At 73.3% G+C, this 221,359-nt stretch carries 189 protein-coding genes, 3 pseudogenes and 2 riboswitches; of the genes and pseudogenes, 105 read left to right on the forward strand and 87 right to left on the reverse strand.

Annotation, left to right across the window (positions count from 1 at the left end; genetic code table 11):
• The first annotated feature begins 52 nt into the window (after positions 1-52).
• Together ABGB06_RS15410 and ABGB06_RS15415 are read left to right on the forward strand one after the other, a co-directional pair.
• Entirely contained in the window at positions 53-1,258 is a 1,206-nt protein-coding gene (locus ABGB06_RS15410) for a cytochrome P450 (protein WP_347589489.1), read from the forward strand.
• A gap of 132 nt (positions 1,259-1,390) precedes the next feature.
• A complete protein-coding gene (locus ABGB06_RS15415; RefSeq protein WP_347589491.1) occupies positions 1,391-2,503 on the forward strand; it encodes a type III polyketide synthase in 1,113 nt (370 codons plus the stop codon).
• Between the two features lie 115 nt (positions 2,504-2,618).
• Here ABGB06_RS15415 and ABGB06_RS15420 read toward each other — a convergent pair whose 3' ends face one another.
• The 3 genes from ABGB06_RS15420 to ABGB06_RS15430 form a co-directional block, all read right to left on the reverse strand.
• Complete coding sequence (locus tag ABGB06_RS15420; protein ID WP_347589493.1) at positions 2,619-3,143, reverse strand: NUDIX domain-containing protein; 525 nt, start codon at positions 3,141-3,143, stop codon at positions 2,619-2,621.
• A 70-nt stretch (positions 3,144-3,213) separates the two neighbouring features.
• Positions 3,214-4,008: an SAM-dependent methyltransferase gene (locus ABGB06_RS15425; RefSeq protein WP_347589495.1), complete on the reverse strand. Its 795-nt coding sequence runs from the start codon at positions 4,006-4,008 to the stop codon at positions 3,214-3,216.
• Positions 4,009-4,282: 274 nt separating this feature from the next.
• Positions 4,283-5,395 carry an NAD(P)-binding domain-containing protein gene (locus ABGB06_RS15430; RefSeq protein ID WP_347589497.1) on the reverse strand — a complete coding sequence of 371 codons (1,113 nt, stop codon included), beginning with the start codon at positions 5,393-5,395 and terminating at the stop codon, positions 4,283-4,285.
• A gap of 59 nt (positions 5,396-5,454) precedes the next feature.
• Between ABGB06_RS15430 and ABGB06_RS15435 the strand changes: the two genes are divergently transcribed.
• A complete protein-coding gene (locus ABGB06_RS15435) occupies positions 5,455-5,877 on the forward strand; it encodes an HIT family protein (protein WP_347589499.1) in 423 nt (140 codons plus the stop codon).
• On the opposite strand, the gene ABGB06_RS15440 is transcribed toward ABGB06_RS15435, so the two are convergent.
• On the reverse strand, positions 5,858-6,928 hold the full coding sequence (locus ABGB06_RS15440) for an ATP-dependent DNA ligase (protein WP_347589501.1): 1,071 nt from the start codon (positions 6,926-6,928) through the stop codon (positions 5,858-5,860). The two genes, ABGB06_RS15435 and ABGB06_RS15440, sit on opposite strands and share 20 nt — an antisense overlap.
• A gap of 77 nt (positions 6,929-7,005) precedes the next feature.
• On the opposite strand from ABGB06_RS15440, the pseudogene ligD reads away from it, so the two are divergent.
• A pseudogene (gene ligD, locus ABGB06_RS15445) lies at positions 7,006-8,007 on the forward strand (non-homologous end-joining DNA ligase); the annotation flags it as partial.
• 176 nt (positions 8,008-8,183) lie between these two features.
• Here the strand turns inward: ligD and rho are convergent.
• Positions 8,184-9,365 (reverse strand): transcription termination factor Rho, encoded by a 1,182-nt coding sequence (gene rho / locus ABGB06_RS15450; protein ID WP_347589503.1) that lies wholly within the window; start codon positions 9,363-9,365, stop codon positions 8,184-8,186.
• A 339-nt stretch (positions 9,366-9,704) separates the two neighbouring features.
• On the reverse strand, positions 9,705-10,499 hold the full coding sequence (locus ABGB06_RS15455) for a calcium-binding protein (protein WP_347589505.1): 795 nt from the start codon (positions 10,497-10,499) through the stop codon (positions 9,705-9,707).
• 192 nt (positions 10,500-10,691) lie between these two features.
• On the opposite strand from ABGB06_RS15455, the gene ABGB06_RS15460 reads away from it, so the two are divergent.
• Together ABGB06_RS15460 and ABGB06_RS15465 are read left to right on the forward strand one after the other, a co-directional pair.
• On the forward strand, positions 10,692-12,152 hold the full coding sequence (locus ABGB06_RS15460; protein ID WP_347589507.1) for an aldehyde dehydrogenase family protein: 1,461 nt from the start codon (positions 10,692-10,694) through the stop codon (positions 12,150-12,152).
• A gap of 82 nt (positions 12,153-12,234) precedes the next feature.
• Entirely contained in the window at positions 12,235-13,626 is a 1,392-nt protein-coding gene (locus tag ABGB06_RS15465; protein WP_347589508.1) for an aromatic acid/H+ symport family MFS transporter, read from the forward strand.
• Positions 13,627-13,775: 149 nt separating this feature from the next.
• On the opposite strand, the gene ABGB06_RS15470 is transcribed toward ABGB06_RS15465, so the two are convergent.
• Positions 13,776-15,461: an IclR family transcriptional regulator C-terminal domain-containing protein gene (locus ABGB06_RS15470; protein WP_347589509.1), complete on the reverse strand. Its 1,686-nt coding sequence runs from the start codon at positions 15,459-15,461 to the stop codon at positions 13,776-13,778.
• 130 nt (positions 15,462-15,591) lie between these two features.
• Between ABGB06_RS15470 and ABGB06_RS15475 the strand changes: the two genes are divergently transcribed.
• From ABGB06_RS15475 to ABGB06_RS15535, 13 genes and pseudogenes are all read left to right on the forward strand, one after another.
• Positions 15,592-16,434: a CoA-transferase gene (locus ABGB06_RS15475; RefSeq protein WP_347589511.1), complete on the forward strand. Its 843-nt coding sequence runs from the start codon at positions 15,592-15,594 to the stop codon at positions 16,432-16,434.
• Positions 16,431-17,285 (forward strand): CoA-transferase, encoded by an 855-nt coding sequence (locus tag ABGB06_RS15480; RefSeq protein WP_347589513.1) that lies wholly within the window; start codon positions 16,431-16,433, stop codon positions 17,283-17,285. The genes ABGB06_RS15475 and ABGB06_RS15480 overlap by 4 nt, the downstream gene beginning before the upstream one ends.
• A complete protein-coding gene (locus tag ABGB06_RS15485; RefSeq protein WP_347589515.1) occupies positions 17,282-18,490 on the forward strand; it encodes an acetyl-CoA C-acyltransferase in 1,209 nt (402 codons plus the stop codon). The genes ABGB06_RS15480 and ABGB06_RS15485 overlap by 4 nt, the downstream gene beginning before the upstream one ends.
• Positions 18,491-18,531: 41 nt before the next feature.
• On the forward strand, positions 18,532-19,299 hold the full coding sequence (gene pcaH / locus ABGB06_RS15490) for a protocatechuate 3,4-dioxygenase subunit beta (protein ID WP_347589517.1): 768 nt from the start codon (positions 18,532-18,534) through the stop codon (positions 19,297-19,299).
• A complete protein-coding gene (pcaG, locus tag ABGB06_RS15495) occupies positions 19,299-19,952 on the forward strand; it encodes a protocatechuate 3,4-dioxygenase subunit alpha (RefSeq protein ID WP_347589519.1) in 654 nt (217 codons plus the stop codon). The genes pcaH and pcaG overlap by 1 nt, the downstream gene beginning before the upstream one ends.
• Positions 19,918-21,426 (forward strand): 3-carboxy-cis,cis-muconate cycloisomerase, encoded by a 1,509-nt coding sequence (pcaB, locus tag ABGB06_RS15500; protein WP_347589521.1) that lies wholly within the window; start codon positions 19,918-19,920, stop codon positions 21,424-21,426. Before pcaG ends, pcaB begins: the two co-directional genes overlap by 35 nt.
• Complete coding sequence (gene pcaC / locus ABGB06_RS15505; protein ID WP_347589523.1) at positions 21,423-22,655, forward strand: 4-carboxymuconolactone decarboxylase; 1,233 nt, start codon at positions 21,423-21,425, stop codon at positions 22,653-22,655. The genes pcaB and pcaC overlap by 4 nt, the downstream gene beginning before the upstream one ends.
• Positions 22,655-23,836: a 4-hydroxybenzoate 3-monooxygenase gene (locus ABGB06_RS15510; RefSeq protein WP_347589524.1), complete on the forward strand. Its 1,182-nt coding sequence runs from the start codon at positions 22,655-22,657 to the stop codon at positions 23,834-23,836. Before pcaC ends, ABGB06_RS15510 begins: the two co-directional genes overlap by 1 nt.
• A 398-nt stretch (positions 23,837-24,234) precedes the next feature.
• Complete coding sequence (locus ABGB06_RS15515) at positions 24,235-24,834, forward strand: sigma-70 family RNA polymerase sigma factor (protein WP_347589526.1); 600 nt, start codon at positions 24,235-24,237, stop codon at positions 24,832-24,834.
• Positions 24,831-25,496 (forward strand): hypothetical protein, encoded by a 666-nt coding sequence (locus tag ABGB06_RS15520; protein WP_347589528.1) that lies wholly within the window; start codon positions 24,831-24,833, stop codon positions 25,494-25,496. The genes ABGB06_RS15515 and ABGB06_RS15520 overlap by 4 nt, the downstream gene beginning before the upstream one ends.
• A gap of 70 nt (positions 25,497-25,566) precedes the next feature.
• A complete protein-coding gene (locus ABGB06_RS15525; RefSeq protein ID WP_347589530.1) occupies positions 25,567-25,749 on the forward strand; it encodes a hypothetical protein in 183 nt (60 codons plus the stop codon).
• A gap of 187 nt (positions 25,750-25,936) precedes the next feature.
• Positions 25,937-26,038, forward strand: a pseudogene (locus ABGB06_RS15530) (alcohol dehydrogenase catalytic domain-containing protein); the annotation flags it as partial.
• A gap of 265 nt (positions 26,039-26,303) precedes the next feature.
• On the forward strand, positions 26,304-27,581 hold the full coding sequence (locus ABGB06_RS15535; RefSeq protein WP_347589532.1) for a PQQ-binding-like beta-propeller repeat protein: 1,278 nt from the start codon (positions 26,304-26,306) through the stop codon (positions 27,579-27,581).
• Positions 27,582-27,760: 179 nt separating this feature from the next.
• Here ABGB06_RS15535 and ABGB06_RS15540 read toward each other — a convergent pair whose 3' ends face one another.
• The 6 genes from ABGB06_RS15540 to ABGB06_RS15565 form a co-directional block, all read right to left on the reverse strand.
• Positions 27,761-28,261, reverse strand: a complete 501-nt coding sequence (locus ABGB06_RS15540) for a GNAT family N-acetyltransferase (RefSeq protein ID WP_347589534.1) — start codon at positions 28,259-28,261, stop codon at positions 27,761-27,763.
• A gap of 11 nt (positions 28,262-28,272) precedes the next feature.
• Positions 28,273-28,455: a hypothetical protein gene (locus ABGB06_RS15545; protein ID WP_347589536.1), complete on the reverse strand. Its 183-nt coding sequence runs from the start codon at positions 28,453-28,455 to the stop codon at positions 28,273-28,275.
• Positions 28,456-28,608: 153 nt separating this feature from the next.
• Entirely contained in the window at positions 28,609-29,517 is a 909-nt protein-coding gene (locus ABGB06_RS15550) for a carbohydrate ABC transporter permease (RefSeq protein ID WP_347589538.1), read from the reverse strand.
• Positions 29,514-30,479, reverse strand: a complete 966-nt coding sequence (locus ABGB06_RS15555) for a sugar ABC transporter permease (protein WP_347589540.1) — start codon at positions 30,477-30,479, stop codon at positions 29,514-29,516. Before ABGB06_RS15555 ends, ABGB06_RS15550 begins: the two co-directional genes overlap by 4 nt.
• A 55-nt stretch (positions 30,480-30,534) precedes the next feature.
• Positions 30,535-31,851, reverse strand: coding sequence for an extracellular solute-binding protein (locus ABGB06_RS15560; RefSeq protein ID WP_347589542.1), 1,317 nt, complete (start codon positions 31,849-31,851; stop codon positions 30,535-30,537).
• 211 nt (positions 31,852-32,062) lie between these two features.
• Positions 32,063-33,277, reverse strand: coding sequence for an 8-amino-7-oxononanoate synthase (locus tag ABGB06_RS15565; protein ID WP_347589544.1), 1,215 nt, complete (start codon positions 33,275-33,277; stop codon positions 32,063-32,065).
• 171 nt (positions 33,278-33,448) lie between these two features.
• Here ABGB06_RS15565 and bioB point away from each other — a divergent pair, with 171 nt between their 5' ends.
• From bioB to bioD, 3 genes are read left to right on the forward strand one after another with little or no spacing between them, the layout of a single operon-like run.
• Positions 33,449-34,510, forward strand: coding sequence for a biotin synthase BioB (bioB, locus tag ABGB06_RS15570; protein WP_347589546.1), 1,062 nt, complete (start codon positions 33,449-33,451; stop codon positions 34,508-34,510).
• Positions 34,503-35,846 carry an adenosylmethionine--8-amino-7-oxononanoate transaminase gene (locus ABGB06_RS15575; protein WP_347589548.1) on the forward strand — a complete coding sequence of 448 codons (1,344 nt, stop codon included), beginning with the start codon at positions 34,503-34,505 and terminating at the stop codon, positions 35,844-35,846. The genes bioB and ABGB06_RS15575 overlap by 8 nt, the downstream gene beginning before the upstream one ends.
• 19 nt (positions 35,847-35,865) lie before the next feature.
• On the forward strand, positions 35,866-36,588 hold the full coding sequence (bioD, locus tag ABGB06_RS15580; protein WP_347589550.1) for a dethiobiotin synthase: 723 nt from the start codon (positions 35,866-35,868) through the stop codon (positions 36,586-36,588).
• 542 nt (positions 36,589-37,130) lie between these two features.
• Here the strand turns inward: bioD and ABGB06_RS15585 are convergent.
• From ABGB06_RS15585 to ABGB06_RS15595, 3 genes are all read right to left on the reverse strand, one after another.
• A complete protein-coding gene (locus ABGB06_RS15585) occupies positions 37,131-38,435 on the reverse strand; it encodes a bifunctional class I SAM-dependent methyltransferase/N-acetyltransferase (RefSeq protein ID WP_347589552.1) in 1,305 nt (434 codons plus the stop codon).
• The gene (gene rsgA, locus ABGB06_RS15590) at positions 38,432-39,409 is read right to left on the reverse strand and encodes a ribosome small subunit-dependent GTPase A (RefSeq protein ID WP_347589834.1); all 978 of its coding nucleotides are present in this window, start codon (positions 39,407-39,409) and stop codon (positions 38,432-38,434) included. The genes ABGB06_RS15585 and rsgA overlap by 4 nt, the downstream gene beginning before the upstream one ends.
• A 280-nt stretch (positions 39,410-39,689) precedes the next feature.
• Entirely contained in the window at positions 39,690-40,139 is a 450-nt protein-coding gene (locus ABGB06_RS15595; protein ID WP_347589554.1) for a hypothetical protein, read from the reverse strand.
• A gap of 254 nt (positions 40,140-40,393) precedes the next feature.
• Here ABGB06_RS15595 and ABGB06_RS15600 point away from each other — a divergent pair, with 254 nt between their 5' ends.
• The 8 genes from ABGB06_RS15600 to ABGB06_RS15635 all read left to right on the forward strand — a co-directional run bounded on the left by ABGB06_RS15600 (position 40,394) and on the right by ABGB06_RS15635 (position 49,619).
• Positions 40,394-41,509 carry a LacI family DNA-binding transcriptional regulator gene (locus ABGB06_RS15600; RefSeq protein ID WP_347589556.1) on the forward strand — a complete coding sequence of 372 codons (1,116 nt, stop codon included), beginning with the start codon at positions 40,394-40,396 and terminating at the stop codon, positions 41,507-41,509.
• 70 nt (positions 41,510-41,579) lie between these two features.
• On the forward strand, positions 41,580-42,830 hold the full coding sequence (locus ABGB06_RS15605) for a sugar ABC transporter substrate-binding protein (protein WP_347589558.1): 1,251 nt from the start codon (positions 41,580-41,582) through the stop codon (positions 42,828-42,830).
• A 7-nt stretch (positions 42,831-42,837) separates the two neighbouring features.
• Positions 42,838-43,767, forward strand: coding sequence for a sugar ABC transporter permease (locus tag ABGB06_RS15610; RefSeq protein WP_347589560.1), 930 nt, complete (start codon positions 42,838-42,840; stop codon positions 43,765-43,767).
• Between the two features lie 6 nt (positions 43,768-43,773).
• On the forward strand, positions 43,774-44,604 hold the full coding sequence (locus ABGB06_RS15615) for a carbohydrate ABC transporter permease (RefSeq protein WP_347589562.1): 831 nt from the start codon (positions 43,774-43,776) through the stop codon (positions 44,602-44,604).
• Between the two features lie 46 nt (positions 44,605-44,650).
• Positions 44,651-46,042, forward strand: a complete 1,392-nt coding sequence (locus tag ABGB06_RS15620) for a GH1 family beta-glucosidase (protein ID WP_347589564.1) — start codon at positions 44,651-44,653, stop codon at positions 46,040-46,042.
• Between the two features lie 109 nt (positions 46,043-46,151).
• Positions 46,152-48,443, forward strand: a complete 2,292-nt coding sequence (yicI, locus tag ABGB06_RS15625; protein WP_347589566.1) for an alpha-xylosidase — start codon at positions 46,152-46,154, stop codon at positions 48,441-48,443.
• Positions 48,444-48,567: 124 nt separating this feature from the next.
• Positions 48,568-49,224, forward strand: coding sequence for an endonuclease (locus tag ABGB06_RS15630; RefSeq protein ID WP_347589568.1), 657 nt, complete (start codon positions 48,568-48,570; stop codon positions 49,222-49,224).
• A 77-nt stretch (positions 49,225-49,301) separates the two neighbouring features.
• Positions 49,302-49,619 (forward strand): DUF3140 domain-containing protein, encoded by a 318-nt coding sequence (locus ABGB06_RS15635; RefSeq protein WP_347589569.1) that lies wholly within the window; start codon positions 49,302-49,304, stop codon positions 49,617-49,619.
• Between the two features lie 430 nt (positions 49,620-50,049).
• Here ABGB06_RS15635 and ABGB06_RS15640 read toward each other — a convergent pair whose 3' ends face one another.
• The 5 genes from ABGB06_RS15640 to ABGB06_RS15660 all read right to left on the reverse strand — a co-directional run bounded on the left by ABGB06_RS15640 (position 50,050) and on the right by ABGB06_RS15660 (position 55,462).
• Positions 50,050-50,910: an amidohydrolase family protein gene (locus ABGB06_RS15640; protein ID WP_347589571.1), complete on the reverse strand. Its 861-nt coding sequence runs from the start codon at positions 50,908-50,910 to the stop codon at positions 50,050-50,052.
• An 18-nt stretch (positions 50,911-50,928) separates the two neighbouring features.
• The gene (locus tag ABGB06_RS15645) at positions 50,929-51,954 is read right to left on the reverse strand and encodes an aldo/keto reductase (RefSeq protein WP_347589572.1); all 1,026 of its coding nucleotides are present in this window, start codon (positions 51,952-51,954) and stop codon (positions 50,929-50,931) included.
• 98 nt (positions 51,955-52,052) lie between these two features.
• Positions 52,053-52,820, reverse strand: a complete 768-nt coding sequence (locus ABGB06_RS15650; protein WP_347589573.1) for an SDR family oxidoreductase — start codon at positions 52,818-52,820, stop codon at positions 52,053-52,055.
• On the reverse strand, positions 52,817-54,181 hold the full coding sequence (locus ABGB06_RS15655) for an enolase C-terminal domain-like protein (RefSeq protein ID WP_347589574.1): 1,365 nt from the start codon (positions 54,179-54,181) through the stop codon (positions 52,817-52,819). The genes ABGB06_RS15650 and ABGB06_RS15655 overlap by 4 nt, the downstream gene beginning before the upstream one ends.
• A 123-nt stretch (positions 54,182-54,304) precedes the next feature.
• Complete coding sequence (locus tag ABGB06_RS15660) at positions 54,305-55,462, reverse strand: MBL fold metallo-hydrolase (protein ID WP_347589836.1); 1,158 nt, start codon at positions 55,460-55,462, stop codon at positions 54,305-54,307.
• A gap of 147 nt (positions 55,463-55,609) precedes the next feature.
• Between ABGB06_RS15660 and ABGB06_RS15665 the strand changes: the two genes are divergently transcribed.
• The 5 genes from ABGB06_RS15665 to ABGB06_RS15685 all read left to right on the forward strand — a co-directional run bounded on the left by ABGB06_RS15665 (position 55,610) and on the right by ABGB06_RS15685 (position 61,840).
• On the forward strand, positions 55,610-56,116 hold the full coding sequence (locus ABGB06_RS15665) for a gluconokinase (protein ID WP_347589576.1): 507 nt from the start codon (positions 55,610-55,612) through the stop codon (positions 56,114-56,116).
• A 227-nt stretch (positions 56,117-56,343) separates the two neighbouring features.
• Positions 56,344-57,225, forward strand: a complete 882-nt coding sequence (locus ABGB06_RS15670) for a phosphatase PAP2 family protein (protein ID WP_347589578.1) — start codon at positions 56,344-56,346, stop codon at positions 57,223-57,225.
• A 125-nt stretch (positions 57,226-57,350) separates the two neighbouring features.
• Complete coding sequence (locus tag ABGB06_RS15675; RefSeq protein ID WP_347589580.1) at positions 57,351-58,655, forward strand: transglycosylase family protein; 1,305 nt, start codon at positions 57,351-57,353, stop codon at positions 58,653-58,655.
• A gap of 198 nt (positions 58,656-58,853) precedes the next feature.
• On the forward strand, positions 58,854-59,666 hold the full coding sequence (locus ABGB06_RS15680) for an SAM-dependent methyltransferase (RefSeq protein ID WP_347589582.1): 813 nt from the start codon (positions 58,854-58,856) through the stop codon (positions 59,664-59,666).
• Between the two features lie 74 nt (positions 59,667-59,740).
• Positions 59,741-61,840: an EAL domain-containing protein gene (locus tag ABGB06_RS15685; RefSeq protein WP_347589838.1), complete on the forward strand. Its 2,100-nt coding sequence runs from the start codon at positions 59,741-59,743 to the stop codon at positions 61,838-61,840.
• A gap of 36 nt (positions 61,841-61,876) precedes the next feature.
• Here the strand turns inward: ABGB06_RS15685 and ABGB06_RS15690 are convergent, their stop codons facing one another.
• The 4 genes from ABGB06_RS15690 to ABGB06_RS15705 all read right to left on the reverse strand — a co-directional run bounded on the left by ABGB06_RS15690 (position 61,877) and on the right by ABGB06_RS15705 (position 66,129).
• Complete coding sequence (locus ABGB06_RS15690; RefSeq protein ID WP_347589584.1) at positions 61,877-63,085, reverse strand: anhydro-N-acetylmuramic acid kinase; 1,209 nt, start codon at positions 63,083-63,085, stop codon at positions 61,877-61,879.
• A 249-nt stretch (positions 63,086-63,334) separates the two neighbouring features.
• The gene (locus ABGB06_RS15695; RefSeq protein WP_347589586.1) at positions 63,335-63,901 is read right to left on the reverse strand and encodes a GAF domain-containing protein; all 567 of its coding nucleotides are present in this window, start codon (positions 63,899-63,901) and stop codon (positions 63,335-63,337) included.
• 100 nt (positions 63,902-64,001) lie between these two features.
• Positions 64,002-65,255, reverse strand: a complete 1,254-nt coding sequence (locus ABGB06_RS15700; RefSeq protein WP_347589588.1) for an ATP-binding protein — start codon at positions 65,253-65,255, stop codon at positions 64,002-64,004.
• Positions 65,256-65,466: 211 nt separating this feature from the next.
• Positions 65,467-66,129: an alpha-ketoglutarate-dependent dioxygenase AlkB gene (locus ABGB06_RS15705; RefSeq protein WP_347589590.1), complete on the reverse strand. Its 663-nt coding sequence runs from the start codon at positions 66,127-66,129 to the stop codon at positions 65,467-65,469.
• Between the two features lie 116 nt (positions 66,130-66,245).
• Between ABGB06_RS15705 and ABGB06_RS15710 the strand changes: the two genes are divergently transcribed.
• Positions 66,246-66,614, forward strand: coding sequence for a hypothetical protein (locus tag ABGB06_RS15710; protein ID WP_347589592.1), 369 nt, complete (start codon positions 66,246-66,248; stop codon positions 66,612-66,614).
• 44 nt (positions 66,615-66,658) lie between these two features.
• On the opposite strand, the gene ABGB06_RS15715 is transcribed toward ABGB06_RS15710, so the two are convergent.
• The 3 genes from ABGB06_RS15715 to ABGB06_RS15725 form a co-directional block, all read right to left on the reverse strand.
• Entirely contained in the window at positions 66,659-67,159 is a 501-nt protein-coding gene (locus tag ABGB06_RS15715; protein ID WP_347589594.1) for a metallophosphoesterase, read from the reverse strand.
• A 41-nt stretch (positions 67,160-67,200) separates the two neighbouring features.
• A complete protein-coding gene (locus tag ABGB06_RS15720; protein WP_347589596.1) occupies positions 67,201-69,207 on the reverse strand; it encodes an amino acid transporter in 2,007 nt (668 codons plus the stop codon).
• Positions 69,208-69,589: 382 nt separating this feature from the next.
• The gene (locus ABGB06_RS15725; protein WP_347589598.1) at positions 69,590-70,186 is read right to left on the reverse strand and encodes a hypothetical protein; all 597 of its coding nucleotides are present in this window, start codon (positions 70,184-70,186) and stop codon (positions 69,590-69,592) included.
• Between the two features lie 308 nt (positions 70,187-70,494).
• On the opposite strand from ABGB06_RS15725, the gene ABGB06_RS15730 reads away from it, so the two are divergent.
• Genes ABGB06_RS15730 through ABGB06_RS15740 form a run of 3 tightly spaced genes read left to right on the forward strand, consistent with a single transcriptional unit; the run spans position 70,495 to position 73,389 of the window.
• A complete protein-coding gene (locus tag ABGB06_RS15730) occupies positions 70,495-71,823 on the forward strand; it encodes a hemolysin family protein (RefSeq protein ID WP_347589600.1) in 1,329 nt (442 codons plus the stop codon).
• Positions 71,820-72,851 (forward strand): hemolysin family protein, encoded by a 1,032-nt coding sequence (locus tag ABGB06_RS15735; RefSeq protein ID WP_347589602.1) that lies wholly within the window; start codon positions 71,820-71,822, stop codon positions 72,849-72,851. The genes ABGB06_RS15730 and ABGB06_RS15735 overlap by 4 nt, the downstream gene beginning before the upstream one ends.
• 13 nt (positions 72,852-72,864) lie before the next feature.
• Positions 72,865-73,389 carry an N-acetyltransferase gene (locus tag ABGB06_RS15740; protein ID WP_347589604.1) on the forward strand — a complete coding sequence of 175 codons (525 nt, stop codon included), beginning with the start codon at positions 72,865-72,867 and terminating at the stop codon, positions 73,387-73,389.
• 38 nt (positions 73,390-73,427) lie between these two features.
• On the opposite strand, the gene ABGB06_RS15745 is transcribed toward ABGB06_RS15740, so the two are convergent.
• A complete protein-coding gene (locus tag ABGB06_RS15745) occupies positions 73,428-74,771 on the reverse strand; it encodes an acyltransferase (RefSeq protein WP_347589606.1) in 1,344 nt (447 codons plus the stop codon).
• A gap of 722 nt (positions 74,772-75,493) precedes the next feature.
• Between ABGB06_RS15745 and ABGB06_RS15750 the strand changes: the two genes are divergently transcribed.
• Complete coding sequence (locus ABGB06_RS15750) at positions 75,494-76,708, forward strand: endonuclease/exonuclease/phosphatase family protein (RefSeq protein ID WP_347589608.1); 1,215 nt, start codon at positions 75,494-75,496, stop codon at positions 76,706-76,708.
• A gap of 45 nt (positions 76,709-76,753) precedes the next feature.
• On the opposite strand, the gene ABGB06_RS15755 is transcribed toward ABGB06_RS15750, so the two are convergent.
• Positions 76,754-77,053 (reverse strand): endo-1,4-beta-xylanase, encoded by a 300-nt coding sequence (locus ABGB06_RS15755; RefSeq protein ID WP_347589609.1) that lies wholly within the window; start codon positions 77,051-77,053, stop codon positions 76,754-76,756.
• A 112-nt stretch (positions 77,054-77,165) separates the two neighbouring features.
• On the opposite strand from ABGB06_RS15755, the gene ABGB06_RS15760 reads away from it, so the two are divergent.
• Both ABGB06_RS15760 and ABGB06_RS15765 read left to right on the forward strand, forming a co-directional pair.
• Entirely contained in the window at positions 77,166-77,711 is a 546-nt protein-coding gene (locus ABGB06_RS15760) for a sugar O-acetyltransferase (RefSeq protein ID WP_347589840.1), read from the forward strand.
• A gap of 38 nt (positions 77,712-77,749) precedes the next feature.
• The gene (locus ABGB06_RS15765; protein WP_347589611.1) at positions 77,750-78,280 is read left to right on the forward strand and encodes a TetR family transcriptional regulator; all 531 of its coding nucleotides are present in this window, start codon (positions 77,750-77,752) and stop codon (positions 78,278-78,280) included.
• 24 nt (positions 78,281-78,304) lie between these two features.
• Here ABGB06_RS15765 and ABGB06_RS15770 read toward each other — a convergent pair whose 3' ends face one another.
• A complete protein-coding gene (locus tag ABGB06_RS15770) occupies positions 78,305-80,101 on the reverse strand; it encodes a pectate lyase (RefSeq protein WP_347589613.1) in 1,797 nt (598 codons plus the stop codon).
• A gap of 369 nt (positions 80,102-80,470) precedes the next feature.
• Between ABGB06_RS15770 and ABGB06_RS15775 the strand changes: the two genes are divergently transcribed.
• Together ABGB06_RS15775 and ABGB06_RS15780 are read left to right on the forward strand one after the other, a co-directional pair.
• Positions 80,471-81,337, forward strand: coding sequence for a lytic polysaccharide monooxygenase (locus ABGB06_RS15775; protein ID WP_347589842.1), 867 nt, complete (start codon positions 80,471-80,473; stop codon positions 81,335-81,337).
• 261 nt (positions 81,338-81,598) lie between these two features.
• Positions 81,599-82,951 carry a sulfatase-like hydrolase/transferase gene (locus ABGB06_RS15780; RefSeq protein WP_347589615.1) on the forward strand — a complete coding sequence of 451 codons (1,353 nt, stop codon included), beginning with the start codon at positions 81,599-81,601 and terminating at the stop codon, positions 82,949-82,951.
• On the opposite strand, the gene ABGB06_RS15785 is transcribed toward ABGB06_RS15780, so the two are convergent.
• Positions 82,924-83,967, reverse strand: a complete 1,044-nt coding sequence (locus ABGB06_RS15785; protein WP_347589617.1) for an AraC family transcriptional regulator — start codon at positions 83,965-83,967, stop codon at positions 82,924-82,926. The genes ABGB06_RS15780 and ABGB06_RS15785 overlap by 28 nt on opposite strands.
• Before the next feature lie 272 nt (positions 83,968-84,239).
• Between ABGB06_RS15785 and ABGB06_RS15790 the strand changes: the two genes are divergently transcribed.
• Positions 84,240-85,280: a hypothetical protein gene (locus tag ABGB06_RS15790; RefSeq protein WP_347589619.1), complete on the forward strand. Its 1,041-nt coding sequence runs from the start codon at positions 84,240-84,242 to the stop codon at positions 85,278-85,280.
• A 71-nt stretch (positions 85,281-85,351) separates the two neighbouring features.
• Here ABGB06_RS15790 and ABGB06_RS15795 read toward each other — a convergent pair whose 3' ends face one another.
• On the reverse strand, positions 85,352-89,380 hold the full coding sequence (locus ABGB06_RS15795) for a discoidin domain-containing protein (RefSeq protein ID WP_347589621.1): 4,029 nt from the start codon (positions 89,378-89,380) through the stop codon (positions 85,352-85,354).
• Positions 89,381-89,637: 257 nt separating this feature from the next.
• Positions 89,638-91,407: an ABC transporter ATP-binding protein gene (locus tag ABGB06_RS15800; protein ID WP_347589622.1), complete on the reverse strand. Its 1,770-nt coding sequence runs from the start codon at positions 91,405-91,407 to the stop codon at positions 89,638-89,640.
• Between the two features lie 236 nt (positions 91,408-91,643).
• Between ABGB06_RS15800 and ABGB06_RS15805 the strand changes: the two genes are divergently transcribed.
• Entirely contained in the window at positions 91,644-92,732 is a 1,089-nt protein-coding gene (locus tag ABGB06_RS15805; protein ID WP_347589623.1) for an S-(hydroxymethyl)mycothiol dehydrogenase, read from the forward strand.
• Positions 92,729-93,373 (forward strand): MBL fold metallo-hydrolase, encoded by a 645-nt coding sequence (locus ABGB06_RS15810; RefSeq protein ID WP_347589625.1) that lies wholly within the window; start codon positions 92,729-92,731, stop codon positions 93,371-93,373. The genes ABGB06_RS15805 and ABGB06_RS15810 overlap by 4 nt, the downstream gene beginning before the upstream one ends.
• Before the next feature lie 23 nt (positions 93,374-93,396).
• Here ABGB06_RS15810 and ABGB06_RS15815 read toward each other — a convergent pair whose 3' ends face one another.
• Both ABGB06_RS15815 and ABGB06_RS15820 read right to left on the reverse strand, forming a co-directional pair.
• A complete protein-coding gene (locus ABGB06_RS15815) occupies positions 93,397-94,368 on the reverse strand; it encodes a DUF1259 domain-containing protein (RefSeq protein WP_347589627.1) in 972 nt (323 codons plus the stop codon).
• Positions 94,369-94,499: 131 nt separating this feature from the next.
• Positions 94,500-95,303 carry a hypothetical protein gene (locus ABGB06_RS15820; RefSeq protein WP_347589629.1) on the reverse strand — a complete coding sequence of 268 codons (804 nt, stop codon included), beginning with the start codon at positions 95,301-95,303 and terminating at the stop codon, positions 94,500-94,502.
• Between the two features lie 288 nt (positions 95,304-95,591).
• On the opposite strand from ABGB06_RS15820, the gene ABGB06_RS15825 reads away from it, so the two are divergent.
• Positions 95,592-98,123, forward strand: a complete 2,532-nt coding sequence (locus tag ABGB06_RS15825) for a beta-L-arabinofuranosidase domain-containing protein (protein WP_347589631.1) — start codon at positions 95,592-95,594, stop codon at positions 98,121-98,123.
• 151 nt (positions 98,124-98,274) lie between these two features.
• Here ABGB06_RS15825 and ABGB06_RS15830 read toward each other — a convergent pair whose 3' ends face one another.
• On the reverse strand, positions 98,275-100,017 hold the full coding sequence (locus ABGB06_RS15830; protein ID WP_347589633.1) for a long-chain fatty acid--CoA ligase: 1,743 nt from the start codon (positions 100,015-100,017) through the stop codon (positions 98,275-98,277).
• Between the two features lie 97 nt (positions 100,018-100,114).
• On the opposite strand from ABGB06_RS15830, the gene ABGB06_RS15835 reads away from it, so the two are divergent.
• Positions 100,115-100,603 carry a GNAT family N-acetyltransferase gene (locus tag ABGB06_RS15835; RefSeq protein WP_347589635.1) on the forward strand — a complete coding sequence of 163 codons (489 nt, stop codon included), beginning with the start codon at positions 100,115-100,117 and terminating at the stop codon, positions 100,601-100,603.
• Positions 100,604-100,628: 25 nt separating this feature from the next.
• On the opposite strand, the gene ABGB06_RS15840 is transcribed toward ABGB06_RS15835, so the two are convergent.
• The 4 genes from ABGB06_RS15840 to ABGB06_RS15855 form a co-directional block, all read right to left on the reverse strand.
• Positions 100,629-102,410, reverse strand: coding sequence for an ABC transporter ATP-binding protein (locus ABGB06_RS15840; RefSeq protein ID WP_347589637.1), 1,782 nt, complete (start codon positions 102,408-102,410; stop codon positions 100,629-100,631).
• Positions 102,407-104,368, reverse strand: a complete 1,962-nt coding sequence (locus ABGB06_RS15845; RefSeq protein ID WP_347589639.1) for an ATP-binding cassette domain-containing protein — start codon at positions 104,366-104,368, stop codon at positions 102,407-102,409. The genes ABGB06_RS15840 and ABGB06_RS15845 overlap by 4 nt, the downstream gene beginning before the upstream one ends.
• Positions 104,369-104,559: 191 nt before the next feature.
• A complete protein-coding gene (locus ABGB06_RS15850) occupies positions 104,560-105,654 on the reverse strand; it encodes a CU044_5270 family protein (RefSeq protein WP_347589641.1) in 1,095 nt (364 codons plus the stop codon).
• Positions 105,647-106,228: an RNA polymerase sigma factor gene (locus tag ABGB06_RS15855; RefSeq protein ID WP_347589844.1), complete on the reverse strand. Its 582-nt coding sequence runs from the start codon at positions 106,226-106,228 to the stop codon at positions 105,647-105,649. Before ABGB06_RS15855 ends, ABGB06_RS15850 begins: the two co-directional genes overlap by 8 nt.
• A gap of 294 nt (positions 106,229-106,522) precedes the next feature.
• Here ABGB06_RS15855 and ABGB06_RS15860 point away from each other — a divergent pair, with 294 nt between their 5' ends.
• On the forward strand, positions 106,523-107,038 hold the full coding sequence (locus ABGB06_RS15860) for a hypothetical protein (RefSeq protein WP_347589643.1): 516 nt from the start codon (positions 106,523-106,525) through the stop codon (positions 107,036-107,038).
• Between the two features lie 73 nt (positions 107,039-107,111).
• Here ABGB06_RS15860 and ABGB06_RS15865 read toward each other — a convergent pair whose 3' ends face one another.
• Entirely contained in the window at positions 107,112-108,188 is a 1,077-nt protein-coding gene (locus ABGB06_RS15865; protein WP_347589645.1) for a helix-turn-helix domain-containing protein, read from the reverse strand.
• Positions 108,189-108,403: 215 nt separating this feature from the next.
• On the opposite strand from ABGB06_RS15865, the gene ABGB06_RS15870 reads away from it, so the two are divergent.
• Positions 108,404-111,688, forward strand: coding sequence for a BTAD domain-containing putative transcriptional regulator (locus ABGB06_RS15870; protein WP_347589647.1), 3,285 nt, complete (start codon positions 108,404-108,406; stop codon positions 111,686-111,688).
• 22 nt (positions 111,689-111,710) lie between these two features.
• Here ABGB06_RS15870 and ABGB06_RS15875 read toward each other — a convergent pair whose 3' ends face one another.
• On the reverse strand, positions 111,711-112,166 hold the full coding sequence (locus ABGB06_RS15875; RefSeq protein ID WP_347589649.1) for a hypothetical protein: 456 nt from the start codon (positions 112,164-112,166) through the stop codon (positions 111,711-111,713).
• 185 nt (positions 112,167-112,351) lie between these two features.
• Between ABGB06_RS15875 and ABGB06_RS15880 the strand changes: the two genes are divergently transcribed.
• Together ABGB06_RS15880 and ABGB06_RS15885 are read left to right on the forward strand one after the other, a co-directional pair.
• A complete protein-coding gene (locus tag ABGB06_RS15880) occupies positions 112,352-113,116 on the forward strand; it encodes a GAF and ANTAR domain-containing protein (protein ID WP_347589651.1) in 765 nt (254 codons plus the stop codon).
• A gap of 119 nt (positions 113,117-113,235) precedes the next feature.
• A complete protein-coding gene (locus ABGB06_RS15885; protein ID WP_347589653.1) occupies positions 113,236-114,450 on the forward strand; it encodes a PAS domain-containing protein in 1,215 nt (404 codons plus the stop codon).
• Between the two features lie 43 nt (positions 114,451-114,493).
• Here the strand turns inward: ABGB06_RS15885 and ABGB06_RS15890 are convergent, their stop codons facing one another.
• Both ABGB06_RS15890 and ABGB06_RS15895 read right to left on the reverse strand, forming a co-directional pair.
• Positions 114,494-115,318: a SigB/SigF/SigG family RNA polymerase sigma factor gene (locus ABGB06_RS15890; RefSeq protein WP_347589846.1), complete on the reverse strand. Its 825-nt coding sequence runs from the start codon at positions 115,316-115,318 to the stop codon at positions 114,494-114,496.
• A 237-nt stretch (positions 115,319-115,555) separates the two neighbouring features.
• Positions 115,556-116,098 (reverse strand): hemerythrin domain-containing protein, encoded by a 543-nt coding sequence (locus ABGB06_RS15895; RefSeq protein ID WP_347589655.1) that lies wholly within the window; start codon positions 116,096-116,098, stop codon positions 115,556-115,558.
• Positions 116,099-116,491: 393 nt separating this feature from the next.
• Between ABGB06_RS15895 and ABGB06_RS15900 the strand changes: the two genes are divergently transcribed.
• Entirely contained in the window at positions 116,492-116,863 is a 372-nt protein-coding gene (locus ABGB06_RS15900) for a DUF2795 domain-containing protein (RefSeq protein ID WP_347589657.1), read from the forward strand.
• Between the two features lie 31 nt (positions 116,864-116,894).
• On the opposite strand, the gene ABGB06_RS15905 is transcribed toward ABGB06_RS15900, so the two are convergent.
• Positions 116,895-117,209: a hypothetical protein gene (locus tag ABGB06_RS15905; protein ID WP_347589659.1), complete on the reverse strand. Its 315-nt coding sequence runs from the start codon at positions 117,207-117,209 to the stop codon at positions 116,895-116,897.
• Positions 117,210-117,221: 12 nt separating this feature from the next.
• A complete protein-coding gene (locus ABGB06_RS15910) occupies positions 117,222-118,910 on the reverse strand; it encodes a sodium:solute symporter family protein (RefSeq protein ID WP_347589661.1) in 1,689 nt (562 codons plus the stop codon).
• Between the two features lie 242 nt (positions 118,911-119,152).
• On the opposite strand from ABGB06_RS15910, the gene ABGB06_RS15915 reads away from it, so the two are divergent.
• Positions 119,153-119,956, forward strand: a complete 804-nt coding sequence (locus tag ABGB06_RS15915; protein WP_347589663.1) for a tyrosine-protein phosphatase — start codon at positions 119,153-119,155, stop codon at positions 119,954-119,956.
• Positions 119,957-120,553: 597 nt separating this feature from the next.
• On the opposite strand, the gene ABGB06_RS15920 is transcribed toward ABGB06_RS15915, so the two are convergent.
• The 11 genes from ABGB06_RS15920 to ABGB06_RS15970 all read right to left on the reverse strand — a co-directional run bounded on the left by ABGB06_RS15920 (position 120,554) and on the right by ABGB06_RS15970 (position 132,535).
• Positions 120,554-121,633 carry a polyprenyl synthetase family protein gene (locus tag ABGB06_RS15920; RefSeq protein WP_347589665.1) on the reverse strand — a complete coding sequence of 360 codons (1,080 nt, stop codon included), beginning with the start codon at positions 121,631-121,633 and terminating at the stop codon, positions 120,554-120,556.
• Positions 121,630-123,054 carry a hydroxysqualene dehydroxylase HpnE gene (gene hpnE, locus ABGB06_RS15925; RefSeq protein WP_347589848.1) on the reverse strand — a complete coding sequence of 475 codons (1,425 nt, stop codon included), beginning with the start codon at positions 123,052-123,054 and terminating at the stop codon, positions 121,630-121,632. Before hpnE ends, ABGB06_RS15920 begins: the two co-directional genes overlap by 4 nt.
• A gap of 143 nt (positions 123,055-123,197) precedes the next feature.
• Positions 123,198-124,172, reverse strand: a complete 975-nt coding sequence (gene hpnD / locus ABGB06_RS15930) for a presqualene diphosphate synthase HpnD (RefSeq protein WP_347589667.1) — start codon at positions 124,170-124,172, stop codon at positions 123,198-123,200.
• Positions 124,169-125,116 (reverse strand): squalene synthase HpnC, encoded by a 948-nt coding sequence (hpnC, locus tag ABGB06_RS15935; protein WP_347589669.1) that lies wholly within the window; start codon positions 125,114-125,116, stop codon positions 124,169-124,171. The genes hpnD and hpnC overlap by 4 nt, the downstream gene beginning before the upstream one ends.
• Before the next feature lie 102 nt (positions 125,117-125,218).
• Positions 125,219-126,082 (reverse strand): ABC transporter ATP-binding protein, encoded by an 864-nt coding sequence (locus tag ABGB06_RS15940; protein WP_347589671.1) that lies wholly within the window; start codon positions 126,080-126,082, stop codon positions 125,219-125,221.
• Positions 126,069-126,983 carry an ABC transporter permease gene (locus ABGB06_RS15945; protein ID WP_347589673.1) on the reverse strand — a complete coding sequence of 305 codons (915 nt, stop codon included), beginning with the start codon at positions 126,981-126,983 and terminating at the stop codon, positions 126,069-126,071. The genes ABGB06_RS15940 and ABGB06_RS15945 overlap by 14 nt, the downstream gene beginning before the upstream one ends.
• Before the next feature lie 115 nt (positions 126,984-127,098).
• Positions 127,099-127,971: a glycosyltransferase family 2 protein gene (locus tag ABGB06_RS15950; RefSeq protein ID WP_347589850.1), complete on the reverse strand. Its 873-nt coding sequence runs from the start codon at positions 127,969-127,971 to the stop codon at positions 127,099-127,101.
• Between the two features lie 20 nt (positions 127,972-127,991).
• Positions 127,992-128,789, reverse strand: a complete 798-nt coding sequence (locus tag ABGB06_RS15955; protein WP_347589675.1) for a CDP-alcohol phosphatidyltransferase family protein — start codon at positions 128,787-128,789, stop codon at positions 127,992-127,994.
• Positions 128,767-129,828 carry an iron-containing alcohol dehydrogenase family protein gene (locus ABGB06_RS15960; RefSeq protein WP_347589677.1) on the reverse strand — a complete coding sequence of 354 codons (1,062 nt, stop codon included), beginning with the start codon at positions 129,826-129,828 and terminating at the stop codon, positions 128,767-128,769. Before ABGB06_RS15960 ends, ABGB06_RS15955 begins: the two co-directional genes overlap by 23 nt.
• Complete coding sequence (locus ABGB06_RS15965) at positions 129,816-130,568, reverse strand: phosphocholine cytidylyltransferase family protein (RefSeq protein WP_347589679.1); 753 nt, start codon at positions 130,566-130,568, stop codon at positions 129,816-129,818. The genes ABGB06_RS15960 and ABGB06_RS15965 overlap by 13 nt, the downstream gene beginning before the upstream one ends.
• Positions 130,565-132,535 (reverse strand): DUF5941 domain-containing protein, encoded by a 1,971-nt coding sequence (locus ABGB06_RS15970; RefSeq protein WP_347589852.1) that lies wholly within the window; start codon positions 132,533-132,535, stop codon positions 130,565-130,567. The genes ABGB06_RS15965 and ABGB06_RS15970 overlap by 4 nt, the downstream gene beginning before the upstream one ends.
• A 216-nt stretch (positions 132,536-132,751) precedes the next feature.
• On the opposite strand from ABGB06_RS15970, the gene galE reads away from it, so the two are divergent.
• The 3 genes from galE (at position 132,752) to idi (ending at position 135,497) form a co-directional block, all read left to right on the forward strand.
• On the forward strand, positions 132,752-133,732 hold the full coding sequence (galE, locus tag ABGB06_RS15975; protein ID WP_347589681.1) for a UDP-glucose 4-epimerase GalE: 981 nt from the start codon (positions 132,752-132,754) through the stop codon (positions 133,730-133,732).
• A gap of 155 nt (positions 133,733-133,887) precedes the next feature.
• Positions 133,888-134,817, forward strand: coding sequence for a cation diffusion facilitator family transporter (locus tag ABGB06_RS15980; RefSeq protein WP_347589683.1), 930 nt, complete (start codon positions 133,888-133,890; stop codon positions 134,815-134,817).
• A 74-nt stretch (positions 134,818-134,891) separates the two neighbouring features.
• A complete protein-coding gene (idi, locus tag ABGB06_RS15985; protein WP_347589685.1) occupies positions 134,892-135,497 on the forward strand; it encodes an isopentenyl-diphosphate Delta-isomerase in 606 nt (201 codons plus the stop codon).
• A 16-nt stretch (positions 135,498-135,513) separates the two neighbouring features.
• Here the strand turns inward: idi and ABGB06_RS15990 are convergent, their stop codons facing one another.
• Positions 135,514-135,981, reverse strand: a complete 468-nt coding sequence (locus ABGB06_RS15990; RefSeq protein WP_347589687.1) for an ATP-binding protein — start codon at positions 135,979-135,981, stop codon at positions 135,514-135,516.
• Between the two features lie 511 nt (positions 135,982-136,492).
• Here ABGB06_RS15990 and ABGB06_RS15995 point away from each other — a divergent pair.
• Positions 136,493-138,259: an ABC transporter ATP-binding protein gene (locus ABGB06_RS15995; protein WP_347589689.1), complete on the forward strand. Its 1,767-nt coding sequence runs from the start codon at positions 136,493-136,495 to the stop codon at positions 138,257-138,259.
• Positions 138,260-138,278: 19 nt separating this feature from the next.
• Here the strand turns inward: ABGB06_RS15995 and ABGB06_RS16000 are convergent, their stop codons facing one another.
• The 3 genes from ABGB06_RS16000 to ABGB06_RS16010 all read right to left on the reverse strand — a co-directional run bounded on the left by ABGB06_RS16000 (position 138,279) and on the right by ABGB06_RS16010 (position 146,224).
• Entirely contained in the window at positions 138,279-139,886 is a 1,608-nt protein-coding gene (locus ABGB06_RS16000; protein ID WP_347589691.1) for an ABC-F family ATP-binding cassette domain-containing protein, read from the reverse strand.
• 296 nt (positions 139,887-140,182) lie between these two features.
• Positions 140,183-142,663 carry a Tex family protein gene (locus ABGB06_RS16005; protein ID WP_347589693.1) on the reverse strand — a complete coding sequence of 827 codons (2,481 nt, stop codon included), beginning with the start codon at positions 142,661-142,663 and terminating at the stop codon, positions 140,183-140,185.
• Positions 142,664-142,780: 117 nt separating this feature from the next.
• Positions 142,781-146,224 (reverse strand): hypothetical protein, encoded by a 3,444-nt coding sequence (locus tag ABGB06_RS16010; protein ID WP_347589695.1) that lies wholly within the window; start codon positions 146,222-146,224, stop codon positions 142,781-142,783.
• Between the two features lie 142 nt (positions 146,225-146,366).
• Here ABGB06_RS16010 and ABGB06_RS16015 point away from each other — a divergent pair, with 142 nt between their 5' ends.
• Positions 146,367-146,987: a TetR family transcriptional regulator gene (locus ABGB06_RS16015; RefSeq protein WP_347589697.1), complete on the forward strand. Its 621-nt coding sequence runs from the start codon at positions 146,367-146,369 to the stop codon at positions 146,985-146,987.
• Between the two features lie 191 nt (positions 146,988-147,178).
• Here the strand turns inward: ABGB06_RS16015 and ABGB06_RS16020 are convergent, their stop codons facing one another.
• Entirely contained in the window at positions 147,179-148,093 is a 915-nt protein-coding gene (locus ABGB06_RS16020) for a MurR/RpiR family transcriptional regulator (protein ID WP_347589699.1), read from the reverse strand.
• 213 nt (positions 148,094-148,306) lie between these two features.
• Here ABGB06_RS16020 and ABGB06_RS16025 point away from each other — a divergent pair, with 213 nt between their 5' ends.
• The 8 genes from ABGB06_RS16025 to ABGB06_RS16060 all read left to right on the forward strand — a co-directional run bounded on the left by ABGB06_RS16025 (position 148,307) and on the right by ABGB06_RS16060 (position 156,982).
• Positions 148,307-149,854 carry an ABC transporter substrate-binding protein gene (locus ABGB06_RS16025; protein ID WP_347589701.1) on the forward strand — a complete coding sequence of 516 codons (1,548 nt, stop codon included), beginning with the start codon at positions 148,307-148,309 and terminating at the stop codon, positions 149,852-149,854.
• Between the two features lie 112 nt (positions 149,855-149,966).
• Positions 149,967-150,908 (forward strand): ABC transporter permease, encoded by a 942-nt coding sequence (locus ABGB06_RS16030; RefSeq protein WP_347589703.1) that lies wholly within the window; start codon positions 149,967-149,969, stop codon positions 150,906-150,908.
• Complete coding sequence (locus ABGB06_RS16035; RefSeq protein ID WP_347589705.1) at positions 150,905-151,801, forward strand: ABC transporter permease; 897 nt, start codon at positions 150,905-150,907, stop codon at positions 151,799-151,801. The genes ABGB06_RS16030 and ABGB06_RS16035 overlap by 4 nt, the downstream gene beginning before the upstream one ends.
• Positions 151,798-152,988: an anhydro-N-acetylmuramic acid kinase gene (locus ABGB06_RS16040; RefSeq protein ID WP_347589707.1), complete on the forward strand. Its 1,191-nt coding sequence runs from the start codon at positions 151,798-151,800 to the stop codon at positions 152,986-152,988. Before ABGB06_RS16035 ends, ABGB06_RS16040 begins: the two co-directional genes overlap by 4 nt.
• Entirely contained in the window at positions 152,985-153,527 is a 543-nt protein-coding gene (locus ABGB06_RS16045; protein ID WP_347589709.1) for a GNAT family N-acetyltransferase, read from the forward strand. Before ABGB06_RS16040 ends, ABGB06_RS16045 begins: the two co-directional genes overlap by 4 nt.
• Positions 153,515-154,684: a serine hydrolase domain-containing protein gene (locus tag ABGB06_RS16050; RefSeq protein WP_347589711.1), complete on the forward strand. Its 1,170-nt coding sequence runs from the start codon at positions 153,515-153,517 to the stop codon at positions 154,682-154,684. Before ABGB06_RS16045 ends, ABGB06_RS16050 begins: the two co-directional genes overlap by 13 nt.
• Before the next feature lie 5 nt (positions 154,685-154,689).
• Positions 154,690-156,348, forward strand: a complete 1,659-nt coding sequence (locus ABGB06_RS16055; RefSeq protein WP_347589713.1) for an ABC transporter ATP-binding protein — start codon at positions 154,690-154,692, stop codon at positions 156,346-156,348.
• Positions 156,349-156,529: 181 nt separating this feature from the next.
• A complete protein-coding gene (locus tag ABGB06_RS16060) occupies positions 156,530-156,982 on the forward strand; it encodes an ATP-binding protein (protein WP_347589715.1) in 453 nt (150 codons plus the stop codon).
• 463 nt (positions 156,983-157,445) lie between these two features.
• On the opposite strand, the gene ABGB06_RS16065 is transcribed toward ABGB06_RS16060, so the two are convergent.
• The 4 genes from ABGB06_RS16065 to ABGB06_RS16080 form a co-directional block, all read right to left on the reverse strand.
• Positions 157,446-159,692 (reverse strand): 3-hydroxyacyl-CoA dehydrogenase NAD-binding domain-containing protein, encoded by a 2,247-nt coding sequence (locus tag ABGB06_RS16065; protein ID WP_347589717.1) that lies wholly within the window; start codon positions 159,690-159,692, stop codon positions 157,446-157,448.
• 83 nt (positions 159,693-159,775) lie between these two features.
• The gene (locus tag ABGB06_RS16070) at positions 159,776-161,026 is read right to left on the reverse strand and encodes an acetyl-CoA C-acetyltransferase (protein ID WP_347589719.1); all 1,251 of its coding nucleotides are present in this window, start codon (positions 161,024-161,026) and stop codon (positions 159,776-159,778) included.
• A complete protein-coding gene (locus ABGB06_RS16075) occupies positions 161,023-162,159 on the reverse strand; it encodes a CaiB/BaiF CoA-transferase family protein (RefSeq protein ID WP_347589721.1) in 1,137 nt (378 codons plus the stop codon). The genes ABGB06_RS16070 and ABGB06_RS16075 overlap by 4 nt, the downstream gene beginning before the upstream one ends.
• A gap of 75 nt (positions 162,160-162,234) precedes the next feature.
• Positions 162,235-163,470, reverse strand: a complete 1,236-nt coding sequence (locus ABGB06_RS16080) for an ROK family transcriptional regulator (protein WP_347589723.1) — start codon at positions 163,468-163,470, stop codon at positions 162,235-162,237.
• A gap of 134 nt (positions 163,471-163,604) precedes the next feature.
• On the opposite strand from ABGB06_RS16080, the gene ABGB06_RS16085 reads away from it, so the two are divergent.
• From ABGB06_RS16085 to ABGB06_RS16130, 10 genes are all read left to right on the forward strand, one after another.
• Positions 163,605-164,912, forward strand: coding sequence for a sugar ABC transporter substrate-binding protein (locus tag ABGB06_RS16085; RefSeq protein ID WP_347589725.1), 1,308 nt, complete (start codon positions 163,605-163,607; stop codon positions 164,910-164,912).
• 7 nt (positions 164,913-164,919) lie between these two features.
• Positions 164,920-165,936, forward strand: a complete 1,017-nt coding sequence (locus ABGB06_RS16090) for a sugar ABC transporter permease (protein WP_347589727.1) — start codon at positions 164,920-164,922, stop codon at positions 165,934-165,936.
• Positions 165,929-166,885, forward strand: coding sequence for a carbohydrate ABC transporter permease (locus tag ABGB06_RS16095; protein ID WP_347589729.1), 957 nt, complete (start codon positions 165,929-165,931; stop codon positions 166,883-166,885). The genes ABGB06_RS16090 and ABGB06_RS16095 overlap by 8 nt, the downstream gene beginning before the upstream one ends.
• A gap of 68 nt (positions 166,886-166,953) precedes the next feature.
• A complete protein-coding gene (locus ABGB06_RS16100) occupies positions 166,954-168,318 on the forward strand; it encodes a GH1 family beta-glucosidase (protein ID WP_347589731.1) in 1,365 nt (454 codons plus the stop codon).
• 60 nt (positions 168,319-168,378) lie between these two features.
• Positions 168,379-168,924, forward strand: a complete 546-nt coding sequence (locus tag ABGB06_RS16105; RefSeq protein ID WP_347589733.1) for a histidine phosphatase family protein — start codon at positions 168,379-168,381, stop codon at positions 168,922-168,924.
• 320 nt (positions 168,925-169,244) lie between these two features.
• On the forward strand, positions 169,245-169,556 hold the full coding sequence (locus ABGB06_RS16110; RefSeq protein ID WP_347587298.1) for a hypothetical protein: 312 nt from the start codon (positions 169,245-169,247) through the stop codon (positions 169,554-169,556).
• A complete protein-coding gene (locus tag ABGB06_RS16115; protein ID WP_347589735.1) occupies positions 169,556-170,998 on the forward strand; it encodes a C2 family cysteine protease in 1,443 nt (480 codons plus the stop codon). The genes ABGB06_RS16110 and ABGB06_RS16115 overlap by 1 nt, the downstream gene beginning before the upstream one ends.
• A 21-nt stretch (positions 170,999-171,019) precedes the next feature.
• A complete protein-coding gene (locus ABGB06_RS16120) occupies positions 171,020-171,406 on the forward strand; it encodes a hypothetical protein (RefSeq protein ID WP_347589737.1) in 387 nt (128 codons plus the stop codon).
• Positions 171,406-172,143 carry a hypothetical protein gene (locus ABGB06_RS16125; protein ID WP_347589739.1) on the forward strand — a complete coding sequence of 246 codons (738 nt, stop codon included), beginning with the start codon at positions 171,406-171,408 and terminating at the stop codon, positions 172,141-172,143. The genes ABGB06_RS16120 and ABGB06_RS16125 overlap by 1 nt, the downstream gene beginning before the upstream one ends.
• 71 nt (positions 172,144-172,214) lie before the next feature.
• Positions 172,215-172,661, forward strand: coding sequence for a GNAT family N-acetyltransferase (locus ABGB06_RS16130; RefSeq protein WP_347589741.1), 447 nt, complete (start codon positions 172,215-172,217; stop codon positions 172,659-172,661).
• Between the two features lie 25 nt (positions 172,662-172,686).
• Here the strand turns inward: ABGB06_RS16130 and ABGB06_RS16135 are convergent, their stop codons facing one another.
• The 3 genes from ABGB06_RS16135 to ABGB06_RS16145 form a co-directional block, all read right to left on the reverse strand.
• Positions 172,687-173,433: a phosphotransferase gene (locus ABGB06_RS16135; protein ID WP_347589743.1), complete on the reverse strand. Its 747-nt coding sequence runs from the start codon at positions 173,431-173,433 to the stop codon at positions 172,687-172,689.
• A 97-nt stretch (positions 173,434-173,530) separates the two neighbouring features.
• Positions 173,531-173,971 carry a MarR family winged helix-turn-helix transcriptional regulator gene (locus ABGB06_RS16140; protein WP_347589745.1) on the reverse strand — a complete coding sequence of 147 codons (441 nt, stop codon included), beginning with the start codon at positions 173,969-173,971 and terminating at the stop codon, positions 173,531-173,533.
• The gene (locus tag ABGB06_RS16145; protein ID WP_347589747.1) at positions 173,968-174,354 is read right to left on the reverse strand and encodes a hypothetical protein; all 387 of its coding nucleotides are present in this window, start codon (positions 174,352-174,354) and stop codon (positions 173,968-173,970) included. The genes ABGB06_RS16140 and ABGB06_RS16145 overlap by 4 nt, the downstream gene beginning before the upstream one ends.
• A 171-nt stretch (positions 174,355-174,525) precedes the next feature.
• Here ABGB06_RS16145 and ABGB06_RS16150 point away from each other — a divergent pair, with 171 nt between their 5' ends.
• A complete protein-coding gene (locus tag ABGB06_RS16150) occupies positions 174,526-174,948 on the forward strand; it encodes an SRPBCC domain-containing protein (protein ID WP_347589749.1) in 423 nt (140 codons plus the stop codon).
• Here the strand turns inward: ABGB06_RS16150 and ABGB06_RS16155 are convergent, their stop codons facing one another.
• The gene (locus tag ABGB06_RS16155; RefSeq protein ID WP_347589751.1) at positions 174,949-175,881 is read right to left on the reverse strand and encodes an NAD(P)-binding domain-containing protein; all 933 of its coding nucleotides are present in this window, start codon (positions 175,879-175,881) and stop codon (positions 174,949-174,951) included. It lies immediately after the preceding gene.
• 169 nt (positions 175,882-176,050) lie between these two features.
• On the opposite strand from ABGB06_RS16155, the gene ABGB06_RS16160 reads away from it, so the two are divergent.
• The 3 genes from ABGB06_RS16160 to ABGB06_RS16170 all read left to right on the forward strand — a co-directional run bounded on the left by ABGB06_RS16160 (position 176,051) and on the right by ABGB06_RS16170 (position 179,474).
• A complete protein-coding gene (locus tag ABGB06_RS16160) occupies positions 176,051-176,380 on the forward strand; it encodes a helix-turn-helix domain-containing protein (RefSeq protein WP_347589753.1) in 330 nt (109 codons plus the stop codon).
• A 39-nt stretch (positions 176,381-176,419) separates the two neighbouring features.
• On the forward strand, positions 176,420-177,466 hold the full coding sequence (locus tag ABGB06_RS16165) for a LacI family DNA-binding transcriptional regulator (protein ID WP_347589755.1): 1,047 nt from the start codon (positions 176,420-176,422) through the stop codon (positions 177,464-177,466).
• A 163-nt stretch (positions 177,467-177,629) separates the two neighbouring features.
• The gene (locus ABGB06_RS16170; protein WP_347589757.1) at positions 177,630-179,474 is read left to right on the forward strand and encodes a discoidin domain-containing protein; all 1,845 of its coding nucleotides are present in this window, start codon (positions 177,630-177,632) and stop codon (positions 179,472-179,474) included.
• 82 nt (positions 179,475-179,556) lie between these two features.
• On the opposite strand, the gene ABGB06_RS16175 is transcribed toward ABGB06_RS16170, so the two are convergent.
• Positions 179,557-180,417 (reverse strand): helix-turn-helix transcriptional regulator, encoded by an 861-nt coding sequence (locus ABGB06_RS16175; protein ID WP_347589759.1) that lies wholly within the window; start codon positions 180,415-180,417, stop codon positions 179,557-179,559.
• A 127-nt stretch (positions 180,418-180,544) separates the two neighbouring features.
• Between ABGB06_RS16175 and ABGB06_RS16180 the strand changes: the two genes are divergently transcribed.
• On the forward strand, positions 180,545-181,543 hold the full coding sequence (locus ABGB06_RS16180) for an aldo/keto reductase (RefSeq protein ID WP_347589761.1): 999 nt from the start codon (positions 180,545-180,547) through the stop codon (positions 181,541-181,543).
• A gap of 137 nt (positions 181,544-181,680) precedes the next feature.
• Positions 181,681-182,067, forward strand: a complete 387-nt coding sequence (locus tag ABGB06_RS16185; RefSeq protein WP_347589763.1) for a nuclear transport factor 2 family protein — start codon at positions 181,681-181,683, stop codon at positions 182,065-182,067.
• A gap of 70 nt (positions 182,068-182,137) precedes the next feature.
• Here ABGB06_RS16185 and ABGB06_RS16190 read toward each other — a convergent pair whose 3' ends face one another.
• From ABGB06_RS16190 to ABGB06_RS16200, 3 genes are all read right to left on the reverse strand, one after another.
• Positions 182,138-183,208: a DUF1996 domain-containing protein gene (locus ABGB06_RS16190; RefSeq protein ID WP_347589765.1), complete on the reverse strand. Its 1,071-nt coding sequence runs from the start codon at positions 183,206-183,208 to the stop codon at positions 182,138-182,140.
• Between the two features lie 231 nt (positions 183,209-183,439).
• Entirely contained in the window at positions 183,440-184,888 is a 1,449-nt protein-coding gene (locus tag ABGB06_RS16195) for a glycine hydroxymethyltransferase (RefSeq protein ID WP_347589767.1), read from the reverse strand.
• 24 nt (positions 184,889-184,912) lie between these two features.
• Positions 184,913-185,007, reverse strand: a riboswitch (ZMP/ZTP riboswitch).
• Between the two features lie 119 nt (positions 185,008-185,126).
• Positions 185,127-186,053 carry a carbohydrate kinase gene (locus ABGB06_RS16200; protein WP_347589769.1) on the reverse strand — a complete coding sequence of 309 codons (927 nt, stop codon included), beginning with the start codon at positions 186,051-186,053 and terminating at the stop codon, positions 185,127-185,129.
• Positions 186,054-186,219: 166 nt separating this feature from the next.
• On the opposite strand from ABGB06_RS16200, the gene ABGB06_RS16205 reads away from it, so the two are divergent.
• Positions 186,220-186,639 carry a phage holin family protein gene (locus ABGB06_RS16205; RefSeq protein WP_347589771.1) on the forward strand — a complete coding sequence of 140 codons (420 nt, stop codon included), beginning with the start codon at positions 186,220-186,222 and terminating at the stop codon, positions 186,637-186,639.
• Here ABGB06_RS16205 and ABGB06_RS16210 read toward each other — a convergent pair.
• Positions 186,617-186,928 carry a hypothetical protein gene (locus ABGB06_RS16210; RefSeq protein ID WP_347589773.1) on the reverse strand — a complete coding sequence of 104 codons (312 nt, stop codon included), beginning with the start codon at positions 186,926-186,928 and terminating at the stop codon, positions 186,617-186,619. The genes ABGB06_RS16205 and ABGB06_RS16210 overlap by 23 nt on opposite strands.
• Between ABGB06_RS16210 and ABGB06_RS16215 the strand changes: the two genes are divergently transcribed.
• Together ABGB06_RS16215 and ABGB06_RS16220 are read left to right on the forward strand one after the other, a co-directional pair.
• Complete coding sequence (locus ABGB06_RS16215; RefSeq protein ID WP_347589775.1) at positions 186,912-187,208, forward strand: DUF3618 domain-containing protein; 297 nt, start codon at positions 186,912-186,914, stop codon at positions 187,206-187,208. The two genes, ABGB06_RS16210 and ABGB06_RS16215, sit on opposite strands and share 17 nt — an antisense overlap.
• Positions 187,205-187,429: a hypothetical protein gene (locus tag ABGB06_RS16220; protein WP_347589777.1), complete on the forward strand. Its 225-nt coding sequence runs from the start codon at positions 187,205-187,207 to the stop codon at positions 187,427-187,429. Before ABGB06_RS16215 ends, ABGB06_RS16220 begins: the two co-directional genes overlap by 4 nt.
• 131 nt (positions 187,430-187,560) lie before the next feature.
• On the opposite strand, the gene ABGB06_RS16225 is transcribed toward ABGB06_RS16220, so the two are convergent.
• Together ABGB06_RS16225 and ABGB06_RS16230 are read right to left on the reverse strand one after the other, a co-directional pair.
• A complete protein-coding gene (locus tag ABGB06_RS16225) occupies positions 187,561-188,061 on the reverse strand; it encodes an isoprenylcysteine carboxylmethyltransferase family protein (RefSeq protein ID WP_347589779.1) in 501 nt (166 codons plus the stop codon).
• An 18-nt stretch (positions 188,062-188,079) separates the two neighbouring features.
• Positions 188,080-188,886 (reverse strand): methyltransferase domain-containing protein, encoded by an 807-nt coding sequence (locus tag ABGB06_RS16230; RefSeq protein WP_347589781.1) that lies wholly within the window; start codon positions 188,884-188,886, stop codon positions 188,080-188,082.
• A 179-nt stretch (positions 188,887-189,065) separates the two neighbouring features.
• Between ABGB06_RS16230 and ABGB06_RS16235 the strand changes: the two genes are divergently transcribed.
• The gene (locus ABGB06_RS16235) at positions 189,066-189,479 is read left to right on the forward strand and encodes a hypothetical protein (RefSeq protein WP_347589854.1); all 414 of its coding nucleotides are present in this window, start codon (positions 189,066-189,068) and stop codon (positions 189,477-189,479) included.
• Here the strand turns inward: ABGB06_RS16235 and ABGB06_RS16240 are convergent.
• Positions 189,476-190,309: a helix-turn-helix transcriptional regulator gene (locus ABGB06_RS16240; RefSeq protein WP_347589856.1), complete on the reverse strand. Its 834-nt coding sequence runs from the start codon at positions 190,307-190,309 to the stop codon at positions 189,476-189,478. The genes ABGB06_RS16235 and ABGB06_RS16240 overlap by 4 nt on opposite strands.
• Before the next feature lie 126 nt (positions 190,310-190,435).
• Here ABGB06_RS16240 and ABGB06_RS16245 point away from each other — a divergent pair.
• Together ABGB06_RS16245 and ABGB06_RS16250 are read left to right on the forward strand one after the other, a co-directional pair.
• Positions 190,436-191,404: pseudogene (locus ABGB06_RS16245) on the forward strand (alpha/beta hydrolase).
• Positions 191,405-191,565: 161 nt separating this feature from the next.
• Positions 191,566-192,372 carry an SAM-dependent methyltransferase gene (locus ABGB06_RS16250; protein WP_347589858.1) on the forward strand — a complete coding sequence of 269 codons (807 nt, stop codon included), beginning with the start codon at positions 191,566-191,568 and terminating at the stop codon, positions 192,370-192,372.
• A gap of 56 nt (positions 192,373-192,428) precedes the next feature.
• Here ABGB06_RS16250 and ABGB06_RS16255 read toward each other — a convergent pair whose 3' ends face one another.
• Together ABGB06_RS16255 and ABGB06_RS16260 are read right to left on the reverse strand one after the other, a co-directional pair.
• Positions 192,429-193,352 (reverse strand): helix-turn-helix transcriptional regulator, encoded by a 924-nt coding sequence (locus ABGB06_RS16255; RefSeq protein ID WP_347589783.1) that lies wholly within the window; start codon positions 193,350-193,352, stop codon positions 192,429-192,431.
• A gap of 91 nt (positions 193,353-193,443) precedes the next feature.
• Positions 193,444-193,686: a DUF397 domain-containing protein gene (locus tag ABGB06_RS16260; RefSeq protein ID WP_347589785.1), complete on the reverse strand. Its 243-nt coding sequence runs from the start codon at positions 193,684-193,686 to the stop codon at positions 193,444-193,446.
• Between the two features lie 210 nt (positions 193,687-193,896).
• Between ABGB06_RS16260 and ABGB06_RS16265 the strand changes: the two genes are divergently transcribed.
• Positions 193,897-194,655 carry an ATP-binding protein gene (locus ABGB06_RS16265; protein WP_347589787.1) on the forward strand — a complete coding sequence of 253 codons (759 nt, stop codon included), beginning with the start codon at positions 193,897-193,899 and terminating at the stop codon, positions 194,653-194,655.
• 159 nt (positions 194,656-194,814) lie between these two features.
• On the opposite strand, the gene ABGB06_RS16270 is transcribed toward ABGB06_RS16265, so the two are convergent.
• Positions 194,815-196,917, reverse strand: coding sequence for a glycogen debranching N-terminal domain-containing protein (locus tag ABGB06_RS16270; RefSeq protein WP_347589789.1), 2,103 nt, complete (start codon positions 196,915-196,917; stop codon positions 194,815-194,817).
• Positions 196,918-197,052: 135 nt separating this feature from the next.
• Here ABGB06_RS16270 and ABGB06_RS16275 point away from each other — a divergent pair, with 135 nt between their 5' ends.
• The 5 genes from ABGB06_RS16275 to ABGB06_RS16295 all read left to right on the forward strand — a co-directional run bounded on the left by ABGB06_RS16275 (position 197,053) and on the right by ABGB06_RS16295 (position 202,473).
• On the forward strand, positions 197,053-198,111 hold the full coding sequence (locus tag ABGB06_RS16275) for a LacI family DNA-binding transcriptional regulator (protein ID WP_347589791.1): 1,059 nt from the start codon (positions 197,053-197,055) through the stop codon (positions 198,109-198,111).
• Positions 198,108-199,397 (forward strand): extracellular solute-binding protein, encoded by a 1,290-nt coding sequence (locus ABGB06_RS16280; protein ID WP_347589793.1) that lies wholly within the window; start codon positions 198,108-198,110, stop codon positions 199,395-199,397. The genes ABGB06_RS16275 and ABGB06_RS16280 overlap by 4 nt, the downstream gene beginning before the upstream one ends.
• Positions 199,398-199,431: 34 nt before the next feature.
• On the forward strand, positions 199,432-200,490 hold the full coding sequence (locus ABGB06_RS16285; RefSeq protein ID WP_347589795.1) for a sugar ABC transporter permease: 1,059 nt from the start codon (positions 199,432-199,434) through the stop codon (positions 200,488-200,490).
• Positions 200,487-201,383 (forward strand): carbohydrate ABC transporter permease, encoded by an 897-nt coding sequence (locus ABGB06_RS16290; RefSeq protein WP_347589797.1) that lies wholly within the window; start codon positions 200,487-200,489, stop codon positions 201,381-201,383. The genes ABGB06_RS16285 and ABGB06_RS16290 overlap by 4 nt, the downstream gene beginning before the upstream one ends.
• A gap of 94 nt (positions 201,384-201,477) precedes the next feature.
• On the forward strand, positions 201,478-202,473 hold the full coding sequence (locus ABGB06_RS16295) for a lysylphosphatidylglycerol synthase domain-containing protein (protein ID WP_347589799.1): 996 nt from the start codon (positions 201,478-201,480) through the stop codon (positions 202,471-202,473).
• Positions 202,474-202,488: 15 nt separating this feature from the next.
• On the opposite strand, the gene ABGB06_RS16300 is transcribed toward ABGB06_RS16295, so the two are convergent.
• Positions 202,489-204,111 (reverse strand): alkaline phosphatase D family protein, encoded by a 1,623-nt coding sequence (locus ABGB06_RS16300; protein ID WP_347589801.1) that lies wholly within the window; start codon positions 204,109-204,111, stop codon positions 202,489-202,491.
• A gap of 198 nt (positions 204,112-204,309) precedes the next feature.
• Positions 204,310-204,465, forward strand: a riboswitch (cobalamin riboswitch).
• 211 nt (positions 204,466-204,676) lie between these two features.
• On the opposite strand from ABGB06_RS16300, the gene metE reads away from it, so the two are divergent.
• From metE to ABGB06_RS16315, 3 genes are all read left to right on the forward strand, one after another.
• Positions 204,677-206,950 carry a 5-methyltetrahydropteroyltriglutamate--homocysteine S-methyltransferase gene (gene metE, locus ABGB06_RS16305; protein WP_347589860.1) on the forward strand — a complete coding sequence of 758 codons (2,274 nt, stop codon included), beginning with the start codon at positions 204,677-204,679 and terminating at the stop codon, positions 206,948-206,950.
• Between the two features lie 245 nt (positions 206,951-207,195).
• A complete protein-coding gene (locus tag ABGB06_RS16310) occupies positions 207,196-208,143 on the forward strand; it encodes a sulfite exporter TauE/SafE family protein (RefSeq protein WP_347589803.1) in 948 nt (315 codons plus the stop codon).
• Positions 208,140-209,108 carry a sulfotransferase gene (locus ABGB06_RS16315; RefSeq protein WP_347589805.1) on the forward strand — a complete coding sequence of 323 codons (969 nt, stop codon included), beginning with the start codon at positions 208,140-208,142 and terminating at the stop codon, positions 209,106-209,108. The genes ABGB06_RS16310 and ABGB06_RS16315 overlap by 4 nt, the downstream gene beginning before the upstream one ends.
• Positions 209,109-209,177: 69 nt before the next feature.
• Here the strand turns inward: ABGB06_RS16315 and ABGB06_RS16320 are convergent, their stop codons facing one another.
• The 3 genes from ABGB06_RS16320 to ABGB06_RS16330 are packed head-to-tail and all read right to left on the reverse strand — an operon-like array spanning position 209,178 to position 211,177.
• Positions 209,178-209,750: a glycosyltransferase gene (locus tag ABGB06_RS16320; protein WP_347589807.1), complete on the reverse strand. Its 573-nt coding sequence runs from the start codon at positions 209,748-209,750 to the stop codon at positions 209,178-209,180.
• A gap of 1 nt (position 209,751) precedes the next feature.
• Positions 209,752-210,231, reverse strand: a complete 480-nt coding sequence (locus tag ABGB06_RS16325) for a hypothetical protein (protein WP_347589809.1) — start codon at positions 210,229-210,231, stop codon at positions 209,752-209,754.
• Entirely contained in the window at positions 210,224-211,177 is a 954-nt protein-coding gene (locus tag ABGB06_RS16330; RefSeq protein WP_347589811.1) for a hypothetical protein, read from the reverse strand. The genes ABGB06_RS16325 and ABGB06_RS16330 overlap by 8 nt, the downstream gene beginning before the upstream one ends.
• A gap of 161 nt (positions 211,178-211,338) precedes the next feature.
• Here ABGB06_RS16330 and ABGB06_RS16335 point away from each other — a divergent pair, with 161 nt between their 5' ends.
• Together ABGB06_RS16335 and ABGB06_RS16340 are read left to right on the forward strand one after the other, a co-directional pair.
• Entirely contained in the window at positions 211,339-212,955 is a 1,617-nt protein-coding gene (locus ABGB06_RS16335; RefSeq protein WP_347589813.1) for an oligosaccharide flippase family protein, read from the forward strand.
• 127 nt (positions 212,956-213,082) lie between these two features.
• Positions 213,083-213,721 carry a hypothetical protein gene (locus ABGB06_RS16340; RefSeq protein WP_347589815.1) on the forward strand — a complete coding sequence of 213 codons (639 nt, stop codon included), beginning with the start codon at positions 213,083-213,085 and terminating at the stop codon, positions 213,719-213,721.
• A 66-nt stretch (positions 213,722-213,787) separates the two neighbouring features.
• Here ABGB06_RS16340 and ABGB06_RS16345 read toward each other — a convergent pair whose 3' ends face one another.
• A complete protein-coding gene (locus tag ABGB06_RS16345) occupies positions 213,788-215,509 on the reverse strand; it encodes a Wzz/FepE/Etk N-terminal domain-containing protein (RefSeq protein ID WP_347589817.1) in 1,722 nt (573 codons plus the stop codon).
• Positions 215,510-215,608: 99 nt separating this feature from the next.
• Here ABGB06_RS16345 and ABGB06_RS16350 point away from each other — a divergent pair, with 99 nt between their 5' ends.
• From ABGB06_RS16350 to ABGB06_RS16365, 4 genes are all read left to right on the forward strand, one after another.
• Entirely contained in the window at positions 215,609-216,589 is a 981-nt protein-coding gene (locus ABGB06_RS16350; protein ID WP_347589819.1) for a glycosyltransferase family 2 protein, read from the forward strand.
• A complete protein-coding gene (locus ABGB06_RS16355) occupies positions 216,589-217,932 on the forward strand; it encodes an O-antigen ligase family protein (RefSeq protein ID WP_347589821.1) in 1,344 nt (447 codons plus the stop codon). Before ABGB06_RS16350 ends, ABGB06_RS16355 begins: the two co-directional genes overlap by 1 nt.
• 361 nt (positions 217,933-218,293) lie before the next feature.
• A complete protein-coding gene (locus ABGB06_RS16360; RefSeq protein ID WP_347589822.1) occupies positions 218,294-219,253 on the forward strand; it encodes a glycosyl hydrolase in 960 nt (319 codons plus the stop codon).
• A 552-nt stretch (positions 219,254-219,805) separates the two neighbouring features.
• Positions 219,806-221,296 (forward strand): sugar transferase, encoded by a 1,491-nt coding sequence (locus ABGB06_RS16365; protein WP_347589824.1) that lies wholly within the window; start codon positions 219,806-219,808, stop codon positions 221,294-221,296.
• The last annotated feature ends 63 nt before the right edge of the window (positions 221,297-221,359 follow it).

Genomic DNA, 221,359 nt, shown 5'->3' on the forward strand with positions numbered 1-221,359 from the left:
CGGTGCCCCCAACGACCCCGAGGACGGGCCGAGAGACAGGGAGAGCCCTGGAGTGGAGACCCCCGACACCGTGTGGAACTGCCCGTTCGACTTTGCCGAGCGGCTGGAGTTCGACCCGTTGCTGCGGCGCCTGATGACCGAGGCGCCCATCGCCAGGATCCGCATGCCCTACGGGGAGGGTGAGGCCTGGCTGGTCACGCGCTACGAGGACGTGCGCGTCGTGACCACCGACCGCAGGTTCAGCCGGGCCGCGGTCATCGGCCGGGACTTCCCGAGGATGACCCCCGAGCCCATCGTGCAGTCGGAGTCCATCAACCTGCTCGACCCGCCCGCGAGCAGCCGGCTGCGCAAGCTGGTCTCGCAGGCGTTCACCACGCCCCGGGTGGAGGCGATGCGGCCGGCGACCCAGCGGATCGTCGACGAGTTGCTGGACGGGATGGCCGAACACGGGCCGCCCGCGGACCTGGTGAAGCACGTCTCGATGCGGCTGCCGTTGACCACCATCTGCGAGGTGCTCGACATCCCCGAGCCGGATCGGGACGAGCTCCGCGGTCGCGCCGTGACGATGATGAACATCGGGCCGACCACCAAGGAGGCGGCCATCCAGGCGAAGGCGGAGCTGCGCACGTACTTCGGCGAGCTGACCGCCCGTCGGCGCGCCGACCCGGGCGAGGACCTGATCAGCGTGCTGGCCACCGCCCGGGACGGCGACGACCTGATGGGCGACGACGAGCTCACCGTCATGGCGATGATCCTGCTCATCACAGGACACGACACCAGCACCTACCAACTCAGCAACCTCACCTACACGTTGCTGACCAACCCCGAGCAGCTGACCAAGCTGCGCGCCCGCCCCGACCTGCTGCCGCAGGCCCTGGAGGAGCTGCTGCGCTTCATCCCGTTCCGCAAGGGCGTCGGCATCCCCCGGATCGCCACCGAGGACGTGGAGCTCGGCGGCGTGACCATCCGGGCCAACGACACCGTGCACGTCTCCTATCTGGCCGCCAACCGGGACGAGAAGCGCTTCGAGCGCCCCGACGAGCTCGACCTGGACCGGGCGGTCTCGCCGCACATGACCTTCGGCTGGGGCGCGCACCACTGCGTCGGCGCCCCGCTGGCGCTGATGGAGCTCCAGGTGGCCATCGGCACGATGCTGACCCGCTTCCCGCGCCTGGAACTCGCCGTGCCGGCCGAGGAGGTGCGCTGGAACACCGAGTCCATCTGGCGGTACCCGTACGAGCTCCCGCTCATCTGGTGAGGGTGGCCGGCGGCTGACCCCTGGGAGGCGGTCGCCGCCGACCGAGACCAGGACAACCCACAGAAACACCGTTCACAGCCATCGATGCCGCGGCCGTCGGCCGGTAGGCCGCCCGCGGCGTGGGAGGGGATCATGGCAACCCTGTGCCGACCGTCCATCGCGGTTCCGGAACACATCATCACCATGGAGCAGACGCTCCAGCTGTGCCGCAGCGTGCACGCCGACCACCCGCAGCTCGCGCTGGCGCTGCGGCTCATCGAGAACACCGGGGTACAGACCCGGCACATCGTGCAGCCGATCGAGGAGACGCTGCGTCATCCGGGCTTCGAGAGCCGCAACCGGCTCTACGAGCAGGAGGCGAAACGGCGGGTGCCCGAGGTCGTCCACCAGGCGCTGGGGAACGCGGGCCTGGGCGTGGACGACATCGACCTGATCGTGTACGTCTCGTGCACCGGCTTCATGATGCCCTCGCTGACCGCGTGGCTCATCAACGAGCTGGGCTTCAGGTCGGACACCCGGCAGCTGCCGATCGCGCAGCTGGGCTGCGCCGCCGGCGGTGCGGCGATCAACCGGGCGCACGACTTCTGCCTGGCCTATCCGCAGGCCAACGCGCTGATCGTGTGCTGCGAGTTCTGCTCGCTGTGCTACCAGCCCACCGACCTCGGCGTGGGCTCGCTGCTGTCGAACGGGCTGTTCGGCGACGCGGTGGCCGCCGCGGTGGTGCGCGGCATCGGCGGCTCCGGCGTGCTGCTGGAGCGCAACGGCTCGCATCTGGTGCCGGACACCGAGGACTGGATCAGCTACGCGGTCCGGGGCACCGGCTTCCACTTCCTGCTGGACAAACGGGTGCCGACGACGATGAAGATGCTGGCCCCGGCGCTGCGGACGCTGACCGAGGAGCACGACTGGGACGTCTCCGGGCTCGACTTCCACATCGTGCACGCCGGCGGTCCCAGGATCCTCGACGACCTGTGCAAGTTCCTCGAGGTCGACCCCGACATGTACCGGTACAGCCGGGCCACGCTCGCCGAGCGGGGCAACATCGCCAGCTGCGTCGTCTTCGACGCCCTGGAGCGGATGTTCGCGGACGGCGGGGCGACCGAGGCGGCGCGCGGCCTGATCGCCGGTTTCGGCCCGGGCATCACCGCCGAGATGGTGCTGGGCCGCTGGGCGGAGACCCGGCACCCCGACGTCGGCAGTCTCGGATCCGCCCGCCGGGCCGAGGAGCAGGCCGGGGTCGGCTGACCGGAACCGCCCCGTCGCCGGAAGACCCGTCCGGCGGGCTCCGCCGGTGACACGGGGCCCGACCGGACGTCACCTCCGGACTCCGGGTGTCGTGACCGCGCACGCACGACCGCGGTCACGACACCCGGGCCGGATGGTCCGCGAAGTACGCGCGCACCACCGCGGTGTGCGTCGGGAAGGCCAGGCTGACCGGCTCGTGCAGCACGAGCCACTCCGTGGCCTCGTCGGTGGCCGTGGACGCGGGCATGGAGTCGGCGTCCCGCGGCGGCAGCAGGGCGAAGACGTTCAGCGTCAGCTCCCCGTTGCGCACGTCGAAGAGCCGCGCCTCCTCGGCCGGGGCGGTCAGCCCCGTCTCCTCCCTGAGCTCCCGCACCGCGGCCTGCCGCCAGGTCTCACCGAGCTCCATGTAGCCGCCGGGCAGGGCCAGTTCGCCACGGCACGGCTCGATGTCCCGGCGCACCACCACGAGTCCGCGGCGGCCGTCCCGCTCGACCGGCAGCAGCGCCACGGCGACCGGCAGCGGGTTCCGCCAGTGCGTCTCGCCGCAGCCCGAGCAGTCCCGGGGCCAGGCCAGGTCCTCGGCATAGCCGGTGCCGCAGTAGGGACAGTGGGTGACGCGCCGCCCGTAGGTGTATGCCATCAGTAACACCTATCATCCCGGCGCCCGAGCCTTCCATCCCCGCCGCCGGGCACCCCCGCCACGGGCCGGGTCAGGGCTTGCGGCCCACGCCGCAGAAGGCGTCCACCTCGGGGATCGAGGCGCCCTCCCGCGGCGCCTCCGGGTGCCATCTGGAGCACGACACGACGCCAGGTGGCACCAGGTCGAGGCCGTCGAGGAACCCGGCGATCTGCTCGGGGTCACGCAGCCGGTAGGGCACCGCCCCGGTGGCGTTGTAGCCGCGCACCCCCTCCGCCGACTCCCGGGGGTGAACGACCTTGGTGCCGTCGTTGACGGCGAGGTGGCTGCCGGACGGGAGGCCGTCGAGCAGCCGCCGGACGATCGAACGCGCCTCCTCGTCGTCTCCGATGTGGCCGAGCACCCCGTTGAGCAGCAGGCCCACCGGCCGGGTGAGGTCGAGCGTGGTGCGGGCGGCCACCAGGATCTTCTCGGGATCCCGCAGGTCGGCCGCCACGTAGTCGGCGGCGCCCTTGGGGCCGCTGACCAGCAGCGCGCGGGCGTGGGCGAGGACCAGCGGGTCGTTGTCCACGTACACCACGCGGCTTTCGGGCGCGATGCGCTGGGCTATCTCGTGGACGTTGTCCGGGGCCGGCAGGCCGGCGCCGATGTCGAGGAACTGCCGGATGCCGACGGGACCCGCGAGATGCCGGACGCTGCGGGCCAGGAACCCGCGGCAGGCCCGCGCCACGTCGACCACGCCGGGGTAGGCGGCGCGGTACCGGTCGCCGGCCAGCCGGTCCACCTCGTAGTTGTCCCGGCCGCCCAGCCAGTAGTTCCAGACGCGGGCCGAGTGCGGCACCGAGGTGTCGATCGCGTCGTCGGTCACGGGGACTCCTGGTGGTGCCTGCTGCGCTGCGTGCCGGTCATCGTCCCTCTCCGCCGCGGACGGCGGACGGCGCGGAGGCGGCGACGACCTCGCGCCCGGCCTCGGCGAGACGCGCGGTCGGCGACGGCCGGTGACGGCCACCCCCACCACGGTTCCCCGAGGCCCATGACAGCACGGCATCATAGACGCGGCCCGTCCCCCTTGTCGAAAAGTTGTTTCGAGCACATGCCGCTGACCTGGGCGGATCCGCCGGCTTTCGGGTCCGGTCGCGGCATCATCCGGCCGTGAGCGCCGGCTCCCGGCCGGCGCCGCGCGCCAGGAACGCGAGGAGGTCCGCCACGGCCGCCCGGCCGGCCCGGTTGGCGCCGACGGTGCTGGCCGACGGACCGTAGCCGACCAGGTGGACCCGGGGGTCGCGGGCCGCGCGGGTGCCGTCCAGGCGGATGCCGCCGCCCGGTTCGCGCAGCCGCAGCGGCGCCAGGTGGTCGATGGCCGGCCGGAACCCGGTGGCCCACAGGAGGGTGTCGGCCGGCACCTCGCGGCCGTCGCGCCAGGCCACGCCGTCGGGGGTGATCCGGTCGAACATCGGCAGCCGGTCCAGCACGCCGCGCCGGCGGGCCCGGCGCATCTCCTCGGTCATCGGCAGGCCGGTCACCGACACCACGCTCCGCGGTGGCAGGCCGCGCCGCACCCGGTCCTCGACCAGCGCGACCGCGGCCCGGCCCTGCACCTCGCCGAAGGAGTCCTCGCGGAACAGCGGCGGCCGGCGGGTCACCCACGTGGTGCCGGCGGCCACCTCGGCGATCTCCAGCAGGTGCTGCACGCCCGAGGTGCCGCCGCCGACCACCACCACCCGCTCGCCGGCGAAGGCCGCTGGCCCCGGATAGTCCGCGGTGTGCAGCTGGCGCCCGCGGAAGTCGCCCTGGCCCGGGACGTGCGGCCAGAAGGGTCGGTCCCAGGTGCCGGTGGCGTTGATCAGCGCCCGGGTGCGCCACTCCCCCGCGTCGCTGCTGACCAGGAGCCGGCCGTCGCCCGCCTCGCGCACCGCGGTGACGTCCACCGGGCGGCGCACCGGCAGCGCGAAGGCGCGTTCGTAGGCGGCGAAGTACTCGGCGACCACCTCGGCGGACGGCCGGTCCGGGTCCGCGCCGGTCAGCTCCATGCCGGGCAGCGCGTGCACGCCGTGCACCCGGCCGTAGGTCAGTGTCGGCCAGCGGAACTGCCAGGCGCCGCCGGACCGCGGCGCGTGGTCGAGCACCACGAAGTCACGTCCGGGCACGAGCCCGCGCCGGCCCAGGTGGTAGGCGCTCGACAGCCCGGCCTGCCCGGCGCCGATCACCAGCACCTGGACCTCGCTCGCGGGTCGCGCCTCGTCCGTGGGGTTCATGCTGATGTCAACCACGGGGCGCCCGTGCGGCTTCCCGTGGCGGGTAGTTGACTGGGGGCGTGGACTGCCTGTTCTGCGCGATCGTCGACGGCGAGGTGCCGGCCCACCGGGTGTTCGAGGACGAGACGGTGGTGGCGTTCCTCGACCACCGTCCGCTGTTCCCCGGCCACGTGCTGGTGCTGCCCCGGCGGCATGTGGAGACCCTCACGGACCTGCCGCCCGAGGACGTCGGCCCGTACTTCGTCCGGGTGCGGCGGATCACCGGCGCGGTGGAACGCGGCATGGCGGCGGCCGGCTCGTTCGTCGCGCTCAACAACCGGGTCAGCCAGTCCGTGCCGCACCTCCACGTGCACGTGGTGCCGCGGAACCGGAAGGACGGGCTGCGCGGCTTCTTCTGGCCGCGCGGGCGGTACGCCGACGAGGCGCACGCCGGGGAGGTCGCGGACCGGCTGCGGACCGCGCTCAGGGACGAGGCGGGGTGAGCACCTCGGAGAGGTCGTAGCTGACCGGCTCCACGAGCTGCGCGTAGGTGCACTCGCCCGGTTCGCGGTCGGGCCGCCAGCGGCGGAACCGGGCGGTGTGCCGGAAGCGGTCGCCCTGCATGTGCTCGTACGCCACCTCGCAGACCCGCTCGGGGCGCAGCGGCAGCCAGGACAGGTCCTTGGTGCCGGTCCAGCGGCTGGGGCCGCCCGGCATCCGGCTGGTCTCGTGCGCCTCCTCGCGGGTCCAGTCGGCCCAGGGGTGGCCGGCGACGGACTCCATCAGCAGCGGCTCCAGCTCGGCCATCAGCTCCCGGCGGCGGGTCATGGAGAACGCGGCGCACACCCCGACGTGCTGCAGGGTGCCGGCGTCGTCGTAGAGGCCGAGCAGCAGCGAGCCGACCACCGGCCCGCTCTTGTGGTGCCGCAGCCCGGCGACCACGCAGTCCGCGGTGCGCTCGTGCTTGATCTTGACCATGGCCCGCTGGTCGGGGCGGTAGGGCAGGTCGAACGGCTTGGCCACGATGCCGTCGAGCCCGGCGCCCTCGAACCGCTCGTACCATTCGCGCGCCTCGGCGAGGTCGCTGGTGGCCGGCGCCAGGAACACCGGCTGATGGGTGTGCCCGAGCGCCTCCTCCAGCGCCGCGCGGCGGTCCCGCAACGGGACGTCCATCAGCGACGCGTCGCCGAGCGCGAGCAGGTCGAACGCGACGAAGCTGGCGGGCGTGCGTTCGGCCAGCATCCGGACCCGGGACGCGGCGGGGTGGATGCGTTCGGTGAGCGCGTCGAAGTCCAGCCGGTCGTCGCGGGCGAGCACGATCTCGCCGTCCAGCACGCAGCGCTCGGGGAGCCGTTCCCTGAGCCCGTCGACCAGTTCCGGGAAGTAGCGGTTGAGCGACTTGGTCGAGCGGCTGCCGATCTCCAGCTCGTCGCCGTCCCGGAACACGATGGCGCGGAAGCCGTCCCATTTGGCCTCGTAGTGCATGCCGGGGGGAATCTCCGCGGCCGTGCTGGCCAGCATCGGCTTGACGGGCGGCATCACCGGAAGGTCCATGGTCTGGATTGTGCGGTCCAGGACCGCCGGCCGCTCGCCGGCGGGCGGCGGGCCCCGCGCCGGCCTACCGTGACCGTATGGCCAAGGCGCTCGAGCTCACGGTGGGCGACCGCACCGTGCGGCTGTCCAGTCCGGACAAGGTGTACTTCCCGGAGCGGGGCTTCACGAAGCTGGACGTCGCCCGGTACTTCCTGGCCGTCGGCGACGGCATCCTGCGGGCGCTGCGGGACCGGCCGACCACCATGGAGCGCTACCCGGAGGGGGCGGCGGGCGAGTCGTTCTACCAGAAGCGGGCGCCGGCGAACCTGCCCGCGTGGATCCCGACCGCCCGCATCGGGTTCCCCAGCGGGCGGTTCGCGGACGAGATCTGCCCGACGGAGCCGGCCGCGGTGCTGTGGGCCGCCAACCTCGGCTGTCTGACCTTCCACCCCTGGCCGGTGCGGCGGGCGGACACGAACCGGCCCGACGAGATGCGGATCGACCTGGACCCGCAGCCGGGCACGGACTACGAGGACGCGGTGCGCGCCGCGCTGGAGCTGCGGGAGCTGCTCGCCGAGCTGGGGCTGCGCGGCTGGCCGAAGACGTCGGGCGGCCGCGGGCTGCACGTGTTCGTGCCGATCGTTCCCGAGTGGACGTTCGCCGAGGTGCGGCGGGCGGTCATCGCCGTCGGCAGGGAGCTGGCGCGGCGTGCGCCCGACCGGGTGACGACGGCGTGGTGGAAGGAGGAGCGGGGGGCGCGGATCTTCGTGGACTACAACCAGATGGCGCGGGACCGCACCATCGCCTCCGCCTACTCGGTGCGGGCCCGGCCGCACGCGCCGGTGTCGGCGCCGCTGCGCTGGGAGGAGGTCCCCGACGCCCGGCCCGAGGACTTCGACCTGGCGACGATGCCGGAGCGCTTCGCGGCCGTGGGCGACGTGCACGCGGACATGGACGACCACGCGTTCCGGCTGGATCGGGTGCTGGAGTGGGCCGAGCGTGACGAGCGGGACCACGGCCTGGGCGACCTGCCGTACCCGCCGGAGCACCCGAAGGTGGCGGGCGAGCCCACCCGCGTCCAACCGAGCCGGGCCCGCAAGCCGTCCGGCGGCGCCCGCCGCCGGACGGACGACTGCGCGCCGGCCTGCGGCCCGCCCCCCCCGGGTGCGCCGCCCCGGCACGCCCATGGCCGCGGGCCGGGAACGCGCCACGGGGCGGGACGGCCGCCCTGCCCGACGGGCCCGAACGGGCCCGGGCCCGCAGGGCGGGGGGATCCTCATGCGGGGAGCGTGGCCGCCAGGGTGCGGAGTAGCTCCGTGTTGTCGCGGGTGCGGCGCATGCGGTCCAGGAGGGGTTCCACGCCGTGCCGGCTCTCCCGCTCCACCAGCGTGTGCCGGAGCCGGCGGATCACGGCCAGTTCGGCGGGCGGGAGCAGCAGTTCCTCGCGGCGGGTGCCCGAGGTCTCCAGGTCGACGGCCGGATAGACCCGGCGGTCGGCCAGTCCGCGGTCCAGGCGCAGCTCCATGTTCCCGGTGCTCTTCAGCTCCTCGAAGAAGAAGTCGTCGGCCCGCGAGCCGGTGTCCACCAGGGCGGTGGCCAGGATGGTCAGCGAACCGCCGCCCTCGACCGCCCGCGCGGCCCCGAACAGCCGCTTCGGCGGGTGCAGCGCGCCCGCGTCGATGCCCCCGGACAGGATCCGGCCGGTGCCCGAGGCGGTGTGGTTGTGCGCCCGGCACAGCCGGGTGAGGGAGTCGAGCAGGATCACCACGTCGCGGCCGAGTTCGACGAGGCGCTTGGCGCGTTCGACGGCCAGCGCGGCGATCACCGTGTGCTCCTTGGCCGGCCGGTCGAAGGGGGAGGCGACGACCTCGCCGTGCACCGCGCGGGCCAGCGCGGTGACCTCCTCGGGGCGTTCGTCGAGGAGCAGCAGCATCAGGTGGCATTCGGGGTGGTTGTCGGTGATCGCGGCCGCCAGCGCCTGCAGCACCATGGTCTTGCCGGTCTTGGGCGGGGCCACGATCAGCCCGCGCTGGCCCTTGCCGACGGGGGTGAACAGGTCGATGACGCGGGTGGTCAGCTGGTCGGGCGCGCCCTCCAGACGCAGCCTGCGGTCCGGGTGGACCGGGGTGAGCTCGGCGAAGTGCGGGCGGCGGGCCAGGAGTTCGGGCTCGACGCCGTTGACCAGGTCGAGCCGGGCGAGGGAGCGCGTCCGGTCCCGGCGCCCTCCGGTGGCCGGCGCGTCGAGGAGTCCCTGGACGAGGTCGCCGGTGCGCAGGCCGTGTCGGCGGACCTGGCCCGGCGGCAGCTGCGGGTCGTGGGCGGTGGCGACGAAGTCGGCGGGGCGCAGGAAGGCGCGGTTGCCGAGGAGTTCGACGATGCCGGTGACGGGCGTGGGCGTTCCGGCCCGCTCGGCGGGTGGGGAGTCGGGTGCGGGGGCGAGGGCTGCGGTGGACGTCATGCTGGGTCCCTGAGGGGTGTGAGTCGATCCGTGAAGCGGATACCGGGCAGGTGGGAACGTGCCGTGAACACGGCGGAGACGGGCCCGGGCGGCGGTCGCGGCGCGAGGCGCGGCGACGGCGGACGGGGCTCGGTGGGCGTTCCGGCGGAATGCCGGAAGGCTGGTGCGATGTCGAACGCCGGAGGCGTTCGCAGAAGGCACGGACGCCACGACGGGCGTACACACGTGCTGTTTCGCACTATACCAGCCGGCCGGCGGTCAGGGGTCGGTGTGCGGCCCCCGCGCCTGGTCTGAGGTCCCCCCGGTGGTTCTGGGCGATGCCGTCGCGGACCGACCAGTTCAGTCCTGGTGGACCTCGTCGGCGCCGGGACCGCCGGAGAGCAGGTCGTCGCCAGGGCCCCCGTAGAGGATGTCGTCGCCGCTGTTGCCGTAGACGGTGTCGTCGTCCTCGCCGCCGTTGAGCTCGTCGTTTCCGCGACCGCCGCGGATCTCGTCCGCGCCCGCCTCGCCGAAGAGGTGGTTGGCGCCGTCGCCGCCCAGCAGCAGGTCGTCCCCGGCACCGCCCTCGGCGGACCCCAGGCGGGCGTGGATGGTGTCGTTCCCGTCGCCGCCCTGGGCGGCGGAGTCGGAGGTGATGATGTCGTCGCCGGGGCCGCCGTAGGCCACCGTCGCGTCGCGGATCACGTCGTCGCCGGAGCCGCCGGAGAGGAAGTGCTCGCCGTCGCCGCCGTCGATGACGTCGTTCCCGTCGCCCCCGCCGCTGTAGCTCTCGTCGCCGGCGCGCAGCACGAGCTCGTCGTCCAGGTCCCAGAGTTCGACGTACACGTAGGTGTAGAGGTCCTCCTCCGGCGTGGTGATCGTGCACACCACGTAGGTGGGGTCCGCGGCATCGGGGTGGACGCAGCCGTTGCCGGCCACGATGGGCACGATGTCGTCGATGATGAACTCGGTCGGGCCGTTCGGGCCCTGCAGCACGACGACGTCGTTCGCCTCGCCGTCGTTCGCGTAGTAGTAGACGTAGTCTCCGCCGGGGTAGACCCAGGCGGTCCCCTTCTCCTCGGCGGACGCGCTGGGCGCCGCCAAGCCCGCGCCCGCGAGCGTCAGGGCGCCCAGCACGACGATGGATCTTCGCATACGTCACCTCTCTGTGATCGGTTGTGCGGTACCGGTTGTACGACCCGCCGCGCCCGCGAATGGTTGTGGCGATCGCGACGAACCCCCTTGACACCCCCGGCGGTGCGCCCGACACTCCTCTGCGCCGACAGGCGCGAATGAAAGTTCACTGGACGAACGGTGAGTCTGTCGGCACCGAGCAAGGGAGCTCTCATGACCACCCATCGCGACCTGCTGATCGGCGGCAGGGACGTGCCGGCCCTCGCCGGCGGCGCCGCGGCGGACGTCAGCCCGCACACCGGCGAGGTGTTCGCGACCGTCGCGGCCGGCCGGGCGGCGGACGTGGCGCGGGCGGTGGCCGCGGCGGACGCCGCCTTCCCCGACTGGCCGGCGCTGGACCCGTACGCCCGGCGGTCGATCCTGCTGCGCGCCGCCGACCTGCTCGCCGGCCGCTCCGAACGGGCCGTCGAGCTGATGGCGGGCGAGGCGGGCGGCACGGTGCCGTGGGCGATGTTCAACGTGGGCCTGGCCGCGGAGATGCTCCGCGAGGCGGCCGCCGCGGTCACCGCGCCCCACGGGGAGGTGCTCGCCGCCCAGGAGGCCGGGGCGTTGGGCCTCGCGGTGCGCCAACCGGTCGGGGTCGTGGGCGCGTTCGCCCCGTGGAACGCACCGCTGATCCTCGGCGTCCGGGCCGTCGCCGCCCCGCTCGCGGCCGGCAACACGGTCGTCGTCAAGCCCAGCGAGGACGCGCCGCTGTCCTGCGGCTACTTCGTGGCCGACGTGCTGCGCGAGGCCGGGCTGCCGGACGGGGTGCTCAACGTGGTCAGCAACGCCCGCGAGGACGCCGCCGAGGTGGCCGAGGCGCTGGTCACCGCCCCGGCGGTGCGGATGGTGAACTTCACCGGCTCCACCCGCACCGGCCGGATCATCGGCACCCTGGCCGCCCAGCGGCTGAAGCCGGCGCTGCTGGAACTCGGCGGCAAGAACGCGATCATCGTGCTGGACGACGCCGACCTGGACCACGCGGTGGACGCCGCGGCCTTCGGCGTCTTCATGAACGCCGGGCAGATCTGCATGTCGGGCGACCGGGTGCTCGTGCACCGGGCGGTGGCCGAGGAGTTCACCGAGCGCTTCGTCGCCAAGGTCGCCGCGCTGCCGTGCGGCGCGCCGACCGACCCGTCGACCGTCGTCGGTCCGCTGGTGAGCCCTGACGCGGCCCGGCGGGTCGCCGCGCTGGTGCGGGACGCGGTGGCGAAGGGGGCCACGGTGCTGACCGGCGGCGGAGAGCCGAGCGGCGCGATCCACCCGGCGACCGTGTTGACCGGCGTGACCCCGGAGATGGAGCTGTACCACGGCGAGGCGTTCGGGCCGGTCTGCGTGCTGGACACCTTCGCCGACGACGACGCGGCGGTCGCCCTGGCCAACGCCACCGAGCACGGCCTGACCTGCGGGATCCTCACCGAGAACGGCACCCGCGGCCTGCGCCTGGCCCGGCGGATCAGGACCGGCATCGTGCACGTCGGCGACCAGTCGGTGGCGGACGAGCCGCAGGCGCCCTTCGGCGGGGTGGGCTCCTCGGGCTACGGCCGGTTCGGCGGCCGGTGGGGCGTCGAGGCGTTCAGCGACACGCGCTGGGTCACCCTCGCCACCCGACACCCGCACTATCCCTTCTGACCCCCGCCCCGCGATCTCCCGTTCTCCCGTCGTCCCCCGCTCTCCCCGTCTCCCCACGTCCCCGATTCTCCGAGGAGCCCGAATGTCGCGGTCGCCGCGCTCCGCCTCCGCGCCCCCGCCCCCCGCCTCGGCCGGCACGCACAGCTTCCGCTCCGTGGCCGCGGTCATCGGGCTGTGCTGGCTGGCCGTGTTCTTCGACGGCATGGACGTCAACATCTACGGCGCGACCATGCCCTACATGCTGGACGACGCCGAGTTCGGCCTGACCCCGGCCACCGCCGGCACCATCGGCAGCTGGACCACCTCCGGCATGCTGGTCGGCGCGTTGACCGCGGGGAACATGACCGACTGGGTCGGCCGCCGGGTCACGCTGATCACCAGCGTGGTGCTGTTCTCCCTGGGCTCGGCGATCTGCGCGGTGGCCGCGTCCCCGGCGACGTTCGGCGCGGGCCGCTTCGTCTCGGGCCTCGGCCTGGGCGCCCTGCTGCCGGTCTGCCTGGCCGTGGTGATGGAGTTCGCCCCGCCGCGCCGGGTGGCGCTGGCCACCGGGCTGCTGATGACCTCGTACCACGCGGGCGGCATGACGGCGACGGGCCTCGGCCTGGCCGCCGACCCGGACGCCTGGCGCTGGGTCTACTGGGCAGGCGTGCTGCCGGCGGTGATCGCCGTGCCGCTGCTGCTGCGCTGGTTCCCCGAATCGCCGGCCGTGCTGCTGGCCAGGGGCCACGAGGCGCGGGCCGCGGCGGTGGCCGCGCGTTACGGCATGCCGGCGCCCCGGCCGGCCGAGGCGCCGCCGGGCGGGGCCCGGGGGCGGGTGGAGGCGGTGCTGGCGCTGTTCCGGCCGGAGTCGCGCTGGGCCACGCCGCTGCTGTGGGTGGCGTCGTTCTGCGGGCTGCTGCTGGTCTACGGGGTGAGCACCTGGCTGCCGCAGTTGATGCGCGGTCAGGGCTACGGGGTCACCTCGGCCGTCAGCTTCCTGATGGTGATCAACGCCGGCGGCATCGTCGGCATGCTGATCGCCGGCCGCACCGCCGACCGGTTCGGCGCGGTGCGGGTGTCGGCCGTCTGGTTCCTGCTGACCGCCTGCGGCGCGCTGCTGCTACGCGCCCACCTCCCGCTGTCGGTGACCTACGTGGTGGTCTTCGTCACCGGCGTCTGGCTGTTCAGCGCCCAGGTCATGGTCTACGCCGCGACCAACTCGGTGTACGGGCCGGCCGAACGGGCCACCGGGCTGGGCTGGGTGACCGGCGTCGGGCGGATCGGCGCCGTGGTCGGCCCGTGGCTGGGCGGCGCGCTGATCAACGGCGGTTCGGAGGGCTGGGGCTTCGTGATGTTCGCGCTCGCCGGTCTGCTGGGCGCCGTCATGATCGCGCTGGTGCCCCTGGTCGGCCGGCTGCGCGGCGGGCGCCCGGCGGGCGCGGCGGACCGGCCGCTCGGCGCGGGAGGCGCGGGAGGCACCGCCCCCGCGCCATGACCCTCCCCCAGCCCACCCGACACGTCCCCCGACACGCCTCGGGACGGCCGTGGCCCGCCCGCGGGCACGCGGCGGGCGGGCCACGGCGCCGGGCCGGCCCGCCGGGCCGGCAGGTAGACGGCGCGTCAGCCCGGACGAACGCGCGGGACTCAGATCCGGCGGACGCGGGCGTAGCGCCCAGCGACCCGCACCTCGGACTCGACGGCCGCGGCCGCCTCCCGCAGCGGCCCCAGCAGTTCGGCGACAGCCTGGGCCGCGGTGCGGCGGCTGGCGTGCATCGAGACGTTGATCGCCGCGACCACCCGGCCGGCGCGGTCCCGGACCGGCACCGCGAGCGAGCGCAGCCCCTCCTCCAACTCCTCGTCCACCAGCGCGTACCCCCGCTCCGCCACCCGGTCCAGCAGCGCCGCCAGCCGGGCCCGGTCCGTGACGGTGTGCGGGGTGAGCGGCGGCAGCGCCGCGCGACGCAGCCGGTCGGCCCGTTCCCCGGCCGGGAGCCCGGCCAGCAGCACCCGGCCCATCGAGGTCGCGTACGCCGGGAAACGGGTGCCGACCGTGATGTCCACGCTCATGATCCGCACCGTGGGCACCCGCGCCGCGTACTGGATGTCGTCGCCGACCAGCACCGACATCGACGCCGAATCGCGCACCCGGCCCACCAGCGAGACCAGGTGCGGCCGCGCGATGTCCGGCAGGGCCAGGCCGGACAGCCGGGCGAAGCCGAGCTCCAACACCCGGGGGCGGGGCCGGAACAGCCCGTCCTCGCCGGCCACGTAGCCCAGATACTGGAGGGTGATCAGGGAACGCCGCACGGTGGCCCTGGCCAGCCCCGTCATCTCGGCCAACGCGCTGAGCGACAGGGCGCCGCCGGGGGCACCGCCCGGGCCCTCACGGCCCGCGGGACAGTCGTCGAAGGCCGCGAGCACGCTCAGCCCGCGGGCCAGCGACTCGACGAACTCGGGCCCCAGCTCCTGCTTGGCGGCCCGGGCGCGCGCGGCGGCCGGCGGGGCCGCCGGCTCCGGCTCCGCCGCGGCGGGCGGCGTGGCCAGGGTCCGTTCGAGCTCGGCCACGGCCCGCCGCAGCCGGGGGAGGAACGCCCGACGCAGCGAGTCGACGGTGTGCCGGCTGGTGTGGCTGACGACGCTGGCCGCGCAGGCCACCCGGCCCGCGGCGTCGCGGACCGGCAGGGCGACGGCCACCAGCCCCGGCTCGATCAGCTGGTCGTCCTCGGACCAGCCGGCCCGGCGGACCGCGGCGACGCGGTCGGCGAAGGAGCCGGCGCCGGTGGCCTCCGGCGGTATCAGCGGGAAGGTGGCGTAGTCGGGGTCGGCGCGGCGGCGACGCTCCCACCCGTCCCAGTCCGCCGGTCCCCAGTCCGCGGCGAACAGCGCGCCGGGCGCGCCGCATTCGGCCGGCAGCGCGTCCCCGATCCGGAAGGCGACGGACATGGTGCGCCGCCGGGTGGCCTGGCAGACGAAACGGGCCCGGTCCTGGTCGGGCACGGCCAGCGAGACCGACTCGTCGAACTCGTCGGCGAGCCGGTCCACCAGCGGCCCCAGCAGGTCGGGGATGCGACAGGCGGCGAGGTAGGCGTTGCCCAGCTCCATCAGCCGCGGCGCGAGCACCACGCCCGAGCCCTCGACGCGCACGTGGTCCAGGCGCTCCAGGGTGCTGAGGACGCGGTCCACCGTGGACCGGGCCAGGCCGGTGGCGCGCACCAACGCACCGGGGGCGGGGCGCCCCTCGGCGGCGGCGATCTCGCGCAGCACGGCCAGACCGCGGATCAACGGGGCCACCGCCTCGCTGGGCGGCGGGGCCGTGGCCGGGTCGGTCATGGGTGCTCCCGCGTGCGTCGGTTCGCCGAAACCGTACCTGTATCGCCCATTGACTTCGGCCGGTTCCCGGGCCGAGACTCGAAGGAGCGATTTCGTGAACTAAAGTTCGCTCGACGAACATGGTAGGCGCATGGCTGAGATATGTCCCCTGCACGACGCCGTCGCGGAGCTGGTCCACGACGGCGACACGGTGGCGATGGAGGGCTTCACCCACCTGATCCCCTTCGCCGCCGCGCACGAGGTGATCCGTCAGGGCATCACCGACCTGACGCTGGCCCGGATGACCCCCGACGTGGTCTACGACCAGCTGATCGGGGCGGGGCTGGCGCGCCGGCTGGTGTTCTCCTGGGGCGGCAACCCGGGCGTCGGCTCGCTGCACCGGTTCCGGGACGCCGTGGAGAACGGCTGGCCGCGTCCGCTGGAGCTGGACGAGCACAGCCACGCCGGCATGGCCAACCGCTACGTCGCCGGCGCCTCCCGGCTGCCGTTCGCCGTGCTGCGCGGCTACCGCGGCAGCGACATCCCGAGCCGCACCGACACCGTGGCCACGGTGGTCTGCCCGTTCACCGGCGAGGAACTGGCCGCGGTGGCCGCGCTCAACCCGGACGTCACGGTGATCCACGCCCAGCAGGCGGACCGGCGGGGCAACGTCCAGCTGTGGGGCCTGACGGGGGTGCAGAAGGAGGCCGCGCTCGCGGCCAGCCGGGTGCTGGTCACCGTCGAGGAGATCGTGCCCGAGCTGACGCCGCGCCCCGGCGGCGTGGTGCTGCCGGCCTGGGTGGTGGACGCGGTCGCCGCCGTGCCCGGCGGGGCGCACCCGTCCTACGCGGCCGGGTACTCGGTACGGGACAACGACTTCTACCGCTCCTGGGACGCGATCTCCCGCGACCGCGCGGCCTTCACGGCCTGGCTGGACGACGAGGTGCGCGGCGCCGCCGGACGCCCTGACGAGCGCCGGACGGAGGCGCGATGAGCACCCGAGAGGCGCCCGAGGTGACGCCCGACGAGCTGATGGAGGTCAACGCGGCCCGGGCGCTGGCGGACGCCCGGACCTGCTTCGTCGGCATCGGCCTGCCCAGCACCGCGGCCAACCTCGCCCGCCGCACCGTCAACCCGGAGCTGGTGCTGATCTACGAGTCGGGCGCGATCGGCGCCAAGCCCAGCCGGCTGCCGCTGTCCATCGGCGACGGCGAGCTCGCCGACACCGCCGACGCGGTCGTCTCGGTGCCGGAGATGTTCAACTACTGGCTCCAGGGCGGGCGCATCGACGTGGGCTTCCTCGGCGCCGCCCAGCTGGACCGGCACGCGAACGTCAACACCACGGTCATCGACCGCGGGCCCGACCGTCCGGAGGGCCGGCTGCCCGGCGCCGGCGGCGCGCCGGAGATCGCCGCCAGCTGCGGGCGGGTGCTGCTGGTGCTGCGGCACGCCCGGCGCAACCTGGTGCCGGCGCTGGACTTCGTCACCACCCTCGGGCACGGCACCGGACCCGGCCATCGGGCGGCCTTCGGGCTGCCGGGACGCGGGCCCGTCGCCGTCATCACCGACCTCGGCGTGCTGCGACCGGAGCCGGAGACCGCGGAGCTGGTGCTCACCGAGCTGCACCCGGGCGTCACCGCGGACCGGGCCAGGGAGGCCACCGGATGGCCGCTGCGGGTGGCCGACGAGGTGACGGTCACCGCGCCGCCCAGCGCCCGCGAACTCGACACCCTGCGCGAGCTGAAGGCGGCCCGCGGCCCGGGCTCGGGACCCGCCGGCCCGGAGCGGCACGCGGGAAACACGGGAAGCCCGAGGAACACGAGCAGCACGAGGAGCGCCCCATGACCCCCCCGCTCCCCCGGTCACGTTCCGGGCGGGACGTCTACGTCGTGGACGCCGTCCGCACACCGGTCGGCCGCTACGGCGGCGCGCTGTCCGCCGTGCGCCCCGACGATCTGGCCGCCCACGTGGTCAGGGCGCTGCTCGACCGCTCCCCCGGCCTCGATCCGGCGGCGATCGGCGACGTGGTGTTCGGCAACGCCAACGGCGCCGGCGAGGAGAACCGCAACGTCGGCCGGATGGCGGCGCTGCTGGCCGGGCTGCCGGTCTCGGTGCCCGGCGCGACCGTCAACCGGCTGTGCGCCTCGGGACTCGAGGCCGTGGTGGTCGCCGCCCGCGCGGTCGCCGCCGGGGACGCCTCCGTGGCGATCGCCGGGGGCGTGGAGTCGATGAGTCGCGCCCCGTGGGTACTGCCCAAACCGGAGCGCGCGTTCCCCACCGGGGCGCCCGAACTGCATTCCACGACGGTCGGCTGGCGGATGGTCAACGAGCGGATGCGCCCGGAGTGGACCGTGCCGCTCGGCGAGGGCGCGGAGCTCATCGCCGACCGGCACGACATCTCCCGCGAGCGGCAGGACCGGTTCGCCCTGGACAGCCACGCCAAGGCGGCCGCCGCCTGGGCGGCCGGACACTACGACGCCGAGGTGGTGCCGTACCCGGGGGTGGAGCTGGCCCGCGACGAGACCATCAGGGACGGCGGCACCCCGGAGGGGCTGGCCCGCCTCCGGCCGGCGTTCCGGGCCGGCGGCACGGTCACCGCGGGGAACTCCTCGCCGCTCAACGACGGAGCCGCGGCCCTGCTGCTCGCCGACGAGGCGGGGCTCGCGGCCACCGGCCGGGAGCCACTCGCCCGGATCGGGGCCTCGGCCGTCACCGGCATCGAGCCGCAGCTGTACGGCCTCGGCCCGGTGTCGGCGATCCGCACGGCGCTGGAGCGGGCCGGCGGCGACCTCGCCCGGGTGGACACCGTCGAGCTCAACGAGGCGTTCGCCGCCCAGGCGCTCGGTTGTCTGGCCGAACTGCCCGAACTGGACCCCGACCTCGTCAACCCGCGCGGCGGCGCGGTCGCCATCGGCCATCCCCTGGGCGCCTCCGGCGCGCGGCTGGCCGGGGCGGTCGCCCACCAGCTCGCCGCGCGCGGCACCGGCACCGGCGTCGCGGCGCTGTGCATCGGCGTCGGCCAGGGCCTGGCCCTCGTACTGGAGCGCTGACCAGCGGCGCCGACGGGCGCCGGGAAGGGGTGAAGACCCGCATGACACTCACCCAGCGGGACATCGACCGGGAGATCGCCGACCACCGGGCGCGCTACACGGCGGCCCGGACCGCGGGCGCGCCCCCGGAGCACCACCCGCGCCGGGACTACCCGCCCTACCGCAGCAGCACGCTGCGCCACCCCCTGCGCCCGCCGGTGGCCGCCGGCGGCGACCCGGAGGCCGTCGAGCTGAGCGGCCCCGTGTTCGGCAGCACCGACGTCGCCCCGGCGGACAGCGACCTGACCCGGCGGCACCCCGGCGAGCCGCTCGGCGAGCGGATCACCGTCTCCGGACGGCTGCTGGACCGGCGGGGACGCCCGGTCCGCGGCCAGCTCGTCGAGATCTGGCAGGCCAACGCCTCGGGCCGGTACGCGCACCAGCTGGACCAGCACCCGGCCCCGCTCGACCCGAACTTCACCGGCAGCGGCCGGGCGCTGACCGGGGACGACGGCGGATACCTGTTCACCACCGTCCGGCCCGGCGCCTACCCCTGGCGCAACCACGACAACGCCTGGCGCCCGGCGCACATCCACTTCTCGGTGTTCGGCACGGCCTTCACCCAGCGCCTGGTGACGCAGATGTACTTCCCCGGCGACCCGCTGTTCGCCCACGATCCGGTCCTGCAGTCCGTCACCGACCCGGCCGCCAGGGAGCGGCTGGTCGCGGCGTACGACCACGAGCGGTCCCGTCCCGAATGGTCGCTCGGCTACCGCTGGAACATCGTGCTGGACGGCCCGGACGCCACCTGGATCGAGGAGGGCCGCTGATGTCCCGACCCGTCACCCCCGACGAGGGCGCCGCCCGGGCCCCGGACGCCGCCGCTCCCCGGGACCCCACGCCCTCCCAGACGGTGGGCCCCTTCTTCGGCTACGCGCTGCCGTTCCCCGACGGCGGCGAGCTGGCGCCCGTCGACCACCCCGACGCCCTGACCGTGCACGGCACCGTCCACGACGGGGCCGGCGAGCCGGTGCCCGACGCGGTCGTCGAGCTGTGGCAGGCCGATGCGGCCGGCGGCCTCGCCGGGGCGCCGGGATCGATCCGCCGGGACCCGGTCACCGGCGGCTTCCTGGGCCGCAACGGCCTGGACTTCACCGGCTGGGGCCGGGTCGCCACCGACGCGGACGGGCGGTGGGCGGCCCGCACGCTGCGCCCCGGCGCCCGTCCGGGCGCGGCGCCGTACCTCAGCCTCTGCGTCTTCGCCCGCGGGCTGCTGCACCACCTGTTCACCCGGCTGTACTTCCCCGAGGACGAGGCGGCGCACGCCGCGGACCCGCTGCTCGCCTCGCTGGACCCGGCCCGCCGCGCGACGCTGGTGGCGACGGCGCAACCCCACCGCCGCTACCGCTTCGACATCCGCCTGCAGGGCGAGGAGGAGACGGTCTTCCTTGACTTTTCCACCCACACCCGCGACGCCGGCTGACCAGCCCGGCGGCGCGCCGGAGGACGTCGGGCTGCTCGCGCCGGGCCGGGCGGGCTCGCCCGCCGAGGCCGCCACCGGCGACGCCGCGTTCCTCCAGGCGATGCTGGACGCCGAGGCGGCGCTGGCCAGGGCCCAGGCCACGGTCGGCCGGGTGCCGGACGCGGCGGCCGGCGCGATCACCGCGGCGGCCCGCGTCGACGCCTTCGACGCCCGGGAGCTGGCGCTGGCGGCGCGCGCCGGCGGCAATCCGGTGATCCCGCTGGTGGCCGCGCTGACCGCGGCCGTGGCGCGCGCCGACCCGGCGGCGGCGCGGCACGTGCACGCCGGCGCCACCAGCCAGGACGTCCTGGACACCGCGACGATGCTGGTGGCCCGCCGCACCCTCCGGCTGGTGCGCGCCGATCTGGCGCGCACGGCCGAGGCGCTGGCGGAGCTGGCCACGGCACACCGCCGCACGCCGCTGCCCGGCCGGACGCTCACCCAACACGCGGTGCCCACCACGTTCGGCCTGAAGGTCGCCGGCTGGTACACGCTGGTCCGCGAGGCGCGGACCCGGCTCGGCGCGCTCCGGCTCCCCGCGCAACTCGGCGGCGCGGCCGGCACGCTGGCGGCGTTCGCCGCCGGGGACCCACCGCCCGCGACCCGCCGCGACGGCGCGGCACCGCCCTCCGGCCCGCGGCCTGGGCCGCGCGGCCGGGAGGAACCCGAGGACGACATCGGGGTACGGCTGCTCGCCGCGTACGCCCGCGAGGTGGGGCTGGCGGAGCCCGTGCTGCCGTGGCACACGCTGCGCACCCCGGTCGCCGAACTGGCCGCCGCGCTCGCGGTCACCGTGGGCGCGCTGGGCAAGCTGGCCGCCGACGTGCTCGTGCTGTCCCGCACCGAGATCGGCGAGCTCGCCGAGGGCGGCGGCGGTGGTTCCTCCGCCATGCCGCACAAGAGCAACCCCGTGCGGGCCACGCTGATCGCCGCGGCGGCGCGGCAGGCGCCCGCGCTCGCCGCGGTGCCGCTGGGCTCGCTCGCGGCGGCGGACGAGCGTCCCGCCGGCGCCTGGCACGCCGAGTGGCAGCCGCTGCGCGAGCTGTTGCGGCTGGCCGGCGGCGCCGCTCACGACGCCGCCGAGCTCGTCGCCGGGCTGCGGGTGGACGCCGGACGGATGCGGAAGAACCTGGACCTGACCGGCGGGCTCGTCGTCAGCGAGCGCCTCACGGCCGCGCTGGCGCCGGAGCTCGGCCGCGCACGGGCCGGCGCGCTGGTGACCGCGGCGGCGCGCCGGGCCGCGGCCGAGGGCCGGCCGCTCGGCGAGGCCCTGCTCGCCGAGGCGCGGCTCGTCGAGGAGGTGGCCGTCGCCGAACTGCTGCCGCCCCGGCGCCTGAAGGAGCTCACCGACCCGACCACCTATCTGGGCTCCGCGCCGGTCCTCGTCGATCGCGCGCTGCGCGCCGGACGAACCGCTGGGGAGGCGGCGCCGTGAACGACCGAGCCCGAACCGGGCTGCCGCACCACCGGACGGACGGGCCGACCGACGGCGTTCCGCTGATCCTCGGCCCCTCCCTCGGCACCTCGCTCGCGGTCTGGGAGCCGCAGCTGGCCGGGCTGACCGTGCGGCACCGGGTGCTGCGGTTCGACCTGCCGGGCCACGGCGGGTCCCGCGCGGTGCCGGCGCCCGCCGACGGGGTGGCCGGGATGGCCGAGCTCGTGCTGCGGCTGGCCGACGCCGCGGGCTGGGAGCGTTTCCGGTACGCCGGCATCTCGTTCGGCGGCGCCATCGGACTCCAGCTGGCCGCCCGCCACCCCGACCGGATCGCCTCGTTGGCGGTGCTGTGCTCCTCGGCCCACTTCGGGGATCCCGCGGCCTGGCGGCAGCGGGCCGCGACGGTGGCCGACCGCGGCACCGAGGCGCTGGTGCCCAGCCGCCCGGGCACCTGGTTCGCGCCCGGATTCGAACGCACCCCGCGCGGCGCCGCGCTCGTCGCCGACCTGCGGGCCACCGACGACGCCGGCTACGCGGCCTGCTGCCTCGCCCTGGCCGCCTTCGAGCTCCGCGCCGAGGACCTGGCCGGGATCAGCGCGCCGACCCTGGTCGTCGCCGGACGCGACGACCCCGCCACCCCGCCGGCGCACGCCCGCGAGCTCGCCGACGGGATCCCGGACGCCGGGCTCACCGAGATCCCGCACGCCGCGCACCTCGCCAACGTGGAGCGCCCCGAGCCCGTGTCGGCCGCGCTGCTGGCTCACCTCGACGCCACGGACGCTCCGACGGCGCCCCGGGACGACGCCGCCCGCCGCCGCGCCGGAACGGCCGCGCGCCGGGAGGTGCTCGGCGACCGGCACGTGGACCGCGCGACGGCCGGCACCAGCGCGTTCACCGCCCCGTTCCAGGACCTGATCACCCGCTACGCGTGGGGCGAGATCTGGACCCGGCCGGGGCTGAGCCGGCACACCCGCAGCTGCGTCACCCTCACCGCGCTGGTGGCCGGCGGCCACCTCGGGGAGCTGGCCCTGCACGTGCGCGCGGCGCTGCGCAACGGGCTGACCCCCGAGGAGATCGGCGAGGTGCTGCTCCAGGCGGCCGTCTACTGCGGTGTGCCGGCCGCGAACGCCGCGTTCGCCGTGGCCGACCGGGTGATCCGGGAAGTCGAGGGCGAGGGCGCGGGCACGGCCGAGGGCACGGGCGAAACGACGAGAGGGGACGAGTCCTGATGGACACCACCGTGGCCATCGTCGGTGGTGGCCCGGCCGGGCTGCTGCTCGCCCGCCTGCTGCACCGGCGGGGCATCGGCTGCGTCGTGCTGGAGAGCCGCGACCGCGACTACGTCGAACGGCGCCAGCGCGCCGGCATCCTGGAGCAGGGCACCGCCGACGTGCTGCGCGCCTGCGGCGCGGGCGACCGGATGGACCGGGAGGGAGAGGTCCACGACGGCATCGAGCTGCGCTTCGACGGGCGCTCGCACCGGCTCGACTTCCCCGCGCTGACCGGCGGCCGGCGGGTCACGCTCTACGCGCAGACCGAGATGGTCAAGGACCTGGTCGCGCTCCAACTCCAGGAGGGCCCGCCGCTGCTGTTCGAGGCCACCGCGCGGGCCGTCGAGGGAATCGAGACCGACCGGCCGCGGGTCCGCTTCACCCACGGGGGCCGCGAGCGGACGCTGACCGCCGAGTACGTGGTCGGCTGCGACGGCTCGTACGGGGTGGCCAGGGACGCGGTGCCGCCCGGCGCCCAGCGCCGTTACGAACGCGCCTATCCATACTCGTGGTTGGGGATCCTCGCGGACGTGCCGCCGTCCTGCGAGGAGCTGATCTACGCCCACTCGCCGCGCGGTTTCGCCCTGCACAGCATGCGCTCGCGCACGGTGAGCCGGCTGTACCTCCAGGTGCCGAACGGCACCGATCCGGCCGACTGGCCGGACGAGCGGATCTGGATCGAACTCGCCGCCCGCTTCGCCGTGGACACCGGCTGGCGGCTGGAGCCGGGACCGATCACCGCGAAGGCGGTGCTGCCGATGCGCAGCCTGGTCATCGAGCCGCTGCGCTGCGGCCGGCTGTTCCTCGCGGGGGACGCCGCGCACATCGTGCCGCCCACCGGCGCCAAGGGCCTCAACCTCGCCGTCAGCGACGTCGTCGTGCTGGCCCGCGCCTTCGGGCACTGGGCGGCCACCGGCTCCACCGACCTGCTCGACGGGTACTCCGAGACCTGCCTGCGCCGGGTGTGGCGGGCCGAGCACTTCTCGTACTTCATGACCTCCACGCTGCACGCCGACCCCGACCAGAACCCGTTCCAGACCCGGCTGCAGCTGGAACAGCTCGACCGGATCACCTCCTCCGGGCACGCGGCCGCCGAACTCGCCGAGAACTACACCGGGCTGCCGCTCTCCTCGGGATGATCCGAACGCAACGGTCGCGTCTCGACTGAACGATTACGACCGACGATGTTGAGGTCTTGATCGCCGGCTGTGACATCTGACACATCGCCTGTCGTGTTCTGTCCGGAACAACTGACCGGCCCCAAATAGCAGCAGGTCAGAGCGATGCCCGAACTTGCCCTTTGTATGATCATTTTACAATTCGTGGCCGCTTCGGTTCGGGCAGTGATCTTTTTCGCGGTGGGATGAGTGATCCGGGGGTCCGGCTCGCTTAGGTGGTGAGTGAGGCCCGAACGGGTCTTCGCCCCCGGTTCGTTCGGCAAGGGGCTGTCCACCAGCAAGGAGTCCGATGATGAGTCTCCCCCCGCGCACCCGGCGCCGTCCGGTCACTCGTCCGACGGCAGGTCGGGGAGGGCGCCGTGGTTGAGTACACGCCCGAGGATGAGCCGCTCGAACTGCCCGGGCGACTGGAGCGGTTGCTGACCCAGGCGGAGCTGCCGCTGGAGGCCGAAGCGTTCTACCTCGGCCGCCAGGAGCTCTACCACCGCTACGCCGAGGTCCACCTCGGCAACCGCCGCGAGGCTGAGGACCTCGTCCACGAGGTGTTCGCCGAGATCATGGCGGACTGGCCGGCCCTGCTGCGCGAGCAGCGCCCGGAGCAGGTGGCCTTCAGCGTCCTGCGACGGGTCGTCCGCCGCCGGCTGGACGCCGAAGGACGGCTGCCCCACTACATCGTCAGCGGCCCCATCGCCCGACTGCTGCGCGCCGCGCAGAGCCAACTCGCGGTCATCCCCAGCGACAACGGCCTGTACCCGGCGATCGCCGGGCTCCCACCCCGGCAGTGTGACGTCATCATCCTGCGGCATGTCATGGGCTACCCCACCCGCACCGTCGCCGCGTTCCTCGGCCTGGACGAGCGGACCGTCGACTACCACCACCGCAAAGCCAAGGAGAGGCTCCGGGTCGCCCTCCACCTGCCACCGGCGGCCCCCTCCCGCACCACGGAAGGACCCCAGTGACCACCCCACGCACGATCGACGACCTGCTCGCCGACGCCCTCATACCCACCACCTCCTCCGCGTCGTTCGACACCGCGGCGGGCCTGCGCCGCCTGGCCGCCGAGACCACCGGAACGGGAGACGGAGAACTCGCCCGGGCCCGGCAGGCCCGGCACACCCTGCTCGCGCTGTGCGGATGGGTGCTGGACCAACCCGCCGCCGCGCTGCGGCTGTCCCACCTGGTCGACGACCCACCCCAGGCCCTCACCCCGGACGACCGCCTCGACATGGACGGCGCCGTCGTCTACGCCTGCCTGCTCTACCTCGCCGAACACGGCGAGTGCGCCCAGTTCTGGTGGGGCCTGGCCGCCGGCGCCGACAACGGCATCGCCGCCTACTGCCTCCACCTCCACCACCAGGAACTCGGCGACCCCCACGAGGCACGGCTGTGGTGGCGCGAGGCCAGCAAACCCACCGACCCCGACACCTGGGCACCGGCGGACATCATCGATCTGGTCGAGGTCTTCGCCCGCTGCGCCCGCCGGCAGGGGTGGCTGAAGGACCGCAGCGAGGTCCTGGAAGCGGAGGTCGACCGGCTGGCCGCCGGCTCCAGCACCGGATGCGTCCGACGCCCGGACCGCCAGCTCGCCGAGCGTCTGGAGGAGTACGCCGGCCGCCACTAACACCACCAGCCGCGCACCCGGGGAGTCCCCGACCCCGCAGGCTCCCCGCCCCGAATCGGAGGCCAGCAACATGAACAAGCCCAGGCCAGGGCCGACCCGCACCGGACGGTTCCGCACGACGCTGCACGAATTGGCCCGCTGGGCCCGGGCCCGCCACCGCGTGGCCACCGGCCTGTTCCTGCGCGGCGCCTGCTACGGCGCCGGCACCACCGCGGTGACCCTGCTCGCCGTGTGGGCACAGACCCGCACCTGATCCCACGACCTCCGCCCCGCCGGCCCGGGCCGGCGGGGCGGAGGTGATGGCCGTCACGTCGTTGGCGTGCCCCTCACGCCGACCCCATTAAGGCGATTTGTCGCAGTAGAGAAAATTCTTCCCTTTCTCGAGGACCTCCTCGACAGGAGGCACCCATGCAGGCAGTCGTGGACAAGGGCCCTTCACGGTGGCCGCCGATGACGTGCCCGTCCCGAGGATCCAGGATCCGACCGATGCACTCGTTCGGGTCACCACCACGACCATCTGCGGCTCCGATCTGCACATGTACGCGGTGCGGGCGTCGTGACCGCCGGGAACAGGCCCGCGTCGACCCGACCTTGTCCGCAGCCACGAGGGCTCCCACGAACAACGACACCCGGCGTCACGAACGCCACCGGCGCGTGTGCCGGCCCTCTCCCGCCGGGCTGCGCGGCGGCAGGAACCGTTCGTGGACCAAAGGCGTCAGGAGCAAGACAGGCCGAACGCACAGGGATCACCGGGGGACGACCGTGGCGGGGCGGGGTACACGTGTATCGGTAGTAGGGGCCGCGCTGTTGACGCTGCTCGTGGCCGGGGTCGTCGTGTTTGTGAACGCGACCGGCGACGACAACGGCGGTGGCGCCAGCGACGGCGGGGGCAACGAAGGCGGGCAGCCCGTCAACGCGGCGGAGTCGCAGTGGCGGACCGAGCCGAAGCCGGACGGGGGCGGCGCCTTCGTCTCCGCCGTGGACAGCGGACAGGTCTGGGTCGCGGACGAGGTGGTCGTCCTCCTCACGGGCAGCGGCGTGTGGGGGTTCGACCGGGACTCCGGCGAGGAACTGTGGAAGCTCGCCGGCCCGGAGGGCACCGACGTCCTCCCCTGCTCGGCCAGCTGGGACGTGAACGCCCAGGGCGTCGGCGCCGTGCTCTACCCGCCGGCGGACGACCAGGCCGAGGAGCCCAACTGCACCGTGCTCGCCGCCGTCGACACCACCACCGGTGAGGTGATGTGGCGCAAGGACCTCACCAAGCCCGGTGACGACGGCGTCGGCGAACTCGGTGGCGCCGTGAACGCCACCGTTGGGGACGAGGTGATCACCGCCAGCCTCGAAGAGCGTTTCCACCGCTTCTCCATCGAGGACGGGGAGGAACTGCCGCTCCCTGAGGTCTCGCCGTCGCCCTGTCCCGGCGAATCCCCCGGCATGTCGAACATCGGCGAACTCGTCGTCCTGCATCACGACTGCTACGCGGACGACGAGGACGGCAGGGACCGCATCACGGCATTCGACGCGGACACCCTGCAGACGCTGTGGAGCAGTCCCGTCGAGCCCGACCTCGATCTCCATCCCAGGGCCAGCGACCCCCTGGCGTTCAGCGTCGAGGGCTACTGGCCGGAGCGCGACAGCTGGCTGCGGATGTACGACGACGCGGGCGAGGTAAGCGGCGACATCCCCGAGGGCAGCGACAGCCTGGACGGTCCCTTCGTCACGGATTCGCTGGTGACCATGCTCGCTCAGGGTTCCGACCCCGAGCAACGCCTCGCCCGTGGTTTCGACCCGCAGACCGGCGCACGGCTCTGGGAGACCGAACTGCCCCCGCAGGCACGCCTGCTCGGCGAGTCGGGCGAGGAGCCAGTGGTGATCTACCACGAGGAGATCGCCGACAGACTCGACGACGCCCACGTCGCCTGGCTGAACCCGGCCGACGGCACCCTCACCGACGACATCGTCCTGCCCCGGCACTCTCGCTGCTGTACCGCGTTCGTGCAGGACGTGGCCTGGACGGACGACACCCTGTACGTGGTCGACAGCAGAACAGGAGACGTGCGGCTGGAGGCGGTTGCGCGCCGCTAGGGCCCGTCCGGCTGAGACGTGCGGCTCGGGTCAGGGTCATCTCGCCAGCCCGCCCCGACACCGCACCATCGGCCGCGGGCCCCTCAATCGAAGCGCCTCCACTCGACTCACGATCGAACGAGAACCCGCTGACACCACGTTCGACGGTCGCCACCAGCCGAGCTGACCGGTCAGACTCGCTACCCGAGGGTCTTGGCGTACCAGTGATCCGCGCCGCCATGGCCCTCGTATGGCGTTGTCTCCTCGTATCCGTACCGCGTGTACAAGGCTCGTGCCTCGGCGAGTTGGGTGTTGGTCTCGCACACGATCCGGACAGCGCCCAGCCTCCTGGCAGACTCCTCGACGGCGACCAGCAGACCCCGGCCCAATCCCGCGCCTCGCCCAGCAGGGCGCACGTACATCCGCTTGAGCTCCGCGGTCTTCGGGGTGCCGCCGAGCAACCTCAGACCCGCGAAACCCAGCAACTCACCTCTGTCGCCGCGCGCGACGAGAAACTCGCCGTCGGGCGGGCTGAGGTCATGGTGCGGGTCCTTGGCAAGCACCGTTCGAAGCTCCGCCTCCGTCGCCGAGCGTCCCAGCACCCGTCGCCCCATCTCCGTGAAGTACTCCCGCATCACCTCGTCCACGGCCGCGCCGATGACGGGCTCGGGTCCGATAGTCCAGGTAGGCACGCAGGCCATGATTCCCGGACTCAACGCAAGCCGTCCACCGTTACGTCGCCAGGCACAACCAGCCACAGGACACAACCGGAGATCGATACCAGGAACAGCGTCAGTGCGATGTTCCGCAGCATGAGCGTCAGGCCCAGTAGCCGCAGGACCTCACCGGCCGTCTCCTTGGTGTGCTGTTCGGCTGCCGCCAGGAGCAGCCGCATGCCCGCGTGAACGAGGGGCCGTTCCCGCGCCTGCGGCAGGGGGACGGAGAGCGGCAACCTCGTGGTTCCCGTCGCCCCTGACTCCGAACCCAGTGGACGCGAAGTGTCAGCGGGTCAGCCGTGGGAGCCAGCCGACGGGGTTCTGACAGCCGCTCATTTGAGGCTGCCCAGGGTGACGCCGGTACGCCAGTAGCGCTGGAGCGCGATCATGAAGAGGGCCAGCGGGATGACCGACAGCAGCGAGCCGGTCAGCACCAGGGCGGTGAGGTCGATCTCGGCGTCGTCGCGCCGGGAGTTCCAGTAGTAGAGGCCGAGGCTCAGCGTCCAGTTGTCCTCGCCGCGCAGCATCGTCAACGGCAGGAAGAACTGGTTCCAGTTCTGCACGAACGACAGCAGGAAGACGGTGGCCCCGCCGGTGGTCATCAGCCGCAGCACGATCTGGACGAAGATCCGCACCTCGCCCGCGCCGTCCAGCCGGGCCGCCTCGATCAGCTCCTCCGGCACGGCGCCGTCGGTGTACACCTTGGCCAGGTACACCGCGAACGGGCTGACGAAGGACGGGATCAGCACCGCCCAGGGGCTGTCCACCAGTCCGAGCTTCGCGAACACCAGGTAGAGCGGCAGTGTCAGCATCGCGTACGGGATGAGGAACGAGCCGATCACCGCGCCGAGCGCCAACCCGCGTCCCGGGAACCGGAAGCGCGACAGCGAGTACCCGGCGGCCAGCGAGATCAGCGTGCAGACCGCGGCCCCGCCGCCCGCGTACAGCAGCGAGTTGCCGAGCCAGCGGAAGAAGATGCCGTCGTTGTAGGTGAAGACCTGCTCGATGTTCCGCAGCAGGTGGAAGTCGGCGAACCACATGCCGTTCGAGTAGAGGAGGTCGCGCTGGTCCTTGGTGGCCGAGACGATCAGCCACCACACCGGGGCGACGGAGTAGACCACCAGCAGGCCGAGGCCCAGCAGCACCAGGCCGCGCGAGGCGCGCGACTGGTGGACGCCGGCGGGCCGTTCCTCGGGTTCTGCGGTCCTGACGAGCGACGGGGACGGTGCGGGCGCGGTCATGGTTGTGGCCTGTTCGTGAGCTTGTAGAAGACGAAGGAGATGCCGCCCACCAGGAGCGCGAGGATGATCGACAGGGCGGCCGCGTAGCCGTAGTCGTTCGCGTCGAAGGCCTGGTAGTAGATCATCATGATCGGCGTGTAGCTCTTGGTGACGGTTTCCGGGGCCACCTGGCGGAAGAGCAGCGGCTCGTTGAAGATCTGCAGCATCCCGATGATGGAGAGCATGCCGGTCAGCACCAACGCGCCCCTGACGTACGGGACCTTGACCGACACCGCGATGCGCAGTTCGGACGCGCCGTCCACCCGGGCCGCGTCGAACAGCTCGCGGGGCACCGCGCGCAACGCCCCGTAGATGATCAGCATGTTGTAGCCGACGCCGTGCCAGGTGAGCAGATTGCCCATGGACACCCAGAGCATCTCCGAGGCGTAGAAGTCGGCGTCGATCCCGACGGCCCCGAGGATGTCGGTCAGCGGGCCCAGCCGCGGGCTGTACAGGTACATCCACATCAGGGCCGCGACGATGCCCGGGATCATGTACGGGATGAGGAGGGCGAGCCGGTAGCGGTGCGCGGTGCCGGTGGCGAGCGTGTCGAGCAGCAGCGCCATGGCGAGGGCCAGGGTCAGCATCACCGGTATCTGCACGCAGGCGAAGACCAGCACCCGGCTGACCGAGGTCCAGAAGTCGGCGTCGCCGAGCGCCTCGGAGAAGTTGTCGAGGCCGACGAAGACCTTCTCCTGCCCGCCGATGCCGAGCCCGGAGCTGCGCTCGGTGTGCAGGCTCTCGTAGACGGCGTAGCCCACCGGGACGACGAAGACGAAGAGGAACCCGACGAGGAAGGGCGCGGCGAACGCGGCGCCCTTGAGGGCCCGGAGCGTGTGCCAGCGGGAGGCCCCCCGGGGACCGCGGTCCGGTGGGGTCGCGGTCCCCCTCGGCCGCGCCCGGGGGGTGGCGGTGACGGTCATCTGGCGTGCCTCACGGTGCTCGTGGTGGGAACGGGAAGTGCGGAGCGGAGGGCCGTCACTCGACGACGTTCACGCCCTGGTCGCGGAGGTCGTTGACCGTCCACTCCTGCATGTGGTCGAGGATCGACGCGACCGTGATCTCGCCGTTCATCGCCTTGCCCCACTGGTCGGCCAGTTCCTCGTACATGGCGCGGGAGTTGGGCCCGTAGACCCAGCCCTCGGCGAACTCCTCCGACTCGTGGATCACCGGCACGGTCTCGTCCGCGTACTCGCCGAACAGCTCGCGCGGCACCACGGCGTCCAGGTACGGGTTCGGGTCGGCGACCGCCGGGTACCAGCCCGAGCCCTCGGCCGGATCGGCGAGATAGGTGATGGGCGCCTCAGAGGTGGCCAGCCAGACCGCCGCCTCGACCGCCTCCTCCGGGTTCTCGCACAGCGACGGCACCAGGAATCCGCCGGTGTCGGCGGCGGAGAGCGGCTCGTCCGCGCCCATCACCGACAGGTTCGGGGCGGGTTCCCACTCGCCGAGCGTCTTGTCGGCCTGGCGCTGGTGGCCGGCGAGTTGCCAGGTGGAGAGCTGCCGCATCGCGATCCTGCCGTTGTCGTACTCCTGCATCATCGCGGCGTACTCGGCGTAGGAGATGCGCTCGACCAGGTCCTCGTCGAGGAGTTGCTGCATGATGTCGGCGGCGTAGCGGGACGCCTCGTCCGTGAAGTCGATCCGCCAGGCGTCGCCGTCGACCGAGTACCAGCGGGCCCCGGCCTGCCAGGCCATGTTCATCCAGGTCGAGGGGTCCTCGCCGGCGAGGTTGAAGATGTGGACGCCGTCCTCGCGGAGTTCCTTGCCGACGTCGATGGCCTCCTCCCACGTGGTGGGGTACGCCAGGTCGCGCTCCTCGAAGGTGGGGGCGTGGAACATGGTGAAGATCGGCTGCCGCTGGTTGGGCACGCCGTAGACCGTGTCGGCGATCGACATCGCCTCGATCGCGCCCGCCGCGAACCGGTCGGCCGAGGGCTCCAGGTAGTCGCCGAGGTCGGTGACGATGCCCTGCGCCAGGAGCGCGCCGCCCTGCCGGTTGTCGGACTGCACCAGACAGGCCGAGCCGGCCGGATCGCCCGCCTCGTGGGCGTTGTTGAGCGTGTTCGACAGCTCCGCCGCCGGCACGTTGGTCAGCTGGATCCGCACGTCGTCGTGGGCGTCGTTGAAGGCTCGCACCGCCTCCTCCGCGCCCTCCTTGTCGCTCCACAGCTGCAGGGTCAGCGGCTCGTCGGCCGAGCCCGACTCCTCGTCACCACCGCCGCAGCCGGCGATGCTGACGACGAGACCGAACGCCGCACCGCCGAGCACCCACCGTGTCTTCGCGCTGCTCACTTCACTGCTCTCCTTCGGGTGCGCCATGGCCGATGGAAGCCACAGATAGAAACCGGTTCCCAGAAAACGTTTGCTATGAGCCCGCACGTTAGGCCGCGGGTACGTCCACGTCAATGCTCCGGACCGAACTCACCGCAGTCCTCCCGCCGGTCGCGGCGACGGAAGGCGCACACCCGGCGTGGGCCGCGAGGGGAGATAACGGTTTCTAAGCTCAGCCGCGCGCCCCGGGCGGCGCCGTGCGGGCCACCTCGGCCACCGCGCGGGCGATCCGCTCCGCGGTCAACGTGGCGTTCGCGGTCAGCCGCAGCCGGGGGTCGGGCACCGAGGGCGGGCGGAAACAGCCCACGGCCAGGCCGGCGGCGCGGCAGCGTTCGGCCCAGGCGACCGCCGCCTCGGCAGAGGGGGCGCGCACCGAGACGACGGCGGCGTCCGGGCGGGTGGCGGTCAGCCCGGCGTCCGTCAGCCCGCGGAACAGCGCGGTGGCGGCGCGCCGGGCCCGGGCCGCCCGCTCCGGCTCCCGGCGCAGCACGCGCAGGGCGGCGAGCGCGGCGCCGGCGGCGGCCGGGGCCAGGCCGGTGTCGAAGATGAAGGTGCGGGCGGCGTTGACCAGGTGCTCGACGACCCGGGCCGGGCCGAGCACGGCGCCGCCCTGGCTGCCCAGGGACTTGGAGAGGGTGACGGTGGTGACCACGTCGGGCGCCCCGGCCAGCCCGGCGGCGGCCGGCGCGCCGCGGCCGCCCGGGCCGAGCACGCCGAGCCCGTGCGCGTCGTCGACCAGCAGTGCCGCCCCGTGCGCGCGGCAGGCGGCGGCCAGTTCGGCCAGCGGCGCGAGGTCGCCGTCCACGGAGAAGACCGCGTCGGTCACCACCAGCGCGGGGCCGGCGTGTCCGGCGAGCGCGGAGCGCACGGCGCCGGCGTCGGCGTGCGGGACCACCGCCGTGCCGCCGCGCGCGAGCCGGCAGCCGTCGATGAGCGAGGCGTGGTTCCCGGCGTCGGAGACGACGAGGCTGCCGCGGTCGGCGAGGGCGGTGACCACGGCGAGGTTGGCGGCGTAGCCGGAGGCGAAGACCAGGGCCGCCTCGGCGCCGCAGAACGCGGCCAACTCCGCCTCGAGGCGGGCGTGCAGCGCGGTGGACCCGGTGACCAGCCGGGAGCCGGTGGCGCCGGCGCCCCAGGTGTGGGCGGCGTCGGCCGCCGCGGTCACCACCTCCGGATGCCGCGCCAGGCCGAGGTAGTCGTTGCTGGCCAGGTCCAGCGGCCCGGGTCCCGGAGGGCGCGGCCGCAGCGTGCGCACCAGGCCGGCGGCGCGGCGGCGTTCGGCCGCGCCGTCGAGCCAGTCGAAGGCGCCTCCGCCCGGCTCCCGAGGCGCGGGCCCCGGCCCGGCGGCCGGCCGGCTCGGGAGCTGGGCCGAGTACTCGTGCAGCATGGAGTGCCGCCCTTCGCGCGTTGTTGATTTCCGCCAACCACCCAGGGGTCAATCCCGACGGTAGCCGCCCGAGCGATGCCGGCGGCATGTAGCGATCGGCACATGCGGGCCGACCGCGTTTGTAGCTTTCCGGGTTGGCCGGGCCGCCGCGGGTGGGCGAGGATCGGCGCCATGGACCTGCTGCAGACGCTGGTGGACAAGGGACTGCGACGCCAACAACCGACGCGCGAGGAGGCGTTGGCCGTGCTGGCGACCTCCGACGACGAGCTGCTCGACGTGGTGGCCGCGGCCGGCAGGGTGCGCCGCCAGTGGTTCGGGCGGCGGGTGAAGCTCAACTACCTGGTCAACCTGAAGTCCGGGCTGTGCCCGGAGGACTGCTCCTACTGCTCGCAGCGCCTGGGCTCGACCGCGGGCGTTCTGAAGTACACCTGGTTGCGGCCCGAGGAGGCGGCCGACGCGGCCGCCGCCGGCGTGGCGGGCGGCGCCAAGCGGGTGTGCCTGGTCGCGAGCGGGCGCGGCCCGACGGAGCGCGACGTGGACCGGGTGTGCGAGACGGTCTCGGCCATCCGGGAGCGGACCCCCGAGGTCGAGGTCTGCGCGTGCCTGGGGCTGCTGGCCGACGGCCAGGCGGAGCGGCTGCGCGCGGCGGGCGCCGACGCCTACAACCACAACCTGAACACCGCGGAGGCCGGCTACGGCGACATCTGCACCACGCACACCTTCGACGACCGGGTGGACACGGTGCGGCGCGCCCAGCAGGGCGGTCTGTCGGCGTGCTCGGGGCTGATCGCGGGGATGGGCGAGTCCGACGCCGACCTGGTGGACGTGGTGTTCGCGCTGCGCGCGCTGGACCCCGACTCGGTGCCGGTCAACTTCCTGATCCCGTTCGAGGGCACGCCGCTGGCCGGGGAGTGGCACCTGACGCCGCAGCGGGCGCTGCGGATCCTGGCGATGGTGCGGTTCGTCTGCCCGGACGTGGAGGTGCGGCTGTCCGGCGGTCGCGAACTGCACCTGCGCTCGTTGCAGCCGCTGGCGCTGCACGTGGTGAACTCGATCTTCCTCGGCGACTACCTGACCAGTGAGGGGCAGGCGGGGAAGGCGGACCTGGAGATGATCGCCGACGCCGGCTTCGAGGTGGAGGGCGCGGCCACCACGACGCTGCCCGAGCACCGCACGGATCTGGTCGCGGTGCGGCGGCGGGGCGCGGGCACGGAGCTGCCGCCCAATGCCTGACCGTGCCCCGGCACCGGCCCCGGGTCCGGGTCCGGGTCCGGCGTTGACGCCGGCCGAGCTGCTGGCGCTCGACCGGGCCCACGTGTGGCATCCGTACGGCCCGATGCCGGGCCGCGACGCGCCGCTGCTGGTCGAGTCCGCGTCCGGGGTGCGGCTGCGGCTGGCCGAACCGGCGTGGGGGCGGGCGGAGCTCGTGGACGGGATGGCCTCCTGGTGGTCGGCGATCCACGGTTACGACCATCCGGTGCTCAACGCCGCCGTGCGCGGCCAGCTCGGGCGGATGAGCCACGTGATGTTCGGCGGGCTCACCCACGAGCCGGCGGTCCGGCTGGCCCGCCGGCTGGTGGAGATCACCCCGAGCCCGCTGGAGCACGTCTTCCTCGCCGACTCGGGCTCGGTGTCGGTCGAGGTGGCGCTGAAGATGTGCCTGCAGTACTGGCGGTCGCTGGGCCGGCCCGCGAAGCGGCGGCTGCTGACCTGGCGCGGCGGCTACCACGGCGACACCTGGCACGCCATGTCGGTCTGCGACCCCGAGGGCGGGATGCACCAGCTGTGGTCGGGCGCGCTGCCCCGGCAGGTGTTCGCCGAGGCGCCGCCGCCCGGCTTCGACGCGGAGCCCGAGCCCGGGTACGTCCGAGGCGTCGAGGAGTTGCTCGGCCGGCACGCCGACGAGCTCGCGGCGGTGGTCGTCGAGCCCGTGGTGCAGGGCGCGGGCGGCATGCGGTTCCACTCCCCCGGCTACCTGCGGGAGCTGCGGAGGCTGTGCGACGCGCACGACGTGCTGCTGGTGTTCGACGAGATCGCCAGCGGCTTCGGGCGGACCGGCGCGCTGTTCGCGGCCGACCACGCGGGGGTGTGCCCGGACGTCATGTGCCTCGGCAAGGCGTTGACCGGCGGGTATCTGACGCTGGCCGCCACGTTGTGCACGCCGGGGGTGGCGGACGGCATCTCGCGCGGCGAGGTGCCGGTGCTCGCCCACGGGCCGACGTTCATGGGCAACCCGCTGGCCGCCGCGGTGGCCGACGCCTCGGTGGAGCTGCTGCTGGCCGGCGACTGGGCGGGCGAGGTGGCCCGGGTGGAGCGGGCGCTGCGCGCCGGTCTGGCACCGGCGGCGGACCTGCCCGGGGTGCGCGAGGTGCGGGTGCTGGGGGCGATCGGCGTGATCCAGCTCGACCACGAGGTGGACCTGCCAGCCGCCACCCGGGCGGCGGTGCGCGAGGGCGTCTGGCTGCGGCCGTTCCGCGACCTGATCTACACCATGCCGCCGTACGTGACGGGCGACGCGGACCTCGCCCGGATCTGCGCGGCGGCGTGCGCGGCGGCGCGGGCCGGTTAGAGGGCTGGGAGTGGCGACGATGCGGGACTTCGGAGGCGTGCTGGTGGTGACCGGCACGGGGACGGGCGTCGGGAAGACGGTGGCGACGGCGGCGGTGGCCGCGGCGGCGCGCGCGGCGGGCCGGTCGGTGGCGGTGCTGAAGCCGGCGCAGACCGGCGTGGCGGACGACGCGCCCGGGGACGCGGCGGAGGTGGTGCGGCTGGCCGGGCCCGCGGTCACCGCGTGCGAGCTGGGCCGGTTCCCCGAGCCGCTGGCGCCGGCGACGGCGGCGCGCCGCTGCGGGCTGCCGCCGGTGCGGCCGGCGGAGGTCGCCAAGGCCGCGGGCGAGTTGGCCAGGGGCCACGACCTGGTGCTGGTGGAGGGCGCGGGCGGGCTGCTGGTGCGGTTCGACGAGGTCGGCTCCACGCTGGCCGACGCCGCGGCGCTGCTGGACGCGCCGGTGCTGGTGGTCGTCGAGGCCGGGCTGGGCACGCTGAACACCACCGCGCTGACCGCGGAGGCGCTGCGCGCCCGGAACCTGCGCTGCCCCGGCGTGCTGATCGGCAGCTGGCCGGAACGCCCCGACCTGGCGGCTCGGTGCAACCTGACGGACCTGCCCGAGGCGGCGGGCGCGCCGCTGTTCGGGGCGCTCCCGGCGGGCGCCGGCGCGCTGCCCCCGGCCGCCTTCCAGGCCCGGGCGCCCGGCTGGCTCGCCCCCGCCCTGCACGGCCACTGGCCCGGACCGACCCGCGCCCCGCACTGAGACCGGCGCCCCGACCGTACCGACCGCGAGCCGTCCCCGGCCCCGGCGCGCGACGGCCCGCAGGCCGTGTTCAGCCTGCGGGCAGCGACCTGGCTCCGTCCGTCCGGCCACCGAGCCACGACCGACGCGTCACGGCCGCCGCAGCACACCGGAGCAGGGGCCGCCGAGGTTGGCGCCAACCGGGCCCGCACCGGCACGACCGCGATCCGTTCGCCACCACCCGCGCCCGGCCACCACCAATCCCGAGCGTGCGGCGAGCAGCCGTCGCGTCGTTTTGTCGACCTGTCGCTTCATCGGTCCAGCTTCGCGCCATATCACCGAGACGACCGCCAACCGGGCGCGGCGGGCGGCGCATCCCGACACATGGCGACCAGGATGGACGGGTTGGCCGCCGACCCTCCGAGGCGGACCGCAACGGGACGTCGCGCCCGGTCCGGCCTGGTTCTCGTCTGGCTACGACGAACGGATGTGCAGCGCTGTGCAACTGGCGCGGAAAGGCCGTGGCGCCCCGGGGAACAAGCCCCGGGGCGCCACAGGCGCGGTCAGACGCCGAACGCGGCGGGGTACTGGATGGTGCCCGCCGGGACCGGGCGAGTGTCGTCCAGAGCCATGGCCATCATGGCCTCGTCAGGTACGTCGAAGGGGGCTCGGATGCCGAAGCTGGAGGCTGGTGTGAAGCCGAACCGAGGGTAGTAGTCGGGGTGTCCCAGGACGACAACGAGGTTCTCTCCCGTGGTCCGGGCGGCGGCCAGGGCGGCGCGGATGGCCGCGGAGCCAGCACCGGCGCGCTGGGCTGAGGGCAGTACCGCGCACGGGGCCAGGGCGAGAGCAGGTTGACCGTCGACGTGGCAGCGGGTGAGCAGCGCGTACCCGACCGGGGTGCCGTCGGGGGCTGCGGTGACCATCGACAGGCCGTCGATCCACGCCTTCGGGTCAGCGCGCAGGGCGTCGACGATGTCGGCCTCGGCGGCGGTGGGGAAGGCCGCACGGAGGATGTCTCGGACGGCGGGGATGTCGTCGGCGGTTTCGGGACGAGCGGTCCAGGTGGTCATGGTGTTCCCGTTCTCAGTGGTGTCGTGGGGGCGGAGGATGTAGGCGGCGTAGTGGTAGTCGCTGCCGTGTTCGCGCCGCATGTCGATCTCTGTCCGGTGTGCGGCCAGGGCCTCCGGCATGCCGGGCCACTGCGGGTCCGCACGGGCCAGGCGCTGGGTGAGCGGCGTGTAGTACTCGTCCCACCAGTCGCTTTCCGGCAGCGGCCAGTGCGCGCGGAGGTGATAGCCGGCGGCCTGCGCGGCGTCGGTGTTCGCGGCGTGGGTGCGCAGCGGGTAGATCGCGTCCCAGTAGGCGCGCGCCGGGGCGGCGGGGTTGGGCACGGTCCATTCGATTTCGGTGACGACGAGGACGCCGCCCGGGGCGAGCAGGCGACGCCAGGTGCGTAGGGCGACGTCAAAGCCGATGGTGTAGACGGACCCCTCGGCCCAGATCACGTCGAAGCTGTGATCGGGGACGGGCAGCCGGTCCATCGAGCAGTTGACGACCGTGACCTGGTCGCCCAGGCCCCGGCGGGCCGCCTCGGCGGCGAGGCCGTCCAGGAAGGGCTGGTACAGGTCGACCGCGGTCACCTGCGCACCGACTTCGTCCGCCAGCAGCAGGGTGGAGCGGCCGGGGCCGCAGCCCGCGTCCAGCACCCGCGGGCACTCGGGCAAGGGCCCGACCATCTCCAGCAGGTGCCGTGTGGTGGCGTCCGATCCGGGGCCCTGCCGGGGCAGATCGTGGTGCAGGGCGAAGAACGCCTCCGTCACCGGGTCGGTGCCGGGAGCGTGATCGGGTGTGCCGGTGTCGTTCACAGCTGGCGCTCCCGGAACTGGTAGGTGGCACGCAGGTGCCGCGTGATGTCCTTCCTGGCGGCCTCGCGGTCGGTGCGCAGTCGAGCGTCGGTGCGGGAGGCCGCGTAGGCGTTCTCCCTCAGCAGTTGGCGGTAGCTGTCCAGACGGCGCTGGGGAATCTCGCCTGCCTCGACGGCAGCAAGCACCGCGCAGCCGGGTTCGCTCACATGTGCGCAGTCCGTGAACCGGCAGTCCGGTGCGAGGTGTTCGATCTCGGCGAAGGTCTGCTCCAGCCCGTCCTGGGCGTCGTGCAGGCCGATCGCGCGCAGACCGGGGGTGTCCAGCAGGACCCCGCCGCCGGGCAGCGGAATCAGCTCCCGCCATGCGGTGGTGTGCCGCCCCTTGCCGTCCACGTCGCGCACCGCGGCGGTCGCCAGCCGGTCCTCGCCCAGCAGCTGGTTACCCAGAGTGGACTTACCCGCGCCGGAGGGGCCCAGCAGCACGATGGTGCCGTTCAGGACGGCCGTCAGGGTGTCCAGGCCCAGCCCGGTCACGGCGCTGGTGACCAGCACATCCGCGCCTGGTGCCACCTCGGACACCTCGGCTGCGGCCAGTTGCGCGTCGGCACACTGGTCGGCCTTGGTGAGCACCACGACCGGTTGGGCGCCGCTCTCCCAGGCCAGGGCGAGCATGCGTTCGGTCCTGCCGTGCTTCAGCGGGGTACCCAGCGACACCGTCACCGCGACCGTGTCGATGTTGGCGGCCAGGACCTGGCCACGGGAGGTACGCGAAGCGGTGGATCGCACCAGGGCGGTGCGTCGCTCCAGTACCGCGTGCAGCACTGGTCCGTGACTGGTGGTGGCAGGATGCAGGGCGGCCCAGTCGCCCGTGCATGGCGGCGACAGCGGGTTCTTCTGATCGGCGGCACCGGGGATCTCCGCACGGAGGATTCCGGTGTCGGTGACTGCTTCACACGAGCCGCGTTCGGCTCGCACGACACGGGCCGGGATCAGGCCGGCATCGCGATGGGGAGCGAAGGCGTGCTCGCACGCCTCGTCCCAGCCGTAGTCCGCCAGGGAGTACGGCTGAGCATGGTGGAACGTAGATTGAGACAACGTAGAGACCCTTGAACAAGGACCCCGTTGAGCGCGAAGCTCCGCCCCCGTGAGCCATCGGCTTGGGCGGGGGTGAAGGTCAGGTCAGACCGGGGCCCGGGACGTGAGGATGGTCCGGCGTGCGCTGCACACGGCAGCGGCCTTCACGGCAGACATCAACTCACCTCCCTCTTCTGGTCCCGATCATCTCTACTCCACCAACGCTAGCACGTCGGTTCCCGGCCTTGGACAACGCCGGCCTCGGGCAACGCCGGGGACGGAGGGCGTCGGCGCACGGGCGCTCCGCGACGTGCCGGGCGACCGCGTCGACGCCGGGGCGCGCGTAGCGCTCCAGGGAGCGGGCCAGAAGCGTCGGGGTGGAGGTTCCGCCCTCGGCGTCGTGCGTCAGGGCACTGTGACGGAGCCGGTGGAGCGTCCAGGCGAGGGGGTTGGCCAGCAGCCGGGTGTTCTCCTCGAAGATCTCCTCGGCCCTGCGGTAGGAGGGCCGGGCCCGGGCCGCCGCCGGCGGCTGGTCGCGGTCCGCCGCGGGGTGGCGGTCGCACGGCGTACCCGGCCCGGACGGGCCCGCGTGGCTCGCCGGTCCGAGGGCCTGGTGTGACGGAGATCCCATCCCGCGCCTTCTCCCGGCCGCCGACGACCAGCCCGGCACCCCGTCGCCCAACCGGGCCCGCTGGCCGCCAACTGGTCCTCCCCACAACCATCTTTGGCGACTTCGCCGAATATCTCCTCCTCGCTTCGTCGACAAAGCACCACCAGTCGCCAGCCGGGGTCGGCCGAGCAGGCTCTTGCCCCGTGGCACGGGTGCGCCTAGCATCCGTGCTGCCGTTCGAATCGATTCGACGAAACGATTCGACGGTTCCGTACGTGAGCGCCGGCAAGGGAGCGGGAGTGGCCACCATCAAGGACGTCGCCGAGCGGGCGGGCGTGGCGCCCAGCACCGTCTCGTACGTCCTCAGCGGTTCCCGGAAGATCTCCGAGGAGACCCGGCGGACGGTCCGTGCCGCCATCGCCGAGCTGGGCTATCACCCGCGCGCCAGCGCCCGCACGCTGCGCAGCGCGCGCAGCGACGTGCTGGTGCTCGCGGTGCCCAGGGAGCCGGGCAAGTACCGCGCCGTGGACGGGCGGTTCGCCATCGAGATCAGCGACGCGGCGCGCGGTCACGGCTACGACGTGCTGATGATGACCGACCCGGACGGCGTCGGCGGGCTGCGCCGGATCGCCGGCAGCGGGCTGGCCGACGCGGCCATCCTGATGGCGGTGCAGGAGGCGGACCCCCGGGTCGCCGCCCTGCGCGAGCTCGGCTTCCCCGCCGCGTTGCTCGGCCACGGCGACGACCGGCACGAACGCGAGGTCTCCAGGGTGGACCTGGACTGGGAGGCGGCGGTGGCCCTGGCGGTCCGCGCGACCGCGGCCCGGGGGCACCGGCGCATCGCGTTCCTGGCCTCGGCCGAGCACGAGATCGCCGACCGCCGCGGGTACGCCCTGCACGGCCTGGCCGGGGCCCGGGCGGCGGCCGAAGGCACCGGCACCGACGTCGTCATCGAGGAGTCACCCAGCGACCCCGAACGCCTGCGCGCGCTGCTGCGCCGGCTGCTGGGCGGCGAGCGGGCGCCCACCGCGCTGGTCGTGCAGTACCTCACCCCACTCCCCCACCTGCTGGACGAGGTGGCGCGCCTCGGCCCGCGGATCCCGGAGCAGCTGGCCGTGGTGCCCGTGGGCAGCATCCCCGACGACCCGGTCTGCCGCGCGCTGCCCCGCATCGAGCTGCCGGTGAGCCGGATGTCGGCGGCCGTGGTCCAGCTCGCGGTCGAGGCCATCGGGACCGGCACCCGCACCCGCACCGCCGCACGGGCCGACGCGTCCGTCGCGGCCGGCACCGGCACTGTCGCCGGACACGAGCTGATCCCGCCGCGGCTGGCCGCCGAGCCCGCGATCCCGCCGCCCGCGCCGCACGGCCCCACCCGCACCGGCGCCCCGTGACCGCGCCGGTGTCCCGCCAGCAGTCCCCGCCGTTCCCCCCAGCCCACCGCCGACGAAGGACCTCACCACCATGCAGATGAGAGGGCATCCCCGCACCGGACGCGCCCGGCGCACCCGCGCGACCGCGCTGGCCCTGGTGGGCACGCTGGCCGCGGGCGGCCTCGCCGCCTGCGCCGCCGAGCCGGACCCGGACACCGTCACGGTGCTGAACTCCGCCACCGACACGGCCGAGCATGACGCCAACCAGGAGTTCTTCGACCGCTGTGCCGAGCCGCTCGGCCTGTCCGTGGAGCAGATCAGCGTGCCCGCGGAGCAGGTCGCCTCGAAGGCGCTGCGGATGGCGTCCTCCGACTCGCTGACCGACATCCTGGAGCTGGACGGCTCCGAGCTGCCGCAGTTCGCCGAGACCGACGGGCTCCGCCCGCTCGCCGAGATCGGCGTGGACACCTCGGTCTACTCGGACAGCGCGGTCGCCATGGGCTCCTTCGACGGCACCCAGTACGGGGTGGCGCGCTCGGTCAACTCCCTGGCCCTGATCTACAACACCGAGATGCTCGCGGACGCCGGCCTGGAGCCGCCCACCACCTGGGCCGAACTGGAGGACACGGCCGCCGCGCTGACCCAGGGCGACACCTACGGGATGGCGTTCTCGGCCAGCCCCAACGCGGACGGCGTCTACCAGTTCCTGCCGTTCTTCTGGACGGCCGGCGGCGACGAGGCGCACCTCGACGACGGCGCCGGCGCGCCCGCCCTGCAGCTGTGGAAGGACCTGGTGGACGCCGGCTCGGCGTCGCGTTCCGTCGTCAACTGGAACCAGCAGGACGTGAACGACCAGTTCCTCTCCGGACGGACCGCGATGATGATCAACGGTCCGTGGCAGGTTCCGGTGCTCGACGCGCAGGACGACGTGGACTGGGCGGTCGCCAGCATCCCGGTGCCCGAGGCGGGCCAGGACCCGGTGCCGCCGATCGGCGGCACCGTGATGACGGTGCCGAAGAACGACGACCGGGAGCGCGAGGAGAACGCCGCCGCGATCCTGAACTGCCTGAACTCGCAGGGCAACCAGCTCGCCTGGGGCGAGCGGGTGAACAATGTGCCCACCCGGGCCGACGCCGCGGACGCCTACCGCGCCGCCAATCCCAAGCTCGCGCCGTTCGCCGACCTGGTGACCACCGCCCGCTCCCGCACCGGCGAGGTCGGGACCCGGTGGCCGGTGGTGGAGACCGCGCTGGCCGGCGCCTTCCAGTCGGTGCTGACCGGCAGGTCCTCGCCCGACGCGGCACTGGACAACGCCCAGCGCCAGGCCACGGCGGGAGAGTGAGGACGACATGACCAGCACCACCACCGCGCCGCCCGGACGCCGGTCCGGGCAGGTCCGCCGCCGGTTCTACCAGTGGCTGTTCGTCGCCCCCGCACTGGTCTACCTGCTGGCCTTCTTCGGCTACCCGCTGGTCCGCAACGTGCTGATGAGCTTCCAGGAGTTCACGCCGCGGACCTACTTCACCGGCGAGTCCCCGTTCAACGGCCTCACCAACTGGCGCAACGTCTTCGAGAACGAGCTCTTCCCCGACGCGCTGTGGCAGACGCTGGTGTTCACCGTCGGCTCGCTGGTCGGCCAGTTCACCATCGGCCTGGCCCTCGCCGTCTTCTTCTCCCGCCACTTCCGGCTCTCCACGTTCGTCCGCGCCGTGCTGCTGCTGCCGTGGCTGGTGCCGATGGTGGTCTCGGCCGTGGTCTGGCGGCGGATGATGGACGAGGAGCACGGCGTGCTCAACGAGTTCCTCGGCGGCATCGGCCTCGGCGGGGACGGCGTGCCGTGGCTGAGCAGCCCGAGCGTGGCGCTGCTGTCGGCGATCCTCGTCAACATCTGGATCGGCATCCCGTTCAACATGGTGATCCTCTACGGCGGGCTCCAGGAGATCCCCCGCGAGCTGTACGAGGCCGCGTCCCTGGACGGCGCCGGCTCCTGGCGCACCTTCCGGAGCGTCACGCTGCCGATGCTGCGCCCCGTGGTGACCGTGGTGCTGGTGCTCGGCTTCATGTCCACCATCAAGATCCTGGACCTGATCCTGGCGCTCACCGGCGGCGGCCCGGCGGACTCCACCCAGACCCTGGGCACGTTCACCTACCAGCTGTCGTTCCTGCAGCTCGACTTCGGCCAGGGTGCCGTGGTCGGCAACGTTCTCATCCTGATCAGCGCGGTGTTCGCCGTGCTCTACCTGCGGATCAACCGCACCGACCACGAGCTGGGGAAGTGATCGCCCATGACCACCCGCACCCCGGTCAACGCGCGGCTGCGCCGCGCCTGGAACACCGCGGCGGCGCTGCTCGTCCTGGCCGTGATGCTGTTCCCGGTGTACTGGATGCTGTCCACCGCGCTGCAGCCGCACACCAGCATCGCCGACACCGACCTCATCCCGACCTCGCCCAGCCTCGACAACTTCGAGGCGGCACTGGACAGCCAGGGCGGCTCGCTGGTCACCAGCCTCGTCGTCGCCCTCGGCGCGGTCGCGGTCTGCCTGGCCCTGGCGGCGCCGGCCGCGTACGGCCTCGCCCAGTTCCGGCTGCGCGGCGGCCGGGTCATCGTGTTCGGCGCCCTGATCACCCAGATGGTGCCCGGCATCGTGGTGGCCAACGCCCTGTACAGCGCGTACGCCGAGCTGCGGCTGGTGAACTCCTACCTGGGGCTGATCCTTGCCGACGCCTCGCTCGGGCTGCCGTTCGCGATCGTGCTGCTGCGCGCGTTCATGGTGTCCATCCCGCGCGAGGTGATCGAGGCGTCGATGGTGGACGGCGCGAACCGGTTCACCGCGTTCCTGCGCATCGTGCTGCCGATGAGCCGCAACGCGCTGATCACCGCCGGCCTCTTCGCGTTCCTCTTCGCCTGGGCGGACTTCATCTTCGCGCTCACGCTCAACACCACGGACGACGTCCGACCGGTGACGCTCGGCATCTACGAGTTCATCGGGGCGCACGTCAGCGACTGGGGAGCGGTGATGGCCACCGCCGTGCTGTCTGCCATTCCGGCCGCCATCCTGCTTATCGTCGCCCAGCGGTACATCGCCGCCGGCATCACCGGCGGTTCACTCAAGTGAGTACCGCTCCGTACCCGCAGACCACCACTTCAGGCAGGCAGGGACCATGACTTCCCACGACTTCCCGCGGTTCCCCGAGGGGTTCACCTTCGGTGCGGCCACCGCGAGCTACCAGATCGAGGGCGCCCACGACGCCGACGGCCGCGGCCCCTCCATCTGGGACACCTACTGCCGCGAGCCCGGCCGGGTGTTGAACGGTGACACCGGCGACGTCGCCTGCGACCACTACCACCGCTATCGCGAGGACGTCGCCCTGCTCGCGGACCTGGGCGTGGACAGCTACCGCTTCTCCGTCGCCTGGCCCCGGATCCAGCCCACCGGGACCGGCCCGGCCAACGCGGCGGGCCTCGACTTCTACGAGCGGCTCGTCGACGAGCTGCTGGCCGCCGACATCGCCCCCGCCGCGACCCTCTACCACTGGGACCTGCCGCAGGCCCTGGAGGACCGGGGCGGCTGGCGGGTGCGCGAGACCGCCGAGCGCTTCGCCGAGTACACCGCGCTGGTCGTCGAGCGGCTCGGCGACCGGGTGGACCGCTGGATCACCCTGAACGAGCCGTACTGCACCGCGTTCGTCGGCTACGCCATCGGCCGGCACGCGCCGGGCACCCGCGAGGGGCGCGGGGCGCTGGCCGCCGCGCACCACCTGCTGGTCGGGCACGGCCTGGCGGTGCGGGCGCTGCGCGCGGCCGGCGCGCAGGAGATCGGCATCACGCTGAACCCGGACCGGCTGCTGCCGGCCACCGACACGGACGCCGACCGGGCCGCGGTGCGGCGCGCGGAGACGCTGCACAACGCGGTCTGGCTGGACCCGCTGTTCGCCGGCCGGTACCCGGAGCACGAGGCGGAGACCTGGGGCGAACTGGCGGACGGCTCCTACCGCAGGGACGGCGACCTGGACCTGATCGGCGAACCGCTGGACTTCGTCGGCGTCAACTACTACCGGCCCACCACGGTCGCCGACGCGCCGCACACCGACCCCGACCCGGCCACCCGCACGGCCGTGGACGTCCGGGCGGCCGAGTCGATGCGGGACGACGTCCGGCGCACCACCATGGGCTGGCCCGTGGTGCCCGACACCTTCACGGACCTGCTCGTGGACCTGGTCCGCCGGTACCCGACGCTGCCGCCGGTGATCATCACCGAGAACGGCTCGGCCGAGGCGGACACCGTCGCGGCGGACGGCCGGGTCCACGACACCGACCGCGTCGCGTACCTGCACGACCACCTGACGGCGCTGGCCGCGGCGATCGAGGCGGGCGTGGACGTGCGCGGCTACTACGTCTGGTCGCTGCTGGACAACTTCGAGTGGGCCTACGGCTACGACCGCCGCTTCGGCATCGTCCGGGTCGACTACGACACGCTCGAACGCCTGCCCAAGGACAGCTACCGCTGGTACCGCTCCATGATCGAGAACCACCGCAAGGAGAGCCATCCGTGAGCGACGAGCGCGCGGCCACCCGGCCGCACCTCCCCGTCCGGCCGCAGCGGCGCCGCGCGATCGACTGTGCCGTGAGCCGCTGTCGCGGCGGGGCGAACGAGGAGACACCGTGAAGTTCACCGACGGCTACTGGCTGATGCGCGACGGCGTCCGGGCGCACTACGCCAAGGAGGTCGCCGACGCGCGGGTCGAGGACGACCGGCTGACGTTGTACGCGGAGGTGCGGCACGTCGAACGGCGCGGCCACACGCTGGACGGGCCGCTGCTGACCGTGGAGTGCTTCTCGCCCGCCGAGGGCGTGATCGGCGTCCGCACCACCCACCTCGCCGGCCAGGTGGACCGCGGCCCGGACTTCGCGCTGCGCCCCGACCCCGAGCACCGGGCCAAGACGGCCAGGGACGGCTCGGTGCTCGAACTGTCCAGCGGCCCGCTGGCGCTGCGGGTGGACACAGCGGCGCCCTGGCGGCTGGACTTCACCGCGGAGGGCCGGACCCTGACGTCCGCCGAAACCCGCCGCGGCACCGGCATCGCGACCACCGGCGACGGCCGGCACCACAGCCTGGCGCAGCTCTCGCTCGGCGTCGGCGAGCTGGTGTACGGGCTGGGCGAGCGGTTCACCCCGTTCACCAGGAACGGGCAGGTGGTGGAGGTCTGGCAGGCGGACGGCGGCACGGCCAGCGAGCAGGCCTACAAGAACGTCCCGTTCTACCTCACCAACCGCGGCTACGGCGTGTTCGTGAACCACCCGGGCCTGGTGAGCTACGAGATCGGCTCGGAGGCGGTCGGCCAGGTCCAGTTCAGCGTCGAGGACCAGTCGCTGGAGTACCTGGTGATCCACGGCCCGACGCCGAAGGAGATCCTGGCCCGCTACACGGCGCTGACCGGCCGCCCGGCGCTGCCGCCGGCCTGGTCGTTCGGGCTGTGGCTGTCCACCTCGTTCACCACGGACTACGACGAGGAGACCGTCACCCGGTTCGTGCGCGGCATGGCGGAGCGCGAGATCCCGCTGGGCGTCTTCCACTTCGACTGCTTCTGGATGCGCGCCTACCAGTGGTGCGACTTCACCTGGGACCCGGCGGTCTTCCCCGATCCGGAGGGCATGCTGCGCCGGCTGAAGGAACAGGGGCTGCGGATCTCGGTGTGGATCAACCCCTACATCGGGCAGAAGTCCCCGCTGTTCGAGGAGGCCAGGCGGTACGGCTACCTGGTGCGCCGGCCGAACGGCGACGTGTGGCAGTGGGACCACTGGCAGGCCGGGATGGGGCTGGTGGACTTCACCAACCCCGACGCCCGGCGCTGGTTCGGCGACAAGCTGCGGACGCTCGCCGGGCAGGGTGTGGACTGCTTCAAGACCGACTTCGGCGAACGGGTGCCCACCGACGTGGTGTGGCACGACGGTTCTGATCCGGAGCGGATGCACAACTACTACACGCAGTTGTACAACGAGACGGTCTTCGAGGTGCTCAGCGAGCTCCGCGGCCCCGGCGAGGCGGTGCTCTTCGCGCGCTCCGCGACCGCGGGCGGCCAGCAGTTCCCGGTGCACTGGGGCGGCGACTGCGAGTCCACGTTCGCCGCGATGGCCGAGTCGCTGCGCGGCGGGCTGTCCCTCGGCCTGTCCGGGTTCGGCTTCTGGAGCCACGACATCGGCGGCTTCGAGGGCACGCCGACGCCCGCGCTGTTCAAGCGGTGGGTGCAGTTCGGGCTGCTGTCCTCGCACAGCAGGCTGCACGGCAGCAGCTCCTACCGGGTGCCGTGGGACTACGACGAGGAGGCGGTGACCGTCACCCGGGACTTCACCCGGCTCAAGCACCGCCTGATGCCGTACCTCTTCCACGCGGCCACCCAGGCGCGGTCCCTGGGCACTCCGGTGATGCGCGCCATGCTGCTGGAGTTCCCCGACGACCCGGCCTGCCACACCCTGGACCGGCAGTACATGCTCGGCGACGACCTGCTGGTGGCCCCGGTCTTCACCGAGGACGGCACCGCGGAGTACTACGTGCCCGCGGGCACGTGGACCCATCTGCTGTCCGGTGAGCGGGTCGAGGGGCCCGGCTGGCGGCGCGAGCGGTTCGGCTTCGACAGCCTGCCGCTGCTGGCCCGGCCCGGGTCGGTGATCCCGTTCGGCGCCGAGGACGAGCGGGCCGCGTACGACTGGGCGCACGGAGTCACGCTGCGGGTGCACGCCCTCGCCGACGGCGCCGAGGTGGTCACCCGGATCCCGACGCCGGACGGCTCGGCGGCGGCCACCTTCCGCACCCGCAGGTCGGGGGACACGGTCACCGTCACCTCGGACGACGCGCCGGGCCCGTGGCGGGTGGTCCTGGCGGGCCCCGACGGCTACGGCGAGGCGGTGCCGGCCGCCGACGGCGCCCGCTCGGTGTCGCTGCCGGTCACCGGCTGAGCCCTTCGAGTCCCGCGCCCGCCCATGCCCCCGCGCCGCGGGGGCATGGGCGGCGTACCGGCGGGCACCCGGCACGGGAGCCCGCGAGCCGGGCGTTCCGGGGCCAGATCGGAGGCGACGCGACATGACGAAACAGACCAAGGGGGGCGGGGACACCGGGAAGGCGACGGCGCGGGTGCTCCTGGAGCGCGCCGGCCAGACCTACGCGGCGCAGGCCGGGATCCGGCTGCGGGACACGCCGGGACCGACCTACCAGCTGCTGGTGCTCGCCCACCTGCTGTCCGCCCGGATCCACGCCGACGTGGCGGTGTCCGCGGCCCGGGCCCTCTTCGAGGCCGGCATGCGGGACCCGCGGCGGATGGCCGACGCGACCTGGCAGCAGCGGGTGGACGCGCTCGGCAGGGGCCACTACCGGCGCTACGACGAGCGGACCGCCACCCAGCTCGGCGAGGGCGCCGAACTGGCGCTGGAGAAGTACGGCGGCGACCTGCGCCGGATGCGCGGCCCGCGGATCGCGGCCTCGCTGCGCGAGTTCCCCGGCATCGGGCCGATGGGCGTGGACATCTTCCTCCGCGAGGTGCAGGCCGTCTGGCCCGAGTACCGGCCGCACATCGACGGCAAGGCGCGCGACGGCGCGGAGCGGCTGGGCCTGCCCCGTTCCGAGCGCACCCTCGCCGGGCTGGTGCCCGGGGACGACGTGTCCCGGCTGACCGCGGGGCTGGTCCGGGTGGCGCTGGACAAGCGGCTGGCCGACGAGGTGCGGTCGCTGGCCCGACGCTGAGTGTTTTCCCTCCGCCCTCCGGGGGACTCGGACCACTTGTCCCAGGAGTCCGCCAACTCCCCGGGAGGAGGAGCGACATGCGCGACGTCGAGGAACTGGAGATCACCGCGCTGTGGGCGGAGTTCCACACCGTGGTGAACATGACCTCGCAGGAGCTCGCGGCCTGGTTGCGCACCAGCGGTTCGTCCGAGTCGACCGAGGTGCGGCGGGGACGCGAGGTGCTGGCGCTGCTCTACAAGCGCCCGACGGATCTCTGCGACGCCGACATCCGACTGATGCGGCACGTGGTGGACGCCGTGCGTACCGAACACACGACCGGCCCGGCCGCCACGATCCCCGAACCGGAGTGGCGCTACCGGCTGATGAGCCTGGGCCACGATCCCCTGCGGGGCTAGGGCCAGGTTCCGGCGGGTCGACGGGGGCATCTCCCGGACTCCGTCCGGGGGACCCCTGGCCGGGGAGGATCGGCCCCGTGCCCGGTTGTCAGGGCACCGGACCGCGGCTCGTACGCATGGGGGCACCTCCCAGACGGCGTCCGGGGGAGGTCCTCGCGCGATCCGACGACGGGGCCGGGCGGGATGCCGTGGGGGTCCCCCGGACGAAGTCTGGGAGAGGCGCGGGCCCGCGAGGATCCGACGACGCCCTCAGGTCCTTTCCGATGGGTCGAGGGGGTACCTCCCGGACTCCCCGGACTCCGTCCGGGGGACCCAAGGCGGGGAGGATCAGCCCGTGCCTCCCGGATCCCGGGAGGCGCCCCGTCCGGTGGCGTCGCTGGCCCGCGACGTCCCACCGGCAAGGGCCCGGGCACCCCGGGTCCCGGCCGGCTCAGTTCCGGGGCTCCCGCGGCAAGCGGTAGACGCGGCGTGCGGTGCCGGCGAAGACCTCCGCGCGTTCCGCCGGGTCGAGCCGCCCGGTCAGCTCGCGGGCCGCCCCGACCACCTCCCCGTAGCTGGCGGCGAGCCGGCAGACCGGCCAGTCGGAGCCGAACATCACCCGCTCGGGCCCGAAGGCGTCGAGCGCGGTCTCGGCGTACGGCCGCAGGTCCGCGACCGTCCAACCCTGCCAGTCGGCCTCGGTGACCAGTCCGGAGAGCTTGCAGGCGGTGTTCGGGAGCGCGGCCAGGCGCGCCAGGTCGGCCGCCCAGGCGTCGTGCTCGCCGGCGGCGATCTCCGGCTTGCCCAGATGGTCGAGCACGAACGTCGTCTCGGGCCGCAGTTCGGCGGCCCGGACCGCGGCCGGGAGCTGGTGCGCCCGGACCAGCACGTCGTAGACCAGGCCGGCGGCGCCCACCGCGGCCAGCCCGCGTTGCGCGTCGGCGCGGAGCAGCCACTCCGGGTCCGGCTCCGACTGCACCTGGTGGCGGATGCCGACCAGGTGCCGGCCGCCGGGCAGTTCGCCGAGCGCGGCCAGAACGTCGGCGACGCCCGGATCCGTGAGGTCGGTCCAGCCGACCACGCCGGCGACCAGCGGATGCGAGTCCGCCAGCGCGAGGAACTCCGGCGTCTCCTCGGCGACTGTGATGGTCTGCACGAGCACGGTGCCGGTGACGCCGGCCGCGCGGGCCTCGGGTTCGAGGTCGGCCAGGGAGAAGTCCCGACGGATCGGGGCCATCGCCTCTCCGGTGATCCAGTCCTGGTCGCGGACGCCGAGGTCCCAGACGTGGTGGTGCGCGTCGATGACGGTCATTGGCGTGTCAGCTCCCCTTCAGCTCGTCTCGGGCACGGGCACGTGGTCCGGCAGGAGTCCCTCGGCGCGCAGCTCGTCCCACAGCGCCGCGGGCACCGGGTGGCGCAGCATCGCGGCGGCGTCCCGCGCCTCGGCCGCCGACCGCGCCCCGACCAGGACGCTGGCGACCGCGGGGTGGCCGAACGGGAAGCGCAGCGCGGCGGCGCGCAGCGGGACGCCGTGCCGGGCCGTCACCTCCTGCATCCGCAGCGCCCGCTCCAGCACCGGCGGCGGCACCCGCCGGTAGTGGAAGGTGGCGTCGGGCCTGGGGTCGGCGAGCAGGCCGGTGTTGAAGACTCCGCCGATGACGACGCTCCGGCCGCGCTCGGCCGCCGCCGGCAGCAGTTCGACCAGGCCGTCCTGGTCGAGCAGCGAGTAGTGCCCGGCCAGCAGCACCGCGTCCACGTCGGTCTCGCGCACGAAACGGGCGAGCATCGCGGCCTGGTTCATGCCCGCGCCGATGGCGCCGACGATGCCCTCGGCGCGCATCCGCTCCAGCTCCGGATAGGCCTCGGTGAAGGCCTGCTCCTCGTGGTCGTCGGGGTCGTGGATCAGCGCGAGGTCCACCCGGTCCAGGCCCAGCCGCTCCAGGCTGGACTCCAGGCTGCGGCGTACCCCGTCGGCGCTGAAGTCCCACCGCCGGTGATGCGTCGCCGGCAGCGACGGGAACCCCTCCGCCGCGTCGGTGCCGAAGGCGGCCACGATGTCCTCGACCTCGCCGGCGGGATCGTTGGGTATCAGCAGCCGGCCGACCTTGGTGCTGACCGTGAACGAGTCCCGCGGCCGGTCCCGCAGCGCCGCGCCGAGGCGCCGCTCGGACAGCCCGAGGCCGTAGTGCGGCGCGGTGTCGAAGCCGCGGACGCCCTCCTCCCAGGCGGCCTCCACGGCGAGGCGGGCGTCGTCCTCGGTGACCTCCTGGTAGAGGCCGGCCAGCGGGGCGCCGCCGAGCGCGAGCTCGGTGAGGGTGACCTCGCTGTGCCCGAGCCGGACGCGGGGGATGGCCATGGCGGTTGCCACCTCTTTCGTTCGACGGACTCTGATCGGCGTCTGATCGGCCTCTGACCGGCTCTGCCGGAGCGCGGCCCCCGGCCGGCTCCCGAGGGTCAGTCCCGGGGCGGCGGGCGGAGCCGGAGGCCGGCCATACCGCCGTCGACCGGCAGCGCGGTCCCGGTGACCGAGGCCGCGGCCGGGCTCGCCAGGTAGACGATGGCCGCGGCCACCTCCTCCGCCGTCACCAGCCGGCCCATCGGCTGCCGCGCCTCCAGCGCCGCCCGCTCCGCCGCCGGGTCCTCGGCCGCCTGCAGCAACCGCGCCACCCACGGGGTGTCCGCCGTACCGGGGTTGACGCAGTTGACCCGGACACCCTCGCGGATGTGGTCGGCCGCCATGGCCAGGGTCAGCGACTGCACGGCGCCCTTGGTCGCCGAGTACAGCGCGCGCTGCGGCAGGCCCGCGGTGGCCGCGATCGAACAGGTGTTGACCACGGCCGCGTGGGCGGAGGCGCGCAGCGCCGGCAGCGCGGCACGGGTGGTGCGCACGATGCCCACCACGTTGACGTCCCAGACCCGGTGCCATTCCTCGTCGGAGTTGTCCGCCACGGTGCCCGCGGCGCCGACGCCCGCGTTGTTCACCAGGATGTCCAGGCCGCCCAGGTCCGCGGTGGCCCGCTCGACGGCGGCGCGCACCGAGGCGTCGTCGGACACGTCCGCCTGGTAGCCGCGCAGCGGCTCCGGCAGGCCGTCCGGCTTCAGGTCCAGCACCGCGACCCGCGCGCCCTGCTCGGCGAGCTGGGTCGCCGCGGCGCGGCCGATGCCGGAGCCGCCACCGGTGACGAGGGCGCGCAGGCCGGTCAGCCCGGTCGTGCCGGTCATTCGGCGACACCGCCCTGGTTCGCCAGGTCCTCGGCCCAGAACGCGCCGTCGGGGTAGCGGTAGCGGTCGATGGACTCCGGGCGGATCGCGGCCGAGAAGCCCGGACGGTCGGGCGCCACGTAGTGTCCCGCCCTGATCCGCACGGGATCGAGGAAGTGTTCGTGGAGATGGTTCACGTATTCGAGCATGCGATCCTCGGTGCTCCCGGAGAGGGCGACGTAGTCGAACATGGCGAGGTGCTGCACCAGCTCGCACAGCCCGACGCCGCCGGCGTGCGGGCAGACGGGGACGCCGAAGCGGGCGGCCAGCAGCAGGATGGCGAGGTTCTCGTTGACCCCGCCGACCCGCGCGGCGTCCAGCTGGAGCACGTCGATCGCCTCGGCCTGGAGCAGCTGCTTGAAGATGACGCGGTTCTGCGCGTGTTCCCCGGTGGCGACCTTGACCGGCGCCACGCCCCGGCGGATGGCGGCGTGGCCGAGCACGTCGTCGGGGCTGGTCGGCTCCTCGATCCAGTACGGGGAGAACTCCGCCAGGGCGCCGGTCCAGGCGATCGCCTCGGGCACCTCCCAGCGCTGGTTGGCGTCGATGGCGATGCGGACGTCGGGGCCGACCGCGGCACGGGCCGCGCGCATCCGCCGGACGTCGTCCGCGAGGTCGGCGCCCACCTTCAGCTTGATCTGGGTGAAGCCGTCGGCCAGCGCCTCCTTGGCCAGCCGGGTCAGCTTGTCGTCCGAGTAGCCGAGCCAGCCGGGCGAGGTCGTGTAGCCGGGGTAGCCGCGCTCCCGCAGCAGCGCGGAGCGTTCCGCGGCGCCCTCCCGGCCCCGGCGCAGCAGGTCGAGCGCCTGGTCGGCGGTGAGCACGTCGCCGAGGTAGCTCAGGTCGGCCTGGGCGACCAGCCATTCGGGCTCGGCCTCGGCCAGCAGCCGCCACAGCGGCTTGCCCTGCCGTTTGGCGGCCAGGTCCCAGACGGCGTTGATCACGGCGCCGATCGCCATGTGCATGACGCCCTTCTCGGGGCCGAGCCAGCGCAGTTGGCTGTCGCCGGTCAGCTCCCGGTACAGGGCGCCCGGGTCGTCGCAGAGCTCGGCCACGTCCCGGTCCATCAGATGCGGCGCGAGCGCCCGGATGGCGGCGACCTGGACGTCGTTGCCGCGGCCGATGGTGAACGCGAAACCGTGTCCCTCGGGTCCGTCGTCCGCACCGCCCGACGCGCCGTCCGCGGGGCCCGTGCGGAGGATGACGTACGCCGCCGAGTAGTCCGGGTCGGGGTTCATCGCGTCGGAACCGTCCAGCTCGCGCGAGGTGGGGAACCGGATGTCGAAGGTGTCGATCGCGGTGATCCGGTGGGCGGGTGCGGGCATCGACGGACCTCTCTGGTTCTGGTGCGGTCTCTCAGGGCCCTGTGGCTCAGCGGCACCCTAGAACGCGCTTACTATCGGCACAAGTGAAGGACCTCGCGGTGCGGAGTGGTGCGGGGGCACCGGTCAGCCATCGACGGGCCGGGGCTGCAGCGACCGGCCGGCCCGCGCGGCGGACGTGGGGCGGGCGGCGACGGCCTGCCACCAGGGCTCGGCCGGCAGCCGGCCGGCCGGCTCGAAGGACTCGCCGGGCCGTGGCAGCGCCACCGTGACCTCGGCCCTGGCGGCCTCGGCGACGGTCCGCTCGACCGGCTCCTCCCACGGGTGCAGCGCGAGGTTGAAGGTGCCCCAGTGGATGGGCACCAGCACGCCGCCCGGGCCGCCGGGAGACAGGTCGCGGTGCGCCCGCACCCCCTCCTCCGGCGTCATGTGGATGTCCGGCCAGTACTCGCTGCTGTAGGCGCCGATCTGCACCATCGTCGCGTCGAAGGGGCCGAGCCGGGCGCCGATCTCGGCGAATCCCGGGAAGTACCCGGTGTCGCCGCTGTGGAAGACGCGGTGCTGCGGCCCCGCGGCCACCCACGAGGCCCAGAGGGTGCTGGAGCGGTTGACCAGCCCGCGCCCGCAGAAGTGCTGTCCCGGGGTGGCGGTGAGGGTCAGGCCGCCCACCGTGGCCGACTCGTGCCAGTCGAGCTCCCGGATGCGCGCCGCCGGCACACCCCAGTGCTCCAGGTGCGCACCCACGCCGAGCGGCACGGCGAAGACCGCGTCGCCGCGGAGCAGCGCGCGGATCGTGGGCATGTCCAGATGGTCGTAGTGGTCGTGCGAGACGACCACGGCGTCCACCGGGCCGAGTTCGTCCAGCGACACCGGCACCGGGTGCAGGCGCTTGGGCCCCACGAAGGAGAACGGCGAGCAGCGCCGCCCGAACACCGGATCGAACAGGACCCGGTGCCCGTCGATCTCCGCGAGCACGGTGGCGTGCCCCAACCAGGTCAGCCGCAGCCCGGAGGCGGGCGGCTCGCCCGACGCCACGGCCGCCGGCCGCACCAGCGGCAGGGCGGCGGCCGGACTGCGGCGGCGGCGGTCGGCGGTGCGCAGCGTCTCGCGCAGCATCGGGAGCATCGCGCCGGGCCGGACGGTCCTGGTCGGCCGTTCGTTGCGGAAGGCGCCGTCCCGGTACTGCGGGGATCGCTGGATGCGCGCCAGGCGCTCACCGGTCGGCGGGGCGCCGAAGGAGGCCGGCCGCAGCAACCGGGACGTCCGGCCCGTCAGCGACGCCAGCCTGGCCCAGGTCCGGTCGGGTGCAGGAGACGGACCGGTCACATGAACCTCCCAGTGCACGTATGACGCCACTGTAGTCGAAGAGTAACGGCAGGCCGGAGGCTTGCCCTTGGATAATTCGTACATTCGCCGGGCTAGGGTGAGGGCATGTCCGCCTCCACGATCGTCGTCATGGGCGTGTCCGGCGTCGGCAAGACCACCATCGCCCGGCTGCTCGCCGAGCGGCTCGACGTGCCCTTCGCCGAGGGCGACGACTTCCACTCGGCGGCCAACGTCGCCAAGATGTCCGCCGGCACGCCGCTGGAGGACGCCGACCGCTGGCCCTGGCTGGCGGCCATCGGGGGCTGGCTGCGTGAGCGGCAGACGGCCGGCACCGGCGGCGTGGTGACCTGTTCGGCGCTGCGCCGGGCGTACCGGGACGTGCTGCGGGCGGCGGCGCCCGGCGTGTTCTTCGTCCACCTGGACGGTTCCGAGGAACTGGTCGCCGAGCGGATGGGCGAGCGCTCGGGGCATTTCATGCCCCAGAAGCTGCTGCGCTCGCAGTTCGCCACCCTGGAGCCCCTTGAGTCGGACGAGGACGGCACGGTCGTCGACGTCGGCGGCACGCCGGAGGAGCTGGCCGACGTGGCCGCGGCCCGGATCCGGGCTCGCTGACCGCTCCTCGGCCGGCGGACGACGACGGCCGAGGCGTGATTCCAGGCGTCGGGGGCACTCGTCGGTCGGCGACCGAGAACCGAACGCTCCGGGAACGCCGGTGGGATCCCGGCTGGCCACGAGGTGACACGTAGACTCGGCCGTCAGGCAGAGAAGCCGAGGCGCGGTCGAGGACGCTCCGCGCTTTGACCGCGGTCCGATCACCTCGCCCTTCGGGAATACTGCTGATGCGAAGCCCAGGCGCTCTCACGAGAACCGTCGCCGCGCGGATCCGGGAATCGGCCGCGCCGTCCCGCCGTCCCCCACTGCTCAGGGAACTCCTGCTCCTCACGGTCCTGTATCTGGCTTACAAGTTCGGCCGTCGCGCGGCGAACGGACAGTTCGCCGACGCCTATGCCAATGCCGACCGGATCTGGGATCTGGAACGCGCGATGCGCCTGCCGAACGAGGCTGCGGTGCAGGATCTGCTCCTGCACAGCGAGAGCCTTGTCCGCGCCATCAACATCTACTACGCCACGGTCCACTTTCCGGCCATCCTGTTGTTCCTGGGCTGGATGTTCTGGCGACACCCGGGGCACTACACCTGGATTCGGTGGGTGCTCGTCTGGCTGACCGGGGCGGGCCTGGTGCTGCATCTGTTGTTCCCGCTCGCCCCGCCCAGGCTGTTCGGGCGGACCGAGATGATGGACACCAGCGCGGTCTTCGGTCCGGCCGTGTACGGAAAGCCCGAGGCGAACTCGATGGCGAACCAGTTCGCCGCGATGCCCTCGCTGCACGTGGGCTGGGCGGTCGTGATCGCGGTCGGCCTGATCGTCGCCGGCCGGGGCCGACTGCGCTGGCTGTGGGTGCTCCATCCGCTGGTCACGGTGGTCGCGGTGGTCGCCACCGGCCACCACTACTGGATGGACGGCCTGGTGGCCTGCGCGCTGCTCGCCGTCATCCTGCTGCTGCTCCGACCGCCGCGCGCGCTCCCCCACACGCGGGAGGGCACACGGCGCACCGCGGGGGCGCGGCCGAGTGCGGTTCCGGTACCGGTTCCGGAGGGGGCGGGAGGCGAGGCGGACGCTCCCCCGGCGCGCGCCACGGCGTCCCGGACGACCGAGCGCTGACGACCCCGAACTCTCCCTTGTGGTGCGGTTTTCCCGCCCCTATCGTTGACCTGCCGTACAAGTCCCGTGACGGAAACATGATGTGACGGGATGCCGAGACAGGTCGGCCAGGGGAGGACCCGCTCATGACCACGCGTGGACGTCACCGCCGCTATCGGCCCAGCGCCGTTTCCCGCGCCTCGCTCAGCGTCACCGCGTCGGGCGCCGGACTCGCACTGCCGCTGATCAGCGCGAGCGGCGCGGGCGCCGCGCCCGTGGAGGCCTGGGAGCGGGTCGCCGAATGCGAGAGCGGCGGCGACTGGCGGATCAACACCGGCAACGGGTACTTCGGCGGGCTGCAGTTCCTGCAGAGCACCTGGGAGGCGTACGGCGGCACCGCCTACGCGCCGCGGGCGGACCTGGCGACCAAGGACCAGCAGATCGCGGTCGCCGAGGCGGTGCTGGCGGCCCAGGGCCCGGGGGCGTGGCCGGTCTGCTCGGTGCAGGCCGGGCTGACCCAGGACGGCGTGGACCCCGACATCGCCCCGGACGCCGAACAGGACGCCGAACAGGACGGATCCGGGCAGGACGCCGAGCAGGACGGATCGGGACAGGACGGCGAGCCGCGGCAGGCGGCCAGCGCGACCGACCAGCAGGACACGTCCGGCGCCGAGCGGTACCGGGTGGTCAGCGGCGACACGCTGTTCGGCATAGCGCAGAGCCACGACGTCGCCGGCGGCTGGCAGGCGCTGTACGACCTGAACCGGGAGACCGTCGGCCGGAACCCGGACCTGATCTTCCCCGGCCAGCGCCTGGTGCTGCGGCCCGGTGACGCCGGGACGGACGACTCCGGATCAGACGGATCAGACGGGTCCGACGAGTCCTCGGGGTCCGAGGGGTCCGGGGAGTCCTCGGCCGAGGCGCCGCCCCGCGAGGAGAGCCAGGAGACGGAGCCCGAACAGGCGGCCGACGGCTCGGGGAACCAGCAGGACCAGCAGGAGGCGCAGCCCGAGCGGCAGCAGGAGGCCGCGGAGGAGGACCGCGCCGCGACGTACGTGGCGCCCGTCTCGGCCAGCGCGGGCACGTCCTACGGCGCCAGCGGCGGCTCCTGGTCGCTCGGGTACCACACCGGTGTCGACTTCCCGGTGGCCACCGGCACCTCGGTCAAGGCGGTGACCAGCGGCGAGGTGGTGTCCGCCGGTTGGTCGGGGTCCTTCGGGTACGAGGTAATCGTCCGGCACCCGGACGGCAGGTACAGCCAGTACGCGCACCTGTCGGCCATCTCCGTGTCCGAGGGACAGCCGGTGAGCAGCGGCCAGCGGATCGGCCGTTCCGGCTCCACCGGGAATTCCACCGGGCCCCATCTGCACTTCGAGATCCGCAGCGACGAGGCGTTCGGCAGCGATATCGACCCCCTGGCCTACCTCCGGCAGAACGGCGTCACGATCTGACACGCTGGCCGAAACTCCCCGGATCCTGGCGCGTTTCCGCCCTGTCCTCCGGGGGTCAATCTGGACAGAGATCGCGATAACCCCCCAGGATGAGGATGGTGATCGTCCGGTTCCTTCCCTCGTCCACGGCGCGGTCAGTACCCTCAAGCGTCCGGGGGTTTCTCATTCGTACGCATGCCGGGGACTTTGGAGATGCCGATGGAGCGACCCGCCTGGGCGCCGCCGGGAATCGATCTGTCTGTGCCGAGCGTTTCACGTATGTACGACTACTATCTCGGCGGCTCACACAATTTCGAGGTGGACCGTGCGGCCGCGCGCAGAGCTATAGAGGCCTTTCCCGGCCTCCCGAAGATCATGCAGGCGAATCGTGCCTTCATGCGACGGGCGGTGCGTTACGCGGTCGGCGAGGGAATCCACCAGTTCCTCGACATCGGCTCCGGCATCCCGACCTTCGGCAACGTGCACGAGGTCGCCCAGGCCGCCCATGAGCGGGCGCGGGTCGTCTACGTCGACAACGACCCGGTGGCCGTGGCGCACAGCCGGGCCGTGCTCGTCGGCAACGAGGGGACGGACATCGTGGCGGCCGACTTCCGCGAGCCGTCGGCCATCCTGAACAGCGAGCCGGTGCGCCGGCTGCTCGACCTGAACCGTCCGGTGGCCCTGCTGCTCGTCGCGCTGCTGCACTTCCTCGACGACGAGGACAAGCCGCACGCGGCGCTGGCCGAGATCGGCGACGCGCTGGCCCCCGGCAGCCTGCTGGTGCTCACCCACGCGTCCACCGAGGGCGGTCCCTTCACGCCCCAGCACGGGCACGCCATCGAGCGGGTGTACCGCAGGAGCAACGCCAACCTGGTGATGCGCTCGGGCCCGGAGGTGGCGCGGTTCTTCTACGGCTTCCCGCTCGTGGAGCCGGGCCTGGTGTCCATGCCGGAGTGGCGTCCCGAGGGCGCCCTCGACGACGAGGACCCCATCGTGTTCGCCGGCTACGCGGGAGTAGGGCGCAAAGCGTGACATCCTCGCCATCCCGACCGCCGGATCACCCCCACACCAACGGTGGCGGCGAGCCGTCCGCGGCCTCGCGCGAACTGGCGCGTGCCTGGTGCCGCGCCGTGTACCCGGCCACCGCGACCTCCATGACCCGGACCGAGTTCGAGGCGCTGCTGCTGCGGCTCGCCCGCCGGCTCGCCGCCGCCCTGCACGCCGAGCCCTTCGACCCGGCGCCCGGCCGGGCCGTGGGCGAGGAACTGGTGGCCGCCCACTGCACCGCCCCCGAGTCGCTGCCCGGCACCCTCGGCGTGCTCGACGCGCACCTCGCGTCCTGCCCGGCGGATCCGGCCGGACCGCCGGCGCGGGAGACGCCGGCGGCGCAGACCCGGCACCGTTCGGCGCGGCTCCAGCACGCCGTCGCCGAGGGCTTCGCCCGGGCGTTGCAGGAACGCACCCGCTGCGAGCAGGAGGCGCTGTCCCGGGCCGCGTTGACCGCGCAGACGGAGATCGCCCACGCGCTGCACGAGAGCGAGACCCGTTTCCGCGCGGTGTTCAAGGGCGCCAGGCTCGGCATCGGCATCGCCGACATGGACGGCAACATCCTCGACATCAACAGCGCGTTGGCCCGGATGTTCGGCGGTTCCGAACACGCCCGCAGCCGGAACGTCCTGGACTGGACGCATCCGGAGGACCCGACCGAGGTGTGGCGGCTGCAGCGCGAGCTGATGCGCGGCGAGCGCGAGCACTACCAGGTCGAGAAGCCCTACAACCGCACCGACGGCACGGTGCTGTGGACCAACCTCACCGTCTCGCTGCTGCGGGACGCGGAGGGCGAGCCCCGGTACATGCTGGCGATGCTGGAGGACGTCTCGGAGCGGCGGCTGCTGAACCTGCGGCTGCGCTACCAGGCCACCCACGACGCCCTCACCGAGCTGCCGAACCGTTCGCTCTTCTTCGAGCGCCTGGAACAGGCCCTGGCGCCCGGCTCCGGGTGCTCCCGGATCGGACTGTGCTACCTCGACCTGGACGGCTTCAAGGCGGTCAACGACAGCCTCGGCCACGCGGTCGGCGACCAGCTGCTGCTGGCCGTCGCCGAACGCCTCCGGAGCTGCGCCGCCGGTCCCGGCCAGATGCTGGCGCGGATCGGCGGCGACGAGTTCGTGGCCCTGGTCATCAACCCGCCGACACCGGCCGCCGTGACCGCGCTCGCCGAGCGCGCGCTGGCCGCGCTGACCGCCCCCGTGTCGGTCGGCGGGCGCGAGCTGCTGGTGCGCGCCAGCATCGGCATCGTCGAGGGGCCCACCGAGGTCCTCACCTCGGCCGAGGTGCTGCGCAGCGCCGACATCACCATGTACCGGGCGAAGGCCGAGGGCGGCAACCGCTACGCGCTGGCCGATGCGGACGCCGACGCCCGGGCGATCAGCCGCCACTACCTCACCCACCACCTGCCGGCGGCGCTGAAGGGCTGCGAGTTCTTCATCGAGTACCAGCCGCTGATCAAGATGGAGGACGGGAGCCTGGAGGGCGCGGAGGCGCTGGTGCGGTGGAGCCATCCGCGGCACGGGGTGCTCGGGCCCGACCGGTTCATACCCCTCGCCGAGCACACGGGACTGATCGTGCCGCTGGGCCACTGGGTGCTCAAGGAGGCGGTGCGGCAGGCGTGCGAGTGGCAGCTGATGGGCGTCGGCGGGCTGCGCCCGCTGCGGGTGAACGTCAACCTCTCGCCGCGTCAGCTGCACCACCCCGACCTCGTCGAGGACACCGTGGCCGTGCTGGAGGAGGCCGGGCTGCCGCCGAGCTCGCTCTGCCTGGAGGTGACCGAGACGGCGATGATCCAGGCGGACGAGCACGAGCTCAAACCACTGCGGCAGCTGTCCGACCTGGGCGTGGGCATCGCCCTCGACGACTTCGGGACGGGGTACTCGAACCTCGCCAACCTCCGGCGGCTGCCGGCCAACACGCTGAAGCTGGACCGGTCGTTCACCGAGGGCCTGCAGCACGATCCGGCCGATCCGGTCGACCTGAAGATCGTGGAGGGCATCGTCTCGCTGGCGCACACGCTGAAGCTGTCCGTGACCGTGGAGGGCGTGGAGACGTCGGTGCAGGCCCAGCAGCTGCGCGAGTTGGGCTGCGACTCCGCGCAGGGCTGGTACTACGCCAGGCCGGGCCCGCCGGAGCGACTGCCCGAGGCGGTGTGATCCGGCCGGGACGGCTCCGCCCGCGCGGTGTCGCCCTCATGTCTCGACGCGCAGCCGCAGCGGCGCCTCCGCGCGCGGCGCGGGAAGGCGCAACGGCCGCGCGCCGGGCGTGACCGAGCCCAGCACCGCGCCCCCGCGGGCGCCGGTGGCCGAGGCGATGGTGCCGGCCAGCCCGTGCACGCTGAGGAAGCCGAGCAGCGCGAAGAGGTATCCCTCCTTCGCCTGCGCCGGCAGGCCGTAGTCCTCCACCCGGCTGATCCGGGTGGGCGCGCCGAGGGTCCTGATCCGGTCCATCAGCACCGGGTTGCGGACCCCGCCGCCGGAGGCGACCAGCTCGGTGAGCCGGTGGCCGTGGCAGGCGGCGGCCACCAGCCGGGCGGTCAGCTCGGTGACGGTGGCGGCCAGGTCGTCCGTGGACAGCTGCCGGCCGCGCAGCCGCTGCCGGAGGTAGTCGGTGTGGAAGAGCTCCTTGCCGGTGGACTTCGGCGGCGGCAGTCGGAAGTACGGCTCCGTCAGCAGCTCGGACAGCAGGGCGCCGTCCACCGTGCCGCGAGCCGCCCGGACCCCGTCGGTGTCCATCCGCTCCGCTCCCCCGGTCGCCTCGGAGACGACGGCGTCGATGAGCGCCCCCGCCGGCCCGAGGTCGTAGGCGATCACCTCGCCACGGCCGTCGCGCACGGTGATGTTGGCGATGCCGCCCAGGTTGAGCGCGCCGCGCCGCACGCCGTCGCCGAGCAGCAGCAGGGTGTCGAGCATCGCGGCCAGCGGCGCGCCCTGCCCGCCCCTGGCGATGTCCCGGGACCGCAGGTCGGAGACCACGGGCAGCCCGGTGGCCTCGGCGATCCAGGCCGCGCCGCCCAGCTGCAGGGTGCCGTGCGCCTGCGGGCCCTCGACCCAGTGGAAGACGGTCTGCCCGTGCGAGACCACCAGCTCGCCCCCGCCGTGTGCCAGGGAGGTGTTGGCCCGCGCCGCGACCTCGCCGAAGAAGCGGCCGAGGCCGGTGTCGAGCCGGCAGACCCGCTCCAGGTCGGTGGTGGCGGGCGGCAGGCACGCCGTGATCTGCTCCCGAAGCCAGTGCGGGTACGGCTCGGTGTGCAGGCCGCGAGGTCTGAGCACGACCTCCCGGCCCTCGAAGAAGAGGTCGGCGACGGCCGCGTCCACGGCGTCGTACGACGTGCCGCTGAGCACGCCGATCACGGTCCACGGCTGGTCCGGGCGGGGCCCGGTGGTGTCGGTCAGGTCCATCGCCGCCATCCTCCCCCCATCACGGGGGTCCTCCCGGACCAGGTCCGGGAGAGACCGGGGAGTACCCCGGAACAGGGGGCGCGGTGACTACCGTTCGTCGGGCTCGCCGGGTCGGACTCGACCCGGGGAGCGTCCGGGACTCGCTTCGCACTCATCATCTGTGCACTGCCCCGTTCGACCGGACCGCGCACCTGGCGGACGCGGCGGGCTGGCCGGCTACGCGCGCAGCGGAACGAGGGATGACGCGCGTCAGATCGGGTCGCCGCCCCTCCGGCGCCGGGTGGCGGGGGCGTCCGCCGCGAGGATGCGCAGGGTCAGCCGGGCGGCCGCGGCCTTGACGGTGTCGAGTCCGGACCGCCCCCAGGGGCGTGGCACCCGGTCCATCGCGCAGATGGTGCCCAGCGCGATGCCCGACGGGTGCATGAGCGGCGCGCCCAGGTAGGAGCGGATGCCATACTCGTCGACCACCGGATTGGCCGCGAACCGCGGGTAGTCGCGGACGTCGTCCAGCACCAGCGCGCGGCGTCTGACCACCACGTGCGGGCAGAAGCCGTGGGCGCGCGGCATGGTCCGGGCGTGGTAGACGCCGAGCCCGTCGTGCAGCCCGGCGAAGTACTGTCCGGCCCCGTCGACGAGCGTCACCATCGCGTACGGGGTCTGGGCGACGCCGGCCAGCTGGTGGGCGGCCTCGTCGAGATGGGGCGCCGGCTCGGCGCCGAGGCCGAGCTCGTCCAGCCGCTGCGCGCGCAGCACGGCGTCCGGGTCCTCGGGTGTCAGCAGCAGGCGGCTGGTGGGGTCGTAGGCCGTCACGGCCATGGTGGCTCCTCGGGGTGGGCGGCGGGTCGGCGCGGGCGACACAAGCGACGCGGGCGACACGATGTGGGCGGCGTTCTCGGGGCCGGCGGCCCGGCCGGCGTCAGGTGCGGTCGAGCGGGACCGCGGACTCGACGGTCAGCTCCGGCACCGGCAGTCGGGCGGGCAACGCGACCGGCGTGCGTCGGGGGTCCGGATCCTCCTCGGTGACCAGCAGTTCCTCCGGCACCACGACCACGGCCTGGATCCCGCCGTAGATGTTGCTCTGCAGCTGGACCGCGAGGCGGTGCCGGCGGGCCAGCACCGAGACGACGAAGAGCCCGACCCGGCCGTCCTCCAGCAGCTGGCCGACGTCCACGTGTTCGGCGCCGGCCAGCACCGCGTTCATCCGCCCCTGTTCGGCGGCGGTCATGCCCAGGCCGCGGTCCTCGACCTCGATGGCCAGGCCGGCGGGCACGCACCGGGCGCGCAGCAGCACCTGGGTCTGCGGGGCCGAGAACTCGGTGGCGTTCTGGACCAGTTCGACGAGAAGGTGGACGAGGTCGGCGACGGCGGGTCCGCACACCATGCCCTCCACGGGCGGCAGCAGCCGGACCCGCGTGAAGTGCTCCGACTCGGCGATGCAGGAGCGCAGCATCTCGCCGACCGGAACCGGCCGGTGCCATTCGCGGCGCGGGACCGCGCCGCCGAGCACCGCGAGGTTCTCCGCGTGCCGTCGGATCCGGGTGGCCTGGTGGTCCACGTGGCACAGGCCCTTCAGCAGCTCCGGGTCCTCCACCTCGGCCTCCAGCTCGTCGAGGTGCTCCAGCTGGCGGTACACGAAGAACTGCATCCGCCGGGCGAGGTTCACGAAGACCTCCGCCCGCTCGTCGTCGCCGATGGGGCCGCAGGCCAGGCTGGCGGCCTCCCCCACCGCCGCCTGGGCCGCGCGGCGGAAGGCGGAGAGCTCCTCGTGCAGCTGGTCGAGGGGGTCGCCCTCGACGTCGGCGGGCGGCGGCTCGTAGGGCGGGTTGATCGGCTCGCCGCGCTCCACCTTGCGCAGTAACGCCTGGAGCTCCACCCGTCCCCTGGCCGCCTGCCGGCACAGCGCGGAGACGCGGTCGGCCCGGGCGCCGTCGCGGCACGCGGCCGCGACGGCCGCGCCGGTCACCACGGCGCCGGTCAGCAGCGCCGCCCCGCCCAGCACGCCCCACAGGGCGCCGCCGTGCGCCATCGGTGCGGCCGACCGGCCGGGGCCGCCGAGCAGGTAGGTCAGCACGGCGGTGGCGATCGTGGCGACGAGCGCGGCCGGGAGCACCGCGAGGAGCAGCAGGGTGTGTCGGGCGGCGGTAGCCCCATGGGGTGACGGTGCGGGCATGGGCGTCCTTCGGATCTCGACGGGTCGCGGGCGGCTGCCGAGCCGGGGCGGCTCAAGGTGCCGAAGCCACGCTATGCGTCAACAGCCGGGCGAACAGGCATAGTTCCGGAAATCGCCACCCCTCGCCAGCTCCCATCGAGTGAACGGACGGGCCGTGATTTTGACCACGGTCCGGTGATCTTCCATCACCGGTGGTGATAGCCGTCGGGCGTCAACCCAGCCCGGAGGCCCGCACGGTGACGTTGACGCGGCCGTCCAGTCCGAGCTCCGACGGACCGCTGCCGGGGCGGGTGCGGGGCACTCCGTGGTAGGCCAGCCGGGACGGGCCGCCGAAGACGAAGGCGTCGCCGCTGCGCAGCTCCACGTCGGTCCACGGTCGGCCGCGGCCGACCACGTTCCCGAAGCGGAAGTCGCAGGCGTCGCCGAGGCTGAACGAGACCACCGGGGCCGGCGAGCGCTCGTCGCTGTCCCGGTGCATGCCCATCCGGGCATTCGGCCCGTAGAGGTTCACCAGCGCGACGTCGAAGGGGTGCTCCGCCGGGCCCGCTCCGTCGCCGGTCTCGACCCCCGCCGCGGCGACCACCTGAGCCGCCCACTCCCCCAGCCACGCGGGGAACGGCTTCACGGGCGCCCCGTCGCCGTCCACCACGGTGCGGGCGTAGCCGTAGGGGTACCAGTGCCAGCCGAGACTGAGCTGGCGGACGCTCATGACGCCGCCGCCCACCCGCACGGTCCGCAGTCCGGCCGGCGGCCGCGCCCACTCCCGGCACGCGGCCAGCAGCTCCCGCTGCCGCTCCGGCGACAGCCAGTCCGGCAGGTGCACCGCCCCGGGCGCGATCTCCCGTCGTGCACGCGGGAACAGTTCGGCGTCCATCGCGTCCCATCATGCCCCACGTTTCTCGAACACGTGTCCACACTCGAGGTGCCGTCACCTCACCGGCGGGGTACACGCCGTGCCCCAGGCAACGGACGCGAGAGGACGGATGGCCCATGACCCTCCAACACCCCGCCGACCGGGGCGGCGACCGCCGCGGCCGCTTCGAACGGCTGGCCGAGTCGGCGTCCAACGTGACCAGTTCGCCCGCCTTCTACGGGTTCTGCGTCCTCCTGATCATCGCCTTCGTCACGGTGCACCTCACCGGCGTGCCGCTGGCCTGGATGATGTTCGTCGGAGATCTGCTGGCCGCCGTGAACCTCCTGCTGCTCGCGCTCCTGAAGAACACCGAGCGGCGGGCCGAGCACGCGTTGCAACGCAAGCTCGACGCCATCGCCGCCGTTCTGCTCGAGAACCACGAGGGCGGCTCACGGCGCGCCCACGAGAACCTGCGCGAGGCCATCCGGATGGACGAGGACGTGTGACGCCGCGCGGGCCGGTCCGGTCAGCGATCCCGTCAGCCTGCCGGTCAGCGTGCCGGGAGATCGTGCAGGGTCACGGCCGTGAGGCGGCCGGCGGCCGCCTCGGCCGTCAGGTAGGTGTGCGTCGGCTGGCGCCGGCGGTCGGTCGGCGAGCCCGGGTTCAGCAGGCGCAGGCCGCCGGGGGTGGTGGTGTCCCACGGAATGTGGCTGTGCCCGAACACCAGCACGTCGAGATCGGGAAAGCGACGGTCGCAGCGGCGTTCCCGGCCCGGCGCGGGTCCGGTCTCGTGCACCACACCGAAGCGCAGGCCGCCCAGCTCGGCGTGGGCCACCTCGGGCAGTCGGGCCCGCAGGTCCGGGCCGTCGTTGTTGCCGTACACGCCGACGAGGCGGCGCGCGTGGCGGGTGAGCAGGTCGAGCGTGGCGACGTCGACCCAGTCACCCGCGTGGATGACCACGTCGGCCCGGCGGGCCTCGTCGAGCAGCCGGTCGGGCAGCGTCCCGGCCCGCTTCGGCACGTGGGTGTCGGACGTCAGCAGCAGGCGCACGGCAGCGACGGTACCCACTCCGGCGCCGGGGCGCGCGGCGGTCAGCTGCCGACGTGGATGCCCGGGCGGAGCGTGGGGTCGGGTTCGTTCCTGCGGATGATCTCGCGGGTGACGGGGGCGGTGTCGCCGCGGCCCAGCAGGAAGTAGCGGAACATGTGCCGCAGCGGGCTGCCCTCGGCCCAGGCGAAGTAGCAGTGCGGGCGGACGCCGGTGGCGTCGCGGAGCGCCAGCAGGATCGCGGCGATGGCGTTGGGCGCGGCCGGGGCCTCGGTGCGCAGGATCCGGAACCCGTCGACCTCGACGCCGTGCACGGTCAGCGCCTCGCTGAAGTCGGACGGGTCGACCACGTCGATCTCCAGGAAGATCACGTCCGCCGGTCCCGGCACGGGGTTGGACCCGCGCTGCTCGTGCTCCTTGGCCAGGTACTCGGCCCCGTCGCCGGCCTGGCGGCGGTTCGTGATGATGTTGATGGCGTTGTCGTAGGCGAGCGTGTCGGCGATGAACAGGCGGGCCGTGGCGTCGAACTCGACACGGTCGGCGCGGAGTTCGGTGGTGCGCGAGACCCGGGAGACCAACGACACGGCGATGATGCCGACGACGAACAGGCCGGAGATGGCGATGCCGTCGGGCTTGTCGACGATGTTGGCCGCCAGGGCGTACACCAGCACCGCGGTGAGCACGCCGAAGCCCACGGCCGCCGGGCGCTGGCGGCGCCGGGTGGCCGAGACGGTCACGGCGAAGGCGGCGGAGACCATCATGGCCAGGATGCCGGTGGCGTAGGCGCCGGCCTGGGCGTCCACGTCGGCGTCGAACGCGAGGGTGGTGACCACGCACAGCAGCGTGTAGACGATCACGACCGGGCGCACCGCCCGTCCCCACTCCGGGGCCATGCCGTAGTTGGGCAGGTAGCGCGGCACGATGTTGATCAGCCCCGCCATCGCCGAGGCGCCGGCGAACCACAGGATCAGGATCGTGCTGACGTCGTAGGCGGTGCCGAAGACCTCCCCGAAACGCTCGTGCGCCAGCCAGGCCAGGGCCCGGCCGTTGGCGTCGCCGCCGGAGTCGAACAGCTCCTCCGGGATGAGCACGGTGGTCACGAAGCTCGCGCTCAGCAGGTAGACGCTCATGATGACCGCGGCGGTGGTCAGCAGCCTGCGGGTGTTCCGGATCCGCGACCGCATCCGCTGTTCCCCGTCGCCGCCGTCGCAGGACACGAGCGGGATCATGCTCACCCCGGTCTCGAATCCCGACAGGCCCAGCACCAGCAGCGGGAACGCCAGCAGCGCCGGCCCCAGCAGACCGCCGAGGCTCCCGCCGCCCTCCTCGTCCAGCGCGTCCAGCCACGCCGACCACGCCCCCGGCGTGCTGAACACGTCCACCACGCCCACGACGATGATCACCGCGTTGAACGCCAGGAAGACCGCGACCAGCGGGATCGCCACGCTGACCGCCTCGCTGAACCCGAGCAGGAACACCCCGCCCAGCACCAGCAACAGCACGACCGTGATCCCGACCTCGTGCCCGTGCAGCGCGGTCGGCAGGTAGGGGTTCTCCACGATGTGCACGGAGGCGTCCGCCGAGGAGAGGGTGATCGTCACGATCCACGACGTGGCCACGAAGCCCAGCAGGACCAGCACGAACAGCTTGCCCCGCCAGAACGGCAGCAGGTCCTCCAGGATCGCCACCGACCCCGCGCCCTGCGGGCTCTCCTTCGCCACCCGGCGGTACATGGGCAGCATGCCCAGCAGCGTCAGCGCCACGATCAGCAGCGTCGCCAACGGCGACACCGCCCCGGCCGCCAGCACGGCGATCGCCGGCACGTAGGCGAGGCTGGAGAAGTAGTCCACCCCGGTCAGGCACATCACCTTCCACCAGGGGTGCGGATCGGCCTGGCCCTCGCCCGCGGCCGGCCCGACGGGCTGGACCCGGTGCCGCAGCAGCCACTGCGCCAGCCGGCCCGTGGGTTGGCCCCGGAGCGCGGGGCTGTCCACCACCTCGGGTATCGCCGGGGGCACCACCGGCTCGCTCGCGTCCTTCGTGGTCCTCACCGGACGTCCCCGCGAGCCGCGCCGGCACCGGGACACGAGGTCGGTGCCCGGCCGGTGCCGTTCGGCAGGACCATCCGCATCGTGACCTGGGCCGCCGGTGTCACGTGCCGGTGGATACGGAGGCTGCCGCGTCGAGCCTTCGTTGCCATCTCCGTCCTCGCCGCGGGTCAGGTCCTGCGCTGGTCGACGACCGACTGCCGGCCGCCACGGTTTCGCGATGACTTCAGGAAACCCACGACCCGGGACCTCCGCGGCGCCTCTTTACACATCCCTGACACGCCACGGCACAGCCCTAACGGATTGCATACGCGGACCGGACCGGGCCCACCGCCCGGCGTTCGGAAGACCGGTCCGGGGCCTCGTCAGGGCTTGTCAGGGCTTGTCAGAGGTCCAGGTAGCGCGCGACGAGGCCGAGCAGGACCAGTGCGGCGAGCCCGCCGACGAGGCCGTAGAGGCCGACGGTCCAGGTCAGCCGCTCCAGCGGGGTCGGCGACGTCTTGGTCTCGCCGTGCTCCCTGCCGATCTCCGCGACCAGCCGTTCCACGGCGTCCCGGTCCGCCTCCTCCAGCCGGCCGTCGGCGGCCCGGGAGCGCGCCAGGTCCGTGACCCGGGCGACCTCCTCGGCGGAGAACGCGCCGCGGGCGCGGGCCCTGCCGTCGACGTCGATCGGCGGGAGAACGCTGCAGTACAGCACCTCGCCCGTCTCCTCGTCGAGGACGAGCTCGGCGTCCGCGGCGCCCTCGGCGCCGTCGGAGCTCCCGGAGTCGTCGGGGCCGTCGGAGCCGCACACGGCTCCCGACGTGGAGAACTCCACCTGGTACGGCGACGTGGGCGTCCTGATCAGGTAGTGCGCCACGAGGCTCCCGCCCCCGACGAGCACCGCCAGCAGCGGAAGGCAGCAGCCGATGACGGCGAGCATGTTCGAGGCGAGTCCGGCGTCGCCGGATCGGGAGCCGGACCCCTCGGCGCTGCTCGACACGGCGTCCCCCTTCAGACCGCCCCGCGCCCCCGCCGGCTCCGGCCGGAGGGCGCCCCGGGCTCCGACGGACCCACGGTAGCGGTCGTCGGCGGACCCGACGCGATCCGGGGCGGGCCCGCGACATGCGCGGGCCGGCGCGCTCCTGCCACCGTTTGGCGCGCCATTTACCATGAGGCCACCGCCGAACGTCCGAGCCAGCACGCCCGACAGACAGACAAGGAGCGCGGTCCAGGCATGGCCGAGCCTCCCAGTAGCGACCGAATCGCCCCCGCCGTCCCGCGCGGCTCCTGGTGGGAGGGGGTGACGCGGTGATCGAGGTGCTGTTCGTCCTGCTGGCGTTGGCGCTGATGCTGGCCTGTGCGGTGTTCGTCGCCGCGGAGTTCTCCCTCACCACCGTGGAGCGCGCCGAGTTGGAACGGGCCACGGACGCGGGCGACCACGCGGCCGCGGGCGCGCTGGCCGCGGTCCGGGCGCTGACGTTCCAGCTGTCCGGCGCGCAGCTGGGCATCACGGTGACGTCGCTGGTCATCGGCATGCTCGCCGAGCCGTCGCTGGCCCGGCTACTGGACGGCCCGCTGACCTGGGCGGGCCTGCCGGAGGGTGTGGCGTCCTCCGTCGCCGTCGCGCTGGGCATGGCCCTGTCGACGGTGCTGCTGATGGTCATCGGGGAGCTGGTCCCGAAGAACTGGGCGATCTCCCGCCCGCTGGCGGTCGCCCGCCGGGTCGCCGCGCCGCAGCGCGCCTTCACGGCGGCCTTCGCCCCGTTCATCCGCCATCTGAACGACACCGCGAACCGCCTGGTGCGGCTGACCGGGCTGGAGCCCACCGAGGAGCTCGCCTCGGCCCGCACCCCGCAGGAGCTGATCGCGTTGGCCCGGCACTCGGCCGCGCAGGGCGCGCTGCCGACCGACTCGGCCGAGCTGTTCGTCCGCACCCTGCACCTGAGCGAGCTGACCGCGCAGAACGTCATGACCCCCCGGGTGGACGTGCACGCCCTCCAGGACGCGGCCACCGCCGCCGACGCCGTCAACCTCACCCTGGCCACCGGCCTGTCCCGGTTCCCGGTGTACCAGAGCAACCTGGACGACATCCTGGGCATCGTGCACATCAAGGACGTCCTCGCGGTCGACGAGTCGGCGCGCGCGGACACCCCCGTCGCGGACCTCATCACCCCGCCCGTGCTGGTTCCGCACAGCCTGCCGGTGGACCGGCTGCTGAACCAGCTGCGGGACACCCGGACGATGGCCGTCGTCCTCGACGAGTACGGCGGCACCGCGGGCGTCGCCACCCTGGAGGACATCGTCGAGGAGGTCGTCGGCGAGGTGCGGGACGAGCACGACCTGGCCGAGGAACCCGTGCTCGCGCCCGTCGGCCCGCACACCTGGCAGGCGGACGGCAGCGTCCGCGTCGACGAGCTGGCCGCCCTGGACCTGCGGGTGCCGCACGGGCCCTACGAGACCCTCGCCGGACTGGTGGCCACCCGACTGGGCCGGATACCCGCACGGAACGACGCCATCGAGGTGGACGGCTGGCGGCTGACCGTGCTGGCCGTCGCCCACCACCGCGCCGACCGGATCGAGATCACCGCCCCCGACCCCACCCGGCCGGCTGACGGGCCGGCGGAGGACCGCCCGTGACCGTCCTGCAACTTGCCCTCGGCGCCCTCACGCTGCTGACCAACGCCTTCTTCGTCGGCGCCGAGTTCGCGCTCATCTCCGTCCGCCGCGACCAGATCGAACCACGCGCCAGGGCCGGCGAGCGGCGGGCCCGGATCGTGCTGTGGGCGCTGGAGCACCTCTCCCCCATGATGGCCGCCGCCCAGCTGGGCATCACCCTCTCCTCCCTGGTGCTGGGCGCGGTCGCCGAACCCGCCATGGCACACCTGCTCCAACCGCCCTTCGACGCGATCGGCGTCCCGCACGCGCTGGTGCACCCGATCGCGTTCGCCATCGCGCTGGCCCTGGCCACCTATCTGCACATGCTGGTCGGCGAGATGGTCCCCAAGAACATCGCGCTGGCGGCCCCGGAACGCACCGCGCTGCTGCTCGGCCCGCCGCTGGTCGCCATCACCCGCGCGCTGCGCCCGGTGATCTTCGGCATCAACGCCTGCGCCAACGCGCTGCTGCGGCTGCTGCGGGTCGAGCCGAGGGACGAGGTCCCCTCGGCCTTCACCGACGACGAACTGCTGCGCATCGTGCAGGACTCCAGCGACGCCGGCCTGCTGGAGTCCACCGAGAGCGCACGGCTGCGGGACGCCCTGGAGCTCGGCACCCGCACCGTCGCCGAGATCGTGGTCCCGGCCGACCGCATGGTGACCGTCGACCATCGGATCACGCCCAGGGGACTGGAGCGGGCCGCGGCGACCTCGGGGTTCTCCCGTTTCCCCGTGACCGCGCCGGGCGGCAGCGTGCTCGGCATGCTTCACGTCAAGGACGCGCTCGAGATCCCGGCCCGCGACCGGGACCGGCCGTTCCCCCGCGACGCCCTGCGCACCGTCGTCCGGGTGCCCCCGGACACCCCGCTGGACGACGCGCTCACCGCCATGCGCGCGGCCTCCACCCACCTCGCGGCCGTCGCCCACCCGAAGGGGGACCTGCGCGGCTTCGTCACGATGGAGGACGTGCTGGCGGAACTCGTCGGGCCGGCCGCCCCGGCCGAGAGCTGACGCGGAGGACGAGATGACGGAGAACGGAGAAGAGGAGACGGAGCGGATGAGCGTACGGCTGCGGCCGGCCGAGGCCGAGGACGTCGACTTCCTGACGCTGATGCTGCTGGAGGCGTTCAACTGGGACGGCGAAGGCGGCTTCGACCACGCGCGGGTCCTCGCGGACCCGAAGCTCGCGCACTACGTGACGGGCTGGCCGCGTCCCGGCGACCTCGGCGTGATCGCCGAGGACGCGGCGCCGCCCGGCGAGCGGGTGGGCGCCGCGTGGGCCCGACTCCTCCCGCCCGACGACCCCGGCTACGGCTACGTCGCCCCCGACGTGCCCGAGGTGAGCCTCGCCGTCGCTCCGGGCTGGCGGGGGCGAGGGGTGGGGCGTGCGCTGCTCACGGAGCTGATCGCACGCGCCGCCGCGACCGGGCTGACCGGCCTCAGCCTCAGCGTCGAGGACGGCAACCGAGCCGCCCGCCTGTACACGGACCTGGGCTTCGTCACCGTGGGCCGGGAGGGCGACTCCGACACGATGCTGCTGCGGCTCTAGCGGGTCCCGTCGGGGCAGGGCCGAGCCTCAGGGGCCGATCACGAGCGGCCGGGGCGGTGGTCTCCGGCCGTGACGGCCGTGCGGGCCGCGTGGAGCAGGGCCGCACCCGCCAGGAAGCCGGCCAGGGCCGCGGTCGGCAACCCGAAGGGGTCGGGGTCGGCCGAGCCCTCGGTGGCCACGCCGAGCAGGCCGAGCACGCAGGCGGCGAAGCCGACGGTCGTCGCGGCGGCCCGCCAACCGTAGGCGACGACCGGGGCCCGCCGCCCGCGCGGCCCGCCGCGCCTCTCGATCCGGCCGAAGACCGCCACCAGCGCGCCCAGCACGACGACCAGCGCGGCCAGCCACTGCAGCTTCCACAGCAGCCACGCCCCCGTGTCCTCAGGAGGCTGCGGCAGCGGGAGGCCGGCGGCGTACACGGCCACGGCGACGACCACGAACGCGCCCATGTGCCACAGCAGCAGGGTGAGGATCACCGAGTTGACGGCGATCACGGCCAGCCACGGCCCGGACCGTCGCATCCACCGGTCCCCCACGTCCCGCAGCAGCAGGACCAGCCCGAGCTGAGCCGTCGCCAACGCCAGCAGGGCGAGCGTCGGCGGCGAGAGGTTGCCGAGCGGTGCGCCCGGGATGCTCACCATGCTGACCGGGTACGGGCCGAGCGCCGTGAGCAGCACCGCCGCCGCGGCGCCGCCCACCAGCAGCGGCGCGGCGACTCCGGGCCGCACCGGCAGCGTTCCGTCCTGCCAGGCGAACCCGATCTGGTGCACCGCAAGCCAGGCGAACAGGTAGTTGCCCAGCTGCGGCGTCGACGCGTCGAACACCAGCCGCGCCACGTCCCCCGCGGCGACCAGCGCCACCAGCACCAGCGGCACGGCCAGCCCGACCCGCCGGTGCAGGCGATGCGTCAACGGCGTCAGGATCACCGCCACGAGATAGACCAGCAGGAACCACAGCGGGATCGAGGCCAGCGACACCGCCTGGCCCACCTGGGCGGGGCGGACGCCCGCCAGCCGGGCGACCAGTCCGGCGGCGGCGAGCGTCACCAGGAGCGCGGTCGTGGGCCGGACGAGCCGCGCGCCGCGGTCGAGCAGCCAGTCCTGGGCATCGCCGCCCCGACGGAGTCGCGAGGTCAACGACGCGGCGTTGGCGAACCCGCCCACCATGAAGAACACCGGCATCACCTGGACCAGCCAGGTGATCGGGCGGCCCCACTCCAGCACCCTCAGGGCGCTGAAACCGTCCAGGCCACGGGCCCCTCCGGTGACCACGACGACCATCCAGTGGCCGAGCACCACGACGAGGATGGCGAGCGCCCGCAGCAGGTCCACGTAGCGTTCCCGCTCCGGCGGTGTGCGCACCGCGAGCTCACGCAGGCCGGGCATGTCGCCATCATAGGAACGGGTGACCGGCGAAGATCACCACCACGCACCGCGCGCACGGGTGGCCGGTGGTGATCTTCGCCGATCGCCCGGGCCGAGTCGTCGGCGGCCCGCTCGCGTCCCTCCTCGGCGTCGCGTGTCGCCGGCGTGGTGGTCCACCACGACCGCCACCACGGGAGACGCGGAACGGTCCCGGAAACTCCCCCACCCGGAAACTCCCCCCGACCCGCCGGCACGCCACGGGCGTCCTCGCGGCGGCTGACGCCGCGTGTGGGCCCGTGTCGCTCATCCGTCTGGGGGCGGCCGGGTGGCCGCGAGGGGTGCGGCGCCGCAGGATCGACGTGCTGTGCGAGCCGTCAGCGATGGCGACACCGACCTGGAGCGGCGATGACGGAGCGGATCTCCCTCTGTTCCAGTGAACCGATCAGACCCGGCGACGACATCCTGATCCACTACGAGTTCGACGAAACGGGAAACAACAGGGTCGTCCTGGACTCGACGGAAACGCCGGCCGAGGCCCACCGCGCGTTCGAGTACGCCCCCGGCCGGGCCGGTGTCGTCCGGTTCTCCGGCATCTCCCACGGGACGAAGCCCGGGGCGCTCCCGCCGGGGAGTACCGGGCCACGCTGGTCACATCGGCAGCGGGCGGGCCGGACACCGACGACGAGCGGGGAGATCCGGCGTCCACCGTCCGTTTCGTCCTGACCGACGATCCCTACTTCCTGGTGGACTCCTTCACGACGGCCAACGTCGTGGCCGGCCAGGCGTTCCGGGTCCCACTCGCCGGGATCCTGCAACGCTTCGGGCGTGAGCGGGTCACCTTCCACAAGCACCACGGCGACGAGTGGCTGCAGGTCTCCCTGACCGGGGAGATCAGCGGAACGCCACCGCCCGGATGCGCGGGGAGCAGCGGTCACCTCGTCGTCGTCGCCAGCGTCGCCGACGATCACCGCCTACGATCCAGCACGGGCACGAGCGTGGCGGTGACCGTCCCGGTGCGGGATCCCGAAGCGCCGCTGGTCGACCGACTCCGCGTCGCCACCTGGAACATGAGGTACGACGCGACCCGGCCCCACGACGGAGTCAACAAGGTCCTGCGCGTGCTCCTGGACCAGAGCGTCGACGTCGTGGCCCTCCAGGAGGTCCACCGCTACCAGGAGCCGGGGACCGTGCGGCAACTCGCCGAACGCCTGGGCTGGTACCACCACGAGTGCCCCCGGATCCACCTCGCCCCCGACGACGACAAGGACATCGGCCTGATCAGCCGCTACCCGATCGACCCGCACCGCAGCGCGCACGACGCGGAGTTCCTGCGGTCGGCGGTCACCGCCGGCGACCTCACGGTGCACCTCTGCTGCGTCCACCTCGACTACGAGTCCTACGGCCCCCACGCCGCCGAGCCCGGCAAGCGGCGGTTCACGGCCCGGTCCAGGCGGCGGAGAACGGGTCCCGACGCGGGACGGAGATGCGGGACGGGATCCTCGGCGGGCTCGAGGAGCAGCTCGCCCGGCACACGAGAGCCCGTCATCGTGCTCGGCGACTTCAACTGCCCCTCCCACCGCGACTGGATCTCCGACGTGACGACCGAACCGCGCAACTGGCCCGCCACCCTGGCCCTGGAGGAGGCCGGCTTCCAGGACTCCTACCGGGCCGTCCACCCCGATCCGCGCGCGTATCCCGGCCTCACCTGGTCCCCGACCGAGCTGTGGAACGCGGACCTGCAACGGGCCGAGCCCCAGGACCGCATCGACTTCATCTTCCACCGGGGCGGCCGACTCACCGTCCTGGACTCCCGCACCCACGTGACCGGCACGCCCGCTCCGGCGGAACAGCACGAGGAATGGGAGGAGCATCCGCGCCACCGGTACAACGCCTGGCCCTCCGACCACGCCGCCGTCATCACCACCTACCGCGTGAACACCCCCCGCGGCTGCGGCTGACGCGGCGTGAACCCGCATCGCCGGATGCCGCGGGCTCGTGTCGTGTCATCTGGCGCCGAAGCCGGCCGGCATGGCGTGGTAGGCCGGTTTGGGCCGGTGGCCCTCGTCCCACCGGCAGGCGGCGCCCTCGTCGAGGACGAACCGGGGCACCCGGGAGTCGGCGTCGGAGAAGCCCCAGACGGTGACGCCCCGGCAGCCGTCGACGTTGACGCACGCCTCGACGACCCGCCGGTACTCCGCGGCCTGCCGCGCCAGCCGCACCTCGTCGGACGGCGTCTTACATGCGGTCGTCGAGTTCCAGTGCCTGGCGTCGGGGTCCGCGCGTCCCGCGGCGGCGTCGATCATCTCGTGTACGTTCGTACACGAATTCGCGTACGAACGTACACCGATGCGGTAGAGTCCTCCCGTGACATCGAGGGACTACTTCGCGGGCGACGACCGCACGAACCATCAGCGCATGCTCGCCGGGGACCTCTACATCGCCGACGACCCGGAGATCGCGCGCCGCGCACAACGAGCGGTCCGGCTGGCCGACGCCTACCACCGGGCCTTCGTCCAGGGCGCGGCGGCCGCCCGCGGGTACCTCGCCGAGCTGCTCGGCCACCTCGGCGAGGACGCGTTCGTCAGGCCGCCGCTGTTCGTGGACTACGGCGAGCACCTCAGCGTCGGCGCGCGGACGTTCGTCAACTGCAACCTCACGGCGCTGGACGTCGCGCCGATCACGATCGGCGCCGACTGCCAGATCGGCCCCAGCGTCCAACTCCTGACGCCCACCCACCCGATCGAACCGCGGCCACGCCGGGACAAGCTGGAGGCGGCCCGACCCATCACCCTCGGCGACAACGTCTGGCTCGGCGGCGGAGTCATCGTCTGCCCCGGCGTCACCATCGGCGCCAACTCGGTGATCGGAGCCGGAGCGGTCGTCACCCGCGACATCCCCGCGAACGTCGTCGCGGTGGGCAACCCGGCGCGCGTCACCCGAACGCTCCCGGACGACCAGTGACCGCCACGCCCCCCGCCGACGGCGGGACACCCCGCGGCGTGCCCCATCGCGACCCCGGCCGGCGGGAGCGGATCATCCGGGCCTGCCTGGACGTCATCGCCGAGTCCGGCGTCGCCGGCACCTCCCACCGCAGGGTGGCCGCCGCGGCCGGTGTCCCCCTCGGCTCGATGACCTACCATTTCTCCGGCATGGACGAGCTGCTGCACGAGGCGTTCACCCGCTTCGCCCAGTCGGTCAGCGACCAGTTCGAACGCCGCATGGCCGCGGCCGCGGACGTCGACGCGGCCAAACGCGCGATCGTCGCCATCATCACCGACGACGTCTTCGACACCCACCGCGACCTCGTCCTGACCCACGAGCTGTACACCCTCGCCGCCCGCGAACCGGCGTTCCGCACGCTGACCAATGCGTGGATGGCGCGGAGCCGCGCGGCCCTGGAACGCCACTTCGACCCGACCACGGCACGCCTGCTCGACGCCCTCGTCGAGGGCCTCACCATCCACCGCGCCCTCGACGTCGAACCCCAGGACCCGGCCCTCGTCACGGCCGCCGTCGAACGCCTCACCTAGGCATACCGCCGGCGCGCGGCGGGCTCAGGTCGGGCGTGGGGCGACGTGGGCGGTGAGGCGGGACAGGTTGCTCACGAAGGTGTCCGTGGTGATGCCGAGCGGCGGATCCGTGGGCTGGTAGGGCGGCGCGTCGGGCGGAGCGAGCGGGTCGTAGGGGGACGTGTCGTGGAGGTCGCCGACGTTCGTGCTCATGAAGGCCGTGCCGTCGTAGGGCTCGGTCGGGCCCGGGCCCCGGTAGGGATTGGTGACCGCCTCGATCGGCGACAGCCAGTGGTCCGCGTCGCCGAGTTCGGCGACCAGCCGGTTCGCCTCCTCCTCGCCGACCTCGGGCAGCCCGACGGCGGCGTCCCGGAAGAGGTCGGTCACGTCCAGGTCCCGGACGGCGAAGTAGCGGGGCAGCGGGATGGGACCGCCGCGGGTGAGGGGCGAGCGGGCCCGCAGGTCCGCCACCTCGGCCGGGGTCAGCGCCATGAGCTCCTCGTAGGTCTCCTTCAGGCCGGCGACGTCGAGCCGCTTCGCGGCGTTGGAGTGGCTGAGGGTCCGCCGGTGGTCGTGGTCGAAGTAGTAGGCGCCGTTGCGGATGTTCGACCCGAAGCGGTGGACGAAACGGGCGCGGTTGCTGCCCAGTTCCACGTACGTCGGGTGTGTCCGGCCCTCCAGCAGCGGGTTCTCGGCGATCTGCTGGGCGGTCAGCGGGCAGCTCTCCAGCCACGCGATCGCCTCGGGGACGCGGCCGAGGTGGGCGCGGTCGCCGGTCAGCAGGAAGAAGTCGAAGAGCTGGCGGACGTTGTTCTGGGTGGTCTCGGGCGACAGACCGCGCGGCTCGTAGGACCGGGCCCCGGCCGGGGCGCCGGCGGGCCGGCCGTTCGTGGCGCGGGACAGGTGCTGCAGGCCCCAGCCGGCCTGGGGCCCGGGCTGCTGGAGCCGCTGCACGCAGGCCATGGCGCGCCGCAGCGGACCGATCAAGTCGCGCCGGCCGAGGGACGCCACGCACATCAGCAGGAAGAGGATGTTCTGGCCCATGACGTCGTCGTTGAAGGTGACGTGCCGGGTGTAGTCGCCGTCCTCCATGCCGTGCTGGACATCGCTCGGCAGCCAGGACGGCGTGACCTCGGGCCACGGCATCTCGCCGATCGCGTCCGGGTTCCACGGAAAGCGCTGCGGCCAGCCGCCGTCGGCCGCGCCGCCGGAGAACTGCGCCGCCAGCACGAAGCCGACGGCCCGGTCGAGCGCGGCCCCGATCCGCGGGTCGCGGCGCTCCACGTAGAGCCGGAGGAGCAGTTGGGCGGTGGACGCGGTGCCGCCGTCGTCGAACGTGGCGTTCCCGTAGTAGTGCTGGAACTCCTCCAGCCGCCACCCGTTCGCGCCGACGGTGGCGTACCAGTCGCGCAGCGACGCCTCGCCGGCCGTGTCGTGGACGTAGTTCCAACCGCCGGACGAGGTCTGCGCCCGCACCAGCGCCAGCGCCGTCCGCTCGGCCGCCCGGTAGAAGCACTCCTCGCCCGTGGCGTGGTAGGCGTCGAGCATGCCGTGCCCCACCGTCGGGGTGCCGGGCGGCTGGATCCAGCACATGGTCCGCCTGGCCTCCATCTCGCCCCAGGTGAGCGAGAGGTCGGGCAGGTAGTTCCAGACGTAGGCCCCCTCGTGGGAGACGTGTTCGTCCATGAAGAGGGCGGCGCGGCGCATGGCGGCGACGATCCCCGACCGGCCCGAGCCCCGCGCGGCGGCGTGGACGGGGGCGGGCCCCAGGGCGGCCAGCGAGCCGAGCGCCGGGACGACCGCGAGCCGTGCGAACGTACGACGGGTCATTGGCATGGTCATGAAATGAATCGTTCCATGTGCGGCGCCCGGCGACCAGGGCCGGGTCGCCGGCGCCGGACGATCACGCCGGGGACGACCACGCCCCCCGCCGCACGCGGCCCGCCCGGCCGAACCCCACTCCCAACTGGCCGAACACAGCGAGTCTTAGGCCCGAACAAACGCTTTCGCAATGATCCGACGGACGCTACTTTGGTCGCGGGAGCGCTCCCAAACGGCTGTGGTACTGGCGACGGGCCGCCGGTGCACCGACCAGACCGTACGTGGGCCGGTGCCGTGGGCTGCCTCGTCGCGGCAGAGACTCTTCTAGGAGAACCCGTGACCATTCGAACCACTGACCGAAGAACCACGACGGCCAGAAAGATTCGCTTCCTGAGCGTTCTGGGAGCCGGGCTGGTCGCCCTGGTCGTGTCGCTCCTCCCGTCCCCCGCGTCGGCCCACGGGGCCACGATGATGCCGGGCTCGCGCACCTACCTGTGCTACCTGGACCTGCTGGAGAACAGCAGCACCCAGATGCCGGCCAACCCGGCCTGTGCGGCCGCGGTCCAGCAGGGCGGCACCGGGCCGCTCTACAACTGGTTCGCCGTGCTGGACTCCAACGGCGGCGGCCGGACCCAGGGCTACATCCCGGACGGGACGCTGTGCAGCGGCGGCAACCGCGGCCCGTTCAACTTCTCCGCCTACAACGCGCAGCGGAGCGACTGGCCGACGACGCACCTCACCTCGGGCCAGACGATCCAGCTGCAGCACAGCAACTGGGCGCACCACCCGGGCAGGTTCGACGTGTACATCACCAAGCCGGGCTGGTCTCCCACCCAGCAGCTGGGCTGGGGCAACCTGGAGAAGATCAGCACCGTGACCAACCCGCCGCAGAGCGGCGGCGCGGGCTCGAACGGCGGCTACTACTACTGGAACGTCCAGCTGCCGAGCGGCCGCTCCGGTGACGCCGTGATCTACGTCCACTGGACGCGCTCCGACAGCCAGGAGAACTTCTACTCCTGCTCGGACGTCACCTTCGACGGCGGCAACGGCCAGGTCACCTACGGCGACGGCCAGACGCTGAGCGCCGAGGAGGTCGCCGCGGCGGGCGAGGCGGCCGCGGAGCACACCCCCGCGGTCACCGAGGAGTACGTCGACCAGACGGCGCACGCCGACCACAGCGGCCACACCGGGACCTCGGCGCCGTCCGAGGCGGTGCTGAGCGCCGCCCGCGGGTCGCTCCCGAGCTGGTTCTCCTGATCCGGGCCCTCCCGTGATCCCACGCCGACGGCGCCCACCGCCTGAGGCATGACACCCCCCTTGAGCCTGCCCGGCGGATCTCCCCGATCCGCCGGGCAGGCGCACGTTGCACTCCGCGCGCCCCTTATCGCGCTCTCATGTGGACAGGACGTCAAGGAACTGTGCACATGAAGTCAACGACATAACAGCGCCTCCCCGACATTCTGATGACGGCTGAAGACGACTCACGCAGACCTGATATCGGAATCCGGAGGTTCCACGATGAGCGGAGACGAGGCGCGCCTTCCCGGAGGTCCCGGGGGACCCGGCGGCCCGGGAGTGCCCGGAGGCCCCGGCGCCACGGCGCCCAACATCCTGGTGATCCTGGCCGACGACCTGGGCTCGGCCGACCTGTCCTGCTACGGCTCCCCGACCATCCGCACGCCGAACCTGGACCGGCTGGCGCGCCAGGGCATGCTGTTCACCCAGGGGTACTCGGGCTCGGCGACGTGTTCGCCCACCCGCTTCTCGCTCTACACGGGGCGCTACCCGGGACGCACGGAGGGCGGGCTGGCCGAACCGATCAACGGCAGGGACATCGGGCTGGAGCCCGACCACCCCACGCTGGCCTCGCTGCTGCGGGACGTCGGCTACGACACCGCGATGATCGGCAAGTGGCACTGCGGCTACCTGCCGGACTACAGCCCCACCAAGTCCGGCTGGGAGACCTTCTTCGGCAACTTCGGTGGCGCGCTGGAGTACTACTCCAAGCTGGGCATGCTGGGCGAGTACGACCTGTACGAGGGCGACGCCACCCACGAGGACCTCCGCTACTACACCCGGATCCTCACCGAGCGGGCCGCCGACCACATCCGCACCCGCGAGCAGGGCCGGCCCTGGCTGCTGAACCTCAACTACACCACCCCGCACTGGCCGTGGATCGCGGAGGGCGACGAGGAGGAGGCGGCCCGGATCGCCACGGCCATCAAGACCGGCGGGCCGAGGCAGGCGCCGCTGAGCCACAACGACGGCGGCTCGCTGGAGAAGTACGCCGAGATGGTCGAGGGCCTGGACCACAGCGTCGGCCAGGTGCTGGACGCGCTGCGCGACAGCGGCCAGGAGCGGAACACCCTGGTGCTCTTCTCCAGCGACAACGGCGGCGAGCGCTGGTCGTACTCGTGGCCGCTGTCCGGCCGGAAGGGGTCGCTGCAGGAGGGCGGTATCCGGGTTCCGCTGATCGTCCGCTGGCCGGCCGGGCTGCGGGGTCGGCAGGAGTGCGACGTGCCGACCTACTCCCCCGACTGGACCGCGACGCTGCTCGACCTGGCCGGCGCCCGCGCCGCCGCCTCCCACCCGCTGGACGGCGGCAGCCTCGCCGACTACCTGCTGCGCGGCGAGGCGCCGCCCGAGCGCGACATGTTCTGGCGGGTGCGCAGGGAGCGGGCGCTGCGCCGCGGCAACTGGAAGTACCTCCGGATGAACGACACGGACCGGCTGTACGACGTGGCCGCCGATCCGCGGGAGCAGGCCAACAAGGCGAGCCACCAGCCCGAGCTGCTGGCCGACATGCGGGCCACCTGGGAGCGGATCGACGCCACGCTGCTGCCCTACCCGCCGATGCCCGAACCGGCCTGAGACGGCCCGCCACGGCCCTCGCCCCCGCCCTCTTCCCCGTCTCCGGAGAAGCGGTACTCGCGGGGCGAGCGGCCGTAGGCGGCGTGGAACGCCCGGGTGAACGACGCGTGGTGGGTGAAGCCCCAGCGGGCGGCGATGCCGTGCACCGGCACCGCCCACTGGGCCGGGTCCGCGAGGTCGCGCCGGGCGGCCTCCAGCCGCCGCTCACGTATCCAGGCGGCGACGGTGGTGCCGTCGGCCCGGAAGAGGCGGTGCAGGTAGCTGACCGAGATGTGGTGCGCCGCGGCGACCGTCCGCGGGCTCAGCTCCGGGTCCCCCAGGTGCTCCTCGATATGGGCGCGGACGCGTCGGGTGAGGACCCGGGAGCGGTGCTCGACCGGCGGGCGCTCGCCCACCTCGACGCTGTGCGCGAGTGTGGCGGCGAGCAACTCGGTCAGCACCGCCTCCAGGTGGACCACGTCGCGGGAGCGTAAGCAGTCCGCCTGCCGGATCAGGCTGGTGAGGAACTGGGAGAGCACCGCGCCGATGCCCTCCCGTCCGGGCAAGACCCTGGCCAGAGGGCGGTCCGCCGCCCCGCCGGCGGCCGGCGCGCCGGTGCCCTCCGCGAACCGGGGCAGCAGCTTCGCCGGCACCTCCAGGCCGATGCCCCGCAGCCGCCAGGGCACGCGGTCCCAGGGTGGCGAGGTGTCGATGACGTACCTTTCGTAGCGGTCGTGCGACGCCTCGTCCCCGCCCGCGCACCCGCCCCCGGCGGGCTCGGCGACGCACCATTCCGGCGGCCGGACGCGGTGCGGCCGCGGCGGCCAGACGGACGCCCGCCCCGGGCCCTCCGGACGCACGGTGGTCGGCCACACCCGGACGTTCCCGATCTCCAGCAGCCGCGTCTCGACGTGGAACTCGTCGTCCCCGCGGCGCGCGTCCACCGGGCAGATCGTGCGCGCGATGTCGTCCCACCAGGCGACGAAATCGTCCGCCACGGTGAAGTCCCAGGCATGGGAAAGCTCTTCCTTCAGCATTGAGGTCCCCCCTTGTTCCCCCGGCGCCGCCGAACGCGGCGGCCCCCGAAGTGAGTTTCCGGGGCGCGACACCTTCTCGCAAGCTGTTTCCCTCATTTGGGACAAACCCGTGGCCGTCGGCGGCGGGCGCGGATCGCGGCGGAATTCCCTGCCGGGTCCACCCAACTGGAGAGAAACATTCCGCTCGGCGACGGGGTAGGAAGTAATTCGTTCAGTAGGCCACGAAGAAGAACAGGACCAAACAAACCGAACGAATCGAACAGGGAGCCAGAATGCGCAGACGGAGCTTGGTGCGAGGCCTCGCCGCCGGAGCGGTCACGCTGCCGGTCACGGGGATCACGCTGGGCGGGGCGACGCGGTCCGCCGCGGCGGCGGACAGCTACCGCATCGCGATCACCGACCATGTGAGCAACACGATCATGGTCTACGACCGCGCCGCGGCCGACTGGAACGGCGACCCGCTGTGGAGCTTCTCCGCCGGCTCGGCGGACGGCTGGAACGACCCGCTGGAGTTCCGGATGCGGGAGTGCTACTTCGGCGACGAGGTCGGCACCCTGGTGATGGTGGCGCACGGCCGCGGCGACAGCGGGCGGGTGGGCCTGATGCGGCTCACCTCGGACGCCCATCTGACGCAGGGCGACCTGATCTGGACCGATCACCTGACGACGTATCCGCACAGCATCGAGCGCGTTCCCGACATCGGCGCGATCGTCGTCGCCAGCACCGACAAGGGCGGCTGGCTGCACCTCTACGTGCAGATGACGGGCGGCGACCCGTCCAGCGTCGAGCCGGTCCGCAGCTACGAGTTCTACGAGGCGCACGGCGTGCTGTGGGACCCGGCCAGCCAGTTGCTGTGGGCGTCCGGCGGTCCCTACGTGCGCTCGTACCGGGTCACCGGCTCCAAGGCGAACGTGGCGCTGGAGGAGTACGGCACCCCGATCATCCTCAACCCCTACAACCGGGACCTGCCCGAGGACGAGTGGATCGGCAACGGGCACGACATCCAGCCCGACTACGCCGACCCCAACCGGCTGCTGGTCACCGACTCCTGGGGCTGCTACTACATCGACAAGTCGACCCGACTCTCCCATGACCTGGGCGGCAACGGCTTCAACACCGACTTCGTGAAGTCGTTCGTGCGCCACTGGAACGGCGAGTACCTCCTGACCGCCGACCCGACCTCCGAGGACTCGGGCCACTGGGGCGGCCCGACCGTGTACTTCCTGGACGCCGGCGGCCAGGTGGTCGACACCCGCACCTGCGACGGCAGCGAGAACTACAAGGCCCGGATCGTCACCCACCAGTTCCAGTGACGGACGCCGGCGGGGCCGCCTCGCGGTGGCCCGCCGGCATCGCGCCGGAGGTCGGTCGGCTACAGGGTCGGTTACGGGGTCGGCCAGGGGTTGACGATGATGTCGAAGGTGGACGTGGTGTTGCGGATGTCCTCGGCGTTGTCGCTGAGGGTCAGGTCGTGGAAGGTCGCCTCGCCGACCGCCGGGCCCTGTCCCGGTTCCGGCAGTTCGTTGGCCCAGATCCCGATGCCGGACTTGTGGTCGTACCGGTCGCCGCTGCGCCGCGCGCCCGAGATGGTGACGTCCGTGAGAACGGTGTCGGTCACCGGATTCTGCGGCTGGCCGCCCACGTAGTTGGTCTGGAACATGATTCCGACGTACGTGGGGTCGAGGATGTCGACATCGCTGATCCGGATGCCCTGGAAGACCTTCGAGGCGGAGAACAGCCAGATGCCGGGAAAGACCTGGTCGCCCCAGAAATGGCCGCCCGCCCGTTCGATGGTGATGTTCTCGAGGCGGGTCGGGATCTCGCCGAAGCCGTTCATCGGATAGCCGAAGTCCAGCGAGCTGATGGTGATGCCCGAGTAGACCAGCGTGTCGGCGACGCGGATGTTCCGGAAGACGTTGTCGTATCCGCCGTAGACGGCGATTCCGGCGGCCCGCCAGGTCAGCAGCGAGGTGAGGTTCTCGTAGACGTTGCCGTGCTCGTCGGCGCCGCCCGCGTCGATCGCCGAGAAGAGCGCGAAGCTGTCGTCTCCGGTCGCCCTGGCCTCGTTGTTGGTCACCAGGTTGTGCGTGCTGCCGTTGGTCATGTTGACGCCGTCGGCGAACATGTTGCGGATGCGGGAGTCGCTGATGGTGACCCGGTCGGTGTTGGCGCCCCAGTAGAGGCAGACCATGTGCTCGTTCCAGATGTCCTCGATCACCATGTCGGAGACGTTCTGGAAGTCGAACACCTTGCCCGGGCCGTCGATCCGCGAGGTGTAGTTGCCGAAGTAGGCGAAGTGCGCGAAGCGGGAGCCGCTCGCCGAGGCGTCGGCGCGGAACCCGACGTCGGTGTTCTCCTGGGCGGCGGGCGCGTGGAAGCGGGTGTACCAGGGGCCGGCCCCGACCACCTCGATCGGCTTGCCGTACACCTGGAACTTGCCGGAGGTCTGGTAGTCGCCGGGCGGCAGGTAGACGCCGACCAGCGTTCCCGTGGTGTCCATCCGCACCCGGTCCAGGGCCGCCTGCACGTCCTGGTGGCCGAACCCGGCCGGCACCGCGTACCGGGCCGGGTCGGGGCTGGCCAGCGGCGCGACCTGTTCGGTGTCCACGAAGTCGATCGTGTACTGGGAGCCGTTGGCCGCGTCCTTCTGGAGCCGGATGGTGCTGCCGGCCGGCACGGTCTCGTCGAGCATCAGGTGCGCCTCGTCGTAGATGTGGCGCGGGCCGCCCATGCCGGGCGAGTTGCCCGGGCTGGCCTCGGCGCCGTAGAGCCAGGCGTACCGCGAGGTGAGGTCCAGCGCCGCGTGGAACTCGCCGTTCACGTAGACGTTGAGGGTGCTGTCGATGCCGCCGCCGCCCGCCGCGTCGGGGATGGAGAAGCGGGCCACCAGGGTGTTGGTGCTCCCCCGGGTGGTGAACTCGACGTACTCGCCGGTCCGGTCCAGGGTGACCGCCTGTCGGCCCGACGCCTCGCCGGCCAGGTCCCCGACGTCGCGGTTGGGGCCGACGACCGCGGCGCCGCCGCCGTACGCCGCGTCCTCCGCCTCGTACGTCGTGTACGGCAGGTGCGCGCCGCGGCCGACGGCGAACGCCTCGGTGGTGGTGTTGTTCTCGCGCTTCACCGGGATCTCGTTGGCGTCCGCCTCGACGGTCGCCGCCAGCGTGAAGCTGCCGTCGGCGGCCGTCCAGGTGCCCAGGGTCACCGCGGCGCTCGTGGCGCCGGCCGCGACCACGCCGCTGACCGTGCCGGTCACGGTCCTGACCACCGATCCCTCGGCGTCCGTGACGGTGAGGGTGATCGGGTGGGCGCCGCCGGCGGAGTCCACGGTGCCGCGGTTCTCCAGGCGGGCGCTGAAGGTGACCTGTTCGCCCGCGGCGGGGGTCGCGGGGTCGGCGCCGAGCGCGGTGACGACCAGATCGGAGCTGGGCACCGGTTCGACCACCAGCGGATCCGGCCGTTCGAAGGCGTTGTTGGCCTCGTCCTGTTCGGTGACCTCGTCCTCGGGGTCGACCTCGGCGGCCAGCGGGTGGCTGCCCGCCGCCAGCGCGCCAACGTCCGCGGCCACGTCGGCGGTCCCGCCCGGGTCCAGCGCGGGCACCGGCACGGTCGCCGCCGCCTCGCCATCCACCAGCAGCGTCGCGGTGGTCGCCGCCGAGGCGACGGGGCCCACGTTCCGCACGGTCGCCGTGAGCTCCACCGGGTCCGACTCCAGCGGGGCCGCCGGTTCGGCGGCGATCGCGGCGATCTCCAGGTCCGGGTTCGGCGCCGGCTCGCCCATCACCCGCAGCTCGCCGACCTGTCCCGCGGGGGCGCCGCTGTTGGCGGTGAAGACCAGCCGCACGTCGGCGGCGCGGCCGTCCACCGGGATGCTGACCGCGTTGCCCTGGTTCGGCGAGAAGCGGTAGTCGGCGGCCGGCACCAGGGTGCTGAACGACGCGGCGCCCGGCGCCCGGCCCTGCACCTCGATGCGCTGGGTGCGGTCGCCCCAGATGCTGTCCGGGTTCAGCTGCACGACGACCTCGGCGAGGTCGGCCTCCAGGCCCAGCTCCACGGTGAGGTGGTGGGGGTAGGCGCCGCCAGCGCCCTCCCAGTAGGTGGTCCGGTCGCCGTCGTTGACGTTCGCCGCCACGTAGGTGTGCACGTGGGACGAGGCGCTGACGGGCCTGCCCTGGGCCAGCTCCCGCACGGCGGCGGTCGCCGCGCCGCGGTGGGTGACCGTGGCGCTGTCGGCGGACTGGTTGCCGGCCGCGTCGCGGGCCCGGACCAGATAGCTCACCGTGCCGTCCGGCGGCTGGGTGTCGGTGTACGCGGTGACGTCGCCGGCCACGCTGGTGCGCAGCGTGCCGTCGGCGTAGATGTCGTAGCCGGCCACGCCGGTGTCGTCGGTGGCGGCCGGCCAGTCCAGCCGGACGGCGCCCGGCTCCGGTTCGGCGAGCGCGAGGTCGGCGGGCGCGTCGGGCGGTTCGGTGTCCCCCGAGGCGGGGCCGCGGATCTCCAGTTCGGCGAGCTGGCCGGCGTCCCGTTCGGTGTTGTCGGTGAAGAGCACCCGGAGGTGGCGGGCGACGGTGGTGTCGAAGGCGAACGTCACGGTGTTGCCGTTGGCCGCCGCGTCGAACGGCTGCGCCTCGGTGGGCGAGAGGTCCACGAAGTCCTCGCCGCTGTCGCTGGCCTGGAGGACGAGCGTCTGGGTGCGCGGCTCCCAGTCCGGCGGCAGCGTCAGCACGACCTCGTTGACGGGCACGGAGGCGCCGAGGTCGGCGCTCAGCCACTGCGGGAGATCGCCGCCGGCGCCCTCCCAGTAGCTGTCCCGGTCGCCGTCGCCGGCGGCGGCCGCGGCGTGGTCCGGCTCGTGGCCGCTCGCGGTGAACGTGGCGTCCGCGGCGAGGTTCTCCCGCGCCTCCGCGGCGGCGCTCACCTCCAGCTCGGCCAGTTGGGCCGGCCGGCCGCCGCTGGTGTCGGTGACCTCGACCCGGAGATAGCGCGTCCGCACGTCGTGCAGGGGCACCGTGACCGTGTGGTCGGAGGCGGGGTCGAAGGAGTGGGTGGCCGAGGGGGCCAGCGTGGTGTAGCCCGTGCCGTCGATGCTGCCCTCGATCGTCAGGGTCTGCTCTCGGGGCGCGAAGTCCGCGGGCAGTTTGAGCACGACCTCGTCGACCCGGGTGGCGGCGCCCAGGTCGGCCCTGACCCACTGCGGGAGTGCGGCGCCCGAACTCTCCCAGTAGGTGTCCCGGTCGCCGTCGGTGATGTGGGCGGCGCCGTGTCCGGCGCCGGCGCTGCTCGCCGCGGTGGGCGCGTCGGCGGCCAGGTTCGGCGTGGCGCCGGCCACGGCGCCGCCCACGAGCCCGCTCAGCGCCATCAGCAGGGCAGCCAGGGCGGCGGCCAACGCGCGCGCTCTGAAGCGTGATGGTCTCATCTGTCCCCAATCTCCGACATGGAAGACACGATTTTGCGGTTTTCCGTCAGAGAGTTGCACTCGACTGTCACGCTGTCCATCGGTCGTGCGCCCCGGAAACGGGTCGCCCGGGACCGCCCCGCGGACCCGTGCATCAGCCACGCAAACCGTATGCCGCCGTCAGCAGCGGCTTACGCGCGCGCATGACGGATCCGGCGGGGTCGTTGCACGAAACGCAAGCTGTTTGCGTAGGCGCCGGCAGGGTCGCCGGGACGGCGTCAGGCCGCCTGGCCGCCGTGCAGCAGCGCGTAGGCCCCGCCGCGCCGGAGCAGTTCCTCGTGCGGGCCGATCTCCTCGATGGCGCCGTCCCGCATGACGACGATGCGGTCGGCGTTCCGCACGGTGGACAGCCGGTGCGCGACCACGAAGGTGGTGCGGCCGCGCACCAGGCGACCCAGCGCCTGCTGCACGAGCGCCTCGGAGCGGGTGTCGAGCGCCGAGGTCGCCTCGTCCAGGATCAGCACCCGCGGATCGCGGATCAGCGCCCGCGCGATGGCCAGCCGCTGGCGCTGGCCGCCGGACAGCCGCGCGCCGCCCTCGCCCACCACCGACTCCAGGCCGTCCGGTAGGCGCTCGACGAACTCCAGGGCGTTGGCGTCCCGCAGCGCCGCGCGCACCGCGGCGTCGTCGGCCTCGTCCATGCCGTAGGCGACGTTCTCCCGGATGGTGCCCTCGAACAGGATGGACTCCTGCGGCACCACCGAGACGAAGCGCCGGTAGCTGCGCAGGTCCAGGTCGTTCATGTCGACGCCGTCCAGCAGCAGCCGACCCGCGGTGGGACGGATGAACCCGATCACCAGGTTGAGCACCGTGGACTTGCCGGCGCCCGAGGCCCCGACCAGGGCGACCGTCTCGCCGGGCGCGACCGACAGCGTGAAGTCGCGCACGGCGGGCCGTTCCGCACCCTCGTAGGCGTAGCCGACCCGTTCGAACTCGACGACGCCGCGCAGCGAGGTCACCTGCGCCTTGCCCTCGTTCTCCTCCAACTCGGGGGCCTGGAGCACCTCGCCGGCCGAGCGGACGGACTCCAGGCCCTTGCTGATCACCGGCGCCAGGCCCAGCAGGGTGGTGGTCGAGTTGGTCAGGGTGGTGAGGAAGGCGCTGAGCATGACCACGTCGCCCGCGGTGACGCCCCAGACGCCGTGGTAGGCGATCAGCGCCGCCACGGTCAGGAAGCTGACGCCCAGCACGTTGAGGAAGACCCAGGCGAGGGACGCGAAGCGGCCGTTCGTCAGGTCCAGGCGCAGCCCCGAGTCGAGGACCCGGCGCAGGGTGCGGTCCATCCTGCGCAACGCGTCGCGCTCCAGGCCGTGCGCCCGGGTGACCGAGATCAGCCGGGTCATCTCGCTGACCCGGGAGGAGAGATGCTCCACGTCCTGGCGGAACAACTCGTTGCTGGTGCGCAGCCGGGTGCGGAGCCGCATCACCAGCAGCGCGGCGACCGGCACCACGAGGAGGAACACCGGCAGGAAGTGCGGTGTGCGTATCGCGATGATGATCAGCCCGCCGGTCAGCACGGTGCCGGCGCCGAGCCCGGTCTCGGCGGTCTGCTGCACCATCTGCTCCACCGTCTCCACGTCGCGCACCACCTTGACCTGGAGCACGCCGGCGCTGACCCGGTTGTGGTAGCCGATGGACAGCTGCTGGAGGCGGGTGCACAGCGCGGACCGCAGCTTGGTGCCGGTGCGCCGGACGGAGCCGTAGAGCAGCCGGACGTACAGCAGGTGCAGCGGGACGTTGACGAGCAGGATCACCATGACCACGCCGACGCTGGTCCACAGCTGCCGCAGCGGGAGGTGCAGCACGACGGTGTCCACGATGGCGCCGGTGACCAGCGGCAGCAGCCAGATGGGGCTGTGCTTGACGGTGAAGACCGCGAACGCGCCCGCCAGCCGCCAGCGGTCGGCGCGGAACAGGTAGGCCAGGGTGCGCACGGGGTGCTCGCCCCGGTAGCGGTGGTCAAGCGGACCTTCGGACGACGACGCCACGACGACTGTCCCTCCCGGGCGCCGGTCCCGGCGCACGGAATCCCACTCTATCCACCTCTATCCACCACCGTGACCCCGCCGCCGACCCACCCGCCGGACCAACCGTCGAACACCACGACGACGCGGGGCGTCGCGAACGCGCAGGCCGCGACGCGGGCACCCGCCGCTATCCTGCGTCGGAGGGCGTCGTCCCCGGCGCCGAACCAGCGCTCCGTATCCAGGACGAGAGGATCGAGATGCCGCAGGAAGTCCGTGGAGTCGTCGCCCGTCGCAAGGGCGAGCCGGTGACGGTCGAGACCGTGGTGGTGCCGGACCCCGGTCCGGGTGAGGCGGTCGTCGCCGTACAGGCCTGCGGCGTCTGCCACACCGACCTGCACTACCGCGAGGGCGGGATCAACGACGAGTTCCCCTTCCTGCTCGGGCACGAGGCGGCCGGCGTGGTGGAGTCCGTCGGCGAGCAGGTGACCGACGTGGCACCGGGCGACTTCGTGGTGCTCAACTGGCGCGCCGTGTGCGGTCAGTGCCGCGCGTGCCGGCGGGGTCGGCCGTGGTACTGCTTCGCCACCCACAACGCCGCCCAGAAGATGACGCTCGCCTCCGGTGAGGAGCTCTCGCCGGCCCTCGGCATCGGCGCCTTCGTGGAGAAGACGCTGGTGCACGCCGGCCAGTGCACCAAGGTGGATCCGGCCGTCAGCCCGCAGGTCGCCGGGCTGCTCGGCTGCGGCGTGATGGCCGGCTTCGGCGCGGCGATCAACACCGGCGGCGTGGGGCGGGGCGACTCGGTCGCCGTCATCGGCTGCGGCGGCGTCGGCGACGCCGCCATCGCCGGGGCCAGGCTGGCGGGCGCGACGACCATCATCGCGGTGGACAGGGACCCCAGGAAGCTCGCCTGGGCCAGCGACTTCGGCGCCACCCACACCGTGAACGCCTCGACCACCGATCCGGTCGAGGCCATCCAGGAGTACACCGGTGGCTTCGGCGCCGACGTGGTCGTCGAGGCGGTCGGCCGCCCCGAGACCTGGAAGCAGGCGTTCTACGCCCGGGACCTGGCCGGCACGCTGGTCCTGGTCGGCGTGCCGACGCCCGAGATGAAGGCGCCCGAGATGCCGTTGCTCGACTACTTCGGCCGCGGCGGCGCCCTGAAGTCCTCCTGGTACGGCGACTGCCTGCCGTCCCGCGACTTCCCGATGCTGGTCGACCTCCACCTCCAGGGGCGGCTGCCGCTGGAACGGTTCGTGTCCGAGGAGATCGGCCTCGACGCCGTCGAGACCGCCTTCGACCGGATGAGTTCGGGCGACGTCCTGCGGTCGGTGGTGGTGCTGTGAACGACCCGGATCGGTCGGAGGCGATCACCCGGGTCGTCACCTCGGGCACCTTCTCTCTGGACGGCGGTACCTGGGAGGTGGACAACAACGTCTGGGTGGTCGGCGACGACGCCGAGGTGGTCGTGATCGACGCGGCGCACGACGCGGAGGCCATCGCGGACGCCGTCGGCGGGCGCCGGGTGGTCGCCGTGGCCTGTACCCACGCCCACGACGACCACGTCAACCGCGCCCCCGAGCTCGCCGACCGGTTCGGCGCTCCGGTGCTGGTGCACCCGGCCGAGGCGCCGCTGTGGCGGATGACCCACCCGGACCGGGCGCCGGACGGCGAACTCGCCGACGGGCAGTTGCTCAGCGCAGGCGGCGTCGACCTGCGCGTGCTGCACACCCCGGGCCACTCCCCCGGCTCGGTCTGTCTGCACGCGCCGGCGCTGTCCACCGTGTTCACCGGCGACACGCTCTTCCAGGGCGGCCCGGGCGCCACCGGGCGGTCGTACTCCAGCTTCGAGACGATCATCGACTCGATCCGGGGGACGCTGCTCACGCTGCCCGGGGACACCGTCGTGCGCACCGGGCACGGCGACCCGACCAGCGTCGGCGCCGAGGCGCCCCATCTGGCGGAGTGGCTCGACCGGGGACACTGAGCGCGCCGCCGCGGCGGGACGGATCAGAAGAACGGCTCGACGTTCGTGGCGTCGAGGACGTGGCGCGTCGCCGTCGCGATCTCGACGCCGTCCCCCACCACCCAGGTGTGCACGAAGTACATCCGCGGCTCGTCGTTCAGGCTGTGGCTGTGCAGGGAGACGACGTCGATCCCCACGTCGACGAGCCGCGCCAGCACCTCCTGGACCTCGTCGGCGACCACGGCGAAGTCGCCGATCAGGGCGGCCCGCCCCCGGCCCAGCGGCTGGAAGTTCAGCGCGCTCATCGCGCCAGGGCCCCGCGGCAGCACGAGATGTCCCTCCACCATCGTCTCGCGGCGGACGAAGGGACACTGGTAGTTCCCAGCGGTCGACGTGCCCCGGCAGCCCAGCGCCGCGTCGATGCCGGCCGTGTCCAGATCCGGGGGCGGCGAGGGGAGTTGCGGCGCGGGCGTCGGCGCGCCGGTGCGGTCGATGACCGCGCGCAGATCGGCGGCGAGCTCCAGGGGGGCGTGCCCGTGCGTGTGGAAGTGCACCCACCACAGCTCCGGCGTCTGGCCGAGCAGATGCTTGTGGATCGCGGTCTGCGCGATGTGCCGGCTCTGCAGTTCCGCGGTGACCGGCTGGAGCTCCCGCTCGGTGATCGTCAGGTCGCCCATCATCAGCGTGCTGCCGTCGGTGTAGCGCACGAAGCCGACCTGCAGGCCGAGCAGCGCCGGCGACACCAGCACGCCCTCGGAGATCACCCGCAGATCCGTCCGCGGAAACGGCAGATGGAAGAGCATCCCCTTCATCTGCCCGGTGCCGCCCAGCGCTTCGGCGACCCCTGCCCAGTCCGCCTCGGTGGTCGGCACCGGTTGTAACGGCCCGTCCGCCGCGGCGGCGGTGCGGCCGCCCAGCGCCCCCGCCGCCAGAACCGGAGCCGCGCCCGCGGCCAGCACCCGTCGCCGCGACGTGCCCGCAGGGCGGTCCGTTCTCCGCTCCCGATGTTCACTCATGCTTTCATCTTGTGACCCGTTCCTCGGCTCGAATCACGAGAGCCGCGCGCGGGCGTGAGTTTCACCTGTACGCGCGACGTTTCGCGACCGCGTACGAGGCTGACGCGGGCGGCGACGGGAGCGCCGGCGCGTCAGGCACAGCCGACGCGCTCGGTGGCCAACGTGACGTCGTCGAACCGCACGTCGTAGGCGGACGGGGTCGGACCGCCCTGGTACAGCTGCCAGCCGATCCGGACCGTGTCGAACTCCGGGAAGACGAAGTCCACGGGACTGCCGCCGTGTTCGGTGGTGCTGACGGTCAGGTCGGGGTTGAGCTCGCCGTCGATCCATACCGAGACCCGGTTGTCCGCGGCGTCCTGCTCCCACTCCAGGCAGGTCCACCGGCCGGCCTCCGCGGGCGCGGACTCCCGCCAGTTGGTCCAGTCGCCGGTGGGGCCGCCGTCGGACCCGACGCCCCACAGCGGCTCGCCGACCGTCGGCACGTACTGGCCGCCGATCGGCCGGACCAGGGTGCCGTCGCCCTGCCCGCTCGCCTCCACCAGCGTGAAGTGCGCCCAGTCGGGGGCCGTCGGGAAGGCGTCGACCCGCACCCACATCCGGCCGAAGAAGCTGTTGTCCGGCGCCGCGAAGTCCTCGACCTCCAGGAACGCGTAACCGTTGCCGTCGGTGTGCGCGTTCAGCACCTGCCCGGCCCGCCCCGACTCGACCGTCATGCGGCCCTGCTGGGCCTCCACGCCCCAGTCGGGGCTGGTCGCCTCGCCCGGCGGCAGACCCTCGAAGTCCTCGCAGAACAGCACCGCGTCGTCCGGCTCGCAGCCGGCGCGCGGGGGAGGCGGACACGCGGCCGCCGGGACGAGCATGGACGCGGTCACGGCCAGGGACAGCAGGCCGAGCCCGGTCACTCGCCGCGTCCGCTGAGGGGTCAAGAGCCTCATGGCTTCTCCGTCTGAATGGGCGAACGGCTGGGCACGTGGGGGGCTTGGGAGCGCTCCCATGCTCGGAGACACCCTAGGCCCCCGATGCTCCGCGCACCAGTCCCCCACCCACTTCCAACCCCCGGGTCCGAGGTTGCCGCCGATCGAAAAGTTTCGAGTCGTCACGGGGGTGGTCGCGGACCGGAGTGCGGCCTACCGTCCGTGGCGAACGGAATACGGAACCGTGTTCGGCATGGCGGACACCCTCGCCTCCGACACGAACTGGGCACGAACCGGGAGGAGTCCAGGATGGTCGAGCTGAACAGGCGTCACCTGCTGGGTGCCGCGGCCGCCGGAACGGCGGTCGCGCTGGCCGGCGGCGGAACGGCGGTCGCGGGGCCCAGACCCGGCGGGCCGACGGGGCGGGCGGCGGCGGCCGCGGCGCCGCGTGCCACCCAGCCGTTCACCGCCGACGCCGTCACGCTGCTGCCGAGCGCCTTCCGGGACAACATGGGGCGCAACACGGCGTACCTCCGGTTCGTCGACATCGACCGGCTGCTGCACACCTTCCGGCTCAACGTCGGCCTGCCGAGCTCCGCGCAGCCGTGCGGCGGCTGGGAGGGTCCGGACGTGGAGCTGCGCGGCCACAGCACCGGGCATCTGCTGTCCGGACTGGCGCTCACCCACGCCGCGACCGGGGACCAGGAGCTGCTGACCAAGAGCCGCGAGCTGGTGGCGGCACTCGCCGAATGCCAGGCCGCCTCCCCCGGCGCCGGGTACGGGGACGGCTACCTGTCGGCGTTCCCCGAATCGTTCTTCGACCGGCTGGAGTCCGGCTCGGGCGTGTGGGCGCCGTACTACACGATCCACAAGATCCTGGCGGGCCTGATCGACCAGTACGTCCTCACCGGGAACGAGCAGGCGCTGGACCTCGCGCTGGCCAAGGGCGGCTGGGTGGACGGCCGGACCGCGGCGCTGAGCCGGCAGCAGATGCAGGCGGCGCTGGCGACCGAGTTCGGCGGGATGATGGAGTCGCTCGCCGACCTCTACACGATCACCGGCGACGACCGGTGGCTGGACGTGGCGGAGCGGTTCTCCCACGACGCCGTCTTCAACCCGCTGGCGGACGGCCAGGACCGGCTCGCCGGCCTGCACGCCAACACCCAGATCCCGAAGATGGTGGGGGCGATGCGGGTCTGGGAGGAGGGCCGGGCGGAGCGCTACCGGACGATCGGCGAGAACTTCTGGCAGATCGTCACCGACCACCACACGTACGTCATCGGCGGCAACAGCAACGGCGAGGGGTTCCACGACCCGGACGAGATCGCCGGCCAGCTCTCCGGCAGCTCCTGCGAGAACTGCAACAGCTACAACATGCTGAAGCTGACCCGGCTGATGCACTTCCACGCGCCCGAGCGGGTGGACCTCCTGGACTACTACGAGCGCACGCTGTTCAACCAGATGCTCGGCGAGCAGGACCCGGACTCCGCGCACGGCTTCTGCATCTACTACACCGGTCTGCAGCCCGGCGCGTACAAGCGGCAGCCGAGCTTCATGGGCGGCGAGGACCAGTACTCCACGGACTACGGCAACTTCTCCTGCGACCACGGCACCGGCATGGAGACGCACGCCAAGTTCAACGACACCATCTACTCGCACAGCGCCGACACCCTCACCGTCAACCTCTTCGTCCCCTCCGAGGTGACCTGGTCGGAGCTGGGCATCGGCTGGCGGCAGACCACCGGCTTCCCGGACGGGCAGAGCGTCACGCTCACCGTCGTGTCGGGCGGCGCGTCGCACACGCTGCGGGTGCGGATCCCGTCCTGGGCCGAGGGCGCGGAGGTGTCCGTGGCCGGCGAACCCGCGGTGGGCGCCGAGCCCGGCACCTGGTTCAGCGCCGAGCGGGAGTGGGCCACGGGCGACACCGTCGAGGTGACGCTGCCGATGCGCCTGGTGACGGAGCCGACGCCGGACGATCCCGACGTGCAGGCGGTCCTCTTCGGCCCCACGGTGCTGGCGGGCGCGTACGGGGACCAGCAGCTGGGGTCCATGCCGCGGCTCGACTTCGCGTCGGTCACCCGGGAGCCGGGCGACCAGCTGCTCTTCACCGGCCTGGCCGACGACGAGGAGATCGAGCTGCTGCCCATCGCCCGGGTGCACCACCAGCGGTACAACACCTACTGGCTCACCGGAACGCCGGTGGGTCCGCCGCCCGAGTTCGCCGCCTGGCACACCTTCGACGAGGGCTCCGGCACCACCGTGCTGGACGCCACCGGCAACGGCGCCGCGGCGGCCCTCGTCGGCGGCGTCTCGCGGGTCGCCGGCCGATCCGGCGGCGCGGTCTCGCTGAACGGCACCGACGGGCACGTGCGGCTCGCGGACGACGTGCTGGCCGGCGCGCAGGCGTGGTCGTTCGCGGCGTGGGTGCGGCTGGACGGCACGCCCGCCACCTGGTCGCGGATCGTCGACATCGGGTCCGGCGCCACCGCGAACCTGTTCCTGACGCCGCGCGCCGACTCGGGGCGCCTGCGCTTCGCGATCACCTCCGCCGGCGGCGGCGCCGAGCAGCGCATCGAGGCCGATCCGCTGCCGACGAACGCGTGGACGCACGTGGCCCTCAGCGCCGGCCAGGGCGCGGTGACGCTGTACGTGAACGGCGCGCAGGTGGGCCGGAACGGCAACGTCACCGTGGTGCCGGCCCACTTCGCCAACCACCTGCGGTCCTGCTATCTGGGCAGGTCGCAGTACCCCGACCCGTACCTGCGGGGCGCGCTGGACGACGTGCGGATCTACGGCAGGACGCTGACCTCGGCGGAGGTCGCGGACCTGGCCGAGGGCTGAGCGCGCGGGCCGGCGGCGGGCGGAGTCGAGCCACCCGCCGCCGGCCCGACGCCCTCGACTCGTTCGGCTCGTCGCCGCCGCGACGGGGGTTCGTGCGCGTCTGGTCCCGGTGGATGGGACGTGGCGCGCACGATGCGCTGCCCGCGGCCGGTCACGCACCCGGTGCGGGAGCGTCCGCCTCCTGGGCGTCGCCGGTCCGGCCGAGCTGGGTGACGTCCAGCTCGCCCCGGGCGTAGCGGGCGCGCAGCGCCTTCTTGTCGAACTTGCCCACGCTGGTCTTGGGCACCGCGTCGATCCGGGTCCAGCGTTCGGGGAGCTGCCAGCGCGGGATCCGCTCGGCGAGAAAGGCGCGCAGCTCCGCGAAGTCGACCGGAGCCGTCACGGCCTCCCCGTCCGGCCCGGCCGTCGCGGGCAGCCCGTCCGGCCCGGCCGGCACCACGGCGGCCAGCGGGCGTTCGCCCCAGGTGTCGTCCGGCACGGCGACGACGGCCGCCTCGGCCACGCCGGGATGGGCCATCAGGTGGTTCTCCAGCGCCACCGAGGAGATCCACTCGCCGCCGGACTTGATGACGTCCTTGGCCCGGTCGGTGAGCGTCAGATAGCCCTCGGGCGAGAGCGTGCCCACGTCCCCGGTGCGCAGCCAGCCGTCGGGGCTGAACCGGTCGGCCGGGTGCAGCGGTTCGCCGTCCGCGCCGCCGTGGTAGGCGGCGGCGATCCACGGTCCGCGCACCTCCAGCTCGCCCGCGGACTCCCCGTCCCATGGCAAAAACTCCCCGTCGGGCCCCGCGAGTCGGGCCTCGACGCCGCAGGGCAGCCGGCCCTGGGAGATCCGGTAGGGCCACTCCTCCTCGGGCGTGAGCCCGGGCGGCGGCTTGGAGGTGGTGCCCATCGGCGAGGTCTCGGTCATGCCCCAGGCGTGGTGCACCCGCACGCCGTGGCGCTCCTCGAAGGCCCGCATCAGCGCCTCGGGGCAGGCGGAGCCGCCGATGGTGACGCGGGTGAGCGAGGAGACGTCCCGCGGCCGGGTGGCGAGTTCGGCCAGGAGTGCCTGCCAGATCGTGGGCACGGCCGCGGCGTGGGTCGGGCGCACCGTCTCGATCATCTCGGCGAGCGGGCCGGCCTGGAGGTGCCGGTCGGGCAGCAGCAGGTTCGCGCCGGACATGAACGCGGCGTGCGGCAGGCCCCACGCGTTGACGTGGAACATCGGGACCACGGGCAGGCTGGTGTCGGCGCTGGTGAGCGCCATCGACTCGGCCATGTTGACCTGCATGCAGTGCAGGTAGACGGAGCGGTGGGAGTACACCGTGCCCATCGGCGCGCCCGTGGTGCCGGAGGTGTAGCACAGCGCGGCGGCGGTGCGCTCGTCGAGCGCCGGCCAGTCGTAGGCCTCGGGGCGGCCGGCGAGCAACTCCTCGTAGTCGTGCACCGCCGGTCGGGCGCCGCGCAGCAGGGAGCGGTCGCCGGGGCCCACGACGACGAGGTGCGCGACGTCGTCCAGCGCGGGGAGCACGGGCGGCAGCAGCGGCAGCAGCGAGCCGTTGACGAGGATCACCCGGTCCGCGGCGTGCCGGACGATCCAGCCGAACTGGTCGGCCGGCAGCCGCAGGTTGAGCGTGTGCAGCACGGCGCCCATGGCGGGCACGCCGAAGTACGCCTCGACGTGCTCCGAGTTGTTCCACATGAGCGTGCCGATCCGGTCGCCCTCGCGGACCCCGAGCTCGTCCCGCAGCGCGTGGGCGAGCCGCGCGGCCCGGCCCCCGACCTCGGCGAACGTGCGCCGCCGCGGCTCGCCCTCCCCGGTCCAGGTGATCACCCGGGAGCGGCCGTGGATCGTCGTGCCGTGCGTGAGGACGCGGCTGATCAGCAGCGGGACGTCCTGCATCGTGCCGAGCACCGGGCCTCCTGTGTTCGTGGCTTCCGGAGATTCTGTCCGCGTACCCGCCGGTTGTCACCGCCTGGCGGCTCGGCGGTCGTTCCGACATCCTTTCCGGATGCTGATCAGGGAAGCCAACGTCCATGACTGGCCCGCCGTGTGGCCCTTCTTCCACGGGATCGTCGCCGCGGGTGAGACCTTCACCTATCCACCGGACCTCAGCAGGGAGCAGGGCCGTGACTGGTGGCTGCTGTCAGCTCCGGACCGTACGGTCGTCGCCGTCGACGACGCGGGAACGGTCCTCGGTACGGCGAAGATGAACGCCAACCAGAAGGGCAACGGCTCGCACATCGCGAGCGCCAGCTACATGGTCGACCCGGCGCACGCCCGGCGAGGTGTGGGGCGGGCGTTGTGTGAGTACACGCTGGAGTGGGCGCGCGCGGCCGGTTTCCGGGCGATGCAGTTCAACGCGGTCGTCGAGACGAACACGCATGCGGTGAGGCTGTACCGGTCCCTCGGCTTCGAGGTGCTGGGCACGCTGCCGGAAGGGTTCCGGCATCCGGTGCGGGGCTATGTCGGCCTGCACATCATGCACCGCCCGCTCTGAGCGCGGTCTGTGCCGGCGGGCGCTGTCACGAGTACTGCCTGGCCTGGATGCGGTAGAGGCGGGCGTAGGGGCCGTCGGCCGACAGCAGGTCCTCGTGGGTGCCCTGTTCGGCGATCCTGCCGTCCTGCAGGACCACGATGAGGTCGGCCATCCGGACGGTGGAGAAGCGGTGCGACACGACGAGCGTGATCGTGCCGTACTGCGCCGTGGTGGCGCGGGCCTGGTCCACGAAGCGTTCGTACAGGTCGTGTTCGGCCTGCGGGTCCAGGGCCGCCGTGGGCTCGTCGAGGACCAGCAGCAGCGGGTCCGTGCGCATGTGGCCGCGGGCCAGGGCGAGCTTCTGCCACTGTCCCTGGGAGAGCTGCGCGCCGTCGAAGACGCGTCCGAGCTGCGTCTCGAGGCCGTCGGGCAGGGAGTCGATCACCGTTCCGGCGCCGGTGGCCGCGACCGCGGCCCGCACGGCGTCGGGGTCCGCGGCCCGAGGCAGGTTCCCGACGCCCACCGTCTCCCGGGCGCGGAGCTCGAAGGCGACGAAGTCCTGGAAGGTGCCGGTGACTCGGGAGCGCCACGCGGCGGGCGAGAGCTCGGGCAACGGCACCCCGTCGACCGTGATGCCGCCCTCGTTCGGCCGGTAGAGCCCGGTGAGCAGCTTGACCAGGGTTGTCTTCCCGGCGCCGTTGATGCCGACGAGGGCCACGGTGCGACCCGCGGGCAGGTGCAGGTCGATCCCGTCCAGCACGTCGCGGTCCGACCCGGGGTAGCGGAACCGGACGCCGGAGAGGGTGATGCCCCGCGCGAGCCGGTCGGGCGGCGTTCCGGTGGCGCCCGAGGACTCGGCCGCCGCGTAGGTCCTGAGCCAGTGGTAGTGGCCGCTGACGTGCCCCGCCCGGCCCAGCTGCAGGATGCCGTGGATGGCCTCGGCCAGCTGGCGGCGCAGCTGGGTGGACAGCGAGATGACGAGCACGATGTCGCCCACGCTGGCCCGCCCGTCGATCACCAACTGCGCGACGACGCCGAGTCCGGTGAGGAATCCGGCCACGTAGCAGAGCCATCCGGCGAGCTGCCAGACGGCGGCGCGCACCATGGCACGCCCACGGATGCGCAGCGCCCGGTCCAGCAGTTCGTCGGCGCGGTCGCTCAGGGTGGGCCCGCTGCCGGAGATCCGCAGCTCCTTGGCCGGTTCGGGGGTGGTGCACATCTCGTGCAGCCGGCGTTCGACGCGCTCCAGTTCGGCAGTCTGGTCGGCGGCGCGCTGTTCGACGCGTCGGGCTCGGTTGCCGCAGAACAGCGGTACGGCGGCGAGCGCGACCGGGACCGTGAGCAGCGGGTGCACCGCGGCCAGGAGCCACACGGTCAGTCCCAGGCTCACCAGCGAGGCGGCGGTGTGGGCGGTGGCCCAGCAGGACGTGGCCAGTTCGCGGGTGCTCTTCCGCAACAACGTCAGCCGATCGAGATACTCGGGCCGTTCGAGATGTTCGATGGTGGGGATGCGCGCGGAGAGGGCGAGAATCTCCTGGTGCACCCGGAGGTCGACGTGCTGGCTCACGTCGGTGCGCCAGTTCCGCTCCAGCAGGCCGCCGGCCTGGTCCACGGCGTGCAGGGTCATCCCCAGCGCGGCCGCGCCCAGCACACCGGCGACGAGGCCGAGTCCCGCCGAGTCGATCAGCCACCGCTGGTTCACCGCGGTCAGCGCCGCGGACCCGGCCTGCACGGCGATCAGCACCATCATGAGGACGGAACGCCGGGCGTCGGCCCGCAGCGAGAGGCGCAGCATGTGGCCGAGCACGCGCAGCTGCCGTACCGTCACGAGTTGGCCTCCATGTCTTCCACGAGGGCTGTCTCCGCGGGTGTCGTCTCCCGGTCCCGTCGCCGCTCGCGGAACCGTGCCGCCTGCAGCCGGAAGAGCCGCGCGTACTCGCCGCCCTGGGCGAGGAGTTGGTCGTGGCTGCCGGACTCGGTGAGGCGTCCGCCGTCGAGCAGGACGATCCGGTCGGCGCGCCGGATGGTGGAGAGGCGGTGCGAGATCAGCACGACGGTCGCGCCGCTCGCCGCGTCGTTCACCGCGTCGACGACCCGGTCGAAGAACTCGGCCTCGGCCTGGACGTCCAGATGGGCGGTGGGCTCGTCGAGGACGATGACGTTCCGGCCGTGGCGCACGGCGTAGCGGACGCGGGCCAGGGCGACGCGCTGCCACTGCCCGCCGGAGAGATCGACGCCGCCGGTGAGACTGCTGACGAGCGGCGTGCGGATCCCGTCGGGGAGCTCACCCACCAGGTCGTCGGCGTCGGAGTCGCGCAGTGCCCGGCGGACCGCCGCCTCGTCGACGGGCTCGTCGCCCGCGCCCAGCGCCACGTTGTGCGCGGCGGAGAGCGGGTACCTGACGAAGTCCTGGAAGAGGACGGCGAGTCGGCGGCGCCACACGGCGAGGTCCGCGTCGGCGAGGTCGGCGCCGTCCACGGTGACCCGCCCGGCGGTCGGCGCGTGGAGACCGGCGAGCAGCTTCATCATCGTGCTCTTGCCCGCGCCGTTCACGCCGATGAGCGCCAGCACCTCGCCGGGGCGGATCGTGAGGTCGAGCCCGTCGAGCACGGGAACCTCGGCGCCGGGGTAGCGGAAGCTCGTCCGTTCGAAGCGGATCACGGGAGGCGCCTCTCCGGAGAGGCGTCGGGTGGCCCGCCGGACCGTGCCGCGCTGGCCGGCCTCCAGCCGGTCGAGGGCGCGCACCGCGAGCATTCCGTTCTCGATGGCGAAGACGTCGTATCCGAGCCAGGCGATGCGGAAGACGCCGAAGGCGGCTGTCGTGTACGTGGTCAGCTGCCCGAGGCCGATGCGTCCGTCGGCGGCGGCGAGCCCTGGCAGGGCCAGCGCGGCCCCCGCCCCGCCCAGGGCCAGCAGCGCGACCCATCCCCAGTGGGTGTACATGACGCCGCGGAACTTCCAGAAGCCCTGGAGCCGGGTGCGCTCGCTCGCGGTGCGTCGCGCGGTGATCCAGTCGCCGAGCCCGAAGAGCCGCACCTCCTTGGCCGTGGGCTCGCTGGCGGCCAGGTCGGACCAGTAGCCCACCTGGCGCTTGAGGCCGGTGAAGTGACGGTCCTGGTAGTCGGCCATCGCCAGCCACTGGGAGCGGAGGATGGCGCGCCGGAGCAGCGCGGTGAGCAGCAGCAGGACGGCCAGCGGCACCGAGAACCGGGCCACCACGGCCGCGGCCAGCACGGCGCCGAGCACCCGGAAGGACAGGGCCACCTGCGAGGTCGCCGCGAGTCCCGGTGAGCGTTCCTCACCGAACGCCCCGCGGCCCGTGACCCGCTCGACGTCGTCCTGGAACGCCGGATCCTCCAGATGCCCGATGCCGGGCGGCGACGCGGCGAGTTGGCGGACGCGCCGACGGATGCGCCGGTCGATCTGGGCCCGGGTGAGCTGGTTCGCGGTCTGCGCCAGGATGGTGCCCAGGTACTCGCCGACGAGCAACACCGCGAACGCCGCGATGGGCGGGAGGAGTGCGGAGACGGACTCCGGTGACTGAGCGAGTTCCCCGACGAACCAGCCGAGGACCAGCGCCTGTCCCGCCGGCGCCACGGCCAGCAGCGCGTGCCCGGTGAGGAGCAGCCCTGGCAGCCGCCAGCCGACGCCGGTCAGGAACCGGAGCAGGCGGATCCGTTCGCCCAGGATCTCCCCGAGCCGCCGCGGCGGCAGCCCGCATCCGGCCAGCCAGCGGATCGCCGCCTGTAAGGCGAAGAACGCCCTGGTGCCCACCCGTGCGATCACGCCATCCCCCTCTCGCCAGAGGGCTGACGCCCGCGCCGCCAGAGTATCCACGCGCGGTGGCGAACGCTCCGGATTTTTCGCTGGCGCCTCCGCTGGCGCCACCCCGGCCGCCAGCGGAGGCCCGGTCGAGCCCCGGCCCCGTGATCGCGGGGCCGGGGCTCGACCGGGCGCGTGCCGGGGAGCTCCCGCCGTCAGCGCATCGGTCGGGGCTCGTCCGTGACGACCGTCCGGAGCACCGCCGTGCTGTCGATGACGTCCCCCTTCTTCCAGTGCTCGTCCGAGGACTCACCCACGAAGTCGACCTCGACCTCGCCGTCCACGACGCGGTCCTCGGGTCCCTCCAGGACGAAGTCCCTGGCGGCGACGGTCCGACTGCCCAGGTAGTCGTACGACCCGGGGTCGAGCAGCAGTTCCTGCCGGACCTCGCCGGTGGCGTGGTAGCCGGGGAAGGTGACGGCGATGGCGCTCCGCCCCGCGAGGTCCTCGACGAGGTGGTCGGTCACCTCCACGCCGGGGATCGTCGCCAGCGCGCGGTACAGCGCGGCCTGGACCTCCGGGGGGAACAGGTACGCCCTCTCCAGGAGGATCCGTATCTCGGCGAAGTCGCGCCGCGCCTGCGGCTCCTCCTCCGGGAGGCCGAGGACGCTGTTCTCACGGAGCGTCCTGAGCAGGTCCTCGGAGTCGTCGGTCGGCAGCGAGGACATCAGCTCGTAGAAGCTCTGCGGGGACCGCTCGTCGGAGTCCCGATCCATGTCGTACGTTCCGAAGGTCGGGTCGTCGTCCCACTGGTCCCAGCCGGCGCCCTTCTCCCCGTCGAAGCGGATCCACTCCTCCTGCTCGAAGGTGTAGTCGGGCTGCTCGCACGGATCGATCCGGCCGGACACGGAGGGGTAGGAGAGCGACGAGCCGTCGTCCGGCCAGTGCGCGCACTGGCCCACCCTGGTCAGGATCCTCTGGTAGATCCACTGGTGCGGCCGCGGTTCGGTGACGTGGGTCTCCTCGATCGTGTCCGCGGCCATCGCCAGCAGGGCGGCGGCGTCGTCCAGTGGCGGTCGCTGCGGCTCCGGCCCGTTGGACGCCCCGAGTTGGGTCGCGACGAGGGTCGTCGCCACGACGGCGGCCGTCGCGGCGGCCGCGCTGAGCCGCCAGCCGAGCGTCAGCCGGGGGCGGCGGACCCGCCGTCCCGCGGCCGCGTTGAGCAGCAGGTGCCTGCCCGGGTCCAGACGCGTCCGGTCGGGCTCGGGGGCGTCGTCACGGAACGAGCGCACCGTTTCCATCTCATCCATGACTGATCGCCTCCTGGGCGCCGGGGTTGGTGCGGAGTTCCGTTACGAGGGTGGGGTCGACGCCGCCCAGGGCCGCGCGGACGACGCGGCGCGCGCGGTTGAGCCGGGAGCGGACGGTGCCGACGGGGATGTCGAGCGCGTCGGCGACCTCCTGGTAGGTCAGGTCCGCCCAGGCGACGAGCAGCAGCACGTGCCGGTCCCGCGCCGAGAGCGAGGCGAGCGCCCTGGCCAGGGGCCGGTGGGCGGCCTGGGCCGCGACGCGCTCGTCCGCGGAGTCGGTCCAGGACTCGGCGACGGGGTCGGTTCCGGTCCGCGCCAGGGCGCGCAGCGCCCGAACCTCGGAGCGGCGGTGCCGGCCTATGAGGTTGGCGGCGATTCCGTACAGCCACGGCCGGGCGTTGGGCCGGGACGTGTCGTACCGGTCGCGGGTGCGGAAGGCGATCAGGAAGGTCTCCGCCGTGATGTCGTCCACGACGCTCTGGCCGAGCCGACGCGCGACGTAGCGGTGGATGTCCGCCGCGTACCGGTCGTAGAGCTGGGCGAAGGCCTCGGGTCGGGCACGCGACGCGTCGATGACGGCGTTGTCGTCGACGGGTGGGTCGGCGTCGGTGGGTGGGTCGGTCACACATTCCTCGTCTCGCCGGCGGCGACGTCCTTTGTCAGCCGTGTCGCTCACTGTTGCCCGATGGGCCCGAGGGGGTTCACGCCCGCCGCGGCATTGCGCGGAGTCACCATTCTCCGACGGCTCGGTGGGGGAATGTCACCGGATTTCACGAAGACGTCGCGGGGCGCCGGAGTGGATGCTGAGCACGCAACGTCTCTTCGTTCGCCGAATGGAACCACGGAAGAGGAAGAAAAGAGGAAGACAATGGCCCGATTCAGACGCAACCGGATGGCCGCCATGGCGGTCGGGGTCCTCACTCTGACCGGAACGGCATTGGCCACGACGACCACCCCCGCGGCGGCCGACACCATCACGAACACCTGCGTCAATCCGAAGAACGGCGTGCCGCTCACCGTGACGGTCTCCACCACGGGCAACTGGGACGACACGCTCTGGGCGCCGGACGGAAGCACGATCAACACCTACGGGGGGACCGACTGGGTGTTCAGCGAGAACGCCGACTCGGTGCTCGTCATCTGTCTCGGCTCGGGCAGCGACGGCTTCGGGAACAGCGACCCGTCGCAGATCTCGCCGGGCACCTACTACGGGGTGAGCGGCGGCCCCGGCAACGACACCATCACCGGCGGAACCGGGGACGACATCCTGCTCGGCGAGGACGGCAACGACACCCTGGTGGGCGGCCCCGGCTACGACAAGGTGGACGGCGGCGACGGCATCGACCGGTGTGACGCGGAGATCGAGCTGAACTGCGAGCTCTGAGCGCGGCACACGGGGGGTTCGGTCGGCCGCCCCGCTCGTTCCCGAGGGGGTGGCCGACACGACCGTGCCGGCATCACGACGCCGGCGCCTCGGCCCAGCGGCCGGCGAGCAGGCGGGCGACGACGGTGCTGAGAGTGCGCACGCCCCGGGTGGAACCCGGGTCCATGCCGGCGAGTTCGCGGACCCGGTGCAGCCGGTAGTCGAGCGTCCGCGGGTGGATGTGCAGGGCGCCGGCGGTGTGCAGCCGGTTCATGTCGTGCCGGTAGAAGGCGTCGAGGGTCGCGACCAGGTCGGGTCCGGACGCCAGGCGGGTCGCGAGGTCACGCAACCACTCGTCGATCTGGGGCAGTTCCGTCACGCCGAGTTCGACGAAGACGTCGCGCAGGGTGTGCAGGCGGTGGGGGCTGGCCTCGGCCGGCACCACGCGGCTGATCCTGCGGGCCAGCGCGTGGGCGCCGGCGAGGGAGCCGACCCGGCCGACGGCGGCGCCGACCGAGCACGGCCGCCCCACGATCTCCACGAGGTCCCGCACCAGGTCGAGGGCGCGCCGCTCCGCCGCCTGGGGGCCGGCGTCCTGGCCCTGTTCGGGGACGGGCAGCAGGGCGACGAACTCGTCGGTCCGACACCAGGTCATCGGCACCTGGTGGCGGGTCAGCAGGTCCTCCGCGATGCCGGCGGACCGGGCGTCGCCCTCGGGCAGGGGCTCGCCTGTCATCCGGACCACCAGCACCTGGTAGTGCTCGACCTCGGCCATCCGCAGGCTGTCGGCCAGGTCGGCGGCCACCGAGTCGTCGGCCAGCAGGGCGCGGGCGAGGCCCTGCACGCGCCGGACGACCGGGAGCGCGCGTTTCTGCCCCCGCAGGAATCCCCGCGTGTAGGCGCGCTGCGCGTCGAGCCCGTTGGTCGGCAGCCAGCCGAGGACGCGCATCACGGCGTCCACGTCGTTCGGTCCGGCCGCCTCCTCCACCTCGCGGAGGGTGAGCACGGAATGCAGTCCGAGAATGCGCCTTTGCGAGGTCAGTGACATTCCGTTGGCGCCGCGTTCCTCGCCGACCGCGCTGAGCATCGCCAGGTCCCTTTCCGTGAAGGAACCACCGCCGACGCAGAGTTCCACCTCGCGGCTTCGTAAGAAGCGCGCGAATTCGAGCATCGCTTCCCTGACCCGGCTACTTCGTGCCGCCTCACGGTAGTCTGGTAACTCGTCGGTGTAGACCTCAACGGCGCGACGAGCGTTGCTGTCGACCCGATCTCGCAGTGTCTGAAACAAGCCGCTCATGATCACCTCACGTCTGTCGAGACGGCGACAGCGTATGCGCGGCCACTGGACATCGACTGGACGCGGACGCGGTCGGAGGTGGGGGTCTGGTGCGGATCCAGGTGCTGGGTCCGTTACGGGTCTGGCACGGCGACGACGAGATCGACCTCGGTCCACCGGGGCGTCGCGCGGTGCTCGGGCTGCTGGTGCTCGCGGGGGGCGAGCCGGTTCCCCGGTCCGAGCTGATGGACGCGCTGTGGGGCGACGGCCCGCCGGCCAGCGCCGTCAACGTCATCCAGACGCACGTCAAACATCTGCGGCGGCTCCTGGAGCCCGACCGGCCGGCCCGCGCGCGCAGCGGCGTCCTGCCGCACCGGGACGGCGGGTACGCGCTCCGGACGGACGCCGCCGAGGCCGACCTGCCGCGTTTCCGATGCCTGATGGCGGAGGCCAACGCGGCCGAGCGGGACGGCGATCCGGTGCGGGTCGCGGAGCTGCTGGGCGAGGCCATCCGGCTGTGGCGCGGTTCGCCGCTGGCGGACGTTCCGCTGCTGGCCGCGCATCCGAAGGTGGCGGCCCTGGCGGCGGAGCGCCGGGCTGTCGTCGCCCGGTACGGCGAGGCGATGATCGCGGTCGGGCGGGTCGCCGACGCGCTGCCCGCCCTGGCCGAGGCGGCGGCCGAGCTGCCGCTCGACGAGCCCACCCAGGCCCGGCTGATCCGGGCGTACCACGCGCTGGGGCGGCGCGCCGAGGCGTTCGCCTGCTACCGGGAGGCGCGCCTCCGGCTCGCCGAGCAGCTCGGCGTCGATCCGGGTCCCGAGCTCGTCGCGGCCCACGCGGCGCTGCTGCGCGACGACGACGCCTCGGCCGGCGGGGCCCGGATGGCGGAGTCGGCGCGGAGCCGGGTCGGCGGGCGGCAGCCGCTCCGGGTGCCGGCCCAACTGCCCCCCGACGTCGCGGCCTTCGCCGGTCGGGCCACGCAACTGGCCTCGTTGAACCGGCTGGTGTCCGGCCGCGGCGAGGCGGGGGCGGTGACCCTGGCCGCGATCTCCGGCTCCGCGGGGGTCGGCAAGTCGGCGCTCGCCGCGCACTGGGGGCACCGGGTGCGCGACCGCTTCCCCGACGGACAGCTCTACGCCGACCTGCGGGGCCATGCCTCCGGGCCGCCGGTGCGGCCGATCGAGGTGCTGGCCAGGTTCCTGCCGGCGCTGGGCGTGCCGGCGGAGCGGGTGCCGGCGGACCTGGAGAGCGCCGCGGCCCTGCTCCGCACCCTGCTGACCGGGCGGCGGGTGCTGATGCTGCTGGACGACGCGGTCAGCCCGGAGCAGGTGCGGCCGCTGCTGCCGGGCGGCCCCGGATGCCTGGTCGTGGTGACCAGCCGGGAGCGGATGCTGGGCCTGGTGGCCAGGGACGGCGCCCACCAGGTCACGTTGGAGGTGCTGAGCCCGGCGGAGTCCGGGGATCTGCTGGCGCGGCTGCTGGGCCCGCGGCGGGCCGGTGCCGAACCGCGGGCGACGGCCGAACTGGCCGCCGCCTGCGCGCATCTGCCGCTCGCGCTGCGGATCGCGGCCGCCAACCTCGTCAGCCACGCGGGGCGGCGCGTCGCGGAGCAGGTCGCGGCGCTGCGCGCGGACAACCCGCTGGCCGCGCTGGAGGTGCCGGGCGACGAGTCGACGGCGGTGCGCGCCGCCTTCGACCTGTCCTACGCCGCGCTGCCGGACGACGCCCGGCGCGTGTTCCGGCTGCTGGGCCTGCTGCCGGGCGCGGACTGCGACGTGGAGACGGCCGCGGCGCTGGTCGGCACCGAGCCGGAGGCCGCCGGCGAGCTGCTCGGCCGGCTGGCGGCGGCGAACCTGGTGGAGTCGCACGCCCCCGGCCGGTACCGCTTCCACGACCTGCTGCGGCACTACGCGGTGGGCCGGGCGCGGGCGGAGGACCCGGCCGCGGCCCTGGCCGCGGCGGTGCGGCGGCTGCACGACTGGTACCTGGGCGCGACGGACCGGGCCGCCATGCTGCTCTATCCGCACATGCTGCGCCTGCCGGCGGACCGGGGCGCGGCCCGCTTCCCGGCCGCGCTGACCGCGCGCGCCGGCGCGTCCGGCTGGCTCGACGCCGAGCGTGGCAACCTGGTGGCGACGGTGCGGCAGGCCGCCGCGACGGGCCCGGGCGCGACGGCCTGGTTGCTGTCCGACGCGCTGCGGGGCTACTTCTGGCTCGGCATGCACCGGGTGGACTGGCTGGCCACGGCCGAGGCGGGGCTTGCCGCGGCCCGGGCGGACGGCGACGACCGGGCGCAGGCCGCGGCCCGGTTCAGCCTCGGCGACCTGCACCTGCGGCAGAGCCAGTACCGGGAGGCGGTCCGGCACTACCGGCACGCGGTGCTGCTGGCCCGGCGCGCGGACTGGTCGGACTGCCACGCGGCCGTGCTCGAACACCTCGGCGGCGTGTACTGGCAGTCGGGGCGGCTGCCGCGGGCGGTCGCGTACTTCGACCGGGCGCTGGCATTGACCCGGGAGACCGGGCAGCTCGCCGGCCAGGCCGTCGCCCTGGGCAACCTGGCGCTGGTACACGGGGAGCGTGGTGAGCTGGCCGCGGCGGCCGAGCGCTGCGGGGAGGCCCTCGAGCTCTACCGGCGGATCGGGTCGCGCTACGGCGAGGCCATCAACCTCGGGAACCTGGGCCGGTTCCAGCACGCGCTCGGGCTGCTGGCCGAGGCGTCCGCCTCGTTGCGCGCCGCGCTCGCCCTGCACCGCGAGGCGGGCGACCGGTACGGGGAGGCCGACACCCGGATCTTCCTCGCCGGCGTCCTGCGGGACGCCGGGCGATCCGCCGAGGCGCAGGAACAGGCCCGCGCCGCCCTGGCGTTGGCACGCGACATCGACGACCCGCGCGCCGAGGCCGAGGCGTTGAACGCGCTGGCCACCGTCGAGTGCCGGCTGGGGCGCCGCCAGGAGGCGATCCGCCGGCACCGGTCGGCGCTCGAACTGATCCGCGCGAGCGGTGACCGCTACCCGGAATGCGAGGCGCTCGTCGGCCTGACCGTCGCCGGCCTCGATCCGGCGCCCGCGCGGCGCGCGCTGGCGCTGGCCGAGGAGGCGGGCTACCGCGCCCTGGTGGGGCTGGCGCGAACGGCGCTGGCCGAGGTCGCGCTCGCCTTCGGCCGGCCGGCGGAGGCGGCCGAGCACGCGCGCGCGGCGCTGGCGATCCATCGCGAGACGGGCCGGCGCGGCAGCGAGTCGCTCACCCTGCTGGCGTTGGGCACGGCGTTGGCCGAGACGGAGGGCGAGGCCGCCGCCCGCCCCTGCTGGCAGGCCGCGCTGCGGCTGTCCCTGGAGGCGGGGATGCCGGAGGCCGAGCGGCTGCGCACGCTGCTCGACGGCATCCGCACGCCCTGACGTCACTCGGGATCACTCGTGGTCACTCGTAGGGGCTTCCGGCGATCGCCTTCCGCACCTCGTACTCGCCGTCCGGGTAGACGGTCACGGTCACCCAGGGGTTGAGTTGGTAGGGCTCGGCGCCGTCCTGGCAGGAGAGCCCGCCCATGCTGAACATCTCCCATCCGGGGTCGCCCGGCGTCTCCCGCCGCTCCTTGACGCCCTCGGACGCGCAGGTGTCGTCCGCCACCTGGATGTCGGGGTCGGGGGTCTCCCACCAGGTGACCGAGGTGCCGTCGCCGCACCACTCGACGCGGTGGGTGTAGGTCCAGCGGGGGTGGTCGCTGGTGGGGTAGTGGAGCTGCTCGGCGAGCTCCCAGCAGCCCGCGGCGGGCGCGTTCGGGGCCACCTGCGTACTCGCCGGAGCGGCCCAGGCCGCAGAGGCCGTCCCGGCGAGCACGACCAGGGAGGTCGCGACCGCGAGCGGGGTTCTCTTCATCGTGGCCTCCCTGGTGGTGAGTGCTGGGCTCCCAGCCTGTCAGCGCGCCGCCGGCGCGTCTTCGTGATTCCGCGTGAAGAGGTGGCCGGGGCGGCCCGCCCGTTCGTGAGTTCGCGCAACCGAGGCGCCCGGAGGCCGCCGTGCGCCGTCGTTTTGAGCCCGGAGCTTTCGGGCAGGCGGTATGTATGTCCGATCATGCGCCTGCAGCACTGCCCGAGCCTCCGGGGCTGATCGGGGCCGGGCCACCCGCGAGCATGCTGGTGAAGCTCGCCGAACAGGCCGCCGCGTGCGCCCCGGCCTGTTGCGGCGCTGCGGCGACCCTCACGATCGACGAGAGCGGCCCAGCCGCCGAGTCGGAGCCGCCGACCGGCCTGACCCACCCGGACCTCGCCCCGCTCGTGGCCGTGCAGTGGGAATCGGGAGAGGGCCCGATCCCGGCGGCGATCCGCACCGGGGAGCCGGCGGGCACGGACGATCTGCTGGCCGAGGACCGCTGGCCGGAGTACCGCACGGTGGCGCTGGACGCCGGCGTGCGGTCCTGCGCGACGCTGCCGTTCCGGCACGAGGGCGTGACCGTGACGGTGACCGTCTGCGGGTTCCGGCCCGGCCTGATGGACGACCAGACCAGGACGGCGACCGCGCTCGTGGGCGACCTCGCCACGCACACCCTGGTGCGCGACCAGCGCTTCGAGGAGGTGCTGACGGAGGCGGACCAGCTGGACACCGCGATCCGCACCCGGCCGGTGGTGGACCAGGCCTGCGGCATCCTCATGCACATTCTCGGCTGCGACGCGGAGACCGCCTTCGAGATCCTGCGCCAGCGTTCCCAGCGCACCAACAGCAAGCTCGTGGACCTGGCCAAGACGGTGGTGGGCAACCGTGGACGGGGCGTCGAGGCCGAGGTGGTGTCCGAGCCCCACCTGCTCCGCGGCGGGCTCCTTCCGGAGTGACCGGTTCCGCGGGATCCGGGCGGCGCCGATGCGGACGTTCGCCCGGAAATGCACCACGAATCGGGATAATAGTACCGCCGAGTGGCGTCACCCCCCGTCACGAGTACTAGTGTGCGGGCATGGCCGAGTCGGATGAGTTCGGCGCGGAGCTGACCGGCTTCCGCAAGCGGGTCGAAGAACTGCGCGTGGCGCGCACACTGCCCCCCGAGGAGCGTCTGGCCGCCTTCGACACGGCACTTTTCGAGCTGCAGTACGCCGTCGACGTGCTGTGGCCGCGCCACGAGGCGCTCGAGGGAGCGCGTGCCCGCACCGCCGCGCCCTCGGGCAGCCGGGAGCAGCAGCTGCTGCGGACCCTGTTCCAGCGGCTGCCGCTGGCCGTCGTGCTGCTCGACGAGGACAGCGTGGTGCGCCGGCTCAACTTCGCCGCCTGCCGCCTGCTCGGCATGCGCGCGGGCTACGCGACGGGCCGGTCGTTGACCGCCTCGTTCCGGCACGAGAACCGGGCCGCCTTCCGCAGCCAGGTCGCCGCGGTGGCCCGCAACGAGGGCGACCGCAGCATGGTGGTGGAACTCATGCGGGGCGTGCACTCCGGGCGCGGCAGCCACCAGACCGCCGGCGGGCTGCGGGTCACGCTGACGGCGGTGCGGCCGTCGGGCCAGCGGCGCAGCGCGGTCCTGGCGGTGCTCCAGCCGGCGGCGGCGCTGCCCGACGGCGGGGCGTTCACCGCACCCGTGTCCGTCGAGGGCGGGCCGCGGCCCGATCCGGGCGAGGTCCGCCGGCACGCCGAGCTGATGGACCTGGTGGACGACATGGCGACCGCGTTGCTCACCCATCGCAGCGCGAGCACCGACCAGCTGCTGCTGCGGGCCGGCCGGCTGCTGCGCGGCCGGTTCGCCGACTGGGTGCTGGTCGACGTCAGCGCCACCGACGGCGGCCGGCTGCGCCGGGTCGGCGTGTTGGGGCCGCGGGACGCCGCGGGCGAGGCCGCGACCGACGCGCTGTCCGGTCAGGATCCGAGCGCGGCCCCGCTGATACGGGAGGCCGCACGGGTCGGCAGCAGCGCGCTCCAGGTGAGCCCCGAGGACATGCGCGCCCTCGGCGAGGTCGCGGACGGCACGTCGGTGCTGGCGCTCACCGAGGCGTCGTCGTTCCTGTGCATGCCGCTGCTGCTGCCGTCGGGCACCGTCCGGGGCGTGATCACGCTGGTCCGCTCGGGCGGGCGAGGCCCGTTCCGGTTGGCCGAGGCGAGCGCCATGGACCGGATGGCCCGGCACGTCGCGCTGGCCGTGCTGCACGCCGTCGACGGGACGCGGCGCGGACCAGCGGCTGGCTGATCCGCGCCGCACCTCCCGTGGGGTGGTGTGGTGGTGGTGGGGGTCAGGCGGTGCGGGAGCCGCGAGTCTGGCCGGCCTCGACCTGTTCCCGCAGGCTCGCGCAGGTCCGCGACAACAACCGGGAGACATGCATCTGGGAGATCCCCAACTCCTCGGCGATCTTCCGCTGCGTCATCCCCCTGAAGAACCGCAGATACAGAATCCGCCGCTCCCGCTCCGGCAACCGCCGCACACACGGCGCGACCGCCTCCCGCGCCACCACCCGCTCATACGCCCCCTCCGACTTCCCCAACACATCCAGCAGCGAGTACCCCTCCCCCTGCGAGGCCAGCTCCGCGTCCAACGACAACACCGCGTAACTGTCCATCGCGTCCAACCCCGTACGCACCTCGTCCTCCGACAACCGCGTACGCTCCGCCAACGCCCTCACATCCACCCGCCGGTCGTCCACCGAACGACACAACTCGTTGTGCGCCACCCGCACCCGATTCCGCAACTCCTGCACCCGCCGCGGCACATGCAACCCCCACAGATGATCACGGAAATGCCGCTTGATCTCCCCCTGAATCGTCGGCACCGCATAACTCTCGAACGCCGACCCCAACGACGGGTCATACCGCCCGACCGCCTTGACCAGACCCAGATGCGCCACCTGCGTCAGATCCTCAAGACTCTCCCCACGATTCCGGTACTGCCGCGCCAACCGCCCCGCCATCGGCATCCACGCCCGAACGATCTCCTCCACCAACGCATCCCGCGCCGCCCCCGGCTCCATCCCCGCCAACCGCACAAACGCCTCAGCGGTATCCGGAGTGTCGTGATGCGGGTGCCGACGACGCGACCTCCGCGAAACCTGTGTACCAGCCATCACACTCACGCTCCCTCCTCGGCGGACCAAACCCAACACCGCAGGAGCGCCCGGACCAGAGCACACACAGGAGGCCAAACCACTCCCGCGAGATGTGCCTCCAGTCCGAAGCACGACTAATCCCTCACCTGCCCGAACACCCAGACCGTAAACACACGGTGTGAGCACGAGGCGTGGTGCGCGACCGAGCCGGCCGCGCGGACGGGCCGTCAGGTGTCAGGCATCAGGCGTCAGGCGTCAGGAGGGATCGCGCCATCGGGACACGGCCTCCCGGACCCGGTCCACCATGCCGGGACCCGGTCCCAGGCCAGGGTCGGACGGGGGGTAGGGCCGGGCCGGCGCGACCGACTTGATCCGGCGGGCCTTCGTGCCCAGGTCCGCGAGCGTGTGCTCGGGCACCGACTCGCGGAGCCGGAAGAAGACCTCGTGCTCCCGCCGCAGATGCTCGCGGACCCGCTCGACCAGCTGGCCGGTGAGGCGGTCGAACCGGCCGGCCCCCGCCTCCACCCCCTCCAGCTTCCGCAGCAGCTGTTCGACGCGGGCCGCCTCCCTGGCCGCCTGCTCGCCGAGGAGCTCGCCGTCGCTCAGCGTGGCCCGGACGAGCGGACGCAACAGCTCCTGTTCGATGGCCAGGTGCCGCACCAGTTCGACGGTCAGCTGGTTGGCGTGCACCTTCCGCTGTCCGTCGCCCCGCGGCAGCGCCGCCAGCTCACGGAGCACCTCCTCCAGCCGCCACTGGTCCTCTATCAGCTCGGCGATGATGTCGTCGCCCTCTGCCATGGTTCCCCTCCGGCGGCGTGACGCTGACCGCTTCGGGTACCCGCCACGCGGCCGGCTACACCCCGGGCCGCCCGTGTGGTGGGGACGGTGCCCGGGTACCCGGGCGGTTCATCGGTCACCGACGGCAGGAGGGAGCGGATGAGCGACGCAGGTCAGCCGGAGGAGCGGGCGGAACGGCGGGACCCTCCCCCGGGCCCGAGGGGCCCGGGAGGTGCCCCCACCCCAGGTCCGAGGGGCCCGGGAGGTGCCCCCACCCCAGGTCCGAGGGGCCCGGGAGGTGCCCCCACCCCAGGCCCGAGGGGCCCGGGAGGTGCCCCCGCACCCGAGCAGACACGGCAGGCAGCCGAGGCGTCCGGGGGATCCGAGGCGCCGGAGACGGGGACGGAGGAGACGATGCAGCGTGGCAGCGACCGACTCGGCCCACGGCGGGACGAGGAGATGAAGCACGAGCTGGAGGGGCGGCTGCGGTCCGGCCACCGGACCCGCGCCGAGGAGTGGCACGATCCCGAACCCGACGCGGAGGACGATCCCCAGGTCCCCGCGGGGCCGGCGCCGGGGGGCGAGAACCAGGCGCTGCGCAGCGACCTCGCCCGCTATCTGGGCCGCACCCCGTTCCCCGCGCGCCGCGCCGACCTGCTGCGCACGCTCGGTGAGCGGCACGCGCCGGATCCGCTGGTCGACCAGGTGCGGGAGCTGCCGCCCCGGGACACCTACCGGAACGTCCAGGACGTGATGGTCGCGCTCGGCCGGCCCCCGGTCGAGTAGGAGGGCGTAGGAGGGCGGGGCGCGCCCGCGGTCATTCGCCGGCCGGGCCACGGCCCGGCGCGCCCCCCTCGCGGGCCTCCTCCCCGTCCTCTCCGACAGGGCGCTCGGGGAGGGCGACCGGCCGCAGCCGGGCCCAGAGCGCGAACGCCGCGGCCGCGGCCAGCATGCCGAGCCCGGCCCAGAGGTTGATGTTCACCCCGGCCGCCTTGTTGGTCTCCTCGTCCGAGCCCAGCAGTCCGGCCGCGGTCAGCACGACGCCGTAGAGGGCGAACAGCAGGGCGATGATCAGCCTGATGTCGAAGGCGCGGGCGGCGGCGCCGCCGCTGCCGCGGGCGTGCCCAGCCATGGTGTCTCCTTGTCAGCCGAAGGCGATGTTGAGCGCGATCACGATGACCAGCGCGATGCCGGCCAGCAGCCCGGGGCGGCGGTACCAGCCGGCGTCCTGGCCGGTGACCGAGGCGCGCAGGCTCTCGCGCGGGGTGAGGGAGTAGACGAGCCCGACCAGCTCCCCCGGCGGCTTGGGCCGGGTCAGCCGCGTCACCAGCACGCTGACCAACACGTCCACCACGAACGCCACGCCCGCGCCGAGGAAGCTGGCGCCCTGGTCGGACAGGTCGAACAGGACGTCGCCGCGGTGCAGCAGGAAGACCGTGACCGCCGAGAGCATGCCGGACACCAGGCCGAGCCAACCCGCCGTCGGCGTCATCCGCTTCCAGAACATGCCGACGATGAAGGTCGCGAAGAGCGGCGCGTTGAAGATCGAGAACAGCTGCTGGAGGTAGTCCATCAGGTTCGAGTAGCCGGACGCGATGAACGCCGTGCCGACCGCCGCCACCGTGGCGCCGACCGTCACCCAGCGGCCCATCCGCAGGTAGTAGGCGTCGGGCCGGTCCTTCACCACGTACGCCTGCCAGATGTCGTAGGTGAAGACGGTGTTGAACGAGCTGAGGTTGGCCGCCATGCCGGCCATGAACGAGGCCAGCAGGCCGGCCAGCGCGACGCCCAGGATGCCGTTGGGCAGCAGGTCCCGCATCAGCAGCAGGATCGCGTCGTTGTAGTCGACGTCGCCCTCGCCGGTGCGCTTGAACTCGGCGAGCTCCGGCACGCTGACCGCCGCGATCATGCCGGGCACGACCACGATGAAGGGGATGAAGAGCTTCGGGAAGGCGCCGATGATCGGGGTCCGCTGCGCGGCGGACATGCTGCGCGAGGCCATGGCCCGCTGCACCTCGACGAAGTTGGTCGTCCAGTAGCCGAAGGAGAGCACGAAGCCGAGCCCGAGCACCAGGCCGATGACGCTCAGCACGCTGCTGTCGAACCCGGTCAGCTCGTTGCCCGGCCAGGCGGACAGCTGCTCCCCGCCGCCGGGGCTCTCGGTGATCCGGTCGGTCAGGCCGTCCCAGCCGCCGACCCGGTCGAGGCCGACGATGGTCAACGGCAGAAGCCCCGCGACGATCACGAAGAACTGCAGCACCTCGTTGTAGATCGCGGCGGACAGCCCGCCCAGCGCGGTGTAGCTGAGCACGATGGCCGCGGCGGCCAGCACCGAGACCCACAGCGGCCAGCCGAGCAGCGCGTTGACGATGCTGGCCAGCAGGTAGAGGTTGATGCCGGCGATGAGGATCTGCGCGGTGGCGAAGCTGATGCCGTTGACCAGATGCGCGGAGGGACCGAAGCGCCGGAGCATGAACTCCGGCACGCTGCGCACCTTCGAGCCGTAGTAGAACGGCATCATCACGATGCCCAGGAACAGCATGGCCGGGACGGCGCCGATCCAGAAGTAGTGCATGGTCGGCATGCCGTACTGGGCGCCGTTGGCGGACATTCCGATGATCTCGATCGCCCCGAGGTTGGCCGCGATGAACGCCAGGCCGGTGACCCAGGCGGGCAGCGCCCGGCCGGAGAGGAAGAAGTCGAGGCTCGTCGAGACCATGTGCCGGGCCAGGTAGCCGATGCCCAGCACGAAGACGAAGTACAGCGCGAGCAGGACGTAGTCGATCGCCTCGGCGTCGAGCCGCAGTGGATCCTGGGCCAGCTCACTGAACATCGCGCCCTCTTCCTCCGAGACCAGGACCCCCCTGAAGTCACCCGAAAGCGGCATGACGAACCCTCACTGCACGCGATCAGTCCGGTTTCGGGCATTTCCGTAGCAGATCGTAGTCATCGCCGGGTTGATCCGCTGATCCGGACATACGGCGTCCCACCGCGAAGATCCGGAGGGCGTGCGTATGATCATCTGTTTTTCCTGTCCTAAGGTCGGAGGGATCGCACGCCGACCCGGGAGGATCCGTGACCAAGCCCCAGCCACCGTCCGTCGAGCCGGCGCTGACCGGGGTACGCAACTTCCGCGACGTGGGTGGCCTGCCGGCGCCGGACGGGCGCCGAGTCAGGACGGGCCGCCTCTTCCGCAGCGGTCACCTCGCGCACGCCACCCCGACGGACCAGGACTTCCTGGCGGGCCTCGGGCTGCACACCGTCTTCGACTTCCGCAACGCGTCCGACCAGGCGCTGGAGGGACCCGACGTCCCGCTGTCCGGCGTGCGGAACGTCAACATCCCGCTGTCCGACGCGGCGGACAGCGAGGAGTTCTGGCGGACGGTGCGCTCGGGCACGCTGGACGAGCTGCGCGCGGCCCTGCCGGACGGCGCGGCGGAGGCGTCGATGCTCGCCACCTACCGCGGGATGGTGCTGACCCGCACCGAGCAGCACGGCCGGGTGCTGCGCGCCCTGGCCGGCGGAGCGGTGCCCGCGCTCCTGCACTGCGCGGCGGGCAAGGACCGGGCCGGGCTCGCGGTCGCCGTGGTGCTGCTGGCGCTCGGGGTGGACCGGGAGGCGATCACCGCGGACTACCTGATGTCCAACGCGCCGCACCGCCGCTACCGCCTGCTGCGCAACGACGCGGAGAGCGTCCGTTCGGAGGAGGTCACGCGGCTGCTGGCGCCGCTCTTCGATGCGCGCGCGACGTACCTGGACGCCGCCTTCGCCCAGATCGACGAGACCTGGGGCGGCCCCGAACGCTATCTGTCCGAGGGCCTGGCCTTCCCACCCGCCGACCAGGAACGCCTCCGCACCGCGCTGCTCACGGAGTCCTGACGGGCACGAGAACGGCGTTGCGCGGCGCCGGGAGCCCGATGTCGCCGCCGCCCTCGCGCGCGGACCGGCCCTTGGACGCACCGGGAGGCGAACGCCACCCGAACGGATCGCGCGCCGCGCCACGGGAAGCCGCCCCCCGCCCGAAGCGAAACCCGAAGGCCGACCACCAAGACCGGCCCCACGGGCCGGGCCGCGATGACCAAACCAGAGAGACCGGCCCCGTGCGGACCAAGCCAGAAAGGCCGAACCCGCGAGGCCGGACTCACAGTGACCGGAGCCACAGGCCCAGCCCCACGAAGCCGGCTCCGGGCCGGCCAGACCGGGGCCGCCGGGCCAGGGCTGTCAGGTCAGGGCAGAGCCCCGGCCGCCGCGGCCGGCCCTGCGCGGCCGGCCCTGCGCGGCCGGGCCTGCGGGGCCGGGCCGGGTAGGGCGGGACCTGCGGGCCCGAGCTGGGGGGCGGCCAAGCCGGGGTGGCCGAACCCACGAAGCCGGACCCGGGCCGGCCGGGCGGGGGCAGAGCCCCGGCTGCCGGGGCCGGGCCGGATCAGGGCCCGCAGGGCGCTGATCCGGCATGCGGGGCAGGCAAAGCGCCAGCGTCTAGCGTTGGCGGACCACCACGAAGTCGGCCAGGGCCTCCAGGCGGCGGCGGGTCTCGGCCGGCAGGCGGGCGTCGCGCACCGCGGTCAGCGCCGCGTCGTGCTGCCGGCGGGCCTCCTCGGCGGTCCAGCGCCGGCCGCCGGCCTCTTCCACGAGCGCGGCCCGGGTGGCGAACTCGGCCTCGTCGAAGTCCTCGAACTCCTCGCGGCTCTTCTTGGCGTCCGCCATGAGCAGCGCGGTCAGCCGCTCGGCCGCCGCGTTCTCCGCGCTCAGCGCGGCCACCACGGGCAGCGACTTCTTACGCTGCCGCAGGTCGCTCCAGGTCGCCTTGCCGGTGGCCCGCGGGTCGCCCCAGATGCCGAGCAGGTCGTCGACCGCCTGGAAGGCGAGCCCGAGGTGCTCGCCGTAGACGTGCAGCGGCCCCGACACCGTCTCGTCGGCGCCGGCCAGCACCGCGCCGATGGCGGAGGCGCAGGCGAGCAGGGCGCCCGTCTTGTTGCCCTCCATCTCCAGGCACTCGCCGAGGCTGACCCGTTCCCGGTGCTCGAACGCGATGTCCTGCGCCTGCCCGTCGATGAGCCGGCGGCTGGCGGTGGCCAGCAGCCGCGCGGCGCGGGCCGCCGCCGCGGTGGCGTCCCGCAGGATGATCTCGCCGGCCAGCGCGAACAGGGCGTCGCCGACCAGGATCGCCTGCGCGGGGCCGTGCACCTTCCACACCGTGTCCCGGTGCCTCCGCTGCTCGTCGCCGTCCATCAGGTCGTCGTGCAGCAGCGAGAAGTTGTGCACCAGCTCGACCGCGACGGCGCCCGGCACGCCGGCCTCCGGGTCGGCGCCGGCCGCCTCGACGGAGAGCACGGCCAGGGCCGGACGCACCGCCTTGCCGCTGTCGCCGTCGGCGGGTTGGCCCTGGGCGTCGATCCAGCCGAAGTGGTACGCCGCGACGGTGTCCATGGGCGCGGCGAGCCCGGCGACCGCCGCCCGCAGCGCCGGGGTCGTCAGCGCGCGCCCGCGTTCCAGGAGTTCGGCGACGGTGTCCGGCGGGAGCGCGGGTGCGTCGGTAGGGGGGTTGGCCGCGTTCACGCGTACTCCTTAGCCGTTGTGCGAGTGGCTGCCATGGCCGCGGCGAGACCGCTGCGCACCGCGCCCTCCATGGTCGCGGGCCACCCGGTGGCGGTCCACGCGCCGGCCAGGGAGAGGCCGGGACTGCCGGTGACCGGGCCGGGGCGCAGCCGCCCGACGCCCGGGGTGGGTGCGAAGGTGGCCGAGGGCTCGCGGGTGACGAAGAAGTCGCGGACCCCGGCTCCCGCGGCGGCCGGCAGCAGCCGCGCCAACGCCGGCAGGTAGCGCTCGCGCAGCGCGTCGACCGGCAGCCCGATCTCGTCGTGCGCGGCGGACTGCGACAGCGCCAGGTACTGGGCCCGCCCGCGGCCGGGCAGCCGGTCGAGGCCCGAGGGTCCGGTGCGGTCGAAGACCCACTGGATCGGGCCGCCCAGCGCGGCGAGGAACCCGCCGCGCAGCACCGGCCGGTCGTAGACCACGTGGACGTTGAGGATCGGCGCGGTGTCGAGCCCGAGCAGCCGGTCGGCGTCGGCCAGGGCGCCCGGGGGCAGCAGCCGGTGTGCCTCACGCGGCGGCACGGCGAGCACGACGCGGTCCGCGACGAGCTCCCCGCCGGCCTCGGTGGCGTCCGTGCTGGCCGGGTCCCGCCCGAACTCCGGGGGCGCGGGGGGCGTCCCCGGGTCGCGCCGGCGCGGGCCGACCGCCAGCCGCCAGCCGTCCGGGGCGCGGCGCAGCGCGCGGGCGCCGGTGGCCAGCAGCACCCGCACCCCGGCGCGGCGGAGCGCGGCGCGGGCCAGGGTGTCGTGCAGCTCGCCCAGCGGCACCCGCGGGATGCCGAGGTCGGCGGCCCCGGGTTCGCTGAGCAGGCCGGTGCGGAAGACCTTCGCGGCCAACGCCAGCGACACGTCGGCCGCGCGGGCGTTGAGGGTGGCCACGCCCACCAGGTCCCACAGCGCCTCGACACAGCGCGTCGACTGCCCGTGCCGGCGCAGCCAGCCGGCGAAGTCCTGCCCGTCCAGCGCCGGGTCCCGCGGGTCGAGGCGGCGGAGCGCGAGCGCGGCCCTGGCCACGGCGAGCCGTTCGGCGGGCGCCAGATGCGGATAGCGGGCGAGGCCGGCCGCCAGATGCAGCGGCACCGGCAGCGCGGTGCGGCGCAGCCGGCCCGTCCGGCCGCTGACGACGTCCCGTACCGGCACGTCGAGGCGCCGCTGGAGCGGCGCCAGCGTGGCGCCGCCGATCCGGTCGAGGAACCCGCGGTAGGCGGTGCAGCAACGCAGGTAGACGTGCTGCCCGTTGTCCACGGTGAGCTCGCCGAACGGCCCGGCGCGGCGGAACGAGAAGGCGAGCCCGCCCAGCCGGGGCCGCGTCTCGACGAGCGTGACGGCCTGGCCCAGGTCGGCGAGCGCCAGTGCCGCGGTGATCCCGGCCAGTCCCCCGCCCACGACGACGGCCCGGCCGCCGCCGGTGGCTGCCGACCTGACCGGCCCGGTCGGCCCGGCGGGAGCGACCGGCTCGGGGGTCGGGTGCCCCGCCCGGGCGGGCGGGCCTGGTGGGGCCGTGGCGGGGTCGGGGGGCGGGACGTGCGTCACGGTCGGTGCCGCCGGCTGTCGACTCCCGACAGGCCACGGACCGCGACCAGCAGCTTCTGCGGGACGGGCAGCGCGACCCGGCCGCGCAGCACGGCCAGCGGCTCGGCCTCCATGCGGTCGAGCAGTCGGTGGTAGATGCCGGCCATCGCGGCGGTGCAGGCCGCGGAGCGGCGGTCGAGCATCGGCAACAGCCGGAAGCCGTCGGCGAACAGCTCCCGGGCGCGTCGGGCCTGGAACCGCACCAGGCCGGCGAAGTCGGCCCCCGGCGGCAGGTGGGCGTGCTCCTGCGCTCCCCCGGACTCCGTCGGGGAGCACCCGAACTTCCGCAGGTCCTCGGCCGGCAGGTAGCTGCGGCCCTGCGCGGCGTCCTCCCTGACGTCGCGGAGGATGTTGGTGAGTTGGAGCGCGAGGCCCAGCGTGTCGGCGTGTTCCGGGGCCCGGTCGGTGCCGCGCACCCCGGGCAGCGTGCCGAAGACGCCCAGCGACAGCCGGCCGATGGAACCGGCCACGCAGCGGCAGTAGAACCGCAGGTCGTCCCACGTCTCGTAGGTCCGTCCCCGCACGTCCATCAGCACGCCGTCGATGAGTTCGTCGAGGGCGCCCAGCGGGATGGGGAAGCGGCGGGCGGCGTGGCTGAGGGCCACCGCGACCGGGTCGGTGGCGTCCTCCGGGATCGCCTCCTCCCGCACCCGGTCCAGCAGCGCCCGGGTCTCCACCAGCCGGTTCTCCTTGACCGTCGCGGGGAGCAGGCCGTCGCCGATGTCGTCGACGCGCCGGGCGAAGGCGTACAGCGCGGACAGCGCGTGGCGCTTGGCGGCGGGCAGCAGCCGGATGCCGTAGGCGAAGTTGCGGGCGTGCTGTCCCGTGACGATCTCGCAGTACCGGTAGGCGGCGACCACGGCGGGCGGGGGCGCGGGGCGCCGCGACGGGGATGCCCCCGGACCGGGTCCTGGGGAAGGTCTGGAGCTCATGTTCCTCTTCGCTGTGTCGGTCCCGTCCACCCCGGGATGCCGGCCGTGCCCAGAGTCGAGCCCGTCGCGTACAGCAGCCGGCGCCGCGTCGGACGGGGTGGGCCGGCGAGCACGTCGAAGCCAGCGTCAGCGATGGCCCGGGCGGCCGCCCGGCCGCCGCCGACGAATCCGGCGAGCAGCAGCCGCAGCCGCCCCCGGACGCTGCCCACCAGGGGCGCGCCCTGGTCGAGCAGCCTACGTGCCCGCTCCGTCTGGTAGGCCACCAGGGTGCGCACCGAGGCGTTGGCGGACGGCGCGGCCAGGTCGGCCTCGCTGACCCGGAAGCGGCGCAGGTCGGCGGCGGGCAGGTAGATCCGGCCGCGGGCGAGGTCCTGCGCGGTGTCCTGGAGGTGCTCGATGAGCTGCAGCGCGGTGCAGACGGCGTCGGAGCACCGCTCCCGCTCGGGGGTGGCGGTGCCGGTGACGGCCAGCACCAGCCGACCGACCGGGTTGGCCGACAGTTCGCAGTAGCGGAGCAGCTGCTCCTGGTCGGCGTACCTGTGCACCCGCTGGTCGAGCCGGTTGGCCTCGATCAGGTCGGTGAACGGGCCGGGGTCCAGGCCGGTCCGCCGCACGGTCGGGATCAGATCGCGGAGCAGCGGGTGCCGCGGCGGGGTGCCGCCGCGGGCGCTGTCGAAGACCCGCCGCAGGTCGTCCTCGACGGCGTCGAGGAGGGCCAGCCGGTCCGCCGCCCGGGCGGGCGGCAGACCGAGCAGGGCGGCGTGCGGGACGTCGGGGTCCAGATCTCCGTCGCCGACGTCGTCGACGAGCCGGGCGAAGCCGTAGACGGCCATCAGGTCGTCGCGCCAGGCCCGGGGCAGGAAACGGGGGGCGACCGGGAAGTTCTCCCGGCCGGCCTTCGTCAGCAGTTCCCTGGCCCGCTCCTCCGTCGGGGCGGTCGTCACGGGCGACATCCCCACCCCGGGGCCTGGTGGCGGTCGGGGAGGCACCCCGACGCCGTGGGACTCCGAACGGAGGAGCACCGGAGATTGGTCATACAGATATTTTTACTGCACGGTCTGATGATTCTTCTTTCGGACACGCGGTCGAGGGCGCGCGATGCCGCTCGCGTTGTTGGCGTGCTCCTCGTACGCCGCGAGCACCTCCTCGGTGGGCCCGTCCATCAGCAGCTCGCCCTTCTCCAGCCACAGCACCCGCTCGCAGGTGTCCCTGATCGACTTGTTGCTGTGGCTGACCAGGAAGACGGTGCCGGCCTCGGAGCGCATCTCCCGGATGCGCGCCTCGGAGCGCTTGCGGAACATCTTGTCGCCGGTGGCCAGCGCCTCGTCGATCATCAGCACGTCGTGGTCCTTGACCGCGGCGATGGAGAACCGCAGCCGGGCCTGCATGCCGGACGAGTAGGTCCGCATGGGCATGGCCAGGAAGTCCTGGCCCCGGTCGTTGAGCCCGGAGAAGTCGACGATCTCCTGGTAGCGCTCCTTGACCTGCTCGCGCGTCATGCCCATCGCCAGGCCGCCGAGCACGACGTTCCGCTCGCCGGTGAGGTCGTTCATCAGGGCCGCGTTGACGCCCAGCAGCGAGGGCTGACCGCCGGTGTAGACCCGGCCACGCTCCGGCGGGATCAGGCCGGCGATGGCGCGCAGCAGGGTGGACTTGCCGGAGCCGTTGGAGCCGATGAGCCCGATGGCCTCGCCCCGGTAGGCGACGAAGCTGACGCCCTTGACGGCGTGCACCTCCTGCACCCGCGGGGTGCGCTCGCCGCGCAGTATCCGGCGCAGCGCCGCGGCGCCACTCCCCCGGCTCCTGGCGCCGTAGACGCGGTAGACGATGTGCACGCCGTCCGCGATCACCGTCGGGACGCGGTCGTCCTCGACCGGCGTGTCCGGAACGTTCCCCTCAGTCGCGGCCATATCGTTCCTCCGCCTTCCAGAAGTACACGAAGCCCCCGAGGCCGAGAAGCACGGACCAGCCGAGCGCGTACAGCCAGGTCTCGGCCGGCACGGTGTTCGCGTAGCCGCCGTCCATCAGCGCGAAACGCATCAGGTCCATGTACACCGCGGCGGGGTTGGCGGACAGGATATCCGCCACCCAGGACGGACCGTTGGCGCGCTCCTCCACCATGGACCGGATCGGGAACATCACGCCGGACGCGTACATCCAGGTGCGCATCACGAACGGCAGCACCTGGGCCAGGTCGGGGGTGCGGCTGCCCATCCGGGCGAAGATCAGCGCCAGGCCGGCGTTGAAGCCGAACTGCAACGTCAGCGCCGGCACCACCAGGAACCAGGTCAGGTCCGGGTACTGCCCGAAGCTCAGCATGATCACGATGAGCACGATCATGGAGTACAGCAGCTGCTGCAGCTGCTGGAGGCAGAACGAGATCGGCAGCGAGGCCCGGGGGAAGTGCAGGGCCCGCACCAGGCCGAGATTGTTCGCGATGGACTTCACGCCGGACATCGCCGACTGCTGGGTGAACGCGAAGACGAACACCCCGGTCACCAGGAACGGAATGTACTCGGCCTTGCTCATCCCCCCTCGGGCGCCGAGCAGGATGCCGAAGATCAGGAAGAACACGACCGCGTTGAGCAGCGGCGTCAGCACCTGCCAGAGCTGTCCCAGCTTGGCCCGGCTGTACTGCGCCGTCAGCTTCGCCTGGGAGAAGGCCAGGATGAAGTGCCGCCGCCCCCACAGCTGCCGGACGTACTCGGGCAGCGGGGGGCGGGCGCCGCTGACGGACAGCCCGTGACGGGCCGCCAGGTCGGCCAGTGACTCGTCCCGGGGGGACGCACCGACGTGCGTTGTCTGACTCACCTTGTAACTCTCGTCCTCACAGAGCGCAGCCGTGGCACCGCCAAGGTGCGTAAGTCCTCACAGGGTACTTACGTGCGGTGCGGTAATTCCCTGGATACTCTCAGATCCGCCGGGGTCAGATGACGGGAGGTCGACCCAGCCGGGTCAGACGCCACACAGTACGCCAGCGCATCGGCCTGCGGGCGCCACAGGGGGTGCGCCAGCCCTCCGCGAAGCCGCCGAGCCACGCCTTGAGCGCGGACCGGGAGGGCCGCCTGGCCAGCGTGATCAGCGTCCACACCGCCAGGTAGACGGGCATCAGGAGGAACGGCAGGTTGCGCCGGGCCAGCCAGACCCGGTTCCTGGCCGTCATGCGGTGGTAGAGGGGGTGTCGCGAGGGCAGCGTGGTGGGATGGTGCAGCACCAGGTCGGCCCGGTAGTCGATGCGCCAGCCCGCGTCCAGCGCACGCCAGGCGAGGTCGGTCTCCTCGTGCGCGTAGAAGAAGTGCTCGGGCAACACGCCGACCTGTTGGAACACCTGGGTGCGGACCGCGTTCGCGCCGCCCAGGAACGTGGTGACCTCGGAGGAACGCTCCGGGTCGGAGGCGCGCAGCCGCGGCACGTGTCGACGCTGGGTGACCCCGCTGTCCGGGTCGGCGATGCGGAAGCTGATGATGCCGAGCTGCGGGTCCGCGTCGAAGGCGGCGCGCACCGCCTCGGCCGTGCCATTGTCCGGAAGGTGTCCGTCGTCGTCCAGAAACAGCAGCACGTCGACGTCCTCGCCGTTCGGCCCGAAGGTCTCGATGCCGACGTTCCGGCCGCCGGGAATGCCGAGGTTCTCCGGGAGCTCCACGCTGCGCACCCCGGCGGGCAGCTCAGGCAGGCCGGAGCCGTTCCCGACGACCACCACCTCGACGCTGTCGCCCTCCTGCCCGGACACCGAGTCCAGCAGGGCGCACAGGGCCTCCGGGCGGTCGCCTCTGGTCAGGACCACCGCTCCCAGCTTCAGCTGCGCCGTACCCACCGCGATCACCGCAGCCTGCTGGACGCGAGGACGGACACCAGGTGGAGCACCACCTGGACCACGGCGATCGCGGTCAGCACCGCCACGCCGAGCCGGGTGAAGAAGAGCGCGTCCGCCCCGTCGCCGGCCAGGGCGTCGAGCACGGCCACCGCCAGGATCAGCAGGGACGCCTCGACGCCGCCGATCAGCCGGTGGAAGCGCAGTGCCGAGGCGGCCCGGCGGGCCAGCGCGAGGCCGGCGGCGCGGGGGGCGACTGCCCCCTCCCCGGCGGCGGGCAGGCCCGCCCGGCTTCTGGCGACGTCGACGAGGTCCGTCTCCGCCTTGATGAGTATCGCCCCCAGCGCGGCGACCGTGCCGAGGAAGGCCCACAGCCAGTTCGGCGCCGGATCCTCGCCGCCGAGGACGCCGGCCGCCCGCAGGCCGAAGCCGACCAGCAGGGCCGCCTCCGCCAGGTAGTGGCCGACCCGGTCGAGGTAGACGCCGGTGACCGAGGTCTGCGACCGCCAGCGGGCCACCTCGCCGTCCACGCAGTCGAGCAGCAGGTAGAGCTGGATCAGCAGGGCGGCGGCCACCGCCCCCGGCACCCCGGGGACCAGCAGCGCCGCCCCGGCGGCGACGCCGGCGAGGACCATCAGATAGGTGAGCTGGTTGGCGGTGATCCTGGTGGTCACCAGGTGCCGCGTCCAGCGCAACGAGATCTCGCGCATGTACATGCGCCCGGCCCAGTGCTCGCCGCTGCGCCGGTCCGTCACGCCCGGCGGGTGCACGACCGGCCGGAGTTCAGCTACTGATGGCTTTGACATAGTCCGCGTACGCGTCTCTGATCTCGTCGTTGGTCAGGTCGAGGTGCTCGAGGATGGTGTAGCGGCCGGGGCGGGTCTGTGGGGCGAACGCCACCGCGGCCACGAACTCCTCGGTGTCGAAGCCGATCTCCTCGGGCAGCACGGGCAGCCCGTGGCGCCGCAGCACCTCGGCGATCAGCACGGCCAGCTCGGACTCTCCGCGCAGATGGGTGGCGAACGCCGCGCCCAGCCCGACCTGTTCGCCGTGCAGGGCGGAGCGGCGGGGATAGAGCACGTCCAGGGCGTGCGAGATCTCGTGGCAGCCGCCGGACGAGGGCCGGGTGTGCCCGGCGATCGACATGGCGATGCCGGAGAGCACCAGCGCCTCGGAGAGCACCGTGAGGAAGGCGTCGTCGCCGCAGCCGTCCGGATGGCGCAGCACCGCCTCGCCGGCCTGCCGGGCCATGGCCGCGGCCAGCCCGTCGATCTGTTCGCCGGTCTCCCGGTGGGACAGCTCCCAGTCGGCGACGGCGGACAGGTTGGAGACCGCGTCGCCGATGCCGGAGCGCACGTAGCGGACCGGCGCGTCGCGGATCACGTCGAGGTCGACGACCAGCGCGATGGGCGTCGGCACCCCGTAGGAGCCGCGCCCCGCGTCGTTGTCGAGGATCGACACGGGCGAGCAGATGCCGTCGTGGGAGAGGTTGGTCGCGACGGCCACCATCGGCAGGCCGACGCGCGCCGAGGCGTACTTCGCGGCGTCGATGATCTTGCCGCCGCCGAGCCCCACCACCGCGTCGTAGTGGCTCGAGCGCATGCTGTCGGCGAGCTCCACGGCCGCGTCGATGGTGCCACCCGCCACCTCGTACCAGTCGGCGCCCGGCAGGGCCGGGGCCAGCCGGTCACGCAGCGCGGCGCCCGAGCCGCGGCTGATCGCGACGGCCAGCCGCCCCGACGAGGAGATCCGCTGGTCAGCGAGGAGCCCCGCCAGGTTGTCCAGGGCGCCGGCGGTGATGTCGACGGAGACCGGAGACGGGATGAGGCGGGTCAGTACCGGCACGCGATCTCCCTTCCCCTGGCGAGATCCTCGTGGTTGTCGATCTCCACCCAGCTGACGTCGCCGATGGGCGCGGTGTCGACACGGAGGCCGCGGTCCACCAGTTCCTGGTAGCCGTCCTCGTAGTACAGCTGCGGGTCGCGCTCGAAGGTGGTGCGCAGGGCGTCGGCCAGGTCGGCGGCGGCCTCGGACTCGATCAGGGTGACCCCGATGTACTCGCCGGTGGCCTCGGCCGGGGGCATCAGCTTGGTGATCCGCTGGAGGCCCTTCTCCGGGTCCGTGACGACCTTCATCTCCTCGTCGGCCAGGCTCTTCACGGTGTCCAGGGCGAGCACCATCCGGCGCCCCGGAGCGCGGGCTGCCAGCAGCGTCCGCTCCACGGAGGCGGGGTGCACGGTGTCGCCGTTGGCGAGGATGACGCCCTCGGCGATCACGTCCCGGGCGCACCACAGGGAGTAGGCGTTGTTCCACTCCTCGGCCTTGTCGTTCTCCACGAGGGTGAGCCGCACCCCGTACCGGCGCTCCAGCGCCGCCCTGCGCTCGTACACGGCCTCCTTGCGGTAGCCGACGACGATCGCCGCCTCGGCCAGGCCGACCTCGGCGAAATTGGCCAGGGTCAGGTCCAGGACCGTTCTCTCCTCGCCGTCGTCCGTCGAGGCGACCGGCACCAGTGCCTTGGGCAGGGTGTCGGTGTAGGGGCGAAGGCGCCGGCCGGCGCCGGCGGCCAGCACGAGGCCGATCATCCGGGTACTCCTGTTTCGTCGTGTACGGCTGGTGCTCGGGAGGAGATCCAGAAACGGATGCTCTCCCCCAGCACCAGAAGCGCCAGAGCCCCGCCAAGGGCCGCCAGCGCCGTGGTGAAACCTTGTCCCTCCGCCCACAGTGCGGCGGCGGCGGTGATCACCAGAACGCGTCCCTCGTGGCCGCCGGTGGTGCTGGTCAGCCAGCGCGGGGGCGCTCCGGCGCCGCCCCGCAGGCGGTACACCGTGTCGTAGTGATGGTAGGCGCAAGCCGCCATGAGAACGAAAGCCGCCGGCAATGCCGTATTCACCTTGTTGTGCAACTCGTTGTCTGACGCACCGCTGGCACCTGCGGTCACGGCGAGCACGAGGAGGCCGCCGTACTCGCCGGCGCGGAAGAGCGGCGGCAGCAGCCAGTCCAGCGGGCGGTCCAGCGGGCCGGCGAGCGCCCGCCCGGCGCACAGGGCGTAGAGCGCGGCGGCGCCGACCGCGTACCAGCCGGCGCCGGCCAGCAGCAGGACGCCGAGCAGCGACAGGACGCCGGCCAGCGCCCACAGCGGGGCGGTGAACGCCCCGGTGCCGCGGGGCCCGGGTCGGGACAGCGCGGTGGCCAGCGGGCCGCTGTCGGTGAGGTCGGCCAGCACCCCGGCGGCGGGCTCGGGCGTCCTGGTCCGGCGGGTGGAGCGCAGCAGCCGGCCGGCCGTGGTGTAGCAGGCGGCGAAGCCGCCGGCGACGAGCAGCACGACCAGGGTGGTGCGCGGCGTGGTCAGCGCGGTGAGCACGGCGATCAGCGCCCAGCGCTCGCCGATCGGCAGCACGACCATGCGGCGCAGCCACACGGTCCAGCCGATCCGGTCGAGCCGCCCCGAGAGCGTTGCGGCGGGGTTCCGCCGTGCCGCCGTGGTCGGTGTGTCCGGCGCGTCACCGGCGGCCGGGACCTGCTTCCCGTGGTCTGCCTGGTGGGTCTGGTGGGTCTGGTGGGCCTCGTTGAAGGCGAAGTCGACGATATGGCGACAGGTCTGCAGGGCCATCGCCGCAAGCGCCAGCGCCCAGACGTCGTCGCCGTTCCTGGCCGCGCCGAGCGCGAGCCCGGCGTAGAAGGCGTACTCCTTGGCCCGGTCGAACGTGGCGTCCAGCCAGGCGCCGAGCGTGGAGTAGCGCAGCGCGTAGCGCGCCAGCTGGCCGTCCGCGCAGTCGAGCACGAAGGAGGCGAGCAGCAGCACGGCCGCGGCGACGTAGCCGGCACGGGTGCCGGTGGCGGCGCAGCCGGCGGCGACCAGAGCGGTCAGCAGCGACGCGGTCGTGACCTGGTTGGGGGTCAGGCCGCGGCGGGCGCACCAGCGGGCCAGGTAGCGCGAGTACGGGCTGACGAAGTGGGTGGTGAAGAAGCCGTCGCGGGACTTCACCGCGGTGCGCAGCCGCACCGCCTCGTCGTCGACCGCGGCGATCCTGGCCAGGGCGCGCTCCCGGTCGGCGGCGGTGTCCGGGACCTCGGCCACCAGCGTGCCGAGCTCGGGGCGGTGCACGGGCGTCCCGGCGGCGGCCAGCCGCGCGGCGATCCGGTCGGCCAGGCCGGTGGTCGGGGGCGCGGCGGTCGGGGCGGTGCCGCCCGGGGCGGTGCCGGCCGCCGGACCCGCCGGCTCCGGATCGCCGGTCCCAACCGGTTGGTCGGCGGGCACCGCGGCGGCGAGGGCCGCGCGGGCCGGGTGCTGGACGGTGACCGCGCCGGGGACGGCGGCCGCCGGAAAGCGCGGGTCGGTGAGGCCGAGCCTGAGGCTGTGCCGGTGCCCGGTGAACCGTGGGTCGACGACCGCGACCCGCTCGCCAGCCGGGACGGCCGCCAGCTCCCGCACCAGCCCGCCGGGCTCCGCCGCCTCGTCCGCCACCCGCACCGAGAATCCCAGCGCGCGCAGGTCGTCCGTGAGGGAGGTCCCCGCCAGGGGCGGGCCGGTCAGGATGGCGATGGACAGCTGGACTCACTCCTCGGGGCGGCACGCACTCTGCGGGCCGCACGACGCGCTGAGATTATCTGATGACAACCCTGCGGCAAGAATGACGTAGGGCTGAGGTCACCCGTCGTTCACGCATGACGCAGTGTCGTCGTCTGGCGCGACCTTACGCGAGTGGGCGATCGCGAACCGGGGTCAGCACGGCGGCGGGGCCAGGCGTGCGCCTAAGCTGCCGTCATGAGCTGGCTCATCACCGGCGGCGCCGGGTACATAGGGGCCCACGTGGTCCACACCATGACGGACGCGGGCGAGCGCGTGGTGGTGTTGGACGACCTCAGCACGGGGCTGGTCGAGCGACTGCCCGACGGCGTGCCGGCGGTGCGCGGCTCGGTTCTCGACCGCCCGCTCCTCGACGCGACCCTGGCGGAGCACGAGATCACCGGCGTCGTCCACCTCGCGGCGCTGAAGCAGGCCGGGGAGTCCGTGACCCAGCCGATGCGTTACTACCGGGCCAACGTGCACGGCCTGACGGTGCTGCTGGAGGCGGTGGCCGAGGCCCGGGTGCGGCACTTCGTGTTCTCCTCCTCCGCGGCGGTCTACGGCGCGCCCGACGTCGACCTGGTGACCGAGGACACGCCGTGTCAGCCGGTGAACCCCTACGGCGAGACGAAGCTGGCCGGCGAGTGGCTGGTGCGGGCCGCCGGACGCGTTCACGACATCTCCACCGCCTGCCTGCGGTACTTCAACGTGGCCGGCGCGGCGCGCCCCGAGCTGGCGGACGCCGGCTCCTCCAACATCATCCCGGCCTTCTTCGAGCGGCTGGACCGCGGCGAGGCGCCGCTGATCTACGGCGACGACTATCCGACGCCGGACGGCACGTGCGTGCGGGACTACGTGCACGTGGCCGATCTGGCCGACGCGCACCTGGCCGCGGCCCGGTGGCTGAGGGACGCGCGTCCGGACGCGGGGCCGGCCGAGCTCACCGCGAACATCGGCACCGGCCGGGGCGTCTCGGTGCGGGAGCTGGCCGGTCTGGTCGCCGAGCTGACCGGGCGTCGGGAGCCGGTCGCCCAGGTCGCGCCGCGGCGCGCCGGCGACCCGCCGCGGGTGGTGGCCTCGGCGGACCGGGCGCGCCGGCTGCTCGGCTTCACCGCGCGTCGGGACGCTGCCGAGATGGTCTCCTCGGCCTGGGCGGGCTGGCGCCACCGGCATTCCTGAGACCCTCGTCCGGGCTCCGGGACGGGTCGCCGAAAGCGCAGGTCAGGGCACATGACAACGGTGTTCAGTGCCGCGTTGCCGGATACCCCCCGCCCGTAGTTCACTGAGGGTGGGAGTGGTGGGGTTGGCAGCCGGAGCATCGGAGGCGTGATCGCATGGGAGCCGGACACGGCCACGGCGGCCCCGACGCCCCCGGTACCGCGGGAGCCGCCTACCGGGGCCGGCTCGGGGTCGCCCTGGCGATCGCCTGCGCGCTGCTGCTGGCGGAACTGGTGGGCAGCGCGGTCACCGGCTCGCTGGCGCTGCTCGCGGACGCCGGCCACGTGGCGACCGACGCGGTGGGCATCGCCGTGGCCCTGCTGGCCATCCACGTGGCGAACCGGCCCACCAGCGACCGCCGCACCTTCGGCTTCGCGCGGATGGAGATCCTCGCGGCGCTGGCGAACTGCCTGCTGCTGCTCGGCGTGGGCGGCTACATCCTGGTCGAGTCGATCGACCGGCTGCGCGATCCGGCCGAGGTGCCGGGCGGCCAGACGCTCCTCTTCGGCGTGCTCGGCCTGGCGCTGAACGGCGCCTCGCTGGCGCTGCTGCGGCGCGGCCAGCGGGACAGCCTGAACGTGCGCGGCGCGTTCCTCGAGGTGCTCGCGGACGCCCTGGGGTCGTTGGCCGTGGTGCTGGCGGCGGGGGTGATCCTCGTCACGGGCTGGCAGCGCGCCGACCCGATCGCCTCACTGCTGATCGCGCTGATGATCGTGCCGCGCACGGTGCGGCTGGCCAGGGAGGCGCTGGACGTGCTGCTGGAGGCGGCGCCCCGGGACGTCGTGACGGCCGACGTGCGCCGGCACATCCTGGGCCTGCCGGGCGTGGAGGGTCTGCACGATCTGCACGTGTGGACGATCACCTCCGGCATGCCGGCGCTCTCCGCGCACGTGGTGGTGAGCCAGGAGGCGCTCGACACGGTGGGGCACGAGCGGATGCTGCACGACCTGCAGGGCTGCCTCGGCGAGCACTTCGACGTCACGCACTGCACCTTCCAGCTGGAGCCGAGCGGGCACGCGGCACACGAACCCCGCCCGTGCCACTGACCGGGTGGGGCACACTGATCGTGACCGCCCGGTGGCACACCGGGAGACCGGAGTCCTCACACGGAGGGGTGCCCATGTCCGAGAGCCTGCCCGAGAGTGGGCCGGGGAGCGTGGCCGGCGGCACGGCGGCCGCCACGGAGCCGATCCTGCTGGAACTGGTGGACGAGACCGGCCGGACGACCGGCACCGCGGAGAAGCTCGCCGCGCACCAGCCACCCGGGCGACTGCACCGCGCGTTCTCGGTGTTCCTCTGCGATCCGACCGGCCGGCTGCTGCTCCAGCGCCGGGCCGACGGGAAGTACCACTCCCCCGGCGTGTGGTCGAACACCTGCTGCGGGCATCCGTATCCGGGCGAGCCGCCGTTCCTGGCGGCCACCCGGCGGACGGTCGAGGAGCTGGGCGTGGCGCCCGCGTCGCTGCGGGAGGCCGGCACGGTCAGCTACCACCATCCGGATCCGGCGTCCGGGCTGGTGGAGCGGGAGTTCAACCACCTCTTCGCGGGCCGGGTGACGGCGACGCCGCGGCCCGACCCGGACGAGGTGTCGCGGACCGCGTTCGTCACCCCGGCGGAGCTGGCCCAGCGGCACGCGGAGGCGCCGTTCTCCGCCTGGTTCATGACCGTGCTCGACGCGGCCAGGCCGGCGATCCGCCAGGTGACCGGCGGGACCGCCGGCTGGTGAGCGACGGCCGGTGACGTCACGGGCGGGCGGGGTCCAGCGGCAGCGCCGCCCACGTCCGTTTCCCGCCGTCGGCGGTGGGCTCCACCCCGCAGTCGCCGCCGGCGCTCTCGGCCGTGGCCCTGACCAGGAGCAGGCCCCGCCCGCCCGTGGTCTCCTGTTCGGGGGCGACCCGCAGCGCGGTCGGGCGGTAGGGGTGACCGTCCTCGACCGCCAGCCGCACCCAGCCCGGTTCCAGGCGCACCTCGACGCCGATCACCGGGGTGAGCAGGGCGGCGTGCCGCACGGCGTTGGTCACCAGTTCGGAGACGATCAGCAGCACGCCGTGCAGGAGGTCGGCGGAGAGCGGGGCCTGCTGGCGGCGCAGCAGGTCCCGCACCGCGTGCCGGATCTGTGGCACCGCGACGTCCAGGGGGGCGGCCGTGAAGCGCCACGCGCCGGTGAGGGCGGGCGCGGGTCGGGGAGGGGCGACCGATCGAATGTCCATGATGTGGGCACCGGCTCTCTGGTCCGTGGGAGTCTCTCGTGCGCTGGTGGATGCCCCCGAGTCTTGGCATGTGCCAGGGCAACTTGACCCGCTGACCGGAATTAGTCGCATATCGGATAAGTTCCGACCGAGCGCTTTTGATGCCTGGCCATTTGGGACCGATTGACGTGTACGAGATTCCCGGACGCCGCATCACCCGACTGGCAGAGCGCGTAGTTGCGAACCAGCGCCGCGCGGACACCGGCGTGAGCGCCGGCCCGCGACGGCGTCACGTTTCGCGACGATACGGAAGTTGAGAAATCTGACTACCGGGCAGCGGCACTCCGGCCGTTTCGGCACGCTCGACGCCATCCATAAGTACTATCACCATGTATATGAATACCCCCGAACAAGAAGGAAAAGGGCAGATCCCTCTTGCTGCATACATTTCAGGGAGTGTTCGACGGGCATCGGGGGCAAGGTCATTCCGACCGCTTTCCCTGGATTGTCTGGACGCTGGAGTACTGCTCTCATGGCACTGCCGCAAGGCCCCCTGGACCACCGCTACCAGGGGGAACACCCGGTGCGGACGCTCGTCTACCTCTTCCGGAAGGACCACCCACGGCTGCTCGTCGCGGTGTTGGCGTTCATCGTCAAGCACAGCCCGGTCTGGCTGCTGCCGCTGATCACCGCGAACATCATCGACATCGTCGTCGAGCGCCGCCCGGTCTCCGAGCTCGGCGTCAACACCGGGGTGTTGCTGGTCGTCCTCATGCTCAACTACCCCACTCACCTGCTGTACGTCCGCTGCATGCACGGCAGCGTCCGCCGCACCGGCACCGTGCTGCGCTCCGCGCTGTGCCGGCGGATGCAGGAACTGTCCATCGGCTACCACTCCCGGACGAGCGCCAGCGCCCTGCAGACCAAGGTGATCCGCGATGTGGAGAACATCGAGCAGTCGGTGCAGCAGACCGCGGACAACGGACTGGCCGCGATCATCACGCTCACCGGTGGGCTGATGGTGATCGGCTTCCGGGTGCCGGCCGCGCTGCCCGTCTTCGTCGTGGTGGTGCCGACCGCCGCCCTTCTGGTGCGCCGGCTGCGTGGCCGACTCCGCAACCGCAACGAGCAGTTCCGCCGTCAGGTGGAGCAACTATCCACCCGCGTCGGGGAGATGACCAGCCTGATCCCCGTCACCCGGGCCCACGGCCTGGAGCGCACGGCGCTGAACCGGGTGGACGGCACGCTGCGCCAGGTGCTCACCGCGGGCATACGGCTCGACCTGCTCAACGGGCACTTCAGCGCGCTGGCCTGGATCATGCTCAACGCGCTGGGCATCGGGTTCCTGGCCGGGGCGGCGCTGATCTCCTACCACAGCTGGTTGCCGATCACCGCCGGCGACGTGGTCATGCTCAGCACGTTCTTCACCACCCTCACCAGTTCCACGAGCGTGCTGATGGCGCTGACGCCCATCATCAGCAAGGGCCTGGAGTCGGTGCGCTCCGTCGGCGAGGTGCTCCAGGCGCCCGACCTGGAGGTCAACGCGGGCAAGCACGAGGTCAACGCGGTCAAGGGCCGCCTGGAGTTCGAGGACGTCAACTTCAGCTACGGGAACGACGGGCCGCAGGCGATCGTCGACTTCACCCTGTCGGTGCCGCCCGGCGAGACCATCGCCCTGGTCGGCGCCTCGGGGGCCGGCAAGTCGACCGTCCTGAACCTGCTGATCGGCTTCATCCGCCCCCAGTCGGGCCGGATCCTGCTCGACGGCACCGACATGTCGCTCCTCGACCTGCGCACCTACCGGCGCTTCCTGTCGGTGGTGCCGCAGGACTCCGTGCTGTTCGAGGGCAGCATCCGGGAGAACGTCGGGTACGGCCTGGGGGACGTCGATCCGGAGAGCGTGCGCGGCGCGCTGCGGGACGCCAACGCCCTGGAGTTCGTGGAACGCCTGCCGCAGGGCCTGGAGACGGTGGTCGGGGAGCGCGGCGCCCGGCTCTCCGGCGGCCAGCGGCAGCGCATCGCCATCGCCCGGGCGCTGATCCGCGACCCGCGGATCCTGGTGCTCGACGAGGCCACCTCCGCGCTGGACACCCGCTCGGAGGCGCTGGTGCAGGAGGCGATGGACCGCCTGATGCGCGGGCGCACCGTCTTCGTGGTCGCGCACCGGCTCTCCACGGTGCGCGAGGCCGACCGCATCGTGGTCATGGAGCAGGGCCGGATCCGGGAGATCGGCCGCCACGCCGACCTGCTGCGGCGCGGCGGCCTGTACGCCCGGCTCCAGTCCACTCAGATGTCCTGAGGACGCCTGAGGCCCCGGGTCACGGCGGGTCCGTCTCGGTCAGGCCGTCGTCCAGGTACAGCCAGCGGGTGATCCCCAGGTCCCGCAGGAACGGCCGGTCGTGGCTGGCCACCAGCAGCGCCCCCCGGTAGGACTCCAGGGCGGTGGTGAGCTGCCGCACGCTGGCCAGGTCGAGGTTGTTGGTCGGCTCGTCCAGCATCAGCAGCTGCGGCGCGGGCTCGGCCAGCATCAGCGCGGCGAGCGAGGCGCGGAAGCGCTCGCCGCCGGAGAGCGTGCCGACCCGCTGGTCGGGCCGCTCCTTGCGGAACAGGAACCGGGCCAGCTGGGCACGGATGCGCTGCGGCTCGGCGCCCGGCGCCAGCCGCCTGACGTTCTCCACGATGCTCAGCGACTCGTCCAGGATGTCCAGCCGCTGCGGCAGGTAGCGCAGCGGAACGTACGGCGCCACCTCGCCCTCGCACGGCTCCACCGCCCCGGCCACGGTGTCGAGCAACGTGGTCTTACCGGCGCCGTTGCGGCCCAGCAGGGCGATCCGCTCCGGGCCCTGCACCTCCAGGTCCACGCGACCGCCGTGGCGCGGCAGCAGGTCCCGCAGGCTGAGCACCCGCCGCCGGGCCGGGACCTCCGTGTGCGGCAGGTCGACCCGGATCTCGTCGTCGTCCCGCACCGCCTCCTCGGCGTGTTCGAGGCGCTCCCTGGCCTGGGCCAGGCGCTCCTCGTGCAGGATCCGGTGCTTGCCCGCCGACTCCTGGGCGGAGCGCTTGCGCGCCCCCGCCACGATGCGCGGCAGGCCCTTGGTCTCCGCGGCCCGCCGGCCCTGGCTGGCCCGCCCGGCCAGCTTGTCGTGCGCCTCGATCAGGTCGCGTTTCTGCCGCCGCACGTCGGCCCCGGCAGCGCGCACCATCCGCTCGGCGGCCTCCTGTTCGACGGCCAGCGCGTCCTCGTACTCGGAGAGCGTGCCGCCGAACCAGCGGACGCCGCCGTCGCGCAGGTCGGCGATCTGGTCGACCCGCTCCAGCAGCTCCCGGTCGTGGCTGACCACCACGAGCACCCCGTGCCAGGCGCTCACGGCGGCATACAGCCGCTCCCTGGCGTCCAGGTCGAGATTGTTCGTCGGCTCGTCGAGCAGCAGGATCTCCGGGCGGCGCAGCAGCAGCGCGGCCAGCCGGAGCAGCACGGTCTCGCCGCCGGAGAGCTGGCCGACGCGTCGGTCGAGCGCCACGTGGCCGAGGCCGAGCTGGTCGAGGGTGGCGCGGGTGCGCTCCTCGACGTCCCAGTCGTCGCCGACGGCCGCGAAGTTCTCCTCGCTGGCGTCGCCCGCCTCGATGGCGTGCAGTGCGGCACGGGTGCGGTCGATGCCCAGCACCCGGTCCACGGGCTGCGCGGTGTCCAGGGTGAGGTTCTGCCGCAGGTAGCCCACCTGGCCGGCGGTCCGCACCGTGCCGGCGGCCGGGCGCAGCTCTCCGGCGATCAGCCGGAGCAGCGTCGACTTGCCGGTGCCGTTGACCCCGATGAGGCCGGTGCGTCCCGGCCCGATCGCCAGATCGAGTCCCTCGAACAGGGGGGTGCCGTCCGGCCAGGCGAAACGCAGACCGTGACAGCTGACATGAGTGGTTGAGGTAGCCATTCCGGCCTCCCAGGAGTGGTGTCCAGTGACGGGCGACACAGGCAGACACCGGGCCCGGGACGGGCTGGCGGTCGGAACGGCTGCTGAGACGGCGACAAGGGCCGCGGGCCGTGGTATCCGAGGTCGTGCGCGCGGCGCGGCGGCGCGACGGTGCGCGCTGCCGACGGGCTCACGGTGTCCGACGACCTCAGATGTTCAACGGGCTCTCCCCACGACGACAACAGAGCCGTCGTCGACTGTAGGCGGTTGCCCCGGGCCGGGGCAACCGCCTTTTCGCTCCTCGGCGGCTCGGCGGCTCAGCGCCGGCCGCGGTCCGGGCCGAGCAGGCCGGCCCGGCGCAGCGCGTCCGCCATGGCGCTGTTCTCCGGGGCGGCATCCCGGCGCTGGCCGCGCTGACCGCCGCCCCCACCGCCGCCGCCCCCGCCGCGCCGGTCGCGCTGGCGCGGGGCACCGCCGCCTCCGCCCCCACCGCCACCTCCGCCGCGGCCGCCCCGGCCGCCGCGGTCCTCCCGTCCGCCGCGATCCTCCCGGCCGCGACCGCCGCCCTGGCCGGCGGGGCCGCCGCCCGCGCCCGGCTCGTCGTCCAGCCGCAGGGTCAGCGAGATCCGCTTCCGCGGCACGTCCACGCCGAGCACCCGCACCGTGACGATGTCGCCGGGCTTGACCACCTCGCGCGGGTCCGAGACGAACTTCCGGGACATCGCCGAGACGTGCACCAGGCCGTCCTGGTGGACGCCGACGTCCACGAAGGCACCGAACGCGGCGACGTTCGAGACCACGCCCTCCAGGATCATCCCGGGGGTGAGGTCGCCGATCTTCTCCACGCCCTCCTTGAACCGCGCGGTGCGGAAGGCCGGACGCGGGTCCCGGCCCGGCTTCTCCAGCTCCCGCAGGATGTCCGTGACGGTCGGCAGGCCGAAGACCTCGTCGACGAAGTCCCGGGGCTTCAGGGTGCGCAGCAGCCGGGCGTTCCCCACCAGCTCGGGGACCTCGGAACCGGAGGCCGAGACCATGCGGCGCACCACGGGGTACGCCTCGGGATGCACCGCGGAGGCGTCCAACGGGTCGCCGCCGCGGATGCGAAGGAATCCGGCGCACTGCTCGAACGCCTTCGGGCCCAGCCGGGGCACCTGCTTCAGCCCGCCCCGGTCGCGGAACGGGCCGTTCGCGTCGCGGTGGCTGACGATGTGCTCGGCCAGCGTGGTGCCGATGCCGGAGACCCGGGCCAGCAGCGGCACCGAGGCGGTGTTCACGTCCACGCCCACGCCGTTCACGCAGTCCTCGACGACCGCGTCCAGCGAACGGGACAGCTTCACCTCGGACAGGTCGTGCTGGTACTGGCCGACGCCGATGGACCGGGGGTCGATCTTGACCAGCTCGGCCAGCGGGTCCTGCAGCCGGCGGGCGATGGACACCGCGCCGCGCAGCGACACGTCGAGCTCGGGCAGCTCCTGGCCGGCATAGGCGGAGGCGGAGTACACCGAGGCGCCGGCCTCGGAGACCACCATCCGGGTGAGGTTCAGCTCGGGGTGCCGGGCGATCAGCTCGCCGGCCAGCTTGTCGGTCTCCCGGGAGGCCGTGCCGTTGCCGATGGCGATCAGCTCGACGCCGTGCTCGCGGGCCAGGGCGCCGAGCCGGGTCAGCGCCTCGTCCCAGCGCCGCTGCGGGGCGTGCGGGTAGATCGTGTCGGTGGCGGCGACCTTGCCGGTGGCGTCCACCACGGCCACCTTCACGCCGGTGCGCAGCCCGGGGTCGAGGCCCATGGTGGACCGGGTGCCCGCGGGCGCGGCCAGCAGCAGGTCGCGGAGGTTCGCCGCGAAGACGGCCACCGCCTCGTCCTCAGCGGCGGTGCGCAGCCGGGTCCGCAGGTCGATGCCGAGGTGCACGAGGATCCGGGTGCGCCAGGCCCAGCGCACCGTCTCGGCGAGCCACGGGTCGGCGGGGCGGCCGTGGTTCTCGATGCCGAAGCGTCCCGCGATCGCGCCCTCGTACCAGCTCGGTCCGGGGCGTTCGGCGGCGTCCGCGGCCGCGTCCTCCGCCTCCGGGTCCAGGGTGAGGTCGAGGATCTCCTCCTTCTCGCCCCGGAACATGGCCAGGGTCCGGTGCGACGGCAGACCCGTGAACGGCTCCGCGACGTCGAAGTAGTCGGAGAACTTGGCGCCGGCCTCCTCCTTGCCCTCCCTGACCCGGGACACCAGCCGGCCGGTGGTCCACATCCGCTCGCGCAGCTCGCCGAGCAGGTCGGCGTCCTCCGCGAAGCGCTCGGTGAGGATGGCCCGGGCGCCGGCCAGCGCGGCGTCCGTGTCCGGCACGCCGCGCTCGGCGTCCACGAAGGCGGCGGCCGCCGCCGCGGGCAGCACCCCGGGGTCGCCCAGCAGCCCGTCCGCGAGCGGTTCCAGACCGGCCTCCCTGGCGATCTGGGCCTTGGTGCGGCGCTTCGGCTTGTACGGCAGGTAGATGTCCTCCAGGCGGGCCTTGGTCTCGGCGCCGCGGATCTTCGCCTCCAACTCGGCGTCCAGCTTGCCCTGCCCGCGCACCGACTCGAGAATCGCCGCGCGCCGCTCCTCGAGCTCCCGCAGGTAGCGCAGCCGTTCCTCGAGCGCGCGCAGCTGCGCGTCGTCGAGCGCGCCGGTGACCTCCTTGCGGTAGCGGGCGACGAAGGGCACCGTGGCGCCGCCGTCGAGCAGACCGACGGCCGCCGTCACCTGCCCCTCCCGAACGCCCAACTCCTCGGCGATCCTGCCTTCGATGGACCGGCCTGCGACCGACTCTGTCACGATCAACGCTCCGCTTTCCCGGCGCCCGGTGCGCCGCGGTCTGCATTCTGGCAGGAGCCACCGACGATCGGGGGGCCAGGCGCGCGGCTCGGCCGGGACTCGACCGGTCGCCGGCGCCTACGCGCGGGTGGCGCGCTGGGCGAGCGCCGCGTCGCGGACGTCGGGCACGGGATGGCGGCGCAGCCAGCGCAGCAGTTCCCGCCAGGGCGCCGCCCAGTCCGAGCGGGCGCCGCCGACCCGGGTCAGCTGGACCGCGAACTGTCCCGCGGCGGCGCCGCCCTCCGCCCCCAGCCGGCCCGCGACGGTGAGCAGCGTGCCGGGGTCTCCCGGCAGGGTCGGGTGCGTCAGCCTGCGGCGCAGCGCGTCTGCCGTGCGGGCGGCGAGCGCGGGGCGGTCGTGGTGCAGCCAGGCCAGTCGGGACAGCGCCTCGCCGAGGGCGTCGGGGCCGGCGTCGAGATCCACGGCGGCGAGCAGCAGTCGGGCCGCGTCGGGGACGAAGTCCGGGTGGCGGGCCAGCAGTTCGCCGGCCTCGGCGGCGAGCGGGCGGGCCTCGGCCGGGCGCGGCCCGGCGGCCGACGACAGCTGGCTCGCCAGCAGGGCGACGCGCGGCCTGGCCGGGCGGTCCTCGTCGGGGTCTCCGTCGGGCGTCTCGGGACGGGCGTCCGTGGCGGCCAGCTGGTCGAGGACGGCGAGCAGGCCGGCGCGGGGCCCGGGCGCGGTGAGCGCGAGCAGGCCCAGCGCCCGGGCGGCGCTGCTCCAGGTGTCGCCGACGCCCGTCGCGGTGGCCGCGCGGGCCAGGACCGCCGCGGACTCGGGCGCCCAGGGGCCCCATTCGCACAGCGCGTGGTGCACCGCGGGCAGCAGCTCGCGGTCGGCGGTGGCGGAGAGCCCGACGACCAGCTGGGCGTAGCGGACCCGGTGCTGCTCGGGGATCTGCAGGGGCGTGACGCGCAGCAGGGCGCGCCCCAGTTCGCCGGCGCCGGCGACCGCGTCGCCCAGCAGGCGCCAGGCGCGTTCGTCGCCGAGCAGCCGGCCGGCGCCGGCGACGCAGGCGGCGCGTACGTCGGGGTGCTGTCCCGGGTGGTGGTAGGTCTCGGTGAGCACGGCGGCGGCCTCGGGGACCGGCAGCAGGGCCGCGGCGAGCCGCACCGCCTCCTTGCGGCTGGTCACCTTGGCGCCAGGGACGCCGGCGTCGGGGTCGGGCAGCAGCAGCGCGCGCAGCGGCGCCGCGAGTTCGGCGGGCGGCACGTGCCGGGCGGCGCGGCCCGCGGCGTACATCGCCACCCGGGCCCGGTCGTCCCCGGCGTGGGCGAGCAGCTCGGGCAGCGCCTCGTCTGGACGGTCGGTCCGCACCAGCGCGGCGAGCGCGGCCTCGGCCAGCGCCACGTCGGGCGAGCCGGTCCAGCGCCGCACCGTCTCGACGCCGGCCTCCGGCACGACGGCGACCGCCGCGATGGCGGCGGTACGGCGCCGGGTGGGCGCCGCTGCGTCCGCGGCCTCGCGGGCGTACCGGCGGGCGGCCGCCCGCTGCTGGCGCGGCAGCCAGCGCCGCACCTCGGGGCCGAGCGGCGGCAGCCAGCGGCTGCCGGGGCTGAGGAAGCGGCCGTAGGGCGGCGGGTCGTCGAGCACCGCGTCGAGCAGGTCGGTGCGGCGCCGGGTCAGCACCCGCAGCGCGGGGGGCAGGACGGCGGCCGACGGGTCGAGGGCGAGCACCTCGACGATCCGGGTGTCGCGGGTCGCCGGATCGTCGAGCCACAGGTCGGCGGCGGTGCGCGCGGTGGCGTCCGTGCCGAACTGCAGGGCCTGGCGCAGCAGTTCCTGGAGCTCGGGCATGCCGGCGGCGCGCCGCCCGACGGCCCGGGCGAGGGCGAACGTCAGGCCGTGGTCGACCTTCTCCGCGCCCGCCTCCAGCCAGGGCCGCAACGCCTCGAAGACCTGGTGTTCCTGGCCGCGGCGGAGCGTGCGGTCGAGCCGCCCGAGGTCCGCCCCGCCGGTGTGTCCGGACAGCCGGACCACGGTGCGCAGCGCCCAGCCCACGAGGTCGCGCTGGGCCGTGACGGCGTGTTCGCGGAGCACCGCGCAGGCCAGGCGGCTGAGGGCCGCGCGGGTGCGGGCGGAGGAGTCGCGGGCCGCGACGGCGTCGGCGGCGACGCGGTCGAGGTGGTCGACCGCGTCGTCGGTGATCAGCCCGGGATTCACCTCGGCCAGCGCGGCGAGGGCGACGGAGCGCACGGGGTCCTGTTCGTTGCGCAGCCGCTCGGCGTCGGCCAGCACGGTGGTGACGGCGGCGGGGTCGGCGGATCCCGCGGCGTTCCGGACCAGCAGCCGCCAGGCCTCGGCGCGTTCGTCGGCGTCGGCGTGCCTGGTGGCGGCCAGCAGCTCGGGCCTGGCCTCGGTGGGGGGCAGGTGGGCGAGCGCGGCCAGCCGGGTCAGCCGGGGCAGTCCTCGTTCGCTGGCCCGTTCGGCCATGCGCCGGGCCTCGGCGTGCCGCCGGGCGCGGGGCAGCAGCTCGAGTATCCGGTGGTCGACGGCCCGCTCGCCCGGCCCCTCCGGGGCGTCGGTGGCGGGGGTGGTGAGGGCGTCGAAGGCGGCGTCGTGGACGTCGGCGCGGCGGGCGGGCGGCAGGGCGCGCAGCAGCTCGGCCAGGCGGCCGGGGCGGCCGGCCCAGGCCCGGGCGAGCGCGGTGAGCTCCGGCGGCTCGATGGGGGCGCCTCCCGGCCTTCCAGGCTGCGGGAAGACCAGCCGGCGCAGCACCCGCCGGGGCAGGCCGTGCCGGCCCAGCTGGTCGGCCCGCTCGGGCGCGAGCAGGAGACGCAGGGTACGGGCCGGCGCGGCGGCGGCGAGGCGGGACAGCCGCTGCCACAGCGGGTGGGGCAACGGCCCCGCGTGGTAGCGCTCCAGCAGGTCGAGCACGGCGGCGGGGCGGGGGTCGGTGGCCAGCGCCATGCCGCGCGCGTGCCGCGCCCACCAGGCGGGACGCAAGGCCTCCGGCAGGCCGGCGAGCTGGCGCTCGGCCTCCGCGAGCACCGCGTCCGGATGGCGGCGGACCAGCGCGTGCCAGCTGGGCAGCGCGGACAGCAGCACGGGCAGCAGCCGCGCGACGGCCTCGGGGCCGCAGGCCGGCAGCAGCCGGGCGGCCTCGCCGTCGCCCCACACCGCGCGGTGGCGGTCGACGAGCTGGTCGGCGAGCGCGGTGCGGCCCTCGGCCACGATGGTGCCGAGCAGCTCCCGGCGGACGGCGGCGGGGGCGGATTCGAGCGCCACCTCGATCGCGTAGTCGCCGACGCCGGCCCGGCCGGCGGCGCGCTGCGCGCGGCGGCGCACCACCGGGTCGGGGTCGGTGAGCCGGCCGGCGAGGTAGCCCTTCTCGCGGCCGGCGACGGCCGCGGCGACGGCCAGCCGGCGGCCGTGCACACCGTGCCTGGCCAGGGCCTCGACCAGATCGCGCAGTTCGCCGCGGGCCGCGGCCCCGCGGGCCCGGAGAGCCACCTCCCGCATCCGCCGCGGGTGGGGCAGCGGGTCGATCTCGCGGAGCAACTGGTCGGCACGGGAGGTGTCCATGGCGCCGTATTGTGCCGTCCGCCGGTCAGCCCGGGGCGGCGGGGGACGCCGAGCACGGCCGGTGGCGGACCACGGACGCCGAGTACCGAGCAGTTGCCGCCGCTCGGGGGGCAGTTCGGTTTCGCCGCCGTAACATGCCCCCATGAGACCGCACTCAACGTCGCCCGGGTTGCGGGAGCGCAGGAAACTGCGGACGCAGCACGACCTGCTGCGCTCGGGTCTTGAGTTGTTCATGGCCCGGGGCTACGCCAACACCACGGTCGGCGACATAGCGCACGCCGTCGAGGTGTCCGAGCGCACCTTCTTCCGCTACTTCGCGAGCAAGGAGGAGCTGGTGCTGCAGCCGATGCGGGAGGCCAGCGCGGTCTTCCTGGCCCAGGTGGAGCGGCATCCGGAGGGCGACGAGCCGCTGCGCACGCTGTGCGAGGCCGGGCGCGCGGTGCTGGGCGCGATGACGGGCGAGGCGGTGGAGAGTTACCTGCTGTCGCTGCGGCTGATGTGCACCGAGCCCGATCTGCTGGCCGCCGCGCTGCGGCTGTCCGCCGAGGAGCAGCGCCGGCTGGCGGAGATACTCAGGGCCCGGGAGGGCACCGCCCCGGACGATCCGCGACCGGCACTGCTGGCCGGGGTGTTCCACTCGGCGGCGATGCTGGCGACGGTCTCCTGGGGCCAGCGGTGCGACCGCAGCCCGCAGGCGCTCCAGGCGAGCACCGACACCCATGTCCGGCTGCTGCACTCGGCCGTGCAGGGGCACTGGAGCTAAGCCCTGTCCGGCGGATCTTCGCGGGCCGCGACTCCCCCGGACGCCGCCTGGGAGGTGCCCCCTTCGTACGAGTGGCGATCCGGCGCCTTGCGATGCACGGCGTCCTGGGGGCACCTCCCAGGCCCCCGGGGCCTGGGGGAGCCACGGGCTGATCCACGAAGGTCCGGCGGACAGGACCAAGTCGTGCTCGGTCACGTTCCCCGTCGGTCCTGGCCGGCGGTGCCGGGGTGGTGGACGGCGGCGTAGGTGCTGCGCAGGGCCGACATGGAGACGTCGAACGAGGACTTCGCCACTCCCGTGAAGAGGCAGTCGACGACCATGAGCTGGGCGATCCTGCTGCCGAGGGCACCGGCACGGAACCGGGTCTCCCTGGCGGCCGTCGTCAGCGTGACGTCGGCCGCCAGGCCGAGCGGCGAGCGTTCGTGGTTGGTGAGCGCGATGCTCGACGCGCCGGCGCCCCGCGCGACGGTGAGGAACTCGACGGTGTCGGCGGTCGTGCCGGAATGGGAGACGGCGACGACCACGCAGGACGCGTCGAGGGTCGCCGCCGAGGTCCACGCCGTGTGCGGATCGGGCCAGTGCAGCGCGGTGCGCCCGATGCGGGTCAGCTTGTGCTGAAGGTCCAGGCCGACCAGCGAACTGGCTCCGACGCCGAAACAGTCCACCCGGCGGGCGCCCAGGACCAACTCGACCGCCCTGGCGAGCGCGGCCCGGTCCAGGGTTCTCGCGGTGTCGGCGATGGAGAGCGTCTCGTTCCGAGCGACCTTCGCGATGACCTCGTCGAGTGAGTCGTCCCCCGCGATGTCCCCCGACACGGGGGGAACGTCCGCGTGCGCCAGCTTCTCCCGGGTCGCCTCCCTGGCCACGTCGATGCGCAGGTCGCGGTAGTGGGTGTAACCGATGCGCTTGTAGAAGCGAACCACGGACGTCGTCGACGTGCCGCAGCGACGGGCCAGGTCCACGATGGACAGGTCGGCGGAGTCGGCCGGGGCGTCGAGGAACAGCTGCGCGATGCGACGTTCGGAGGGCCGCAGCGACGGCAACGCGGCCCGCATCCGCACCAACACCGTCCTGGAATCAGGACGTTCGGCCGTCTCGTCGACCACGATCGCTCCCTCCACGCCGCCGGGCCGGCTGCGGCCAACGCTATCGGCGCCCAGGGGTACAGCAAACACGTTCGAGCAACATATTTACATACGAGAATCCAGGAGGGTAAGTTTCTTCCCTCGTCGGCTCCACTCACCACCCCACGCACCACGACCGGGCGGAGCGCCAGCTCCTCCCCCGGCCCGGGCATCGCCACACCACCGAGGAAAGACATGTCACACAGATCGCGGACAACCCGCCGCCTCACCGCGGCGCTGAGCGGGGTCGTGGCGATCTCGCTGTTCCTGGGCGCGTGTTCGGGCGCCGACTCCGCCGGTGGTTCGTCCGGCTCCGGCGGCACGCTCGTCGTCGGGGTCACCTCGGACGCCGACACCCTGTACCCCTGGAAGGCCACCCAGTTCCAGGCGGTCAACGTCATGCAGACCGTCTACGGCACGCTGACCGAGCTGGACCAGGACATGAACGTCGTCCCCGGACTCGCGAAGTCCTGGGAGGCCACGGACGACGGCCTCACCCTGACGTTCACGCTCCGCGCCGGCGTCACCTACGCCGACGGCAGCTCGTTCGGCTCCGAGGACGTCGTCGGCTCCCTCGAGCAGATCGGCGACGAGGCCACCGCCGCCGTCGCGGCCACCTCCCTGGACTCCGTCGAGTCGGTCGAGGCGGTCGACGAGAGCACCGTCGCGCTGCACCTGTCGACCCCGGACGCCTCACTCCCGGCGAACCTGGCGTCCATCAACATGGCGATCCTCTCCTCGGACGACACCGAGGCGGAACTCAACAGGACGCCGAACGGCACCGGTCCGTTCACCTTCGACAGTCGCGTCGCCAACCAGTCGATCACCCTGACCAGGAACAAGAACTACTGGGGCGATCCGGTCACCCTCGACAGCGTGGAGTTCCAGGTCATCCCGGACGAGTCCGCCATCGTCTCGGCGCTCCAGTCGGGCAACGTGCAGATGGCCGTCTTCGACGACCCGCTGGTGGCGCAGACCGCCGAGAGCGGGACCGTCTCCCTGGAGAAGACACCGCAGTTGAGCTACCACGTCCTCCAGCTCAACGCCCATCGCGGCGCGCTCGCCGACCGGAACGTCCGGCTGGCCGTTCAGTGCGCCATCGACCGCCAGCAGGTCCTCGACACCGCCGCGCTCGGCGAGGGCGAGGTCACCGGTCCGGTCACCTCCCCGGCCTACCGGTCGGATCCCGACGCGCGTCCCTGCCCCGAGCGCGACCTCGACCGGGCCGCCGACTACCTGGCCGCGTCCGGCCGGGAGAACGTGCGGATCTCCACCATCGTCTCGCAGGGCGAGTACGCCACCTCCGTCAGCGAGGCGCAGAACCTCAAGTCGCAGCTCGCCGACGCCGGTATCACCCTCGATCTCGACGTCCTGGAGTCCGGCGCCTTCGTCGACCGCTGGGTCGCCGGCGACTTCGACGCCGCCGTCGCCCTCAACGGCGGGCGTCCGGATCCCGACGGCATGTACGGCCGCTACTTCACCAGCAACGGCAACCTGAACCCGGTCGCCGGCTACAGCTCGCCCGAACTGGACGACCTCTTCGCCCAGGGCAGGGCGACCGAGGATCCCGCTGCCCGCCAGGACATCTACCGGCAGGTCTCCGAGGAACTGGAGGACAACGCCGCCTGGATCTGGCTCTTCACCAGCTACAGCTACACCGCCACCGCCACCGCCGTGCAGGGCTTCGTCCCGCGGGTGGACGGCTCGATGGTGGGGTTGCGCGCGGCGACCGTGTCCTCCTAGATCCCCCTCGGCCAAGGCCGCCAGGCGCGGGGCGCCCCGACCGGGAGCCCCGCGCCACGGCCGGGAAACGCTGCGAGAACTCATGCTCCGAAAACTCACCCGCCATCGCCTCGTGCGGCGAACGGCCTCGTCCGCCGCCACCCTGCTGGGCGTCGCGATCCTCGTCTTCGTCATGCTGCGGGCCATCCCGGGTGACCAGATCACGGCGGGTCTCGGCACCGAGGCCGCCGCGCTGACCCCGGCGCAGCGTGCGGATCTGGAGGCGTACTACGGGATCGACCAGCCGCTGGTCGCCCAGTTCTTCTCCTGGCTCGGCAACGTTCTCACCGGCAACCTCGGCTACTCCGCCCGCGCCCAGGCGAGCGTGCTCGACCTGACCCTCGAGGCCCTGCCCGTCACCCTCGAACTGGCCGTTCTCGCGATCCTCATCGCGCTGGTCATCGGCGTCCCGCTCGGCATGCTCTCGGCCTCGAAGCCGAACTCGCCGCGCGACGCCGCCGGACAGGTGGTGGGCCTGGCCGGCCTGTCCATCCCGGCCTTCCTGCTCGCCACCGCCCTGCTGTCGGTGCTCGCCTCCTCCTTCGGGTTCAACCCCAACGGCCGACCGTTCGTCGGCCTGTTCGTCGATCCGCTGCTCAACCTCCAGCAGATGCTGCTGCCGTCGCTGGTGCTCGGCTTCGGCATCGCCGCGCCCATCATGCGCACCACCCGCACGGCCGTCCTGGAGGTGCGTTCGAACGACTTCGTGCGCACCGCCCGCGCCAAGGGCGTGCCGCCCCGGCGCCTCCAGGTGACGCACGTGCTGCGCAACGCCATGGTGCCCATCGTCACCATGGTGGGCCTCCAGTTCGGCTATCTGCTCGGCGGCGCCGTCGTGGTGGAGCAGGTCTTCTCCGTGCCCGGGATCGGCCGGCAGGTGCTGCTCGGCATCCAGCAGAAGGAGTACGCCCTCGTGCAGAGCACCGTGCTGGTCATCGCGGTCGCGTTCGTGATCGTCAACCTGCTGACCGACGTCGTCTACCGCCGCGTCGACCCGAGGGTGCGTGCCGCATGAGCGACCTCACCCAGGCGGCGGGCATCGACCCCGGAACCGCGCCGGCCAGCCGGCGATCGCAGCGGCTGAGCGCCCTGCTGCGCAGTCCGAGCGGCCTCGTCGGCCTGGTCCTCATCGCGCTGCTGAGCCTGCTCGCCCTGCTCTCCTTCGCGGACCTGCTGCCGTACGATCCGGTGGCCCAGGACCCGCCCAACCGTCTGCTCTCGCCGTCGGCCGACCATCTCCTCGGCACCGACCAGTTCGGCCGCGACGTGTTCTCACGGGTGGCGGCGGGAGTCGGCAACTCCGTCCTCATCGCGGTCGTCGCGGTCGCGTTCGCCACCGCCGTCGGCACGCTCGGCGGGCTGGTGTCCGGGTTCTATCGCGGCTTCGCCGACACCGCGATCGGCGGCGTGGCGAACGTCCTGTTCGCGTTTCCCCCGCTGCTGCTCGCCCTCTCCCTGGCCTCGGTGTTCGACCGCACCTGGTTCACGGTGGCCATCGCCATCGCCATCGTCTACGCGCCGATCTTCGTCCGCGTCACCCGCGGCCCGGTGCTCTCGCTCCGGGAGATCGAGTACGTCAGGGCCGCCACCAGCACCGGCCAACGCCGCGTCGCCACCCTGTTCCGCCACGTGCTGCCGAACATCACGTCCATCGTGATCGTGCAGGTCACGCTGTCGCTGTCCTGGGCCGTGCTGACCGAGGCCTCGCTCAGCTTCCTCGGCCTGGGCGCCCCACCGCCCGCACCGTCACTCGGCTCCATGGTCTACGAGGCACGCACCCTGGTCACCATCGCCCCGTGGACGATGATCGGGCCCGGAGTCGTCGTCGTCCTGCTGGTCGTCGGACTGAACCTCCTCGGCGACGGCCTGCGCGACGCCTTCGACCCACGGAACCGGGGGCGGCGATGAGGATCCTCGGCCTGATCTCGGGAACGTCGCACGACGGCATCGACGCCGCCGTCGTCGACTTCACCGCGCGGGGCGGCGCGTTGCACGGTGCCGTCGAGCACACCAGCAGCACCGCCTACCCGCCGGAGCTGCGGCGACGTCTCGTCGCGTCCCTGCCGCCGGCCGAAACCTCGCTCGCGACGGTGTGCGAACTCGACACGCTCATCGGACAGGAGTTCGCCGCGGCCGCGGCGACGGCCATCGAGGCCACGCGCACCGGCCCGGTGGACCTCATCGTCTCGCACGGCCAGACCGTCTTCCACTGGGTGGAGGCCGGAACAGCCCACGGCACCCTGCAACTCGGGCAGCCCGCCTGGATCGCCGAGCGCACCGGCGTCCCGGTGCTCTCCGACGTCCGCGTCCGCGACATCACCGCCGGCGGCCACGGCGCCCCGCTCGTCTCCTACCTGGACGGCCTGCTGCTGGCCGGTCTCGGCGGCACCCCCGCCGCTCTCAACCTCGGCGGCATCGCCAACATGACCGTGGTACGGGGCCCCGCGGACCTGTCCGCCCACGACATCGGTCCCGCCAACGCCCTGATCGACGCGGTCGTCACCGGGACCGGGGCGCACCCCGCCGGCTACGACGCCGACGGCCTGATCGCGGCCTCGGGCACGGTCGACGAACGGCTCCTGGCGTTCCTGCTGGACGATCCCTACTACCGCCTCAGCCCGCCCAAGAGCACCGGCAAGGAACACTTCCACCACGCCTACGTCGCCGACGCCCTCGCCGCGACCGGGACCAGTCCCGCACCGGCCGACCTCGTCGCCACACTCACCGAACTCACCGTCCGCACCGTCGCCCGCGACGTGCTCGCCGCGGGTGTCGACACCCTGGTGGTCTCCGGCGGCGGATGCCGCAACCCGGTGCTGATGCGCGGTCTGCGGGCGGCGACGCCGGGCGTCCGCCTGCTGCCGTCCGACGATCTCGGCGCCCCGGCCGACGACAAGGAGGCGATCGCCTTCGCCCTGATCGGCTGGTGCACGGCACACGGTCTGCCCGGCTCGTCGCCGGCCGGCACCGGCGCCCGCGAGGCCCGTCTGCTCGGCAGCCTCACCCCCGGCGCCGGCCCGCTGCTCCTGCCGCCGCCGCTGCCGGAACCGCCACGCTCGCTGACCCTCGACACCATGCGGGCGGTCGCGCCATGACGCCCCCGCCGCGCCGGGCCGGCCGCGCCGACCTGACGGGCATCACCGACGTCTTCCTCGCCTGCTGGCACGGTCCCTACGCCGCCGTGCTCCCGCGACGGCTCACCGACGCCATGACCCGCGACCGGGCCACGGCGCTGTGGACCGGTGTGCTCGCCGAGGCGGCCCCCGGCGAGGTCCTCGTGCAGCCCGCGCCGGACGGCACGATCCTCGGCGTCACCCGGTGGGCGGGGCCCGAGGACGGTGTCGGCGTCGTGCATTCGCTGTACGTCGCGCCCGACGCCCAGGGACGGGGAGCCGGCGGCGGACTGCTGACCGCCGCGACCGCCGCCCTGTCCGCCGCCGGGGCCGGCACCGCGACCCTGTGGGTCTTCCGGGACAACACTCCGTCCGTGGGCTTCTACCAACACCGCGGCTGGCGGCCCGACGGCGGCCGACGCGTCCAGGAGGAGTTCGGCGAACCGGAGATCCGCCTGGTCCTCGCGCTCACCCCGGCGGCGCGGCCGCCGCGACCGGGACCCGCCGGGTGGGCGACGTGAACGCGCTGGCCACGGCCGTGTCCCGGATGACCACCCGGGTCCCGCCGGGCGCCCCGCCCGCCGCCCGACCCCCGGCCGGCGCCGCGATCGCCCTGCGCGCTCCCGGGGTGGACCGCTCCGCCGCGTCCGGGCTGCGCACCCTCCCCACGGACTCCGCCCCCGACGGCCTCCCCATGACGACGCGGACCCACCACGACCTCGCCTCGGTGACCAAGGTGGTCGCCACCACCACCGCACTGATCCGCCTCGTCTCCGCCGACTCGGTGCGGCTCGACAGCCCGGTGCGGCGTTTCGTCCCGGAGTTCCGCGGCGGCGCGAAGGACGAGGTCACGGTGCGCGACCTGCTCCTGCACCGCGGCGGCCTGTGGGAGTGGTGGCCCCTGTACGTGGAAAGCCACGACCGGGACGAGGCCCTGCGGCGCGCCGCCGAACTCCCGTTGCGCCACCCGCCCCGCACCGGGCGGCACTACTCCGACCTCGGCTTCGTGCTGCTGGGCCGGATCGTCGAGGCGGCGGCGGGGCAGGGCCTGCGGAGCGCGGTGGCCTCCCTGGTCACCGAGCCGCTGGGCATGTCCGAGACCCGGTACGCGCGTCCCGCCGGCGACGACGTCGCCACCAGCGCCGTGGGTGACCGTGTCGAGATCACCATGCTCGACACGGGCACGCCCTACCCCGTTCCCTACCGCGGCGCGGACTTCTCCCGATGGCGCCACGGTCCCGTCACCGGCGAGGTGAACGACGGCAACGCCTTCCACGCCCTGGACGGCGTCTCCGGACACGCGGGCCTCTTCGCGCCGCTCGGCGACCTGCTGACGCTGGCCGGGGCGCTGGCCGAGCACACCCACGACCACAGCCACGGGTTGTGGCGTCCGCGCACGGCCGAGGAGTTCTTCGCACCGGGACCGGACGCGGGGCAGTCACTCGGCTTTCGCCGCTACGAGATCGCCGTCGGCACGGAACGGCTCCCGCTGCTGGGCCATACGGGATTCACGGGCTGCGCCGTCGGGTTCGTCCCCGGTCGCGGGATCGCCCTCGCATTCGCCACCAACCGTCTGCTCACCCCCGGAGACCCCGTGCCGACCGACGCCCTGTGGGCGTGGGCCCGTGCGGCGGCGGGCGCGGTGACGACCGCTCACTCCGAAGAAACCCACAGGTGACCGCCATGACAGCCGCGACGCCCGTCCTGTCCATCCGCGACCTCTCCGTGTCGTTCCTCTCGGGCACCGGCCCGGTCCCCGCGGTCAGGAACGTCTCGATCGAGGTGCCACCCGGCAGCACGGTCGCCGTCGTCGGCGAGTCGGGGTCGGGCAAGTCCACCACCGCGGCCGCGGTCACCCGGCTCCTGCCGCCGGGCGGCCGCGTCACCGGCGGCACCGTGCTCTTCGAGGGCCAGGACCTCGCCCGGCTCAGCGAACGGGAGATGGTCGCCGTCCGCGGCGCGCGCATCGGGTTCGTCCCCCAGGACCCGATGTCCAACCTCAACCCGCTGCTGCGCATCGGCGACCAGATAGCCGAGGCCCTGGAGGTGCACGGCCGCGCCACGGGTCGGGCGGCACGCGCCCGCGCCGTGGAACTCCTCGACACGGTGGGCATCCCCGACCCCGGGCAGCGGGCTCAGCAGTATCCGCACGAGTTCTCCGGGGGCATGCGGCAGCGCGCGCTGATCGCCATGGGCCTCGCCTGCCGCCCGCGCCTGCTCGTCGCCGACGAGCCGACCTCGGCCCTCGACGTCACGGTCCAACGCCGTATCCTCGACCAACTCGACGCCCTGACGGCCGAAATGGGGACCAGCGTGTTCCTCATCACCCACGACCTGGGACTCGCCGCCGAACGCGCGGACAGCATCGCCGTCATGTACCGGGGAGAGATCGTCGAGTCGGGCGAGGCCGCGCGGATCCTCCACGAACCACAGCACGCCTACACCCGGCGGCTGCTGCGCGCCGCGCCCAGTCTCGCCTCGACGACCATGGTTCGGGCCGCCCCGGCCACCGGGACCGCCGCCGGGGCGGCCACCGAGGACACGCCCACCGACGACCTCGTCCAGGTGCGGGACCTGACCAAGGTGTTCCCGCTCAGGTCCGCGGGCCGTGGCGCCGCCACCGACCTCACCGCGGTGGCCGGCGTCGACTTCACCATCCCGCGCGGGACGACCGTGTCGATCGTCGGCGAGTCCGGCTCCGGCAAGTCCACGACCGCGAACCTCCTGCTGGCCCTGGAGAAGCCCACCTCGGGCCGGATCGTCTTCGACGGGACCGACCTCGGCACGCTGGGCCGCCGGGATCTGTTCGCCTTCCGACGCCGGGTCCAGCCGGTCTTCCAGAACCCGTACGCCTCCCTCGACCCGAGGTACACGGTCGGCCAGTCCGTCGCCGAACCGCTGCGCGTGCACCGCGTGGGCACGGCGGCCACCAGACGGAAGGAGGTCACCAGGCTGCTCGACCAGGTCGCCCTGCCCGCCGCCATGGCCGAGCGGCTGCCGCACGAACTCTCCGGCGGCCAGCGGCAGCGGGTCGCCATCGCCCGGGCGCTCGCCCTCTCTCCCGACCTGGTGGTGCTGGACGAGGCCGTCTCCGCACTGGACGTGCTGGTGCAGGCGCAGATCCTGGAACTGCTGACCGAACTGCAACGCGAACTCGGCCTCAGCTATCTCTTCATCAGCCACGATCTGGCCGTCGTGCGGATGATCTCGCATTCGGTCCACGTCATGCGACACGGCCGCATCGTCGAGAGCGGCACCCCGGACCGGATCTTCCAGGCGCCCGGCACCGCGTACACGAGGGAACTGCTCGCCGCCATCCCCGGCGCCGGGCTCGCCGCGTGACGGAACGACCGCGTGTGGTCACATTCGGACGGCAGTCTTCCGTACGTCGGGCGCCACGCTGACGGCCCGTCACCCATCGCCACCCCATCGAGTGATATGAACAGCGGGAGGGTGGCCGAATTCCTTGCGGACTGCCGGGAGTTACGGGCAGGGTGCGGGCATGACCCAGCGCGCTCACCCCATGACGCACCGTGGAGACTCCGGAGGGATCGTGACGCTCACCGGCCGGGACGCCGAACCGCAGCACCTGTGCCACAGTTGGACGCTGACGGCCCGGCGGGAGGATCTGGCACGGATCCGGCGGATGGCCTCCGCGGCCATGCGGGAGTGGCGACAGCCGACGCAGGTGACCGAGGTCGTGCTGCACGGCGTCACCGAGCTGCTGTCGAACGTCGCGCGGCACGTCGCCGACCCGCGATGTGTGCTGGAGCTGACGCTGACCGGCGAGGCGGTGGAGGTCGCCGTGCACGACCGGTCCCCGGTCCTGCCGACCATCACCCTCCCCGACTGGACCGCCGAGGAGGGCCGCGGCCTGTGGCTGCTGCGCGAGATGGCCGACGGGCTCGGCTTCGAGCCGACCGACGAGGGCAAGCGCGTGTGGGTCCGCGTCGGCAGGGCCCCACACGGCTGGTGAGCCACGGCGCCTGGTTCGCCCTACGGCGAACCAGGCCCATGCCCGACCACCGACACCGGCCGGCGGCGGGATTCCCGTACCCGGGCAGAAGGGCACACCGCCGGAGCGCGGGAGAACCGCGCGGCGCGCGAGGCCGAGCCCGCCGATGGCGCCAGTCGGCGACGGGCGAGGAGAGGCGGGTGTCCCGGTAGGCAGACGCACACCCCGGGAGCCGAACAGTCGCGCGGCGAACCGGATCCGAGCTCAGCCGGCGCCGCCAGCGGGCGTCGGGCGATGCGGGCGACGAGGGGACGGTGCCCCGGTCGACGGCCGGGCGGACCCGCCCACCGGAGCGCCGTCCCGCGAGCGAGGCCAGGGCCGGCCCGGCGACGGGCGGTGACGACACGTCTGTGCCCCGGTCGACGGCCAGACGGGCCGCCCGGCCACGAACCGGGTCGGGGACGCCGGCGGGCAGGGCGCGCTGTCACCCCGCCTGGGAGAGGCTCGCGCCGCGCTCCGCTCGGGACACCAGTGCGTCGGGGGGCGCGAACCGCGGGCCGTAGCGGTCCGCCAGCTCCCGGGCGCGGGCGACGAACCCGGCGGGACCGCCCGGGTGGCCCTCGACGAACCGCAGGACGCCGCCGGTCCAGGCGGGGAAGCCGAGGCCGAGCAGCGAGCCGACGTTGGCGTCCGCGACCGACGTGACCACGCCGCGGTCGAACAGCCTGACCGCCTCCAGCGCCTCGCTGAACAGCAGCCGGTCGCGCAGGTCGGGCAGCGGCACCCGGACGCTCGGCTCGGTGAAGTGCTCCCGCAGGCCCGGCCAGAGGCCGGCACGGCGGCCCTCGGGGTAGTCGTAGAAGCCCGCGCCCGCCGCGCGTCCGGGACGGCCGAAGTCGTCGATCATCCGGTCGATCACGGCCTCCGCCGGGTGCGGCCGCCAGGGCTCGCCCGCGGCCTCGGCCGCCGCCCGGTTCTCGTCCCTGATCCGCCGCCCCAGGGTGAGGGTCACCTCGTCGAGCAGCGCCAGCACGCCGGTCGGGTAGCCGGCCTGCGCCGACGCCTGTTCGACGGAGGCCGGCTCGACGCCCTCGCCGACCATGGCCGCACCCTCGTTGAGGCGGCAGCCGATGACCCTGGAGGTGAAGAAGCCCCGGGCGTCGTTGACCACGATCGGCGTCTTGCCCAGGTGGCGCACCAGGTCGAAGGCGCGGGCCAGCGCGGTGTCGCCGGTCCGTTCGCCCCTGACGACCTCGACCAGCGGCATCCGGTCGACCGGTGAGAAGAAGTGCAGGCCGACGAAGTCCTGGGGCCGCGCGACGCCCTCGGCGAGCCGGCTGACCGGGAGCGTGGAGGTGTTGGAGCACAGCAACGCGTCCGGGGCCACCAGGTCCTGCACCTCCTGGAAGACCTTCTGCTTGAGCGCCGGATCCTCGAAGACCGCCTCGATCACCACGTCGCAGCCGGCCAGGTCCTCGGGACGGGCGGTGGGCGTGATGCGGTCCAGGATCGCCGCCCGCCGCTCCTCGGTGATCCGTCCCCTGGCCAGCGCCCGGTCCAGCGGCTGGGCGGCCCGGTCCCGGCCGCGCCGCGCGGCCGCCTCGTCGACGTCCTTGAGCGCCACCTCAAGCCCGGCGGCGGCGCACGCGTAGGCGATGCCGGCGCCCATCATCCCGGCGCCGAGCACGGCCACCCGGGTGGCGGCGCGGGTGGGCACGTCGCGCGGCCGGCTGCGGCCCGCGTTGACCGCGGGGAGGTCGAGGCGCGTGAAGCTGGTCATGTTCCGCGCGATCGGCCCGGTGGCGGTGTGGGCCGCGTACCGTGCCTCGATCAGCTCGGCGGTCGCGAAGCCGACCTGGACGCCCTCGACCGCGGCGGCCAGGATGTCGCGCGGCGCCGGATAGGGGGCGCCGCCGGTGCGCTTGCGGAGCAGCGCGGGGAAGGACGGCAGGACCGCGGCCAGCGCGGGTTCCCTGGGCCCGCCGCCGGGGATCCGGTGGTCGGGGTCGTCCCAGGGCTGCCGCGCCTGGGGCTGGTCCTGGGCCTGGTCGTCGATGAAGGCCCGTGCCTGGTGGGCCAGTTCGTCCGGGCTCCGGACCACCTGGTGCACCAGTCCCGCGGCCAGGGCGCCTTCCGGGCTGAGCCGGCGGCCCTCCAGCAGCACCTTCTGCAGGGCGTCGACGAGGCCGAGCAGCCGCACGGTGCGCACCACGCCGCCGCCGGCGGGCGTCAGGCCCAGGGTGACCTCGGGCAGGCCGAGGCGGGTGCCGGGACGGTCCAGGACGATCCGGTGGTGGCAGGCCAGCGCGATCTCCAGGCCGCCGCCGAGCGCCGAGCCGGTCAGCGCGGCCACCACCGGCGGGCCGAGCGTCTCCAGGCGGCGCAGCGCCCGCTTGAGGCGCAGCCCGGTGTCCTGGACCCGCTGGGCGTCCGGCGGGCGCGGTCCGGTCAGGTCGGCGAGCGAGGCGCCGGAGAAGAACTCGACGCCGCCGAACTCCAGCACGACGCCGCGCACGAGGCCGGCGTCCCCGGCCCCGGCGTCCGCGGCCCCGTCGTTCCCTGCGGCATCCTCGGCCCCCGCGATCTCGGCGGCGAGTCGGTCCGCCACCTCGGCCAGCACGGCGGCGGCCGCGTCCGGGGCGTCGGGTACCAGGGAGAGCGCGACGGTGACGACGGAGTCGGCGTCCCGGTGCCAGCGGAACGTTCCCTGCTCGGTCGTGGGCTCTGGCATGGTGTCGGATCTCCTGGGGTGCGGGGTGGGAGGCGGTCGGGTCGCGGGGCGGCGACGGGCGCCGCCGGGTCGCTGCGGGTCGTTCAGAGGCGTTCGACGACGGTGGCGACGCCCATCCCGCCGCCGACGCAGAGGGTGGCCAGGCCGTACCTCAGGTCGCGGCGGTCGAGCTCGTCGAGGAGCGTGCCGAGGATCATCGCGCCGGTGGCGCCGAGCGGGTGGCCCAGGGCGATGGCACCGCCGTTGACGTTGACCCGCTCCAGGTCCAGGCCGAGCTCGCGGACGAAGCGGAGCACCACGGCGGCGAACGCCTCGTTGATCTCCACCAGGTCGATGTCGCCGATCTCCAGCCCCGCCCTGGCCAGGGCCTTCCGGCTGGCGGGGGCGGGTCCGGTGAGCATGATGGTGGGCTCGGAGCCCGTGACCGCGGCGGAGACGATGCGGGCGCGCGGGGTGAGCCCGAGCCGCTCGCCGGCCTCCCGGCTGCCGACCAGGACCAGCGCGGCGCCGTCCACGATGCCGGAGGAGTTCCCCGCGTGGTGCACGTGCTCGATCCGCTCCAGCCAGTGGTACTTCTGCAGCGCCACCGCGTCGAAGCCGCCCTGCTCGCCGAGCGCGGCGAAGGACGGTTTGAGCGCGGCCAGGGTGTCGGCGGTGGTGCCCGGGCGGACGTGCTCGTCACGGTCGAGCACGGTCAGGCCGCTCGGGTCGCGGACCGGCACCACCGAGCGGTCGAAACGGCCCTCCTTCCAGGCCGTGACGGCCCGTTCCTGGGACAGCGCGGCGTACTCGTCCACGTCCCGGCGGCTGAAGCCCTCGACGGTGGCGATGAGGTCGGCGCCGATGCCCTGCGGAACGAAGCCGAGGTCGTGGTTGGTCATCGGGTCCATCGACCAGGCCCCGCCGTCGGAGCCGATCGGCACGCGGGACATCGACTCCACGCCGCCGGCCAGCACCAGGTCCTCCCAGCCGGCCCGGATCTTCGCGGCGGCCAGGTTGACCGCTTCGAGTCCGGAGGCGCAGAAGCGGTTCTCCTGGACGCCGGCCACGCTGTCCGGCAGGCCGGCGGCGAGGGCGGCGATCTTGGCGATGTCGGAGCCCTGGTCGCCGTGCGGGCTGACCACGCCCAGCACCACGTCGTCGACGGCGGCGGGGTCGAGGTCGGGCTGCCGGCGCAGCAGCTCGTGGATCAGGCCGACGACGAGGTCGATGGGCTTGGTGCCGTGCAGCGCGCCGTTGGGCTTGCCGCGCCCACGCGGGGTGCGGATCGCCTCGTACACGTACGCCTCGGTCGCCGGGGGCGCGGGCGTCGGCCGGGTCGGCTGGCTGGTCATGACGTCTCCTGTCGGGGCCCGGTGAGCCCCCAGTCGCGGGTGATCTCGTCGGCGTCGGCGCCGGGCCGGGCGGGGCCGCGGCGCAGGCTCCCCGGGGTGGCCGAGAAGCGGGGGGCCGGGGCAGGCTGGGTCACGCCGTCGGCGCGGGCGAAGGTGCCGCGGGCGGTCAGATGCGGATGGGCCGCGGCCTCGCGCAGCGACAGCACGGGGGTCACGCACGCGTCGGAGCCGGCGAACACCTCGGTCCAGGCGGCCCGGTCGCGGCTGGCGAAGCGCGCCGCGATGAGCGCCCGCAGCTCCGGCCAGCGGTCCTGGTCGGCGCGGTCGGGCGCCTCGTCCGCGATGCCGAGCAGCCGGACGAACTCCGCGTAGAACGCGGGCTCCAGCGCGGCGACCGCCATGTGGCCGCCGTCGGCTGTCGGGTAGACCGCGTAGTAGGGGACGGAGCCGTCCAGCAGGTTGGCCTCGCGGCGGTCCTGCCAGAGGTCGGCCGCGAGCAGGCCGTGCAGCAGCGTGGTGAGGTGCGCGGCGCCGTCGACGATGGCGGCGTCCACCACCTGGCCGCGGCCGGTGGCCCCGGCGTGGTGCAGCGCGGCGAGCACGCCGACCACCAGGTAGAGCGCGCCGCCCGCGTAGTCGCCGAGCAGGTTGGCCGGCGCCGCCGGCGGGCCCGCGGCGGGTCCGGCCAGGTGCAGCGCTCCGGTGAGGGCGACGTAGGCCAGGTCGTGGCCGGCGCGCGGGGCGAGCGGCCCGTCCTGGCCCCAGCCGGTCATCCGCCCGTAGACGAGCCGGGGGTTACGGGCGTGGCAGGCGTCGGGACCGACGCCGAGGCGCTCGGCGACGCCGGGCCGGTATCCCTCGATCAGCACGTCGGCCCGCTCGGCCAGGTCGAGCGCCAGGCGGACGCCGTCCGCGGTCTTCAGGTCGGCCCGGATCGAGCGCTTGTTCCGGTTGGTGAGGTCGGTCGCGGGATCCAGGCCCGGCCAGGCCTCGCCCGGCCGGTCCACCCGGACCACGTCGGCGCCGAGATCGGCCAGCAGCATGGCGGCGAACGGGCCAGGTCCGATGCCGGCCAGTTCGACCACACGCGTCCCCGCCAGCGGTCCCTCGGCTCGCTGCGTCGCTGCTGTCATCGGACCCCCAGGCGCGTCCCGCGGTCAGTGCGCCACCTGCCCACCTGCCGCGATGATAAGAACGTGTTTCACTTTTTACAAGGGAGCCCCGCCCCGCGCCAGGAACTCCGCCAGTGGCAGGGTCGCCGCGCCGACGGTGACCGCGTCGGGGCCGAGCCTCCCCATCTCAATGGTCGCGCGGCCCGCGGGGTGACGCAGGGCGTACGCGTCCGCGGCCCGGCGCACCGCGGGCAGCAGGTGCGGGCCGAGCAGCAGTCCGGCCCAGCCGCCGAGCACGATCCGCTCCGGGTTGAAGAGGTTGACCAGGTCGGCGATGCCGGCGCCGAGGTACTCGGCGGTCTCGTCGAGCAGCGCCACCGCCCGGCTGTCGCCGGCCAGCGCCGCGTCGAGCAGCGCCGCCACGCCGGTCTCCTCGTCGGCGTCCGCGACGTCGCCGCCGGCCTCCCGCCAGCGTTCGAGCAGGGCGGCCGCCCCGACGTACGCCTCCAGGCAGCCCGGCGCCCCGCACCGGCAGCGGCGCCCGCCGACCCGCAGCGTGGTGTGCCCCCACTCCCCCGCGCCGCTGGCGGCCCCGCCGTACGGCACGCCGTCCGTCACGATGCAGGCGCCGACGCCCGAGCCGATCAGGGCGACGACGACGTTGCTGGCGCCACGCCCGGCCCCGAACCACATCTCGGCCTGGCCGAAGGTGCGCGCCCCGTTGCCGAGGTGGAACGGCACCTCGGGGGGCACCTCCACGGCCTCCCTGAGCAGCCGCTCCAGCGGCACCGCGTCCCAGCCGATGGCCTGGCCGTGCACCACCGCGCCCGCGTCGGGGCCCGCGTCGGCGGACGGTTCGGCGACGATGCCGGGCACGCCGACGCCGACGCCGAGCAGCCGCTCGGGCGGCGTGCCCGAGGCCCTTCGAACGGCGGCGACGCCGTCGCGGATGTGCCGCACCACCAGCTCCACGTCGTGCCCGGCGTCGGTGAGCGGATACTCGGCCCGCGCCAGCTCGGCGAGGGTGAGGTCGAACAGCTCCACCCGCACCCGGGTCTCCCCGACGTCGACGCCGACCAGCGTGGCGCAGTCGGGCGCGACCTGCAGCAGGGTGCGCGGCCGTCCGCCGTCGGAGTCGACGTAGCCGGCCTCCCGCAGCAGGTGGTCGGCCAGCAACCCCGCGGTGACGTTGCTGACCGTGCCGGAGCTCAGTCCGGTGGCCTGGGCCAGCTCCTGACGGCTGAGCGGACCGTGAAAGTACAGGTGCCGCAACAGCGCCGCACGGTTGGCACGGCGCAGGTCACGCACCGTCTGTCGTTTCGCTTCACGCATGTAACCCTCCGCTGAGCAACCTACCTGGGCCCGAGGGCTTGACGGGTACTTATCTTCACACTTAACTTACGCCGCAAGTTAAGTGGCGCCACCCCCGAGCCGATCCGGAGCCACCCGAGAAGGGTCCATCGACCATGCGCAGAACCCGCACCGCCCTCCCCGTCGCCGTGACCGTCCTCGCGGCGCTGGCCACCACCGGCTGCGGAGGCGGCAGCACCGGCGGGGGGAACAACGACAACCCCGACACGCTGACGTACTGGGCCAGCAACCAGGGCCAGAGCCTGGAGCACGACGAGGAGGTGCTCCGTCCCGAACTGGAGCGCTTCACCCAGGAGACCGGCATCGAGGTCGAGCTGGAGGTCATCCCCTGGGACAGCCTGCTGGACCGGATCCTGGCCGCCGCCACCTCGGGCGAGGGCCCCGACGTGCTCAACATAGGCAACACCTGGTCCGCCTCGTTGCAGGCCACCGGCGCGCTGCTGCCGTTCGACGAGGAGACCATGGGCCGGATCGGCGGCGCCGACCGTTTCGTGCCCTCCGCCCTGGCCGCCACCGGCGCCGAGGGCCAGGATCCGGCGGCGGTGCCGCTGTACTCGCTGGCCTACGCCCTCTACTACAACACCGAGCTGTTCGCCGAGGCGGGCATCGACGAGCCGCCCACCACCTGGGACGAGCTGGTCGACGTGGGCCGGCAGCTCACCGACGAGGACACCTACGGGCTGGCCATCGAGGGCGCCAACATCCAGGAGAACTCGCACCACGCCTTCGTCTTCGGCCAGCAGCACGGCGCCGACTTCTTCGACGCCGAGGGCAACCCGACGTTCGACACCCCCGAGGCCGCCCAGGCCATCAAGCAGTACGTCGACCTGCTCGGCGAGGACGGCATCGCCGCGCCGGGCAACGCCGAGTACGCCCAGAACCAGTCGGTGTCGGACTTCGCCAACGGGGACGCCGCGATGCTGCTGTGGCAGGCCGCGGGACGGGGCGTCGAGAACCAGGGCATGGACCCCGGCGACTACGGCGTGGCCCCGATCCCGTTCCAGACGAACCCGCCCGCCGACGGCGAGGTCAACTCCATGGTGGCGGGCATCAACCTCGCCGTCTTCGAGAACACCGACAACATCGACGGCGCGCTGGACTTCGTCCAGTTCATGACCAGCGACGAGACGCAGACCAACCTCAACGAGGCCTACGGCTCGCTGCCGTCGGTGACCAGCGCGCAGGAGTCCGACACCTTCGACACCCCGGAACTCGACGTGCTCCGCGAGACGCTGGCCAGCAGCGCCGCACCGCTCCCCCAGGTCCCCGAGGAGTCCCAGTTCGAGACGCTGGTCGGCACCGCCATGGCCGAGCTCTTCGCGGACGCCGCGGCCGGCACGGAGGTCACCGTGGACCGGGTGCGGGAGAGCCTGCACGAGGCGCAGCAGCAGATGCAGCGGTGAGGCGTCCGTGACCACGACCCTCAGCAACGACGCGCCCCCGCCCGCCCCGGCGCCCGCCCAGGGCGCCGGCGGGCGGGGGCCCGCCCGCCGGCGCCTCCGCCCGCGGCTGCCGGCCCGGCTGCGCCGCGCCGGCCTGCCCTACCTGCTGCTGCTCCCCGCGCTGCTGCTCGAAATACTGATCCACATCGTGCCGATGGTGGTCGGCGTGGTGATGAGCTTCAAGGAGCTCACGCAGTTCTTCATCCGCGACTGGAGCCGAGCGCCCTGGACCGGCCTCGACAACTACCGGGTCGCCGTGGACGTCAACGCCCCGCTGGGCGAGGACCTGCTGCGCTCGTTCCTCGTCACCTGCGTCTTCACGGTGCTGGCCGTCGCCCTGTCCTGGCTGCTCGGCACCGCGGCCGCGGTGCTGATGCAGGACTCCTTCCGCGGCCGGGGCCTGCTGCGCGCGCTGTTCCTCACCCCGTACGCCCTGCCGGTCTACGCGGCCGTCATCACCTGGGCGTTCATGCTGCAACGCGACAACGGCATGCTCAACCACGTGATCCACGACCAGCTCGGGCTCACCGACTCGCCGCCGTTCTGGCTGATCGGCGACAACGCCTTCTACTCGCTGCTCATCGTCGCGGTGTGGCGCAACTGGCCGTTCGCCTTCCTGATCCTGATGGCGGCGATGCAGAACATCCCGCGCGAGCACTACGAGGCCGCGCAGATCGACGGCGCCGGCATCTGGCAGCAGATCCGCCGGATCACCCTGCCCTCGGTGCGCCCGGTCAACCAGGTGCTGATCCTGGTCCTGTTCCTGTGGACGTTCAACGACTTCAACGTCCCCTACCTGCTCTTCGGCAGGGCCGCGCCGGAGTCGGCCGACATCATCTCCATCCACATCTACCAGTCCTCGTTCGTCACCTGGAACTTCGGCTTCGGCTCCGCCATGTCGGTGCTGCTGCTGCTCTTCCTGCTCGTGGTGACGGCCGGGTACCTGCTGGTCACCTCGCGCGGAAGGCGGGACGAGAATGTCTGACAGCGCCCCGGTGCGGGCCGCCGGGCCGGCCACACTGGCCAAGCCGACCGCGCCGAACCCGCCCGCGGTCCCGCCGGGCACCGGTCGCCGGCGGGCCCGCCCGTCGCCGTCCGACCCGCCGCGTTCCTTCGCGTGGACCCGGCGGATCGTGCTGACGCTGCTGTCCGTCTTCACGGCGGCGCCCATCTACGTGATGCTCAGCAGCTCACTCAAGCCGCTGCAGGACGTCACCGGCGAGTTCCGGTGGATCCCCAGCGAGCTGACGATCCGTCCCTATGTCGACATCTGGCAGACCATCCCGCTGGCCAGGTACTTCCTGAACTCGCTGATCGTGGCCGGCAGCGCCACCGTGCTGTCGGTCACCGTCGCGGTGTTCGCGGCGTACGCGGTGAGCCGCTACCGCTTCCGCGGCAAGCGGGTCTTCACGGTCACCGTGCTGTCCACCCAGATGTTCCCCGGCATCCTCTTCCTGCTGCCGCTGTACCTGATCTTCGTCAACATCGGGAACACCACCGGTATCGCGCTCTACGGCTCGCGCGGCGGCCTGATCCTCACCTACCTGACGTTCTCGCTGCCGTTCTCCATCTGGATGCTCGTCGGCTACTTCGACTCGATCCCGCGCGGCCTGGACGAGGCGGCGATGATGGACGGCTGCGGGCCCGTGGGCGCGCTGTTCCGGGTCGTGGTCCCGGCCGCCGTGCCCGGCATCATCGCGGTCGCCGTCTACGCCTTCATGACCGCCTGGGGCGAGGTCCTCTTCGCCTCCGTGATGACCAACAGCACCACCCGCACGCTGGCCGTCGGCCTGCAGGGCTACGCGACCCAGACCGAGGTGTACTGGAACCAGGTGATGGCCGCCTCGCTCGTCGTCAGCGTCCCCGTCGTCGCCGTCTTCCTGCTGCTCCAGCGCTTCCTGGTGGCCGGGCTCACCGCCGGCTCCGTCAAGTGAGCCACGCCGCGGCAGCGCGCCACCCGTCCCCCGAAAGCCCTCCGACCCGGAAGAGAAGTGGGCCCACCGTGACCGACAACCCTGCCCCGTACGCCCTCCCCGAGGACTTCGTCTGGGGCGTCGCCACCGCCTCGTACCAGATCGAGGGCGCCGTCGCCGAGGACGGCCGCTCCCCCTCCATCTGGGACACCTTCTCGCACACCCCGGGCAAGGTGGCCGCCGGCGACACCGGCGACGTGGCCTGCGACCACTACCACCGCTGGCCCGAGGACGTCGGGCTGATGCGCGCCCTCGGCGTGGACGCCTACCGCTTCTCCGTCGCCTGGCCGCGCGTCGTCCCGGGCGGCTCCGGCGCCGTCAACGAGCCGGGGCTCGCGTTCTACGACCGGCTCACCGACGCGCTGCTGGAGGCGGGCATCGCCCCCTTCGTCACCCTCTACCACTGGGACCTGCCGCAGGCCCTGGAGGACCGCGGCGGCTGGCGGTCCCGGGAGACCGCCGAGCACTTCGCCGCCTACGCCGCCGCCGTGGCCGCCCGCCTGGGCGACCGGGTCACCGACTGGGCCACGCTCAACGAGCCGCTGTGCGCGGCCTGGATCGGCCACCTGGAGGGCCGGATGGCGCCGGGGCTGACCGACATCACCGCCGCCGTGCGCGCCTCGTACCACCTGCACCTCGGGCACGGCCTGGCCGTGCAGGCGATCCGCGCCGCCGTGCCCGGCGCCCGGGTCGGCATCGTCAACAACCTCACGCACTGCGAGCCGGCCAGCGACCGGCCGGCCGACGTGGCGGCGGCGCGCCGCTCCGACGGCCACACCAACCGCTGGTGGCTGGACCCGCTGCACGGCCGCGGCTACCCGCAGGACATGATCGAGGAGTACGGCACCGACGTGCCGGCCCGCCCCGGCGACCTGGAGACCATCGCCGCCCCGCTGGACTGGCTCGGCCTGAACTACTACTTCCGCAACGTCGTCGCCGACGACCCCGAAGGGCCGGTCCCGCACGCCCGGCAGGTCGACCTGCCCGGCGCGGAAAGGACCGCGATGGGCTGGGAGGTCCACCCCGCGGGCCTGACCGCCACCCTGCGCCGGATGACCGAGGACTACGGGGCGCGGCGCATCTACGTCACCGAGAACGGTTCGGCGTACCCCGACGTCGTCGGCCCCGACGGACAGGTCCACGACCCGGAGCGGATCCGCTACCTGGAGCGCCACCTGGCCGCCTGCGCCGACGCGGTGCGCGCCGGCGTGCCGCTGGCCGGCTACTTCGCGTGGTCCCTGCTGGACAACTTCGAATGGGCCTACGGCTACGACAAGCGCTTCGGCCTCGTCCACGTCGACTACGCCACCCAGCGCCGCACCCTCAAGTCCAGCGGCCACCGCTACGCCGACCTGATCCGCACCCACCGCAAGACGGCCCGCCCGGCGGCCTGATCCCTTCCCGCGCCGCCCGGGGGTCGTGCCCTCGGGCGGGCGCCGGGGAAGGCTGAGGGCATGGCCGTCCGCATCGCGTACGAGACGCACGCCACCACGACCGACAACGAGGCGGGTATCGCCAGCGGTTGGCGCCAGGGCGTGCTCTCCCCGCTCGGCCGCGAGCAGGCTCGGGAGCTCGGGACCCGCCGCCGGGAGGACGGCCTCGCCGCGGTGGTCAGCTCCGACCTGGCGCGATCCGTGGACACCGCGCGCATCGCGTTCGCCGGCAGCCCGGTGCCCCTGCACCAGGACCCACGGCTGCGCGAGTGCGACTACGGGGAGCTCACCGGCCGGCCCTCGGCCGAACTCGCGGCCCTCCGCCCGCGACACCTCGACCGGCCCTTCCCCGGCGGCCAGAGCTACCGCGACGTCGAGACGGCCACGGCCGCCCTGCTGCGCGACCTCGCCACCCGCTTCGACGGCAGACGGGTGCTGCTGGTCGCGAGCACCGCCAACCTCTGGTCCCTGCAGAGCCTGCTCACCGGTGCGTCCTGGCCGGCGCTCCTCGCGGCCCCCTTCGAATGGCGGCCCGGCTGGGAGTTCACGCTCCCCACCCCGCGCTGACCCCGCCGGCCGACTCGGCGCCGTCCTCAGCCCAACAGGGTGCCGAGGCAGTGGTCCAGCACGGCCAGGGCCTCGCCGGCGCGGGCGTCGGTGCTCTCCTCGCCGGCTGGCCCACGACCGCGCCAAGACACTTGGCCACCTCACCTCGTAGCGCGCCGTTGGGTGTCGGTACGGCGATGCCCCCGCGCGGGCGTGACAGATCCGCGTGCCCCGCGTCCGGATTTCGTAACGCCCGCCCCGCACCTCCTGTCCGACGATCGGACCCTTTGCTAGCGTCAACGCCGCATGCGCCGGGGATAGTTGAAAAGGGGGACGGCGGCATGGACGACTTGACGCCCGAACAGCTGGGTGACCGGGCCGAGAAGCTGCGGGAGGCCGCCACCCGGGCGCGGGAGTTGGCCGGTTCGCTGGGGGAGTATCTGGACTCCGCGGTGACGAAGGCGACCGGGGACGACCCGTCGATCTGGACCGGGCCGTACGCGGAGGAGGCGTCCGGGCATCTGCGGGGGCAGCAGACGACGTTGCGCGCCATGGCGAGCAGTCTGCTCGCGGACGCCACGCGGTGGGAGAACGAGGCCGGTCAGATGGACGACGAGGCGGGCAGCCGCGAGGACGACGAGGGGGGTAACTGATGAGCTACCGAGGCTTCGACGTCGGGGAGATCAGATCGCTCGCGGGTGATCTGTCCACGTTGGGGGACGAGGCACCGACGTTGCACCTGGACATCGCCACCGTGCTGAACAAGGCGCACACGGCGATGGCGACAGGCCCGGCGACGTACGACGGCGACCTGGAGAAGGTGCGCACCTCCGGTGTCACGGACGTGGTCCTCGACGGCCTGCCGTTCGGCGGATCCGGCACGCTCCCGTTGGCGCTCAACGACGACCTCAGCGGCATGTCGAGCGAGATGCGGCGCCGCTGCGACCAGCTCGACGCCGTCAAGGGGCTGGACGACGCCGGCTACCCCGTCTCCTCCAACGACCTCTTCCTGGACGAGAGCCCGCCCAGCAAGGAGGACATCGACGAGGCGGTGCGGTTCTTCGACAACCTCAACGACAGCGAGGGACTCACCGAGCCCACCACCAACGAGCAGTTGCTGGCGGCGATGGAGGACCTGGAGGGTCTGAGTGCCGCCGAGCTGAACATCGTGCTGTCCAAGGTCCCCGAGGGCCAACTGGAGGAGTGGAACGATCTCCTCAACCAGGAGGACATCCTCGGCCTCACCGGTGTGTCGCGCGAGGAGCGCAACGCGCACCTCAGCGACCTGTTCGCCAACGTCGGCGCCAACAACATCGACAAGTTCATGGACTCCTTCCCCGGCGTCCAGCCCGACTTCTCCAACGGCGAAGGGCTGGACGGCTCGGAGGAGTGGGGCATCCCGCCGAGCGACCAGCCGATGTTCGAGAACGGGACGGTCAGCGCCGACGACATCAACCAGGGCGACTTCAACGACTGCTGGTTCCTGGCCCCGCTGGCCTCCCTGGCCGAGAGCAACCCGGACTTCATCCGGGAGGGCATACGCGAGAACGACAACGGCACGGTCAGCGTCCGGCTGTGGGATGCCGAGGGCAACATGCAGTGGGTCACCGTCAGCGCCGAGCTCCCGCTCGACGAGAACGGCGACCCGGTCTCCGCCAGCGACGCCGGCCAACCGCTGTGGCCCGCCTACTACGAGAAGGCGTTCGCCCAGGTCTACGGCGACGGCGACGGTCCGGAGGGCACCTACGCCGGCATCGAATGGGACTATCAGGAGAACGCGGTGCCGTACCTCACCGGCGGCGAGGGGGAGGACATCTCCTCCGGGTTCTGGGACTTCGGCGGCAGCAACTTCGACAACGTCAAGGAGGCGTTCGAGAACGGCAAGGCCGTGACCGTCTCCTCCACCGGGGACGCCCCCGACAGCTGGGAGGACCAGGGCTACATCGACCGGCACGTCTACTACGTGGTCGGCTTCACCGACGACGGCAACATCCTCCTCGGCAACCCGTGGGGCAGCAACTACGACCCGATCGAGGCCACACCCGAGGAGTTCGAGGACGCCTTCGACGATCCCACGGCCGCGAGTGTCTCGTGAGGCGGGAAGAGGAGAGCGGTAATGGCTGACGAGACGAACGAGAACGGCGGCGGCAGGGCCGCCACGACGGACTGGCCGGTGACCCGGGACGGGTACTGGACGCTGCGCTGGCACATGCCGCGGAACCGCCCGCGCGCCCGGTACAGCGTCGTGGTGCTGAAGATCGACGACGATCCGCCGCGCACCACCATCCTGGTCAGGTCCGAGGGCCAGGCGCAGGCCAAGTACGACGACGCCCGGGTCGGCGACGTCGTGGAGATCGCGGACAAGCGCTGGGAGATCGCGGAGATCGACCTCGGGCGGACGGACGTGACCTGGAGGGATCCGGGATTCAGGGCGGGCTGGGTGCGGTTGCGGCTGCTCGGCCCGGCCGGAAGCGACACGGCGGGCCGGAAGGAGGTCGCGTGATGACCCGCACCAGGACCGCGACCGCCACCGTCGCCGCGGCTCTGCTGCTGCTTCTCGCCGGCTGCGGCGACTCCGAGTCCGAGGACCCGGGCGGCTCCGGCGGCTCGGGTGGCGAGCAGGGCGGCGAGGACGGGGAGAACACCGGCCAGGCCGACCCGGGCCCGGAATGCGTCGGCGAGGCCGACCCCACCGGCACCCGCGCCCTCTTCGGCGGCGAAACGGAACTGCCCGGCGGCGGCACCCTCAGCTACGCCGCGGCCAGCAGCGACGGCACCGACCGACAGGCCGACCTCACCCAGGGCGGCGACACCACGACGCTGTCGCTGGACGACCAGCTCACCGTCCAGGGCAACGACTGGACCGTCAGCCAGATCTGCACCTACCGCGTCATCCTCACCCCCGCCGACCAGGCCCTCGCCCAGGACCCCGACGCCGTCGAGACCGACCCCGAGTGGCCGATCACCCAGGGCGGATTCTGGGAACTCCACACCGGCATCACCGACGACCGCCCAGACCCGCCACTCAGCGTCGCGGTGACCAGCATCGACGAGGACCCGGCCACCGCCAGCATCCAGCTCAACGCCGAGGGCGCGAACCTCGCCAGCTACGACGACACCCCCGTCGGCGCCACCGTCGAGATCGCCGACCAGCTCTGGGAGATCGCCGACATCACCGCCGAGACCGACGCCGACCCCGCCACCGTCCGCCTCCAACCACTCGGCCCCGCGCTCCCCTAGGGCGCCAGCCAGGCTCGCCGCGCAGGGCAGCGCCGGTTGACGCGCATGGCGGACGGCGATGTGCTGTTCCGATGGACGACCTTCATATCCAGGCGGTGGACGACGACGCCTCGATCCGCGACTGGCGGTACGCCCACAACCTGATCGTCCCCGGCGACGTGCTGTCGCTCGACGACGTCCGTGCCCGCATCGGCCGCAGCCACATGGAGGTCGCCTACCTCGGCGACGTCCTGATCGGCTGCACCACCGTGCGCCCGCCCACCACGGACAACGGCGCCACCGCGACGGTCATCGTCCGCGTTCTGCCCGAGCATCGCCGCCGTGGTCTCGGCACTCGGCTCTACGAGCGCGCCCTGGACCAGGCCCGTGCGCTGGACGCCGAGGTGATCGAGACGGTGGTACTGGCAGCCAATCCAGATGGGCTGCGCTTCGCCGAACAGCACGGCTTCGTCGAGCTCGAACGCTATCTGCTGAATGAGGGCGACACCGTGCACTGGATCGACCTGCGTCTGACCTGATCCGCAGAACAGGCCCAACGACTCCTCACAGCCGGGCTCGCAGCACGTCGACCTCGCAGCCCGGCGCGAACGGGTCGAAGCCGTGCTCGACCAGCCAGCGAACCCCCAGCAGGCTTCGCAACGACCACCACGCCCGGATCACGTCGAGGTCGACGTCGGCGCCGTAGCCGGCGATGACGTCGCCGAGGTGCTCCTCGTGCCCGAGCGTCAGGATGGCGAGGTCGAAGAGGGCATCACCCTGACCGGCCTCGGACCAGTCGATGATGCCGGTGATCTCCTCGCCGTCGACGAACACGTGATCGACCTGCAGGTCGCCGTGCGTGAACGCCGGAGTCCACGGCCGGAGCGCGGCCTCGGCGACCTTGCGGTTGCGGGTGACCAGGTCGCCGGGCAGGACACCGTTCCGCACGAGCCACTCGCACTCGCCGTCGAGCTCCGCCGCCAACTCGTCGGGCCCCCTGCCACCCCGGCCGGGCCAGGGCGGCAACGGCGCGTCGTGCAACCTCCGGACGGCGGCACCCGCCGCGACCCACGCCGCCGGCGACGCGGTCGACGGCTCGCCGAGGTGACCGAGCGCCGTCCCCGGAACCGCGGCGATCGCGAGCACGGGCGGCTTGTGCCACAGAACCTCCGGGGTCGGGACCGGCGCCAGGGCCACCGCCCGGACCTCGACGTCGATGCGCACCTGATCGGCGTCCACCTTCAGGAACACGTCACCGACGCGAAGGGTCGCGCGCTCCGAATGGGCGACGACGACTTTGACCTCATCCATGGCGACCAGCATCCCGGACGACCCATCCACGGTGCTGGGAGTTTCGCGCGCGACCGTGCGGCCGGCGCCGTTTCGGGGCCGGTGACGGGGGCGCTGATCAGGTGTCCAGCGTGTGGGAGCGGGCGATCAGGTCCGTCATCGCCTGGTGGAAGTCGTGGCGTCGTTGTTCGCTCCAGTCCTCGGTCAGGCGGGCGAAGACCCGTTCCTGCCAGTCGTGGGCGTGTTCCAGCAGGGCGTGTCCCGACGGGGTGACCGTGGCCTGGCGTTGGCGGCCGTCCGTCGTCGATGGCCCCGGGGCCAGGTAGCCGGCCTCGGTCGCGGTCCTGACCAGGCGGGACGCCCCGCTCTGGTCGATGCCGAGCTCGTGGGCGACGGCGTTGACCGTGGCCGCTGCCCCTCGGCGGGTCAGGGCGTGGACGGCCTCGGTGGCCAGCAGCAGCCGGCCCTGCTCGGCGAGCCTGTCGTCGCCGGCCGGCGACCTGCGCGACCAGTGCCGGACGAACGCGAACAGCGTCTGGCCGGGGCCCGGGTCGCTCATTCGGTGGCCGCCATCGCGCGGCAGATGTGGGCCAGCTCCAGGGCCGACGTCAGGTCGGGCAGCCGGAGCGAGGCCGTCACCCTGGTGCCGGAGACCCGGAACACCGTCGCCACCCGGGTCGGCGCCTCGCTCCCCGGCCAGCTGGCGTCCTCCTCCACGACCATGAGGTGCTCGCTGACCGGATGCCAGGACCGCGGGACCAGCCTGATCCCCGAGCGTGCCACCCATTCGGCGAACTCCTCCGGCGTGATCGGCCCCGCGCCCCTCGGGCCCAGCACGACGATCGGATCGCCGACCGCCCGCCTCGACCGCTCCGGGTCGCCGTCGTTCACGCTCGCGTGCCACTCGTTGATGGCCGTTTCCAGTGCTGGTGCGGTCTCCATGGCAGAAGTATATGCGAAACGCATACATTTCCCATGGCAACCAACGCGTCGAAGAAAGTTGACACGTCGGGCGGGCCCACTCGCCGAGGTCGGCGAGTGGCTGCATCCCTTCGAGCACTACTGGCGCGCCCGGATGGGGGCGCTGCGCGACCTGATCCACGAGGAGAGTCCATGACCGGCGCCGACCCGACCGTCATCCGCTGCGACCAGTTCATCCCGCATCCGCCCGCGGCGGTCTGGCGGGCCCTGACCGAGCCCGACCCGCACGCGCGGTGGTGGGCGGCCGGCGACGTCCGACCCGTCGTCGGTCACCGCTTCACCCTGGACATGGGGTCGTGGGGAGACCAGCAGTGCGAGGTGCTCGCGGTGGAGCCCGGGCGGCTGCTCCGGTACAGCTTCGCCCCGGGTTCGTTGGACTCCACGATCACCTGGCGGCTCGAGGCCGAGAGGACCGGCACCCGCCTGTTCCTCGAACACGCCGGATTCGATCTCGACTCGCCCCTGGGCCGGGCCGCGTACGAGGGCATGGGACGCGGCTGGCCGGGCGCCCTGCGTCGCGTCGACCACGCCCTCGTCGAGGTGGCGGGCCGCTGACTACGCCGTCCGTTCGGGCATCCTGAGCACCTCCGTCAGGGCCGCGATGCTGTGCTCGCCGTGGCCCGCCGCGACCGCCCGCCGCACCAGGTCGTGCAGCGGGGCGAGCCAGGCCGAGTCGACGTGCGTCTCCGTGGTCAGCTCCGCGTCGTGGGCCGCGCCGGCGAGGAAGAGATTCACGGAGGAGGCCGCGTCCCCGTAGTCGCCGCTGTCGATCTCCCTCGCGTAGACCGGCAGCAGGGACTTGATCATGTCCAGCCACTTTCCGGCGAACCGCACCATGCTGGCCGCCTCCAGCCCACGGGCCTGGACCGCCGCGGCTCCCTGGAAGAAGCCGACGAGCGCCGGCAGCAGCATGGCGCCCACGGCCATCTCGTACAGGGCGGCGAGGTCGGTCTCGGCCCCGAGGTGGACGGTGTCGCCGCCGAGAACCCGCAGCGTCGTCTCGTACTCGTCGAAGACCGTCCGATCGCCGCCGTAGTACAGCAACGTGTCCGGCGCCCCCACGGCCGCCGGCACGTTCTTGACCGCTCCGGCCAGGAACCGGGCGCCGTGGCCGGTCGCCCAGGCGGCCAGGGCGCGGGCGCCGGCGGGTGAGCCGCTGTTCAACGTGACGAGGGCGCGCCCGGACAGCGCCGCGGCGGCCGGCTCCAGTGCGGAGCGCGTGTCGTCGAAGGTGGTCAGGCACGTGACGACCAGCGGGCTCGCCTCGACCGCGGCCGCCACCGAACCGGCGTGGTCCGCGCCCCTGGCCACCAGGGGCGCGGCCCTGGCGGGGGTGCGGTTCCACACCGTCGTCGGGTGCCCGGCGTCGACGAACGCCTCGGCCAGCGCCCGGCCCATCGACCCCAGTCCGAGGACGGTCACGGGTGCGGGCGTGGGTGCGGGCGTGGGTGCGGATGTGAGGTCGGGTGTGCGGTCGTTCCCGGACATGCGTCACTCCAGTCAGCGGTCGGAGGGTCGAGTCGCCACGCATCGCGCACCAGCGCGTCCGACGCGGCGTCCGTTCCATGCTGGGGAGCGCACACACATTTGATCAAGTACCTACATTATTGTCGGGTACTCACAGTCTTGTTCGTACCACGTGCTGGCGGGAGCGCCGATGACCAAGCGGACCTTCACCTGCGGCCTCGACGCCGCCATCTCCGTCATGGGCGGCAAGTGGAAGGGGCTGATTCTCTTCTCGCTCGGCGAAGGGCCGCTGCGCTTCGGGGAGTTGAGACGCACCGTGGCCGGCATCAGCGAGCGGATGCTGATCCTCCAGCTCCGCGAGATGGAGACCAGCGGCCTGGTACACCGCGAGGTCTACCACCAGGTCCCGCCCAAGGTGGAGTACTCGCTGACCGAGTTCGGCAGCTCCCTCAACGCGGCGCTCGCGCCGCTCGGCGAGTGGGGCGAGGAGCATATGGAGCGCATCGAGGCCATTCCGTAGCCGGGAGAGCGGTTTCCGAGGTGTGGTAGAAAGGCCACCATGGGTGACAGGGTGGCCAGGGACTCCCCCACGTTGGAGGACGTGGCGCGGGCCGCGGGGGTGTCGCGGGCCACCGTCTCGCGGGTGATCAACGGGATCCGCAACGTCGATCCGGCGATCCAGGACGTGGTGCGCCGGGCCATCAGCAGCACCGGCTACGTGCCGAACCGGGCCGCCCGTTCGCTGGTGACCAGGAAGGCCGGATCCGTCGCGCTGGTGGTCTCGGGAGCGGGCGACGACGAGGGCGGGGAGGCCAGGGGCGAGGTGCTCGGGGACCCGTTCTTCGGGCGGATCGCCAGCGGCGTCGTCGGCTACCTGAGCCCGCGCGGGATGCACCCGCTGCTGATGCTCGCCGACTCGGCGGAGGCTCGCCGGCAGGTGGTGGCCTACCTGCGGCAGGGCCACGCGGACGGCGCGGTGCTGGTGTCCACGCACGCCGCCGACCCGCTCCCCGCCCAGCTCGTGGAGGCCGGCCTGCCGGCCGTGCTGTTCGCCCGGCCGCCCCGCCCGCTGCCGGTCAGCTACGTGGACCTGGCGCACCGGGACGGCGCCCGGCTGGCCGCCGACCATCTGGTGGCGCGCGGCTGCCGGCGGGTGGCCACCATCACCGGGCCGCTGGACGTGCTGGCCGCCGCCGACCGGCTGGCCGGCTTCCGCGAGGCCATGGCGCGCCACGGCCACCCGTACGTGCCCGACGCCGCCGGCGACTTCACGCAGGAGGGCGGCGAGCGCGCGATGGCCGCGCTGCTGCTCACCGAGCCCGACCTGGACGGGCTCTTCGCCGCCAACGACCTGATGGCCCAGGGCGCGCTGCACGTGCTGCGCGAACACGGCCGCCGGGTGCCGGACGACGTCGCCGTGGTCGGCTTCGACGACAGCAGCGCGGCGACCGCCTGCCGGCCGGCGCTGACCACGGTGCGCCAGCCGATCGAGGAGATGGCGGCGGAGATGACCCGGCTGCTGCTGGACCGTGTCGGGCCTCAGCCGGGGCGCAGCCTGGCCTCGGTGATCTTCGAGCCCACGCTGGTGGTCCGCGGCTCCGCGTGACCGCGCCCGCCACCTGACCGCCCTCTCCGCCACACCCCGGTGAGTTCCGGGAACGCACGGGCGTTGACACCCGACCGGCGGAGGGACAGGCTGAGGCGACGCGGGAGAGCGCTCTCCCAGCCAGCTCCGTTCCCCGCCCACCCCCCACGCAGAGGAGAAACCCGTGGTCCACGAGCCGTATCCCCGGACCCGGGCGCTGAGTCGCGCCCGACCCACGCTCCTGCTCGGATCCGTCCTCGCGCTGCTGGCCGGCGGCCTGACGCTGGCCCAGCTGCCGCATGCCGACGCCGCCCCCGGCGACGCCACCACGACGAACGCGGCGGACGCGGCGAACACGGCCGGCGGCGCCGCGCTGCCCAACGCCGCCAGCGTCGTCGAGGTGACCGGCGGCCAGGGCGACTGGCAGCTGACGGTGGACGGCGCCCCGTACACGGTCAAGGGGCTCACCTTCGGCCCGTCCGCCGCCGACGCCGCCCAGTACCTGCCCGACCTGGCCTCCATGGGCGTCAACACCGTCCGCACCTGGGGCACGGACCAGACCACCGCCCCGCTGCTGGACGCCGCCGCGGCCAACGGCGTCCGGGTCATCGCCGGCTTCTGGCTGCAGCCGGGCGGCGGCCCCGGCAGCGGCGGCTGCGTGGACTACGTCAACGACCACGACTACAAGGGCGAGCAGCTCGCCGCGATGAACCAGTGGGTCGGCGCCTACCAGGACCACCCGGGCGTGCTGATGTGGAACGTCGGCAACGAGTCGCTGCTCGGCCTGCAGAACTGCTACTCGGGCGCCGAGTTGGAGGCGCAGCGCGACGCCTACGCCCGGTTCGTCAACGACGCGGCCGAGGAGATCAAGGCGCTGGACCCGAACCACCCCGTCACCTCGACCGACGCCTGGACCGGCGCCTGGCCGTACTACCAGGAGCACACGCCCGCGCTGGACCTGCTGGCGGTCAACTCCTACGCCGACGTCTGCAACATCGAGGAGGCGTGGACACAGGGCGGCTACGACCGGCCGTACATCCTCACCGAGGGCGGCCCGCCCGGCGAGTGGGAGGTCGACGACGACGCCAACGGCGTGCCGCTGGAGCCCACCGACGTGGAGAAGCGGGACGGCTACCGGGCGGCCTGGGAGTGCCTGATGGGGCACGAGGGCGTGGCGCTGGGCGGCACCCTGTTCCACTACGGCGTCGAGGAGGACTTCGGCGGCGTCTGGTTCAACCTGCTGCCCGGCGGCGAGAAGCGCCTGTCGTACTACGAGGTGGCCGAGTTGTACGGCGGCGCGCCGCCGGCCAACACCCCGCCGGTGATCACCGGCATGAGCGTCGCCGGCGACGCCACGGCGGTGCCCGCCGGCGAGGAGTTCACCCTCCGCGCCGACGTCGCGGACCCGGACGGCGACCAGATCGCCTACGAGGTGCTGGTCAGCAGCTACTACCTCGACGACAACAAGGCCTTGGTGCCGACGGAGTTCACGAACAACGGCGACGGCACGTTCACGGTGACCGCGCCGGACCGGATCGGCCCGTGGAAGCTGTACCTGGCGGCCCGCGACGGCCAGGGCAACCTCGGCATCGAGACCGCGTCGATCGGCGTGGTCGCGCCGCCCGTGGCCGGCAGCAACATCGCCCAGGGCCGGCCCACCACCGCGTCCTCCGAACAACCGGAGTACAACGGCGAGACGTTCGAGCCCGGGCACGCCACGGACGGCGACCTCGCCACCCGGTGGGCCAGCGACTGGAGCGACCCGCAGTGGGTCCAGGTGGACCTCGGCTCGGTGACCTCCTTCGACCACGTCCAGATCGTCTGGGAGGTCTCCTACGCGAGCGCGTACCAGGTGCAGGTGTCGGACAACGGCACCGACTGGCGGACCGTCCACGAGGTGACCGGCGGGACGGGCGGCGTCGACACCGCGGCGGTCAGCGGTTCCGGCCGCTACGTCCGGGTCAACGGCACCCAGCGCGGCACCGGCTGGGGCTACTCGATCTACGAGTTCGGCGTCTACGCCTCCTGAGCCCGACGACCGGCGGGCGCTGACGCACCCTTCCCCGCGGCGGCGCCCGCGGTCCGGCCCCGGCCATCCGGCCGGGGCCGCCTCACGTCGCGGGCGCGCCAGTGGTCCCGGCCGGGAACTCCTCGGTGCCGAGCACCCGCAGCAGTTCCAGCCGTTCGCGGGCCTCGTCGTCCGCCGGGGTGAGCACCAGCAGTTGCTGACGCTGGTCGGGGGTGACCAGGGTCTCGCAGTCCATGACCACCCGGCCCACTTGCGCGTGCAGCAGCGTCTTGCGGTCAGCCCGCCGGATCCCCACCTCGTGCTCGGCCCAGAGCCGGCGGAAGTCGGCGCTCGCGGCCCGCAGCCGGTCGACGAGGCCGGCGACCGCGGGGTCCCCTGACCTGCGACCGGCGACCGCGCGCAGGTCGGCCACGAGCTGGCGGGCCTGGCGCTCCCGCTCCTCGGGCAGCGCGACGGCGCGGGCGGCGGGTTCCGTGAACCAGCGGTAGACGATGTAGCGCCGGTCGCCGGTGAAGCGGGTGAGGTCGCCCATCAGCAGGACGTCCGCCCGGTTCTGCGCGAGCACCTCCCCCAGCTCCGACAGCACCAGGGCCGGGGTGTCGCCGAGCAGGTCCAGCATGCGGATCAGGCCGGCGCGGGCCATGCCGGCCACCCCGTCGGCGGGCGGCGGCCGGTGTCCCGCCAGATGGAACAGGTGGTCGCGCTCGTCGTCGGACAGCCGCAGCGCCCGGGCCAGCGCGCCGAGCAGCTGGGGCGACGGCTGGCTGCTGCGGCCCTGCTCCAGGCGCACCACGTAGTCCACCGACATGCCGGCGAGCATCGCCACCTCCTCCCGGCGCAGGCCGGCGGTGCGCCGGCGGCGGCCGTCGGCGAGGCCGACCTCGGCGGGGCGGATCGCCGCGCGGCGGCGGCGCAGGAAGTCGGCGAGCTGCTCGCGTTGCATGACGCCATGGTCCCGCGTGGCGGGCGGGCGGATCCAGGGAGCGGCGCTCCCACGATGAACGCTCCGCTCCCGGACCTCGCGCCGCGGGCGCAGGGTGGGTGACAGCTCGACGACGAAGGAGACTGTGATGCAGGTACGAACCCTGGGCCGCACCGGCCCAGCCGTTTCCGCGCTGGGCCTGGGCGCGATGGGCATGTCGAACGGCGTCTACGGCCCGGCCGACCGCGCGGAGAGCATCGCCACGGTGCACGCCGCGCTGGAGGCCGGCGTCACGCTGATCGACACCGGCGACTTCTACGCCATGGGCCACAACGAGTTGCTGCTCGCCGAGGCGCTGCGCGGCCGGGCTCGGGACAGCTACCGGCTGAGCGTGAAGTTCGGCATGTTGCGGGGTCCTGGCGCGGAGTTCGGCGGACCCGACGGCCGCCCCGAGGCGGTGCGGAACTTCCTGGCCTACTCGCTGACCCGGCTGGGCACCGACCACGTCGACATCTACCGCCCCGCCCGGCTCGACCCGGCGGTGCCGATCGAGGAGACCGTGGGGGCGATCAAGGAGCTGATCGACGCCGGGCACGTGCGGCACCTGGGCCTCTCGGAGGTCGACGCGGCGACGATCCGCCGGGCGCACGCCGTGCATCCGGTGGCCGATCTGCAGATCGAGTACTCGCTGCTGTCCCGCGCGGTGGAGGCGGACGTGCTGCCCACGCTGCGGGAGCTCGGCATCGGCCTGACCGCGTACGGCGTCCTCGGCCGCGGCCTCATCTCCGGGCACTGGTCCGCCGGCCGCACCGCGGGCCCCGGCGACAGCCGCGCCTTCGGCCCGCGGTTCGCGAGCGGGAACGTGGAACACAACCTCGGCCTCGTGGCGGCGCTGCGCCGGGTCGCCGAGGCGAGGGGATGCACCGTCGCTCAGCTCGCCATCGCCTGGGTGGCCGCGCGGGGCGAGGACATCGTGCCGCTGGTGGGGGCGCGCACCCGCGAGCGGCTGGCCGAGGCGCTGCCCGCGCTGGAGCTGGACCTCACCGCGGACGACCTCGCCGAGATCGAGAAGGCGGTGCCCCCGGGCACGGCGCGCGGCGACCGCTACCCGTCCGCGTTCATGGCCGGCCTCGGCGTGGGGAACTGAGACCGGCTTCCCCGGAAGGTCCGCTGAGCTGCGGCATTACCTCGCACGTCATCGACAGTCCCCCGGGTCGACGGGAACCATCGACGCGACGGGGCCGCCCGGCCCGGCGTCAGGAACCCGAACGAGGAGCGACCACCATGTCGACCATCCCCCAGCCGGCCGCGGCCTTCGACGACCTGGCCGCGCGCTACATCGCGGCGTGGAACGAGACGGAGCCGGCGGCGCGTCGGCGGGCCGTCGACGACCTGTGGAGCGAGGACGGCAGCTACACCGACCCGTTGGCCGCCGCCCGGGGACGGGCGGAGATCGACGCGGTGATCGGCGCGGTCCAGCAACAGTTCGCCGGCATGACGTTCCGGCTGGCGGGCCCGGTGGACGGGCACCACAACCAGGCCAGGTTCACCTGGGAGCTGGGCCCCGAGGGCGACGAGGCGCTCGTCGTCGGCTTCGACGTCGTGCTGACCGACGAGGCGGGCCGGCTCACTCAGGTCCTCGGCTTCCTGGACCGAATCCCGACCGCCTGAGACCCGGCCCCGGCCGCCCGTGGGGGGCGGCCGGGGCCGAGGGCGGGGCGGTCGAGGGCGGGCGGCCGGGTCAGGGCAGCTCGTAGTCCTCGGTCAGCGCCGCGCCGCGGTCCGGCTTGTACTGGTCGAAGCCGCGGGCGTCGCACTGCAGGCCGCCGTTGATGCAGTGCTCGGAGAGCGCGGCCAGGGTCGCCTCGTCCCACGCGTTGAAGAAGTCGTAGTGGAACGAGTAGCCCTCGCCGCTGGCCAGCACCACGTCCGAGGTGTCGGAGCCGGCGGGGAAGGCCATCTTGAACTCGATCATCGGCACCGCCACCGGGTGGCTGCTCGGGCAGACGTCCTGCTGCAGCCCGGCGTCCCAGACGGGATAGGCCATGTGCGCCTGGTGGTCGGGCGAGTCCAGATGCCGGCCGTCCCAGCAGCTCGGCGCCTGGTAGCGGACGTTGAGCTGGGCGCCCGCGGCGCAGCTGTCGGGGATGTTGGAGTTGAAGAACGAGTCCCCGCACTCCCAGCCCTCGACGGAAGCGTCCAGGAACTCCTGCTCGGTCTGGGTGGGGCTGCCGACCACGTAGCGCAGGCCGGTCGGGAACGGGCGGACGGTGCGGAAGTCGGTGACCCCGGCCTTGTAGTAGATGACCTGGTCGCCGATGGGCCGGACCTCCTGGTCGCCGTTGAACATGGTCGGCATCCAGTACGCGGAGAGGTCGGCGGGCACCTTGCAGGTGGTGTCACCCTGCTCCAGCGACGCCAGGGTGCTGGCGGCGTCGGTGGTGGTGTTGCCCATGAAGGTGTGGTCGTGCGACTCCCCCGGCAGGTTGGGATAGACGATCGGGTCGTCGGGGGCGGTGTGCGACACCGAGCAGTTGGCCTGGAACTCGTGGTGCGAGGCGTAGGGCACGTTCGGCTGCGGCGCTATGCCCTCGACCGGCTCGTCCACCGGGATCCACTCCCCCGGTGGCGGGGCCATCAGGGTCGTGTGGTCGCCGTGCTCGGCGTGCGCGGCGTGATCGCCGTGCGCGGCGGTCGGGGCGGTGGTCCCGGACGGCGCGGCCGAGGCGCTGATCGCGCCGAGCCCGGCCGCCACGAGCGCCAGCGCCGCGGCGACCACCGAGCCCGACGCGAGGGCTGATCTACGTGGCATGCGGATCTCCTCCTGTGGGGGGATTGGGAGAGCGCTCTCCCACTGGGGAGTGTTCCGCCGCCGCCGAAGGGTGTCAATGCTCGGAGAACTTCCCGGAACCGCCCGGAACCGCCCGGGGTGCGGCCGGGCGGAGACGCGCGGAGACCGGGGGAAACGACGTTCCCCCGGTCTCCGGGATCGGCTGTGCCCGGCCGGGAACGGGCCGGGGTCCGGGCGCTCGGCCCGGACGACTCAGCCCAGGTCGACCTCGGGGTAGAGGGGGTGTCCGGCCAGCAGGTCGGCGGCGCGCTCCGCGACCCGCTTGGCCACCCCGTCGGCCACCGCGTAGCTCGCCTTGGAGGGCTTGCCGCTCTTGGTGGTGCCGGGCGAGGTCTGGGACAGCACGGTGTCGATGAGCTCGGCGACCTCGTCGAGGCCCGCGGGGTCGAGCCCGCGGGTGGTGAGCGCCGGGGTGCCGAGGCGGATGCCCGAGGTGTACCAGGCGCCGTTGGGGTCGCGCGGGATGGCGTTCCGGTTGGTGACGATGCCGGCGTCGAGCAGCGCGGCCTCGGCCTGGCGGCCGGTGAGCCCGTACCCGGAGACGTCCAGCAGCACCAGGTGGTTGTCGGTGCCGCCGGTGACCAGGCGCGCGCCCCGGCGCTGCAGGCCCTCGGCCAGCGCCCGCGCGTTGTCCACGATGCGCTGGGCGTAGTCGGCGAACGTGGGCTGCCTGGCCTCGGCGAGCGCCACGGCCTTGGCGGCCATCACGTGCGGCAGCGGGCCGCCGAGCACCATCGGGCAGCCGCGGTCCACCTGCTCGGCGAGCGAGTCGTCGCAGAGCACCATGCCGCCGCGCGGGCCGCGCAGCGACTTGTGGGTGGTGGTGGTGACGATCTGCGCGTGCGGCACCGGGTCGTGGTCGCCGGTGAACACCTTGCCCGCGACCAGGCCGGCGAAGTGCGCCATGTCGACCATCAGGGTGGCGCCGACCTCGTCGGCGATCTCCCGCATCACCCGGAAGTTGATCAGCCGGGGGTAGGCCGAGTACCCGGCGATGATGATCAGCGGCCGGAACTCGCGCGCCGTGGCCCGGAGCGCGTCGTAGTCGAGCAGCCCGGTCTCGGCGTCGGTGCCGTAGCTGCGCTGGTGGAACATCTTGCCGGAGATGTTCGGCCGGAAGCCGTGGGTGAGGTGACCGCCGGCGTCCAGCGACATGCCCAGCATCCGCTGGTTGCCGAGCTCCTTGCGGAGCGCCTCCCAGTCCGCCTCGTCCAGGTCGTTGACCTGCCGGGCCGCGGCCCGTTCCAGCGCGGGGCGCTCCACCCGGGCGGCCAGCACCGACCAGAAGGCGACGAGGTTGGCGTCGATGCCGGAGTGCGGCTGCACGTAGGCGTGCCGCGCGCCGAACAGCTCGCGAGCGTGCTCGGCGGCGAGGGCCTCGACGGTGTCGACGTTGCGGCAGCCGGCGTAGAAGCGGTGGCCGATGGTGCCCTCGGCGTACTTGTCGCTGAACCAGTTCCCCATGGCCAGCAGCACGGCGGGCGACGCGTAGTTCTCGCTGGCGATGAGCTTCAACGACTCGCGCTGGTCGTGCAGCTCGGCGCCGATCGCGTCGGCGATCCGGGGCTCGACCCCGCGGATCACTTCCAGGGCGGTGCGGAAGGCGGCAGACTCTGCGTTCGGGGTGCTCGGGGTCGTCATTCGGGGCCTCCATGCCGGGACGTCGCGAACGGCCCAGGCGCACGGCACTGTCATCGCAGTCGCGAGGGCCGCTCCCCGATGGTCCATCCCATCCGAACGCGCCAGTCACGGCCCGGTGCGAGCGTAGCACCCGCGCCGGCCCCGGCGTCGGCCCCCGAGGACGGCCCACGGGCGTGCCCCGCGCGGCCCGCCCACCTGCGGCGTCGGGCTCGAACACGCGCCCCGCCGGCGCCGGTCGTCAGGCGCCGTCGAGGGTCGCGTCGAGTTCGGCGCGGGTCGGCGGATCGGCCCCGACCCGGGTGCAGGTGAGCGCCGCCGCCGCGGTGCACCGGGACAGCACCGCGGCCAGTTCGGCCGGCGCGGTGGGTGGTTCCGCGCGCTCGGCCAGGGCGTCGAGCAGGGCGGACTGGAAGGAGTCGCCCGCGCCCACGGTGTCCTTCACGGTGATTGCCGGGGCGCCCACCCGCACCTCCCGCTCCCCGGTGACGGCCAGGGCGCCGTCCCCGCCCAGGGTCACCACCGCCAGCCGCGGTCCCCTGGCCAGCAGCTCGCGGGCCGCGGCGACGACCCCGAGCCCGGGAAACAGCCAGGCCAGGTCCTCGTCGCTGGCCTTCAGCACGTCCACCGCCTCGGCCAGCCGGCCGGCGGCGGCGCGGTAGTCGTCACGGTCCGGCTGGACGGCGGGGCGCACGTTCAGGTCGGCCACGACGGTCCGGCCCCGCCCGCGCTGTTCCCGGCACAGGTCGAGCACCCGGGTCGCGCCCGGCTCGATCACCACGGCCAGCGAGCCGGTGTGCAGCACGGCGGTGTCCTCGGGGACCGGCAGCTCCAACGGCTCCCAGGAGGCGAGGAAGTCGTAGTCGGCGGCGCCCTCCTCGTCGAGGTAGGCGAGGGCGACCATGGTGCGGCCACGGCTCGTCGGCGCGGTGGGCGCGCGCCGCACCGGGACCCCGGTGGCCGCGAGGTGGCCGCGCACCAGCTCGCCCGGCGCGTCGTCGCCCCAGGAGGTGACGAGGGTGACCGGCCGGCCCAGCCGGTGCAGCCCGACCGCGACGTTCGCCGGGCTGCCGCCGGGCACGGCGTGCGCCTCCCGGGCGCCGACGCGCCACAGCAGGTCGACCAGTGCCTCGCCGACAACGGTCACCCGTGCGCTGCCGTCCGCCATGCTCCACGCCTTCCGCTCGCTCTTGTCCCAGGCCATGGTGCGTGGCCGGCCCGGCGACGGCAAGATCCTCCGGACCTCGGAGCCTGACCTGCCGTCATCCGGGCGCATGAGCGGGCGAGGCCGGGGTACACGGAGCGCTCAAGCCAGAGACGGTAGGTGAACGGAGATGGCGAGTACTGACCAACGGCCGGCGCCCGACGTCCCCGAGGACTCGACGAAGGCGCTGCTGGCCCGCGCGTCGCAGCAGCTCTCCCGGCTGGTGCGCGAGGAGATGCGGCTCGCGCAGGCGGAGATGGTGGCCAAGGGCCGGCGGTACCAGATCGCCGGCGGACTGTACGGCGGCGCCGCGGTGGTCGGCGTGGTCGCCTTCCAGGCGCTGGTCGCCGCCGCCATCGCCCTGGTGGCGCTGGCCCTGCCCGTCTGGCTGTCGGCGCTGCTGGTGGCCGGCGCGTTGGCCGCGGTGGCCGCGCTGCTCGCCGCCACCGCCAGGAAGCGGATGCGCGAGGGCGCGCCGCCCAGGCCGCAGCAGGCGATCGACAGCGTCAGGGCGGATCTGGCCGAAGTCAAGGAGAGGGCGCACCGATGAGCAGCGAGAACGGCGAGACCGGCAACCCGGCCAGGGCGGGCGGCGCGGCGAAGAAGAGTGCCGGGCCGGCGAAGAAGGCCACCGGCGCCGCGAAGAAGACCACCGCCAGGAAGAGCACCACGAAGAAGGCCACCGCGAAGAAGAGCACCGCCAAGAAGACCACCGCCGGGAAGGCGGCTGGCGGGCCGGTGCGGAAGGCGAACGGGACCGCCAGGACGGCGCCGCGCGCCGTGAGGAGCACGACCACACCACCGAAGAAGGACACCGACGCCGTGAGGAACCACGACACGACGACCGAGAGCACCGACGAGCGGACCGACAGGCTGCGCGGGCAGGTGGCGCAGACCCGGGAACAGTTGGGGCGCACGGTGGCGGCGCTCGCCGCCAAGGCGGACGTGAAGGGACGGGTGCAGGGCAGGGCGGCCAGGGCCGTCACGCCGGTCCGCGAGAAGGCGGGACAGGCCACCCGGGCCGCGCGCCGGCACCCGCTGCCCACCGCGGCCGCGCCGATCGCCGTCGCGGCCGCCGCGACGTACGCCGTAGTCCATCGCGCACGGAGGAACAAATGAACGCGTCCAGGATGATCCGCAAACCGGCCCGCAAGGTCACCCGACCGCTGGGCAGCAAGCTGGCCAAGGTCATGGTGAAGCGCCGGGTGCGCGCACGGGCCGGGCGGGCCACCGAGGCGGCCCGCAGGCACCCGCTGCCGACCGCGGCCGCGCCGGTGGCCGTCGCGGCCGCCGCGACCTACGCCGTGGTGCACCGGGCGCGGAAGGGCAGGGACGAGTGACCGGGCCTTCGAAGTCCAGGGTCACCGGGGCGTGGATGCCCGGCGCCCGGCCGACCGCCTGAACGGCCCCGCCGTGGAGCTCCGTCTCCGCGGCGGGGCTGAGGCATGCCGCGGATCGTGTGCCCGTGTCGTCACCGTGGGCGGCGCCGGGGCAGCCAGGCCGGGACGACCGCCCGGTAGGCGTCGTAGTCGGCGCCGAACGCCCGGTGCAGCGCCGGCTCCTCGTACCAGCGGACGAACGCCGCGCACACCAGCCACACCGCGATCCCGTAGAGCAGCGGTTCGGGTCGCACCAGCAGCAGCCCCTGGCCGGCGATGACGGCCACGACCTGTGCGTACATCGGGTTCCTGATCCGCCGGTAGGGCCCGCCGACGACCAGGTGCGTCGTTGGCGCCACCGGCGCCGGGGTGCCACGACCCTCGCGAACGAAGCGGGCGAAGGCCGCGACCAGCGCCGGCACGGCCGCGAGTAGCAGCCCGAGCCCGGCGGCCCGGAACAACAGGACGCCGACGTGGTCCCACGGGTACGGCGTGTGCCAGCGGGTGATCAGCCAGGGCCCGAGGCCGGCAACGACGCCCGGCGCCACCACGAAGAACGCCGCGCTCCACCCTGCCGCCGTGACGATGCGCACACCGCCAGTATGTTCGCGTCAGGCCGCCCGGGCCACGGTCAGGAGGTGGGCACTCACCCCCAGCAGCGCGGGCTCGCGCTCCACGAGGCGCAGGGCCTCCAGCACCGCGGCCCGCTGCTCCGGGTCGTCCAGCCGTTCCGGCATCCCCGCCACCAGCCAGGCCGTGCCCTCCAGCCCCGCGGTCACCGGGTCCACGAGGCCCGCGTCGGCGAACTCGCCCGCCAGGTCGGCGGGGTCGTGGAAGTACGCCTCGGTGAAGATGTCCGTCTCCGGCGGCTGGTGGCCCGTGCCGAGCAGGGCGAGGAGCCCGGGGCGGCGGTCGGGCTCGAAGTAGAAGCCCTGGAGGAGGCCGTCGTTCAGGGGCGCCCACCGGGAGATCGAGGCCGCCGCGACCACCCCTCCTGGGCGGGCCACGCGGGCCGCCTCGACCAGCGCCCTGACCCGGTCGGCGCGCTCCGGCAGGTGGTAGAGGGGACCCAGCAGCAACACGGCGTCGAACGAGGAGTCCTCCTCGCGCAACCGGCGGGCGTCGCCGATCCGGGCCGTGAGGCCGCGCTCCCGTGCCTGCCTGACGTGCAGTTCGACCGGGTCGACCAGTTCGACGTCGTACCCGTCGGCGGTCAGCCACACCGCGTGCACGCCGCTGGCGCCACCCACGTCCAGCACGCGGGCGGGCGGGGCGGGCAGGGCCCGGCGCAGCACGTCCTGGGTGCGCCAGAACTCCAGCCTGGCGTCGGCCGGCCGGCCCGCGTCCTCGGCGAGGCGGATCTCTTCGCCGCCTCGTTCGTAGTAGGCGCGGACGTGGGGATGCAGTGAGGGCTCCATTTCCGGATGGTGCCCGTCCCGCGCCCGCGCCGGCAACGCGTTTTCGCCGGAACGCCCACTCCGCGACGGCCTCCCCCGCCCCGCATGACCTCGGAGGTCATCGACGGTTCCCGCGGAACGGGCGAGGGTGTGGGGGTCGGTTACCCCCGTCTTCGAGGAGGGCGATTCCCATGACCGCGATGTCCGTCACCCAGGCCCGGACCCCCGCGTCCCCGCGCGTCTGGCTGCGACGCTGGCTGACGCTGGACGCGGTGGTCACCGGCGGCAACGCGCTGGTGTACCTGGCCGCGGCCGGGCCGGTCGGCCGCCTGCTCGGTCTGGACACCGGTCTGCTGGTCGGCCTCGGCGCGTTCCTGCTCGGCTACGCCGCGGTCGTCGGCTGGCTGGCGAGCCGGCGGGAGCCCGCCACGGCCGCCGTGTGGTGCGTGATCGAGGCCAACGTCGCCTGGTCGGTGGCCAGCCTGGTCGCCCTGGCGCTGTGGCTGGACCCGGACGCGCCGGGCGCCGTCTGGATCCCGGCCCAGGCCGCGGTGGTCGCGGCGTTCGCGGCGCTGCAGTACCGCGCGCTGCGCGCGACCGGTGGGCAGCGCTAGGAGCTCGCGGGTTGGCTCAGGGTGGCGCGCAGGTGGTCGGCGGTCTCCGGGTCGGCCGGGAGGAAGGTCTCCACGGCCAGTTCGGAGACCGTCACGTCCACCGGGGTGTTGAAGGTGGCGATGGCGGACAGGAAGGACAGCCGCCGGCCGGCGTGCTCGACCACCATCGGCAGGGCCAGCGGGCTGTGGCCCCCCACCCGCTCGTCGCCTCCGGGGGGCAGCCGGTAGCCGGCGACCTCCTCGTAGAGCTCGCGCAGCGGCTCGGAGCGCAGCAGGGCGAGCTGCCGGCGCATCTGGTCGAGCAGGTGGCCGCGCCACTCGCGGAAGTTGCGGATGCGCGGCGCCAGGCCCTCGGGGTGCAGGGTGATCCGCATGGCGTTCAGCGGCGGCGTCAGCAGCCAGGGGGCGACGCCTTCGAGGAGCAGCGCGATGCCGCGGTTGGCCGCCACCACCTGGTACCGGCCGTCCATCACCAGCGCGGGGTAGGGCTCGTAGCCCGCGAGCAGCCGGTCGAGGCCGTCGCGTAGCACCGCGAGGCCCGGCGAGTCGAGCGGGGTCTCGGGGAACCGGGGCGCGTATCCGGCGGCGACCAGCAGCGCGTTGCGCTCGCGCACCGGGACGTCCAGGTGCTCGGCGAGCCGCAGCACCATCTCCTCGCTCGGCCGGGACTTGCCGGTCTCCACGAAGCTGATGTGCCGGGCGGAGGAGTCGGCGCGCAGCGCCAGGTCCAGCTGGCTGACCCCGGCTCGCCGCCGCCACTCGCGCAGCAGCGGCCCGATCCCCGACGCGCGGCTTCCCCCAGGCCCAGGAGGCATGGGAGGTGCCCCCATGGCCGAGGCGCCGCGGGTCTCGGGACGCGCGGCGAGCGGGGTCGTACCGGTGGAGGGCATACGCCGAGGATACGCGGGCACACTCGGCTGATCATCCTCCGCATGCCCCGCGACCAAGAGCCAGCCATGCAGACCGAGCCCACCGCCGGACGCCGCGACGATCTCACCACCGCGCGGGACGGCGTGCCGATCGCCACGTACACCTGGTTGCCGGCCGGATAGCGGGCGCGGGCCTGGGTGCAGCTGGTGCACGGCGCCGCCGAGCACGCCCGGCGCTACGACCGCTTCGCGCGGCTGCTCGCCGGCAGTGGCTTCGGGGTGGTGGCCACCGACCACCGCGGTCACGGGCTGACCGCCCCGCACACCGGCGGCTACGGCGTGGTGGGCGCCTCCGGCTGGCGGGCGGTGGTCGAGGACCTCAAGGTGGTCGGCGAGCGGGTGCTGGCCGAGACGCCCGGGGTGCCGCTGCTGATGCTGGGACACAGCATGGGTTCGCAGCTCGCCCGGGACTTCGCCCAGGAGCACGGCGGGACGTTGGCCGGGCTGCTGCTGTCCGGCACCTTCCGCTCGCTGCCGGGGTGCGAGACCGAGGAGGCGACGGCGCGGCTGACGGCGGAGATCGAGCGGGGTGGGCGGGACGCGCCGTCCGACTTCGTGCCGGAGCTGTTCGGCTCGTTCAACGACCCGTACCCGTTCCGCATCGGCGTTGGGGGTACCTCCCAGGCCCCTCGGGCCTGGGGGAGGCTCTCCCGGGATCCGGCGGAGGTCGACCCCTACGTCGCGGACGAGGCGTGCGGCTTCGCGTTCAGCGCGGGCCTGGCGCGGGACTGGGTGCTCGGCGTGCGGAAGATCAACGATCCGGAGCAGCAGGGGCGCATCCCGCGCGATCTGCCGGTGCACGTCGCCGTCGGCGACCAGGACCCGTGCCACTCGGGGCTGACGCTGGTCTACGAGCTGTTGGAGGACTTCCGCTATCTCGGGACGCGGCACCTGAGTTGGCACGCCTACCCGGACGCCCGGCACGAGATCCTGAACGAGACGAACCGCGACGAGGTCGCGGCCGACCTGCTGACCTGGCTGGAGGCCAGGGTCTGACCGCCCCGCTCCGGTCAGCCGTTCCGCCCGTGCACTGATCATGAAGCTCTGGCCATGGCAGGATGCCCTGGCAACGCGACGTGCGCGGCGCTCCCCCGGCCCGTGAGGGCCCGGGCAGGGCCGCCATGCCGACCGGCGAGCATGACAGGGGCATGGCCACGATGGGCGACGGACCCACGTACGAGATCGACACCACCGTGGCCAGCGTGGCGCGCGTGTACGACTACGCGCTGGGCGGCAAGGACAACTATCCCGCGGACCGGGTCGCGTTCGAGCGCATCGAGGCCACGGCGCCCAGTCTCCGGCCGCTGGCGATGAACAACCGCCGCTTCCTGGAGCGGGTGGTGCGGGTGCTGGCCGAGGACTACGGGGTGCGGCAGTTCCTGGACCACGGTTCAGGGCTGCCGACGCAGGACAACGTGCACCAGATCGCCCGGCGTTCGGCCCCGGACGCCCGGGTGGTGTACGTCGACCACGACCCGATGGTGGTGACCCACAGCCGGGCGCTGCTGGAGGGGGTGGCGAACACCGCGATCATCCAGGCGGACTTCCGGGACATCGACGCCGTCTTCGGCGATTCCCGGACGCGGGAGCTGCTCGACCTGTCGAAGCCGGTCGCGGCGCTGTTCGTCTCGGTGTTGCACTGCATCCCCGACTCCGACGATCCGGGCGGCCTGCTGCGGCGGGTGGCGGACCGGCTGCCACCGGGGAGCTTCCTGGTGGTCAACCAACTGGTCAGCGAGAACGCCGCGTTGCGGGCCTGGATGACCGAGTTCATGGCGGAGCACACCGACCTGGGCTGGGGCCGGGTGCGGCAACGGCACGAGGTGCGCCGGTACTTCGAGGGTCTTGAGGTGCTGCCGCCGGGGCTGGTGGAGATCAGCACCTGGCGTCCGGACTCGGCGCTGGCACCCCGCCAGATAACCGACGAGTGGATCGAGTTCGGCGGAGTCGCCCGGACCGACTGAGCGGATCGGCGCCGCGCGGCGCCGACCCCGTCAGCTCGTCACGGGAAAACGTTCCGTCACAGGGATCGTTCGAGACCGTCGAGGAAGCGCAGGCCGTCGAGGAAGTCGGCGGTCTTGCCGTGCGGTTCGGCGGTGGCGCAGAGGCTGTCCATCACCGCCATGTAGTCCTCGACGTCCTCCCGCTTGTCCAGGTAGAGCGCGCTGTTGAGCTGCTCCAGGTAGACGATGTCGGGCAGGTCCGGCTCCATGAAGCGGAGTATCGTCACCGGGCCGCCCGCCGCCGCCAGGCCGCCGATCCGGAACGGGGCGACCTGCAGGGTGATGTTGGGGCGCTCGGCGAGCTCCCGCAGGTGCCTGATCTGGGCGCGCATGGCCTCGGGGCCGCCGAGGGCCCGGCGCAGGGCCGCCTCGTCCACCACCGCCCAGAGCTTCGGCGCGTGCGGCTTGAGCAGCAGCTTCTGCCGCTCCAGGCGCAGTTCGACGCGGCGGTCCACCTGCCGGTCGGAGGCGCGCGGGTTGCCCAGCCTGATGCAGGCGCGGGCGTAGTCGGCGGTCTGCAGCAGGCCGGGGATGAACTGCACCTCGTAGGTGCGGATCATCGAGGCGGCCTCCTCCAGGCCGATCAGCGTCTCGAACCAGCTGGGCAGAACGTCGCTGTACTTCTGCCACCAGCCGGGGGTGCTCGCCTGACGGGCGAGCGCGAGGAACTGCTCGCGCTGCTCGTCGTCGACCACTCCGTAGAGGGTGAGCAGGTCGGCGATGTCCCGCTCCTTGGATCCCACCCGCCCCAGTTCGAGACGGCTGATCTTGGCGTGCGAGCCGCGGATGGCGTCTCCGGCGGCCTCCCGGGTGATCCCACGGCTCTCCCTGAGCCGGCGCAGGTGGGTGCCGAGCACGATTCGCAGTACGGTCGGCCCGCCCCTCGGATGGGACAGGATGTCCGTCACCGAGGAGACGCGGCCTGCCTGAGCTGACGCCATGATGTGTCCTCTGAGTGGTTGAATCTGCGCCCAGTCTGTCACCGTTCCATCACGACGTACAGCCGCCTCCCCCCCACGCCCGGTAACTCGTTCAGTCGGCGCTGATGAGATCGTCGAAATCGCCGTCCTTGGCGCCCTGGATGAAGGCCACCATCTCGGCCTGTGTGTAGATGAGCGCCGGGCCCTGTGGATCACGGGAGTTGCGCACCGCCACCTCCCCGTCCGGCAGTCCGGCCAGCTCGACGCAGTTTCCGTTCGGGTTGCTTCGTCCGCTCTTCCGCCAGATCGCTCCCCGCAGGAGGGTGGCGGGGGCACCGTTGGTGAACTGCGGCATTTCTACTCCTACGTGACGTGCATTCGCATTTGCCACCCACGACAGATCGGGGGCGGCTACTGACCGAATACTGCCCTGGATCGGAGCGTTCTTGCATCTGTTCTTGCATCCGTTCTTTCGGATGCACTTGCAGCAACACGCTGTGTTCCCTCAGGATGGACCCAGGGGAGCCGGCGGCAAGGTCGAGGAAGTCGCGCTGCGGAGGTCGTGATGACAACTCACCCGATGTGGTGGGCGAGCGAGGAGGGCGTCGACGGAGCGTTCGGCGGGCAGCGAGCGGCACTGGCGCCGCTGCCGCCGTCCGGGCGCCTGCCGTTCGCCGCCATGGCCCGACATCCCGTCGGCCGGCCGCACGACGACGCGTCCGCGGTGACCGACGAGGCGCGGGGCGAGTCCGCGGGCTTCGCCACCTTCCCGCTCGCCAACCTCCCCGACTCGCCGTGCGTCGCGCGGAGTCTCACCCGGACCACGCTCCAGGGCTGGGGACTGCCCGAGCTGACCGACGACGCCACCGTGGTCGTCTCCGAGCTCGTCACCAACGCCCTGCGGTACGGGCTGCCCACCATCGGGCGGCACCGCCCGCTGCCGCCGGCGAGCACCGAACAGCCGTTCCTGCTGAGCCTGGTGCACCACGGCGGCTCCGTGTTGTGCGCGGTCTTCGACCCGGGCGCCGAGGTGCCGGTGATCCGGGAGCCCGACTACTTCCAGGAGTCGGGACGCGGTCTGCACGTGCTCCAGTCGCTCGCCGAGAGCTGGGGCTGGACCACGCCCGACCGGCACGGCAAGGCCGTCTGGGCGCTGCTCCAGACGGCCAAGGAGTGCCAGCAGGACGGTCCGCCGCTCGGCCCGGCGGACGCCGAATGGGAGCCCCTCACCCGGCTCCTGCTGCTGCTCGAACTGCTCAGCGGCCCGTCCTGGCTGAAGGCGCTCGGCTCCTCCGCCCGCGGCCCCCGCGCCGCGGCCGACTGACGCGCCGGCCTTCCCGGCCCCCCGGTCACGTCCTCCACACGTCCCCTCGGCCTCACCTTCTCCAGCCTTCTCCTCGGACTCTCCGGTCTGCCCGGTCTCCCCCTGCAGTTGGGAGTCCCGGCGGCTCGGGCCCGCGGAGCGGCCGACGTTCGACAGGGCTCAGCCGTGCCGCACGGCGATCCCGGGGGGCGCCTCGACGCGCGTGGTGCCGTCGGTCGCGACCGCGACCGCCAGCGGCCGGCCCGCGAGTTCCAGGCCGGTGACCCGGAGCGGGCGGTACCGCTCGGGCAGCCCACCGGCGACCCGCAGGGAGCCGCCCGGCACGTCGGGCCGCAGGCCGAGCAGCGCGGCGAGCACCAGCATCGGCGCCGTCGCCGCCCACGCCTGCGGACGGCAGGCGGCCGGATACGGCGCGGGCGGAACGCCGGTGTCGGCGCCGTACCCGGCGAAGAGCTCGGGCAGCCGGCCCTCGAACCGCTCGGCGGCCCGGACCAGACCCGCGGCCAGCGAACCGGCGACCTCGGGGAAGCCGTCCTGGGCCAGCCCCCACACGGCGATGGCCGTGTCGTGCGGCCACACCGAACCCGTGTGATAGCCCAGCGGGTTGAAGCCGCCCGACGCGCTGGACAGGGTGCGCAGGCCGAAGCCGCAGTCCAGTTCGGGACGGGCCAGCCGGTCGGCCACCAGCCGGCGCTCCTCGGCGTCGAGCAGGCCGGTGCCCAGCAGATGGCCGAGTCCCGAGGTCACCGAGTCCACCGGCCGCTTGGCATGGTCCAGCGCGACGGCCGGATAGGGGCCGTGCTCGTCCTCGACCCAGAACCGCCGCCGGAACGCGGTCGCCAGCCGGTCGGCCCACTCCTCCCAACGGTCCGCGCCGGGCCGGCCGAAGGCGCGCAGCAGCGCGGCTCCACCGCGCGCGGCCGCGTGCGCGTACGCCTGCACCTCGCACAGCGCGATCGGCGGTTCGGCGAGCCGGCCGTCACGGTGCCGGATGCCGTCCCCTGAGTCCTTCCAGCCCTGGTTGGCCAGGCCGGTCCCGGTGCTGTCGACGTACTCCAGGAAGCCGTCGCCGTCCGCGTCGCCGTGCTCGCTCATCCAGGCCAACGCGGCCTCGGCGTGCGGCAGCAGCTCCGCCACCCGGTCCGGGGCCAGACCCCAGCGCCAGGCGTCGTGCAGCAGCAGCACCCACAGCGGCGTGGCGTCCACCGTCCCGAAGTAGCGGGTGGGCAGTTCGATGCCCTGCGCCGGCAGGCGCACCACGTCCTGGCGTATCTCGTGCAGGATCTTGCCCGGCTCCTCCTGGGAGCGCGGGTCCACCACCGCGCCCTGCCGGCGGGCGAGCACCCGCAGCGTGCTGTCGGCCAGCGCGGTGCCCAACGGCAGCAGCATCCGCGCCGCCCAGATCGAGTCGCGGCCGAAGAGCGTCGCGAACCACGGCGCCCCGGCGGCCAGGAAGAGCTCGTCGGGCCGCTCGGGATCGGCCAGCAGCAGCCGCTCCAGGTCCGCGTGCGACTGGTCGACCCAGCGGTCGAACCGACGGTCGGCGCTGCGCAGTTCCGGCGTCCGCCAGGGCGTGCCGGTGCCGGGCGCCGGCGCGGGGAAGGGCACGCCCCTGGTGTCCGCCACGGTGCACACCAGCTCCGCCCGCCAGCGCTCGCCGGGGGCCAGCACCACGTCGTAGCGGAGCACGCCGTGGTCGCCGACCGCCTCGACCTCCGCGGCGCGCGGGGTGCTGGTCAGGCGCACCGTCAGCGTGTCGTCGGCCCAGCGGAGCCCGTCATCCGTGGCCGTGACCGCGGCCCCGGGCACCGCCGTTCCCGACTTGACCTGCGGCACCGAGGCGAGATCGGTGCCGGCCGCGACGACGAGGCGGGTGCTGGCCGGCAGCGCGCCGGCGTTGACCACCTCCAGGGTCTCGGTCAGCCGCCCGGAGGCGACGGCGCGGGTCCGGGTCAGCACGACCGCGGGATCGGGCGTGGCCTCGGCCAGCCCGCGCAGCACCGAGCGGAACAGTGCCCGGTCGGCGCCCCGCACCCCGCCGCCCACGGCCGCCAGCGGCACCTCCTCCGCGGTCACCACCAGCCGTCCGAGGGCCCGGCGCTCGCCGTGGTAGAAGCCGTCGGCGCCGCCCACGAACTGCCCGTCGGGGCGGGAGACGGCGAAGCTCGGGGCGTGCAGCGTGACGCAGGCGTCGTGCAGGAACGGCTGGAGGGGCGCCACGTCGGGAGCCGCACCGCTTCCGTCGGAGGGGTTGACAGTCATGGGTCAGGGCACCAATCTTTCCTGGAATTGGAGCGTTCCAAAGAACGTAGTGGCTGTTCATGGCCCATGCAATGCCTTTTGGATCGCTCCAAGCTTGATCGCTCCGATCAACCAGAGAAGGCGGGAGACACGGCGATGGCGGGTACGTCCGGCGGTGCTGGCGGCGGGCGCGGGGGTGTGACCCTCGCGATGGTCGCGCGCCGGGCCGGGGTCTCCCCGCAGACCGTGTCCAACGCGCTCAACTCCCCCGACCTGCTGCGCCCGGACACGCTGCGACGGGTCAGGCAGGCCATCGAGGTCATGGGCTACCGCCCGCACCGGGCGGCGCAGACGCTGCGCACCCGCTCCAGCCGGCTCGTCGGCTACGGCATCCTGCCCGCCCCGCCCGGCGTCTCGACCGCGGTGATGGACCGCTTCCTGCACGCGCTGTCGCAGACCGCGGAGGAGGCCGGGCACCGCATCCTGCTGTTCGCGGCCACGCCGGGCGAGGCCGGACTCGCCGCCTACCAGGAGCTGGTGGACAGCTACAGCGTGGACGGGTTCGTGCTCAGCGACACCACGCACGGCGACCGGCGGCAGGGCTGGCTGGCCCGGCACGGCATCCCGTTCGCCGCGTTCGGCCGGATGTGGTCGGGGCGCCAGCTCGGCGACTTCGTGGACGTGGACGGCGCCGCGGGGACCGAGGCGGTGGTGGACCACCTGGTCGGTCTCGGCCACACCCGGATCGGCTTCCTCGGCTGGCCGCGTGGATCCGGCGCGGGCGACGACCGGGCCGCCGGCTGGCAGCGGGCGATGCGGCGGCACGGCCTGGCCGTGCGCGGCCGGCGGGCCCAGACCGTGGACGACGTCGGCGAGGCGGCCACCGCCGTGGGCCCGTTGCTGGACGCCGGGGCGACCGCCGTCGTGACGGCCAGCGACACCCTGGCGATGGGCTGCTACCGCGCCCTGCGGGACCGGGGGCTGAGCCCGGGCCAGGACGTGTCGGTCGCCGGATTCGACGACTCCCCCGCCGCCGCGCTGGTCTCGCCCGCGCTGACCAGCGTCACGCAGCCGCTGGACGCCGTGGGAAGCGCATGCGTCCGGCTGCTTCTCGACCGGCTGCGCGAACCCGACCGACCCGCCGAGCATCTGCTGCTCCCCCCGGCCCTGACGGTCCGCGACAGCACCGCGCCACCCCCCAGGAGGACCCCGTGAACCCCGTGCACCCCGCGACCACCCGGCCGCCCCGCGACGGCCGGCGACGCGCCAGAACCGCCCACGCCGTCGCCGCCGGCGGCCTGCTGCTGACGGCCCTCGCCGGCTGTTCCTCGAACTTCGGCGAGGACGAGACGGAACAGGACGACAGCGCCAGCCAGCAGCTCACCGTGCTCATCGCCACCTCCGGCGACGCCGAGACCGACGCCGTCCGGGCGGCGGCCGGCGCGTACGAGGAGGAGTCGGGCAACACCGTCCGGGTGGAGGTGGCCCAGGACATCAACCAGCAGCTCGGCCAGGCCTTCGCGGGCGGCGAGCCGCCCGACGTGTTCTACGTGGACTCCAGCCAGTTCGCCAACTACGCCGAGGGCGGCTCGCTGCACCCCTACGGCGAGCGGATCACGGACGTCGACGACTTCTCCCCCGCCCTGCGGCAGTCCTTCACCAGGGACGGCGAGCTGGTCTGCGTGCCGAAGGACACCTCGTCGCTGGCCCTGATCGTCAACGCCGAGCTGTGGCGGGCGGCCGGGCTGACCGAGGCGGACCGCCCGGAGACGTGGGAGCAGTTGCGGGACGTCGCCGAACGCCTCACCGGAGACGGCGTGACGGGCATGGTGACCACCGAGGAGTACCAGCGGCTCGGCGCGTTCATGCGGCAGGCGGGCGGCTGGATCACCAACGCCGAGCAGACCGCGATGACCGCCGACTCGCCGGAGAACGCGGAGGCGTTGGAGTTCGTCAGGGGCATGCTGGACGACGGGTCCTGGCGGTACGCCAGCGACCTCGACGCCCAGTGGGCCGGCGAGGCGTTCGGCGAGGGCCAGGCGGCGATGACGGTCGAGGGCGGCTGGTTGGCGGGCGCCCTGGCGGCCGACTACCCGGACGTCGAGTACGAGGTGCTGCCGCTGCCCGAGGGGCCGGCCGGCCAGGGCACCCTGGCGTTCACCAACTGCTGGGGCGTCGCGCAGGACAGCGCGCACCGCGAGGCGGCCGTGGACCTGGTGGACTTCCTCACCCGACCGGAACAGCAGATCGCGATGGGCGAGGCGTTCGGCGCGATACCGTCCCGGGTCAGCGCGGCCGAGGACTACCTCGCGGAGCATCCGGAGCAGGAGGCGTGGGGCGCCAGCGGCGACTGGGTGCAGGGCCCGGTGACCATCCAGGGCTTCGACACGGTGCTCGCCCAGTTCAACACCGACCTGGCGGAGCTGCGCACCGCCGACCCGGACACGATCCTCGCCGACCTGCAGCGCTACGGCGAGGCCGCGCTGGACGAGGTGTCATGAGCGCGGTGCGGGACGACGCGGGCGGGGCGGCGCCGTGAGACGCGGGGCCGCCCGCCCGGCGGTGGCCGGGCAACGGCTCTGGGGGTGGCTGTTCGTCAGTCCCGCGACGCTCGTCCTCGGGGTGTTCCTGGTGCTGCCGATCCTGATGGCTGCCTGGGTGAGCCTGTTGGACTGGGACGGGCAGTCCAACCCGTTCACCGACGGCGAGGCGACGTTCGTCGGCCTGGACAACTACCGCGAGCTGCTGGCCGAGGACGGCCTCGACCGCATGCTGTTCATGACCTCGCTGCGCAACAACCTCTACTACGTGCTGATCGAGGTGCCGCTGGTGACCGGGCTGGCGCTGGGGCTGGCCCTGGTGGTGCACCAACGGCGGCTGCGCGCCCGGAGCATGCTGCGCACCACGTTCTTCTTCCCGTCGGTGACCAGCTCGGTCGCGGTCGCCACGGTGTTCCTCTTCCTCTTCCAGGGCGGCGGGGCCGTCAACGGCGTGCTGTCCTGGTTCGGGGTGCACGGTCCCAACTGGTTCGCGGACTCCCGCGGCGTGGTCTGGGTGGCGCTGGACGGCCTGGGCCTGGTCGACGCGCGGCGGCCGACCGGCGTGCTGGCCGAGCACGGGTTCCTGGGACTGTCCTGGTTCGAGTGGCTGTCCGGGCCCTCGGTGGCCATGTGCACGCTGATCGTGCTGGCCACCTGGACCACCTCGGGCACGTTCATGCTGATCTTCCTGGCCGCGCTGCAGGACGTGCCGCGCGAGCTGGAGGAGGCGGCGGCGCTGGACGGCGTGGGGCGGCGGCGGATGCTGTGGCACGTGATCCTGCCCGCGCTGCGGCCCGTGCTGTTCCTGGTACTGACCCTGGCGTTGATCGGCAGCTGGCAGGTGTTCGACATGGTGTACGTGATGGGGCAGGGGGCGCCGGGGAACACCACGCTGACGCCCGCGTTCCGCTCCTACCAGGCGGCGTTCGGGGACGCCGACTACGGCCAGGGCGCGGCGATCGCGTTCGTGCTGTTCGCCGTCATCCTCGCGTTCACGGCGGGGCAACGCTGGTTGCTGCGCGAGCGCGGCCCGCGGAAGGGGCGGGCCCGATGAGGCGCCGCGGAACCCGCGGCCACGCCGAACGGCCGGTGCTGGCCCGGTCCCGCCCGGTGTGGCGGGTGCTGGGGTACGCGCTGGTGGTGGGCCTGGCGCTGCTGTACCTGCTGCCGTTCGTCCTCCAGCTGGCCACCAGCTTCAAGACGGATCCGGAGGCCGCCGCCGACCCGCTCTCGGTGTGGCCGGCCACCCCCACCACGGCGGCGTACCAGCGGCTGTTCGGGCTGAGCGAGTCCGGCGACAGCGTGCCCTTCCTGCGCTGGCTGGGGAACTCCGCGGTGGTGACGGTGCTGGTGACCGCGGGGCGGGTGCTGTTCGACTCGATGGCCGGCTACGCGCTGGCCCGGCTGCGCTTCCCGGGCCGGGCGCTGCTGTTCGCCGGCCTGCTGGGGATCATGGCGGTGCCCGGGGTGGTGCTGCTCATCCCGAAGTTCCTGGTGCTCAGCACGCTCGGCATGTTCGACACCTATTCCGGGATGGTGGTGCCGCTGCTGGTGGACGCCGCCGGGATCTTCATCATGAAGCAGTTCTTCGAGTCGATACCCCGGGAGGTGGAGGAGGTCGCGCGGATCGACGGCGCGGGCACCCTCCGCATCTTCTGGTCGGTCGTGCTGCCGATGGCCAGGCCGGCGCTCATCACGCTGACGATCCTGTCGTTCCAGGGCTCGTGGAACGAGTTCACGCACTTCCTGGTGTCCACCCAGTCGAGCCAGTACGAGACGCTGACCACGGGACTGGCCCGGTTCGTCGCCGGCGGCCTCGGCCAGGGCACGCAGTTCCCGCTGAAGCTGGCGGCGGCGGGACTGTCCACGATCCCCGTGGCGGTGCTGTTCTTCTGCTTCCAGCGCCAGTTCGTCCGCGGTGCCAACGCCGGGGCGGTGAAGGACTGAGGGGGTTCACCGGCCGGTCGGGCGCCGGACGCCGGTTGGTCGCCGGCGCCCGGCACGCTCGGCGTGACGTCGACGGGAGGGAACGGCCGGGCCGATGCCGCAGGAGAACCGCACCTGGCGGCGCCTGCTGCCGAGCCCGCGCCAGGCGCTCTGTCTGCTGCCGCTGGTGGCCGTCGCCGGCTGGCTGGTGGCGCACCGCTCGACGCTGTGGACCGGGGCGCGGCAGGCGCTCGACGCCGACGGCCCCTGGCTGATGGCCGCGGCGGCGTGCACGGCGCTGGGGTTCGTCGCCGTCTCCTTCGCCCGGCAGGGCACCGTGCGGGAGCGGCTGCCGCCCGCCCGGCTGCTGGTCACCCAGTTCGCCGCCGGCGCCGCCAACCACCTGCTGCCCTCCGGCATCGGGGCGAGCGCGGTCAACGTCCGCTTCCTCTCGCGCTGCGGACTGCCGCCGGCCCGCTACTCCGCCGCGCTCGCGCTGTACTTCCTGGCCGAGGGGGTGTCCCGGATCGGGCTGCTGCTGGCGGTGCTGCTGGCCTTCCCGAACGCGCTCCGCATGGAGGAGCTGCTGCCGGAGCGGATCGGGCTGTCGCTGGTCGCGGCGGTGGCGGCGGCCGTCGCCGTCGTCCTCCTGCTGACCGCCCTGGCGATCCGCCCGGCGCGCCACGCGGTCGCCCGTTTCCTGGCGACCGCGCTGACCGACGTCCGCGCCCTGCACGCCCGGCCGGCCCGGGCGTTGGCGCTCTGGGGCGGCTCGCTGGCCTTCCCGGCACTCCAGGCGGCCGGGTTGGTCGCGGTGGCGCTCTCGATGGGGCAGGGGGGCACCTCCCAGGCCTCTGAGGCCTGGGGGAGGCTGCCGGTGGCGCACGTGGTGCTGGCCTACCTGGCCGCGACGGTGGTGGCCGCCGTCGTGCCGTCCCCCGGCGGACTGGGCTCCGTGGACGCCGCCCTGGTGGTGGCGCTGGTCGCCGTCGGAGCGCCCGTCGCGACGGCGACCGCCACCGTGCTGGCGTACCGGGTCATCACGGTCTGGCTCCCGCTGCTGCCGGGCGCCCTGGTGTTGGGCGTCCTGGTGCGGCGCGGCGTCCTGTGACCCGGCTCCCGCCGGCTACTGGCCGACCCGGCCCGGCTGGAGGGTCTGCTGGAACAGCACGTCGCCGCCGACCTCGCGGAGCCGGACGGTGAGCTCGCCGCCGTCGCCGTCGATCTCCACCTCGCCGTAGAACTGGTAGCCCTCGGCGGGCGAGACGTTGGCCCGGTCGGGTGCCCTGAGGAAGACCCGCTCAGGCCCGAACGTCGGGTCCAGCTCGTTCGCCGGGAAGGAGCCGGCGTTCAACGGGCCGCTGACGAACTCCCAGAACGGCTCGAAGTCGGTGAACCCCGCCGCGTCCGGCCGGTAGTGCTGCGCCGAGGTGTAGTGCACGTCGGCGGTGAGCCACACCGTGCCGGTGATCCGGCGGTGCTTCACGAATCGCAGCAGCTCCGCGATCTGCAGCTCCCGGCCGAGCGGCGCGCCGGGGTCGCCGTTGGCGACGGCCTCGATGTCCGTCTCGCCGTCGGGCACCACCAGGCCGAGCGGCATGTCGGCGGCGATCACCTTCCACACGGCGCGGGAGCGGGCGAGCTCGGCCTTGAGCCACTCCAGCTGGGCGCGGCCGAGGATGCCCTGCGGGTCGGCGGTCTGCTGGCCCGGCGAGTTGGCGTTGCGGTAGGTGCGCATGTCCAGCACGAAGACGTCGAGCAGCGGGCCGTGGCGCACCACCCGGTGCATCCGTCCGTCGCGCCCGCGGTTCTGGTCGGGGGCCAGCGTGGGCACCGGGAAGTACTCGGCGTACGCCTGGCGGGCGCGCGCCGCCAGCACGTCCACCGACCGCTCGGTGTAGCGCTCGTCGTCCAGGATCTCGCCCGGGTACCAGTTGTTGGTGACCTCGTGGTCGTCCCACTGCACGATCGAGGGCACCTGGGCGTTGAACCGGCGCAGGTTGGCGTCCAGCAGGTTGTACCGGAAGGTGCCGCGGTACTCGTCGAGCGTCTCGGCCACCTTGGACTTGGCCTCGGTGGTGACGTTCCGCCACACCCGCCCGTCCGGCAGGGTGACGCTCGGCTCCAGCGGGCCGTCCGCGTAGACGGTGTCGCCGCTGAACAGGAAGAAGTCCGGGTCGAGGCGGCGCATCTCCTCGAACGCGCGGTAGCCGCCGAGTTCGGTGTTGATGCCCCAGCCCTGTCCGGCGAGGTCGCCCGACCACACGAACCGGACGCCGTCCCCGCGCCGGGCGGGCGCGGTGCGGAAGGTGCCGGTCACGGGCGCGCCGCTCCGCCGCGGGTCGTCCGGGTCGGCGAGCAGCACCCGGTAGTGCATCTGCTCGCCGGGCGGCAGGCCGCGCAGCGCCGTGGTGCCGGTGAAGTCCGTGTCGGGGCCGAGCAGCGGCCCGTGCCAGCGGCGCGGCGCGCGGAACGACTCGGTGGCCGAGGTCTCGACGACCATCAGGGCCGGACGGTCGGACCTCACCCACACCAGGCCCGAGGAGCTCGTGACGTCTCCCGCCTGCACGCCCCAGCGGGCCTCGGGGCGCCCGGAGCGGGCCTGCGCGGGCGCGGCGCCGGCCAGCGCGGGCAGGGTGGGCAGGGCCAGCGCGGCCGAGGCGAGCGCCCCGCCCCGCAGCACCGTCCGGCGGCCGACCGGCCGCCGGTGGTGGGATCCGACGTCCCGTCCGGAACTCGACTCGGTCATGAGGTACCTCCCGTGGTGCGACGCGCTGATCCGCCGCAGCATGGTCCGCCCGCGACGACGTCGGATGCCGCGCGGCGGAACGCCCGGCGAACGCACGGCGAAGAGCCGGACGCCCCTCCCCCAGGCCCGGCGCCGCGGAGGAGGGCATAGGGTCGGGGACGCCGACGGTTCGTCGGGCTCCGCGGAGTCCGGCGAGGCAAGAGGGAACCCGGTGCGAATCCGGGACTGCCCCGCAGCGGTGAGTGGGAACGACCGCCGTCATCAGGCACTGGGCGCGCCGCGCCCGGGAAGCGACGGCCAGTAGGTCCGGCGGCTCCTTCGGGAGCCGGCGGGTGCCCGCGAGTCCGAAGACCTGCCGCCGGCGCGCGCACCGCCGGTGCGCGCTGGTCCTGGGCCTCGCGGGTGGGCTCGTGGGACGCGTTCGTGCCGGTTCCGGCGCGGCGCCGTTCTCGCGTGCTGTCCTCGTGGTTCCGACCGAGGTCAGCGAGCTCGCGAGGAGAGAGCTGTGATCGACGACACCACCCACCGCACCCACCGCACCCACGATGCCCGTCGTGCTGACGAGATCGGCGCGACGGTGCTGGGCTATCCGCGGATCGGCCCGCGCCGGGAGCTGAAGCGCGCGGTCGAGGACCACTGGGCCGGCCGGCTGGACACCGCGGGCCTGTTGGAGGTCGGCCGCGCGCTGCGGGCGGCGACCTGGCGGGAGTTGGCCGACGCCGGCCTGGACTCCGTGCCGGGCAACACCTTCTCCCACTACGACCAGGTGTTGGACGCCGCCGTGCTGGTCGACGCGGTGCCGCCGCGGTTCCGCGCGCTCGGCCTCCCGCCGCTCGACACCTACTTCGCCATGGCGCGGGGCCGGGACGACGTGGCCCCGCTGGAGCTCACCAAGTGGTTCGACACCAACTACCACTACCTGGTGCCGGAACTGGCGCCGGACACCCGGCTGGCGCTCGCCGACGACCCCGAACCGGTCGCCGAGTACCGGGAGGCGGCGGCGCTCGGGGTGCCGACCCGGCCGGTGCTGCTGGGCCCGGTGACGTTCCTGCTGCTGGCGAAGCCGGCCCCGGACGCGCCGGACGGGTTCGTTCCGCTGGACCTGCTGGAGCCGCTCCTGGCCTGCTACGCGGAGCTGTTGGAGCGGCTGGCCGACGCCGGGGCGGACTGGGTGCAGCTGGACGAGCCGGCGTTCGCCGCGGACCGCACGGAGGCGGAGCTCGCGGCGCTGCGCCGGGCGTACGACCGGCTGGCGGCGCCGCGCCGCCGGCCGCGGATGCTGGTCGCCGGCTACTTCGGCGATCTGGGCCCCGCGCTGCCGGTGCTGGCCGGCACCGCCGTCGAGGCGGTCGGCGTCGACCTGGTGGCGGGCCCCGCGGCGGCCGGCCGGCTGGCCACCCTGCCGGGGCTGCGGGACAAGACGGTGGTGGCCGGCGTGGTGGACGGGCGCAACGTGTGGCGCACGGACCTGCGCGCCGCGGCGGCGACCTGCGCCGGGCTGCTGGGTTCGGTCGGGCGACTCGCGGTGTCCACCTCGTGCTCGCTGCTGCACGTGCCCTACGACCTGGCCGCCGAGCCCGGGCTGGACCCCGGGCTGCGCGACCGGCTGGCCTTCGCGCGGCAGAAGGTGGCGGAGGTGGTGCTGCTCGGGCGGGCGCTGCGGGTCGAGGAGCCGGCCGTCACCCGGGGCCTCGCCGAGGCGGGCGAGGCGGTGCGCCGGGGCCGGGCCGCCGCGCGTCGGGACGACCGGGTGCGGGCCCGGGTCGCCGCGCTGCGCGGCCGGCCCCACGAACGGGCCCCGTACCGGGAACGGGCCAGGGTCCAGCGGGCCGGGCTCGGGCTGCCGCCGCTGCCCACCACCACCATCGGCTCGTTCCCGCAGACCGCGGACGTCCGCCGGGCCAGGAGCGCGCTGCGCGCCGGCCGGCTGGACCAGGCCGGCTACAACGAGCGGATGCGGGCCGAGATCGCCCGGGTGATCGCCCTGCAGGAGCGCCTCGGCCTGGACGTGCTGGTGCACGGCGAACCGGAGCGCAACGACATGGTGCAGTACTTCGCGGAGCGGCTCGACGGCTTCGCCACCACCGCGCACGGCTGGGTGCAGTCCTACGGCTCGCGCTGCGTGCGCCCGCCCGTCCTGCACGGGGACGTCTCCCGGACGGAACCGATGACCGTGGAGTGGAGCGCCTACGCCCAGTCACTGACCAGCCGGCCGGTCAAGGGCATGCTGACCGGCCCGGTGACCCTGCTGGCCTGGTCGTTCGTCCGCGACGACCAGCCGCTGGCGGCCACGGCCGACCAGCTGGCGCTGGCGCTGCGGGATGAGATCCGCGATCTGGAGGCCGCGGGCCTGCGGATCGTGCAGGTGGACGAGCCGGCGCTGCGCGAGTTGCTGCCGCTCCGGGCCGCGGACCGGCCGGGGTACCTCGAATGGGCTATCGGAGCGTTCCGTCTCGCCACCTCCGGGGCGTCGGCCACGACGCAGTTGCACACCCATCTCTGCTACTCGGAGTTCGGGGACGTCATCGACGCCATCGACGGGCTGGACGCCGATGTCACCACCATCGAGGCCGCCAGGTCCCGGATGACGGTGCTGCGCGACCTGCGGAACGCGGGCTTCGGCCGCGGCGTCGGTCCGGGCGTCTACGACATCCACTCGCCGCGGGTGCCGAGCGCAGAGGAGGTCGCCGAGGCGCTCGCCGAGGCGGTCCGCTCGGTGCCGCCGGAGCGACTCTGGGTGAACCCCGACTGCGGTCTGAAAACCCGCGGCTACGCGGAGCTGGAACCGGCCCTGCGGGCCTTGGTGACGGCGGCCACACAGACCCGAGGCGCCCTTTAGATCTTCCCGATAGGATTGCTAGGGTTTTACGACAGTATTGCGAGTTGAACGGGAAACCATCGGCGCGTACTCGGGCCGGGCCACCCATGGCCCGACCGTGAGAATCCTATGTGTCGCATGGAGCCGCCACGTGGATCGTGGCACGGTGCGTGGGAATCGTGACGCCCTGAGTCACGGAGTTTCGCGCACCGTGCCGGCGGTTATCCCTCGACTCGGCGACGACAGGGTCCCCTGGAGGCGATGCCGTGAACTGGTGGATGGCGCTGACCGGTCTCTTCGTCGGCACGGTGGTGGGAATGACCGGAATGGGCGGCGGGGCGTTGATGACCCCGATTCTGGTGCTCTTCTTCGGAGTTTCCCCCCTTGCCGCGGTGTCCAACGACCTGGTCGCCTCGGCCGTCATGAAGCCCGTGGGCGCCGGCGTGCACATGCGCCGGGGCACGGTGAACAAACGGCTGGTCGGCTGGCTGATGGTCGGGTCGGTGCCGGCCGCGTTCGGCGGCGTGCTGCTGGCGAGATGGCTCGGCTCGGGGGACGACATCGAGCACGTCATCAAGACCGCCCTCGGCGCCGCGCTGCTGCTGGCCGCCGGGTCGCTGGTCGCCAAGGCCTATCTGCAGATGCGCGAGCGGGTGCAGGGCAAGCAGGTGAGCGACCAGGACGCGCTGTCCATCCGGATCAAGCCGGTCCCGACGGTGGTGATCGGCGTCATCGGCGGCATCGTGGTGGGCATGACGTCGGTCGGCTCGGGATCCCTGATGATCATCGCGCTGCTGGCCCTCTACCCGATGCTGAGCGCGAGTTCGCTGGTGGGCACCGACCTGGCCCAGGCGGTGCCGCTGGTCTTCTCCGCCGCGATCGCCCACATGATCTTCGGCGACTTCGAGTTCGGCATGACCGCCACCCTGCTGATCGGCTCCATACCGGGCGTCTACCTGGGGGCCAGGTTCTCCTCCTCGGTGTCGGGCGGCCTGGTGCGCCGGGTGCTGATCGTGGTGCTCGTCGCCTCGGGCCTGCAGATGCTGGGAGTTCCGGTGCTGGCCACCGGCATCATCGTCACCCTCTCCGTGGTCCTGGGCCCGCTCGCCTGGATGTGGGCGCGTAAGCTGAACGGCCTGCCCGCCCGTGCGCGGGTCGAGGCACGGAAGGTCGAGACGGCCGAGGTGGCCCGAGGAGGCGTCGTAAGCCAGTGACGAACCCACCGATACTCATCACGGGTCTGCCGCGCAGCGGCACCAGTTGGGTCGGCAAGATGCTGCAGGCCAGTGGTGAGGTGGTGTACGTCAACGAGCCGCTCAATCCGAGCCGTCCGCCGGGCCGCTCCCCCGGCGTGCTCAACGCCTCGGTGAGCCACGCCTTCCAGTACATCTGCGCCGACAACGAGGCCCCGTGGCTCGGCGCGTACCGGGACACCACCGGGCTGCGCTATCACACGCTCGCCGAGCTGCGGGCCAACCGGTCGCTGCCCGACCTGGCGCGGCTGGCGAAGAACCTCAGGGCGTTCACCGCCGGCCGCCTGCGCGGCCGGCGGGCGCTGCTGGACGATCCCTACGCCGTGCTCTCGGCCGCCTGGTTCGCGCGGCGGCTGGGCGCGGTGACCGTGGTGCTGGTGCGGGAGCCGGTGAGCTGGGCGGGCAGCTGGCGCAAGCTGGGCTGGACCACGTACTTCCACGAACTGCTGGAACAGCCGCTGCTGGTGCGCGACGTGCTCGGCGAACACGCCGAGGAGCTGCGCCGACTGGTGGGCAGCCAGGACGAGCTGGCGAAGAACGCCACGCTGTGGCGGGTGACCTACGAGGCGGTGGACGCGATGCGCCGGGCGTCCGACGCGGACGCCGACGGCGGCCCGGGATCGCTGCACGTGGTCCGCTACGAGGACCTGGCGGGCGATCCCGAGCGCGCCTTCGGCGAGCTCTACCGGACGTGCGGACTGACCTGGGACGACGCCGCCCGGAGCGCGGTGCGCTCCGCGACCCAGGCCGGCACCGCGCCGACCCGGGCGATGTCGTGGAGCCTGCGCGGCGGCCTGTCGCGCACCGCGTTCCAGCCGATGGACAGCCAGACCTCGCTGGAGACGTACAAGGAGCGGCTCAGCGGGGAGGAGATCGACCGGGTCACCGAGCTGACCCGGGAGACCCGGGACCGCTTCTACGGCTGACCTGCGGCGCCGGTGACGGCCGGACGGTGACGGCCGGACGGTGACGGCCGGACGGTGACGGTTGGGCGGCTAGGGCCGGCCGCGGCGGCGCAGCGGGAGCAGGGCGCGCCGGGTCGGCCGGGTCATCAGCTCCTCGACCAGCGAGCCGAACCGCCGCACGGTGCCCGGCAGATCGCTCACCTGCGGCTCGGCCACGAAGCGCTCGGGCCGGAGCAGCGCGGCGGAGACCAGGCTGCGGAACGCGTCCTCGGTCTCGGCCAGCCGCACCAGGCCCGCCTCGCCGAGGCGCCGGCTGAACCGCACCTGGTGGTCGTCGACATGCTCGCCGAGGTCCGAACGGCGCGGCACGACGATGGGCATCTTGCCGACGCCGCGCGCGTCCATGATGGAACCGGGTCCGCCCTGGCAGACCACCACCGCGGCCTCGCGCAGCGCGGCCTGGAGCTCCTCGTGCGGCATCAGCGGCGCGGCCCGGAGGCCGGGCGCCGACGGCTCGGGCGTGTGGCCGTGCTGTACCAGCCAGCGCACCGGGGTTCCGGTGTCCGCCCAGCGCTCGATCCAGCCCATCGGCCGGGTGAACGGGTGGTGGTCGGTGCCGACGGTCACCAGCACCAGCGGGGCGTTCCGCGTCTCGGTGGGCATCTCAGAGCACCTTCCCGACCACGACGGAGTCGTCGTACAGGCGGCGTTGGTCCTCCCACTGCACCAGGAACAGGTCGGTCACCGGCTGGCACAGCCGTCCGGTCACGGTGCGGCTGTCGATGCGGTCGAAGACCTCCAGATAGGTGGTGCGGATGCCGCGCAGCCTGGCCACCCAGAAGAACGGCACGGCGACGCCCGCGCCGGAACTGACCACCAGATCGGGCGCGTACCGCGGGATCAGCCGCCAGGCCAGCCAGAGGTTGCGCAGCAGGTTGGGGATGTTCCGGGTGGTCGGCTGGTAGGCCCAGGTGACCTCCTCGCCGGCGAGCAGCGAGCGGGCGTCGGCGCTGTCGAACGTCACCCATCTGCGGTCGTGGTCCCGCCACCAGGGCGCCAGCCGGTGGAGCTGGGCGAGGTGTCCCCCGGAGGAGCACACCATCAGCACCCGCAGTGGTCGCTGGTCGAGCGATTCCCTAGCCATCGGTTGGCCTTCCGCCTAGTCGGTAGCCGTAGCGCAGCATGCCGGGCACGGTCAGCGCGGTGACGACGGCCTTGTCCCTCGGCCGCATCGCCGACCGCCAGGCGTCGTCGACGCGCAACGGCACGGTTCCGTCGGAGAAACGCATGGGATTGCCGGACACACTGTGTTCCACGGACAGTCGCAGTCCGGACTCCTGCACGAAATCCAGATCCTGTGGTCCCAATTCGTGGTCGGTGAGCGCGGAGATACGCCGCAGGGCGCCGGCCGGATCGGCCACGAAGCCCTCGTAGCGGAGCCGTTCCCCGCCGCGGTGGAACAGTCGAAGCACGTCGAACAAGCCGTTGTAGGTGGACCATCGGGCCGCCAGACGGGGAATCGGAATCCTCGCCATATAGGCGTCTTCGTCGGTGATCTCCGGCCGCTTGACCTTTTTCGCCCATGAGTGCGCGACGCCCCGACTGTCCCGCATGACGTGCAGCAGGCGCAGGTCGACGCCGCCGGTCCGCCGCAGCACCGCGGCGTAACTGACGTGCTTCGACGAGTCGATGACCACGGAGGCGCCGCTCACCTCGCGGATCGCCGCGTAGAGTCGTCCCAACACCTCGGTGAGCTCGGTCAACCGGGCGGCGTAGGCGCCGGAGGGCCGGCCACGCAGCAGTTTGGGCAGGTAGCGGGTCCGGTCCACCTCGTGTTGCAGCGCGGCCACCCCGGCCGGGTCGGCCGCGGCCCAGCCGCCGAACGCGCGCTCGCCGACCTCGCTCCAGAACGGGCAGTCCAGGAAGCGGGCGCCGCAGCCGCACAGGTGGTTCTCGGCCGCGCCGCGGGTCCAGAGGAAGACGACTTCACCCACATGACAGAAACCCGGAAGCTCGCCCAGCGCACGAGAGAGAATCGTGCTGCCGCTGCGGCCCAGTCCCCCGATGTAGAGCACACGGACGCGATCCATGGTCGCGGAGCCTAGGAGTGCCGCGTGTAGGCACACAATATTAACTAGCCTAAACACACAACACGTCCACCACCCCCGACCTCTATGACCGCCCTAAGTCACATAAGCGGACACTAGACTGCCCGGCGTTCACCCGAATTCCGTCGAAAGAACACCACGCCGTGACGACCGCATCCGGAGTAACCAACGAGCCAGAGGCGGGGGCCAGCAGGTCGGACCTGTCCGGGGCCGCCAGGAGCGGCGCGCTCGGGCTCTTCGGCGCCGCGGTCGCGGCCGTGGGCGGGTTCGGCCTCACCGTCGTCGTCACCCGGGGCCTCGGCTCCGCCGGCGCCGGGGTCTTCTTCCAGTGCTTCGCGGTCTTCACGATCCTCTCGGCCGTCGGCACCGCGGGCGCCGACACGGGACTGCTCTACACGGCCACCCGCAGTCGGGCGTTGCGCCGGGTGGCCGACCTGCGCCGTGCCCTGCTCGTCGCCTACGGCCCGACCACGCTGGCGGCGAGCGCGATCGCGCTGACCGTCTACCTCTCCGCGCCGCGGCTGTCCGCGCTGCTGGTGGACGAGGCGCACCGCGAGCAGGGCGCGGACTACCTGGCCCTGCTCGCGCCGTTCCTCGTGGTCGCGATCCTCGGGCTGATCTCCGTGCAGGCCACCCGCGGCTTCGGCGGCCTGCGCACCTACGTGCTGCTCCAGCAACTGCTGCTGCCGATCGGCCGGGTGCTCGCCGTCGGGCTGGTGCTGGCGTTCGGCCTGCACGGGCTCGCGGTGCCGCTGGCCTGGGCGGTGCCGCTGTTGATCAGCGGCCCGCTGGCGGCGGCAGCGCTGTGGCGGCAGCTGCGACGCACCGAACGCCGGCTGCTGCCGGAGTCCGAACCGCCGCGCCCGCTGCGCGAGATAGCCAGGGAGTTCTGGGCGTACGCCTCGGGGCGGGGCTTCGCCCAGGCGTTCACCCAGTCGATCGTCTGGTTCGACGTCATCATCGTCGGCGCCCTGCGGTCCGCCCACGAGGCCGGCGTGTACGCGGCGGTGAGCCGCTTCGTGACGACGGGCACGCTGGTGATGCAGGCGATGCGGCTGGGCATCCAGCCGCAGCTGGGCGCGGCGCTCGCGGTCGGCGAACGGCGCCGCGCGGAGGATCTCTACCGGATCACCACCCAGTGGATCGTCGCCTCCTCCTGGCCGCTCTACCTGGTGCTGGCCACGTTCGGACCCCAGGTGCTGCGGCTGTTCGGCCAGGACTTCACCAGCGGCGCCGACGCGTTGACCATCCTGTCGCTGTCGATGCTCTTCAGCCTGGCCACCGGGAACGTCAACACCGTGCTGCTGATGGCAGGACGCAGCCGGTGGAACGCCGCCAACACCGTCGCGGCCCTGGCCGCGAACATCGTGCTGAACCTCCTCCTGGTGCCCGCGCACGGCATCGTGGGCGCCGCCGTGGCCTGGTCGGCGAGCATCCTGGTCGAGCGGACGATGGGCATGTACCAGGTGCGGGTGCTGCTCGGGCTGCGCGGCCACGGCAGGGGGTTCGTGCTGGCGGCCGTGCTCGCCGCGCTGGTCTACGGCGGTGTGGGCCTCGCGCTCCGGCTCACGGCGGGCGCCACACTGGGGGCGTTCCTGAGCTATCTGGCGATCACCGGCGTGGTCTACGCGGCGGCGCTGTGGCTGTGCCGCGACGCGCTCGGGCTCGCCGCCCTGCTGGACATCCTCCGGCGGCGCGGCGCCCGCTCCGGCCCTCGCCCGGACGCCGCGCCCCCGGCCACGGACCGCGCCGGTCGCTGAGCGGCTGACCCGAACCCCCGGCGCCACCCGAGGCGTTGGTGACAGAACGGGCACATCACCTCCAGAATTGCGAAGCCGGTGTGGACGAGCGGTCCGCGCCGCATCAGCGACCCACGAGGAGACCGTCTTGTTCAGACGCCTGAGGACCCTGTTAGCGCTCGCCGCGGCCACGGCGGGCGTCCTGGTCGGCACCGCCGGATCCGCCGAGGCGGCGCCGGTCCCGGAGGATCGGGACCACTGCGCGATCGTCCTGGAGCGGGGGAACCCGATCCCGGTGCGGTCCGGGTGCTTCAGCGACTTCCGGGCGGAGGTGCGCTGGCTGACGGAGGGAGCGGTCACCGACGCGCCGCGCGACCGGGACGCGGCGCTCGCCGACGCCGCGCTGACCGGACGGTTGCGGACCGCGCAGGGAACGCTCTTCGCCACCGACGACGAACGAGCGAACTACGCGCTCATCGCCACCGAGTACGAGCACGAGAACTACGGCGGCGCCAGCGCGGACGTGTGGGGCGACGGCACGTGCTCCAACGTCCTCCCCGTGGCCGAGTTCTCGGTCGCCCGGGTGGGGCATCTCAATCCCCCACCCGGGCAGGGCTTCCCGTGGTGGAACGACCGGATCACCTCGTTCCGCAGCTACGCCGGCTGCCTCGCCAACCACTGGCAGCACGACAACTGGCTCGGCAGCAACACCGGCTACCGGGGGCCTGAGGTCGCCAACATCGGCGAGTCCATGAACGACGAGACCTCGTCCATCCAGTGGACCTGAGCCATCCAGCGAGCTGAGCCCGACCGGCTGAGCGGCGATCGCTGATCCCGTGCGGCCCGCGCGGGTTCAGCGGAGGCTGCTCTCGGGGCGGCGGTGCTTCTGGGCCGCGGGCGCCGCCGCCGCGTCGTGCCGGGTGGCGCGGGCGCGCCCGCCGCGGCGGGCCGTGGTGACGATGCCGCAGCCGGCCACCGGCGTGCCGAGCCGCTCCAGGTCGGTGGCCAGCGCGGACAGATCGGGCGCCAGGGTCCGCCCCCGCTGCCCGACCACCACCGCCGCGCCCGCCGCGCCGGCCATCGCCAGCGTCTCGGACCGGCTCAGCTGTCCCGAGGCGTCCAGCACCACGTACCCGTCCGTGGTGGTGAGTTCGGCGACCAGCGCGTCGAAGTGGCCGCTGCCCAGCAGCGACCGCACGTCGCCGCCGTAGGCCGCGCGCAGCCCCGGGACCGCGGTGGAACGCAGGGTGTCCGCCGGGCTCGTCATCCCGGGCACCGCCCCGGGCATCAGCGACGAGATGCCGCCGCCCTCGCCGAGCGCCGCGAGCCCGGCCGCGCCCGGGTTCGACCAGCCGGGGGTCAGCAACGCCACGCCACTGTGCGCCTGCGCGATGGCGACGGCGAGCGCCGCACCCGCGGTGCCCGCGCGGCCCTGGGTCAGGTCGGCGACCAACAGCACGCGGATGTCGGCGCGCCGGAGCGCCGGCATCAGGTGGGCGCGCAACACCCGGTAGGACTCGGCGGCGTCCCCGTCGGGGTCCTCCAGCAGCGGCGCGCCGGGCCCGCCGGGGATCTCGGCCAGCAACGGCGCCCGTACCGCCCGGCTCACGTCGTGGCCCGAGCGCACCCGCCGGTCGAGCCCGTCGCGGGCGAACGCGGCGAGCAACGCCAGCACCAGCGCCGCCAGCGCGCCGCCCACCAGGAACGTCGGGCCGCCGGCGAACGAGGCCGGCGCCGCCTGCTCGGCCTCGCGCAGCACGGTGCCCGGTTCGAAGACCAGGCTCTGCAGGTCGCCGCGCCGGGTGGACAGGCTCTGGATGCTCCGGTCGGCGATCTGCCGGTCGGCATCCGCCTCCTGGGCCTCGCGCGTGCCGGCCTCCGCGGCGGCCAGCGCCTCCTCGGCGGCGATCAGGTCGTCCCTGGCCTCGCCGAGCGACTCCTCGACGTTGTCCAGCATCTGCCGCTGCTGGTCCCGCGCCTCCGCCTCCCGGTGCTCCAGGTACGCCTGGGCGAAGGCGTTGGCGCCGTCCACCGCGTCCTGCCGGGAGTTACCGGCGTAGCTGAGGGTGAGGCTGGCGGTGTCGCTCGCCGCGGTCACGGTGAGGCCCGCGCGCATCGTCTCCGGATCGCCCGCCGGCGAGAGCAGTTCCGCGGCGGCCTCGGCGACCTCCGACGACTTGGCCAGTTGCGCCTCGGAATCCGTATTGACCAGTTGGTCGGCAGTTCTCCCGCTCGTGAACGGATCGGTGCCTATCGGGTTCACGCGAACGATCGTGGAAGCCTCGTACCTGTCGGACGCGAGTTGCGCGTACCCGACGACCGCCGCGACACCGATCAACGCGACGACGAGAACGATTCGCCACCGGCGCCTGGGCACCTCGAAATACTGCCGCACCGCTACGGACTGCCCGTCGGATGTGCCCGTTGTGCCAGTCATGAGAACCTTTGGTTTGTGGGGGGCTTTGTGGGGGATTCCAGGGCGAGCAGGACACCCCGGCTCAGCGGGGGACGACCTGAACGACCATACAACGGCGCCCTTGGCGACCCTGAGGCGATTCCGTGAACGTATAAACATCGCATGAACAGCGCACGGCGCAATCGGACGACCCGGCCGAGAGCGCGAATGCTAATCTCGGCCCCCGGCAAGCGGCCCGCTAACCGATGAGGTCACACCATGAGTGAGAGCGCCGCAGCAAAGACGACGGCGAAGCGGCAGGCGACACCGATTCCGGACCCCGGCAGACCGTCACCGTCGGTGAGCGTGGTGGTGGCCACCCGGGACCGGCCCGAACTGTTGCGCCGCGCCGTCGCCGCCATCCTCGGGCAACGGTACGAGGGCTTCGTCGAGTGCATCGTCGTGTTCGACCAGAGCGATCCGGTACCCGTGGACGTGGAGCCCGGCGAGAACCGCGCGCTGCGCCACATACGCAACGAGCGCACCCCGGGCCTGGCCGGCGGGCGCAACACCGGGATCCTCGTCGCGAACGGCGATCTGGTCGCTTTCTGCGACGACGACGACGAATGGCTGCCGGGAAAGCTCGGCGCCCAGGTGGAGCTGATGGACCGGCACCCGGAGGCGCCGCTGGTCTCGACCGGCATCGTCGTCTCCTACGGCGACCGGGAGATCCCCCGACTGGCGCCCGACCGGGCGCTCGCCCGCCCCGACTTCCTGCGCGACCGGATCATGGAGGTGCATCCGAGCACCGTGCTGATCCGCCGCCAGGTGCTGCTGGACCGGATCGGCCTGGTCGATGAGGAGATTCCCGGCGGGTACGGTGAGGACTACGAGTTCCTGCTGCGCGCGGTCGACGTCGGCCATATCCACGCGGTGCACGAGCCGCTGGTCAGGGTGCTCTGGAGCGCCCGGTCGTACTTCTTCGACCGGTGGAAGATGATCATCTCCGCGCTGCACTACCTGCTGGAGAAGCATCCGGACTTCGCGACCGAACCGGTCGGCATCGCCCGCATCGAGGCGCAGCTCGCCTTCGCCCACGCGGGCCTGGGCGAGATGCGCCAGGCCAGGCGCTGGGCGTTCCGCGCGTGCCGGCACAACTGGCGCGAACAGCGGGCGTACGCCGCCCTGCTGGCCAGCACCAGGCTGGTGAAGATCGACACAATCGTGAAGATGGCGCACCGCTCCGGCCGAGGGATCTGATGCCCGCGCGCGTCGGGTCCGTGCTCGAACGCCTTGCGCCGCCGACCCTCCTGACCACCACCCGGGCCGAGGCGCGGCCGCTGCCGCGCTGGCCGATGTACGCGCTCTTCGTGGTCTTCCCGCTGTGGTGGCTGCTGGGCCTCGGCGACATGATCTGGCCGCTGTTCGCCGTGCCGATGCTGGTGCTGCTGCTGCGGCACGGCGAGCTGCGGGCGCCGAAGGGCTTCGGGCTGTGGCTGCTCTTCCTGGTGTGGATGTTCGTCTCGGTGGTGGAGATCGACACCGGCGGCCGGATGATCGGCTTCTTCTACCGCGCGCTGATCTACCTCGCCGCGACGGTGATCTTCCTCTACGTCTACAACGGCACCGAGCGCGATCTGCCGGCCCGCCGGGTCGCCCTGGTGCTGACCGCCTACTGGGTGGCCGTGGTCGCCGGCGGCTACCTGGGGGTCTTCTTCCCGCACGGCTCGATCTCGACGCCGATGGCCCAACTGGTGCCGGAGGGCCTGCGCGCCAACGAGCTGGTCTCGCACATGGTGACGCCGCGCTTCGCGCAGGGCGATCCCGACGGCTTCTACCAGAACGAGCCTCGCCCGTCCGCGCCGTTCGCCTACACCAACGGCTGGGGCCACAACTACGCCGAACTCGTGCCGTTCGTGCTGGTCGCGCTCGGCTACCTGCGCCGCGGCCCGCTGTTCTGGGTCGTGCTCGGGCTGTTGCCGCTCTCGCTGGTGCCGGCCTACCTCACGGTCAACCGCGGCATGTTCATCGCGCTGGGCCTCGGCCTGGCCTATGCGGCGCTGCGGATGGCGCTGCGCGGCAACGCCAAGGGCCTGCTGGGGCTCGGCGGGCTGGTCACGGTGGCGCTCGGCATCAGCCTCGCGGTGGGCGTGCGGGACCGGGTCTCGGCCCGGGTCGGCAACAGCCAGACCAACGAGACCCGGCTCGCCGTGTACCAGGAGGCGTACGAGCGGACGCTGGACTCGCCGCTCTTCGGATACGGGGCGCCGCGGCCCTCGATCCTGGGCGAGGGCGTGCCGGCGGTCGGCACCCAGGGCCAGTTCTGGAACGTGCTCTTCTCGCACGGTTTCCTCGGCGCCGCGCTGTTCCTCGGCTGGTTCGTCTGGCTCTCCTGGCGCACCCTGCGGGCGCCCAGCACGCTGGCGTTGTGGATGCACGTCGTCGTCGTGATGACGACGGTCATGATGTTCTACTACGGCCTGATGGACTCCGGACTCGTCATCGCGATGACGGCGGGCGCGATCGCGCTCCGCGAGGAGGAGAGACATCCCGACGTGACGCCGCGCGCCGAACCGCTACTCGCCAACATTCGTTACACATGACGGTCATGCCGCCGAAATAGTGTGGAGGCCCGTTGAATGATGTCCGGGCCGCACTGGACGGGGCGCTTGGCGATCACCATACTCGGAGGCCGTGCCGTTCACCGGGGTTCCCGTGGACGTCACGAAATGGGGAGGGGCGTCGGTTTCGTGTGCACCGCCGCCCCAGGGGCTGGTTCGCGCGGTCGGAGTACTCCGCGCGCGCAAAAAGAAAGGTCAGTCCGATGAGTTAGGGGCGTCAATGAAGGACAGAACACCAGCAGCCCGCGCACCCCGCTCCCGGTGGCGACATATCGCTCTTCCCGGGCGTCGCCGCAGGTGGACTCTCGTCGCCTCGGCGATCTGTGCCGCCGTCCTCAGCCCGTTGACGGTCAGCGGCTCATCCACCGCCGGCGCCGCCCCGCAGCAGCCCGACTGCCCACTCAACGAGATCTACGTTCCCGAGTGCGGCGTGTTGTGGGGCATTTACACCGAGACCGCCGAGGGCAGGAATCCCTACACCTCCGTGTTGGACCTCGAGTCCGACATCGGCAGGCAGTTCGACTTCGTGCACCGCTATCACGACTTCTCCAACCAGGGTTCCCAGGGCAGGTTCCCGGACCAGTGGGAGCAACAGCTGGGTGCGGACGACGAGCGCATGCTGCTCATCAACTGGACCACCCGCATTCACGGCACCGACGAGCGGGTCTCCTGGGACGAGGTGGACAGCGGGGCGTACGACGAGTCCGTCATCCGCCCGGTGGCACAGCGTCTCAAGGACTGGGGCAAGCCCGTCTTCCTGGCGTTCGACCACGAGGCCGAGGGCAACCGTCGCCCCGGCCAGGGCGACGGCTGGGACTACGTGCAGGCCTGGCGCCACATCTACGATGTCTTCGAACAGATGGGCGTCGACAACGTCGTGTGGACGTGGCTCCACGTGGGGTGGACGGGTCATGAGGAGACCACCCCGAACTTCTACCCCGGTGACGATTACGTGGACTGGATCGGATACGACCCGTTCAACTACTACGTCTGCCGGGACAACGAATGGCGCTCGCCCGGCGAGGCGTTCGGCACCTGGTACAACTGGCTCCAGCGCAACGGCTTCGACCACAAGCCGATCATGCTCGGGGAGTACGGCACCGTCGCCGATCCGGAGAACGAGTGGGCGCAGGCGGAGTGGTACCGCAACCTGGTGCCGGCGTTGGAGAAGTACCCGAACATCAAGGCAGTCGCCCAGTTCAACACGTACAAGCACTGCGACACCAGAGTCTCCACCCGCCCGGACGTGCTGGAAGCATTCGCCGACGCGGGTCGCCACGACTACGTGACCCTGGACCGCTGAGCCGTTAACGCCACCGTCTCGCGGAACTGCCGTGCCCGTTCCCCCCACACCATCCCCACCCGGGGCGCGGCAGTGTGCGCAGCGTGCCGGGCGTCGAGGAGGCCGCTGGCCGCCTCGACGCCCGGCACGAGCGTTCGAGTCTATTCACGCATGGTCCACAAGGAGGCCACAGGTACCTGTTGACATGTATCTCGCAGCATTGCTGTACTGATCGCCGCTGCTGCTGACCGACGCTGTGAATTGGGGGTTTGATACTTCATCCGCGTAACTTCACCCGCGGCAGACCCCGTCCTGCAGCAGACGCCCTCTGAGGACCGTGCTGACGGTTTCTCTCATAACGCGTCACCTCTCGTCACAGAGGATCGGCGACTCCGTCGTCGCCGTCCCCCACACCTCTAACACCACGAGAAATGTGATTCGCCATGACGCTGTCACCAATCGGCACCCGCCGTCGCCGCCAGCGGCCGGGTGCCAGTCAACCGTTCACCATGCCCGCATCGCGCCGGGCCGTTCCGTCCGGCACGCAGCCGAACCGTAAGCGGGGGTGTTGCGATGTCGCTGCCCACGCTTGAACTCACCCAGCCGGACCCGTTCCGCACCAGTCGTCCGTACCGCCGTCCACCGGGCGGCCAGCCCAGATCGAACCGCTGGGAGGGGCGCTACGTCGGGACCCTGGTCCTGGTCGACGCCCTGGTCGCCCTGGTGGCCGCGTCGGCGGCGGCCGGGGCCCGCTTCGGCACCTCGCCCGCCGGCGACGGCTACCTCGTGTTCAGCGCCGTCTTCCCACTGCTGTGGGTCGGGGCGCTGGCCGTCAGCCGGGCCTACGACGTGCGCTTCCTGTTCCTGGGCGCCGAGGAGTACCAACGCACCTTCCTCGCCGGCGTCGCGCTGACCGCGGGCGTGGCGGTGGTCTCCTACGCCGCCGCCCTCGAGGTGGCCCGCGGCTACGTCGCCCTGGCACTGCCCGGGGCGTTGCTCCTCGACCTGCTCTGCCGCTACCTGCTGCGCAAGTGGGTGCACCGCCGGCGGGTGAAGTCCGCCCGGTTCATGCAGCGGGTGATCGCCGTCGGCTACGAGCGGTCGATCGCCGTGATGGCCAGGGAGTTGCACCGGCACCGCTACCACGGCATGCGCGTGGTCGGCGCCTGCCTGCCCCCGCACCGGCCGTTCCGCACACAGGTGGAGGACCTCGACGTTCCGGTGTACGGCCGGTTCGACGACGTCGTCGAGGCCGTCGAGGCGACCGGCGCGGACACCGTCGCCGTGCTGTCCTGCCCCGAGCTGGACGGCACCGAGCTACGCCGCCTGGCCTGGCAGTTGGAGGCCAGCGACGTGGACCTGGTGGTCGCCCCGGCGCTGATCGACGTGGCCGGGCCGCGCACCACGATCCGCCCGGTCGACGGGCTGCCGCTGGTGCACGTCGACCATCCGCGGCTGTCCGGCGGCAGGCGGCTGGCCAAGGAGCTCTTCGACCGGCTCAGCGCCGCCCTGGCGCTGCTGTTCCTGCTGCCCGTGCTGCTGGTCATCGGCCTGGCGATCCGGCTGTCCAGCCCGGGTCCCGCGCTGTTCCGGCAGACCCGGATCGGCAAGAACGGCGCCGCGTTCACGGTGCTGAAGTTCCGCTCGATGTACCTGGACGCGGAGCAGCGGCTGCCGGAGCTGCGGCCGGTCAACGACAACGACGGAGTGCTGTTCAAGCTCCGGGACGACCCCCGGGTCACCCGCCTCGGGCGGCTGCTCCGCCGGTACTCGCTGGACGAGCTGCCGCAGCTGTTCAACGTGCTGACCGGTCAGATGTCGCTGGTCGGCCCACGGCCACCGCTGCCCAGCGAGGTGGAGCAGTACGCCGGCGACGTCAACCGCCGGCTCGTCGTCAAACCCGGGCTGACCGGCCTCTGGCAGGTCAGCGGCCGCTCCGACCTGTCCTGGGAGGAGTCGGTCCGGATCGACCTGCGCTACGTCGAGAACTGGTCGCTCGCGCTGGACGCGATGATCCTTTGGCGCACCGTCTTCGCGGTGCTCCGGTCGCAGGGCGCGTACTAGCCCGCGGCCCGCTCGGCCACGACGGCGGCTGGGGCCGTTCGGTTCGCACCACGGTGCGAACCG

This window comes from Streptomyces sp. B6B3, assembly GCF_039871525.1.
In the GTDB taxonomy this organism is placed as follows: Bacteria; Actinomycetota; Actinomycetes; order Streptomycetales; family Streptomycetaceae; genus Streptomyces.

What these genes read in the sequence shown, in the direction of transcription:
- ABGB06_RS15415 (WP_347589491.1), top strand. Translation starts at nt 1,391, where the DNA reads ATGGCAACCCTGTGCCGACCGTCCATCGCGGTTCCGGAACACATCATC.
- ABGB06_RS15420 (WP_347589493.1), bottom strand. Translation starts at nt 3,143, where the DNA reads ATGGCATACACCTACGGGCGGCGCGTCACCCACTGTCCCTACTGCGGC.
- ABGB06_RS15430 (WP_347589497.1), bottom strand. Translation starts at nt 5,395, where the DNA reads ATGAACCCCACGGACGAGGCGCGACCCGCGAGCGAGGTCCAGGTGCTG.
- ABGB06_RS15440 (WP_347589501.1), bottom strand. Translation starts at nt 6,928, where the DNA reads ATGGACCTTCCGGTGATGCCGCCCGTCAAGCCGATGCTGGCCAGCACG.
- rho (WP_347589503.1), bottom strand. Translation starts at nt 9,365, where the DNA reads ATGACGTCCACCGCAGCCCTCGCCCCCGCACCCGACTCCCCACCCGCC.
- ABGB06_RS15455 (WP_347589505.1), bottom strand. Translation starts at nt 10,499, where the DNA reads ATGCGAAGATCCATCGTCGTGCTGGGCGCCCTGACGCTCGCGGGCGCG.
- ABGB06_RS15460 (WP_347589507.1), top strand. Translation starts at nt 10,692, where the DNA reads ATGACCACCCATCGCGACCTGCTGATCGGCGGCAGGGACGTGCCGGCC.
- ABGB06_RS15465 (WP_347589508.1), top strand. Translation starts at nt 12,235, where the DNA reads ATGTCGCGGTCGCCGCGCTCCGCCTCCGCGCCCCCGCCCCCCGCCTCG.
- ABGB06_RS15470 (WP_347589509.1), bottom strand. Translation starts at nt 15,461, where the DNA reads ATGACCGACCCGGCCACGGCCCCGCCGCCCAGCGAGGCGGTGGCCCCG.
- ABGB06_RS15475 (WP_347589511.1), top strand. Translation starts at nt 15,592, where the DNA reads ATGGCTGAGATATGTCCCCTGCACGACGCCGTCGCGGAGCTGGTCCAC.
- ABGB06_RS15480 (WP_347589513.1), top strand. Translation starts at nt 16,431, where the DNA reads ATGAGCACCCGAGAGGCGCCCGAGGTGACGCCCGACGAGCTGATGGAG.
- ABGB06_RS15485 (WP_347589515.1), top strand. Translation starts at nt 17,282, where the DNA reads ATGACCCCCCCGCTCCCCCGGTCACGTTCCGGGCGGGACGTCTACGTC.
- pcaH (WP_347589517.1), top strand. Translation starts at nt 18,532, where the DNA reads ATGACACTCACCCAGCGGGACATCGACCGGGAGATCGCCGACCACCGG.
- pcaG (WP_347589519.1), top strand. Translation starts at nt 19,299, where the DNA reads ATGTCCCGACCCGTCACCCCCGACGAGGGCGCCGCCCGGGCCCCGGAC.
- ABGB06_RS15510 (WP_347589524.1), top strand. Translation starts at nt 22,655, where the DNA reads ATGGACACCACCGTGGCCATCGTCGGTGGTGGCCCGGCCGGGCTGCTG.
- ABGB06_RS15525 (WP_347589530.1), top strand. Translation starts at nt 25,567, where the DNA reads ATGAACAAGCCCAGGCCAGGGCCGACCCGCACCGGACGGTTCCGCACG.
- ABGB06_RS15540 (WP_347589534.1), bottom strand. Translation starts at nt 28,261, where the DNA reads ATGGCCTGCGTGCCTACCTGGACTATCGGACCCGAGCCCGTCATCGGC.
- ABGB06_RS15545 (WP_347589536.1), bottom strand. Translation starts at nt 28,455, where the DNA reads ATGCGGCTGCTCCTGGCGGCAGCCGAACAGCACACCAAGGAGACGGCC.
- ABGB06_RS15550 (WP_347589538.1), bottom strand. Translation starts at nt 29,517, where the DNA reads ATGACCGCGCCCGCACCGTCCCCGTCGCTCGTCAGGACCGCAGAACCC.
- ABGB06_RS15555 (WP_347589540.1), bottom strand. Translation starts at nt 30,479, where the DNA reads ATGACCGTCACCGCCACCCCCCGGGCGCGGCCGAGGGGGACCGCGACC.
- ABGB06_RS15565 (WP_347589544.1), bottom strand. Translation starts at nt 33,277, where the DNA reads ATGCTGCACGAGTACTCGGCCCAGCTCCCGAGCCGGCCGGCCGCCGGG.
- bioB (WP_347589546.1), top strand. Translation starts at nt 33,449, where the DNA reads ATGGACCTGCTGCAGACGCTGGTGGACAAGGGACTGCGACGCCAACAA.
- ABGB06_RS15575 (WP_347589548.1), top strand. Translation starts at nt 34,503, where the DNA reads ATGCCTGACCGTGCCCCGGCACCGGCCCCGGGTCCGGGTCCGGGTCCG.
- bioD (WP_347589550.1), top strand. Translation starts at nt 35,866, where the DNA reads ATGCGGGACTTCGGAGGCGTGCTGGTGGTGACCGGCACGGGGACGGGC.
- ABGB06_RS15595 (WP_347589554.1), bottom strand. Translation starts at nt 40,139, where the DNA reads ATGGGATCTCCGTCACACCAGGCCCTCGGACCGGCGAGCCACGCGGGC.
- ABGB06_RS15605 (WP_347589558.1), top strand. Translation starts at nt 41,580, where the DNA reads ATGCAGATGAGAGGGCATCCCCGCACCGGACGCGCCCGGCGCACCCGC.
- ABGB06_RS15610 (WP_347589560.1), top strand. Translation starts at nt 42,838, where the DNA reads ATGACCAGCACCACCACCGCGCCGCCCGGACGCCGGTCCGGGCAGGTC.
- ABGB06_RS15615 (WP_347589562.1), top strand. Translation starts at nt 43,774, where the DNA reads ATGACCACCCGCACCCCGGTCAACGCGCGGCTGCGCCGCGCCTGGAAC.
- ABGB06_RS15620 (WP_347589564.1), top strand. Translation starts at nt 44,651, where the DNA reads ATGACTTCCCACGACTTCCCGCGGTTCCCCGAGGGGTTCACCTTCGGT.
- ABGB06_RS15630 (WP_347589568.1), top strand. Translation starts at nt 48,568, where the DNA reads ATGACGAAACAGACCAAGGGGGGCGGGGACACCGGGAAGGCGACGGCG.
- ABGB06_RS15635 (WP_347589569.1), top strand. Translation starts at nt 49,302, where the DNA reads ATGCGCGACGTCGAGGAACTGGAGATCACCGCGCTGTGGGCGGAGTTC.
- ABGB06_RS15640 (WP_347589571.1), bottom strand. Translation starts at nt 50,910, where the DNA reads ATGACCGTCATCGACGCGCACCACCACGTCTGGGACCTCGGCGTCCGC.
- ABGB06_RS15645 (WP_347589572.1), bottom strand. Translation starts at nt 51,954, where the DNA reads ATGGCCATCCCCCGCGTCCGGCTCGGGCACAGCGAGGTCACCCTCACC.
- ABGB06_RS15650 (WP_347589573.1), bottom strand. Translation starts at nt 52,820, where the DNA reads ATGACCGGCACGACCGGGCTGACCGGCCTGCGCGCCCTCGTCACCGGT.
- ABGB06_RS15655 (WP_347589574.1), bottom strand. Translation starts at nt 54,181, where the DNA reads ATGCCCGCACCCGCCCACCGGATCACCGCGATCGACACCTTCGACATC.
- ABGB06_RS15665 (WP_347589576.1), top strand. Translation starts at nt 55,610, where the DNA reads ATGTCCGCCTCCACGATCGTCGTCATGGGCGTGTCCGGCGTCGGCAAG.
- ABGB06_RS15670 (WP_347589578.1), top strand. Translation starts at nt 56,344, where the DNA reads ATGCGAAGCCCAGGCGCTCTCACGAGAACCGTCGCCGCGCGGATCCGG.
- ABGB06_RS15675 (WP_347589580.1), top strand. Translation starts at nt 57,351, where the DNA reads ATGACCACGCGTGGACGTCACCGCCGCTATCGGCCCAGCGCCGTTTCC.
- ABGB06_RS15680 (WP_347589582.1), top strand. Translation starts at nt 58,854, where the DNA reads ATGGAGCGACCCGCCTGGGCGCCGCCGGGAATCGATCTGTCTGTGCCG.
- ABGB06_RS15690 (WP_347589584.1), bottom strand. Translation starts at nt 63,085, where the DNA reads ATGGACCTGACCGACACCACCGGGCCCCGCCCGGACCAGCCGTGGACC.
- ABGB06_RS15695 (WP_347589586.1), bottom strand. Translation starts at nt 63,901, where the DNA reads ATGGCCGTGACGGCCTACGACCCCACCAGCCGCCTGCTGCTGACACCC.
- ABGB06_RS15700 (WP_347589588.1), bottom strand. Translation starts at nt 65,255, where the DNA reads ATGCCCGCACCGTCACCCCATGGGGCTACCGCCGCCCGACACACCCTG.
- ABGB06_RS15705 (WP_347589590.1), bottom strand. Translation starts at nt 66,129, where the DNA reads ATGGACGCCGAACTGTTCCCGCGTGCACGACGGGAGATCGCGCCCGGG.
- ABGB06_RS15710 (WP_347589592.1), top strand. Translation starts at nt 66,246, where the DNA reads ATGACCCTCCAACACCCCGCCGACCGGGGCGGCGACCGCCGCGGCCGC.
- ABGB06_RS15740 (WP_347589604.1), top strand. Translation starts at nt 72,865, where the DNA reads ATGACGGAGAACGGAGAAGAGGAGACGGAGCGGATGAGCGTACGGCTG.
- ABGB06_RS15745 (WP_347589606.1), bottom strand. Translation starts at nt 74,771, where the DNA reads ATGCCCGGCCTGCGTGAGCTCGCGGTGCGCACACCGCCGGAGCGGGAA.
- ABGB06_RS15755 (WP_347589609.1), bottom strand. Translation starts at nt 77,053, where the DNA reads ATGATCGACGCCGCCGCGGGACGCGCGGACCCCGACGCCAGGCACTGG.
- ABGB06_RS15760 (WP_347589840.1), top strand. Translation starts at nt 77,166, where the DNA reads ATGCTCGCCGGGGACCTCTACATCGCCGACGACCCGGAGATCGCGCGC.
- ABGB06_RS15770 (WP_347589613.1), bottom strand. Translation starts at nt 80,101, where the DNA reads ATGACCATGCCAATGACCCGTCGTACGTTCGCACGGCTCGCGGTCGTC.
- ABGB06_RS15780 (WP_347589615.1), top strand. Translation starts at nt 81,599, where the DNA reads ATGAGCGGAGACGAGGCGCGCCTTCCCGGAGGTCCCGGGGGACCCGGC.
- ABGB06_RS15785 (WP_347589617.1), bottom strand. Translation starts at nt 83,967, where the DNA reads ATGCTGAAGGAAGAGCTTTCCCATGCCTGGGACTTCACCGTGGCGGAC.
- ABGB06_RS15790 (WP_347589619.1), top strand. Translation starts at nt 84,240, where the DNA reads ATGCGCAGACGGAGCTTGGTGCGAGGCCTCGCCGCCGGAGCGGTCACG.
- ABGB06_RS15795 (WP_347589621.1), bottom strand. Translation starts at nt 89,380, where the DNA reads ATGAGACCATCACGCTTCAGAGCGCGCGCGTTGGCCGCCGCCCTGGCT.
- ABGB06_RS15805 (WP_347589623.1), top strand. Translation starts at nt 91,644, where the DNA reads ATGCCGCAGGAAGTCCGTGGAGTCGTCGCCCGTCGCAAGGGCGAGCCG.
- ABGB06_RS15815 (WP_347589627.1), bottom strand. Translation starts at nt 94,368, where the DNA reads ATGAGTGAACATCGGGAGCGGAGAACGGACCGCCCTGCGGGCACGTCG.
- ABGB06_RS15820 (WP_347589629.1), bottom strand. Translation starts at nt 95,303, where the DNA reads ATGAGGCTCTTGACCCCTCAGCGGACGCGGCGAGTGACCGGGCTCGGC.
- ABGB06_RS15825 (WP_347589631.1), top strand. Translation starts at nt 95,592, where the DNA reads ATGGTCGAGCTGAACAGGCGTCACCTGCTGGGTGCCGCGGCCGCCGGA.
- ABGB06_RS15835 (WP_347589635.1), top strand. Translation starts at nt 100,115, where the DNA reads ATGCTGATCAGGGAAGCCAACGTCCATGACTGGCCCGCCGTGTGGCCC.
- ABGB06_RS15850 (WP_347589641.1), bottom strand. Translation starts at nt 105,654, where the DNA reads ATGGATGAGATGGAAACGGTGCGCTCGTTCCGTGACGACGCCCCCGAG.
- ABGB06_RS15860 (WP_347589643.1), top strand. Translation starts at nt 106,523, where the DNA reads ATGGCCCGATTCAGACGCAACCGGATGGCCGCCATGGCGGTCGGGGTC.
- ABGB06_RS15865 (WP_347589645.1), bottom strand. Translation starts at nt 108,188, where the DNA reads ATGCTCGAATTCGCGCGCTTCTTACGAAGCCGCGAGGTGGAACTCTGC.
- ABGB06_RS15875 (WP_347589649.1), bottom strand. Translation starts at nt 112,166, where the DNA reads ATGAAGAGAACCCCGCTCGCGGTCGCGACCTCCCTGGTCGTGCTCGCC.
- ABGB06_RS15880 (WP_347589651.1), top strand. Translation starts at nt 112,352, where the DNA reads ATGTCCGATCATGCGCCTGCAGCACTGCCCGAGCCTCCGGGGCTGATC.
- ABGB06_RS15885 (WP_347589653.1), top strand. Translation starts at nt 113,236, where the DNA reads ATGGCCGAGTCGGATGAGTTCGGCGCGGAGCTGACCGGCTTCCGCAAG.
- ABGB06_RS15890 (WP_347589846.1), bottom strand. Translation starts at nt 115,318, where the DNA reads ATGGCTGGTACACAGGTTTCGCGGAGGTCGCGTCGTCGGCACCCGCAT.
- ABGB06_RS15895 (WP_347589655.1), bottom strand. Translation starts at nt 116,098, where the DNA reads ATGGCAGAGGGCGACGACATCATCGCCGAGCTGATAGAGGACCAGTGG.
- ABGB06_RS15900 (WP_347589657.1), top strand. Translation starts at nt 116,492, where the DNA reads ATGCAGCGTGGCAGCGACCGACTCGGCCCACGGCGGGACGAGGAGATG.
- ABGB06_RS15905 (WP_347589659.1), bottom strand. Translation starts at nt 117,209, where the DNA reads ATGGCTGGGCACGCCCGCGGCAGCGGCGGCGCCGCCGCCCGCGCCTTC.
- ABGB06_RS15910 (WP_347589661.1), bottom strand. Translation starts at nt 118,910, where the DNA reads ATGTTCAGTGAGCTGGCCCAGGATCCACTGCGGCTCGACGCCGAGGCG.
- hpnD (WP_347589667.1), bottom strand. Translation starts at nt 124,172, where the DNA reads ATGAGCTCCAGACCTTCCCCAGGACCCGGTCCGGGGGCATCCCCGTCG.
- ABGB06_RS15940 (WP_347589671.1), bottom strand. Translation starts at nt 126,082, where the DNA reads ATGGCCGCGACTGAGGGGAACGTTCCGGACACGCCGGTCGAGGACGAC.
- ABGB06_RS15955 (WP_347589675.1), bottom strand. Translation starts at nt 128,789, where the DNA reads ATGTCAAAGCCATCAGTAGCTGAACTCCGGCCGGTCGTGCACCCGCCG.
- ABGB06_RS15965 (WP_347589679.1), bottom strand. Translation starts at nt 130,568, where the DNA reads ATGATCGGCCTCGTGCTGGCCGCCGGCGCCGGCCGGCGCCTTCGCCCC.
- galE (WP_347589681.1), top strand. Translation starts at nt 132,752, where the DNA reads ATGAGCTGGCTCATCACCGGCGGCGCCGGGTACATAGGGGCCCACGTG.
- ABGB06_RS15980 (WP_347589683.1), top strand. Translation starts at nt 133,888, where the DNA reads ATGGGAGCCGGACACGGCCACGGCGGCCCCGACGCCCCCGGTACCGCG.
- idi (WP_347589685.1), top strand. Translation starts at nt 134,892, where the DNA reads ATGTCCGAGAGCCTGCCCGAGAGTGGGCCGGGGAGCGTGGCCGGCGGC.
- ABGB06_RS15990 (WP_347589687.1), bottom strand. Translation starts at nt 135,981, where the DNA reads ATGGACATTCGATCGGTCGCCCCTCCCCGACCCGCGCCCGCCCTCACC.
- ABGB06_RS15995 (WP_347589689.1), top strand. Translation starts at nt 136,493, where the DNA reads ATGGCACTGCCGCAAGGCCCCCTGGACCACCGCTACCAGGGGGAACAC.
- ABGB06_RS16000 (WP_347589691.1), bottom strand. Translation starts at nt 139,886, where the DNA reads ATGGCTACCTCAACCACTCATGTCAGCTGTCACGGTCTGCGTTTCGCC.
- ABGB06_RS16010 (WP_347589695.1), bottom strand. Translation starts at nt 146,224, where the DNA reads ATGGACACCTCCCGTGCCGACCAGTTGCTCCGCGAGATCGACCCGCTG.
- ABGB06_RS16015 (WP_347589697.1), top strand. Translation starts at nt 146,367, where the DNA reads ATGAGACCGCACTCAACGTCGCCCGGGTTGCGGGAGCGCAGGAAACTG.
- ABGB06_RS16025 (WP_347589701.1), top strand. Translation starts at nt 148,307, where the DNA reads ATGTCACACAGATCGCGGACAACCCGCCGCCTCACCGCGGCGCTGAGC.
- ABGB06_RS16035 (WP_347589705.1), top strand. Translation starts at nt 150,905, where the DNA reads ATGAGCGACCTCACCCAGGCGGCGGGCATCGACCCCGGAACCGCGCCG.
- ABGB06_RS16040 (WP_347589707.1), top strand. Translation starts at nt 151,798, where the DNA reads ATGAGGATCCTCGGCCTGATCTCGGGAACGTCGCACGACGGCATCGAC.
- ABGB06_RS16045 (WP_347589709.1), top strand. Translation starts at nt 152,985, where the DNA reads ATGACGCCCCCGCCGCGCCGGGCCGGCCGCGCCGACCTGACGGGCATC.
- ABGB06_RS16055 (WP_347589713.1), top strand. Translation starts at nt 154,690, where the DNA reads ATGACAGCCGCGACGCCCGTCCTGTCCATCCGCGACCTCTCCGTGTCG.
- ABGB06_RS16060 (WP_347589715.1), top strand. Translation starts at nt 156,530, where the DNA reads ATGACGCACCGTGGAGACTCCGGAGGGATCGTGACGCTCACCGGCCGG.
- ABGB06_RS16065 (WP_347589717.1), bottom strand. Translation starts at nt 159,692, where the DNA reads ATGCCAGAGCCCACGACCGAGCAGGGAACGTTCCGCTGGCACCGGGAC.
- ABGB06_RS16070 (WP_347589719.1), bottom strand. Translation starts at nt 161,026, where the DNA reads ATGACCAGCCAGCCGACCCGGCCGACGCCCGCGCCCCCGGCGACCGAG.
- ABGB06_RS16075 (WP_347589721.1), bottom strand. Translation starts at nt 162,159, where the DNA reads ATGACAGCAGCGACGCAGCGAGCCGAGGGACCGCTGGCGGGGACGCGT.
- ABGB06_RS16080 (WP_347589723.1), bottom strand. Translation starts at nt 163,470, where the DNA reads ATGCGTGAAGCGAAACGACAGACGGTGCGTGACCTGCGCCGTGCCAAC.
- ABGB06_RS16085 (WP_347589725.1), top strand. Translation starts at nt 163,605, where the DNA reads ATGCGCAGAACCCGCACCGCCCTCCCCGTCGCCGTGACCGTCCTCGCG.
- ABGB06_RS16095 (WP_347589729.1), top strand. Translation starts at nt 165,929, where the DNA reads ATGTCTGACAGCGCCCCGGTGCGGGCCGCCGGGCCGGCCACACTGGCC.
- ABGB06_RS16105 (WP_347589733.1), top strand. Translation starts at nt 168,379, where the DNA reads ATGGCCGTCCGCATCGCGTACGAGACGCACGCCACCACGACCGACAAC.
- ABGB06_RS16110 (WP_347587298.1), top strand. Translation starts at nt 169,245, where the DNA reads ATGGACGACTTGACGCCCGAACAGCTGGGTGACCGGGCCGAGAAGCTG.
- ABGB06_RS16115 (WP_347589735.1), top strand. Translation starts at nt 169,556, where the DNA reads ATGAGCTACCGAGGCTTCGACGTCGGGGAGATCAGATCGCTCGCGGGT.
- ABGB06_RS16120 (WP_347589737.1), top strand. Translation starts at nt 171,020, where the DNA reads ATGGCTGACGAGACGAACGAGAACGGCGGCGGCAGGGCCGCCACGACG.
- ABGB06_RS16125 (WP_347589739.1), top strand. Translation starts at nt 171,406, where the DNA reads ATGACCCGCACCAGGACCGCGACCGCCACCGTCGCCGCGGCTCTGCTG.
- ABGB06_RS16130 (WP_347589741.1), top strand. Translation starts at nt 172,215, where the DNA reads ATGGACGACCTTCATATCCAGGCGGTGGACGACGACGCCTCGATCCGC.
- ABGB06_RS16135 (WP_347589743.1), bottom strand. Translation starts at nt 173,433, where the DNA reads ATGGATGAGGTCAAAGTCGTCGTCGCCCATTCGGAGCGCGCGACCCTT.
- ABGB06_RS16140 (WP_347589745.1), bottom strand. Translation starts at nt 173,971, where the DNA reads ATGAGCGACCCGGGCCCCGGCCAGACGCTGTTCGCGTTCGTCCGGCAC.
- ABGB06_RS16145 (WP_347589747.1), bottom strand. Translation starts at nt 174,354, where the DNA reads ATGGAGACCGCACCAGCACTGGAAACGGCCATCAACGAGTGGCACGCG.
- ABGB06_RS16150 (WP_347589749.1), top strand. Translation starts at nt 174,526, where the DNA reads ATGACCGGCGCCGACCCGACCGTCATCCGCTGCGACCAGTTCATCCCG.
- ABGB06_RS16155 (WP_347589751.1), bottom strand. Translation starts at nt 175,881, where the DNA reads ATGTCCGGGAACGACCGCACACCCGACCTCACATCCGCACCCACGCCC.
- ABGB06_RS16160 (WP_347589753.1), top strand. Translation starts at nt 176,051, where the DNA reads ATGACCAAGCGGACCTTCACCTGCGGCCTCGACGCCGCCATCTCCGTC.
- ABGB06_RS16165 (WP_347589755.1), top strand. Translation starts at nt 176,420, where the DNA reads ATGGGTGACAGGGTGGCCAGGGACTCCCCCACGTTGGAGGACGTGGCG.
- ABGB06_RS16175 (WP_347589759.1), bottom strand. Translation starts at nt 180,417, where the DNA reads ATGCAACGCGAGCAGCTCGCCGACTTCCTGCGCCGCCGCCGCGCGGCG.
- ABGB06_RS16180 (WP_347589761.1), top strand. Translation starts at nt 180,545, where the DNA reads ATGCAGGTACGAACCCTGGGCCGCACCGGCCCAGCCGTTTCCGCGCTG.
- ABGB06_RS16185 (WP_347589763.1), top strand. Translation starts at nt 181,681, where the DNA reads ATGTCGACCATCCCCCAGCCGGCCGCGGCCTTCGACGACCTGGCCGCG.
- ABGB06_RS16190 (WP_347589765.1), bottom strand. Translation starts at nt 183,208, where the DNA reads ATGCCACGTAGATCAGCCCTCGCGTCGGGCTCGGTGGTCGCCGCGGCG.
- ABGB06_RS16195 (WP_347589767.1), bottom strand. Translation starts at nt 184,888, where the DNA reads ATGACGACCCCGAGCACCCCGAACGCAGAGTCTGCCGCCTTCCGCACC.
- ABGB06_RS16200 (WP_347589769.1), bottom strand. Translation starts at nt 186,053, where the DNA reads ATGGCGGACGGCAGCGCACGGGTGACCGTTGTCGGCGAGGCACTGGTC.
- ABGB06_RS16205 (WP_347589771.1), top strand. Translation starts at nt 186,220, where the DNA reads ATGGCGAGTACTGACCAACGGCCGGCGCCCGACGTCCCCGAGGACTCG.
- ABGB06_RS16220 (WP_347589777.1), top strand. Translation starts at nt 187,205, where the DNA reads ATGAACGCGTCCAGGATGATCCGCAAACCGGCCCGCAAGGTCACCCGA.
- ABGB06_RS16230 (WP_347589781.1), bottom strand. Translation starts at nt 188,886, where the DNA reads ATGGAGCCCTCACTGCATCCCCACGTCCGCGCCTACTACGAACGAGGC.
- ABGB06_RS16235 (WP_347589854.1), top strand. Translation starts at nt 189,066, where the DNA reads ATGTCCGTCACCCAGGCCCGGACCCCCGCGTCCCCGCGCGTCTGGCTG.
- ABGB06_RS16240 (WP_347589856.1), bottom strand. Translation starts at nt 190,309, where the DNA reads ATGGGGGCACCTCCCATGCCTCCTGGGCCTGGGGGAAGCCGCGCGTCG.
- ABGB06_RS16250 (WP_347589858.1), top strand. Translation starts at nt 191,566, where the DNA reads ATGGGCGACGGACCCACGTACGAGATCGACACCACCGTGGCCAGCGTG.
- ABGB06_RS16255 (WP_347589783.1), bottom strand. Translation starts at nt 193,352, where the DNA reads ATGGCGTCAGCTCAGGCAGGCCGCGTCTCCTCGGTGACGGACATCCTG.
- ABGB06_RS16260 (WP_347589785.1), bottom strand. Translation starts at nt 193,686, where the DNA reads ATGCCGCAGTTCACCAACGGTGCCCCCGCCACCCTCCTGCGGGGAGCG.
- ABGB06_RS16265 (WP_347589787.1), top strand. Translation starts at nt 193,897, where the DNA reads ATGACAACTCACCCGATGTGGTGGGCGAGCGAGGAGGGCGTCGACGGA.
- ABGB06_RS16270 (WP_347589789.1), bottom strand. Translation starts at nt 196,917, where the DNA reads ATGACTGTCAACCCCTCCGACGGAAGCGGTGCGGCTCCCGACGTGGCG.
- ABGB06_RS16275 (WP_347589791.1), top strand. Translation starts at nt 197,053, where the DNA reads ATGGCGGGTACGTCCGGCGGTGCTGGCGGCGGGCGCGGGGGTGTGACC.
- ABGB06_RS16290 (WP_347589797.1), top strand. Translation starts at nt 200,487, where the DNA reads ATGAGGCGCCGCGGAACCCGCGGCCACGCCGAACGGCCGGTGCTGGCC.
- ABGB06_RS16295 (WP_347589799.1), top strand. Translation starts at nt 201,478, where the DNA reads ATGCCGCAGGAGAACCGCACCTGGCGGCGCCTGCTGCCGAGCCCGCGC.
- ABGB06_RS16300 (WP_347589801.1), bottom strand. Translation starts at nt 204,111, where the DNA reads ATGACCGAGTCGAGTTCCGGACGGGACGTCGGATCCCACCACCGGCGG.
- ABGB06_RS16320 (WP_347589807.1), bottom strand. Translation starts at nt 209,750, where the DNA reads ATGCCCACCGAGACGCGGAACGCCCCGCTGGTGCTGGTGACCGTCGGC.
- ABGB06_RS16325 (WP_347589809.1), bottom strand. Translation starts at nt 210,231, where the DNA reads ATGGCTAGGGAATCGCTCGACCAGCGACCACTGCGGGTGCTGATGGTG.
- ABGB06_RS16330 (WP_347589811.1), bottom strand. Translation starts at nt 211,177, where the DNA reads ATGGATCGCGTCCGTGTGCTCTACATCGGGGGACTGGGCCGCAGCGGC.
- ABGB06_RS16345 (WP_347589817.1), bottom strand. Translation starts at nt 215,509, where the DNA reads ATGTTTATACGTTCACGGAATCGCCTCAGGGTCGCCAAGGGCGCCGTT.
- ABGB06_RS16350 (WP_347589819.1), top strand. Translation starts at nt 215,609, where the DNA reads ATGAGTGAGAGCGCCGCAGCAAAGACGACGGCGAAGCGGCAGGCGACA.
- ABGB06_RS16355 (WP_347589821.1), top strand. Translation starts at nt 216,589, where the DNA reads ATGCCCGCGCGCGTCGGGTCCGTGCTCGAACGCCTTGCGCCGCCGACC.
- ABGB06_RS16365 (WP_347589824.1), top strand. Translation starts at nt 219,806, where the DNA reads ATGTCGCTGCCCACGCTTGAACTCACCCAGCCGGACCCGTTCCGCACC.